This window comes from Pseudomonas sp. MWU349, assembly GCF_017947325.1.
Taxonomy (GTDB): Bacteria; Pseudomonadota; Gammaproteobacteria; order Pseudomonadales; family Pseudomonadaceae; genus Aquipseudomonas; species Aquipseudomonas protegens.
In genome coordinates, this window is sequence record NZ_JAFEVP010000006.1 from 332,426 (window position 1) to 530,559 (window position 198,134).

The following is a 198,134-nucleotide window of genomic DNA, read 5'->3' on the forward strand; positions in this document are numbered from 1 at the left end:
ATAGAGAATCGCCCGGCCATTGAGGTTACGCGCGGCCCGGCCGATGGTCTGGATCAGCGAACGCTCGGAACGCAGGAAGCCTTCCTTGTCGGCATCGAGAATCGCCACCAGGGACACTTCCGGCATGTCCAGGCCCTCACGCAGCAGGTTGATCCCCACCAGCACATCGAAAGTGCCCAGGCGCAGGTCGCGGATGATCTCCACCCGCTCCACGGTGTCGATGTCCGAGTGCAGGTAGCGCACACGCACGCCATGGTCGGCCAGGTAATCGGTAAGGTCTTCGGCCATGCGCTTGGTCAGGGTGGTCACCAGTACCCGCTCTTCCACGGCCACACGCTTGGTGATTTCCGACAGCAGGTCGTCCACCTGGGTCAGGGCCGGGCGCACTTCCACTTGCGGGTCCACCAGCCCGGTGGGGCGCACCACCTGCTCCACCACGCGGCCGGCGTGCTCGGCCTCATAGTTGCCCGGAGTGGCGGAAACGAAGATGGTCTGCGGGCTGACCCCTTCCCACTCGTCAAAACGCATTGGCCGGTTATCCAGAGCCGATGGCAGGCGGAAGCCGTACTCAACCAGGGTTTCCTTGCGCGAGCGATCGCCCTTATACATGGCGCCGACCTGGGGCACGCTGACGTGGGATTCGTCGATCACCAGCAAGGCATCCGCCGGCAGGTAGTCGTACAAGGTAGGTGGCGCCGCCCCAGCGGGACGCCCCGAGAGGTAGCGCGAGTAGTTCTCGATGCCGTTGCAGTAGCCCAGTTCGAGGATCATCTCCAGGTCGAAACGGGTGCGCTGCTCCAGGCGCTGGGCCTCCACCAGCTTGTTGTTGGAACGCAGGTATTCCAGGCGCTCCTGCAACTCCACCTTGATCCCTTCGATGGCGTCCAGCAGGGTTTCCCGCGGGGTCACGTAGTGGCTCTTGGGGTAGAAGGTGAAGCGCGGCAGTTTGCGGATCACTTCACCGGTCAGGGGGTCGAAGGCGCTGATGCTTTCCACTTCGTCATCGAACAGCTCGATGCGGATCGCTTCCAGGTCCGACTCCGCCGGATAGATGTCGATCACATCGCCACGCACACGGAAGGTGGCGCGGGCGAAATCCATGTCGTTGCGGGTGTACTGCAAGTCCGCCAGGCGGCGCAGCAGGGCGCGCTGATCGAGTTTGTCCCCGCGGTCCACGTGCAGGACCATCTTCAGGTAGGTTTCCGGGCTGCCCAGGCCATAGATGCACGACACCGTGGTGACGATGATGGCGTCCTTGCGCTCCAGCAGCGCCTTGGTCGCGGACAGGCGCATCTGCTCGATATGGTCGTTGATCGAGGCGTCCTTCTCGATAAAGGTGTCGGAGGACGGCACATAGGCTTCGGGCTGGTAGTAGTCGTAGTAGGAAACGAAGTACTCCACCGCGTTGTTCGGGAAGAAGGCCTTGAACTCACCATACAGCTGCGCCGCCAGGGTCTTGTTCGGCGCCAGCACCAGGGTCGGGCGCTGCACCTGGGCGATCACGTTGGCAATGCTGAAGGTCTTGCCCGAGCCGGTCACACCGAGCAGGGTCTGGTGGGCCAGCCCGGCCTCGATGCCTTCGACCATCAGGCGGATGGCTTCCGGCTGGTCGCCGGCGGGCTGGAAGCGGGTGACTAGCTGGAATTCAGACATAACGTACCTCTGGGATCATTCGTGCGCGGCAATACCGTACAGGAACAGGAAAGACCGCGTACGACCCGTGTCGCCGAGGAAAAAAACCGGAATATCCTTGATGTGGAGCCAATTACCACAGCTTTCAAGGCAAAGGTCCTACACCCGCTGACACCCTGGTTATTGCAATAAGACTAACGGTCGAAAAATAAAGCGAAAAACTTGGCGCAAAAGGTCAATAGCCTGTCGCCCCACGCGATGATGGCCTCTATACTAGCTCCCCGTTTGTGCACCGCTCTAGTGCATTCGGCTGGAGCGCGACACGTCCCTCCACACTCCATTCAGAGCCGCCGTAAAAATGAGCCTGTTCTCCGCTGTCGAAATGGCACCACGCGATCCTATCCTGGGCCTCAACGAAGCATTCAACACCGATACCCGCACCGATAAGGTCAACCTTGGGGTGGGCGTGTACTGCAACGAGGAGGGACGCATTCCGCTCCTGCGCGCCGTTGTCGAAGCCGAGACGATTCGCGCCGCCCAACATGCTTCCCGTGGCTACCTGCCGATCGACGGCATTGCCGCCTACGACCAGGCGGTACAGAAGCTGCTGTTCGGCAACGACTCGCCACTGCTGGCCGCTGGCCGCGTGGTCACCACCCAGGCCGTTGGCGGCACTGGCGCCCTGAAGATCGGCGCCGACTTCCTCAAGCAGTTGCTGCCCAACGCCGTGGTCGCCATCAGCGACCCGAGCTGGGAAAACCACCGCGCCCTGTTTGAAACCGCCGGCTTCCCGGTGCAGAACTACCGCTACTACGACGCTGCCACCCACGACGTGAACCGTGCTGGCCTGCTGGAAGACCTGAACGCCCTGCCGGCCCAGTCGATCGTGGTGCTGCACGCCTGCTGCCACAACCCGACCGGTGTCGACCTGAGCCCACAGGACTGGAAAGACGTCCTGGAGGTGGTCAAGGCGAAAAACCTCGTGCCCTTCCTCGACATGGCCTACCAGGGCTTTGGCGACGGCATCGACGAAGACGCCGCGGCGGTGCGCCTGTTCGCCGAGTCGGGCCTGACCTTCTTCGTGTCCAGCTCGTTCTCCAAGTCGTTCTCGCTGTACGGCGAGCGCGTTGGCGCCCTGTCCATCGTCAGCAGCTCCAAGGAAGAAAGCGCCCGCGTGCTGTCCCAGGTCAAGCGCGTGATCCGCACCAACTACTCCAACCCGCCGACCCACGGTGCAACCATCGTCGCCGCCGTGCTGAACAGCCCGGAACTGCGCGCCCAGTGGGAGCAGGAACTGGCGCAAATGCGCCTGCGAATTCGCGGCATGCGCACCCAGATGGTCGACTTGCTGGCCAAAGGCGCCCCTGAGCACGACTTCAGCTTCGTCGGTCGCCAGCGCGGCATGTTCTCCTACTCCGGCCTGACCGTTGAGCAAGTGACCCGCCTGCGCAACGAATTCGGCATCTATGCCCTGGACACCGGCCGCATCTGCGTCGCCGCGCTGAACCAGAACAACATCCATGTCGTGACCCAGGCCATCCTGCAAGTGATCTGATCCACGACAGCAGTAACGAAAAAGGGGAAGCCGGCAGGCTTCCCCTTTTTCGTTGGCAACACGTCGTTGCCCTGCCCGCCCCCACAGCCTCTAGACTGTGAGCCTATGCCCCCCTTGCTGAGCGAGATCCCGATGAAAAACGATGACCTGCGGGCCGACCGCGACGAACTGGAGCATTACCTGCCCCGCTCGCAGAAACGCGAAAAGAGCCTGGTGCTGCAAATTGCCCTGGGCGTATTCCTTGGCGGGCTGGCCCTGTGGCTGGTGCAACTGGCCGCAACCTCGCTGATGGCCAAGCTGATGCTCGGCACCCTGACCTTCGGCGGTTGAACCGACCTACCCCTGCAATTGAGCCAGACGCTGGCTGGCGGCATCGTCGAACGCCACGTACAGCGCCTCGGCCACCTGGCTCTTGATGGCCTTGGCACTCTCCAGCCCCAGGACAAAGCCTTCGGCCTTGCCGCCGGCACGGTTCAAATCCATCGCCGATCCGGCCTGGGTGATGGCGTCCAGCAACTTGCCGGCCTGGGGGCCGACCCCTTTGGGCAGGCTGATCTGCTCGATGCTCATGACAGCACCTCGCCGCACAGCGCGAAACAGACAGAAGGATGCTGGGATAAATCGAAGCGGATCATAAAGGCGTACCTATGCGGCTAAAGGCCGGCAGCGCGTGAAACCACTTCCGGGTTGCGATGGTAGCCCCTATTGGATCAGCCAAAGACCTGAAGACCGATAAATCCCGCAAAGTCCTGCCAGCCTTTCATTCAGATCCTCGTCGCCTTGAAAAAATATTCCTCGAGTTGTTGACTTCCCTTTCTGAATCAGTAAGATACGGCGCATTCCGCGATAGCTCAGTTGGTAGAGCAAGTGACTGTTAATCACTGGGTCCCTGGTTCGAGTCCAGGTCGTGGAGCCATCTTCCTACACTGATTTGCCTTAATCCTCATGAGAGCGCCCTGCTCCTGCGGCAAATCAGCTCAAGCAGTATCCCCCTTGTAAATCATTGATCCGCCTGTCACACCGACATGCGGATTGACGCTTGATGCACGCCTGAAATCCGCCTTCGCCAACCCGGTTGCATTGCCGCAAAGGCCTGACGTAGGCTGTGCGCCTCTTTATCCAAGCAGTCAGACCCCGCGATGTTCCTGCCCGCACAGTCACCGTGCCCTTCCCCCTCGATGAGCCCTTCGGCAACCCTGGCTGTTGCCCAACTCGACTGTGCGATCAACCGTCGACGCCGTAGCGTATTGTTTGCCTTCACCTTCTCCCCGCACCCGGGCCCACGCTGATCGCGATTGAACCCGGCGCCACCCCGCTAGCCCCTCTGTTTCCACCAGGGCATCTGCCCGGCAATCGCCCGCACGTCGGCCTGCGATGTCCTACAGCGCCCGCAATAACTGTATTTTTTGGCGCCTGAGGCTTCAGGCGCAGGTCTTGATCATGAACAAAGCCTTGTTAGCCGCCCTGATCCTGGGCATCTCCATTGTCGGCCTGAGCATCGGCTCCACGGTGCCGATCCTTGCCCTGCGCCTCTATCAGGCCGGCGCCTCGAACAACCAGATCGGCATCATGTCGGCGCTGCCCGCGGCAGGCATGATGCTCTCGGCCTTCCTGGTCAATGCCTTGAGCCAACGCCTGACCCGGCGCCAGATCTACCTGCTGTGTTTCAGCCTGTGCGCCTTGAGCGTGGCCGCCCTGGAACTGCCCGGAGCCAGCCTCTACAGCCTGGGCCTGGCGCGAGTCGCCATGGGCCTGGGCGCGGGGCTGATCATCATCCTCGGGGAAACCTGGGTCAATGAAATGGCCGAAGACGCCACCCGCGGACGCCTGGTAGCGGTCTACACCACCTGCTTCACCTTCTTCCAGCTCCTGGGCCCGGGCCTGGTATCGCTCTTGGGCACCGAAGGGCCCGCCGTGCTGGGCATCGTCAGCGTCGGTTATGCGGTGGCGATCGCTGTGGTCTGGCTGATCCTGCCCCTGAAAGACCAGCAGCCGCTGCATGCCGAAAGTCGCACCTTTTCGGTACTGGGCTTTATCCGCATCGCGCCAGCGCTGTGCGTGGGTATCCTGTTCTTCGCGTTTTTCGACAGCGTGGTGCTGTCGCTGTTTCCGGTGTACGCCGCCACCCATGGCTACAGCATCAAACTCGCCGCCTTGATGGTGACCATCATTCTGTTGGGCGACACCGCGTTCCAGTTCCCCCTCGGCTGGCTTTCGGACAAGCTCGGGCGCCCCGGGATCTACCTGGGCTGCGGCATCATTGCCCTGCTGATCGGCCTTGCCCTGCCACTGCTGATGCAAACCCCCACCCTGCTCTGGCCGAGCCTGGTCATCCTCGGCGCCGTGGCCGGCGGCATCTATACCCTGGCTATCGTACTGATCGGCCAGTCCTTCAGCGGCGCCGACCTGGTGACTGCCAACGCCAGCGCCGGGCTGCTCTGGGGCATCGGCAGCCTGTTGGGCCCCTTGCTCAGCGGCGCGGCCATGAGCGGCGGCAGCTATGGGCTGCCCCTGACCCTGGCGGCCGCCGCCGCAGTGGTGGTGGTCTTCGCCCTGTCCCTGGTACGCCAGGGGCAACTCAGCAAGGCTGCCGACTGAAAGACAGCGGATGCGGCCCGTGATCATTCACAGGCCGCATCTTTGTCATTACCATCGCGCGATCCGCACTCCCACCTCATGGATCCCCTCGCGATGGACCGACTCCTGCGCCTCCTGCCCCTGTACGGCCTGCTTTCCCTGTTGCCCCTGCCAGCCCTGGCCGAAGCCCCGGTGGACTGCGCCACCCTCAGCGACAACGTCTCCCTGGAAGCCGGCGAATATCGCCCGCCCCTGGAAGCCAAGGTGATAGGCCAGGGGCGGCTGCACTTTCACAGCGGGCCGAATGCCACCTGCCTCAACAAGAAGCTCTACGTGATTCCCGGTGATGGCCTGACGGTGTACGCCTCCAGCGAAGACGGCTGGGCCCAGGTGATGTACATCGCCAAGGACGGCGAGGACTACACCGGCTGGGTCGAGGAAAAACGCCTGTTGCTGGGCAAGCACTATGGCGCAAGCGGCGCCGAGCTTCCCGATGAGGTGGCTGCATTCATCCAGCGCCACGAAGCCTGCGAGCACTTTGCCGGCGAGGAAGCCTACGACGAGGAACGCAGGGTCTTCCTGGAGAAAGCCGTGAATGAGGTCTGCACAGGCCATGATCAGCAGCTCGCCAGCTTGCGCCAGCAGTACCAGGACAACCCCGACGCCCTGCAGGCCCTGAAGCCGCTGGACAACCTGGAATAACCGACAGCAAAAAAACCGGCGCCCTGAGGGCGCCGGTTTTTTTATGGCCGCGGTACTGGACTTCAGTGAGTGGCTTCGACACTGCCGCGCGCATGGCTCGGGTGCGAACCATCGCCGGCCTGGTTTGGTGAGTGGCCCGGCTCCTCGCCTACCAGAGGCACTTCATTGCCCTCGGCATCGTGCAGCTTGCCGCCACTGAAGTAGTCACCCTCACGCAGCACGGCAACGTCCTGGAAGCGCAGGCTGCGCTCGGTGCCGGCGACGAACACCGACTGCTGGTCGGAGTTGCCCGCAGTGAAGTGGTTGAACGCCAGGTTCAAGAGGATCGCCATGATCGCCGATGAGCTGATGCCCGAGTGGAAGATGGTGGCGAACCAGCTGGGGAAATGATCGTAGAAGCTCGGCGCGGCAATCGGGATCATGCCGAAGCCGATGGAGGTGGCAACGATGATCAGGTTCATGTTGTTGCGGTAGTCGACCCGGGACAGGGTTCGGATGCCACTGGCCGCCACGGTACCGAACAGCACGATACCGGCGCCACCCAGCACCGAAGTCGGCACCGCGGCGATCACCCGCCCCATGAACGGCAGCAGGCCGAGGATTACCAGGAACAGCCCACCGGTGGCCACCACGAAGCGGCTCTTGATGCCGGTGACCGCCACCAGCCCGACGTTCTGGGCGAAGGCGCTCTGGGTGAAGGAACCGAAGATCGGCGCAATCATGCTCGACAGCATGTCGGCGCGCAGGCCGTTGCCCAGGCGCTTGGAGTCGACCTTGGTGTGGATGATTTCACCCACGGCCAGGATGTCCGCCGAGGTTTCCACCAGCGTCACCATGACCACGATGCACATCGACAGGATCGCCGCGACATGAAAGGTCGGCATGCCGAAGTGGAATGGCGTGGGAAGGCCGAACATCGGCCCTTGGGTGACCCCGGAGAAGTCCGCCATGCCCAGGAACAGTGCGATCACCGTGCCGATGATCATGGCCAGGAGAATCGATAGACGGGAAATCGCCGCGCTGCCGATCTTGCTCAACAGCAGCACCAGCACCAGGGTCACCGCCGCCAGGCCAATGTTCGACATGCTGCCGAAGTCCGGGGCCCGGCTGTTGCCACCCATGGCCCAGCGCGCCGCCACCGGCATCAGCGTCAGGCCGATGGTGGTGATGACGATGCCAGTGACCAGCGGTGGAAAGAATTTGGTGATCCGCGAGAACACCGGTGTGATCAGCAGGCCGATCAGCGAAGCGACGATCACCGCACCGAGAATCGACTGGAAGCCGCCCTCGCCGCCACTGGTAACAATCGCCACCATGGTCGACACGCCCGCGAAGGACACCCCTTGCACCAACGGCAGCTTACAGCCGAAAAACGGCACGCCAAGGGTCTGCAACAAGGTTGCCAGCCCTCCTGCGAACAGCGAAGCAGCGATCAGCAAGCCAATCTCCGAAGGCGACAGGCCCGCCGCCTGGCCGACGATCAGTGGCACGGCAACGATGCCGCCATACATGGTCAGCACGTGTTGCAGGCCATAAGCCATGTTGGCGCCAACACCCAAATTTTCGTCTTCGGGCCGCTGTTGTGAAACCTGGGGGGTATTCATGGTGTGGGGTTCCCTGTTTTTGTTATGGGCACACTGTATGCAACATCCAAGACAACTGTCCATAGGATTGTATACAGTTTGTCATTCGGGTTTTCCCCGCCGATCAACCCGGGCTATTGCACGCAAGACACTCGGATATTGGCTCCTTGTCGGCCTGTAAAGGCGCCCCAGAGCCCTCGCTGAAACCAGCCCCGATCCGATCCACCCCTCTTCAATCGAGGCTTTGAGGGCTGCTCTACTGGTTGAAAAAACAGGATAAAAAAGCCGATCCCGTTGCCGGATCGGCTTATCTGCTGCTGGTGGGGTGCGATCGGTTGGCCAGAACCCCGATCTTGTACACATTGGGTGCAATACGGCCCTACCGTGGGCCGGACCGGCGACGGCAAACGCAGCAACTGCACCTGGACGGCCGCGTGGACAACCGACCGGAACCGCGGACACCGCCTGGCTGTTGTAGACCCCGTGAAATCAGGCCTCCAGCAACTGCTCGAGAACCCGCGGCAGTTCGGGGTGGGCCGGCAGGCGCAGGGCAAACTCGTCCTGCAACAGGCTCATCAGCTCCCCTGCATCGGTGATCTGCCACCGCTCGCTGGGCTGCCCCATCCGATGCAGGGCGTAGCTGCCATTGTTCAAGGTACGGCGTATTCCCGGCCCCATCAGCGCCACCTTCAATTGGCCGAGGAAAGGAGAGTCCGGGTGGGTCGAGACGTACCAGTTACCCATCTCGTAATCCACATCGCCCTGCAGTTGCAGGTCAAAAACGTACATCGCCCGCCATTCATCCATGACCTTGGCGCGCAAGGTGTAGCTGCCTTCGCGCAGGGTAATGCGATAAGGCTCGTGGGGTGTTGCCTGTTCTTGCTCGGTATCCAGCAACAAAGGCGCGGTGGGCACCATGCCGCCAAAGCCGACATCGACGATGTAGCGCTGGCCCTCCAGGTGCACCAGCGCCAGACGGTGGCTGCGAGCGGTCAGCGCCTCTTCCGGCGCCCCCATCACCACCCGCCCGGTGATGCCCCGGGCATCGAAACCCAGGTGCTGCAACAGCACCAGGAAGGCCTGGTTGAGTTCATAGCAGTAGCCACCGCGCCCCTCGTGGAGAATCTTGCGCTCCACCGAGGCCAGGTCGATGGGCACCGGAACCCGCAACAGGGTCGAAAGGCTTTCGAAGGCAAAACGACAGACATGGCGCCATTGCAGCTCCCGCAGGGTTTCCAGGGTCGGCGCTGGCGCCTGTGGGTAGCCCAGTTGCTGCAGGTACAGGTCGAAGTTCATCAGGTGCGGCTGGCTCATGCACAAATCCTTGAAATGAGGGTCGCCCGGGGTCGCGACAAGCCCCGGCAGTCGGCGTTATGTATAAGCCAGAAGCGGCGAGCCCGGACAATCAATTCGGCTGATATTTTTTATCGCATTGGCCCCGGATTGGCTCTTGCCAAGCGCCGAGGGCGACTCTGTAATAAGTGCCCCGTCGCTCCCGCTGGAGAACCCTGCGCCATGCACTCACTGGAAGGCCCGCGAATCATCCTGCGCCCGTTGCAACGCAGTGATGCCGACGCCCTGGTCAACGCCGCCCGGGACGGTGAGCTGTGGAACCTGCCTTTCACCGTAGTGCCTTCCCCCGACACCGTCGAACGCTACCTCGACGTGGCGCTCGAGGGCCGTGATGCCGGCAGCGTATTGCCGTTCGCTACCGTGCTCAGGAGCACGGGCGAAGTCATCGGCTGCACGCGCTTCTGGAAGATCGACCGGCACAACCGCAAGCTGGAGATCGGCAGCACCTGGATCGCCAGCCGCTGGCAGCGCAGCTTCGTCAACACCGAGGCCAAGTACCTGATGCTGTGCCATGCCTTTGACGACATGAACTGCGTGCGGGTGCAGTTCACGACCGACGAGATCAATCACACCTCCCGCGCGGCGATCCTGCGCCTCGGTGCCCAACAGGAAGGCATAGTGCGGCACGAGCGCATCATGCCCGACGGACGCAAGCGCAATTCCGTGCGTTTCAGCATCATCGACGACGAGTGGCCCGCCGTGCGCCAGCGCCTGCAACAACGCCTCAGCCAAGCCTGAGGCCTCACCCTTACAAGCCCCCACAAGGATGTAGCATGCCCGTCGATTTCACCCTACGCCCTGCCCAGCGCGAGGACGCGCTGTGCATCAGTGGCCTGGCCACCCAGGTCTTTCTCGACACCTATGCCACCGACGGCATGCGCAGCGACCTGGCCGAGGAAGCCCTGAGCGTCTACGCCCCGGCACAGTTCCGCCAGCGCCTTGAGGATCCCCACAGAAGCCTGTTGCTGGCCGAGCGTAACGGGCACCTGCTGGGCTTCGCGGAAATCGCCGGCAACACCCGGGCGCCGTTTGCCGGCCTGGACGATGGGATGGAGCTGGTGCGCCTGTACGTGCAGCGCCATGCCCATCGGCAAGGCGTTGGCCAGGCGCTGCTGCAACAGGTGGAAGAACGGCTGCAAGCCAGCGACAGGCCCTGCCTGTGGCTCGCCGTCTGGGCACAGAACCACAGGGCGCGGGCCTTCTATCAGGCCCAGGGCTACGTCTGCGCCGGTAGCACCGCCTACGAGTTTGGCGGCAACGCCTATGCCAACCAGGTGTTCTGCAAACGCTGGTAGCCGTCAGCGATCGGAGCGCTGCAACGGCTCCCCGATGTGGTCCGCCGCCAGCGCCATGGCCCGATTGCGGCCCGTGGCCTTGGCTTGATACAGGGCTGCGTCGGCCCTTTCGATAAACATCTCGATGCTGTCGCGGCCCGTCGGCACGAAGGCGTAGCAGCCCAGGCTGACCGTCACGCAGCCCACCGGTGAGCCGGAATGGGCGATGTTGCGCTGCATGACACTGCGGCGAATCTGCTCGGCCATGGCCAGCGCACCATGAATGTCGGTGTCGGGCAGCAACACCGCAAACTCTTCGCCACCATAGCGTACGGCCAGGTCAGCCTTGCGCTGGCAGCAGCCTTTGAGCGCCTGGGCCACCTCGGTCAGGCAGTGATCGCCCGCCACATGCCCGTAGGTATCGTTGTAGCGCTTGAAATAGTCGATATCGACCATGACCAGGCTCAACGGGCTGCGTTGCCGCGCACCACGGCCAAACTCCACGGTCAGGGCGCGCTCGAACAAGCGGCGGTTGGCCAGACCGGTAAGGCTGTCATGGGTGGCGATCACCTCCAGAGCCTCCTGGGCCTCGCGCAGATCTGCCTCGATCCGCTCGTTGTTGCGCACCTGCTGCACGAAGACCCAGCCGAACAGGCCGACCCCCAGCAGCACCAGGGCGACGATGGCCGTGGACTGGTAGGCCGAGGCATACCAGCCCTTGAGCACCGAGTCCTTGGAGTTGGCCGCGGCCACCACCAGGGGATAGGCCTGCAACTGCCGATAGCCGTACAGGCGCGTCACCCCATCAACAATCGAGGTGATCATGGCGTTGCCGGTGGTGGCCTCGGGCAAGTACTTGCTGAAGATCTCGCCGCGGGCCAGGGAAGCACCGATCTGCCGCTCTTCGAAGGGCCGCCGCGCAATCAGCGTACCGTCGGACAGGGCAAGGAACATGGCGCCCTGCTCGTCGATATTGAAACTGGTGAAGAACTGATCGAAATACGCCAGTTTGATGCCCGCCATCAGCACCCCCTGGAAATTCCCCTGGCTATCGTTGAGCCGCCGCGAGATGGGAATGATCCATTCGCCATTGGCCCGGCTGCGGATGGCCGGGCTGATGTGAGCCAGCAACGAAGCATTCTGCTGATGGAAACGAAAGTAGTCGCGGTCTGCCACATCGTTGCCATGGGGCGAATCACCAAAGGAACTGACCACCCACTGACCGTCCCGGTCATAGAGAAATACCTCGCTGAGCTGGGTCAGGGCCTGCACCCGCCGGGCGAATATGCCCTGCAAGCGGGGCTGCTGCTCAGGGCCATCGCCCAGGGCCTGGATCCATTCGGACAGGCTCATCAGCACCAGGTCGGCTTCCATGAACGTGTCTTCGGCCTGCTGGGCAATGGCCCGGGTCAGGTTGGTGGAATTGACTTCCGCCTGCATCAGGTCGTGACGCCAGGACTGTTCCAGTTGCAGGTACAACAGCCCGCACAGGCACAGAAACACGGTTGCGATGAAGGCCACCGCGGCCTTGAGCAGCGGCAAGCGCTTCAGGGTTCCGCCAGGGGGATGATGAGGATCGTAGATGGGAACAGGCAAAAGGGTCGTCCTGACGGGAGTGGCCTGGGCTACAGGGCGGGTCCCTGGTTGTTTTCGAGACTGGCTGAACGGCCAACGCCCTGCACAGTATAGGTTTTCTGGCCGCGGCCCCGGGCCGGGAGTTCAGGCAGCAACCTTGAACGGCCCGGCTCCACCCTGGGGTTATCGGCCACCGCGGGCAATGCTTAAAGTGCCGATCGACGGCCTGAGCGATATTCGACAGACACCTAGGACAGCGCCACCAGCACAGTCTGATCCGCTTCAGGCGCGTTGAACAGACGGTACTGGGCATCCGGCAACGGTGGCAAACCGTATTCCTCCCCCAGGGCACACAGCCCTGCCCCCAACTGGCTGGCCGCCATGGGTGCTATGGCGACCCCGAACAGCACGGCACCGTGCACGCCCCTGCCCGCCTGGGCCACCCGGCTCTCTACCACCGAGCCCAAGCACCCGCAGCGGGCAATACCCTCGCGGTTGTTTTGCCACTCATCCACGTGCGCCCGCCGCTCATCAAAAAAAGCTGTAACGACACCTTCACTTCCTGCATTTCGGGTCTATAAACAATTCACAAAATCCTTCGCTTCGAATCACCACCCGTTCACCCATGCCCCTTGTCGAGCATGGGGTGGTGCTGGAAGCTGGCCCCAAGGAGCGGGAGTTGACCGGAAGTACCACGCTGCAGCGTTTCACCTTCAGGCCCTGGCGTCATCGCGAACTGCTGCGGGCGCTGATCGAACGCGAAGTGATAGGCCGCTACCGCGGCTCGATCGCCGGCCTGCTCTGGTCCTTTCTCAACCCCTTGCTCATGTTGCTGGTGTACACCTTCGTGTTCAGCGTGGTGTTCAAGGTGCGTTGGGGAACCGAGAACGACTCGAACACCCAGTTCGCCCTGCTGGTGTTCACCGGGATGATGGTCTTCAACCTGTTCTCCGAATGCCTCACCCGAGCCCCCGGGCTGATCCTGAGCCACGTCAACTATGTGAAGAAGGTGATGTTCCCCCTGGACATGCTTCCCTGCGTGATGCTCGGGGCGGTGCTGTTCCACACGCTGGTGAGCTTTGCCGTCTGGCTGCTGTTCCACCTCCTGGCCTTCGGCCTGCCGCCGCCCACCGCTCTGCTGTTTCCCCTGGTGCTGCTGCCCCTGGTGCTGTTCACCCTCGGGTTGTCCTGGGTCCTCGCCTCCCTGGGGGTCTACCTGCGGGATGTTGGCCAGGTCATCGGTGTACTGATGTCGGCCCTGCTGCTGATGTCGGCGGTGTTCTATCCACTGAGCGCCCTGCCCGAGGCCTATCGGCACTGGCTCTACCTGAACCCCTTGACCCTGGTGATCGAGTCCTCCCGCGACGTTCTGATCTGGGGCGTGGTGCCCGATCTAGGCCTGTGGCTGATAGAGCTGAGCGTCGCGCTCGGCGTGGCCTTCCTGGGATGGGCATGGTTCGAAAAAACCCGTCCGGGGTTCGCCGATGTGCTCTGAACTGGCGATCAAGGCCCAGGGCCTGGGCAAGTGCTACCCGATCTACGACAAGCCCCGCGACCGCCTGCTGCAGCTGCTGCTGCCCCGCGGCAAGCAGCGTTACCGCGAATTCTGGGCCTTGAAGGACGTTGCGTTGGAAGTGCGCAAGGGCGAAACCCTGGGCATCATCGGCCGCAACGGCAGCGGCAAGTCGACCTTGCTGCAGCTGATCTGCCGCACCAGCACCGCCTCCACGGGCAGCGTGACCAGCCATGGGCGGATCGCCGCCCTGCTGGAGCTGGGCTCGGGGTTCAATCCAGAGTTCAGCGGCCGCGAGAACGTCTACCTCAACGGTGCGGTATTGGGCCTCAAACGCGCGGAGATCGAGGCGCGCTTCGACGAAATCACCGCCTTCGCCAACATCGGCGAATTCATCGACCAGCCCACCAGGACCTATTCCAGCGGCATGCTGGTGCGCCTGGCCTTTGCCGTTTCGGTGTGCGTGGAGCCGGATATCCTGATCGTCGACGAAGCCCTGGCCGTCGGCGATGCCTCCTTCCAGTTCAAGTGCCTGGAACGCCTGGAACGCCTGACCCGACAAGGCATGACCCTGCTGTTCGTGTCCCATGACATGAGCATGGTCAAGCGCTTCTGCAACCGCGCCCTCTACCTGCGCGATGGCGAAATCCGCGCCAGCGGTGCACCGGAGGCGATGGCCGAGCTGTACCTGCTGGACATGCGTGACGAACAGCGCCGCTGGGCCAGCGCAGGCGCCGTCCAAGTCAGCGCCAAGACACCCCTCAACCCGGAACACGGCATGGCCTTCGGCACCCCTGAAGGGCGGATCACCTCAGCCGTGTTCAGCAATACCGGGGCGCTGTACTCAAGCTTTGCCCACGGCGACATGATTGAAATCGCCATCGAGGCCCAGGTCAGCGACGCCATTGCCCGCCCCAACATCAGCCTGACCATCCAGGAAGCCCGGTTGCTGGTGGTCAGCGGGGTCAACGTTGCCCTGCAATGCGGCGAGTCGCGGCAAGGCTGGCGCAGCGCCTCGGTGTGCCTGCGATTCGCCGCCAACCTGGCGGCCGGGCGCTACCACATCACGCTCAAGCTGATGAATGGCGAAACGGAAGAAACTTCCCACCTGATTGAAAAACAGGTAGCGCTCCTGGCGTTCGACACCTTACCGGGCAACAAGCACTTCCTGGGAATCGTCGACCTGCACATCGAACCTGTCCCCCGCCCATCGCAGCAGCCCCTGGCAGTCGAGGAGCGTTCATGAGCGACACACAATGGCAAGTCGCGATCTTCGGTACCTTCGATGTAGCCAACTACGGCGACCTGCTGTTCCCCCTCATTGCCGAAGCAGCATTGCAGGCGCGCCTGGGCAAGGTGCGCCTGCACGCGTTCTCCTATCACTCGCGCAGCACGCCGCAATGGCCCTACCCCGTCACCTCGGTCAGTGAACTGCCCCAGCTCATCGATAGCCTGGACGCAGTGCTGATCGGCGGCGGCTTCATCATTCGCTTCGACAAGGTCATCGCTGCCGACTACTACCCGCCCGACCCGCAGATCCACCACCCCACCGGGTACTGGCTGTCGCCTGCGCTGATGGCCCTGCAACACAATGTGCCGCTGATCTGGAACGCCCCCGGCATGCACTGCAACCCGATTCCATCCTGGGCGGCCCCCCTGGTCAGGCTGACCCTGGAGCAAAGCCCCCACGTCCGGGTGCGCGACGCCCTGTCTGCAAACACCCTGTCCGCGCTGAGTGAGCAGGCCCAGGTCGAGGTATTGCCGGATACCGCCTTTGGCCTGCCCAGCCTGATCGACCGGCAGCAACCCTCGGCGGCCTATCGCCAACTCTGTGCCGAGGCCAGCCTGACCGGGCCCTATCTGGTGGTGCATGCGATTGCCGGCCTGGAGAGCTTTCTCCAGCTATGGAAAACCCACAACGCGCTGTTCAGCCAGTGGCAGCTGCTGCTGTTGCCCATCGGCCCGGTGCTCGGGGACCATGAGTCGATTCTCGGAGCCGACCTGCCACGGGCCGTGCGCCTGCCGGCCTGGCCAGAGCCACTGCTGCTGGCGGAGATCCTGGCCCAGGCCCAGGGCGTCATCGGCCACAGCTATCACCTGGCGATCACCGCCCTGGCCTTCGGCGTACCGGCCTTCTGCTCGGCCAACCTGAACCAGGGCAAGTACACCGCCTTGCGCGCCTACCGCGGTATCCGCCCCCTGCCCGCCGAACAGCCCATCGATCCCCAATGGTTCCTGCAACACCTTAGCGAAACGGGCCCCTGCCCCGAGGTGATCGCCGCGCAGGAACAAGTACAGCGCCATTGGGACCGGGTAGCCGAACTGATCGCCCAGGGCCCGCGCCCCACCAGCCAGGTGCTTAACCGCTTCTGGCAAGCCCTGCCCGGCCTGCTGGAGGCCCCTCCCCCGGACTGTCGCGAGGCAATCCTGAGCAAACAGGCCGAACTGGATGCGCTGAAAATCCAGGTACAGCAGTTGACGCTACTACGCCGCCACCAAACGGAATTTACCAGTCGGGTCGATGCCGAGCTGGGCCGAATCCATCGCTCCAACTCCTATCGCCTCACCGCGCCATTACGCTCCCTGCGGCGCCGCCTGCAACATTTATTGGGAAGATGAATACGATGCTGAATCTGCCAATGCTGACCAGAGCCCCCTTGCACACTCAGCCCTTTCGCTGGGGGCGGATCACCGAACTGTATTCGCCCGCGGACGCCGCAGCCCTGGTAGCGACCTATCCCCGTGACTCCTTCAAGACGGTGTCCGGCTATGGCGGAGAAAAGGACTACGAGTACCAGGCGCGGCAACTGGTGGAAATGGGCACCGGGCGCATTATCCACGAGCAGCACCTGAGCCCGGCCTGGCGCAGGCTGGCCAGCGACCTGACCGCACCGGACTATCGCCTGGCGCTGTCGACGCTCACCGACATGGACCTCAGAAACGCTCCCATGGAGGTCAATGTCTTCCACTACGGGCCGCAGGCCTGCCTCGGCCCGCACCCGGACCTGGGCGACAAGCTGGTGACCCATATCCTGTATTTCAACGATTCCTGGGACATCGAGGACGGTGGCTGCCTGAATATCCTGGGCTCTGCCGACCCCACGGATGTGGTCGCGGTGATCCCGCCCCTGGTGGGCACGTCGGCAGTACTGGTACGCGCCGAGAACTCCTGGCATGCGGTGACGCAAGTGGCAGCGAATTGCCGGACTTCACGGCGCAGCATGACCGTGACCTTCTACCGGCCCGGCTCCCTCAGCTCAATGTGGCCCAGTGGCGACCAGAGCCCATTGCACAACTACGAGCCCGCCCATGACTAAATCACACTCGCAGGACCAGGAGTCAACCCTGCTGCGGTTCGAGCACGCACAGGCCATCCTTCAGCGCGATGCCGCCCTGGCGCATATCGAACATATGCGGCGCTCGCGCTCCTGGCGCCTGACCCGCCCCCTGCGCATGCTGATGCAACTGCTGCGGCACGGGGTGATCAACGAGGGAAGCGAGTACCCGACTCACCTGCCCTCTCTCGTCCAGCCTCTGCCGGCTTCCCCTCCCTTGGAGCCCGATATCGTGGAGGACTCAGCACCCGGCTCTTCTGCTCAGCATTTTGACCTGCTGTGCTTTGCCAATATCGACTGGTCCGCAAGGTTCCAGCGACCACAGCAACTGATGACGCAGTTCGCTATCCAGGGTTATCGGGTGTTCTACATTATCCTTTCGCCGCTACCCGCGGCAGAGCAGCCCTATGCGGTGCACCCAGTCGCTCCCGGGGTCTTCGAAGTCACCCTGCGCGGGCATGCACGGCAGGACTACTACGCCACCTGCATCACCGAAGGCAACCTGCGCGCCAATGCCGAGGCGTTGCAGGCCCTGGTGAGCGACTACCGGATCAATACGGCGGTGTCGGTGGTTCACCTGCCCTATTGGACGCGCCTGGCCCTGCACCTGCGCAAGGCATACGGCTGGCCCGTGCAATACGACTGCATGGACGAATGGCAGGACTTTCCGAACATCGGTCAGCCCTTGCTGGACCAGGAACAGGTATTGGTGGAGCAGGCCGATCTGGTAACCGTCACCGCCTCCGTGCTGTACGACAAATGGGCCAGTACCAGCCGTCGCTGCCAGTTGGTTAGAAACGGGGTGGACTTCGACTTCTTTGCCCGGTGCTGTACGCCCAATACTCTGCTGGAGGAGCTCCAAGGCCCGATCATCGGTTTCTATGGTGCACTGGCCGAATGGGTCGATTTTGAACTGGTGGCGGCCATCGCCCGGCAACGACCAGAGTGGAATCTGGTGCTCATTGGCGATGTGTTCGTCCGCGACCTGGCCGGCCTCGACCACTTGCCCAATGTGCACCTGCTGGGCCGCAAGCCTTACGCGCAGATGCCGCAATACCTGTACCACTTCGATGTCTGCATTATTCCTTTTCGCCTCTACAACGTGACCCACGCGGTGGATCCGGTGAAGTTCTACGAGTTCATCAGCGCCGGCAAGCCCGTGGTCGCAGTGCCGCTGCTGGAGATGCAGATCTACGAGCCTTACCTGTATTTCGCCGACGGGCCGTCTGCCTTTGTCACGCAGATCGAAAAAGCCCTTGGGGAAACCGATCTGCAGCGCTGGAACCAACGGCTGGCACTGGCCAGGGAAAACGATTGGCGGCAACGCTTCGAAGACACGCGCGATGCGTTGGTCGAACTGTTTCCGAAGGTCTCGGTAATCATCGTCACCTACAACAATGTGCAACTGACCCGCGGCTGCATCGACAGCCTGCTGCACAATTGCGCCTACCCGAACCTGCAACTGATCATCGTCGACAACGCCTCGCGGGATTCCACCCGCAACTACCTGCGCTACCTGGCCCGCAGCGAACCCAATGTGAGCATCGTGCTCAACGAACAGAACCTGGGTTTCGCCGCCGCCAACAACCAGGGCCTGCGCCTTGCGCAGGGCCACTACCTGGTCCTGCTCAACAACGACACCGTAGTGCCCAGGGGCTGGCTCGCGCCCCTGCTGCGCCACCTCGACGACCCGGAGGTGGGGTTGGTGGGGCCGACCACCAATGCGGTGGGTAACGAGGCCCGGGTCAGCATCGACTACCAGGACCTCGACGACATGGAGGACTTCGCCGACCGGCGCACCAGCCAGTATCGCGGGCGCTGCTTCGACATCCCGATGCTGGCCATGTTTTGCGTAGCGATGCGCCGCGAAGTGCTGGATCAGGTGGGCTGGCTGGATGAAGCCTTTGGCATCGGCATGTTCGAAGACGACGACTACAGCCGGCGAGTCCAGGCCGCCGGCTTGCGCACCGTATGCGCCGAGGACAGCTACATCCACCACTACGGCCAGGCCTCGTTCAAGTCCCTTATCGCCAGCGGCGAATACCAGCGGTTATGGGACAAGAACCAGGCCTACTTCGAAAGCAAGTGGGGGCCCTGGCAACCCCATCGCCAAGCACGCCGCAGAGCGAACGCCGACGCCACGGGAATGAAGCTCACCGACTGAATCTGCAGCCCGATACACCCACAAGGAAGATGCCGAACGTGCTGAAAAAAATAATTCAACAGCTCAGTGCTCGGGCAGTCGCAGCCCCTGTTCTTCCAGACGACATGAGCGAGGAGCAGCGCAAGGCGCAGACCGCCGAGCACTGGTCACAGAACCAGGCCGGCTCGGATGCGTTTTCTGCGGATGTCTACTGGCTGGCAGTGCCTGCGGTGCAACAACGCCATCAGCAAAAGGCCACGGCCGGCAGCGGTCATGCTCACTGGGTACCCTATTGCCTGGACACCTTTCTGGCGGGCCGGTTACCGGTGCCGCGTATGCTGAGCATCGGCTGCGGCACCGGTACCCTGGAACGCGAGCTTTACAAACTCCAGGCCTTCGAAGACTGCGACGCCGTGGATATCGCCCCGGCGGCCCTGGACACCGCCCGGGCAGAAGCGGTGGCGCTGGGGGCCCGAACCCTGCACTACAGCCTTACCGACGTCGAGCGGGTGCAACTGCCCAGCGCTCATTACGACGCCATCTGGTTCAACGGTTCACTGCACCACATTCGCCAACTGGAAAAGGTCTGCGCCAATGTCCGCCAGGCCTTGAAGGCCGACGGCTGGCTGTTCTTCAACGAGTATGTCGGCGCCAATCACTTTGCCTTTGACCAGGCCCAGTGCGCAGCCATCAGCCATGCCTTCGCCCTGATTCCCCCGGCCATGCGCCGCTCTTTCGTCCAGGGTTCCTACGGCCAGGTACAGAACAACGTACCGCTCCCTGATCCACAAGAGGTGGTGAAGGTTGATCCGTCCGAGGCGGTGCGCTCCCAGGACATCCTCAAGGTGGTGGAACAGCACTTCCAGATCCAGGCCCTCAACACCTGCGGCGGTACCCTGCTGCAATTTCTGCTGCATGGCATCGCCGGCAACTTCAAGGCCGATGACCCCCAGGCGATGCGGGTGCTGCAGATGCTGTTCGACATCGAAGACGGGCTGATCGAGTCGGGCACCCTGAACAGCGATTTCGTGATCGTTGCCGCGACCCCGAAACAGTCGGAGTCCGTGCTTTGACTTGCTCTGTATCCGGAGCGCGGCAATGAGCACCACCCGGCTCCAGCAATGGCGTCGGGTCTATCACCGCCTGCCGCTGCCTTACCTGTTGAAAGCCTTGATACGGCGCCTGTATCACGGCGTGCTGGGACCTGGCTGGCGGGCCCTGCGTCGGCATCAGCGGGCCGCCAAGAGTTTCGTACCCGCTTGTAGCGTGCTACCGGCGGCCGACCCGCAATGGCCGGATTACGTGGTCTGGGGTGCCATTGACTGGGATTTTCGCCAGCAGCGTCCCCAGCACCTGGCCCGCGGCTTGAGCACCAGCGGACGCCGGGTGTTCTATGTCTCGGCCAGCCTGGAGGACGACGCTCGCGACGGTTTTACCTTGCGCCCGCTGGATGACCGAGGGCGGCTGTTCGAAGTGCGGCTGTTTGCACGCACAGCCCCGCTCCTCTACCACGCAGCCCCGCAAGAGGCCGTGGTCCAGCAGTTGCGTCGCAGCATCGGCGAGTTATTGAGCTGGGCCCATTCGAGCCAGGTGATCTCCCTGGTCCAGCACCCGTTCTGGGCCCCCGTGGCCGGGGCGCTGCCGGCCAGCCGCCTGGTCTATGACTGCATGGACGACCATCAGGGCTTCGGCAACAACGCCCCGGACCTGTTGCAATTGGAGCATGAGCTGCTGCGCGAGGCCGATATCACGCTGTTTGCCTCAGCGTGGCTGGAACGCCACTGGAATCGGCACTGCCCGCCTGCACGTACCGGACAACGCACCGTATTGCGCAATGCCGCCGACTTCACCTATTTTTCCAAGCCCCCGGCCCAGTGTTATCAGGACCCGCAAGGCCGTCCCGTGATCGGCTACTACGGCGCGCTCGCCCAGTGGTTCGATGTGGCTCTGGTGGCCGCCATCGCCGAAGCCTTCAGCCACTGCACGATCCTGCTGATAGGCGCAGATACCGGGCGGGTTGGTGCGCGCCTGCAGCGCCATGCCAACGTCAGGCTGACCGGTGAAATCCCCTATGCACAGCTGTCCGCCTACCTGCATGCCTTCGATGTCTGCATCCTGCCGTTTCGCATCGAGGCACTGACCCTGGCCACCAACCCGGTCAAGGTCTACGAATACCTGAGTGCCGGCAAGCCGGTGGTGGCGGTGGATCTGCCCGAGCTGCAGGAGTTCGGCCAGCAGGTATCCATTGCCAGGGATACCCCCTCCTTTATCGAAGCCATTGCCCTGGCGTTGCAGGAGCCTGTCTCCGACAGCCCCACCCGCCAGCGCCAGGCATTCGCCGCACAACAGACTTGGGAGCACCGGGTAGAACAGTTGAAGGCCCTGGTGGAAGGCGAGCAAACCGAGCCCCTGATCAGCGTGATAGTAGTGACCTACAACAACCTGGCATTGACCCGCGCCTGCCTGGCCAGCCTGGCCGCCGATGCTCTGGGCCGCAATCTGGAGATCATTGTCGTCGACAATGCCTCCACCGACGGCAGCGTCGAATTCCTTCGGCAGTGGGCCAGCGACAGCGCTCACTCGCTCATCCTCAACCCCGACAACCTGGGTTTCTCCGCAGCCAACAATCAGGGCCTGGCCCGGGCTCGGGGCGAGTTCCTGGTCTTGCTCAACAACGACACCGAGGTCACCACCGGCTGGGCGCAGACCCTGCGCCGCCACCTGCAACGCAACCCGGGGCTCGGCCTGATCGGGCCGGTAACCAACAACATCGGCAACGCGGCTAAGATCGAGATCAGCTACCGCAGCCTCGAGGAGATGCCTGGCCGCGCCCGCCAGTACACCTGGCGCCATGCCGGAGAGGTAGTGCCCTGCGCCACCCTCGGTTTCTTTGCGGTCATGATGCCCAGGTCGACCTATGAGCGCGTCGGGCCCCTGGATGAAGCCTTCGGCCTGGGCTTTTTCGAAGACGATGACTATTGCCGCCGGGTCGAGCAAGCAGGGCTGTCCTGCGCCTTCGCCGAAGACGTGTTCATTCATCACCATCTTTCTGCCTCGTTCAGCCAGATACCCGGCAGCCAGCGCCAACAACTGTTTGAGCGCAACAAGGCTCTGTACGAGGCGAAATGGGGCCGACCCTGGACTCCCCACACCGCCCGGGAGCCATCATGAGGCTGGTCTACCTGTCGCCGGTCAGCTGGCACAGCTTCGCGCAACGCCCCCATGAACTGGTGCGCCAGTTCCATGCGGCCACCCAAGCCCCCGTGCTGTGGATCGAACCCTATCCCACGCGCTTGCCGGTACTGGCCGACTTGTTTACCCGCGCGCCATACCAGGGCCCGACCGTCCCCGTACCGGATTGGCTGACCCTGGCCAGGCCCCGGGCCCTGCCCATAGAGCCGCTGCCCGGCTCGGGCTGGGTCAATCGTCTGTTCTGGCAGGAGCTCAAGCAACAGATCCGCCATTTTGCCCAGGCACCGACTCAGCTCGGCATCGGCAAACCTTCGAGGCTGGCCCTGCAACTGCTGCAGGAACCGATCTTCGCCGGCAGTTTCTATGACGTCATGGACAACGTACCGGCGTTCTATCGCGGCTGGTCGCGCCGTGCCATGCACCGGCGCCAGCACCAGACCGCCCGGGCCGTGGCCACCACCCTGGCCTCTTGCACGACTTTGCAGCGCTACTGGCAGCGGCAACAGGTCGATACCCGGCTGCTGCTCAATGGCTGCGCCAGCGAACGCCTGCCCGCCCTGCCCCTATCCCGGCGCGCAGCACATGGAACACGCCCGGTGTTCGGCTACATCGGCACCCTCGCCAAGTGGTTCGACTGGGAGTTCGTGCTTGCCCTGGCCGTAGCCTTTCCCGGGGCCGAGGTACGCCTGATCGGCCCCCAGCACGGACCTTCGCCCAGGGCACTGCCGGTCAATATCCGGTGCTTGCCGGCGCTGTCCCACGAGGCCGCGCTGCAAGCCATGGCCCAGTTCGATATCGGCCTGATCCCATTCAAGTGCAACGACATCACCCGCTACGTCGACCCGATCAAATACTACGAGTACCGGGCCCTGGGCTTGCCGGTGGTCAGCACCGCATTCGGCGAAATGGGCACCAGGCGTCATCTTCCGGGAGTGTTTCTCAGCGACAGCCTCGACGACATTTCCCGAGTCATCCACCAGGCGCTGACGTTTACCGAGCCCCTGGCCGAGACCCTGAAGTTCCGCGAAGCCAACTCTTGGGCAAAACGCTTCGAGGGGGCCCATGCCGCGTTCCTGTGATGTAGTGGTGGTCAACTACAACGCCGGCCTTCTGCTGGAGGACTGTGTGATCTCGGTGCTGGCCCAGGACATCAACCGGCTGGTGCTGGTGGACAATGCCTCCCATGACGGTAGCCTGGAGCAGGTTGCCACCCGGTTCGCTACCGATGAACGCCTGCTTATCCTGCGCAACCCAAGCAACACCGGCTTCGCCGCGGCCTGCAACCTAGGCGCCAGCCACTGCGAGCAGCCACACATCCTGTTCCTCAACCCCGACACCGTGTTGCAACCGGGAGCCCTGCAAGGAATGATCGACGCCCTGCGCCACACCCAGGATCTGGGCATGGCAGGTGGCCTGCTGTGCAATTTCGACGGTAGCGAACAGCCCGGTGGACGTCGGGTCTTCCCCACCCCACGGCGAGCCGTAGTACGCGCCCTCAACCTGTCGGGCCTGGCTCGGCTCTCGCCGCGACTGTTTTCCGACTTTCTTCTGCACCGCGAGCCGCTGCCCAGCCGTCCGACGCAGGTAGAAGCCATCTCCGGCGCCTGCATGCTGGTCAAGCGCGAAGCCCTGGACAGCGTCGGCGGCTGGGACGAAGGCTACTTCCTGCACTGCGAAGACCTGGACCTGTGCATGCGCTTTCGCCAGGAAGGCTGGAAAGTCTGCTTCGTGCCCCAGGCCAGGATATTTCACGCCTGGGGCGCCTGCAGCCGCACCCGCCCGGTGTTCGTCGAATGGCACAAGCACCGGGGCATGATCCGCTTCTATGGCAAGTTTTTTCGTAAGGACTATCCCCGGGTCCTCTCCTGGAGCATCTGTGCCGGTGTCTGGGTACGATTCGGGTTCATGGTGGGCTATCACTGGCTGGCGCAGGTGGGACGGATGCTCGGACAGCCTCGCTAGACCGGCAATGGCTCAGAGCACAGCGTCGGCGTAGCACTTCCTGATAAACTGCGCCAATTCGTCACCCCGACAACCGCCATGACCACAGGCGGTTGCCCCGCAAAGCGACAAACATCCCATGCCCTTTACCGCTCCAAGCCCTTCCCGTTCAGAACCTTCCCGGCGCGTCAGTGTGGCACCGATGATGGATTGGACGGACCGTCACTGCCGATTCTTCCTGCGCCTACTGTCCAAACACACCTTGCTCTACACCGAAATGGTCACCACGGGTGCGCTGCTCAATGGTGATCACGAGCGCTTCCTGCGCTACCACCCGTCCGAGCACCCTCTGGCGTTGCAGCTGGGGGGCAGCACGCCGGCGGATCTGGCGGCGTGCGCGCGCATGGCCCAGGAGCATGGCTACGATGAGGTCAACCTCAACGTCGGTTGCCCCAGCGACCGAGTGCAGAACAACATGATCGGTGCCTGCCTGATGGGCCATCCGGCGCTGGTGGCCGATTGCGTGAAAGCCATGCGCGATGCGGTGTCGATTCCCGTGACGGTCAAGCATCGGATCGGCATCAACGGGCGCGATAGTTATGCCGAGCTATGCGATTTCGTCGGCCAGGTCATGGAAGCCGGGTGCAGCAGCTTTACCGTGCACGCACGAATCGCCATTCTCGAAGGCCTCTCGCCCAAGGAGAACCGGGACATTCCCCCACTGCGCTACGAAGTGGCGGCGCAATTGAAGGCGGATTTTCCGCAGTTGGAAATCATCCTCAACGGTGGGATCAAGACCCTCGAGGCCTGTCATGAACATCTGCAGACTTTCGATGGGGTGATGCTGGGCCGTGAGGCCTATCACAACCCCTATCTGCTGGCCGAGGTAGACCAGCAGCTGTTTGGCAGCACTGAGCCGGTGATTTCCCGGGCCGAGGCGCTGGCCCGGTTGCGCCCCTATATTGCCGAGCACCTGGCTGCCGGTGGCGCCATGCACCACATCACGCGCCATGTCCTAGGGCTGGGCACGGGCTTCCCCGGTGCTCGCAAGTTCCGCCAGCTGTTGTCGGTGGATATCCACAAGACCCAGGATCCGCTGGCACTGCTGGATCAGGCCGGGCAGTTGCTGGAAGGACGTTAAGCGTCGGCCGGGTTGAACCTGGCCGGGCTTTTGGCATCGTATCTACTGGACGGTGCCCCAGCATTCAAACGACTGTTTTCAGGTCACGGACTTTGGGGCCGCAGTTAGCATTCCGCGCCCTTGAGCGTCTGACAGCGCTCGGGTAATGTCGTCAGACCCATAGGACAGAGCACGCTCATGACTTCCAAGCTGGAACAACTGAAGAAAATCACCACCGTAGTGGCCGATACCGGTGACTTCGACGCCATCGCCCGGGTCAAGCCGGTGGATGCCACCACCAACCCTTCGCTGCTGCTCAAGGCTGCGGCCATCCCGGGTTACGCCGATCTGCTGAATGCTTGCGTCAACGACTGCAAAGGCGATGTCGGCCTGGCCAGCGACCGTTTCGGCGTGGCTGTCGGCCAGGAGATTCTCAAGGTCATTCCGGGCCGTATTTCCACTGAGGTGGACGCCCGCCTGTCATTCGATACCGAAGCCATGCTCAAGCGCGCCCATCGGCTGATCGAGCTGTATGACAAGGCCGGCATCGGCCGTGATCGGGTGCTGATCAAGATCGCCTCTACTTGGGAAGGCATCCGCGCCGCCGAAAAGCTGGAGCGCGAAGGCATCCAGACCAACCTCACCCTGCTGTTTTCCTTCGCCCAGGCCGTAGCCTGCGCCGAAGCCGGGGTGTTTCTGATTTCGCCATTCGTAGGGCGGATCTACGACTGGTACAAGAAGGCTACCGGCAACGACTATCAGGGCGCTGACGATCCGGGCGTGCAGTCGGTTACCCGCATCTACAACTACTACAAGGCCAATGACTACAAGACCGTGGTCATGGGGGCAAGCTTCCGCAACCTCAACCAGATCGAGCAACTGGCCGGCTGCGATCGCCTGACCATCAGCCCGGATCTGATTGAGAAGCTTGCCGCCGACACCGGCAAGCTGGAACGCAAGCTGAGCCCGGGCAAGACCGGTGAAGCTCGCCAGAGCCTGAACGAAGCACAGTTCCGCTGGGCTTCCAACGAAGACGCCATGGCCACCGAAAAGCTGGCTGAAGGCATCCGCCAGTTCGCCCGCGACCAGGAAAAGCTCGAAGCCCTGCTGGCTGCCAAGCTCTGATCGCTTCGCGTCAACGCAAAAAGGGCGAACCCTCACAGGTTCGCCCTTTTTTGTGCGCTCGCGTTTCAGTCGATCAGTGACGCTCCAGGGCATTCACCAGATCGTGAAAGGCTTCACGGTTGGAGTCATTAAGGCCCATGAGGATCTTGTGCGCCTCCAGGACCTTGACCCGTACCACTTCTTCCGACTGGTCCTGGGACGGCAGGTCGGTCAGGCATTCCGGGCAAGGAATCGGGCGATCGACGATGTTGAACACCTGATCGAAGCCCATGGACTGCAACAGCCTGGTAATGTCTTCGTGGGTGGTGACGACGGTGGGCAACAGGCCGACTTTCTGCCGCGACAGGATCGAGAGCTTGGCCAGCAGGCCCAGGGTGGTGCTGTCGATGCTGCGGGTTTCTGTCAGATCGATCACGATCGCCGAAAAATTCAGCGCGGTGAAAATCCGCTCAATAGTCGCATCCAGCGCCGAACACAGGGTCAGGCGCACTTCACCGACGAACTTCAGGACAAAGGTGCCATCCTGCTCGGCGAACTGGATTCTACCGGTACTCATTGAAGATTCCTGCTCAACACTAACAGGGCGATATCATCCGGCATCTCCCCTAGCGTGGCCAATCCAAAAACTTGCCGCAAGCCATCCAGGCTGCCGCCCGCTGCCCTTACCCGTTCGGGCAAGGCTGCTTCTTTCTCTTTGAGTGTAGGCTCGGGCAAAAGGTCCAGGATGCCATCGGACATCAGCGTCAGGCTGAACACCGGTGGCAGCTCCAGAATGTGGTCTTCGTAGGTGGCCTCGTTGAACAGGCCCACCGGCAAACCACGCCCTTCCAGATAACGCACACTGTCGGGGGTGTACAACACCGGCAACGGCAAGTGCCCGCCAATGCTATAGGTCAACAAGCCAGTCTCCTCGTCGATGACTCCACCGACCATCGTGACGTGTTTGCCCAGCTTACAACTGATCAGGCCACGGTTGATATGGCCCAGCACTTCCGAAGGTTTGAACTCCGGCAAGGTGCCATTGCGCTTGGACTCGAACAGCAAACGGGTGGTCATGAACTTCAACAGCACGGTGACAAAGGCCGACGACGCACCATGACCGGAAACATCCGCCAGGTAGAACGCCACCCGGCGCTCGTCGACACGGAAATAGTCGACAAAATCACCCGACAGGTACAACGACGGGATGATCTGGTGGGCAAAGTTGAATTCGTCAATCGACCAGGGGCTGATCGGCAGCATGTTCATCTGCACCTGGCGACCGGCGTTCTGGTCTTCCTGGAGCAGATTGAGGCTGGCTTCGAGCTCGCGGTTGGCGGCTTCAAGCTTCTCTCTGTAACGCTGGTTTTCCAGCAACAGGCGAGCACGATCCAGGGCGCGGCGCACCGAGTGCTCGAGCACAGCCAGATCTTCCAGCGGCTTGATCAGGTAGTCCGCCGCGCCCAGGCGCAGGGCTTCAACCGCATCGTTCATGACGCCCGCACCCGAAACCACGATCACCGGGGTTTGCGGGGACAGTTCGGTCACTTGACGGATAAGCTCGAGACCGCCCATCTGCGGCATGCGCAGATCGCAGATCACCAGATCGGGGTTGTCGCGCTCGAATACCTGAAGACCCTGCTGGCCGTTAGCGGCCTGCAGTACGCTGAAGCCACTGTCTTCCAAATAGGCCGCGAGGCTCGCGCGCACTACTTCGTCGTCATCGATTATCAGCAGCGTGGCACTGGTTTTTTGCATGTGGGCAAACGGCGCCAGAATTAGGTTGGCGTAGGTGGCTCTGGCCTGGGGCCTGAGGCACGCTACTGGATTCGCTTTCTAGCCACTCTGCAAGCCAGGCCAGGACACTGAGCCCTGCACGCCCGACCATCAGAGGTGCCCTTCTAAGGCGCAGACGGTACTCCCATCCGCGGGGCGTTTCAAGCTCATGCCGATGGTCGCCTGACGTCTTTACACCGCAAATCACCGGGAGTTATAAAAACCGCTAAAACCGCAACTCAATCGCAGGATGGAACCCATGAACCAAAACCAGCGTGACTACAGCGAAAAGCGCGATTACATCCGCATGCGGGTGGATGCAGAGGTCAAGCTGATCCATCAGGGGCAAGTGATCGAAGCGGTCTGCATCGATCTTTCCAGCAGCGGCATGCAGGTTCAGGCACCCCGTTCGTTCCAGGTCGGCGATCAGTTGAGTGTACGTATCGACTCCGAGCACGCAGCCCTCAGGGGGCTGGAAGCAGAGACTGAAGTGGTATGGGTCAAGCCACAAGAAGGTGGCGGCCAGAAACTTGGACTTACAATCCTTAAAATGAAGTAGAGATTCCAACCCATGAAAAAGGCGGCCATCAGGCCGCCTTTTCAGTTTGTGCAGGACAGTCGAGCTTAGAAGTCGTCTTCGACCTTGCCGTCCTTGACCTTGAATTCGCGATTCTGCAGGTAGGCATTGCGAATGAAGGTGTATTTGTCACCGCGAATCAGCTTGTCCGCCGAGAGCAGGCTGGCACGGGTATCGACGATATCCACACCCATGGTGATGTTGCGCGCGGGGATGTCATTCATGTAGCGGTAGGGTTCGGTGTAGCTGTCGACATACTTGGCCGGCGCATCACGCAGGGTGCTTGGCCCCAGCAACGGCAGCATCACGTAGGGACCGCTGCCCACGCCCCAATGACCGAGGGTCTGGCCAAAGTCTTCGTCATTGCGCTGCAGGCCCATCTTGGTGCCGACATCAAAAAAGCCGGCCAGGCCCAGGGTGGTGTTCATCAACAGTCGCGCAGTGTCGACACCGGCAGCACCAGGTTTGGCCTGGAGAATGTCATTGGCGAGGTTGCCGACATCACCGATGTTGCGAAACATGTTGTGGATGCCATCTTCCAGAAACTGCGGAGTGACCGCCTGGTAGCCTTGCGCCAGAGGCTTCAGGGCATAAGTATCCAGCGTATCGTTGAAGATGAAGATGGGACGGTTGATGCTTTCCCATGGATCATCTTCGGCCGCCTGGGCAACCAGGGGAGCCAGCGTCACACCGGCACTCATACATAGTGGAACTAGATAACGGCTCCAGCGCATAGCAGGAAACTCCTTCGATTGTTCTCTCGTGGGGCTATGCCCTGAGGATAAGTTCAGGAGTATAAAGCGGATATGGCGGTTTAGGCAGTATCACCGCAAACCGACTTCAGTCAGGGTTCAGCCAACCCTGCTGCCATTCACCATACTGTCACCTGCATGTCATCTTCTGCCGCTAGCCTCCAAGGGTATTTCAAGGACGCTGACATGCCCCACGCCGACGCTTCAGTGCAACCCGCCCGCCCATTGACTGCCGTGCTCTTCGGCCTCAGTGGCTGCCTGGTGGATTTCGGCGCGCGGATGCGCCAGCAAGCCACGGACAAACCTGACCCGGAACAAGCACAAGCCACACCTGGTGCGCTGGAAACGCTGCGGCGCCTGCACCAGCAAGGCATCCCCTGCGCCTGGCTGGAGCAACTGCTACCCGCCAGCAGCCGCCAATTGGCTGCCGCCCTGCCGGACTGGATCAAGCCTGCGCCTCACTCCCCTGCCCCCTGGCCCGCCCCCGATGCCTGCTGGCAGGCGCTGATGGCGCTCAATGTCAAAGGCATCGATGGCTGTGTCCTGGTCAGCGGCGAGCCTCAACTGCTGCAGTCGGGCCTCAATGCCGGCCTCTGGACCATTGGCCTGGCCTCTTGCGGCTCCCTGTGCGGCATGACCCCCAGCGAATGGCAAGCCCTGAGCCAGCAGGAACGGGAATTCAAGCGTGGCAAGGCCACGGTGCAGCTCTTCGGCCTGGGGGTGCATTCAGTCATCGACCATCTGGGGGAGCTGAACACCTGCCTGGCAGACATCGAACTGCGCCGGCTCAAGGGTGAAAAACCCTGACATAAGCCTGTTGATCAGGATCATGCACAGCGCCTGGGAGTGGATTACTCTAAGCCGTGGGCATGGACCTTTGACTCGACAGCGCGGTCCATCCCTGTGCCTATCAATAAAGGGAGAACGCCATGCCTGCCCGCGAACTGCAAGAACAACTCGACACCCTGCGCGAGCAATTGGAACAGAACCCACCGCTTTCCGAAGCCGAGCGCAACAATCTGCAAGAACTGATGCAGCAGATCGAACTGCAACTCAAACTGGAGACCGGCACCCAGGACGCCAGCCTCGCCGACGGCGTCAACCTGGCTGTGGAACGCTTCGAACTGGAGCACCCGGCCATTGCCGGAACCCTGCGCAATATCGTCCAGACCCTGGGCAACATCGGCATCTGAGCAACGCCCGGTAGCCAACCCCACATAGCAAAAGCCCCGCTCTCGGAGCGGGGCTTTGCTTTTACTGGCGTACCAATCGGTGATTGGCGAAATCCGCGGTTTCGGTACTGCGGTAAGGGTTGATATCCAGCCCACCGCGGCGCACATAACGCGCATACACGGTGAGGCTCTCCGGCTTGAGCAAGCGTTGCAGGTCAAGAAAGATCCGCTCCACGCACTGCTCGTGAAAGTCCGAATGCTGACGGAAGCTCACCAGATAGGCCAGCAGGCTGGCGTGATCCAGAGCCGCGCCCCGGTATTGCACCACCACGCTGCCCCAGTCCGGCTGGCTGGTTACCGGGCAATTGGACTTGAGCAGATGACTGTGCACGCTCTCCTCCACCACGCGCGAGGCATCGCAGCGCAGCAGTTCGGGGCGTGGGTGCTCATAGCTGTCGACACTGATATCCAGATCATCGATGCATACCCCAGGCAACGCCACCACGCCTTCGGCCTCGACCTCTTGCAAGCTGCGGATCCGCACGCCTACCGGCTTGCCGGCAGCGGCCGACAGATCAGTGCGCAAGGTGGCCTCAAGGGTCGCCCGATCAACGAACGGCGTCTGGTTCAGCGAGTTGAGGTACAGCTTGAACGACTTGGATTCGATGATGTTCGGCGAATCGGCAGGAATGCTGAACTCACCGATAGCCACCACCGGCTTGCCCGACGGCAGCAGCCAGGACAACTCGAAGCAGTTCCAGTAGTCCACGCCCTTATAAGGAAGGGTATTGGCACTCAAGCCCAGCTCGGCCCATTTTGCCGCCCGGGGAATCGGGAACAGCAAGGACGGGGTGTAAGTGGAGATGTATTCACTGGACTTGCCCAGCGGCGAATGTTCGGCTGCGGGATGCATGGCGGAAACCTGACTGAAGAATCAGCGGATTCTATCAGCCTTTGCTCCCGCCTTTGAGCCCCGGATGCCTATGGGGTGACCGTCAGCTTGCCCACCATCCCGGCCTGGTAGTGCCCGGGAATGTTGCAGGCGAACTCCAGGTTGCCACTCTTGCTGAAGGTCCAGGTCAGTTCCGCCTGCTTGCCCGGCTCCACCAGCACGCTGTTGGGATCGTCATGCTGCATGCCATGGTCCATGCCTGCCATTGAGCCGTGGCCCATGGTTCCATGATCCATGGCCTTCATGCCGGTCGGGGTGAGCATGCCGCTCTGCTGCATCTTGAGCATTTCCTGTTGGTGTTCGGCATGCATGGCCGCGTTGCCCAGATTGAACTCATGCAGCAACTGCCCCTTGTTGATCAGCACGAATCGCACCGTCTCGCCGGCCTTGATCTCCAGGGCCTTGGGATTGAACGACATGTCCCCCATCACCACCTCGACACTGCGAGTGGCCTTGGCCGCAGGCGCCGGCTGGCCAAAATCGTAGGACCCGGCCGGCGACGCCCAGAGCGGCGCGCTCAACAGCATCAGGCAGCCCCCCAGGATCGACCGGCTTCGCCACAACAGGTTTTGCATACTCATCATCAGACTCCAACAAGATCGGGATTCAGCCTGTGGCACACTCTAGAGCCCTGCCGCTGCCAGCCAGCTGACATGCAGATTACAACTTTGTCAGCTTGCACTGCCCTGGCCCGCTGCACGGTATAAAGCCCGGGTTCCAACCGCCACGAGTCCCACCATGAAACTGCTGATCGTCGAAGACCAACCCAAAACCGGCCACTACCTGCGCCAGGGCCTGAGCGAGGCCGGCTTCAACGCCGAACTGGTGGCCGACGGCAGCACCGGCCAACATCTGGCCCTGACCGGCGACTACGCTCTGCTGATTCTCGACGTGATGCTCCCGGGTCGCGACGGCTGGCAGATCCTCCAGGCGGTGCGCAGCGCCGGGCTAGAAGTGCCGGTACTGTTCCTCACCGCCCGGGATGCCGTGCAAGACCGGGTGCACGGCCTGGAACTGGGGGCCGACGACTACCTGGTCAAGCCTTTTGCCTTCTCGGAACTGCTGGCCCGGGTCCGCAGCCTGCTGCGCCGGGGCAGCGCCGTGGCCCAGGAAACCAGCCTGCAACTGGCAGACCTGCGCCTGGACCTGATCCGCCGCCGAGTAGAACGCGGCAGCCAGCGCATCGACCTGACCGCCAAGGAGTTCGCCCTGCTGGAAATGCTCCTGCGGCGCCAGGGTGAAGTCCTGCCCAAGTCGCTGATTGCCTCCCAGGTCTGGGACATGAATTTCGACAGCGATACCAACGTCATCGAAGTAGCCATCCGCCGCCTGCGCCTGAAGATCGACGACGATTTCCCGAACAAACTGATCCATACCGTGCGCGGCATGGGCTACGTGCTCGAAGAGCGCCAGGCCTGATGCGCCGCCTGTCCCTGAGCGGGCGCCTGGCGCTGCTGTTCGCCGCCTGCACCGCAGTGGTCTCATTGTTGGCGGGTGTGTTGTTCAGCCGCGCCAGCGAAGCCCACTTCATCGAACTGGATCAGCAACTGCTGGACGGCAAGCTGCTGGCCCTGCGCAGCGCCTTGCAGGATGTCAACGAGGCCGGGGACTTCCCCCCGCGCCAGGCCAGGCTGCAGGACGAACTGAGCCACCAGCCGGACCTGCAACTACGAGTCGGCGACGCCCATGGCCAGCTCTGGTTCGACAGCGCCCCCGGCCTGCCCGCCTCTCTGCCTGGCGGTGCCGGCCTGCGTAGCCTGGAGCAGGCCGGCACCGCCTACCGGCTCTACACAGCAGCGCTGAACCCCGGCCAGGCGGCCTCGCCGCAGTTGACCCTGATCCTGGACATCACCCATCACCAGCACTTTCTGCAGCGCATGCAACACCTGATCTGGCTCACCGTGGGCCTCTCGGCCCTGGCCACTGCCCTGCTCGGCGCCTGGGCCGCCCGCAGTGGCCTGCGCCCGTTGCGGCGCATGGGCGCGGTGGCCGCCGGGGTCTCGGCCAGTTCCCTGACCCAACGCCTGCCCCAGGAACAAATGCCCGCCGAGCTGGCGGAACTGGCCAGCAGCTTCAACGCCATGCTGGGCCGCCTCGAAGAGTCGTTTCAGCGCCTCTCGGCATTTTCCGCCGACATCGCCCACGAACTGCGCACCCCTTTGTCGAACCTGCTGACCCACACCCAGGTCACCCTGACCCGCCCCCGGCCGCTGGAGGACTATCGCGAAGCCCTGCACAGCAACCTGGAAGAGCTGCAATGGATGGCGCAACTGGTCAACGACATGCTGTACCTGGCCAAGGCCGACCATGGCTTGCTCACACCCAGGCGCGAAGCGCTGGAGCTGGCCCAGGAAACCGACATGCTGCTGGAGTTCTATGGCCCCCTGGCCGAAGACGCACAGATCGAACTGACCCGTGAAGGCCAGGCCGGCTTTGCCGGAGACCGCAGCATGCTGCGCCGGGCGTTGTCCAACCTGCTGGACAATGCCCTGCGCTTCACGCCGGCCGGGGGCGCGGTCAAGGTGCGCATCAACGAAAGTGCCGAGCACCTGAGCCTGAGCATCGAGAATACCGGTGAAGGGATCGCCAAGGATGTACTACCGCGCCTGTTCGACCGCTTCTACCGGGCCGATCCGGCACGGCGCGAAGGCAGCAGTGAACATGCGGGGTTGGGGCTGGCGATCACTCAGTCGATCATTCGTGCCCACGGCGGGCAGATCCGATGTGAATCGGCGGCGGGCTGGACCCGTTTCGTGATCGAATTGCCAAGGCAGGATTGAGGGACTGGTCGCCGGCCAGCCGGCTCCTGCACCAATCGGACAGGAGCCGGCGGCCGGCGAAGGCAGGTCTCAGGAGTAGCGCAAAGCGTGTGCCGGCTCGACCTTGGACGCGCGCCAGGCTGGATACACGGTCGCCAGGAAGCTCAGAACGAACCCGGCACCACAGATCAGCAGCACGTCGCCACCCTGCAGTTCAGAAGGCAGGTTACTGACGAAATACACATCGGAGCTGAAGATCTGCTGGCCGCTGACTCTTTCCAGCCAGCCCACCAGCTCACTCACGTTCAGTGCCGCGATTACCCCCAGCACCCCGCCAATCAGGGTGCCAACGATACCGATCACCGTACCCTGGACCATGAAGATCGCCATGATCTGCCGCGGCGTGGCGCCAATGGTGCGCAGGATCGCGATATCCGCCCCCTTGTCATTCACCACCATGATCAAGGTGGCGATGATGTTGAATGCCGCCACCGCCACGATCATCAGCAGCAACAGGCCGATCATGGTCTTTTCCATCTTCATGGCGCTGAACAGGCTGCCCTGGGTGTGGGTCCAGTCATCGGCACGGAAGTCCGCCCCCAGGCCCTTGGCGATATCCGCCGAGACCTTTGGCGCGGCATACAGGTCCTTGACCGCCAGGCGCACGCTCTGCACCTGGTTCGGCTGCCAGTGCTGCATTTCCGCGGCATCGGCCACATGGATCAGGCCCATGGAGCCATCCAGCTCGGCCCCCACCTTGAATACCCCAACCACGTTGAGGCGTTGCATGCGCGGGGTGATCCCCCCCGGTGCAGTGCTCACTTCAGGCACGATCAGGGTCAGCTTGTCGCCGACGTTCAGGCGAAAGCGTCGGGCCGTGATCTCGCCGATCACCACGCCGAACTCGCCAGGCTTCAGGTCTTGCAGGCTGCCCTGGACAATGTGCTGGGCAACGATGGACACCTTGCCTTCCTGGGCCGGATCGATGCCGCTGATCTGGATCGGCTGCATTGCCCCCTTGTAGGAGAGCATGCCCTCCATCTCGGTGAAGGGCACCGCGGCAGTGACTTCCGGATTTTTCAGGGCCGCCGCGGCCACCGGCTGCCAGTCATCGATGGGCTTGACCCCAACGATAGTGGCGTGGGGCACCATGCCGAGGATGCGCGAGCTCATTTCCCGCTGGAAGCCGTTCATCACCGACAGCACCACGATCATCGCCAGCACACCCAGGGCGAGGCCGATCATCGAGGTCATGGAGATGAACGAGACAAAACGATTGCGCCGCTTGGCGCGGGTGTAGCGCGTGCCGATAAAGATCGATAAAGGTCTGAACATGGGCAAGGCACCCTGGAAAGATTAATGACCCGGCATCGACAGCCCAGCCGCCGACGCCGTGTGCGGCCGCATCAGATGGCGACCAGGTGACCTTCTTGCAGGTGCAGTACGCGGTCCATCTGCCTGGCCAGGTTCATGTCGTGGGTCACCACCAGGAAGGCGGTGCGCATCGAGGTACTGAGCTCCAGCATCAGGTCTTGAATTCCCTGGGCCGTGTGCGAGTCGAGGTTGCCGGTGGGCTCATCGAGCATCACCAGCCCCGGCTTGTTCACCAGGGCCCGGGCGATGGCCACCCGCTGGCGCTCGCCGCCGGACAGCTCCGCCGGCTTGTGCTCCAGGCGATGACCAAGGCCGACTCGCTCCAGCAGCGCGGTGGCACGCTGACGGGCTTCGGGGATCGGTGTACGGCCGATCAGCAGCGGCATGCAGACGTTCTCCAGCGCGGTGAACTCCGGCAGCAGGTGGTGGAACTGGTAGACGAAGCCCAGGGCGCGGTTGCGCAACTGGCCGCGGGCCTTCTCGCCCAGCGCCGAAAGCTCCTCGCCCGCCAGCCAGACGCTGCCCTTGGACGGCGTATCCAGGCCGCCCAGCAGGTTGAGCAAGGTACTCTTGCCCGAGCCGGAAGTACCGACGATGGCCACCCGCTCACCCGGGTGCAGCTCCAGTTGCAGGCCGGACAGGACCACTACCGATTCCGGGCCTTCCTCATAGGACTTGCCCAGGTCGCGGCAGCTCAGGATTGCTTTTTCACTCATGCCCAACTCACTCATAACGTAGCGCCTCCGCAGGCTGGGTGCGCGCCGCACGCCAGGCTGGATACAGGGTGGCGAGGAAACTCAGGACCAATGCCGCGCCGCAGACCATCAACACATCCTCGGCCATCAGTTGCGACGGCAGGTAGTCGATGAAATACACGTCGGCATTCAGGAATTTGTGGCCGATCAGGCCTTCAAGGGCGGAAATCGCGGCACTCACGTTCAGCGCCGCCAGCATCCCCAGCACAGCACCGATCAAGGTGCCGACCACGCCGATCACCGTGCCCTGGACCATGAAGATCGCCATGATGGTTCCCGGCGTCGCCCCCAGGGTACGGAGGATGGCGATATCGCCCTTCTTGTCGTTCACCACCATTACCAGGGTCGAGATGATGTTGAACGCGGCCACCGCGACGATCAGCAGCAACAACAGGCCGATCATGGCTTTTTCCATGCGGATGGCCTGGTACAGGTTGCCGTGGGTACGGGTCCAGTCGCGGGCGTAATAGTGGTTCTCACCCAACTGCTGGGCGATTTCCCAGGCAGTGCGCGGGGCCTGGAACAGGTCGTCGAACTTCAGCCGCAGGCCCTGCACCTGATCCGCCTTCCAGCGGTGCAAGCGACCCAGGTCCTGGAGGTTGGTCAGGCCCAGGTAGCCATCGATCTCGCCGGCGCCGACATGGAAGATGCCCACCACGGTAAAACGCTTCATCCGTGGGAACATCCCGGCCGGGGTCACCGTGACTTCCGGAGCGACGAAGGTCAGCTTGTCTCCCAGGCCGACACCCAGCTTGGTTGCCGCCTTGTCGCCAATGACAATGCCGAAGCTACCGGGCGCCAGCGCGTCCAACTGCCCCTGCTGCATGAAGTGGTCGATGATCGACACCTGCCGCTCCTGCTCAGGGTCGATGGCATTGAGCAGCACCTTCTGCACCTGGCCGTTGTTGGTCAACAGGCCCTGCATCTGGGTGAACGGTGCCACCGCCAGCACTTTGGGGTTCTGCCGGACCTTGTCGGCCAGGCTTTGCCAGTCGCTGATGGGTTCGCCGGATTCGATGGTGGCGTGGGGCACCATGCCCAGCACGCGGGTGCGCATCTCATGATCGAAGCCGTTCATCACCGACAGCACCACGATCATCACGATCACGCCAAGGGCGAGTCCGATCATCGAAGTCAGGGAAATGAATGACACAAAATGATTGCGACGCTTTGCACGGGTGTAACGCGTGCCGATAAAAGCAAACAGAGGTCTGAACATGTCGGGGCTTGTGCAGAGGAAAAGAAGACGTCCTTGTGGCGGGGCCTGGTAAGCAGCTTTACACTCAGACCACTGCCTCTACCATGGGTTCGCCATGTCGACATTAGATGAAGAAGATCGCCGCGAATACTACCGTATCGAGGACACGATCGCACTGGAAATTAGCCCCTTGTCCGCCCACGACGCGGCGAGCAAGGAAGTGTTGCAGGATGAGTCTCCACTGTTCAATCTGCTCAGTGAACTGCACCTGAGCGAATTCGAATCCCAGCACCTGCTGCGCCAGGTCAGCGAGCGCGATCGCACCCTGGCCAGCTACCTCAAGGCCATGAACAAACGCATCGACCTGCTCAGCCAGGTGGTGGCGCAAACAGTGTTCGGCAAGTTCGGCGAGCCGCAGCGGGTCATTCTGTCCGAGGGCGGCATCGAATTCAGCCATCACCAGTGCTACCCAACCGGCAGCCATCTGGCGGTGAAGCTGTTGCTGATGCCGCAGGCCCTGGGCCTGCTGCTGCGGGCCAAGGTCACCCACTGCGAACCCCAGAGCTTTGGCACCTTCGAGATCGGTACCGAGTTCGAAGCATTGACCGATGCCCAACGCCAGTTGCTGGCGCGCTATATCCTGCAGAAACAGGCCCAGCAACGCCGCCAGGCCCGGGAGCAGAGCGACCCCGCCGCCGGCTGAGCAGTACGCCCGACCCTCTCTTAAGGAACAACATCCGTGAAGGAGCAATTGTGACCCTGATCTATGGCCATCGCGGCGCTAAAGGCGAAGCACCGGAAAATACCCTGACCAGCTTTCAGGAGTGCCTCAAGCACGGCGTGCGCCGTTGCGAGCTCGACTTGCACCTGTCCATGGACGGCGAGTTGATGGTGATCCACGACCCGACCCTCAAGCGCACCACAGACCGGCGCGGCAAAGTGGTGGAGCATTCCGCCGCCGAGCTGGTGACCTACGACGCACGCAAGGGCGGCCCGGGCTGGGTCAGCCCCTGCCCCATTCCGCGCCTGGAAGAGCTGTTCGAGAAATGCGACTTCGAACACTGGCAGTTGGAAGTCAAGAGCGCCTCGCGCACCCGCGCCGCCACCACGGTGCTGGCCATCCGGGAAATGGCCCAGCGCTTCGGCCTGCTGGACAAGGTCACCGTGACCTCAAGTTCTCGGGAAGTATTGAAGGCCGCCGTGGAACTGACCCCGGACCTGTCTCGCGGGCTGGTCGCCGAATACGCCTGGCTCGACCCATTGAAGGTCGCCCAGAGCTATGGCTGCGAGATTCTGGCGTTGAACTGGACGCTGTGCACCCCAGAGCGCCTGCAACGGGCGCAGCGTCAGGGTTTGCATGTGTCGGTTTGGACGGTCAACGAGCCCGCGCTGATGCGCAGGCTCGCCGACTTCGGCGTAGATAGCCTGATTACAGACTTTCCCGGTTTGGCCAGCGCCACCCTCGAGAATCGCTGAAATCGGTCTCCCCGGCCGGCTCAGGCCACCGGCCGGAGCCGCTCAAAAAAGCCGGTTGAGGCCATCGTATGCCGCTACCCGATAGGCTTCGGCCATGGTCGGGTAGTTGAAGGTGGTGTTGACGAAGTACTTCAGGGTGTTGAGCTCGCCCGGCTGGCTCATGATCGCCTGGCCGATGTGCACGATCTCCGAAGCCTGGTAGCCGAAGCAATGGACGCCGAGGACTTCCAGGGTTTCCCGGTGGAACAGGATCTTCAACATGCCCTGAGGCTCGCCGGCGATCTGCGCACGGGCCATGCCCTTGAAGAACGCCTTGCCCACCTCGTAAGGCACCTTGGCCTGGGTCAGTTCCTGCTCGTTCTTGCCGATGGAACTGATCTCGGGAATGGTGTAGATCCCGGTCGGCACGTCGTTGACGAAGCGCCAGCTGCCATTGTCGACAATGCTGCCGGCCGCGGAACGACCCTGGTCATGGGCGGCACTGGCCAGGCTCGGCCAGCCGATCACGTCACCGGCCCCGTAGATGTTCGGCACGCAGGTGCGGTAGTTCTCGTCGACTTCGATCTGGCCGCGGCTGTTGACCTTGACCCCGATGTTCTCCATACCCAGCTTGTCGGTATTGCCGGTACGGCCGTTGCACCACAGCAAGGCGTCGGCCTTGATCTTCTTGCCGGACTTGAGGTGCAGGATCACGCCGTTGTCCACACCTTCAACGCGGTCGTACTCCTCGTTGTGGCGCACGGTGATGTTGTTGTTGCTGAAGTGGTAGCTCAGGGCCTGGGAGATTTCCGAATCCAGGAAGCTCAGCAACTGGCCGCGGTTGTCCACCAGTTCCACCAGAACCCCCAGGCCACTGAAGATCGAGGCGTATTCGCAACCGATGACCCCCGCGCCGTAGACGATGAGTTTGCGCGGGGTGTGGCCGAGGCTGAGGATGGTGTCGCTATCGTAGATACGCGGGTGGCTGAAATCGATATCCGCGGGGCGATAGGGGCGCGAGCCGGTGGCGATGATGATGTGCTTGGCTACCAGCTTTTCCACCACGCCGTTGGCGCAGACCACTTCCACGGTCTGCTCGTCGGCGAAGCTGCCAGTGCCGAAGAACACATCGACCCGGTTGCGGGCGTAGTAGCCGGTACGCGAGGCCACTTGCTTGGAGATGACCTTCTCGGCGCTCTTGAGCACGTCCGGGAAGGAGAACCAGCGCGGCTCGCCAATGGCCCGGAACATCGGGTTGGTGTTGAACTGCATGATCTGCCGGACCGAGTGACGCAGGGCCTTGGACGGGATGGTACCCAGGTGGGTGCAGTTGCCGCCGACCTGGCGACGGCTATCGACCATCGCCACTTTGCGTCCTGCTTTTGCGGCGTTCATCGCCGCACCTTCTCCAGCGGGGCCTGAGCCCAGCACCACTACGTCGTAGTTGTAGACAGCCATGCGTACTCCTCAGAACAGGCCGAGACACCCTTCTGGCGTCTCCGGCTAAATCATGCCGCGGCCAGCGGCATGAAGGATCAATTTGGCTCGGTTACGAACCCGGGCACAGTCTATAGAAGCGTCAACGCCGCGCACATTAACCCTTGGTCGCGTCGTAGGCTACTTTTGCCTGCACTACAGGCTGCGCAACAGCGCACCAGGTTATTGTTTTTGCCCGGCCAGCAGCGCATCGAAAGCCGGGTTGCTGCGTGTGACGAAACCTGTAGCGCTGCGCATCACAAAAAAACCGGCGATGCCGTGTTTTTCCGCGTAATCCCAGCCCGCCTCCGGGCCGAGTATCAGCAACAGCGTCGACAAGCCATCGGCCATCAACGCCGAAGGATGAATCACCGTTACCGAGGCCAACGGGTGGGCGATGGGCTGGCCGAGCCGGGCATCGAAGGTATGGGAGTAACGCTGGCCGTCCTGCTCGAAATAATTACGGTAGTCGCCAGAAGTGGAAACGCCAAAACCATCCAGGGCAATCACCCGCTGGGCTACCTGCTGGTCATCACGCGGCTCTTCCAGGGCTATCCGCCATGGTGAGCCGTCGGGCTTGCGACCCACGGCCTTGAGCTCACCGGTGGCTTCGGCAAGGAAGCTGTCGATCCCCAATTGCGTGAGCCGGGCAGCGATGCGGTCCACCGCATAGCCGGCGGCGATGCTGTTGAAATCCACCTCCACCGGCGCGTCCTTGCACAGCTCCTGCCCTTCGATACGCAGGTGAGCGTGCCCTACCCGCTGCCGCACCTCAGCCAGGGCTGACGCGCTGGGCACCTTTTCCTCGCGCCCCTGAGGGCCAAAACCCCAGAGATCCAGCAGCGGTTCCACCGTCAGGTCGAAGGCGCCATCGCTGTCCCGGGACAACTGCTCACCCACCCGCACCAGCTGCAACACCGGCTCCGGCATCGGCTGGCAGCTATCGGCGGGCAAGGCGTTGAAACGCTCGATGTCCGAATCACTGCGATAGGTGGACATCTGCCGGTCGACCTCGGCCAGAATCCCCTCGACCTCAGCCTGCACCAGGGACGCCGCCGGACCATCGGCGTGACGCACATACTGCACCGACCAGGTGCTGCCCATGGTCGGTCCGGACAGGCTTTCCAGACGCTCGCCACCACAACCGGCCAACAGCACCAGCGCAGCGTACAAAATGCTCCATCGCAATCGTTGCTTACCCGACAAGGTGTTCCTCCCGATCAACCGCCCTGCTGGGCCCAGCTGGCAGTGCAAATGGCCATTATGCGACAGACGGAGGCCTACCGTCCGGCCTCCCCCCTCCTTGGCTGCGGGCAAGGCCTTGATCTAGAGCCGCCCCGCCACCCCAAGAGTTTTTGTTGCCGGATGGCCTTCATACACATATCGTTACAAAACTGTTCAGCGTGCAGCCTCGAGCCCCGACTTTGCAGTAAGGGACGCATAACGACCAGGGATTGCTAACAAGACAGCCAAAGTGAGTGAAAAAAATGTCCACGACCACGGGCAAAGGCAAGGCGATCTTTCGCGTTGTCAGCGGCAACTTTCTCGAGATGTTCGACTTCATGGTCTACGGCTTCTACGCCACGGCGATTGCCAAGACCTTCTTCCCTGCCGACAGCGCCTTCGCCTCGTTGATGCTGTCCCTGGCGACCTTCGGCGCCGGCTTCCTGATGCGTCCCCTGGGAGCGATTTTCCTCGGTGCCTATATTGACCGTCACGGCCGTCGCCAAGGCCTGATCATTACCCTGGCACTGATGGCAGCGGGCACGGTGTTGATTGCCTGTGTGCCGGGCTACGCCACCCTTGGCGTCGCCGCGCCCTTGCTGGTACTGCTGGGCCGCCTGCTGCAGGGCTTTTCCGCCGGCGTCGAACTGGGCGGGGTGTCGGTGTACCTGGCCGAAATCTCCACGCCGGGCCGCAAGGGCTTCTTCGTCAGTTGGCAATCGGCCAGCCAACAGGCCGCGGTGGTTTTCGCCGGCCTGCTGGGCGTGGGCCTGAACCACTGGCTGAGCCCCGAGCAAATGGGCGACTGGGGCTGGCGCGTGCCGTTCCTGGTGGGCTGCATGATTGTTCCGGCGATCTTCATGATCCGTCGCTCCCTGGAAGAAACCCCGGAATTCCAGGCCCGCAAGCATCGCCCTTCGCTGCAGGAAATCGTCCGCTCCATCGGCCAGAACTTCGGCATCGTCATCGCCGGCATGGCACTGGTGGTCATGACCACCGTGTCCTTCTACCTGATCACTGCCTACACCCCGACCTTCGGCAAGGCCGAACTGCACCTGTCGGACTTCGACGCCCTGCTGGTGACCGTGTGCATCGGTCTGTCGAACTTCTTCTGGCTGCCGGTGATGGGTTCGCTGTCGGACAAGATCGGCCGCAAGCCGCTGCTGCTGGGCGCCACCATTCTGGCGATCTTCACGGCTTATCCGGCATTGTCCTGGCTGGTGGCCAACCCCAGCTTCAGCCACCTGCTGATCGTCGAGCTGTGGCTGTCCTTCCTCTATGGCTCGTATAACGGCGCGATGGTAGTGGCCCTGACCGAAATCATGCCGGTGGAAGTACGCACCACGGGCTTCTCCCTGGCCTACAGCCTGGCGACTGCCACCTTCGGCGGCTTTACCCCGGCGGCCTGTACCTACCTGATCCACGTCCTGGGCAATCAGGCAGCTCCAGGCATCTGGCTCAGTGGCGCGGCGGTGCTGGGGCTGATCGCCACCCTGGTGCTGTTCCGCGGCAATCGCCACGAACTGCGTACCGCGCAAGCGGCAACAGCGCGCGGCGCCTGAGACAAAAGCTTCGCTGGCAAGCCAGCTCCTACGGGATTGCGCCGACTTGGCTTGCCGGCGCAAGCCACAAACAAAAACGCCCCGACAAGTCGGGGCGTTTTCATTTCAGCAGGCGCTTAGCGTGGGAACGCTGGCGGGTTGACCCCGGCCATGTCTTCCATCACGCGCACTACCTGGCAGCTGTAACCGAACTCGTTGTCGTACCAGACGTACAGAACAACGCGGTTGTCCTGGACGATGGTCGCTTCAGCGTCGACCACACCGGCGTGACGCGAGCCCACGAAGTCGGTGGACACCACTTCCTGCGAGTTGACGAAGTCGATCTGCTTGTGCAGGTCGGAGTGCAGCGCCATGTAGCGCAGGTACTCGTTCATCTCTTCACGGGTGGCGGCTTTCTCGAGATTCAGGTTGAGAATGGCCATCGACACGTTTGGCGTCGGAACGCGGATCGCGTTACCGGTCAGCTTGCCGGCCAGCTCAGGCAGGGCCTTAGCAGCAGCAGTAGCAGCACCGGTCTCGGTGATCACCATGTTCAGCGCGGCGCTACGGCCACGGCGATCACCCTTGTGGAAGTTGTCGATCAGGTTCTGGTCGTTGGTGTACGAGTGAACGGTTTCGACGTGACCGTTGATGATGCCGAACTTGTCATTCACAGCCTTCAGCACCGGCACGATGGCGTTGGTGGTGCAGGAAGCGGCGGACACGATCTTGTCTTCAGCGGTGATTTCGCTGTGGTTGATACCGTGAACGATGTTCTTCAGCTTGCCTTTGCCTGGCGCGGTCAGCACCACGCGATCGATACCCGGGCAGGCCAGGTGCTGGCCCAGACCATCGGCGTCACGCCATACACCGGTGTTGTCCACCAGCAGCGCGTTCTTGATCCCGTACTGGGTGTAGTCCACCTCGGTCGGGTTCTTCGCGTAGATCACCTGGATCAGGTTGCCGTTGGCGGTGATGGTGTTGTTTTCTTCGTCGATGGTGATGGTGCCGTTGAACGAACCGTGCACCGAGTCGCGACGCAGCAGGCTGGCGCGCTTGGTCAGGTCGTTTTCGGCGCCTTTGCGCACCACGATGGCGCGCAGACGCAGGCCGTCGCCGCCACCGGTTTTCTCGATCAGGATGCGCGCCAGCAGACGGCCGATACGACCGAAGCCGTACAGCACCACGTCAGTGCCTTTACGGGCCGAAGCATTTTGCTGGCCCACGACATCAGCCAGTTCTTCGCGAACGAACTGCTCAGCCGTGCGGCCGTTGCCTTCGTTGCGGAATTTGAACGCCAACTTGCCCAGATCTACCGAAGCCGCGCCGAGCTTGAGCTCGCTCATGGCTTTAAGCAGAGGGAATGTTTCGTGGACGGAGAGTTCGCTGTCGTCGGAGGAGCGATGGCGAGCAAAGCGGTGAGCCTTGAGAATCGCGATGACAGACTGGTTGATCAGGCTGCGGCCATAGATCGAGCTCACCACGTTGTTATTGCGGTAGAGCTGACCGATAAGCGGAATCATCGCTTCTGCGAGTGCTTCACGGTCGATCCATTCACCAAGACACTGGTCGGGCTTCTGAGTCACGGGAACCTTCCACATGTAGGGGCAGAAAAAAGGGGCTACATTATGCCGCCCCGTTCCTGTCGTAGCAATGCGCGCCTGTCGTGCGGAACGTAACAAAAAGCCCTTGCAAAAAAACACCACTGTGCTGGAGGCCAGTAAAACCGGGGCTTCCAGCAGCGTCAATTTTTTGGACATCACACCAGCCTGTCTGTAACCCTCCGTAACACCAGCCACAATCGGCACTACATTTCAGGTCAAAAAGCGCATTTTGTTGTCATAGCCACTACATTTGCCCCAACCAGCGTATTAGACGCATCAGCCACTGACAGTGGCTGCCCGGGGCCGTTACAATTACCGACTTTGTCGCAACGCTTGGAGCTTGACCGTCCGTGCCCGTCCTGCGTCTACCGCTACTCCCTGCCGCCGCCGGTAAACAGCATTGGGGCAACTTGCCCGGTGCCGCCCTGAGCCTGGCCATCGCCGAAGCCGCCAGCGCTGCCAAGCGCTTCACCCTCCTGCTGACAGCCGACAGCCAAAGCGCTGACCGGCTGGAACAGGAGCTGAGCTTCTTCGCCCCGGATCTGCCGGTGCTGCATTTTCCTGACTGGGAAACCCTGCCCTACGACCTGTTCTCGCCGCACCAGGACATCATTTCCCAGCGCATCGCCAGCCTCTATCGGCTGCCGGAGCTGGAGCATGGCGTGCTGGTGGTGCCGATCACTACTGCCCTGCACCGCCTGGCGCCCACCCAGTTCCTGCTGGGCAGCAGCCTGGTGCTGGACGTCGGCCAGAAGCTCGATGTGGAACAGATGCGCACGCGCCTGGAGGCGAGCGGCTATCGCTACGTGGACACCGTGTACGAGCATGGCGAATTCACCGTACGCGGCGCGCTGATCGACCTGTTTCCCATGGGCAGCAAGCTGCCTTATCGCATCGACCTGTTCGACGACGAAATCGAAACCCTGCGCACCTTCGATCCGGAGAACCAGCGCTCCATCGACAAGGTCGACTCGGTGCGCCTGCTGCCGGCCAAGGAGTTCCCGCTGCAGAAAGAAGCGGTGACCCGCTTCAAGGCGCGCTTTCGCGAACGCTTCGATGTGGACTTCCGCCGCTGCCCGATCTTCCAGGACCTGAGCAGCGGGATTACCCCGGCCGGTATCGAGTACTACCTGCCGCTGTTCTTCGAAGAGACTTCGACCCTGTTCGACTACCTGCCCCAGGACACCCAGGTGTTTTCCCTGCCGGGCATCGAACAGGCCGCGGAAAACTTCTGGAACGATGTACGCAACCGCTATGAAGAGCGCCGCGTCGATCCTTCGCGCCCGCTCCTGCCCCCGGGCGAACTGTTCCTGCCAGTGGAAGACTGCTTCGCCCGGCTGAAGAACTGGCCGCGCGTGGTGGCCAGCCAGCAGGACATCGAGACCGGTGTCGGCCGCAAACGCTTCCCGGCCCACGAGCTGCCCAACCTGGCCATCGAAGCCAAGGCCAACCAGCCGCTGGCAGCACTTTCGGGCTTTCTCGACGCGTTCCCCGGGCGAGTGCTGTTCACCGCCGAATCCGCCGGCCGCCGGGAAGTGCTGCTGGAGCTGCTGGAGCGCCTCAAGCTGCGGCCCAAGACCGTCGACAGCTGGCCGGACTTCGTCGCCAGCAAGGAACGCCTGGCAATCACCATCGCCCCCCTGGACGAAGGCCTGGTGCTGGACGACCCGGCCCTGGCCCTGGTGGCCGAAAGCCCGTTGTTCGGCCAACGGGTGATGCAGCGCAGGCGCCGGGAAAAGCGCGCCGATGCCAACAACGATGCGGTGATCAAGAACCTCACCGAGCTGCGCGAAGGCGCGCCGGTGGTGCACATCGACCATGGCGTCGGTCGCTACCTGGGCCTGGCGACCCTGGAAATCGACAACCAGGCCGCCGAGTTCCTGACCCTGGAATACGCCGAGGGCGCCAAGCTTTATGTGCCCGTGGCCAACCTGCACCTGATCGCCCGCTACACCGGCAGTGACGACGCCCTCGCGCCCCTGCATCGCCTGGGCTCGGAAGCCTGGCAGAAGGCCAAGCGCAAGGCCGCCGAACAGGTGCGCGATGTGGCCGCCGAGCTGCTGGACATCTATGCCCGCCGCGCCGCCCGCGAAGGCTATGCCTTCGCCGACCCCAAGGCCGACTACGCCACCTTCAGCGCCGGCTTCCCGTTCGAGGAAACCCCGGACCAGCAGAGCACCATCGAAGCGGTGCGCGAGGACATGCTCTCGGGCAAACCGATGGATCGCCTGGTGTGCGGCGACGTGGGCTTCGGCAAGACCGAAGTGGCCATGCGTGCTGCCTTCATCGCGGTCCACGGCGGCAAGCAGGTGGCGATCCTGGTGCCCACCACCCTGCTCGCCCAACAGCACTACAACAGCTTCCGCGATCGCTTCGCCGACTGGCCGGTGACCGTGGAAGTGATGAGCCGCTTCAAGTCGGCCAAGGAAGTGAACGCCGCAGTGGCCGACCTGGCCGAAGGCAAGATCGACATCGTCATCGGCACCCACAAGCTGTTGCAGGACGATGTGAAGATCAAGAACCTGGGGCTGGTGATCATCGACGAAGAACACCGCTTCGGCGTGCGCCAGAAAGAACAGCTCAAGGCCCTGCGCAGCGAAGTCGACATCCTCACCCTGACCGCCACGCCGATCCCCCGGACCCTGAACATGGCGGTCTCGGGCATGCGCGACCTGTCGATCATCGCCACCCCGCCGGCCCGGCGCCTGTCGGTGCGCACCTTCGTCATGGAGCAGAACAAGAGCACGGTCAAAGAAGCCCTGTTGCGCGAACTGCTGCGTGGCGGCCAGGTGTACTACCTGCACAACGACGTGAAGACCATCGAGAAATGCGCCGCCGACCTGGCCGAACTGGTGCCCGAGGCACGGATCGGCATCGGCCACGGGCAGATGCGCGAACGCGAACTCGAACAGGTGATGAGCGACTTCTACCACAAGCGCTTCAACGTGCTGATCGCCTCGACCATCATCGAGACCGGCATCGACGTACCCAGCGCCAACACCATCATCATCGAGCGCGCCGACAAGTTCGGCCTGGCCCAGCTGCACCAGTTGCGCGGCCGGGTCGGCCGTAGTCACCACCAAGCCTACGCATACCTCTTGACGCCACCGCGCCAGCAGATCACCCCGGACGCGGAAAAGCGCCTGGAAGCCATCGCCAACACCCAGGACCTGGGAGCCGGCTTCGTCCTAGCCACCAACGACCTGGAGATCCGTGGCGCTGGCGAACTGCTGGGCGACGGCCAGAGCGGGCAGATCCAGGCCGTGGGCTTCACCCTCTACATGGAAATGCTCGAACGTGCGGTGAAGGCCATCCGCAAGGGCGAACAACCGAACCTCGACCAGCCACTGGGAGGCGGCCCGGAAATCAACCTGCGCCTGCCGGCACTGATTCCCGAGGACTACCTGCCGGACGTGCACGCGCGCCTGATCCTCTACAAGCGCATCGCCTCGGCCACGGACGAAGACGGCCTCAAGGACCTGCAAGTGGAGATGATCGACCGCTTCGGCCTGCTACCGGAGCCGACCAAGAACCTGATCCGCCTGACACTGCTCAAACTCCAGGCCGAGCAACTGGGGATCAAGAAGGTCGACGGCGGCCCACAAGGCGGCCGCATCGAGTTCGCCGCAGATACACCGGTGGACCCATTGGCGCTGATCAAACTGATCCAGGGCCAGCCCAAACGCTACAAATTCGAAGGCGCAACCCTGTTCAAGTTCATGGTGCCGATGGAGCGCCCGGAAGAGCGCTTTAATACATTGGAGGCACTGTTTGAGCGCCTCACCCCGAAATCTGCTTGAAGGACGCCCCATGCGCCTGTTCCGCTCCCTGACCCTGCTCCTGGCCCTGGTCGCGCCAACGGCCTTTGCCGATGACCTGTACCAGGTGGAAATGATCCTCGTACGGCAGAACGCCGAACCGCTGATCGTCAGCCGTGCAGCCCCCGAAGACTGGGCCGCCGGCGCCCAACGGCTGAGCCCGGACAGCCTGCGCACCCCGGCCCTGGGCAGCATCGTGGAAAAGCTCGGCGCCAGCGGCAGCTACAGCGTGCTGTTGCACAAGGCCTGGCAACAGACCCTGGGGGAAACCCCGGTGAAGGTTGCCCTCAGCGATGGCCCGGAACAGTTCGGCCAGTTCCCCATCGAAGGCACCCTGAGCCTGAAGCTCGGGCGCTTCACCGATGTGGACGCGGACTTCTGGGTCAACCAGATCGACAGCAACGGCCTGGTCACCAGCAGCGAGCGCCTGAAACAGCAGAGCCATACCAAGAATGGCCAGCTCAACTACCTGGACAACGGCCACCTGGCACTGCTGATCAAGATCACCTCGCTGACCGCACCGGCCCCGCGCCCCGCTCCAACTGAAATACCGGACTGATCGAAGTCCCTATGACCCCGCCCCTGACCAAACCCCTGGCGCCCTCCTGGGTCAACCGCTTCAAGGAACAAGCCTTGGAGCGTGGCCGGCGCTACGCCCTGGAAAAACGCGTGCGCATCGCCACGGCCGCAGACAGCGCTATCACCGCCAGCTGCGAAGGCTCCGGCGGCACTGTGTACCGGCAGACCATCACCCTGCGCGAATCGAGCAAGGGCAACCTGCTGCTGATCGACGCCCACTGCACCTGCCCAGTACGCAGCAACTGCAAGCACATCGCTGCGGTGCTGCTACACGTGGAAGAAACCCTGGCCTACCCGGCGGCGGCCCAGGACGCCGAACTGCTGGCAAAGCTCTCAGCAGTCCTCGACAGCCGTCGCCCCGCCGCCCTGCCCCAGGTACTGCTGGAGGACGTGCGCCCGGTGCCTCGGCTGTGGCTGGCCAGCATCGAGTTCAGCGCCTTCGAACCGCGCAACGGCAAGATGCAGCGCTACATCCAACACCGCGCCGCGCTGTCGTTCAACTACAGAGGCGAATACGCCAGCGGGCAGAAAAACACCGATGTGATCATCCGCCAGGAACACCAGAGCCTGCGCATCAAGCGTCAGCCCGAGCTGGAACAGGGCTGGCGCGAGCAATTGCGAGGCCTGGGCTTCAAGATCGCCACCCGGCAGAGCAAGGCCCTGCCGGAAAGCGCCGGCGAGCTGTTCGAGATGGTCAACGACAGCGCCTGGCTAACCTTCACCCTCAACGAGCTGCCAAAGCTGCGCAGCCAGGGCTGGGAGCTGCAGATCGACGAAGGCTTCGGCTTCGACCTGACGGCGGTGGACGACTGGTACGCCAGTGTCGACGAAGCCCCCGGGCGCGACTGGTTCGACCTGGAGCTGGGAATCATCGTCAACGGCGAGCGCCTGAGCCTGCTGCCGATTTTGCTCAACCTGATGCGCTCGCACACCGAGATCCTCAACCCGGAACGCCTGGCCAAGCGCCGCGACGACGAACTGATCCTGGTGAACATTCCCAACCGGCCCAACTCCCTGCATGGCCCGCTGCAAGTGGCACTGCCCTATGGTCGCCTGAAGCCGGTACTGGCGACCCTGGGCGAGTTCTATCTGCAAGAACCCGGCGAAACCACCCTTCGCCTGAGCAGCGCCGACGCTACCCGGCTCAACCCGTTGCAGGAACTGCCACTGCTATGGGAAGGCGGCGAACATATTCGCACCTTCGCCCAGCGCCTGCGGGACATCCGCGACTACTCGGCGCCGGCGCCCCAGGGCCTGAACGCCACCCTGCGCCCCTATCAGCTCGAAGGCCTGAGCTGGATGCAGTCACTGCGCCAGCTGGAAGTGGGCGGCATCCTTGCCGACGACATGGGCCTGGGCAAGACCCTGCAAACCCTGGCGCACATACTCAGCGAGAAAAACGCCGGGCGCCTGGACCGCCCCTGCATGGTGGTAATGCCCACCAGCCTGATTCCCAACTGGCTGGACGAGGCCGCGCACTTCACCCCGCAGCTCAAGGTACTGGCGCTGTATGGCGCCGGGCGCAAGAAACACTTCGCCCAGTTGGGCGACTATGACTTGCTGCTGACCACCTATGCGCTACTGCCCAAGGACATCGAACTGCTGGCGGCCCAGCCCCTGCATGTGCTGGTCCTCGATGAGGCGCAGTACATCAAGAACCCGTCGAGCAAGGCCGCCCAGGCCGCTCGGGAACTCAATGCCCGGCAGCGCCTGTGCCTGTCCGGCACGCCACTGGAAAACCATCTGGGGGAGCTCTGGTCGCTGTTCCACTTCCTCTTGCCGGGCTGGCTCGGCGATGCCAAGAGCTTCAACCGTGACTACCGGGTACCGATTGAAAAGCACGCCAGCGAGGTGCGCCTGCAGCACCTCAACGGCCGGATCAAGCCCTTCCTGCTGCGCCGTACCAAGGAGCAGGTGGCCACCGAACTGCCGCCCAAGACCGAGATCATCCACTGGGTCGAGCTCAACGAGGCGCAGCGTGATGTCTACGAAACCATGCGCCTGGCCATGGACAAGAAAGTACGCGACGAAATCACCCGCAAAGGTGTGGCGCGCAGCCAGATCATCATTCTTGAAGCCTTGCTCAAACTGCGCCAGGTGTGTTGCGACTTGCGCCTGGTCAACGACTCGCCACCCACACGGGGCAGCTCCTCAGGCAAGCTCGACAGCCTGATGGAAATGCTTGAAGAACTGTTCGAAGAGGGCCGGCGGATTCTGCTGTTCTCGCAGTTCACCTCGATGCTGAGCCTGATCGAGGCCGAGCTGAAACGGCGCAACATCGCCTACGCCTTGCTCACCGGCCAGACCCGGGACCGGCGCACTCCGGTACGGGACTTCCAGAGCGGCAAGCTGCAGATTTTCCTGATCAGCCTCAAGGCCGGCGGTGTCGGCCTCAACCTGACCGAGGCCGATACGGTGATTCACTACGACCCGTGGTGGAACCCGGCCACCGAGAGCCAGGCTACCGACCGCGCCTATCGCATCGGCCAGGAAAAGCCCGTGTTCGTCTACAAGCTGATTGCCCGAGGTACGGTGGAAGAAAAGATCCAGCACCTGCAGCAGGAAAAATCGGACCTGGCGGCAGGTGTGCTTGATGGGCGCAAGGCCGGTGACTGGAAGCTGCAGAGCGAAGACATCGAAGCCTTGTTCGCCCCACTGCCAGACAACAAGGGCGGCCGCTGAAACCGGCCACGTGCGGGGGGCATCTCGAATTGCCCGGAGCCCCCCCCTTGCCAAGTCGTCAGTCGATCAACTGAGCATCCTTGAGCGCACCCAGCGCCACCAACCAACGCGGATCCTGCTTGTACTCGATATTGGCGAAGGCCTGGCCACGCATCCTCGCGATGCGTGGCGAAGGCTGCACCTTGAGGCGCTGCACGGCACTCAGGGCCAGCTCGGCGGCAGCACGGTCATTGCATACCAGCCCCATGTCGCAACCGGCGGTCAGCGCCGCTTCGATCCGGCTTGCCGCGTCCCCGACGACATGAGCGCCGGCCATGGACAGGTCATCGCTGAAGATCACCCCGTCAAATTGCAGCTCGCCACGCAGGATGTCCTGCAACCAGTAGTGCGAGAAGCCGGCCGGTTGAGGGTCGACTTGCGGATAGATGACATGCGCAGGCATCACTGCCGCCAACTGCTTGCTCAGGCGAGCAAAGGGCAGCAGGTCCTTGGCACGGATTTCATCCAGACTGCGCTCGTCATTGGGGATCGCCACATGGGAGTCGGCCTCGGCCCAGCCGTGCCCGGGAAAGTGCTTGCCGGTAGCGGCCATGCCGGCGCTGTTCATACCGCGGATAAACGCACCGGCGAGCAACGCCGCCTGCTCGGGATCGCCCTCGAAAGCCCGGCTGCCCACCACCGCGCTGCGCTGGTGATCGAGGTCCAGTACCGGGGCGAAGCTCAGGTCCAGCCCCACCGCCAGCACCTCGGTGGCCATGACCCAGCCACACTGCTCGGCCAGGTACTCGGCATTTGGATTGTCGGCCAGGGCACGCATGGCCGGCAGGCGCACAAAGCCCTGGCGCAGGCGCTGCACCCGACCGCCCTCCTGGTCCACGGCCAACAACAGGTCCGGGCGAATCGCGCGAATCGCTGCGCACAACTCCCGCACCTGGCGCGGATGTTCGATATTGCGGGCAAAGATGATCAACCCACCGACCTGCGGCTGGCGCAGGAGTTGGCGATCTTCGGCCGTCAGCCAGGTACCGGCGACGTCCACCATCAAAGAGCCTTGCAGGCCAGCAGTCATAGAAATTCCTTAAGCACTACGATGGCTTCCAGGCAACGCTGATCGGGCCGCATCCGCATGGATGCAGCCGGGCCGAGCAGCATCGGCACAGGGAAGGCACGGAATATAGAACGAGAATCGGCATGGGCGGCTAGCTTAGCGGATGTAAGCTGTCGCGCCCACCCGTGGATCAGGCCTTGGCGGCTACCGGGACCGATTTGCTGCGCGGCTTGAGCTGGGCGCTGGCCATGGCTTCATCGGTGACGCCGGTTTCGGCACGCATGCCCGCGGCGAGGAACGGCACCATCAGGCGCATCACCTGCTCGATGGAGGTATTGACCCCGAAATCGGTTTCGGCGATAGCCCGCAGCGCCTTGATCCCGGACATGCTGAACGCCGCAGCACCGAGCATGAAGTGCACGCGCCAGAACAGCTCAATGGGAGGAATACGCGGCGCCGCTTCATTGACCAGCAGCATGTAGCGGCGGAACACCTTGCCGTACATATCCTCCAGATAACGCCGCAAGTGCCCCTGGCTCTGGCTGAACGCCAGCCCCAGCAGACGCATGAAGATCGACAGGTCGTTACCGCTGCGCGGCTGCACTACCAGGGCCTGCTCGACGAGGATCTCCAGCAGCTCTTCCAGGCTCGGCTTGTTCTCCGGCTTGGACTGGCGACGCTCAAGCTCACGATCGAGGCTGATGCAGAACGGGCCGAGGAAACGCGAGAATACCGCCTGGATCAAGGCCTTCTTGGACCCGAAATGATAGTTGACCGCTGCCAGGTTGACCCCGGCCTTGCTGGTGATCAGCCGCAATGAGGTTTCGGCAAAACCTTTTTCCGCGAACAACTGCTCGGCAGCATCGAGAATGCGTTCAACGGTTTCCGACTGGGCCATGGCTACTCCGCCTGACAAACACTTGTTTGAAACATACGTTTCAGGCTTTGCAATGTCAAGCCTGCCGGCCTGTGCGCACGCCGTCCGGCGCGCTATTTAATCACACCTGCCGGCCCCTGTAGCCAACCTTGGGCAGAGGATTGCGGCACCCGGATGACAACCGCTCGGCCACCCCAGGCAAAAGGAGGATTGCCAAGCGACGTTCACTGTATATAATCCCAGTCACTGTATAAAAAGACAGAGCGATCGACATGCTAAAACTGACGCCACGCCAAGCTGAGATTCTGGCTTTTATCAAACGCTGCCTCGAAGACAACGGCTACCCGCCCACCCGTGCGGAAATTGCCCAGGAACTGGGATTCAAATCGCCCAACGCCGCTGAGGAACACCTCAAGGCCCTGGCCCGCAAGGGCGCGATCGAGATGACCCCGGGTGCCTCCCGCGGAATCCGCATTCCCGGCTTCGAAGCCAAGGCCGACGATACCCTGCCGATCATTGGCCGTGTCGCCGCCGGCGCACCGATCCTGGCCCAGCAGCACATCGAAGAGTCCTGCAATATCAACCCGACCTTCTTCCACCCTCGCGCCGACTACCTGCTTCGGGTCCATGGCATGAGCATGAAGGACATCGGCATCTTCGACGGTGACCTGTTGGCGGTACACACCACTCGCGAGGCCCGCAATGGCCAGGTCGTGGTGGCGCGCATCGGTGATGAGGTCACGGTCAAGCGCTTCAAGCGCGAAGGCAGCAAGGTCTGGCTGATTGCCGAGAACCCTGAATTCGCCCCAATCGAAGTCAACCTGAAAGATCAGGATCTGGTGATCGAAGGCTTGAGTGTCGGCGTCATTCGCCGCTAAAGGAGGCTCCATGCAGTTCCCCCACACACCACAGCAAGCACAGCTGCCACTGTTCGAGGCGTTCCTGGCCCAGCCACTGGCGCCCGCCCTCAAGGAAGTGGTCGAATCGCCCTGGAACAAAGATCCAGAAGCCTTCAGCGAGCTGTCGTTACGCGGCGCCGCCGGGAACTGCCTGAACCTATTGGCACCGATCCTTCGGGAACTCAGCCAGGATCAGGACGCGCGCTGGCTGACACTGATCGCCCCACCCTCCAGCCTGACCCAGAGCTGGCTACGGGACGCCGGCCTGAATCGCGAGGGGATCCTGTTGCTACACCCCCGGGGTAATCAGAGCCCGCAACAGCTCGCCTGCGAGGCCCTGCGCCTGGGCCGCAGTCATACCGTAGTCAGTTGGTTGAACCCGTTGAGCGCCAGCGCCCGGCAACAGCTGATCAGCGCCGCACGCACTGGCGATGCGCAGAGCCTGAATATTCGCCTGGGATGAAACGCCGGGAAAGCGCGGAATTTACGCTTGAATGACACAAGGCTTCTCCAGGATTGAGAAGCCGGAACAAATGCGACGGATGACCGCAGAGAAACCGACAAACGGGCTTAGTGCAGAACCCGCGGGCCATCTTCCTTGTCAATTTCACCTTCAACCAGTCGACCGGCCATCTGTACGCCGACGCTCAACATGGCCTTGGCCACTTCCACGTGCTGACCTTGCAGAAAGGCTTTGGCATCCTCGGAGAAATCCAAAGTAACCAGAGAACCCTCGTCCTCAGCTCTGCGCAGCTCGATACGGCCGTCTGGCAACTCGACAATTTCTAGAAAGGACGTTGGCATAAAGGTCTGGTCTCCACGAAAGGGCGCGATTATATCAGTCATCGCCCCCGCCCCGCTCAGGATCTTGCAAGGGGGTCGTTACCCCTCAACAGGAATGACTTCCTGATCCTTGCAATCAACACCTAGCCACACCGCCCCCAAGCCCGTACCAGACCTCTTCAGAAATTCGGCTTGTATTCAAAACCCGCCGAGGCCTGGCTGTCGGAAAACGGCGTGATCAGCGACTTTTTCAGGACCAATCGATTGACCAGGGAGCCGGGAAACATCTGAATGGAATTGTTGAAGTGCTCCACATTCAGGTTGAACAGGGTAATCGCCCCACCAATATTGCCTTCCTGCTCGGCAACCTCGCGCATCAGGTTGCTCAACAACTCGACGGACTTGAGATCGGGATAGGCCTCGAACGCAAGATTCAAACCGCCCAGCAAAGCCTTGGTGCCCTGGTCTACCGACTTGAGCGCATCGCCGTCGGCTGTGGATGGCAAGCTACCAATGGCACTACGCAACCCAACGATCTTTTCCAGCAACTGGCTTTCATAGGCCTGGAAGCCAGCCACTTGCGGCTCCAGCATGTCCAGCACCTTGATCCTCTGGCGCTGGTAGGTCAGCACATCCGACCAGGCCCTCTGGGCACGGTTATGCGCACTGACAATCTTGTTGTAGTGCACATAGGCAAGAACGCCCAAGGCAATCGCGATGACCAGTAACAACTCCATACTCTACTGCTCCATTTCATCAGTGACCTTCAGCGGAAGATCGAAATTGTTGTCGTGCAGCTCCGCCAGCTCATGCACCAGGGCCAGCACCGGAAACAGGTTAGGCAACGGCAGGCCCTGCTCGATATTGGCGTAGAAGCTCGGCAGGTCGTCAAAGGTGCCCGGATCCTTGTAGACCATGACCTCGGCATCATCGAAGCTCAGACATAAATGGCCCTCGCTGGAGAATTCCAGATTCACCTTTTTCAGCCGCCGACGAAGTTCCAGCAAGAAAGCCAGGGTGGTGGGCGTTGCGAACTTCGCACAAGCCAGTTCGCTATCACCGGTGAAACTGAAGCTTCTGTTGAAGTCATCGGAAGTGGTCTCGAAGACTTTGCGCTTCTTGCTCTTTGTATTTGGCAGATCACTGCGCACCATCACCCCTCTGACCCAAGGAAAGTCCACCACCAGGCTGAAGCGATCGAAACTCTCATAGACCCGCTCGCTCTCGCCATCGGATTTGCGTTTGTAGTGGGAGTTCACATAACGCAGATGGTGGAAGACAAAGGACAATTGATGCCGCGGGCCCTGGTAGGTCCCCCTGGCTGAAGCCTCGATACGGCGGCTGTCATTGCCGCGATCATAGTCGTCGAACTCACTGCTCAGTTGCGCGAAACGCTCATCGGCGGTTCCGCCCGGATCCCAAAGGCCGTTACTGAGAAATGAACACTTACGGGCTATTTTCTGCGGTAACTCGTCCAACACGGCTTTACGGCCCATCCAGGTATACAAGGTGGCAAAACCCAGGCAGGCCGTCGCAAACCACATCAGCTCCACACCCGCCATGGCCGGGATCGCCGACACAACAGCCAATATCAACAGCAGCCAGGATTGGGCATGATCGAACTCCAACCCTCCCCTGAAGGACTGGAGCCTGGCGATGATCCTCAATAGATCCTCGTTGCTCTTGGCCCGCGCCACCTCTGCATTGCTAGTGGCCAACAACTGCACCAACTCGGCATCGTGCTTGAGAAACTGCATTACATTTCCTTGATCAAGTCGCCAGGCTGAGGAACATCGGGAACAGCAGCAAGCGCATGGCTGTCATGCAACTGCGCCAACCGATGCACCAGCTCCAGCAGTGAATACAGCTTGGGCAACTCGATACCCGCCTTGATCCGCTCGCGAAAGACCGCCAGGTCACTGAGCGAGCCCGGATCGGCATGGGCAATGATGTCCGCATTATCAAAGCTCAGACAGAGCCGCCCCTGACTGGAAAACTCCAGATTGACCCGGCAGAGGTGGCGTGAAAGCTCCATCAGGAGGTTCAGGGTTGCTGGACTGGCGAAGTGCTCGCAACAGGACTGATCATTACCGCGCAGTACAAAGACCTGGTCGAAATCGTCGCGACCGGTCTTGAACGGCTGCCCCGCCACTGACACTTCCAGGGGACTGGAGCGAACCGTAATCTCTGTCACCCACGGAAAATCCAGCACCAGACTGTAGCGGCTGTACGTGTCGTAGACAGTGCGATAGCTGCCACCGGCACCACGCTCTTGCCTGGAATTGACGTACTGCAGATGGTGATACTCGAACGTCAAGGACTGGCGAGGCCCCTGGTAGACACCCAGGAGCGAGTCCTGGATATGGCGTCGCTCATTACCCCGCTGGTAATCGCTGAACTCGTTGCTCAGCCTTTTCAGGCGCCAGTCGGCACTACTGTCGGATTCGCTCAAGCCATGATGAAACATTACGCACTTGCGCACGATGCTTGCCGCCAGATCAGTCAAAGAGCCAGAAACCCCTTTGCTGACGTAATAGCTAAAGCAACACAGGGCCAGAAACACCCAGAACATCCCGCCCATGCCGTCCATCAGCAGCGCGACAGCCAGGGAGGCAAACGCCAGGCCTAGAAGCGTTATTGCCTGCACATGATCGAATTCCAGACCGCCGGGGAATACCTCCAGCCTGTCGAGCACTTCCAGCAAGTCAGTATTGGACTGGGCACGAACCACTCGCACCCGGCAATCGTTCAGCAGGCGAAGCAGCGCCTGGTCACGCAAGAAGAACAACATGAATCTTCCTTGATCAAAGAGTCACGCCGCCAATCAAGCAGCGCTCAGGATCAACACTCGTTAAGGCCGTCCCTGAAGCGAATGGCCAGGGCCTTGAGGTTCTGCCGCCAACTTTCCAGCTCTTCCCGACTCAGTGCCTGCTCGGGCTCCTCTTCATCCAGATTGACCGCAACAATCAGAGGCTGGGTGACGTCACCCTTGGGTTTGTGCGGTGCCTGCGGCGGCTGAAACAGCTCACTGTAAGCAGACAGCAGTTGCGCCAGCCAGGTTTGCGGGCTGTGCGCCAATTCCACCAGCTCCGCCAGCTCGGGAATGGCAATGCTTTGCAGCACTTCACGGTTGAGGATCTGCTCGACCCGGGCCGCATTGGCCTGCGGCAGCCGATAGAACCCGGCAATTTCATGACACAGCCCCAGCAAGGCCCCGTACAAGTGGAACAGCACCGACTCGCGCCCCGCCTGGACCTGCGCCTGGGCATTCATGGCCCGCCCTTCCTCAGCGCGTGCCAGGGCTTCGAGCGACAGACCGGCAAAGTAAATTTTTTGATTGGTACGGGTATAGAGCTCGTGGGCCATATGGGCAGCCTCCACTGCGAAAAGAGAACCAGATGCAGACGGCACAGTTTCAGGGATCACTCCAGTTTGCCGCAAGCAAAAGAAAGGCCGCATGCCCCCTTGAAGGAGTCATGCGGCCCTGTTGGTCGCTACACCGAGAAACCAGTCTCGGCAGGCCTAGCACTTAGCGCTTGTCTTCGACCTTCCATTTACCGCCGTCATAGAAGGCACGCCAGCCGGTCGGCTTGCCGTCGACTTCGGTCTGCACGTACTGCTCCTTGGTCTTGCGGCTGTAGCGCACCACCGCAGGGCGGCCGTCCGGGTCCTTCTGCGGAGCTTCGCAGAGGAAGTGGTACTTGGGATCGATCTCATCCTTGTGCGGGATCAATTCCAGTACCAACGGTGCACGGGTCTCGCGGTTTTTCGGGAACTGACTGGCCGCCAGGAACAAGCCCGAAGCGCCATCGCGCAGGATGTAGGTGTCGTTGACCTTCTCGCACTTGAGCTCAGGCATCTTCACCGGGTCCATCTTCGGCGGCGCCGCGTCACCGCTCTTCAGCAGCTTGCGAGTGTTCTTGCAGGTCGGGTTGGTGCAACCGAAGAACTTGCCGAAACGGCCGGTCTTGAGCTGCATCTCGCTGCCACACTTATCGCACTCCAGGCTCGGGCCTTCATACCCCTTGATCCGGTAACTGCCCTCTTCGATCTCGTAGCCGGCGCAATCCGGGTTGTTGCCGCAGATGTGCAGCTTGCGCTTTTCGTCCAGCAGGTAGGCATCCATCGCCGTGCTGCAGATCGGGCAACGATGCTTGCCGCGCAGCACCAGGGATTCGGACTCGCCCTCGTCATCCGCGGCAATCTCGTCGCCCGGCACCAGGTTGACGGTGGCCTTGCAACGCTCCTTGGGTGGCAGGCTGTAGCCCGAGCAGCCGAGGAACACGCCGGTGGAGGCGGTACGGATCTGCATCGGCCGGCCGCAGGTCTGGCACGGGATATCGGTCATTACTGGCTGGTTGGCGCGCATGCCGCTTTCGGCGCCCTCGGCCACTTCGAGCTTCTTCTTGAAGTCGCCGTAGAATTCGTCGAGGACGTTCTTCCAGTCGCGCTCGCCCTGGGCCACGTCGTCGAGGTTCTCTTCCATGCCAGCGGTGAAGCCGTAGTCCATGAGGTTGGAGAAGCTCTCGGAAAGGCGCTCAGTGACGATATCGCCCATCTTTTCCGAATAGAAACGACGGTTGTGCAGGGTCACATAGCCGCGATCCTGGATGGTCGAAATGATTGCCGCATAGGTCGAAGGACGACCAATGCCACGCTTTTCCATTTCCTTCACCAGGCTGGCTTCGGAGTAACGCGCCGGTGGCTTGGTGAAATGCTGGCTCGGATCGAGCTTGATCAGCTTCAGCACTTCGCCCTGGGCCATTTCCGGCAGAACATCGTCATCGCCCGGCTTGGCCATCTGCGGCATGACCCGGGTGTAACCGTCGAACTTGAGGATGCGGCCCTTGGCACGCAGCTCGAAGTCGCCAGCGGCGACGCTGACGGTGGTGGACAGGTATTGCGCCGGCAGCATCTGGCAGGCGACGAACTGGCGCCAGATCAGCTCGTAGAGGCGCTCAGCGTCACGTTCCATGCCCGACAGCTTGCTTGGGTGGGTATTCACATCGGACGGACGAATCGCTTCGTGCGCCTCCTGAGCCCCTTCCTTGCTGCTGTAGACATTGGGCGAAGCCGGCAGGTACTTGTTGCCGAACTCGTCTTCGATATAGGTACGCGCCATCGCCACGGCATCGGCCGAGAGGTTGGTGGAGTCGGTACGCATATAGGTGATGTAGCCGGCTTCATACAGACGCTGGGCCATCATCATGGTCTTCTTCACGCCGAAGCCCAGGCGATTGCTCGCAGCCTGCTGCAGGGTGGAGGTGATGAACGGCGCCGACGGCTTGCTGCTGGTGGGCTTGTCTTCACGCTTGGCGACGCTGTAGGCCGAGGCCTTGAGCTTCTCCAGGGCGGCCATGGCCTGTGCTTCGTTGAGCGGCTTGAAGGCTTCACCGTTTTCACGGGCCACTTCAAAACGCACATTCGAGCCCTTGGCAGTGCCCAGGTCAGCGTGTACTTCCCAGTATTCTTCCGGGATGAAGGCACGAATCTCACGCTCGCGCTCCACCACCAGCTTCACCGCTACCGACTGCACGCGACCGGCAGACAGGCCACGGGCAATCTTCGCCCACAGCAGCGGCGAAACCATGTAGCCCACCACGCGATCGAGGAAGCGTCGCGCCTGCTGGGCATTGACCCGATCAATGTCCAGCTCGCCCGGCTGGGAGAAGGCTTCCTGGATTGCCTTCTTGGTGATTTCGTTGAACACCACGCGCTTGTAGCGGCTGTCATCACCGCCGATGGCTTCCCGCAGGTGCCAGGCAATGGCTTCCCCTTCGCGGTCCAAGTCCGTTGCGAGATAGATGGTGTCGGCATCCTTGGCAAGGCGGCGCAGCTCTTCGATGACCTTTTCCTTGCCAGGGAGGATTTCGTACTTGGCTTTCCAGCCGTGCTCTGGATCGACGCCCATGCGCGACACCAGCTGCTTGCGAGCCTTTTCCTTCGGCGACAGAGCCGGGGCTTCGCCCGCAGCGGCCTTGCCACGCTTGGCGGCTGGCTCCTTGGCGGCACTTGCCGAACCGCTGGTGGGCAGGTCTCGGATATGGCCGATACTCGACTTCACCACGTATTGGTTACCCAAGTACTTGTTGATGGTCTTGGCCTTAGCCGGGGATTCCACAATGACCAGCGATTTGCCCATGGATCAGAAAATTCCTGAATTCGAGAAGTGAAAGGCGGTTGGCGCCTGACGCGGCACCGCTATATATAGTGGCAACAGGGTGAGGTCAAGCGCAGGGTACTGCGCGACCTGTACTCATGCCGGTGAAAAAAGACTGGGTTCGGCCTGCACCAAAGCAAAGCGCGGGACCTGTTCGCCGTCAACTTCGACCGACTCCAGGAACATGCTCAAGGGTCGCACCCAAAAGCCGTAATCCCCATACAGGGCTTGGTAGAACACCACTTCTTCTTCCGTTTCCGAGTGCCGCGCCACGCTGAAAACGCGATACTGCGGCCCCTTGTAATGCTGATAGAGCCCGGGTTGTAACTGCATGCTCTGGCCCTCGTGCAATTTTTTCAAAATAAAGACAAACAAATCTTCAGAAAAACAAAAACCGGGGCACTGGGCCCCGGCTTCCATCAACCCAACGCTTAAACGCGTTCGAAGACGGTCGAGATACCCTGGCCAAGGCCGATGCACATGGTGGACACCCCGAAGGTGCCGCCATTCTGCTTCATGACGTTGAGCAGGGTCCCGGAGATACGTGCACCGGAGCAACCGAACGGGTGACCCAGGGCGATCGCGCCGCCGTGCAGGTTAACCTTCTCGTTCATCTTGTCGAGCACTTTCAGATCTTTCAGCACTGGCAGGGCCTGTGCAGCGAAAGCTTCGTTGAGCTCGAAGAAGTCGATATCGTTGATGCCCAGGCCCGCGCGCTTCAGGGCTTTCTGCGTGGCCGGTACTGGACCATAGCCCATGATGGCCGGATCCACACCTGCAACAGCCATCGAACGAATCACCGCCATCGGCTGGATACCCAGATCCTGGGCACGCTGGGCCGACATCACGATCATGCACGAGGCACCGTCGGTGATCTGCGACGAAGTACCGGCAGTCACGGTACCACCTTTAGGGTTGAACGCCGGCTTCAGGGCCGCCAGGCTCTCCAGGGTGGTCTCGGGACGGATGGTTTCGTCGTAGTCGAACAGCTTCAGGAAACCATTCTCGTCGTAACCCTGCATCGGGATGATTTCATCCTTGAACTTGCCTTCCACAGTCGCCTTGTGGGCGAGCTGGTGGGAGCGCACGCCAAAGGCGTCCTGCTGCTCACGGGTGATGCCGTGCATCTTGCCCAGCATCTCGGCGGTCAGGCCCATCATGCCGGAGGCTTTGGCTGCATACAGGGACATGTGCGGGTTCGGATCGACACCGTGCATCATGCTCACGTGGCCCATGTGCTCGACGCCACCGACCACGAACACGTCACCGTTGCCGGTCATGATCGCTTGCGCGGCAGTGTGCAAAGCACTCATGGACGAGCCACACAGGCGGCTGACGGTCTGGCCGGCCGAAGTGTGCGGGATCTGGGTCATCAGCGACGCCATGCGCGCGATGTTCCAGCCCTGCTCCAGGGTCTGGTTGACGCAGCCCCAGATCACGTCCTCGACTTCCGCCGGGTCGACCTTGGTGTTGCGCTCCAGCAGTTTGCTGATCAGGTGCGCCGACATGTCTTCGGCGCGGGTGTTGCGGTGCATGCCGCCCTTGGAGCGGCCCATCGGAGTACGACCGAAGTCGACAATCACGACGTCTCTAGGATTCAAGCTCATATGTTCACTCTCGCTCTAGTGTGGGCGCTTAACCGAAGAAGCTCTGGCCGTTCTTGGCCATTTCACGCAGCTTCGCGGTCGGGTGGTACAGCGCGCCCAGATCGGCGTACTGGTCGGCCAGGGCAACGAACTCGGCAACACCGATGGAATCGATGTAGCGCAGCGCACCGCCACGGAATGGAGGGAAACCAATACCGTAGACTAGGCCCATGTCAGCTTCGGCAGCGGTTTCAACGATGCCATCTTCCAGGCAACGAACGGTTTCCAGGCACAACGGGATCATCATCCAGTTGATGATGTCTTCGTCGGTGACTTCACGCTGCTCGTAGACAATCGGCTTGAGCACTTCCAGCACCGACGGATCGGCCACCTTCTTCTGCTTGCCCTTCTTGTCGGTTTCGTAGGCGTAGAAGCCCTTGCCGTTCTTCTGGCCCAGGCGCTTGGCTTCGTAGAGCACGTCCACGGCCGAGCGGCGATCGTCCTTCATGCGATCCGGGAAGCCTTCGGCCATGACATCGCGACCGTGGTGGCCGGTGTCGATGCCGACCACGTCCATCAGGTACGCCGGGCCCATTGGCCAGCCGAATTTCTCCATGATCTTGTCGATGCGTACGAAGTCCACACCGGCGCTGACCAGCTTGGCGAAACCGCCGAAGTACGGGAACAGCACGCGGTTGACCAAAAAGCCCGGGCAGTCATTGACCACGATCGGGTTCTTGCCCATTTTCTTGGCGTAGGCAACGGTGGTGGCAACGGCCAGCTCGCTGGACTTCTCGCCACGGATCACTTCCACCAGCGGCATCATGTGCACCGGGTTGAAGAAGTGCATGCCGACGAAGTTTTCCGGACGCTTGAGGGCCTTGGCCAGCAGGCTGATGGAAATGGTCGAGGTGTTGGACGCCAGGATGGTGTCCTCCTTGACCTGGCCTTCCACTTCAGCCAGCACGATCTGCTTGACCTTGGGGTTCTCGACCACGGCTTCAACCACCAGGTCGACGTTGCCGAAGTCACCGTAGGACAGGGTCGGACGAATACCGTTGAGCACTTCGGCCATCTTCGCGGCGGTCATGCGGCCTTTGTCAACGCGGCCCACCAGCAGTTTCGCGGCTTCCGCCAGACCCTGCTCGATGCCGTGTTCGTTGATGTCCTTCATCAGGATCGGCGTGCCTTTGGAGGCCGACTGATAGGCGATGCCGCCACCCATGATACCGGCGCCGAGTACGGCGGCCTGCTTCACGTCCTTGGCGATTTCGTCGTAGGCCTTGGCCTTTTTCTTCAGTTCCTGATCGTTCAGGAACAGACCGATCAGGCTTTGCGCAGCAGAGGTCTTGGCCAGCTTGACGAAGCCGGCGGCCTCTACTTCCAAGGCTTTGTCGCGGCCAAAGTTGGCGGCTTTCTGAATGGTCTTGATCGCTTCGACCGGTGCCGGGTAGTTCGGGCCAGCCTGGCCGGCCACGAAACCTTTGGCGGTTTCGAAAGCCATCATCTGCTCAATGGCGTTGAGCTTGAGCTTTTCCAGCTTCGGCTGGCGCTTGGCCTTGTAGTCGAACTCGCCGGAAATGGCGCGCTTGATCAGGGCCAGAGCGGCGTCCTTGAGTTTGTCAGGAGTAACCACAGCGTCGACGGCGCCGACTTTCAGAGCGTCTTCAGCACGGTTTTCCTTGCCGGCGGCAATCCACTCGATGGCGTTGTCGGCACCGATCAGGCGCGGCAGGCGCACGGTACCGCCGAAGCCCGGGTAGATGCCCAGCTTGACTTCCGGCAGGCCGATCTTGGCACTGGCAGCCATGACGCGGTAGTCCGCCGCCAGGCACATTTCCAGGCCGCCGCCCAAGGCGATGCCATTGATCGCGGCAACGGTAGGCACGTTGAGGTCTTCGAAATCGCTGAAGATCTTGTTGGCTTCGAGGTTGCCTGCCACCAGCTCGGCATCCGGCAGCTTGAAGTTGTCGACAAACTCGGTGATGTCGGCGCCGACGATGAACACGTCCTTGCCGCTGCTGACGATCACGCCCTTGATCGAAGCATCTGCCTTGATGGTGTCAACAGCCTGACGCAATTCATTCAGGGTTAGACGGTTGAACTTGTTGACGGACTCACCCTTGAGGTCGAAATTCAATTCGACGATGCCACTTTCAAGAGCCTTAACCGTGATGGCTTTACCTTCGTAAATCATCAACTGATCTCCACGATATGGAAGCTGAACAGTACACGTCGGACGCTGACTTCTGACATGGCACTAACGTCACCGTCGATGCTAACGCCAATCCGCCAGGCACACCCGCCAACGCGATAGTCGGGATTCTGTATAGAGCCGCCTGCGATGCAAACGCTCATTTCATACGCCCGTTTGATTTGGGTACGCCACATTCAGGGAAAATCCAGCAATTGTCAATCGTCCAAAATGCTGTTTGAAACGCGACTTTGCGGTCACTCCATTGCTCCCTGGACGATCAACACGCCCCTGCATTCATAACCATTCATAGGATCTATATTTAGAAAATGCGCCCTAAATCTCCCACTGAATGGGAGAAAGAGCGACTACGCTAGGAAAATATCTGAAGAAGCCGCACAGTTTGTGCGACAGGCGCGCCGCCCCATTCTGCAAGAGGCCACCCCGGGTGGCAGCCACGAGATTACCGGCCTGCCTGGCCATCCCCGCCCGATACTGATATCGGGCTTTTTATTGCCGGCTGCCCGCGATTGCCGCGCGCACCTTCCCCTGGATGACTCAGGCCAACGCCTTGAGCACCGAGGCAATATCCTGCAAAACACTGACCTCGCCGCGCTCGTTCCAGTACAGAGCGATCATCTGCTTGTCCGCCTCGACCTTGAACACCCCCGCCGGCAAGGCCAGGAAGTGCTTGAGCAGAGGCTCATCGACACAGGGCTCGCGCCACTGATTGACCCAGTTGCCCGGCGCGATCTGCCAATAACTCCAACACACAGGCTGCCCGCTGCGCCGTGGCCGGTGATACTGCGGGCAAGGGTTGGGCGGCTCCTGGCCCAGCCAATGCGGCCATTCCTGAGGGGCCAGTTGCATGGCCAGGCCCATGCGTCGCGCCTCCATGCGCAAGGCAATCAACCCGCTCTGGCGACGAGAAGGTCGCAACCACGCCAGCGGACTGAGAACTACCGCAAGGATTGACACCACTATCCAGACCGTCATATCTGTACTCTCGATTTTTGATGAGCGGGACCTGGGTCAAACCAACCCGCTTGAAACCAGCCATACTTGAAGCTATTGCAATCCTCAGGAGGAGCACCTCATGCCCTACCACCATATTCTGGTCGCCGTAGATCTAACCGAAGAGTGCGATCCTGTTATCCACCGTGCTCGCGAGCTGTCGGTGAGCAATGGAGCCAAGCTGTCCCTGGTGCACATTGTCGAACCCATGGCCATGGCCTTCGGGGGCGACGTCCCCATGGATCTTTCGCAGTTGCAGCAGCAACAGTTCGACCAGGCCCGGGAGCGTCTTGATCGGCTGATCAACAAGTACCCGGAGCTGACCAAGGAATACAGCCACCTGACCTACGGCCAGCCGCGCCAGGAAATCCATCACCTGGCCAAGGAGCAGGAATGCGACTTGATCGTGGTCGGCAGCCACGGCCGACATGGCCTGGCCCTGCTGCTGGGCTCCACAGCCAATGACGTCCTGCACGGCGCGCCTTGCGACGTGCTGGCCGTACACCTGGTCAAACGCTGAACCCGCCCCGAGGGTTGCCGGCTCCCAAAAGCTGGCAAGCGCACTGAAAAAAAGCCCGACTCTGCAGTCGGGCTTTTTTATCAGCAGCCGGTCACTCAGGCATCCAGCTCGGCCCAGCGTTCGACCATCTGCTCCAGTTCGGCATTCAGTTGCTCAAGGCGGGCAATGACCGCTGCAGTTTCCGCCGCCGGGCGCTGATAGAAACCAGCGTCGGCCATTTCCGCCTCGACGCCGGCAATCTGCTGCTCCATGGCATCGATCTGGCCCGGCAAGGCCTCAAGCTCGCGCTGCAATTTGTAGCTGAGCTTCTTTTTCGCCGCCGGCGCTTCCTGGACAGGAGCCGGAGCCGCTTGTACCGGCGCCACCACTGCAGAATTCAGCTCGGCCTTGCCGGACTTGTTCTCGGTCACTCCCAGCAACCGCGGCGAACCGCCCTGGCGCAACCAGTCCTGGTAGCCGCCGACGTACTCGCGCACCTTGCCTTCGCCTTCGAAGACCAGGGTGCTGGTCACCACGTTGTCGAGGAATGCCCGGTCGTGGCTGACCATCAGCACAGTGCCCTGGAAGGTCAGCAGTACCTCTTCCAGCAGTTCGAGGGTTTCCACATCCAGGTCGTTGGTCGGTTCATCGAGCACCAGCAGGTTGGCCGGTTTGCTGAACAGCTTGGCCAGCAGCAACCGCGCACGCTCACCGCCAGACAACGCCTTGACCGGCGTGCGAGCACGCTGCGGGCTGAACAGGAAATCGCCGAGGTAGCTCAGCACGTGGCGGCTCTGGCCATCGATCTCGATGAAGTCGCGACCTTCGGCGACGTTGTCGATCACGGTCTTTTCCAGATCCAGCTGATGGCGTAACTGGTCGAAGTAAGCCACGTCGATCCGCGTGCCCTCTTCCACCTTGCCGCTGCTGGGCACCAGGCCACCGAGCATCAGCTTGAGCAGCGTGGTCTTGCCGGTACCGTTGGCGCCCAAGAGGCCGATGCGGTCGCCGCGCTGCAGGACCATGGAGAAGTCCTTGACCAGGAACGGACCGTCCGGGTGAGCGAAGCTGACGTTTTCCAGCACCATCACCTGCTTGCCGGACTTGTCTGCGGTTTCCAGCTGGATATTGGCCTTGCCGGTACGCTCGCGACGTTCGCTGCGCTCGACACGCAGCGCCTTGAGGGCGCGCACGCGGCCTTCGTTGCGGGTGCGCCGGGCCTTGATGCCCTGGCGAATCCAGACTTCCTCCTGGGCCAAGCGCTTGTCGAACAGCGCGTTGGCGGTTTCTTCCGCCGCCAGCATGGCTTCCTTGTGCACCAGGAAGCTGGCGTAGTCGCCGTTCCAGTCGATCAGGCCGCCGCGGTCCAGTTCGAGGATGCGGGTGGCCAGGTTCTGCAGGAAGGAACGGTCGTGGGTAATAAAGAGGACCGCACCCTGGAAATCCTTCAGCGCCTCTTCCAGCCAGGCGATGGCACCGATATCCAGGTGGTTGGTGGGCTCGTCGAGCAGCAGCAGGTCCGGCTCCGACACCAGGGCCTGGGCCAGCAGCACGCGACGACGCCAGCCACCGGACAACTCGGCGAGGGTCTTGTCGGCCGGCAGTTGCAGGCGGCTCAGGGTGCTGTCCACCAGTTGCTGCAGGCGCCAGCCGTCACGGGCTTCGAGGTCGTGCTGGACGTGCATCAGTTTTTCCAGATCGGCGTCGGTGACGATGTTCTGGCTCAGGTGGTGGTACTGGGCCAGCAACTCGCCGACACCGTCCAGGCCCTGGGCGACCACGTCGAACACGGTCCGCTCGTCGGCCACCGGCAATTCCTGGGGCAATTCGCCGATCTTCAGACCGGGTGCGCGCCATACGGAGCCGTCGTCGGGCTTCTGATCGCCCTTGACCAGCTTCATCATGCTGGATTTGCCAGTACCGTTACGGCCGATGATGCACACCCGCTCACCACGGGCGATCTGCCAGGACACCTTGTCCAACAACGGCATGGCGCCGAAAGCAAGGGACACATCGCTGAATTTGAGCAGGGTCATGTTCTTCTCCAAAAACCGGGCGCGCATTCTACCTGAGTTGAGCCCGCAGAAGGCCGGGTATTTCGCCCACGAAGGCGCTCGCAACACATTTGTTGCCAACTGATGCCAGCAGGCCGGCAAAGCTTTCACCGGTTGCTGGCAAAAGGCTAAGCTAGTGAGCAATCAGTGTTGGCCCTGTCGGCACTTGTCATGATTTCTCTGCCCGGATGTCTCATGCGCAGTCGCCTTTTCAGTGTTTTATCTTGCCTGCTTCTTTCCGCCTCGGCCGTCCACTGCGCCCAGGCGGCAGACCTGACTCTACAGCGCCAGTACTACGATGAAGCCAAGCGCGCCCTGGCCAAAGGCGATTCCGGCCCCTATTTTCGTTATGCCGATGCGCTGCGCGACTATCCGCTGGAGCCCTACCTGGCCTACGACGAGCTCACGGCCCGGCTGAAATCCGCCAGCAATTCCGAGATCGAGAAGTTCCTTGCCGAACATGGCGACCTGCCCCAGGCCAACTGGATGAAACTGCGCTGGTTGCGCTGGCTGGCCGAACGCGGCGACTGGGCGACCTTCACCAAGTACTACGATCCGAAACTCAACTTCACCGAACTGGACTGCCTCAATGGCCAGTACCAGCTGGGGCACAACCTCAAGGCCGAAGGCTACGCCGCCACCGAGAAGCTCTGGCTGACCGGCAAATCCCAACCTGCTGCCTGCGACGCGCTGTTCGCCCAGTGGGCCGCCGAAGGCCAGTTGACCGAACAGAAGCGCTGGCAGCGAGCCAAACTGGCCGCCGAGGCCCGCAACTACCCCCTGGCCAACAGCCTGGTAAAGAGCATGACCACCCTGGCGCCCCAGGGCCGCCTGCTGGTGGACGTGGCGCAAAAACCCGAACTGCTGAGCCAGCCCTCGCGCTTCCAGCCTGCCGATGAAGCCATGTCCGACGTGGTTGGCCTCGGCCTGCGCCGCCTGGCGCGCCAGGATCCGGACAAGGCCATGGCCCTGCTGGATGGCTATGCCAGCAGCATGCACTTTTCCCGTGACGAAAAAGTGGCCATTGCCCGCGAGATCGGCCTGACCCTGGCACGGCGCTTCGACAGCCGCGCTCTGGACGTGATGACCAAGTACGATCCCGAGCTGCGGGACAACACCGTCTCCGAATGGCGCCTGCGCCTGCTGCTGCGCCTGGCGCGCTGGGAAGACGCCTACCAGCTGACCCGCAAGCTGCCCCAGGACCTGGCCACCACCAACCGCTGGCGCTACTGGCAGGCCCGTAGCCTGGAACTGGCCGAACCGAAGAACCCTCAGGCCCAGGTATTGTTCAAGGGCCTGGCGCGGGAGCGGGATTTCTATGGCTTCCTTGCCGCCGATCACGCCAAGGCGCCCTACCAGCTCAACAACCAGCCGCTGATGCTCAGCCAGGCCGTGATCAACAAGGTACGCAACACCCCAGGCGTGCGCCGCGCCCTGGAGCTGCATGCCCGCGGGCAGATCGTCGACGGCCGCCGCGAGTGGTACCACGTCAGCCGGCATTTCAACCGCGACGAAATGGTTGCCCAGGCCAAGCTGGCCTACGACCTGAAATGGTACTTCCCGGCCATTCGCACCATCAGCCAGGCCCAGTACTGGGATGACCTGGACATCCGCTTCCCCATGGCCCACCGCGACACCTTGGTACGCGAAGCCAAGGTTCGCGGCCTGCATTCCAGCTGGGTGTTCGCCATTACCCGCCAGGAAAGCGCCTTCATGGACGACGCCCGTTCCGGCGTCGGCGCCAGCGGCCTGATGCAACTGATGCCCGGTACCGCCAAGGAAACCGCGCGCAAATTCAGCATTCCCCTGGCCTCGCCCCAGCAAGTGCTGGACCCGGACAAGAACATCCAGTTGGGCGCCGCCTACCTGAGCCAGGTCCACAGCCAGTTCAACGGCAACCGGGTACTGGCTTCCGCCGCCTACAACGCCGGCCCCGGGCGGGTGCGCCAGTGGCTCAAGGGGGCCGACCACCTGAGTTTCGATGTCTGGGTCGAAAGCATTCCTTTCGACGAAACCCGCCAGTACGTGCAGAACGTACTGTCCTACTCGGTGATCTACGGCCAGAAGCTCAATTCGCCGCAGCCCCTGGTGGACTGGCACGAACGCTACTTCGACGATCAGTAAGCGCCGGCCCACAACAAAAAATGCCCGCAGCAATGCGGGCATTTTTGTATCTACCCCAACAACACCCCATTACCTGTAGCCGCTGCCGAGCCTGCGACCGAGCGCGAAGTGCGCCGTAAAGCGCTCGCTACGGTGGCGAGGACTACGTCCTCGTGCGCAGCCTCGCAAGCTCGGGAGCGGCTACAGGGATCAGGCTCAGCCGTCGCTGAATTGCAGGGCCGCCAGGCGCGCATACAAGGGGTTGCTGGCAATCAGTTGCTGGTGGGTACCCACCGCGACCAGCCTGCCCTGGTCCATGACCGCGATCCGGTCGGCATTCTTCACCGTGGCCAGGCGATGGGCGATCACCAGGGTGGTGCGGTTCTTCATCAGGCTGGGCAAGGCCTGCTGGATCAGATGCTCGCTTTGCGCGTCCAGGGCACTGGTGGCTTCGTCCAGTAGCAGGATCGGCGCGTCCACCAGCAAGGCACGGGCTATCGCCAGGCGCTGGCGCTGGCCGCCGGAAAGGCCAAGCCCGGCATCCCCCAGGTGGGTCTGGTAACCCTCGGGCATCTGTTCGATGAACTCATGGGCATAGGCGATTTTCGCCGCTTCCTGGACCTGGGCCAGGGTCGCTTCGGGATTGCCGTAGCGAATGTTCTCCTCGATGCTGCCGTAGAACAGCGCCGGGCTTTGCGAAACCAGGGCGAAGCAGCGGCGCAGGTCCAGCGGGTCGAGCTGGGTCAGGGCCATGCCATCCAGCAGGATCCTTCCCTGCTGCGGGTCGTAGAAGCGCAGCAACAGATCATAAAGAGTGGATTTACCGGCCCCGGAAGGCCCCACCAACGCCAGGGTTTCTCCGGCCCGGATGCTCAGGCTCAAACCATCGATCGCGAAGCGGTCGGGCCGCGACGGATAGGAAAACCGCAGACCGTCCAGCTCCAGATCACCCCGCACACGCGCCGGCAGGCTTACCAGCCCGTCGGCGGGCGGCTGGATGATATTGTCTGCCCGCAACAATTCGGCAATCCGCTCCGCCGCACCGGCCGCGCGCTGCAACTCGCCGATCACTTCGCTCAGGGTGCCGAAGGCACTGCCGACAATCAGACTGTAGAAGACGAATGCCGCCAGCTCGCCGCCGGAGATGCGCCCGGCAATCACGTCCATGCCACCGACCCAGAGCATCACCCCCACCGCCCCCAGCACCAGGACGATCACCAGAGTGATAAGCCAGGCACGCTGGACAATCCGCTTGCGCGCCGTGTCGAACGCCTGCTCCACGGTCACGGCAAACCGCCGTTCATCCTGGGATTGGTGGTTATAGGCCTGGACCGTCTTGATCTGGCCCAGGGTTTCCGAGACATAGCTGCCGACATCGGCAATCCGGTCCTGGCTCAAGCGCGACAGGCTGCGCACCCGCCGACCGAAGATCAGGATTGGCGCCAGCACCAGCGGCAAGGCGATGACCACAATGCTGGTGAGCTTGGGGTTGGTGACAAACAGCAGCACGATCCCCCCCAGCACCATCAGCGCATTGCGCAAAAACAGCGACAGCGAAGACCCGATCACCGATTGCAGCAAGGTGGTGTCAGCGGTCAAGCGCGACTGGATTTCCGAGCTGCGGTTGTTTTCGTAGAACCCGGGATGCAGGTAGATCAGGTGGTTGAACACCTGGCGACGGATATCCGCCACGCAACGCTCGCCAATCCACGACACCAGATAAAAGCGCACAAAGGTGCCCACCGCCAGCGCCAGCACCAGCAGCAGGAACAGGCCGATGGACTGGTTCAACAGATGGGGCGATTGAGTCATGAAGCCCTGGTCCACCAACAGGCGAATGCCCTGCCCCATGGACAGGGTAATGCCGGCGGTAACTATCAGTGCCAGCAAGGCGCCAAGCGCCTGCCAACGGTAGGGAGCGACAAAGCGGCTGGCCAGATGCAGCGCCCGGCGGTGACGAGAAGAAAGCATGCTGTTCATCCATTGACGCACCAGCGAGCCGTTCGTTGCAGCGACGACAACGAAATGAATTCGCAGGAACTTTGGTAAATCACAATGAGTCAGGTTGATTATGACCGCTGACACTAGAGCCTAGAGATTATCGGTCTAATCCGTGGCTGGCACTCCCCAGGTATTTCTGTTGGAGTGAAGTCGCCGGGCCAGCCCTCGCGGCGGTCTGTAACAGCTTGGTCACCCGGCCATTCTAAAGTAAGCACACAACCTGATGAGGAGACAGGCCATGTCCTTGCAACACAGCAGCAATGACAAGATTCAAGTGATCCGTACCCAGCCGAACCAGTCTCTGGGGTGTGCCATCATCGACGCCCAGGGTCGCGAAGTACCTATTACTGAAGACATGATCCAGAACGCCTGCCGCGAACTGGAAAAGCGACTGGTCAAGCCTGCTCGGCAAGATTGACACATAGCCTCACGTCCTCTTGACCCGGCCTTGCAGCCGGGTTTTTTATGCGCGACTTCAGGCTTCCCTGGCACCCAAGGCACGGACGATCCGGCTCAAGACCGCGGACTGGCCCTGGATGCGCACTTCCAGGCCGTCGATCTCACGGCGCTCCGGATAATGCTTGCGCAGACCATCGAAAGCGCTGCGCTGCTGAGCTACATCGTCCGACAGGCTACGGCGAAAATCCGCATCGTCGCGACGCGGGTCATACACGGCACGGCAGATCATCGCCAGGGCCCAGGCCGGATCCGCATTGGCATTCAGGCTGACCTGAGGCACCCAGGGCGCCGGCAGCAAGGCCGACAGGCTGACCTGCTCGGCCTGCCCGAGGAAACGGCAGTAGGCCTGGTAGATCTGCGCCGTGCCCCGTTGCTTGCCGTCCAGGCTGTAACCGGCGATATGCGGCGTCGCCAGCACGCAGAGGTCCGCCAGGGAAGCATCCACCGTCGGCTCCTCTTCCCAGACATCCAGCACCGCCTGCAAGTCCTCGCGCTGGCGCAGCACCTCAGCCAGGGCCCGGTTATCCACCACCGGGCCACGGGCAGCGTTGATCAGCCAGGTGCCGTGCCTGAGCCGGCTCAGCCGCTGGCGATCCAGCAGGTGCCAGGTGGAGTCTGGCCCGCTCTTGGTCAGGGGCGTGTGCAGGCTGATGACATCGCAACGCTCAAGCAATTGCTCCAGGCTGACATAGTCGCCGCCTTCCGCCGCCTGCCGCTGCGGATCGCAGACCAGCACATTCCAGCCCAGGCCGCGCAGCACCTCGATCAGGCGCCCACCCACTTCACCGGCACCGACCACGCCATAGCAACGCTGCGCCAGGTCCACGCCTTCGATCTCGGCCAGGGTCAGCAGGCTGCCCAGCAAATAGTCCACCACGCCGCGGGCATTGCAGCCCGGGGCACTGGACCAGGTGATCCCGGCCTGCTGGAAATATTCCAGGTCCAAGTGATCGGTGCCGATGGTGCAGGTGCCGACAAACCGCACTGGGCTGCCTTCCAGCAACCGGCGATCGACCTGGGTCACCGAACGCACCAGCAACACATCTGCCTGCGCCACGGTCGCCCGGTCAATGGCGCGCCCGGGGAAACGCCGGATCTCGCCGAAACCGGCAAAGAACTCTTCGATCAGGGGGATATTTTCGTCGGCAACAATCAACATGGCAGGCTCCTCTGGCGGAGCCGCAGTGTAGGCGCAGATGCCAGGCCGGGCTAGCACGGCATGTACACCAACCGGCATTTTCACCACCCCCTGCGCTTACAAATCCACAACACGGGATGTTTTCCTGACTGAGATGTCAACGCGTAGACTGTCGCGTCCTGCGCAACACCACCTATGGACGCTACGCCCCGTGAATTCCGTGACTGACTCCCCTGCCGCCACCGCCACCAGCCGCCCTGCCCGGGTCGGCCGTGAACTGCATGACCTGCTGGTACTGGCCCTGCCCATCATGATTGCCCAGGTGGCCACCACCGCCATGGGCTTTGTCGATGCCGTGATGGCCGGCCGGGTCGGCCCGCGGGATCTGGCAGCCGTCGCCCTGGGCAACTCGATCTGGATTCCGGTGTTCCTGTTGATGACCGGCACCCTGCTGGCCACCACGCCCAAGGTGGCGCAGCGCTTCGGCGCCGGCAACCTGCACGAGATCGGCCCGCTGGTGCGCCAGGCGCTGTGGCTCGCCCTGGTGGCCGGGATCTCGGCCCTGCTGATACTGATCAGTGCCGAGCCGGTGCTGCATCTGATGAATGTCGATCCTGAACTGATTCAGCCCTGCATGGGCTACCTGCACGGCATCGCCAGCGGTTTGCCGGCGGTAGCGCTGTACTACGTGCTGCGCTGCCTCAGCGATGGCCTGGGCCGCACGGTGCCGAGCATGGTCATCGGCCTGGGAGGCCTGGCCCTGAACATCCCCATCAACTACATCTTCATCTATGGCCATTTCGGTGTACCGGCCATGGGCGGCGTCGGTTGTGGCTGGGCCACGGCCATCGTGATGTGGGCCATGATGCTGGGCATGGCCGGCTGGATTTTCTGGGCACCGGCCTACCGCAAGATCCAGTTGTTCAGCCGCTTCGACTGGCCGCAAGGGGCGATGATCGGGCGCTTGCTGAGCATCGGCCTGCCCATCGGCATTGCAGTGTTCGCCGAATCGAGCATTTTCGCGGTGATCGCCCTGCTGATCGGCAGCCTGGGGGCCACGGTGGTGGCCGGGCACCAGATCGCCCTCAACGTCAGCGCCCTGATGTTCATGATTCCCTACTCCCTGGCCATGGCGGTGACCGTGCGGGTCGGCCAGGCCCTGGGACGCCAGCAGCCACGCAACGCGCGCTTCAGCGCCGGCGTCGGCATGGCCACGTCACTGGCCTACGCCTGCCTTTCGGCGAGCCTGATGTTCTTCCTGCGCGAACCCATCGCCACCATCTACACCACCGACCCAATGGTGATTCAGGTCGCTTCGATGCTGATTGTGTATGCGGCGCTGTTCCAGTTTTCCGATGGCATCCAGGTCACGGCGGCCGGCGCATTGCGCGGCTATCAGGACACTCGGGTGACCATGATCCTGACCCTGTTCGCCTACTGGGGGATTGGCTTGCCGGTGGGCTACACCCTGGGCCTGACCGACTGGTTTGGCCCGGCGCGGGGCCCGAGCGGCCTGTGGGAAGGCCTGATCGTGGGCTTGAGCTGCGCGGCGCTGATGCTGTCGATCCGCCTGACCCGCAGCGCGCGCAAGCAGATCCGCATCAGCCGCTCGGCGGGTTAATCGAGCTTCTTGCGGATCCAGTAGAGGTAGGTGCCTGCCTCTTCCTGCTGCGCTACCAGTTCATGGTCGAGAAACACGCAGAACTTGGGAATGTCGCGGCGGGTGGAGGGGTCGGTGGCAATCACCTTCAACAGCCCGCCTGGCGGCAGGTCGCGGATGTGCTGGTGCAGCATCATCACCGGCTCCGGGCAGTTGAGGCCGGTGGCGTCGAGGGTGCCGTCAACCGGCGTATCAATAATCTGACTCATGAATCACTCCTGAAACTGGCCGGCATTGTCGCGCAATGCCGCCATCGGTTCATCTGTTGCCGTTATTCCACGGCCCCGGTCCTGCCGTAGGAACTGGCTTGCCAGCCAAGTCTTCCTCACGCCTTGCACCAGTGCGGGGCCTTTTTCGCCGGCAAGCCGGCTCCGACCAGTAAGCGGGCGGTGTTGCGGGTACTACGCCGACTTGGGCTTTTTCAGATCCAGGCGCCGCAGGTGGCAGGTGACTTCCTCGCGGTCGTGGTACAGCTGCTTGCAGCCAATGGCCACGCGAATGCCCCGGGCCTTGAAGCCTTCTTCGATGCGTTCCAGCAAGCGCTTCACTTCGGCATAGCGCTGCTTCATCGGCAGCTTGAGGTTGACCACCGCCTCACGGCAGTGCCCCTCGCCGATCCAGGTCTCCAGCAGCGCGGCGTTGCGCGCCGGTTTCTCGACGATGTCGCAGACCATCCAGTCCACCGGCTGCCTGGGTTTGTAGGTAAAGCCGTCCGCCATCAGGTGCTGCACCAGGCCGGTGTCCATCAGGCTTTCAGCCATGGGGCCGTTGTCCACGGCGGTCACCAGCATGCCGCGGTTGACCAGTTGCCAGGTCCAGCCACCCGGGGCAGCCCCCAGGTCGACGCCGGTCATGTCGCCATGCAGACGCTCGTCCCACTGGTCCCGAGGAATGAAATGGTGCCAGGCCTCTTCCAGCTTCAGGGTCGAGCGGCTCGGCGCTTCCCGGGGGAATTTCAGCCGTGGAATACCCATGGGCCACATGGCTGAGTTGCCGGCATCAGCCAGGCCGACAAAGACTTCCCGACCGCTCTTGAAGGTCAGCAACAAGCGCGGCTTGGTCGCGTCGTCCACCAGCTTGCCGGCAGCGGTCAGGGCCTTGCGCAGGGGGGCTTCGAACTTCTTGCAGAAGTTGGACAGTTCCTTGCCATCGTTGGTGTCCACCACTTCCAGCCACAGGCTGCCGCACTGCGGGAAGTTGGCCAGGTAGGCAAGAATCACGCTGATGCGGTCGGTTTCCGGCAGGTCGATGAAGCCGCCCCGGGCCCACTGCCGGGGAAAGATCAGCTCCGGGAAGCGCAGGCCCTGCATCAGACGCTGGGCCCCGTCGTCCTCGGTGCAGATGAACTCGGCGCAGGCGGTGCTGGGCTTGGCCTTGGCATAACCGGCGACATTCAGCCGGGCCGCGTGATCGGCGATCTCGGAGCAGACTTCGCCCTCGAAGCCGGGCCGGCAATGGATAAACAGGGTGTTCATTGAATCTCCTGGGCAAATGGCGATGAATCGATGCGCAAACCTGCCCTGTAGCAAAGCCTGTCACGAAAACCGGCGCATGATAACCGAGTTCGGAACCTTGGACTTGCGCCAGCAGTCCAGTGATTAGCCATAAGCGCCAAACAGAGCTAGGTTAACTCTCTGTCCGTATCACAGGCCCGTAGCCGTGCGGGCCACAAGGAGTCATTCAATGCCATCCCTCGATAGCCTGAAAACCCTTAAAACCCTGAAAGTCGACGACAAGACTTATCACTATTTCAGCCTGCCGGACGCCGCCAGGAGCCTGGGCGATATCGACACCCTGCCCATGTCGCTGAAAGTCCTGCTGGAAAACCTGTTGCGCTGGGAGGACGACAAGACCGTCACCGGCGCCGACCTCAAGGCCATCGCGGCCTGGCTCAAGGAGCGCCGCTCCGACCGCGAGATCCAATACCGCCCCGCGCGGGTGCTGATGCAAGACTTCACTGGGGTACCGGCGGTGGTCGACCTGGCCGCCATGCGCGCCGCCATGGCCAAGGCCGGTGGCGATCCGCAGCGGATCAACCCGCTTTCACCAGTGGACCTGGTGATCGACCATTCGGTGATGGTGGACAAGTTCGCCAGCAGCAGCGCCTTCGAGCAGAACGTCGACATCGAGATGCAACGCAACGGCGAGCGCTATGCCTTCCTGCGCTGGGGCCAGAGCGCCTTCGACAACTTCAGCGTGGTACCGCCGGGCACCGGCATCTGCCACCAGGTCAACCTGGAATACCTGGGGCGCACGGTCTGGACCAAGGACGAGGACGGCCGCACCTATGCCTTCCCCGACACCCTGGTGGGCACCGACTCCCACACCACCATGATCAATGGCCTTGGCGTACTGGGCTGGGGCGTGGGCGGGATCGAAGCCGAGGCGGCGATGCTCGGCCAGCCGGTGTCGATGCTGATTCCCGAAGTCATCGGCTTCAAGCTCACCGGCAAGCTCAAGGAAGGCATCACCGCCACCGACCTGGTGCTGACGGTGACCCAGATGCTGCGCAAGAAAGGCGTGGTCGGCAAATTCGTCGAGTTCTACGGTGACGGCCTGGCCGACCTGCCCCTGGCGGACCGCGCCACCATCGCCAACATGGCGCCGGAGTACGGCGCCACCTGCGGCTTCTTCCCGGTGGATGAGATCACCCTGGACTACCTGCGCCTGTCCGGCCGTCCGAGCGAGCTGGTGAAACTGGTGGAGGCCTACAGCAAGGCCCAGGGCCTGTGGCGCCTGCCGGGCAAGGAGCCGGTATTCACCGACAGCCTGGCGCTGGACATGGGCACCGTAGAAGCCAGCCTCGCCGGCCCCAAACGACCGCAGGACCGGGTTGCACTGCCCAACGTTGCCCAGGCTTTCACTGACTTTCTCGACCTGCAGTTCAAACCCACCAGCAAGGAAGAAGGCCGCCTGGAAAGCGAAGGTGGCGGTGGTGTGGCGGTGGGCAATGCGGACCTGGTGGGAGAAGCCGACTACCAGTACGACGGCCAGACCTATCGCCTGAAAAACGGTGCCGTGGTGATCGCGGCCATCACCTCCTGCACCAACACCTCCAACCCCAGCGTCATGATGGCCGCCGGCCTGGTGGCGAAGAAGGCCGTGGAAAAAGGCCTGCAACGCAAACCCTGGGTCAAGAGCTCGCTGGCCCCGGGCTCCAAGGTGGTGACCGACTACTACAAGGCTGCCGGCCTGACGCCCTACCTGGACCAACTGGGCTTCGATCTGGTGGGCTACGGCTGCACCACCTGCATCGGCAACTCCGGCCCGCTGCAGGAGCCGATCGAGAAAGCCATCCAACAGGCCGACCTCAGCGTCGCCTCGGTGCTGTCGGGCAACCGCAACTTCGAGGGCCGGGTGCATCCACTGGTGAAAACCAACTGGCTGGCCTCGCCGCCCCTGGTCGTGGCCTATGCCCTGGCGGGCACGGTGCGCATCGACATCAGCAGCGAACCTCTGGGCCAGGGCAAGGACGGCCAGCCAGTGTACCTGCGGGACATCTGGCCCAGCAGCAAGGAGATCGCCGACGCCGTGGCCCAGGTCAACACCCGGATGTTCCACAAGGAGTACGCCGAAGTGTTCGCCGGGGATGCACAGTGGCAAGCCATCGAAGTGCCGCAGGCCGCCACTTATGTGTGGCAGGACGACTCCACCTATATCCAGCACCCGCCGTTCTTCGATGACATCGCCGGCCCGCTGCCGCAGATCACCGATGTCAGCGGCGCCCGGGTACTGGCCCTGCTGGGGGACTCGGTGACCACCGACCACATCTCCCCGGCCGGCAACATCAAGGCCGACAGCCCGGCTGGCCGCTACCTGCGGGACAAGGGCGTGGAACCGCGGGACTTCAACTCCTACGGCTCACGCCGCGGCAACCACGAAGTGATGATGCGCGGCACCTTCGCCAACATCCGCATTCGCAACGAAATGCTCGGCGGCGAGGAAGGTGGCAACACCTTGTACATTCCCACCGGCGAGAAGTTGGCGATCTATGACGCAGCCATGCGCTATCAGGCCGACGGCACGCCGCTGGTGGTGATCGCCGGCCAGGAATACGGCACCGGTTCGAGCCGCGACTGGGCAGCCAAAGGCACCAACCTGCTGGGGGTCAAGGCGGTGATCGCCGAAAGCTTCGAGCGTATCCACCGTTCCAACCTGGTGGGCATGGGCGTCCTGCCCTTGCAGTTCAAGCTGGACCAGAACCGCAAGAGCCTGAAGCTGACCGGCAAGGAAACCCTGGACATTCTCGGCCTCAGCGGTACGGAACTGACGCCGCGGATGAACCTGACCCTGGTGATCACCCGTGAGGATGGCAGCCAGGAGAAGATCGAGGTGCTGTGCCGCATCGACACCTTGAATGAAGTGGAATACTTCAAGTCCGGCGGGATCCTGCACTACGTTCTCCGGCAACTGATTGCTTCCTGACGCTGCCTTGAAAAAACACCGCCTTCGGGCGGTGTTTTGCATTGGGCTGCCGTGCCTGGGTGAGGGGGTTATACTGCGCGCCCACCAAATCTGACTCACCGGTCGCAATGGCGACTACAGATCCGGCGCAGTACTACGTCTCTGCAATACCCATTCTTACGCAACAAGGATTCCCCATGACCGCTCTGCCATGGATGTACCTGGCACTTCTTTCCATTGGCTACGCACTGGCCCTGAGCTACGGGCAACTGGGCCTGCTGGCCGCCCTGTCGATCTTGCTGCTGTTGGCTGCCGGCTTCGCCGTGCGCCAGCAACGCAGCCGCGTCGGCCAGTACCTGGGCCACGGCCTGTTCGTGGTGCTCGCCCTGGCCCTGGCCATGCACTGGCTGCCCGGGTTCTACAATGGCCGGGCCATCGAGCCGCAGCGTTTCACTGACGATGCCGTGCCCTTCTCCCTGTACTTGAACCAGGACAAGCCGCTAATCGGCTTCTGGCTGCTGCTGGTATGCCCGTGGATAGTCGGGCGGCGCTCACTGCGCCTGTCGCTGTATGCCACCGCCGCGGCCCTGACTCTGTGTGCGGTAGCCGCACTGGGCGGCGCGCTGCTGCTGGGCATGATCACTTGGGCGCCAAAATGGCCGGAGCAGGCCTGGCTCTGGGTGCTGAACAACCTGCTGCTGGTGACCCTGGTGGAAGAGGCGCTGTTTCGCGGCTATATCCAGGGCGGCCTGAGCCGGCGCTTCAAGGCCCTGCCCTACGGCGAGAACCTGGCCCTGTTGTGCGCGGCGCTGCTGTTCGGCCTGGTGCACCTGGGCGCGGGGTGGCAATGGACCCTATTGGCAGGCATCGCCGGCGTCGGCTACGGTCTGGCCTATCGTTTTGGCGGCCTGGGGGCGGCGATAGCCACTCACTTCGGTCTCAACCTGCTGCATTTCGGCCTCTTCACCTACCCGATGCTGGCCGGATAACCCGTCAGCCGTTTTACCAAACCAGTACTTCAGGACTATTGACTGCCAAGGAAGAACGTCAATGATTAGCCCCCTCGTCAACGCCGGTTTATACCTGCCGGCGCTTTTTGCAAGCGACACATTCTGCCAATGAGACCCAGAGCCGATTATTGAAAAATAATTTCAATAATCGGTTGAAGCGGCCGACAACCTATCAAAGCCTTGCGGATTGAAAAACCATGCGTAATAACCAGCCTGTCACTCAGCGCGAACGTACCTTCCCGGCTCAACAACGGTTGATTTCCACCACCGACGCCAAAGGCGTGATCACCTACTGCAACGACGCCTTTGTCGAGATCAGTGGGTTCTCCCGTGAAGAACTGGTTCGCGCACCGCACAACCTGGTACGTCACCCTGATGTGCCGGCGGCGGTGTTCGCGCACATGTGGGGCACCTTGAAACAAGGCTTGCCATGGATGGGCATCGTCAAGAACCGCTGCAAGACCGGCGACCACTACTGGGTCAACGCCTATGTGACACCGATCTTCGAAGGCAGCCAGGTAGTGGGTTACGAGTCGGTACGGGTCAAGCCCACCGCCGAGCAGGTGCGTCGCGCCGAAGCTCTTTACCAACGCATCAACACTGGCAAGTCGGCCATTCCCAAGCGTGACAAGTGGCTGCCTGTGCTGCAGGACTGGCTACCGTTCATCCTGGTCAGCCAGCTGAGCTTCATGATCGGCGCCTGGCTCAACTCCCACTGGGGCTTCGCCCTGGCCGCCGCGCTCTCGGTGCCCCTGGGCCTGCTGGGCCTGAGCTGGCAGCAGCGCGGGCTCAAGCGCCTGTTGCGACTGGCCGAGCAGACCACCTCCGACCCGCTGATCGCTCAGATGTACACTGACAGCCGCGGCGCCCAAGCCCGCCTGGAGATGTCGATCCTGAGCCAGGAAGCGCGCCTGAAGACCTGTCTGACCCGCCTGCAGGACACCGCCGAGCACCTCAACGAGCAGGCCCGCCAGTCCGACACCCTGGCCCACAACAGCTCCAGCGGCCTGGAGCGCCAGCGGGTCGAGACCGAACAGGTGGCCACCGCGGTCAACCAGATGGCCGCCACCACCCAGGAAGTGGCCAGCCACGTGCAACGTACCGCCGACGCCACCCAGGAAGCCAATCGCCTGACTGGTCGTGGCCGCGATATCGCCGGGGAAACCCGCGAAGCCATCCAGCGCCTGTCGGTGGTGGTGGGCGAAACCGGGCTGACGGTAACCCAACTGGCCAAGGACAGTGACGAGATCGGCGGCGTCGTCGACGTGATCAAGGGCATTGCCGACCAGACCAACCTGCTGGCCCTGAACGCAGCCATCGAAGCCGCCCGTGCCGGTGAAATGGGCCGCGGCTTTGCCGTGGTGGCCGACGAGGTGCGTCAGTTGGCACAGCGCACCAGTGAATCCACCGGGCAGATCCATACCCTGATCGCCAAGCTGCAGCAGACAGCCGCCACCGCCGTGCAGACCATGGACGCCGGTCATCGTCAGGCCGAAGAAGGCGTGGCCCGGGTGCTGGAAGCCGACCAGGCACTGGTGGGCATCAGCGAAGCGGTGGCCAACATCACCGACATGACCACCCAGATCGCTGCCGCCACCGAAGAGCAAAGCTCGGTGGCCGAAGAGATCAGCCGCAACATCAGCACCATCGCGCAACTGGCGGATCAGACTTCGGAGCAGGCCCAGCATTCGGCCGAGCTCAGCGAAGCTCTGACCCGCACCGCGCACACCCAGTACTCGCTGGTGGAGCGCTTCAACCGCTAGCCCCCCCCTAGGGCCGGCAACAAAAAACCGGAAGCCAAGGCTTCCGGTTTTTTTATGCCCGCAAACCCACCCGACAACCGTCGGAGCGAACTTGCTGGCGATAAATCTTCACCGCGCTACAAATTCGAAGGCCGGGTGAACGCTTCGCGAGCAAGCTCGCTCCTACAGGATCAGGCCAGTGCTTGCAGGAACGCAGCGACCTTGGCCGCCGCTGACTCCAGATGCTGATCATGGGTGCAACCGGAGGCCTTCAGGGGCTTGAGATCGTGATCAGCGGCGGCCAGCCAGTACAACTCGATATTGGGTGCCAATGTGTAGGCCTCGACTGCCTGGCGATTGCCCAGGGCGTCACGCTCGCCCTGCACGATCAGGCTCGGCACTGACAGATCGGCCAGATGCGCCACCCGCGGTTTTTCCGGTTTGCCGGCGGCATGGAACGGATAGCCCAGGCACACCAATGCATCGGCCTTCAGTTCATCGGCCAGCAAACTGGCCATGCGCCCGCCCATGGACTTGCCGCCCACCGCCAACACCCCAGTGACATAAGGTCGCACCAGGGCATGCACCTCACGCCAGCATTCCTGCAGCCTGGGCGCCGGGTTGGGCGGGCGCTTACCGCCGTCCAGGCGCCGCTGGGCCATGTAGGGAAACTCGAAGCGCAAGACGTTCACCCCGTGCCCCGCAAGGCGTACAGCGATATCGTTCATGAACCCACTGTCCATGGGCGCGCCGGCGCCATGGGCGAGGACCAGGGTCGGTGCCGACCGCACCTCGACGCCCCGCGCGAACTCCCACAACCAGCCCCGCTCCCGCACGCACTGCGCCCATTGATCCCCGTCAATACTGGCCTTGTGCTCATTGCTCATGCTTGCCTCGCTTTTAGTCTGCCTATAACTCCAGACGAAGTGAGCGCGCCTTGCCGTGCGCAGTCGCTTTCACTTCAGCTGAACCGTGGATGGGGAACCATGAACACTTCTATCAGTACCGCCTACAACTACAAGGTGGTCCGCCAATTCGCCATTATGACGGTGGTGTGGGGCATCGTCGGCATGGGGCTCGGGGTTTTTCTCGCTGCCCAGTTGGTCTGGCCCGAACTCAACTTCGACTTACCGTGGACCAGCTTCGGCCGTCTGCGGCCATTGCACACCAACGCGGTGATCTTCGCCTTCGGTGGCTGCGCGCTGTTTGCCAGCTCGTTCTACTCGGTGCAACGCACCTGCCAGACCACGCTGTTCGCGCCGAAAATCGCCGCGTTCTGCTTCTGGGGCTGGCAATTGGTGATCCTCCTGGCGGCCATCAGCCTGCCACTGGGCTACACCAGCTCCAAGGAATACGCCGAACTGGAATGGCCGATCGACATCCTGATCACCATTGTGTGGGTGGCCTACGCCATCGTGTTCTTCGGCACCCTGATGCAGCGCAAGACCAAGCACATCTATGTGGGTAACTGGTTCTTCGGCGCGTTCATCATCACCGTGGCCATCCTGCACATCGTCAACAACCTGGAACTGCCGGTCAGCTTCACCAAGTCCTACTCGGTGTATGCCGGTGCGACCGATGCGATGGTGCAATGGTGGTACGGCCACAACGCCGTGGGCTTCTTCCTGACCGCGGGCTTCCTGGGGATGATGTACTACTTCGTACCCAAGCAGGCCGAGCGTCCGGTGTACTCCTATCGCCTGTCGATCGTGCACTTCTGGGCGCTGATCACCCTGTACATCTGGGCCGGCCCGCACCACCTGCACTACACCGCGCTGCCGGACTGGGCTCAGTCCCTAGGGATGGTGATGTCGCTGGTTCTGCTGGCGCCAAGCTGGGGCGGCATGATCAACGGCATGATGACCCTCTCGGGCGCCTGGCATAAGCTGCGCAGCGACCCGATCCTGCGGTTCCTGGTGGTATCCCTGGCGTTCTACGGCATGTCGACCTTCGAAGGTCCGATGATGGCGATCAAGACCGTCAACGCCCTCTCCCACTACACCGACTGGACCATCGGCCACGTACACGCCGGCGCTCTGGGCTGGGTTGCAATGATCTCCATCGGCGCGCTGTACCACCTGATCCCGAAAGTCTTTGGTCGCGAGCAGATGTACAGCACCGCCCTGATCAACACCCACTTCTGGCTCGCCACCATCGGCACCGTGCTCTACATCGCTTCGATGTGGGTCAACGGTATCGCCCAGGGCCTGATGTGGCGTGCGGTCAACGAAGACGGCACCCTCACCTACTCCTTCGTCGAAACCCTGGTGGCCAGCCATCCAGGCTTCATCGTGCGACTGGTGGGTGGTGCGATCTTCCTCAGCGGCATGTTCCTGATGGCTTACAACACCTGGCGCACCGTGCGTGCCGCAGTGCCAGCCGAAGTCAACGCCGCTGCGCAGATGGCCTGAGGAGTCCGCCATGAAACACGAAACGATTGAGAAAAACGTCGGCCTGCTGATGCTGCTGATGGTCTTCGCGGTGAGCATCGGCGGTCTGACCCAGATCGTCCCGCTGTTCTTCCAGGACGTCACCAACAAGCCGGTGGAAGGCATGAAGCCCTATACCGCCCTGCAGTTGGAAGGCCGCGACATCTACATCCGCGAAGGCTGCGTACAGTGCCACTCGCAGATGATCCGTCCGTTCCGCGCCGAGACCGAGCGTTATGGTCACTACTCGGTGGCCGGTGAAAGCGTCTGGGACCACCCGTTCCTGTGGGGCTCCAAGCGTACCGGTCCGGACCTGGCCCGGGTGGGCGGCCGCTACTCCGATGACTGGCACCGCGCGCACTTGTACAACCCGCGCAACGTGGTGCCCGAATCGAAGATGCCGGCCTACCCATGGCTGGTGACCGCACCGGTGGACAGCAGCCACACCGAAACCAAGCTCAAGGTCATGCGCACCCTGGGCGTGCCGTACACCGACGAAGACATCGCCGGCGCCACCGCCACGCTCAAGGGCAAGACCGAGATGGATGCCCTGGTCTCCTACCTGCAAGTGCTTGGCACTGCGATCAAGAGCAAGAGGTGAGCCATGGGTTTTGAACTCGATAGCGGCATGATTCGCGGCCTCGGGACCCTGGTGGTGATGATCGCCTTCGTCGGCCTGTCGATCTGGGTATTCAACTCCAAACGCAACCCCGAGTTTGCCCAGGCCCGCCTGCTGCCCTTCGCCGATGACCCGATGCCGGGCACGGCACCGGCCGGTAACACAACTGATGACGCTCAACCTCAAGAGCCTGTAACAAGGAGCATTCGGCCATGACCACCTTCTGGAGTACGTGGATCTGCGTACTGACCATTGGCAGCCTGATCGGCCTGACCTGGCTGCTGGTCGGCACCCGCAAGGGCGAGACCAAGGGCAGTGTCGACCAGACCATGGGCCACGCCTTCGATGGCATCGAGGAGTACGACAACCCCCTGCCGCAATGGTGGTTCCTGCTGTTTGCCGGGACCCTGGTGTTTTCCGTTGGCTACCTGATCCTCTACCCGGGTCTGGGCAACTGGAAAGGCATCCTGCCGGGCTATGAAGACGGCTGGACCCAGACCAAGGAATGGGAAAAGGAAATGGCCAAGGCGGACGTGAAGTTTGGTCCGATCTTCGCCAAATTCGCGGCCATGCCGGTGGAAGAAGTGGCCAAGGACCCGCAAGCGCTGAAAATGGGCGGACGTCTGTTCGCCTCCAACTGCTCGGTCTGCCACGGTTCCGACGCCAAGGGTGCCTTCGGCTTCCCGAACCTGGCGGACGACAACTGGCGGTGGGGCGGCAGCGCCGACACCATCAAGGCCACCATCATGGGCGGCCGCATGGCGGCCATGCCGGCCTGGGGCGAAGTGCTCAAGGAAGCCGGCGTGAAGAACGTGGCAGCCTACGTTCGCCACGACCTGGCCGGCCTGCCCCTGCCAGCCGACAGCGATGCCGACCTGGTAGCCGGACAGCAAGCGTTCAGCACCACCTGCGTAGCCTGCCACGGCGCTGACGGCAAAGGCACCCAGATCATGGGCGCGCCCGACCTGACCCAGCCCGCCGGCTTCATCTACGGCACCAGCCTGGCACAACTGCAACAGACCATCCGCCATGGTCGCCAGGGCCACATGCCAGCGCAGAGCGAACTGCTCGGCAATGACAAGGTGCAACTGCTGGCCGCCTACGTTTACAGCCTCTCCCACGGCAACAAGCCCCAGGCTGAAAACACCCAGTAAGACGAGTCACGGCAAGCTGCGGGTTCCCAACTTGCAGCTTGCCGCTCGCAGTTCAACTTCCCGCTCCTTTGCGACCAAGTGTCGCACCCTCTCCCGCAGCGCGTTTGCACTCATCTGATTCAGGTCTAAGCTTGCCCCGATGGGGACCGGCACGGGCTGGTCACAGGCCAACGGTATCCGTGACGTTCGAAGCTTCTGCTCGATGACAGGCCGCAAAGGCTGGTTTATACCGGCTGTCGACTCGCTTACCGCCTGTCAGCTGATCCATCAGCTTCTACACACCCGGTTACAACCGACCTGACACCCCCCGTTTCCTGTCCATCGCGACAGCTTGTCCGAGGGCATTTTTTTGTCCCTACTCGGCATAGGGAAAGGCCGCAGAATCAGGCATGGAACGCATTGACCCAGGTCATAGCGCGTTGCAATGACCCCCTGCTTTCTCCATACTTGCGACCGATTTTTATCCCTAATAAAACACCCAAACCGTGGAACCTTAGAATGAGCACAGCAATCAGTCCGACTGCTTATAACTATAAGGTAGTCCGCCAGTTCGCCATCATGACGGTGGTCTGGGGGATCCTTGGCATGGGGCTCGGTGTCTTCATCGCCTCACAACTGGTATGGCCGGAGTTGAACTTCGGTCTGCCGTGGACGACGTTTGGACGCCTGCGCCCGCTGCACACCAACCTGGTGATCTTTGCCTTCGGTGGATGTGCATTGTTTGCCACCTCTTACTATGTCGTGCAGCGAACCTGCCAGACGCGACTGATTTCCGACAGCCTCGCGGCCTTCACCTTCTGGGGTTGGCAAGCGGTGATCGTCGGCGCGATCGTGACCCTGCCACTGGGTTACACCACCACCAAGGAATACGCCGAACTGGAATGGCCCCTGGCTATCCTGCTGGCGATCGTCTGGGTCACCTACGGCCTGGTGTTCTTTGGCACCATCACCAAGCGCAAGACCAAGCACATCTACGTGGGCAACTGGTTCTACGGTGCCTTCATCGTGGTGACCGCGATGCTGCACATCGTCAACCACGCTTCCCTGCCGGTCAGCTTCTTCAAGTCCTACTCGGCCTATGCCGGTGCGACTGATGCGATGATCCAGTGGTGGTACGGCCACAACGCCGTGGGCTTCTTCCTGACCACCGGCTTCCTGGGGATGATGTACTACTTCGTACCCAAGCAGGCCGAGCGTCCGATCTATTCCTATCGCCTGTCCATCGTGCACTTCTGGGCGCTGATCACCCTGTACATCTGGGCCGGTCCGCACCACCTGCACTACACCGCGCTGCCGGACTGGGCCCAGTCCCTGGGCATGGCCATGTCGATCATCCTGCTGGCGCCAAGCTGGGGCGGCATGATCAACGGCATGATGACCCTCTCGGGCGCCTGGCATAAGCTGCGCACCGACCCGATCCTGCGCTTCCTCGTGGTTTCCCTGGCGTTCTACGGCATGTCGACCTTCGAAGGTCCGATGATGGCGATCAAGACCGTCAACTCGCTCTCGCACTACACCGACTGGACCATCGGCCACGTACACGCCGGCGCTCTGGGCTGGGTAGCGATGATCTCCATCGGCGCCCTGTACCATCTGATCCCGAAAGTCTTCGGTCGTCAGCAGATGCACAGCATCGGCCTGATCAACACCCACTTCTGGCTGGCTACCATCGGTACCGTGCTCTACATCGCCTCGATGTGGGTCAACGGCATCACCCAGGGCCTGATGTGGCGTGCAATCAACGATGACGGCACCCTCACCTACTCCTTCGTCGAAGCACTGCAAGCCAGCCACCCGGGCTTTATCGTCCGTGCTCTGGGCGGGGCGTTCTTCGCCGCCGGCATGCTGATCATGGCGTACAACGTGTTCCGCACCGTTCGCGCCTCGAACCCGGCAGAAGCTGAAGCCGCTGCTCAGATCGCTGTAGTTGGAGCTCACTGATGAAGCACGAAGTAGTCGAGAAGAATATTGGCCTGCTGGCCTTCTTCATGGTCATCGCCGTCAGCATCGGCGGCCTGACCCAGATCGTCCCGCTGTTCTTCCAGGACGTCACCAACAAGCCGGTGGAAGGCATGAAGCCGCGCACCGCGCTGGAACTGGAAGGCCGCGACGTCTACATCGCCAACGGCTGTGTCGGCTGCCACTCGCAGATGATCCGTCCGTTCCGCGCTGAAACCGAACGCTATGGCCACTACTCGGTGGCCGGTGAAAGCGTCTGGGATCACCCGTTCCTGTGGGGTTCCAAGCGTACCGGCCCGGACCTGGCCCGAGTGGGCGGTCGTTACTCCGATGACTGGCAGCGTGCGCACTTGTACAACCCGCGCAACGTGGTGCCCGAGTCGAAGATGCCGGCTTATCCGTTCCTCGTAGAAAACAAGCTCGACGGCAAAGACACCGCGAAGAAAATGGAAGTCTTGCGCACGCTCGGCGTCCCTTACACCGACGAAGACATCGCCGGTGCCAAGGATGCCGTGAAGGGCAAAACCGAAATGGACGCGCTGGTGGCCTATCTGCAAGGCCTGGGCACCATCATCAAAAGCAAACGGTGATCTAGATGGATATCGGGATGATTCGTGGCCTGGGCACCCTTGTTGTGATGGTGGCCTTCATCGGTTTGGCACTCTGGGTGTTCAGCCCCAAGCGCAAGTCCGAGTTTGAAGACGCAACCTTGCTGCCGTTCGCGGATGATCCCGACGCCATCAAGCACGTCGAGCAAGCTTCTAGGAGTAACAAAGAATGACTACGTTCTGGAGTCTGTACGTCACAGTCCTCAGTCTGGGTACCATCTTCGCCCTGACCTGGCTGCTGCTGTCGACCCGCAAGGGCCAGCGCGCCGAGCAGACCGACGAGACGGTCGGCCACTCCTTCGACGGGATCGAGGAGTACGACAACCCCCTGCCGAAATGGTGGTTCATGCTGTTCGTGGGCACCATCGTCTTCGCCCTGGGCTACCTGGTGCTGTACCCGGGCCTTGGCAACTGGAAAGGCGTTCTGCCGGGCTACAACTACCTCGATAACGAGAAGCAGACCCCATTCGCCAACGGCCAGTCCGGCTGGACCGGCGTCCACGAGTGGGAAAAGGAAATGGCCAAGTCGGACGCCAAGTTCGGTCCAATCTTCGCCAAGTACGCTGCCATGCCTATCGAAGAAGTGGCCAAGGACCCGCAAGCCCTGAAAATGGGTGGCCGTCTGTTCGCATCCAACTGCTCGGTCTGCCACGGCTCCGACGCCAAGGGCGCCTACGGCTTTCCCAACCTGACCGACGCCGACTGGCGCTGGGGCGGCGAGCCGGAAACCATCAAGACCACCATCATGGGCGGTCGCCACGCGGTGATGCCGGCCTGGCTGGACGTGATCAAGGAACAAGGCGTCAGCGACGTTGCCGCCTATGTCCTGACCAACCTCGACGGCCGCAAATTGCCTGAAGGCATCAAGGCCGATCCGGTCAATGGCCAGAAGCTGTTCGCCGCCAACTGCGCGGTATGCCACGGTCCGGAAGGCAAAGGCACTCCTGCCATGGGCGCGCCTAACCTGACCCACCCGGCAGCCTTCATCTACGGTTCGAGCTTCGCCCAACTGCAACAGACCATTCGTTACGGCCGTCAAGGCGTGATGCCTGCGCAGGAACAACTGCAAGGCAACGACAAGGTTCACCTGCTGGCGGCTTATGTCTACAGCCTGTCCCATGGTGACAAGCAGGCCGACGCCGAGTAAGACCGACGCCTGAAAGCAACACTCAACGGCCCCGCCAATCAACATTGGCGGGGCCGTTTTGTTTGCGCCTGGCATCGGCTGATGCTCGACGGGGGGTCACCCTTTCCGGCAACCTGGTAGCCAGGCTTCGACAATATGGCGGACTTCGAGACCTGCGGCGTATGCCTGCTCACCCCCTGTAAGAATTGAACGGCGCGACGTGCAAATGGGTCCATAATCCACAAGTCAATTGATTCAAGTCATTACACCATCAGTTGATTTCCCCCAACGCGACCAAAGGTCGCACCCTTGCGCTAGAGCTACAGGCGTATCATTGCGCCACTGCAACACCCCTTTTGACCGCGGTCGGCACGCATCGACCGAGGCATTTTTCCACTGCCGTGGGATGCAATGATGAGCAACCAGATTCCCGTACAAGACGTTACCCCGCCTGCCAAAAACGCGACCAACAGTGTCGATCTCTACGCCTCCAGGGAAAAAATCTACACCCGCGCCTTCACCGGCCTGTTCCGCAATCTGCGCATGCTTGGCGGCGCCGGATTGTTCCTTCTGTACTTCGGTACCGTGTGGCTCAACTGGGGCGGCCACCAGGCTGTCTGGTGGAACCTGCCGGAACGCAAATTCTTCATCTTTGGCGCCACGTTCTGGCCCCAGGACTTCATTCTGCTCTCTGGCCTGTTGATCATCGCCGCCTTCGGCCTGTTCTTCATCACCGTCTATGCCGGCCGCATCTGGTGCGGCTACACCTGCCCGCAAAGTGTCTGGACCTGGATCTTCATGTGGTGTGAAAAGGTCACCGAAGGCGACCGTAACCAGCGCATCAAGCTGGACAAGGCGCCCATGAGCGCCAACAAGTTCCTGCGCAAATTCAGCAAGCACAGCCTCTGGCTGCTGATCGGCTTCGTCACCGGCATGACCTTCGTCGGCTACTTCTCGCCGATCCGCGAACTGGTCATCGACTTCTTCACCGGCCAGGCCGATGGCTGGTCCTACTTCTGGGTCGGCTTCTTCACTCTGGCCACCTACGGCAACGCCGGCTGGCTACGGGAGCAGGTGTGCATCTACATGTGCCCCTATGCACGCTTCCAGAGCGTGATGTTCGACAAGGACACCCTGATCGTTTCCTACGACCCACGCCGTGGCGAAGCCCGTGGCCCGCGCAAGAAAGGCGCCGACTACAAGGCCCAGGGCCTGGGCGACTGCATTGACTGCACCATGTGTGTCCAGGTCTGCCCCACCGGCATCGACATCCGTGATGGCCTGCAGATCGAATGCATCGGCTGCGCAGCCTGCATCGACGCCTGCGACAGCATCATGGACAAAATGGAGTACCCCCGCGGGCTCATCAGCTACACCACCGAGCACAACCTCTCGGGGCAGAAAACCCATAAACTGCGCCCGCGCCTGATCGGCTATGCCCTGGTGCTGCTGGCCATGATCAGCCTGCTGGTTACAGCATTTTTCATGCGTTCACTGGTGGGCTTCGATGTCAGCAAGGACCGGGTGCTGTACCGCGAAAACGCCGAAGGCCGGATCGAAAACGTCTACAGCCTCAAGATCATGAACAAGGACCAGCGCGATCACACCTATGTGCTGGACGCCTCCGGCCTGCCGGACCTGAAGCTGCAGGGCAAGCGCGAAATCCACGTGGTGGCCGGCGAAATCGTCAGCATGCCGGTGGAGCTGTCGATTGCTCCCGAACAGTTGCCATCGACCACCAACGAGGTGAAGTTCATCCTCAAGGATGCCGACGATGACAGCGTCCATGTTGAAGCCAAGAGCCGGTTCATCGGCCCCCAAATTCGTTAAGAGAAGTGATCATGCCCGCAGCCACCGCCGCAAGCCCCTGGTACAAGCACCTCTGGCCCTGGATCATCATCGGCATCCTTGCCTGTTCCGTGACCCTGACCCTGTCCATGGTGACCATCGCCGTGAACAACCCGGACAACCTGGTCAACGACAACTACTACGAGGCCGGCAAGGGCATCAACCGCTCCCTGGACCGCGAGCTGCTGGCCCAGACCCTGAAGATGCGCGCCAACGTGCACCTCGATGAGCTGACCGGCGAAGTCGAACTGCGCCTGAGCGGTAACAGCCAGCCCAAGACCCTGGAGCTGAACCTGATCTCGCCGACCCAGCCGGAAAAGGACCGCAAGATCACCCTGGCCCGCAGCGAAACCGAACACGGGCGCTACATCGGCCAGCTGACCGACCAGGTCGAAGGGCGGCGCTTCGTCGAACTGCTGGGGGTCGAGGGAGACAAGACCTGGCGCATGTTCGAAGAAGAACAGGTCAGCCATGACAAGGACCTGCTGCTGGGCGACGAGCCCCTGCAAGGTGCCGAAGATCTGAACTGAGCAGTACCTGTCGTACATCGCCGGCTTGTCACCTCCCCAGCCCTTGCAGCGGGACCGGTGCGCCGGCGATGAGTTTTTCCCACATTACAAAGACCGCCGATGACCACGCCACTGCCTTGCTACCACTGTGCCCTGCCGGTTCCCGCCGGTAGCCGGTTCACCGCCGTCGTGCTTGGCCAACCCCGGGAGTTCTGCTGTCCGGGCTGCCAGGCCGTGGCCGAAGCCATAGTCGCTGGCGGTCTGGAGCACTACTACAGCCATCGCAGCGAGGCCTCGGCCAACCCTGAAGCCCTGCCCGTGCAATTGGTGGACGAACTGGCGCTGTACGACCGCGCCGACGTGCAGCAGCCCTTCGTCCGGCACGAAGGGGAGCTGGCGGAAACCACCCTGCTCATGGAGGGCATCAGTTGTGCCGCCTGCGGCTGGCTGATCGAAAAACACCTGCGCAGCCTGCCAGCGGTGGCCGAAGCCCGGCTCAACCTGTCCAACCACCGCCTGCACGTGCGCTGGGCCGACAGCCAACTGCCCCTGAGCCAGGTGCTCAGCGAGCTGCGCCACATCGGCTACGCCGCCCACCCGTATCAGCCGGATCGCGCTTCCGAGCAACTGGCCAGTGAAAACCGCCTGGCCCTGCGCCAGTTGGGCGTCGCTGGCCTGCTATGGTTCCAGGCCATGATGGCGACCATGGCCACCTGGCCGGAGTTCAACATCGACCTGAGCCCCGAGCTGCATACGATCCTGCGCTGGGTCGCGCTGTTTCTTACCACGCCTATCGTCTTCTACAGCTGCGCACCGTTCTTCAAGGGCGCCATGCGCGATTTGCGTACCCGCCACCTGACCATGGACGTCTCGGTGTCCTTGGCCATCGGCGGGGCCTACCTGGCAGGCATCTGGACCTCCATCAGCGGCATTGGCGAGTTGTATTTCGATGCCGTCGGCATGTTCGCCCTGTTCCTGCTCGCCGGACGCTACCTGGAACGCCGGGCCCGGGAACGCACCGCGGCGGCTACCGCGCAACTGGTCAATCTGCTGCCAGCTTCCTGCCTGCGCCTGGATGAAGACGGCCAGAGTGAACGCATCCTGCTCAGTGAATTGCGCCTGGGCGACCGGGTGCTGGTGCATCCCGGCGCAGTACTACCGGCAGACGGCAAGATCCTCGACGGCCAATCGAGCATCGACGAATCCCTGCTCACCGGTGAATACCTGCCACAGCCCCGTGGCCTGGGCGATAGGGTAACCGCCGGCACCTTGAACGTTGAAGGCGCGTTGACAGTGCAGGTCCAGGCCCTGGGCCAGGACACCCGGCTGTCGGCCATCGTGCGCCTGCTGGACCGGGCCCAGGCAGAGAAACCGCGGCTGGCGGAGGTTGCCGATCGTGCGGCCCAGTGGTTCCTGCTGTTCTCGCTGATTGCCGCGGCCGCCATCGGATTGCTGTGGTGGCAACTAGACGCCTCACGGGCGTTCTGGATCGTCCTGGCCATGCTGGTGGCGACCTGCCCCTGTGCGCTGTCCCTGGCCACGCCCACAGCCCTCACCGCCGCCACCGGCACCTTGCACAAGCTAGGCCTGTTGCTGACCCGCGGCCATGTACTGGAAGGCCTGAACCAGATCGACACGGTGATTTTCGACAAGACCGGCACCCTCACCGAAGGACGTCTGGCGCTGCGTTCCATCCGGCTATTGGGAGCCTTGTCCAGCGATGACTGCCTGAGCCTGGCCGCAGCCCTGGAAAACCGTTCCGAGCACCCGATCGCCCGGGCTTTCGGCCGTGCCCCAGTGGCCGCCGAGGAAGTAACCAGCAGCCCGGGGCTGGGCCTGGAAGGCCTCGTGGGTGATCAGCGTCTGCGTATCGGGCAACCAGCCTACGTTTGCCAGCTCAGTGGCTGCACCGTTCCGCCCATGCCCGATGAGGCCGGCCAATGGCTATTGCTCGGTGACAGCCAGGGCGCTCTCGCCTGGCTGGTGCTGGACGACCGCCTGCGCAGTGATGCTCCGGCCCTGCTGGCGGCCTGCAAGGCCCGTGGCTGGCACACCCTGCTGCTGTCCGGGGACAGCTCGCCGATGGTCGCCAGTGTCGCTGCAGAACTGCAGATCGATGAAGCCCGGGGCGGCCTGCGGCCCGATGACAAGCTGCAAGTGCTGCAACAGCTGCACCAGCAGGGCCGCAAGGTGCTGATGCTCGGCGATGGGGTCAACGATGTGCCAGTGCTGGCCGCCGCCGACATCAGCGTCGCCATGGGCTCGGCCACTGACCTGGCCAAGACCAGCGCCGATGCGGTACTGCTGTCCAATCGCCTGGATGCCCTGGTGCAGGCCTTCAGCCTGGCCCGCCGCACGCGCCGGGTGATCATCGAGAACCTGCTTTGGGCCGGGCTGTACAATGGCCTGATGCTGCCGTTCGCCGCCCTCGGCTGGATCACTCCGGTGTGGGCGGCGGTCGGCATGTCCATCAGTTCCCTGACCGTGGTGCTCAACGCCCTGCGCCTGACCCGCATGCCGCGGCCGGCCGACAGCGCCGACGCCCCCGAAACCCGCCCGATACCGGCCTGAGCCGCCGGGCCTGGAGTCCAGATGCCAGCTCTTTACGTGATGATCCCGGCCGCCCTGCTGATCGTGGCCATCGCCATCTACATCTTCTTCTGGGCGGTGGACAGCGGCCAGTACGACGATCTCGACGGCCCGGCCCACAGCATCCTGTTCGACGACCAGGACCCAAGCCACACCGCCGCGGTGGATGAGGCCAAGGGCCAACCGAGCAGCGAAACCGACCCTGCCAGAAAACCGGAACCGCCCCATGTTTGAACTGGCCCCTCTGCTGGTCTCTGCGCTGATCCTCGGCCTGCTGGGTGGCGGCCACTGCCTGGGCATGTGCGGCGGCCTGATGGGCGCCCTGACCCTGGCCATCCCCCCGCAACAGCGCAGCCGACGCCTGCGCCTGCTGCTGGCCTACAACCTGGGCCGCATTCTCAGCTACGCCCTGGCCGGCCTGCTGCTGGGCCTGGCGGGCTGGGCTGTGGCCAACAGTCCACTGGCGCTGTTCATGCGAGTGCTGGCCGGGTTGCTGTTGATTGCCATGGGCCTGTACCTGGCCGGCTGGTGGAGTGGCCTGACCCGCATCGAAGGCCTCGGCAAGGGCTTGTGGCGGCATATCCAGCCGCTGGCCAGCCGCCTGTTGCCGGTTTCCAGCCTGCCCCGCGCATTGCTCCTGGGGGCGCTGTGGGGCTGGCTGCCGTGCGGCCTGGTGTACAGCACCCTGCTGTGGTCGGCGAGCCAGGGCAGCGCCCTGGACAGCGCGCTGTTGATGCTGGCCTTCGGCCTGGGCACCTGGCCCGTGCTGCTGGCCACCGGGCTGGCAGCGGAGCGGATCACCGCCTTGCTGCGTCAGCGCAGCGTACGCATGGCTGGCGGCGTACTGGTCATTCTCTTCGGCATCTGGACCCTGCCCGGTCCTCACCAGCACTGGCTGATGGGCCACTGACCCCGGGAAGGCGCCCGGCAACCGGGCCTGCAGGCCTCGTCGGCACTGCCCCAGCGGCTCCCGAACACCCTTGATACAAGTCAAGATGGACCTGGCCTGAACCTCCTAGACTCGCGAACACTGCCAGCCTATCCGGGGGAATTCCCGCATGCTCGACGCCATTCGTTGGGACACAGATCTGATCCGCCGCTACGACCTGGCGGGACCGCGCTACACCTCATACCCGACCGCAGTGCAGTTCAACAGTCAGGTCGGCGCCTTCGACCTGCTGCACGCCCTGCGCGACAGCCGCAAGGCGCAGCGCCCGCTGTCGCTGTACGTGCACATCCCGTTCTGCGCCAACATCTGCTACTACTGCGCCTGCAACAAGGTCATCACCAAGGATCGCAGCCGCGCTCTGCCCTACCTGCAACGCCTGGAACAGGAGATGCAACTGATCGCCTGCCACCTGGCCCCCAACCAGCGGGTGGAACAACTGCATTTCGGTGGCGGCACCCCGACCTTTCTCAACCACGATGAACTGCGCCAACTGATGGCCCTACTGCGCAAGCACTTCAACCTGCTGGACGACGACTCCGGCGACTACGGCATCGAGATCGATCCCCGGGAAGCCGACTGGTCGACCATGGGCCTGCTGCGGGAGCTGGGTTTCAATCGGGTCAGCATCGGTCTGCAGGACCTGGACCCGGCGGTGCAACGCGCGGTCAATCGCCTGCAAAGCCTGGACGAAACCCGGGCGGTGATCGAAGCGGCCCGCACCCTGCAGTTCCGTTCCATCAACATCGACCTGATCTACGGCCTGCCCAAGCAGACCCCGGAAAACTTCGCCCGCACCGTGGAAGAAGTCATCAGCCTGCAACCGGACCGACTGTCGGTGTTCAACTACGCCCACCTGCCGGAGCGTTTCATGCCCCAGCGGCGGATCAACGGCAGCGAACTGCCTGCCCCGGCGGAAAAGCTACAGATGCTGCAACGCACCATCGAACAGCTGACGGCTGCCGGCTATCGCTACATCGGCATGGATCATTTCGCCCTGCCCGATGATGAATTGGCCATTGCCCAGGAAGAGTCCACCCTGCAACGCAACTTCCAGGGCTACACCACTCATGGTCATTGCGACCTTATTGGGCTCGGTGTTTCAGCCATCAGCCAGATCGGCGATCTCTACTGCCAGAACAGCAGCGACCTGGCGCACTATCAAAATGCCTTGGCTGGCGCACAACTGGCCACCAGTCGCGGCTTGGTATGCAATGCCGATGACCGTCTGCGCCGGGAAGTTATTCAACAACTGATCTGCAACTTTAGTCTTAAGTTCGAGGAGATCGAACAGGCTTTCAATATCGACTTTCGCGGCTACTTCAATGAACTCTGGCCGGAACTGGAAGAGATGGCCGAAGACGGCCTGATTGAACTTAGCAGCGAAGCCATCACCGTGTTGCCAGCCGGTCGTCTACTGGTGCGCTCGGTGTGCATGGTGTTCGATGCGTACCTGGGCCAGCAGAACCGCCAGCGGTTTTCCCGGGTGATCTAGGATTTCATGATCAAGGATGCAGCCTTCATCACCTGCTCAGGGCCCAAGCCCGCTTCTTTCATTGCCTTGGCCAGGGAGGCATTGGCGGTCAGCAAACCGCCGTTGAGTATTGCCAGGGCAGATTGCAGGCTGCCGATCCGAACCTTGGTTTCTTCAGGGCTCAGGTGCTTGTCGGCCATGACCGCCTGCAGCTGGGCGAGGGTCTCGGCAATCTGTTGTTGCAATTTTCTGATCATCTTGAGGATCTGCTGAATGTTTTCCGGCAGGCCGCTTTCCTCGATATCACTGTCACGCCCTTTGGCGGCGGCGGATTTGTTCAGGCCGGCGCCCGACAGCGACACTTTGACGCCCTCCCCAATCACTGGCTCTGCAACTAATGGAGAAACTCTTAGTTGCTCGTCAACCTGACTTGTCGAGGGTTCATGAAGCGACTGCAAGTTATTGCTGCCATTAGTAATAGCGCCAACGGACGACATAATTTCAGCCTTCCAAGTTACTTTCGTTAACAGGTTATCGACCCATAAAAGGATAGCTTTACGACTAACAGTCAATACGGCACGGACTGGCCGGAACCTCCTCCCGTGAGTTACCCTTACGGCTTATGTGTGTTTTCCCACAAGGATTCTAGAATGTCCGAGCCAGTTAAACTGCGCGCTCACAACCAGGCCCATTGCAAGGATTGCAGCCTGGCACCCCTCTGCCTGCCACTTTCGCTGAATTTGGAAGACATGGACGCGCTGGACGAAATCGTCAAACGTGGCCGCCCATTGAAAAAAGGCGAATTCCTGTTCCGTCAGGGTGACGGCTTCGACTCGGTGTACGCCGTGCGTTCGGGCGCCCTGAAAACCTTCAGCCTGAGCGACAGCGGCGAAGAACAGATCACCGGCTTCCATCTCCCCAGCGAGCTGGTAGGCCTGTCAGGCATGGACACCGAAAGCCATCCCGTCTCGGCCCAAGCGCTGGAAACCACCTCGGTGTGTGAAATCCCCTTCGAACGCCTCGATGAGCTGGCACTGCAACTGCCACAGCTGCGTCGCCAGCTGATGCGGGTCATGAGCCGGGAAATCCGCGATGACCAGCAAATGATGCTGCTGCTGTCGAAAAAGACCGCTGACGAGCGTATCGCCACGTTCCTGGTCAACCTGTCCGCGCGCTTTCGCGCCCGGGGTTTCTCGGCCAATCAGTTCCGCCTGAGCATGTCGCGTAACGAAATCGGCAACTACCTGGGCCTGGCGGTGGAAACCGTGTCCCGGGTGTTCACTCGCTTCCAGCAAAACGAGCTGATTGCCGCGGAGGGCAAGGAAGTGCACATCCTCGACCCGATCCAGCTCTGCGCCCTCGCCGGCGGCTCGGTGGAAGGCTGATCCACAACCCGTGCGGCTGAGCCAGGCGGCTCGGTCGCAGGTTTACTGGCGCGGCTTATTTGCCCGCCAGTACACCTAAAGCCCCATCTGCTTGCTGATAATTTCGTTCATCACCTCGCGAGTGCCGCCACCGATCGACAGGATGCGGTTGTCGCGGTACAGGCGCTCCACCAGGCTTTCGCGCATGTAGCCCATGCCACCCAGTATCTGCACCGCATCGTGGGTAATACGGTCGGCGGTATCGGTGGCGAAGTTCTTGGCCATGGAAATTTCCTTGATCACGCTCTTGCCGGTGGCCATCTTCGCCGCCTGGCGATAGGTGAACTCCCGGGAAACCTCCAGGGCCGTGGCCATCTCCGCCAAACGGTGCTTGAGCACCTGGAACTTGGCGATGGGCTTGCCGAACGCCTCACGCTCGCGCGCCCACTTCAGGCTTTCCTCCAGGGCCATCTGTGAGGTCATGTTGGCCATCAGGGCCAGGGCCAGGCGTTCACTCTGGAAGTTGCCCATGATGCAGGCAAAACCCATGTTCTCGGCGCCGATCAGGTTGCCCACCGGCACCCGGCAATCGTCGAAGAACAGCTCGGCGGTATCCGAGGCCCACCAACCCATCTTTTTCAACTGCCGCCCCACAGTGAAGCCCGGCGCGCCCTTTTCGATCAACAACAGGCTGATACCACCGTAGCCGGTTTCGCCGGTGCGCACCGCCACGGTGTAGAAGTCGGCGCGCACGCCACTGGTGATAAAGGTCTTGCTGCCACTGACCCGGTAATGATCGCCATCGCGCACGGCGCGGGTCTGCAGGTTGGCCACGTCCGAGCCGCCGCCGGGTTCGGTGACCGCCAGGGCGCTGATCTTCTCCCCGGACAACACCAGCGGTGCCACCCGCTCACGCACTTCGGGGCGAGCCCATTTGACGATGGGTGGCAGGCCGATATCCAGGGAGCCGAGGCCCGCCACCAGGCCGCCGGAGCCACTGCGCATCAGCTCCTCGCTGGCAGCGATCTTGGCGAACAGATCACCCTCATGGCTGCCGCCCAGGGCCTCGGGGTAACCGATGCCCAGAAGCCCGGCGGCCCCGGCCTTGAGGTACAGCTCACGGGGGAAACTGCCGGCCTCCTCCCACTCGTCGATCTGGGGAAGGATTTCACGCTCGACGAAACGTCGCACGCTGTCGCGGACCAACTGGTGGCTGGGGTCGAAGTATTCCTGGCAGGCAGACATGGGCAAGCTCCTCTGAAGGGTCGAGGGAACTTACCAAGCGCTTGCTTGGTTTTCAAGAGAATGCGTGGCGCATCCTCCGCCAGTCAGCCGGCTCCCACAGCCTTACAACGCTATGGGTTTGCGCCCGGCAAAGGAGTGAGCCAGAGTGCCGCCATCCACCAGTTCCAGCTCCCCGCCCAAAGGTACGCCGTGGGCGATGCGCGAGGTGATCAGGCCCTTGTTGGTCAACAGTTGGGCGATGTAGTGCGCAGTGGCTTCGCCTTCCACCGTCGGGTTGGTGGCCAGGATCACTTCGCTGAAACTGCCCTGTTCCTCGATACGCGCCAGCAACTGCGGAATGCCAATGGCCTCCGGGCCCAGGCCATCCAGAGGCGACAGGTGGCCCTTGAGCACGAAGTAGCGCCCGCGATAGCCGGTCTGCTCCACCGCGTACACATCCATCGGCCCTTCCACCACGCACAGCAGGGTGTCGTCGCGACGCGGGTCGGCACATTGCGGGCACAGCTCGTCTTCGGTCAGGGTCCGGCACTGGCGGCAATGCCCCACGCCTTCCATGGCCTGGCTCAGGGCCTGCGCCAGGCGCAAGCCGCCACTGCGATCACGCTCCAGCAGCTGCAGGGCCATGCGCTGGGCGGTTTTCTGACCCACACCCGGCAAGGTGCGCAGGGCATCGATCAGTTGGCGAATCAGGGGGCTGAAGCTCATGAGCAAAGGTCCGACAAAAACAACGAGACGCGGTTTATACCCGCGCCTCGGGGTAGCGTCAAATGCTCGCGTCCGGGGCGACCTTGACCACCAGCTTGCCGAAGTTGCGCCCCTCCAGCAGGCCGATGAAGGCTTCTGGTGCCTGCTCCAGGCCCTCGACCACGTCCTCCTTGAACTTGACCTTGCCTTCGCGCACCCAGGGCGCCATGGCCTTGATGAACTCCGGATGGCGGTCGCCATAGTCGTCAAAGACAATAAAGCCCTGAATGCGTACCCGCTTGGTGAGCAAGGTGCGTTGCAGCAGTGGCAGGCGATCCGGCCCCGGCGGCAGCGCCTGGGCGTTGTACTGGGCGATCAGCCCGCACAGGGGAATACGCGCCCTGGGATTGAGCAACGGCAGTACCCCGTCGAAGACCTTGCCACCGACGTTTTCAAAATAGATGTCCACGCCCTTGAAGCAGGCCTGGGCCAGTTCGTCGGCAAAGTCGGGGCTCTTGTGATCGATGCAGGCATCAAAACCCAACTCCTCGACCACATAACGGCATTTGTCGGCGCCACCGGCCACGCCTACCACCCGCAGTCCCTTGAGCTTCGCCACCTGCCCCACCACCGACCCCACGGCGCCAGAGGCTGCACCCACCACCAGGGTTTCCCCGGCCTTGGGCTGGCCGATGTCCATCAACCCCATGTAGGCGGTCATACCGGGCATGCCGAGCACACCCAGCGCCATGGAGGGGCTGGGCAGGCCCGAGGGCACCGGGATCAGGTTGCGGCCATCGCAAATGCAGTGGCTCTGCCAACCAGTGGCGCCCACCACCAGGTCGCCCTCCTGGAACTTGGGGTTGAGCGAACGCTCGACCCGGCTCACTGCACCACCGGTCATGACCTCGTCTATTTCCACCGGCGCCGCATAGGACGGGGCATCGCTCATGCGCCCGCGCATGTAGGGGTCCAGTGACAGGTAGAGGGTCTTCAACAGCACCTGGCCATCAGCCAGTTCCGGCAAGGCCACCCGTTCCAGGCGGAAATTCTCCGGGACCGGCGCGCCCTCGGGCCGGGAGACCAGCACCACACGCTGATTGAGGGTCAATGTTTGCGGCATCATGGACACTCCTTTAGGAAATGTTGAATGAAAGGGTATAGGTTGCAGACCCTGTGAAGAGCATCACGTTCGATGTTTCTGCAGAGGGATCTGCTGCGACCTTCGTCGGCCAGCCGGCTGCTACCCACAGCGCAGTGCTGATCGCCAGGGCAAAAAAAAGCCAGGCTCAAGGCCTGGCTTTATGTAGTCCATCCGATGCGCTTGCGCGAATCAGAACGGCAGTTTCATGCCTGGAGGCAGTTGCATGCCGGCGGTCATGCCGGACATTTTTTCCTGGCTGTTGGACTCGATCTTGCGCACGGCGTCGTTCACCGCAGCGGCAAACAGGTCTTCGAGCACTTCACGGTCATCTTCGCTGACGCCTTCCAGCAGGCTCGGGTCGATGCTCACACGCTTGATGTCATGACGGCCGGTCATGACTACAGTGACCATGTCGCCGCCGGCCTTGCCGGTGACTTCGGCGTTGGCCAGTTCTTCCTGCATCTTGGCCATTTTTTCCTGCATCTGCTGTGCCTGCTTCATCAGGCCGGCCATGCCACCTTTCATCATGGGAATTACCTCAAAGTACGGGGATGGAAACGGCGCCCGGCCCCAGGCCCGGCGCCCTTTGAATGATCAACCCTGAGCCGCCAGGGCCTCGACAGGTTCAATAGTATCGTGGCGCACCACTGCACCGAACTCCTGGACCATCCGCTGGATGAACGGATCACCATGAATCGACTCCTCGGCCTCGCGCTGACGGTCGGCGCGGCGCCGTGATGCAGCCTGGGCCGGGGTTTCCTGCTCGGGCTTGATCAGCTCGATCGCCAGGGTCAGGGTACGCCCGTGGTACTGGTTCAGGGCGTCGTTGAGGCGACGCTGCTGGGTAGCGTTGAACAGTGCGCTGTGGGCCGGGTCCAGGTGCAGCAGCCAATGGTCGCCGTCCACGGCCATCAGGGTGCAGTTGGCGGCGATGCTGCCGGTCATGCCCGAGATCGGCAGTTTCGGGAACAGTTGCAGCCATTCCAGGGCCAGGCCAGTGGCCGGTTTGGCAGCAGGTTCGGGCTCGGGTTCCGGCGCCGGATCGGCTGCGTGCTCACTGGCCAGTTCGTCCAGGTAGCTGTAGGCCGAATCCATGTCTGGCTCGATATAGTCCTCGTCCAGCGGCGGCTCGTCGTCCAGGTCGATACCCGGAGTGGCGGCGTCGACCTCCGCCACCGTGGGTTCCGGCACCGGGGCGCTGACCCATTCCGGCGCGTCCGGCACCACGCTGTCCGGCGTCGGGGTCGGCATCGGCGTCAGCTCAGGCTGCTCGGCGGACACCTCCAGCACCGGCTCGACCGCTGGTTGCTGTTCGATCTGTGGCTCCACCGGATCGTTCCAGGGCAGGTCGACCACCGCTTCGACAACCACCGGCTCGGGTTCGACGGCGACCGCTTCGGCCGCAGGGGGCGCGACAGGTTCGGATACGGCAACAGGCGCTGGCGCCACTGGAGCACTCACAACCGGAGCCTGGGCAACAGTCGCTACAGGCACGGCAGGTGCCGGCACCGCCACGGTTTGGGCGGAATCAACTGTGGCCTGGCTGATCCCCACTGGCTTTAGCGGCTGTCTCGGTGCATCCGCGGTATCGGCTGGGCGGAAGGCCAGCATCCGCAGCAGGACCATTTCAAAGCCGCCGCGGGGGTCCGGCGCCAACGGCAGGTCGCGCCGACCGATCAGGCCCATCTGGTAATAGAACTGCACGTCTTCGGCCGGCAGGGCCTGGGCCAGGGCCAGCACCCGGTCACGATCGCCGTGCCCGTTGTCGACCCCTTCCGGCAATGCCTGGGCAATTGCCACCCGGTGCAGCACGTTGAGGATTTCAGAAAGTACGCCGTTCCAGTCCGGCCCCTGCTCCGCCAGATGTCGCACCGCCTCCAGCAATGCCTTGGCATCGCCGTTGATCAGCGCATGCAGCACGTCGTAGACCTGACCGTGATCGAGGGTGCCGAGCATGGCCCGCACATCGGCCGCCATGACCTTGCCTTCACCGAAGGCAATCGCCTGGTCGGTGAGGCTCATGGCATCGCGCATCGAGCCATCGGCGGCGCGGCCCAGCAGCCACAGGGCGTCATCCTCGAACGGCACGTTCTCCACGCCCAGGACGTGGCTCAGGTGCTCCACCACCCGTTCCGGGGTCATGTTCTTCAGGGAGAACTGCAGGCAGCGCGAGAGGATGGTCGCCGGCAGCTTCTGCGGATCAGTGGTCGCCAGGATGAACTTGACGTAGGGCGGCGGCTCTTCGAGGGTCTTGAGCAGGGCATTGAACGAGTGGCTGGAGAGCATGTGCACTTCGTCGATCAGGTAGACCTTGAAGCGCCCGCGGCTGGGTGCGTATTGCACGTTATCCAGCAGTTCACGGGTATCCTCGACCTTGGTCCGGCTCGCGGCGTCGATCTCGATCAGGTCGACAAAGCGTCCCTCATCGATCTCGCAGCACACCGAACAGGTGCCGCAGGGGGTGGAAGTGATGCCTGTTTCACAGTTCAGGCATTTGGCAATGATTCGCGCGATGGTGGTCTTGCCCACCCCGCGGGTGCCGGTAAACAGGTAGGCGTGGTGCAGCCGCTGGCTGTCCAAGGCATTGATCAGAGCCTTGAGCACATGGGTCTGGCCGACCATTTCGCGGAACGAGCGCGGACGCCATTTACGTGCAAGAACCTGATAACTCATCGAAAACCGTCGCAACTGGAAAGCGGAAGCCGGTAATGCTAGCGGAGCAAGGGCGAAATTGCATCCGGCGCGCTCGTCTAATCTGTCTAAGCTGCATTTTGCAAAGGATTGCTCGCCCGCCGACACCCTGGAGATTGTATGCGTTTGACCTGGTGCGCCCTGCTTCTCTTCAGCGCCAGCCTGGAAGCCGCAGAGCCGCCCCTGCGCTTTGCCATCGCCGACAGTTGGGCCATGCCGGCCATCGAAGTCGAAGGCGACCAGCCCACCGATGGCATCCTTTTCGACACCATGAACAGCCTGGCCCGACACCTGGAAACTCCGGCGCAGTTTCATGTCCTGGCCCGGGCCCGGGTGCAGAGCGCCATGGTCCAGGGCGAAGTCGACGTGCGCTGCTACGCTGCCCAGGCCTGGCTGCCGAACCTGTCCGGGGATTACCTGTGGAGCGTGCCACTGTTCATCCAGCGCAACCTGCTGGTGAGCACCCATCCGGAGCCCTCGGCGGTCAACCTGCAGCAACTGTCACGCCAGCATATCGGCACCGTCCTCAGCTATACCTACACCTCCTTGCAGTCGCTGTTCGACACCAACCAGCTGATACGCGACGACGCCCGCAACGAGGAGCAGGTGCTGCAGAAACTGGTGGCCGGGCGTTACCGCTACGCCATCGCCAGCCAGTGGACCCTGGACTGGTTCAACAAGACCCAGGCCACCGGCAACCCACTGTACAGCGTCGCGGTGCTGCAGGAGCAGGCCGTGGGCTGCTATATACGCAACGATCCGAGAGTGCCGGCCCAGCGCATCCTGCGCACCTTGTTGCGGATGAAGATGTCCGGTGAGATCGACGCCATCGTCCAGCGGTACGTAGGCCCCGAGGATAACGCTCAGCCTCCCGACATCGCCTCGCCCTGAAGCTCATCGCTTCGCCATGCCGGCGGAGGCTCAAAGTTGCGCACCCACTCCAGCACCGCCTCGGCGGGCATTGGCGGCGCAATGAAATCCCCCTGAGCAACGTCGCAGCCAAGGGCCATCAAGCGCTCGCCATGTGCCAGGCTTTCCAGCCCCTCGGCCACCACTCGCCGGCCAAAGGCCTGGGCCAGCCCCACCAACGCCTGGATCAGTGCCTGATCGTCCGCGTCGTGCAGCATATCGCGCACGAACAGCCGGTCGATCTTGATGGTCTGGGTGCGCAGGCGCTTGAGGTAACTGAGGGACGAATGGCCGGTGCCAAAGTCCCCCAGGGAGAACTGCACACCAAATCCCTGGCAGGCATCGAGGCAATCGCTGACCCGCTGGATATTGTCGATGGCCACCGACTCGACGATTTCCAGGTCCAGCAACGCCGGCAGCACATCCGGATAGCGGTCGAGCATGTCCTTGAGTCGCTCGACGAAGTCCGGGCGCTGGAAATGCCGCGCCGCCACGTTCAGGCTCACCGGCCAGCCCTGCCCCGCCCGCTGCCAGCACTGCAGGCGGGTCATCACCTGGTCCATGACCCACTCGCCGATCTCGACGATCAGGTCGGTCTCCTCCACCTGCTGCAGAAACTCCTGGGCCCCCAGCATGCCGCGCTGCGGGTGCTGCCAACGCAGCATCGCCTCGAAGCCCACCACCTCACCGGTACGCATGTTCACCTTGGGCTGGAAGTACAGGCGCAACTCGCCTGAGTGCAAGGCCTGGCGCACCTGCTCGACGGTCTGATAGGTGACCATCACTTCACGGTCGCGCAGCACATCGAACAGGTGGAAGCGGTTGCGTCCGCTCTGCTTGGCCACGTACATGGCCTGGTCGGCGTGGCGCAACAAGGTGTCGGCGTCGTGGTTGTCGGTGGGGTACAGGGTCACGCCGATGCTGGCAAAGACGTTGATGTCCTTGCCCTGGATCGAGTAAGGCTGGGAAATGGTCGCCAATACCCTTTGCAACGCCGCGCGCAGCTCCAGCATGTCGCGCACGTAACGCAAAATCAGCACGAACTCGTCGCCGGCCAGGCGGGCCACCACGTCCTCGCCGCGGATGATCGAACGCAGTCGCGCAGCCACCTCCACCAGCAGCAGGTCTCCACAAGCATGGCCATAGCCGTCATTGACTGCCTTGAAACCATCCAGGTCGAGCATGCACACCGCCAGGGGAATGTCCTGCGCCCGGGAGAAGTCCAGAGCCTGATGCAGCAGGTCGGAGAGAAAGGCCCGGTTGGGCAGCCCGGTAAGCACGTCGTGGCCGACCCGCCATTGCAACGAATGCAACAGCTGACGCTTTTCGCTGACATCGAAGCGGATCGACACATAGCGCACCACCTGCCCGGAGCGCTGATCCACCAGTGGCACCATGGTGCTGTCGACCCAGTACAGGCTGCCGTCCTTGGCGCGGTTGCAGATCTCGCCTTTCCACACCCGGCCCTGGGTAATGGTCTGCCACAACTCGACAAAGAACTCTGGCGGATGCAGCCCGGAACTGAGCATCCGGTGGTTGGCGCCAATCAGTTCTTCACGGCTGTAGCCCGATATCTGGCAAAACAGATCGTTGACATAAGTGATGCTGCCGCCCAAGTCCGTCTCGGAGAAGATGGCGGCGGCATCGACGGCCCTGCGGTATTTCTCATCCATGAGTCGAACTCACTGTCGCTAGCGGTTGAACCGCTCGACCAGGGCACGCAGCCCGGAAGAGATGTTTTCCAGCTCGGCGCCGCGAACCACCCCGGCGCTGGCATTCTCGGCAGTGCGCTGCACGGTGACGGCGACACTGTTGATCTGCTCGGACACCGATTCGGCTACATGGGACTGCTCCTGGGATGCCGCGGCCATTTGCTGGCTCATATCGGTAATGCGCTCCACTGCCGCGCCGATGCCTTGCAGAGCCTGCTGGGCCTGGACCACCTGCTGCACGCCCTGCTCCGCCTCCTCGATGCCCAGGCTGGCGATCTGCACGGCTTCGTCGGCCCCGGCGCGCAGGCTCTGGATGATGCCCTGGATCTGCTGGGTCGACTCGCGGGTCTTGCCGGCCAGGGCCCGCACCTCATCGGCGACCACGGCAAAACCACGGCCCTGCTCACCGGCCCGGGCCGCCTCGATGGCCGCATTCAAGGCCAGCAGGTTGGTCTGGTCGGCAATCGCCTGGATCATGCTCGCCGCCACCATGATCTCCTGGGTCTGCCCGGCCAGGTCGCCCACAGCCTGGTTGATCTGGGTCACGGTGCGCGCCAGCAACTGGATGGCATCCCGCGAGGTGCCAGCCACCTCACTGCCCTGCCGGGCCAGGAGGTTGGCGGTGTGGGCTTCGCTGGCGGTGTGCTGGACGTGTTCGGCGACCTCGGTGATTGAAGCAGCCATCTGGGTCATGGCGGCCGCGGTCATGTCGGTTTCCGCCCGCTGCTCCAGCAGCGCCGACTCGATGCGGCTGGACAATTGGCTGGAATCGGCTGCTGCGGTAGCCATCTGCCTGGCCAGATCACTGAGGCGAGTCAGGGCAGTCTTTAGCCGCGCCTCCTCACTGATCAGGATCATCTGCAACTGCGCCGCCGGCCCCAGCGCTTGGCTGTAGGCCAGGGCGCAGATCGGATCGGCAAAGGTGTTCGGTGTGCTACTGACAATCTGCTTGAGCTGCTGCCCCAGGCGGCGCTGGGCCAGCAGCCCGACAGCCACGAAACCCGCAACTGTCAGGCCCTGGGCTGCCAGCATCGGCAACCATTTGAACGCGGCCAGGCAGCCTACCGCCACCGCCACCGGCAGCAGCAGGGGCCGGGTCGCGGCCTCGATGCGGCGCCAGGCGCAAACCGGCGCCTTGCCGGCCCGCAGGCGCGCATACAAGGCTTCGGCGCGGCTGACCTGCTCTCGGCTTGGCTTGACCCGCACCGATTCGTAGCCCACCAGTTTTCCGTCCTCGAGGATCGGCGTGACATAGGCGCTGACCCAATAGAAATTGCCGTTCTTGCAACGGTTCTTCACCACCCCCATCCAGCTCTGGCCGGCCTTCAGGTAACCCCACATCGACTCGAACACCGCCGCCGGCATGTCCGGGTGACGTACCAGGTTATGGGTGCTGCCGATCAGTTCGGCCTGGCTGAAACCGCTCATCGCGGCGAACTCGGCGTTGCAGTACGTGATGTGACTGTTGATGTCGGTGGCGGATATGAGCCGCTGCTGGTCGGGAAAGGTCTGCTCAACAGAGGTGACCGGCAAATTGAGACGCACTTTAGAACTCCATAGACAGCCTGCGATCAACAGTTACCGGCACCCGGCAAGAGGCTGATTCGCGATGTACTTTCCTGGCGGTACGGCTCAATCGGAAGGTTCGCCCTGATTGCAGCCGTACAGCGGTTTGCGCGGCAGTTGACCATCGATTCGACGGAGATCAACTAGGATCAGATGAGGCGTCAGGTGGGGACGGCGGACGGAGCGTTGGCGGGATCTACGAGACGTTCGAGCCTCTGCCAAGTCCTTGGTTTAGGTGAACAAGGGAAATGCAATGATTTCTTGTTTCATAAACCAGCCTTCTGAAACTAGATCACCAAATACCTGTCCGAAGCGCCGATTCTACGAAATGCATCACATTTTGCAAAGCAAGGTGATGAACCATGGTGTTGTCTAATGCCAATATTTATCGTTAAGTTCTTGATTCTAAATGGGAATTGAGCGATGCAAATTTCAAGTTTGGGTGCAGCCATCAAGCGCTATCGAAAGGTAGCGGGGCTTACTCAGGCTGAACTAGGTGAAAAAACCGGTTTTGACCCAAAAACCATCAGCCGCTTCGAAACCGGCACCTACACCCCCAGCGTTGAAGCTCTATTTCTGCTAGCCGAAGTACTGGGAGTGAAGCTGAAAGCCTTCTTCGCCGATCTGGGCGACGAAGAGGAACAGCGGGCTTATTTGTTCGGTGTCATTCACAAAGCCACCCCGAAGGATCTGGGAAAGCTGATAGCAGCGGTAGACCAGGCCTTGTCCAAGCCTTGAGCCCCGCAACAAATCAACTCCAAGAGGCAGGTTTATCGACACCGATAAGCCGGCCTCTTTTTCAATCGACGACTCCTGACAGGAACTGACAGGCCAGCCCCCTAAGCTTGCGCCCAACGTAACGCCCAAAGGCCTCTGGAGTCGCCATGATCACCAACACCTATTTCCTGCTCTATGTAGACAGCCCTGCCCTCAGCGCAGAATTCTACAGCCGTTTGCTGGATAAGCCGCCAGTGGAATCCGGCCCGACTTTCGCCTTGTTCATCCTCGATTCGGGGATCAAGCTTGGCCTCTGGTCCCGACACACCGTGCAGCCGAGCGCTCAGGCTGCCGGCGGTGGCGGCGAACTGGGCTGGGCCGTGGACAGCCGTGAAGCGGTGGATGAACTGCATCGGCACTGGCAAGCCCTGGGCATGACCATCGCCCAGCCGCCAACCCAGATGGATTTCGGCTACACCCTGGTGGCCCTCGACCCGGACGGCCACCGTCTGCGAGTGCTGTACCTGACCATCGACTGAGTCGCCCCCCTGAAACGGCGCCGGCGTCGGCGCCCTGCCTCGAAGCAAAATAAAACCGAACGCCACATTGAGCCGCCCGGCACTCATCGTTATCCTCCCCGCCAACTTGTCACAAAATGTAAGGGAATACGATGAAGTACCTGCGTCTCCTCATGGCCATGGCCGCCCTCTGCGCCCTGCCCTTTCTTGCCAGCGCCGCTACCGCGCCCGAGAGCAAGGACGCCGAACCCCAGACCGCCGAACAGTTTCTCGCCTCGCTCTCCCCACGCCACGGCAACGTCAAGCTGCCCGGGGATATCGCCAGCCTCGATCTGAGCAAGGAGTTCTACTACCTCAACCCCAAGGACACCGAGAAGCTGCTCACCGAGGGCTGGGGCAATCCACCTGGCTTCACCACCCTGGGCATGATCGTGCCCAGCGACGTCAGCCCGCTGTCCGCCGAAGGCTGGGGCGTGATCATCAGCTACAAGAACGATGGGCACATCTCCGACGACGACGCCGCGAAGATCGACTACCAGGACCTGCTCAAGCAGATGCAGGAAGCGGACGAGGAAGACAACAAGCAGCGCCAGGAACAGGGCTACGGCGCCATTCACCTGCTGGGCTGGGCCGAGCAGCCAAGCTATGACGCACAATCGCACAAGATGTACTGGGCCCGCGAACTCAAGGCCGAGGGTGCTCAGAACAACACCTTGAACTACAGCATCCGCGTGCTGGGTCGCGAAGGTGTGCTGGAACTCAATGCCGTGGCTTCAATGGACGACCTGGAGACCATCAAGCGCGAGATTCCCAAGGTGCTGGCCTTTACCAACTTCACCGACGGCAACCGCTACGCCGACTACAACCCGAGCACCGACAAACTGGCCTCCTACGGCCTCGCCGCCCTGGTGGCCGGCGGCCTCGCCAGCAAGGCCGGGCTCTTCGCCAAGCTCGGCGTACTGCTCCTGGCCGGCAAGAAATTCATCGTCCTGGGGGTACTAGGCCTTGCCGCCTTCATCGGCCGCCTGTTCAAGAAAAAGAGCTGAATCCCACCCGGCAGCGCCCCGCCATTGCGCGGCGCTGTCACTTGCAAGGCCGGCGCTAGCGGCCTTGCCCGGCAGGCACCTCATTGACAGGTGTCGCCGACAAGCGCCGGCGCCACCGCCAACGCCCGTCCAATTGCATCGCCATCACGCTGCCCAGCACCACAGCCGCCCCCAGCGCCACGCTCGCTTGCAGAATTTCGCCCAGCACCGTCGCGGCCAGCAGCATCGCCACCGGTGGGATAAGGTACATGGCGATCGACGCGCGGCTGACCTCGACCCGTGCCAGCACATAGGCCCAGGCCAGGTAAGCCAGTGCACTGGGAAACAGTCCCAGCAACAGCACCGCCAGGTTCACCCGCAGTGATGCCTGAGCCACCGCCTGTGTCAGCCCGGGGGCATACACCAAGAGCAGTAGCGTACCGCCCCAGACCATGTAGCAGACGGTGGTCAACACCCCATAGCGCCCGGAAAAGCGCCGCTGCAAGACGAAGTACAGCCCCCAGGAAAACGCCGCCAACAGCACCAGCAGCCCTCGCGGCTCGATCGACCCCAAGCCCTTGTCACCGGCCACCACCAGCACCGCCCCCAACAGCCCGATCACCACACAAAGCCAGCGCCAGCCACTGACCGGCTCCCTGAGCCAGAAAAACGCGATCAGCGTGCTGAAGATCGGCGCAGACTGCGCCAACACGCTGGATGCTCCGGCGCTCAGCCCTTGCTGGCCGTAGTTGAGGCTGACGTGATGAAAAGCGATGGCGAAGAACCCCAGTACCAGCAGCCAGGGCAGGTCGCGCCAGCGCGGCAGGGAGATCTTCAGCACCAGCGCCATTGCGGCCATGAACAGCGAGGCAATCAGGAACCGCAGCAAGGCCAGGTGCCCGGGGCTGTAGCCCTCCAGGCCGATATGGATGCCCACCGGCGAATAGGCCCAACACAGAATCACCGCAGCGGTGGCCAGCACCAGCTTGAACAGGGGCGAGATCATCACGACACAGGTATCCACGGACAAGAAGAGGACCTGCAGTGTCGCGCCCTGCACAATTCACCACAATTAACCGATACTGAAGCTATTCCTCACTGGAAATGAGCAATGGAACTGACCCAACTGAAAATGGTGAAGGCCGTGGCCCGCACCGGCAGCATTGCCCGAGCGGCCGAGCAACTGCATTGCGTGCCGTCCAATATCACCAACCGCCTCAAGCAGCTGGAAGGCGAGCTGGGCACCGAGCTGTTTACCCGAGTCGGACGCGGCCTGCGGATCAGCCCCGCCGGGGAAATCTTCCTTGGCTACAGTGAACGCATCCTGGCCCTGGTGGATGAAGCCAAGCGTGCGGTGGACAGCCAGGCCGAACCCAGCGGCCTGTTGCGCCTGGGCTCGATCGAGTCATGCGCCGGTGGGCGCCTGCCTCCCCTGCTCGCGCAATACCACAAGCGCTATCCGAAGGTGAGCGTGGAGCTGGTGACCGGAACCTGGTCGCAACTCTTTGAAGAGCTGCAGCACCAACGCATCGACGGCGCTCTGGTGGCCGTCGACAGCCTGCCGGCCAAACTGCAACAGACCGTGCTCTACCACGAACCCCTGGTGCTGATCTCCAGCGCCAACAGCGCCCCTATCCACAGCGCCAGCGACTTACAGCACCACAACCTGTTCATGTGGCCGCCCGGCTGCCCCTATCGCCGCGCCCTGGAAAATTGGCTGGGCAGGCACGGCCTGAACCTGCCCATCACCGGCTATGCCAGCTGGGGCACCATCATCGGCTGCGTCAGCGTAGGGGCCGGGGTCTCGCTGATACCGGAAGGGGTGCTGGAGCGCTATTCGCAATCGGCCAACCTGAGCGTGCAGCGCTTCGACGACCTGCAGCCAGTGGATAACCGCTTTGTCTGGCACAAGGATGTACAACACCATGGCGCCAGGGACGCCTTTGCCCAGTTGCTGCAGGAGCAACTGGGGGCCTGATAGCCTCGCAGCAACCTAGCAGGCAACACCAAGCATTTGCAGTCACTAGGACTGAGCCCCCATCAGGGCATCGATAAAGGGGGCTTTCTGCGCAAGGTACTCGCCAATCCCCTCGCGATTGCTGGCCTCGAGCCGAAACTTCAGATCCTGATACTGCTGGCGGATGTCGCTGTCCTGACGCAAGAGATCGCGAAAGCGCAGCATGCGCCCCACCTGCTCATGGCCGCCGACACAGACATGCACCTTGTGGGTGCGTATACCCTCTACATCGCGGCGGTAAAAATGATGCCCGGGGGACAGATTGCTACCCCGGACATACCCCAACGTCGCCATGAAGGCATTGCGCGCGGCTTCATCCACCTGCTCCGCGACCACCACCAGCAGATCGATTTCCGGCTTGGCCGCCAATCCTGGAACAGCAGTGCTCCCCACGTGATGAATATCCACCAGCTCGCAGCCGAAACCTCTGGCTATGCGCGCCTTCTCCCCTGCAAATGCCGCAGGCCAATGATCGTCATAGAGGGAGATCTTACTGGTGAGCGCCATCACCACTCCTTGATGCAAAGGCGTTGGATATTCCAGGAGCCCGCGCCCGAGCCAACAGGACACAGGGATTGGCGACCCACAAAAAAGGCGCACGACAACGGCACGTCAACAGAAACGCTGCACGAGCTGGAGGGTTTGCAGGAATTTTGATTCATCTCGTTGAGGACCAACGAGGAGCGTTATGGAGGCAACCCCACCAGCCACACCCCGGCACACAATGTTCCCGCTGTGGCTGCTGCCTTCCGGCTCTGACCAGGTTCACGGGTAATCGTTGCGGGGGGACCGATGGGGTCACCATAACGACGCTCGCCTGACGGCGAGCCGCGCCATTGTACCTATCTGAGTCGAACTTACAACCGCTGGCTGCAGATTAAAATTCGATGAGCTTCAAACACTTGGCCGTGGCCCACCTGCCGTGGGGGCGAAACAGGCATCGCGGTGCACCAGGGAAATCGCGCCGGGGCCTTTGCGAGCAAGCTCGCCCCTACAGGACGCTCAGGATCAGTCCAGGGACAGGACTTCGTCGGCGCGGCCGCCTTCCTGCTGGATCACCAGGTGGATGAAGTGCAGCTTGGCAATCACCGCGGGCGGCAGGATGAAGGGGTAGAAATCCGGTTGGCCCATGCTGCGGGACAGTTCGTTGAGCATACCCGCCAGTTCGATCCAGGCATTGACGAAAGCCAGGAATGCCGGCCCGCCTGGGTGCTGCGGATCGTAGAGGCTGCTCAAGGGAAACGGCTGGTAGTCGAGGTCGACATCCCGGGCGCTCATGCCGAAACCCAGGGCAGTATCCACCGCATCCACCATGTGCAGGTAGTGAGCCCAGGTCTCCGCCCAGTCTTCCCAGGGGTGCATGGTGGCGTAGGCGCTGACATGGCTTTGCTGCCAGCCAGCCGGCGCGCCCTTCTGGTAGTGCCGCTCCAGGGCTTGCGCGTAGCTGTAGCGTTCATCGCCGAAGAGACTGCGAAAGGCTTCCAGCCAGGGGCTGTTGGCTATCAACCGGTCCCAGTAGTAATGCCCCACTTCGTGACGGAAATGCCCGAGCAGAGTGCGATAAGGCTCATGCATCTGGGCCCGGATCTTTTCCCGGTGGGCGTCGTCGGCTTCCTTGATATCCAGAGTAATGAGGCCGTTGGCATGCCCGGTAACCGGCGCCCTGCCCTCCAGATCGACACCGATGAAATCGAAGGCCAGCCCGGCCTGCTCATCCTCGCTCTTGGGGATCACCTGCAACCCCAGGTCAAGCAATTGCGCCACCAACCGCCGCTTGGCAATTTCCACCTTGCGCCAACGTTCCGGGTTCTCGGCTATGGACAGGTCGGGAATGGTGCGATTGAGCTTGCAGGCCACGCACAGGCTGTCGGTCAGATGCGCCGGCAGCAGCCAGTTGCAGGCCGCCGGGGTATCGAGGTTGGCGCAACGCCTGAAGGCACCGGCCTCGGGCTTGGCATCCAGCACCCAGGTATCGCCCGCCGGCCCGGGCTGCAGGGAAGACAGCAGACCCAGATGCGGTGCGTAGCCAAGCATTGCCGAACAGGCCAGGCACTGGCTGTTGCGAAAGAACAGCGATTGCCCGCAGCGGCAAGACCAGAGTTTGCTGTTACGTGAACGGTCGCCGACAAAGGGGGCGGCGATCCGGGAACTAAGCTGCTCGAAGAAGCGGTACATGGCGAATCCTCCCTGGGGCTTGCCAAGACTAGATCATGGGCAAGCCTGCGGGGTTCCAAGATTCGTACCACTGCGCCGCTGGCGACGAGGCGCCCCCCAAGGCACGGCAGCGGCTACAGCTCAGGTCGGGACGCCGTGCTCGGTCAGGAAAGCAACGAAAGCTTCTTCGTCCAGCACCTTGAGCCCCAGTTCGTTGGCCTTGGCCAGTTTGGAACCGGCGCCGGGGCCGGCCACCACGCAGTGAGTCTTCGCCGAGACCGAACCCGCCACCTTGGCACCAAGGCTTTCCAGCTTGTCCTTGGCCACGTCGCGGCTCATCAGTTCCAGGGAGCCCGTAAGCACCCAGGTCTGCCCCGCCAGCGGCAGGCCCGCGACCACCTTCTTCTCGCTCTGCCAATGCATGCCGAAGGCCTGCAGCTGCTGCTCGATGGCCTGGGCCAATTGTGCATTGGCCGGGTTGTCGAAGAATTCACGCACCGCCTTGGCCTGCTTCTCTGGCAGCGCCTGGCGCATGTCCAGCCAGTCAGCCTCGATCACGCCTTGCAGGGAGCCGAACTTGTCCGCCAGTTTCTGCGCGGCGCCCGGACCTACTGAAGGGATGTTGAGCTTGTCGAGCATGCCGCCCAGGGTGGTGCTGGCGGCGAATTCGGCGCCCAGTTCGCCCTGGTCCTGCAGCACCAGGCCGCATTGATCTGCCGCCAGCAGGGAACCGATGACTTCCTGGTTATGGCTGTCCTCAAAGAAGCTGTGGATTTCGTGAGCCACTTCCAGACCGACATCCGGCAGATAGGTCAGCACTTGCGGTAGTGCCTGCTGAACCCGCTCCAGGCTACCCAGGGAGCGCGCCAGGACCTTGGCGGTTTCCTCGCCGACATCCGGGATACCCAGGGCATAGATGAAGCGCGCCAGGGCCGGACGCTTGCTGTCTTCGATGGCCTTGAGCAGTTTGTTGCTGGACACCTCGGCAAAGCCTTCCAGGTCGATGATCTGCTCGTACTTGAGCCTGTAGAGATCAGCCGGCGAGGCAATAAGGTTCTCGTCCACCAACTGTTCGATGGTCTTGTCCCCCAGGCCTTCGATATCCATGGCACGACGGGACACAAAATGGATGATCGCCTGTTTGAGCTGGGCCCCGCAGGCCAGCCGGCCAACGCAGCGATACACCGCACCTTCGCTGACGGTTTCCCGGCCCTTGCTGCGCTTGACCAGTTGCGTGCGCTCTACGTGGGAACCACAGACCGGACAGCTCTCGGGGATCTGCACCGGGCGGGCGTTCTCCGGGCGACGCTCGGTCACCACTTGCACCACTTGCGGAATCACGTCGCCGGCACGGCGGATGATCACCGTGTCACCGATCATCAAGCCCAGGCGCGCCACTTCATCCATGTTGTGCAAAGTAGCGTTGGATACAGTGACCCCGGCCACCTTGACTGGCTGCAAACGCGCCACCGGCGTCACCGCGCCGGTACGACCAACCTGGAACTCCACGTCCAGCAGCTCGGTGAGCTCTTCCATGGCCGGGAACTTGTGGGCGATGGCCCAGCGCGGTTCCCGGGCACGGAAACCCAGTTCCCGCTGGGATGCGATGCTGTTGACCTTGAACACCACGCCGTCGATCTCATAAGGCAACGCATTGCGCCGCTCGCCGATCTCGCGGTAGTAGTCCAGGCATTCGTCGATGCCCTTGGCCAACCGCAGTTCACGACTGATGGGCATGCCCCACTGCTTCAACCGTTCAAGGTTGCCGATGTGGGTGTCGGCAATGTCCGCGCTGACCTGGCCCAGGCCATAGCAGCAGAACTCCAGGGGCCGACTGGCGGTGATCTTCGAATCCAGCTGGCGCAGGCTGCCCGCCGCGGCGTTGCGCGGGTTGGCGAAGGTCTTGCCACCGGCTTCCAGTTGCGCAGCATTCAGGCGCTCGAAGCCGGCCTTGGACATGAACACTTCACCGCGCACTTCCAGGGTTGCCGGCCAGCCACTGCCTTGCAGCTTGAGGGGAATGTTGCGCACGGTTCGCACATTGACGCTGATGTCCTCACCGGTGGTGCCATCGCCACGGGTGGCGCCGCGTACCAGTACGCCATCCTGGTACAGCAGGCTGACTGCCAGGCCATCGAGCTTGGGCTCACAGCTGTACTCCACCGCCGCACCGCCACCGAACAGATCACCGGCCGGCAGGTCCAGGCCTTCGTTGACCCGGCGATCGAACTCGCGCACGTCGACTTCCTCGAAGGCGTTACCGAGGCTGAGCATGGGGATTTCATGACGCACCTGGGTGAAGGCCGAAAGCGCTGCGCTGCCGACACGCTGGGTTGGCGAATCGCTGGTCACCAGTTCAGGGTGCTCGGCTTCCAGGGCCTTGAGCTCACGGAACAGCCGGTCGTATTCCGCATCCGGGATGCTCGGTTCATCCAGTACGTGGTAGCGGTAGTTGTGCTGGTCCAGCTCAGCGCGCAGCTCAAGAATGCGGGTTTCGGCGGCGGTCATGGGGTTCTCTCACAAAGCAAAAGAGCAGCCTAGGCTGCTCGATCTGAAGATTGGGGCAAGGGCTTCGCTGGCAAGCCAGTTCCTGCACAAACCAGCCCCTACATGGAGGGGCTGGTTCCAGGAGCTTAGCGCTTTTGGGTCAGGGCGCGGCGTTCGAATTCGACGATGCGCTGGCGGTAGTGTTCGATGGTCTGGGCAGTCAGGACGCTGCGCTGATCGTCCTTGAGCTCGCCATTGAGCTCCTGAGACAACTTGCGCGCCGCCGCCACCATCACGTCGAAGGCCTGCTTGGGGTGACGCGGGCCCGGCAGGCCAAGGAAGAAGCTGACAGCCGGGGTGCTGAAGTGGTCGATATCGTCCAGGTCGAACACGCCCGGCTTGACCGCGTTGGCCATGGAGAACAGCACCTCGCCGTTGCCAGCCATGCTTTCGTGGCGGTGGAAAATATCCATCTCGCCAAAACGCAGGCCGCTTTCCAGGATGTTCTGCAACAGGGCCGGCCCCTTGAAGCCGGCAGCGTCGCGGCAGATCACGCTGATCACCAGCACTTCTTCGGCTTGCGGCTGGTCCTTGTCGCTGTGGCTCGCGGACTTGCTTTCCTCGGCCGGGAAATCATCGTCGCGGCTGCTGAAGCTCGGGCCACTGTCCAGATCCAGGTCCAGGTTGAGGTCGCCCTGATGCGGCTCGCCACCACGCTTGCCGCGTTTGGACGAAGAACTTTCCCGAGGTTCGCGGGCAGGCATGCTCACCGACGGCAGGTCATGCTCGTCCAGCTGCGGCTCTTTATGGGTATCCAGAACGCGGGGCGGGCCCAACAGCTCGGCACTGCCTTCATCGTCCGGCAGATTGGAAAGACTTCGATCAAGACGGAACTTCAACTTCCCCTTGCCGCCGCGCATACGCCGCCAGCCATCAAAAAGAATACCGGCGATAACAATAATGCCGATGACGATCAGCCACTCGCGCAGACCGATTTCCATGTAATCCCGTGCCTCTATAAAAAATGCTGAAAAATAAGGGGTTTACAATCTGCAAACCGCTTTAAAACGTGGCGCCAACTCTATGTTCTGAATGGCGTTTTGCCCACGCATAGGAAAAATTGACATTAAACTAGCACGACCAAAGGCAACTTTACACCGTCTGTCGCAACGGCTAGGGCCAATATATCGATTGGCCAGCTGGGTAATGGGAAAAATCCCCCCTACTTGCCCCCTACTTGCCCCCTACAGTCGCCTCAGTCGACCGGACTCAAGCGTCCACCATCGCCATCGCCTCCTCGACATCCACGGCTACCAGGCGCGAACAACCGGGTTCGTGCATCGTTACCCCCATCAACTGATCAGCCATTTCCATGGCGATCTTGTTGTGGGTGATATAGATGAACTGCACGGTCTGCGACATCTCTTTAACCAATCTCGCGTAGCGTCCAACGTTAGCGTCATCCAGCGGTGCGTCAACTTCGTCGAGCATGCAGAACGGCGCCGGGTTCAACTTGAAGATGGCAAATACCAGGGCCAATGCGGTCAATGCCTTTTCGCCACCGGAGAGCAAATGAATGGTGCTGTTCTTCTTGCCCGGAGGACGCGCCATGATCGTTACCCCTGTATCGAGTAGATCTTCGCCCGTCAGTTCCAAATAAGCGCTGCCGCCACCGAAAACTTTTGGAAAGAGTGCCTGCAAACCGCCGTTGATCTGATCAAAGGTATCTTTGAATCGATTACGGGTTTCCTTGTCGATCTTGCGGATCACGTTCTCCAGGGTTTCCAGGGCCTCCACCAGGTCGGCATCCTGGGCATCCAGATAGCGCTTGCGCTCGGACTGCTGCTGATACTCATCGATGGCCGCCAGGTTGATTGCGCCCAGGCGCTGGATCCGTGCGGCAATCCGTTCCAGCTCTTCTTCGGCGGCCTGCTCGCTGGCTTCTGCGGTCAGGGTCGCCAGCACGCCGTCCAGGTCGTAGCCGTCGGCCAGCAGTTGCTCCTGCAAGGTCTTGCGGCGCACGGTCAGGGCTTGCCATTCCATGCGCTGCTGCTCCAACTGGCCACGAATCAACTGCGACTGCTGCTCGGCCTGGTTGCGGCGCTTCTCGGCATCGCGCAGTTCGCGGTCGGCATCTTCCAGGGCGATCTGCGCGCTCTTGAGCTCCACATCCACGGTCATGCGTTTTTCCAGCAGCTCTTCGAGCTTCAGGCGCAACTCTTCCAATGGCGCCTCGCCTTCTTCCAGGTTGAGGCTGAGTTGTTCGCGCTTCTCGGTCAGACGCTCGGATTGCAGCTCCAGACGCTCCAGAGCCTGCCGGGTGGAATCGTGCTGGGCCTTGAGCGAGCCCATGCGCACTGCCAACTGGTGGGCGTGATCCTTGTGCTGGCGCGCTTCCTGGCGCACCCGGTCAAGACGCTCGCGCAGGCTGTCGCGCTGGGCCAGCAGCAGCTCACGCTGCTCGGTGTCCAGGGCCATGCTGTCGAGAGCGTCCTGCAATTGCAGGCGCGCCTCCCCAATCTGTTCGTGTTCCAGCTCGCGCTGTTCGCCAAGCTCCACCAGCTCTTCATCGAGACGGGTACGCCGCAAGGTCAGTTGTTCGGCCTTGGCCTTGCCGGCAGACAGCTTGGCCTTCAGCTCACCTTGCTGGCGGGCTTCGTCCTGCAGCAGGCGGCGCAGATGCTCGCGACCGTTCTCCTGCTGGCGCTGCTGGGCCCGCAGGTTGAGCAACTGGCTTTCCAGGGCCTCGACACTGGCTTCGCGCTCATCGCGCTCCTGGGTCAATTGCTGGATTTCCTGACCCCGGGCCAGCACGCCGCTTTCCGCTTCGCTGGCGCGCCGCACCCGCAAAAAATGCCGGCCGACCCAGTAGCCATCGCGGCTGATCAGGCTCTGTCCGGCAGCCAGTTGCCCACGCAGGGCCAGGGCCTGTTCGAGGTTTTCCACCGGCTTGACCTGACCCAGCCAAGGCGACAGATCCACCGTGGATTCCACCTTGTCCAGCAGGCTGCCGGGGATGCGCATTGCATCGCCTTGCTGGCTCAGCAGGCGCAGATCGCCTTGCTGGAAACCCGCGAGGTCAAGGCCGGTAAAATCGTCCACCAGCACCGCCTGTAGATCGGCGCCAAGCACGGTTTCCACCGCCAGCTCCCAACCTGCTTCCACATGCATGCCATCGGCCAGGCGCGGGCGTTCGGCCAACTGCTGCTCACGCAACCACTCGGCGGTGCCCGTGGCGGGATCCAGTGCGGCCTGCTGCAAGGCTTCCAGGGAGGCCAGCCGGCCATTGAGGCGCTGCAATTCACCCTGAGCCTGCTGCTGTGCCTGGGTTGCCTGCTGCAATTGCTGGCGTAGTTGTTCCAGGCGCTCGACCTGGGACTCCTCGCTGGCTTGCAGGTCTTCCAGGGTCGCCTCACTGGCAGCCAGTTGTTCGTTGAGTTCGAGGATCGCCGCGTCTTCCGGGTCGGCCGAAAGCAACTCGCGCTCCTCCCCCAGGCGCCGCTGGCGCTCGGACAGCCGCTCCATGCTGCCTTCGAGCTGCTGGATGCGTGACTGCTGCACTTCCGCCTGGCGCCGCGGTTCCGCAGAACTCAGGTTGAAGGCGTCCCACTGCTCCTGCCAGCCGTGCATGGTGGTTTCGGCTTCTTCCAAGGTTGCAGCGGCTTCTTCGGCTGCGGCGGCGGTGACTTCCTGCTCGGGTTCGAGCATCGCCAGCTCTTCCCCCAGGGTCGCCAGCAAGGTGCGGTCGTGCCCCAGGTGCGACTCGGTTTCCAGGCGCGCGCGCTCGGCTTCCTTGAGGTCGTCCTGCAACTGCCGCAGGCGCTGCTGGCCATGCTGGATGCTCTGCTCGACCCGGGCGATGTCACCGCCCACCGAATAGAAGCGCCCCTGCACCAGATTGAAGCGTTCGGAGAGCTCGTGGTGCCCGTCGCGAAAGCGTTCGATGGCGGCATCGGCGTTGCGCTGCTCGGCCACCAGGGCCTCGAAGCTGACTTCCTGGCTACCGATCACCGACTCGCGCTGGCCCACCTGCTCATTCAGGGCCTGCCAGCGCAGGGCCGACAGTTGCGCCTTGAGCTGGCGCTCCTCGGCCTTGTATTCCTGATACTTCTCGGCGGCCTGGGCCTGGCGATGCAAGCGTTCGAGCTGACGCTCCAGCTCTTCGCGCAGGTCGGTCAGGCGGGCGAGGTTCTCGTGAGTGCGGCGGATGCGGTTTTCCGTCTCGCGCCGGCGCTCCTTGTACTTGGAGATGCCCGCGGCTTCCTCGATGAAGTTGCGCAGATCCTCGGGCTTGGCTTCGATCAGCTTGGAGATCATGCCCTGTTCGATGATCGAGTAGCTGCGTGGCCCCAGGCCAGTGCCGAGGAAGATGTCGGTGATATCCCGACGGCGACATTTGGCGCCGTTGAGGAAATAACTGTTCTGGCTGTCGCGGGTCACCTTGCGGCGAATGGAGATTTCCGCATAGGCGGCGTACTCGCCCACCAGGGTGCCATCGGAGTTGTCAAACACCAGTTCGATGCTGGCCTGGCTCACCGGCTTGCGGCTGGTGGAGCCGTTGAAGATGACGTCGGTCATCGATTCGCCGCGCAGGTTCTTCGCCGAGCTTTCGCCCATCACCCAGCGCACGGCGTCGATGATGTTCGACTTGCCGCAGCCATTGGGCCCGACCACCGCCGCCATGTTACTGGGGAAGTTCACCGTGGTCGGATCGACGAAGGACTTGAACCCCGCCAGCTTGATGCACTTGAGTCGCACGTTTACGCATCCGCCAACGCAGATACCACCAGATCGCTGCTGCGCTGGGCATAGGCCGTCAGTACCTGGCGGATCTGCACCAGGTCACGGGCCAATACCGCGGCCAGCAGTTGCTCGAACAACGCCAGGTACTCGCTCATGGATGCCTTGCGCTGGTCCAGCGCCAGGTAATAGGCGCGGCTCATGGCCGGCTGCAGGTTCTCGACAGTCTCCTGCAGGTAGGGGTTGTTGGCGAACGGATAGGCCGCGCGCATCACGCTGAAGCTGTCTTCGACGAAGGCACGGATGTCCTGGCGTTCGTAGGCACTCTCCAGCCGCTGCTGGATCTGCAGGAATGGCGTCATGTCGCTCTGCTGTGTCCAGCCGCTGGCCACCGAGTTGCCCAGCAGGATGTACAGCTCGCTCATCAGCGTGCACAGGCTGCGGACCTTGTGCTCGGTGAGCTCGGTCACGTGGGCGCCACGGCGCGGCAGAATGGCGATCAGATGGCGGCGCTCGAGGATCAGCAAGGCCTCGCGGACCGAACCACGGCTGACATTGAGGGCCAAGGTGACCTTCTGTTCCTGAATGCGCTCCCCAGGCTTGAGATCCCCGCGAATGATACGTTCGGCGAGGTGGTGAGCAATTTGCTCGGCGAGGCTGTCCGGCGCCTTGAACGTCATGGTTTTCCTTCAAAATCTTTAATCGGCACAAGCCGCGCAGTGTAGCGCAATTGCCACTTCATCGCGGAGTGCCCAAGGGGCGGAATTTGGCACGAAATAAGCAAATTGACCGTGATCCGAGCAATTTTCCACAGCCGTTCATACTTGAATTGTTGGAGTCGAAAATTTCCTGACCTTGAAGTCAGAAAATCATTGACCGAAAAGTCAGACATGACTAAATTCGGCTGACGTCGGTTAACAACAATAATGAGTCTGCGAGGCCTTCCGTGATCCAGTTTTTACTCAACCAGGAACTCCGTAGCGAGCATGCCCTGGACCCCAACCTGACCGTGCTCAACTATTTGCGCGAGCACCTGGGCAAGCCCGGCACCAAGGAAGGCTGCGCCAGCGGCGACTGCGGCGCCTGCACCGTGGTGGTGGGCGAGTTGCAGACGGATGCGCAAGGCAGCGAAAGCATTCGCTATCGCAGCCTCAACTCGTGCCTGACCTTCGTTTCCTCCCTGCACGGCAAGCACCTGATCAGCGTCGAAGGCCTCAAGCACCAGGGGCAACTGCACAGCGTGCAGCAGGCCATGGTCGACTGCCACGGCTCGCAGTGCGGCTTCTGCACCCCGGGCTTCGTCATGTCGCTGTTCGCCCTGCAGAAAAACAGCAGCCAACCCGACGCCCACAAGGCCCATGAAGCCCTGGCCGGCAACCTCTGCCGCTGCACTGGCTACCGGCCGATCCTCGCCGCCGCCGAGCAGGCCTGCTGTGGTGGGCAGAGCGATCAGTTCGATGCGCGCCAGGCCGAGACCATCAGCCGCCTCAAGGCCATTGCGCCCAAGGACACCGGTGAGCTCAACAGCGGCGACAAGCGCTGCCTGGTGCCGCTGACAGTGGCCGATCTGGCCGACCTCTATGACGCCTACCCGCAAGCCCGGCTGCTGGCCGGCGGCACCGACCTGGCCCTGGAAGTGACCCAGTTCCACCGGACCCTGCCGGTGATGATCTATGTCGGCAACATTGCCCAGATGAAGCGCATCGAACACTTCGACGATCGCCTGGAAATCGGCGCCGCCACCGCCCTCACCGACTGCTACGACGCCCTGCGCGCCGAATACCCGGACTTCGGCGAACTGCTGCAGCGCTTCGCCTCGCTGCAGATCCGCAACCAGGGCACCCTGGGCGGCAACATCGGCAACGCCTCGCCCATCGGCGACTCGCCGCCGCTGCTGATTGCCCTGGGCGCGCAGATCGTCCTGTGCAAGGGCGAAGTGCGCCGCACCCTGGCCCTGGAAGACTATTTCATCGATTACCGGGTCACCGCCCGCCAGGAAAGCGAGTTCATCGAGAAGATCATCGTGCCCCGGGCCAGCGCCGAACGGCTGTTCCGCGCCTACAAGGTCTCCAAGCGCCTGGACGACGACATTTCCGCGGTCTGCGCCGCCTTCAACCTGCGCATCGACAACGGCGTGGTCAGCGATGCGCGCATCGCCTTCGGCGGCATGGCGGCGATCCCCAAGCGCGCCAAGAGCTGTGAAGCCGCACTGATCGGCGCGCCCTGGCATCAGTCCAGCATCGAGCGGGCCTGTGCCGCGCTGGCAGAAGATTTCACCCCGCTCTCGGATTTTCGCGCCAGCAAGGAATACCGCCTGCTGAGTGCGCAAAACCTGCTGCGCAAATACTTCATCGAACTGCAAACACCGCACATCGAGACCCGGGTGACCGCTTATGTCTAACCATCACAAGGTCGAAAAGACTCAAGCCGAACTGAGCGCCCTGTTTCAACAGGACCTGACCAGCGGCGTCGGCCGCAGCGTCAAGCACGACAGCGCCGACAAACATGTGTCCGGCGAAGCGGTGTACATCGACGACCGCCTGGAATTCCCCAATCAGCTGCACGTCTACGCGCGACTGTCGGACCGGGCCCACGCCAAGGTCATCAGCATCGACACCGCCCCCTGCTACGCCTTCGAAGGCGTGCGCATCGCCATTACCCACGAGGACATTCCCGGCCTCAAGGACATCGGCCCGCTGCTGCCCGGCGACCCGCTGCTGGCCATCGACACCGTGCAGTTCGTCGGCCAGCCGGTGCTGGCGGTGGCCGCTCGCGACCTGGAAACCGCGCGCAAGGCGGCCATGGCCGCGATCATCGAATACGAAGACCTGGAGCCGGTGCTGGACGTGGTCGAGGCCCTGCGCAAGCGCCACTTCGTGCTGGACAGCCACACCCATCAGCGCGGCGACTCGGCCAGCGCCCTGGCCAGTGCCGAACACCGCATCCAGGGCACCCTGCACATCGGCGGCCAGGAACACTTCTACCTGGAAACCCAGATCTCCTCGGTGATGCCCACCGAAGACGGCGGCATGATCGTCTACTGCTCGACCCAGAACCCCACCGAAGTGCAGAAGCTGGTGGCGGAAGTGCTCGACGTGTCGATGAACAAGATAGTGGTGGACATGCGGCGCATGGGCGGCGGCTTCGGCGGCAAGGAAACCCAGGCCGCGAGCCCCGCCTGCCTGTGCGCGGTGGTGGCACGCCTGACCGGCCAGCCGACCAAGATGCGCCTGCCACGGGTCGAAGACATGCTGATGACCGGCAAGCGCCACCCCTTCTACGTCGAATACGACGTGGGCTTCGACAGCAGCGGGCGCCTGCACGGCATCCAGCTGGAGCTGGCGGGCAACTGCGGCTGTTCACCGGACCTCTCGGCGTCCATCGTCGACCGTGCCATGTTCCACGCCGACAACTCGTACTACCTGGGCGATGCCACCATCAATGGCCATCGCTGCAAGACCAACACTGCGTCGAATACCGCCTACCGCGGCTTCGGCGGCCCGCAAGGTATGGTGGCCATCGAGGAGGTGATGGACGCCATCGCCCGCCATCTGCACCTGGACCCGCTGGCAGTGCGCAAGGCCAACTACTACGGCAAGACCGAGCGCAACGTCACCCACTACTACCAGACCGTCGAGCACAACATGCTCGAGGAAATGACCGCCGAACTGGAAGCCAGCAGCCAGTACGCCGAACGCCGAGAAGCCATCCGCCGGTACAACGCCAACAGCCCGATCCTGAAAAAGGGCCTGGCGCTGACCCCGGTGAAATTCGGCATTTCCTTCACCGCCAGCTTCCTCAACCAGGCCGGCGCGCTGATCCATGTCTACACCGACGGCAGCATCCACCTGAACCACGGCGGCACCGAAATGGGCCAGGGCCTGAACACCAAGGTGGCGCAAGTGGTGGCCGAGGTGTTCCAGGTGAACATCGACCGGGTGCAAATCACCGCCACCAATACCGACAAGGTGCCCAATACCTCGCCCACCGCCGCTTCCAGCGGTGCCGACCTGAACGGCAAGGCCGCGCAGAATGCCGCGCAGACCATCAAGAACCGCCTGGTGGAATTCGCCGCGCGCAAGTATCAGGTCAGTGAGGAAGACGTGGAGTTCCACAACGGCCACGTGCGTGTCCGCGAGCATATCCTGACCTTCGAGGAACTGATCCAGCAGGCCTATTTCGCCCAGGTGTCGCTCTCCAGCACCGGCTTCTACAAGACCCCGAAAATCTACTACGACCGTGCCCAGGCCCGGGGCCGGCCGTTCTACTACTTCGCCTTCGGCGCGGCCTGCGCCGAGGTGATAGTCGACACCCTGACCGGCGAGTACAAGATGCTGCGCACCGACATCCTGCATGACGTCGGCGCCTCCCTGAACCCGGCCATCGACATCGGCCAGGTCGAGGGCGGCTATATCCAGGGCATGGGCTGGCTGACCACCGAGGAGCTGGTGTGGAACACCAAGGGCAAGCTTGAGACCTGCGGCCCGGCCAGCTACAAGATCCCGGCAGTGGCCGACATGCCCCTGGACCTGCGAGTCAAGCTGGTGGAAAACCGCAAGAACCCGGAAGACACGGTGTTCCATTCCAAGGCCGTGGGCGAACCGCCGTTCATGCTGGGTATCGCTGCCTGGTGCGCGATCAAGGATGCGGTGGCGAGCCTCGGCGACTACCGCCACCAGCCGCAGATCGATGCGCCGACCACTCCGGAGCGAGTGTTGTGGGGCTGCGAGCAGATGCGCCGCTTGCAGGTGACCAGAACCACGGACCCGCAAGCCGAGCTGGCGCCGCTGTAACGGCCCGCGCCGGCAAGTCGGCTCCTGCGGGAGCCGGCGTGCCGATGAAGAGGCCCACACAGACAACCAAGATGTCGAGGTGAACATGTACAACTGGATCAGCGCCCTCGCCGACCTGCAGGCCCAGGGAGAACCCTGCGTGCTGGTGACCATCATCGAGGAGCTCGGCTCGACGCCGCGCAATGCCGGCTCGAAAATGGTGGTCAGCGCCACCCAGGCCTCCGACACCATTGGCGGCGGGCACCTGGAATACAAGGCCATGCAGATCGCCCGGGACATGCTTGCCACCGGCAAGCAGGCGACCCATCTGGAGCGCTTCAGCCTCGGCGCCAGCCTCGGTCAGTGCTGCGGCGGTGCCACGGTGCTGCTGTTCGAACCCATGGGCCAGGTGCAGGCGCAGATCGCCGTGTTCGGTGCCGGGCATGTCGGCCGCGCGCTGGTGCCACTGCTGGCCAGCCTGCCCTGCCGGGTGAGCTGGATCGATTCCCGGGAGCAGGAGTTTCCCGAGCAGATCCCCCCTGGAGTACGCAAGATCGTCAGCGAAGAACCGGTGGACGAAATCGACAACCTGCCCGCCGGCAGTTATTGCATCGTCATGACCCATAATCACCAGCTGGACCTGGAGTTGACCGCGGCCCTGCTCAAGCGCAACGATTTCACCTATTTCGGCCTGATCGGCTCGAAGACCAAACGGGTCAAGTTCGAACACCGCCTGCGTGACCGCGGTTTCGACGCCGAAACCTTGCAGCGCATGCGCTGCCCGATGGGGCTCGGCGAAGTCAAAGGCAAGTTGCCTGTGGAAATCGCCATCTCCATTGCCGGTGAGATCATCGCCACCTATAACGCCCATTTCGGCCAGCCCAGCGCCAGCGCCGAACCCATTGCCAGACTGCTGCCGGTCTCACGCCGCAGCCAGGCTGCACACTGACACGCCACACACTGAGAACGCCCCATGCCTTTGACTCGCAAAGCCTACCGTGCCGCCATCCTGCACAGCATCGCCGACCCGGCCGAAGTCGGCATCGAAGCCTCCTATGAGTATTTCGAAGACGGCCTGCTGGTAGTAGAAAACGGCCGGATCAGCGCCCTCGGCCACGCCAGCGAACTGCTGCCCGGGCTGCCCGCCGGGGTGCAGGTCGAGCACTTTCCCGATGCCCTGATCACACCGGGCTTCATCGATACCCATATCCACCTGCCGCAGACCGGCATGGTAGGCGCCTATGGCGAGCAGTTGCTGGACTGGCTCAACACCTACACCTTCCCCTGCGAAAGCCAGTTCGCCGACCCCGATCACGCCAATGAAGTGGCGGACATCTTCATCAAGGAACTGCTACGCAACGGCACCACCACCGCCCTGGTGTTTGGCAGCGTGCACCCGCAGTCGGTCAATGCCTTCTTCGCCGCCGCCGAGAAGCTCGACCTGCGGATGATCGCCGGCAAGGTGATGATGGACCGCAACGCCCCGGACTACCTGACCGACACCGCCGAATCCGGCTACCAGGAAAGCAAAGCGCTGATCGAGCGCTGGCACGGCAAGGGCCGCCTGCACTACGCAGTCACCCCGCGCTTCGCCCCCACCAGCACCCCGGAGCAACTGACCCTGGCCGGACAGTTGCTGACCGAATACCCCGACCTCTACATGCAGACCCACATCAGTGAAAACCTGCAGGAAATCCAATGGGTCAAGGAGCTGTTCCCGGAACGCAAGGGTTACCTGGACGTGTATGACCACTACCAGTTGCTCGGCGAGCGTTCGGTGTTCGCCCACGGCGTGCACCTGTGCGACGACGAATGCGCACGCCTGGCTGAAACCGGTTCGGCCGTGGCCTTCTGCCCCACCTCGAACTTCTTCCTCGGTAGCGGCCTGTTCAACCTGCCGATGGCGGAAAAGCACAAGCTCAATGTCGGCCTGGGCACCGACGTCGGTGGCGGCACCAGCTTCTCGCTGCTGCAGACCCTCAACGAGGCCTACAAGGTCATGCAACTTCAAGGCGCGCGCCTGAGCCCATTCAAGTCGCTGTATCTGGCCACCCTCGGCGGCGCCCGGGCCCTGCGCCTGGAAGACAAGATCGGCACCCTGCATCCGGGCACCGACGCCGACTTCCTGGTCCTCGACTATCACGCCACTCCGCTGCTCAGCTACCGCCTCAAGCAAGCCAACAGCATTGCCGAAACCCTGTTCGTGCTGATGACCCTGGGCGACGACCGCACCGTGCTGCAGACCTTTGCCGCCGGCCAGCAGGTCCACCAGCGCTAACCCCGGAAAATGAAAATCCCCCGTTCGCCAGACGCGCACGGGGGATTTTTTTGCCTGGATCCAGGCCCGGACTGCGGGCGAGCCTAGAAGGTCACTTCCATGTTCAGGGTCGGTGTCGAGGTGCGGCTGCCACGGCCGCCGTCCACCCCGAACTTGTTGTGCCAGTACTCGTAGCCGACACCCAGGTACAGGTTGGGCTTGACGTTCTTGCCCGGCAGCACGGCCACCATCAGCGAGGTACGCATCAGGGTTTCCGGGGCAGTGTCGCGGTAGTTGTAGTCGTGGCCCTTCTCCCCGGTGTAGTTGACGAACCCCTGGAACTTGGCAGCGTGGGTGCCGACTTCGAAAGGTCGCATCCAGGCCAGGTTGAGCAGGTAGGTGTCGTCGAAAGTGTGATCCGGGTCCTTGGCCCCGGGGATCCCGGAATGGTTGTTTTCCTTGTAGTACAGCAGGCTCAGGTCCAGCACCCCGACGGTGTTGAACTTCAGGGTCGGGCCGAAGACCAGGGCACGCTTTTTCGCCGACCCCAGGTTGTTGTTGCGGCTGGCGTCAAAACCCATGGTCAGCGCGTAGTCCTTGATCAGGCCGGTGCCCAGCGGCGTGTCCAATACCCGGGAGGAATAGAGCTGGTGGCGATAGACCCCGTAGACCTCGCTGCTGCCCTTGTTGGTGCCCTTGCGCGGGTCGTCGTTGTCGGAGAGCAGCACATCCAGGTGCAGGTAGTTGCTGCCGTACTGGTAACCGCTGGCGTGGGTGAAGCTGTAGATGCGCTTGCTGATGTAGTGCGGGTTGTTCGGGTTGGTGAACTCCTTGCCGTAACGAAAGCCGACGCTGTTGTTCATCCACTCGAGGGCGGCCGCTTCCCCTGCTCCGATCATGCTCATCAGCAGGGTTGCGCCTTGTAGTGCCTTTTTCATTTTTATTATGTCCTGTGGCGGTGTGGCTTTAGGCAGCTTCGCTGGCTGCCGACCGCACGCAGTATCGACACAAGCGCCACAGCGCCCAAAGCACAGAATATCGACCAGGGCGCTGCCGAAATGGCAACACAGGCCCAGGAGGCCGGACTCAGAGCACCGGCTGGCCGAAGGCGCGCTCGGCCCGTTCGCGAAGAGTGATCTCCTCACTGAGTAAATGCGCCAACGCCTCCACCGCGCTGGGCAGGTCGCGCCCGCTGCGGGCGTAGAGCCCCAGGTCGCTGTAGATGCCGCCCTGGTCGCTCAGGGGAATATGCAACAGCTCGCCCTTTTGCAGATCCGCCTCGACCCCGACCCGGGTCTGGAACGCCACCCCCATGTTGTGCCGGGCCATCTGCCGTGCCAGCTCCATGGAGTTGCTCTGCAGTGGCGGTTTGTCCAGCAGACCCAGACGCTTGTGCAGCGGCGCGAGCAGGTGATGGATCGACAGCTCGCTCTTGGCCAGGATCAGCCCGTGCTCGGCACAGGTGGCGAAATTGACGCTGCCGCGCTCGGCCAGCGGGTGGTCCGGGCTGACCAGCGCCCCCAGGCGGAAATGCCCGACACTCAACTGGCGGATTTCCGCGGCCCGTGGCACAGCAAAGGCCAGGCCCAGGTCGGCGCGGCTGTTGATCAGGGCCTGGGGAATGGATTGCGAACCCTGCACGGTCACACCGATGGTCACTTGCGGGTAGTGATCACGCATGCGCTTGAGCACCGAGGGCAGCAGATCCACCGTGGCGCCTTCGGCGGTGGCGATCTCCACGTGGCCGCTTTTCAGGCCGCGCAAGGCGTCGAACTCCAGGCGCACCCGCTCCAGGTCCTGCAACACCAGGTTGGCGTGACGGCTGAGAATCTCCCCGGCCATGGTCAGGCGCAGGCCGCCGGGCAAGCGCTCGAACAGCGGCGCGCCGATCTCGTCCTCGACCTTGAGAATCTGCCGATTCACTGCCGAGGACGCGACATTCAAGCGCCGGGCAGCCTCGCGGATCGAGCGGCAGCGCCGGACCATGTCGAAATAGTGGATCGCGGAGGAATGAATTCGTAGCGTTCTGCCGCTCATGCCGCGGGCTCCTTTCGCAGGGCGAGAGGCGAGCCTTGGCCGACTGCTGCCGGACCATGCGCCTCGAAGCGGGCACTGTATACAATCTTGAACAAAAACCGCAACAAAAGGCCCAAACCAAGGCCCGGCAAGGGTCCACAGAAACAACAATCCCTCGCTCCGTGCAGCACACGAAGCGAGGGATTGCTTGAAACGCAGGGCTTGCAGCTTAGAGCTTGGCGCTTGGCCGCCCCGGCTTCTTGGTCTGCAGCAGGTGCGAGAACACCGCATGCAGGTCATCCGAGGCACTTTCCTCGTCGAGGTTGAGCTTGCTGTCGATGTGGTCCATGTGGTGCATCATCAGGTTCACCGCCAGCTCGCCGTCCCGGGCCTCGATGGCATCGATCAGTTGGGTGTGCTCATCGTAGGAGCAGTGCGAACGGTTGCCGCTTTCGTACTGGGCAATGATCAGCGAGGTCTGGGACACCAGGCTGCGCTGAAAGCTGATCAGCGGGGCATTTTTCGCCGCTTCGGCCAGCTTCAGGTGAAACTCCCCGGAAAGGCGGATACCGGCCCCGCGATCACCGCGGGAAAAGCTGTCGCGTTCCTCGTTGACCATCTGCCGCAACTCCAGCAACTGCTCGGCAGTAGCATGCTGCACGGCCAGCTCGGTGATGGCCCGCTCCACCAGGCGCCGGGCGAGAAATACCTGGCGGGCTTCCTCGACGCTCGGGCTGGCGACGACCGCGCCACGGTTGGGCCGCAGCAGGACCACGCCTTCATGGGCCAGGCGCGACAGGGCGCGACGGATAATGGTCCGACTGACTCCGAAAATCTCCCCCAGCGCCTCTTCGCTCAATTTGGTGCCCGGCGCCAGGCGCTGCTCGAGGATGGCCTCAAAGATGTGCGCGTAGACAATATCGTCCTGGGTTCCGCTGCGACCGGCTTTGCCTGCTCGCGGTTGTTTCTTGAGAGGTTGCAACTGTTCGTTCATGGGCACTCGGGTCGGGAGGACTGCGGCGATTTCAGCGTGACTTTAATACGCCACGGTGGGTCGCTGGCAAGTATCGCGTTAAAACAGAGGCACATTGTACACAACCCATGGCCATCACTAGCAAAAAGTGTTGTCGGGCCCGCGACTTGTTCAACGACTGTACGGCTATTTGTAGTCACGGCTGTATTGCAATGCAAAGTTACTTTTAAGTTTAGGCTTGGAACTTGAACCCCATTAATGGCCCATTGCTCGAGCCCGCCTCGATCAATGCGCGCCGGATGTGGTTTTTTGCGTCTTTCAAGAACAAGGAACAGCAGTAATGTCCGATGCCACTCCCGCGCAGCTACGCCCTCTGGCCGACACTTCACCGTCTGCCATAGTGGCCGGCTTCATCGCCATGATGACCGGCTACACCAGTTCCCTGGTGCTGATGTTCCAGGCCGGGCAGGCCGCCGGGCTGACCAGCGGTCAGATTTCCTCGTGGATCTGGGCCATTTCCATCGGCATGGCGGTGTGCAGCATCGGCCTCTCCCTGCGTTATCGCACCCCCATCACCATCGCCTGGTCGACCCCCGGCGCCGCGCTGCTGATCACCAGCCTGTCCGGGGTGACCTACGGCGAAGCCATCGGCGCCTATATCACCTGCGCCGTGCTGGTGACCCTGTGCGGGCTGACCGGCAGCTTCGAGCGGCTGATGAAAAAGATCCCGGCGTCCCTGGCGGCGGCCCTGCTGGCGGGGATCCTGTTCAAGATCGGCAGTGAGATCTTCGTCGCCGCCCAGCACCGCACCGGCCTGGTGCTGGGCATGTTCCTCACCTACCTGGTGGTCAAGCGCCTGTCGCCGCGCTATGCGGTACTGGCTGCGCTGCTGATCGGTACGGCCTTGTCCGGGGTCATGGGCCTGCTGGACTTCAGCGGCTTTCACCTGGAAGTGGCGACCCCGGTATGGACCACGCCACACTTCTCCCTGGCCGCCACCATCAGCATCGGCATTCCGCTGTTCGTGGTGGCCATGACCTCGCAGAACATGCCAGGGATCGCCGTGCTGCGAGCCGACGGCTACAACGTCCCGGCTTCGCCGCTGATCACCGCCACGGGGTTGGCCTCGCTGCTGCTGGCGCCCTTCGGCTCACATGGCATCAACCTGGCGGCCATCAGCGCCGCCATCTGCACCGGCCCCCACGCCCATGAGGATCACAGCAAACGCTACACCGCGGCAGTATGGTGTGGGATTTTCTACGGCATCGCCGGGGTCTTTGGCGCCACCCTGGCGGCGCTGTTCGCCGCCCTGCCCAAGGAACTGGTGCTGTCCATCGCGGCCCTGGCGCTGTTCGGCTCGATCATCAACGGCCTGAGCATCGCCATGAGCGAAGTGAAGGAACGGGAAGCGGCGCTGATCACCTTCATGGTCACGGCGTCGGGGCTGACGCTGTTCTCCATCGGCTCGGCGTTCTGGGGAATCGTTGCCGGCGTGGTGACCCTGATGATCCTGAACTGGCGCAGCGCCTGAAGGGCTTCGCTGGCAAGCCTGCTTCTACACCGACCGGCCGGCTTGCCGGCGAACGGCGCCCACGACAACGCCCGGGGCTGGCCCGTGGCAGAGGCAAGGATACAAAGGGGGGGGAATCGACAGGTGGCCCTGGGGCAACAACGCATGAGCGACCCGAACGGGTCGCTCATGCATGACATCACGCGACTGGATTGATCGCGTTGTCCGGGTACCACACGTCCAGCAGCGGGCTGACTTCAACGTTGGTCAGCTCGGTGCGCGCCTTGAGCCAGGCTTCAACGGTGGCACGTTGCTCTTCGCTGACGGAACCGCGCTTGCTCAGGCAAACCAGACCGAAGTCGTCGCCGCCTACATAGCCCAGGCCGTTGGCTTCCATCGCTTCTTTGAGGAATGCGTCGAGGAAAGCGTCAATAGCTTCGTCAGCCAGATCTTCTTTGAAATCCAGGTTCAGCTCAAAACCCAGCTCCTGAAATTCATCTACGCAGAGTTTTTTGCGCAGACGGCGGGAACGGTTAGTGGCCATGGAACAATCCTCATAAGTAATAACGGGCGGCACTTTACCAGTTTAGGCAGGCGATTGCCTGACTCTATGAGGATGCGACCCTGCCATTGGTAAAAAAAATACCGCCCCAGCGGCCCGTGGCACGGCACAAGCCGCTATACCTTGGGGCATAATGCCGACACTTTCATGACCACTGAGGGATTTTATCTGCATGCCCTCGCCTTTTTTCCCCTCGACTGCAGGGTTCCATTTCATATGATCAAATCGTTGCGTCCTCTGTTACTGGCCAGTGTTTTTCTCCCCCTGGCCTTTCCCGTTTCCGCGGCCCCGGTCAACACCACCCTGACCCCCAAGGTCCAGCAAGCCCTCAAAGCCAGCAAACTTCCGGATAACGCCCTGTCCCTGGTGATGATTCCCCTGAACGGCCCCGGCACCCCGACCATCTTCAACGCCGACGTATCGGTGAACCCGGCCTCCACCATGAAACTGGTGACCACCTACGCGGCCCTTGAAATGCTCGGCCCGACCCACCAGTGGAAAACCGAGTTCTACACCGACGGCACCCTCAGCGGCGGCATCCTCAATGGCAACCTGTACCTCAAGGGCGGCGGCGACCCCAAGCTGAACATGGAGAAGCTCTGGCTGCTGATGCGTGACCTGCGGGCCAATGGCGTACAGCAAGTCACTGGCGACCTGGTGCTGGACCGCAACTTCTTCGTGCAGCCGCAACTGCCGGAATTCAATGACGATGGCAACGACGAGAACAAGCCGTTCCTGGTCAAGCCGGACGCCCTGATGGTCAACCTCAAGGCCCTGCGCTTCGTTGCCCGCAATGACTCAGGGCGGGTCCTGGTTTCGGTGGAGCCGCCGATCGCCAAGATCCGCATCGACAACCAGGTCAAGGCGGTCAACACCAAGCAGTGCACCGGAGACGTGCGCTACAACCCCGTCACCCAGGCCGATGGCAGCGTGATCGTGACCGTCGGCGGGCAGTTGGGTGATGGCTGCAGTTCCCAGACTTACCTGTCGCTGCTGGACCACGCCACCTACACCGCCGGCGCGGTGCGGGCGATCTGGAGCGAGCTGGGCGGCAGCATCCAGGGCCAGGATCGCCTGGCCGTGGTGCCCAAGGATGCCAAGGTCCTGGCCCGCGCCTTCTCCCCGGACCTCGCGGAAATCATCCGCGACATCAACAAATACAGTAACAACACCATGGCCCAGCAGTTGTTCCTGAGCCTGGGGGCCAAGTACCGCAACGAAGCCGATGGCGACGACGCCAAGGCGGCCCAGCGAGTGGTGCGCCAATGGCTGGCGAGAAAAGGCATCACCTCGCCGCACCTGGTGATGGAAAACGGTTCCGGCCTGTCGCGGGCCGAGCGGGTCAGCGCCCGGGAAATGGCCGGCCTGCTGCAAGCGGCGTGGAAGAGCCCCTACGCCGCCGAGTTCATCAGCTCGATGCCGATCGCCGGCATGGACGGCACCATGCGCAAGCGCCTCAAGCGCACCGCCATGTCCGGTGAAGCGCACATCAAGACCGGCACCCTGAACACCGTGCGCGCTATCGCCGGCTACAGCCGCGACGACAACGGCAATACCTGGGCGGTGGTGGCAATCCTCAACGACCCACGGCCATTCGGCGCCTCTTCGGTGCTCGACCAGGTCCTGCTGGACCTGTACCGCCAGCCGAAACTGGCGACCAGCGCTTCAGCGCTCTAAGCGGCGACGCTGGCGGCGGCAAGCCTTGCGCGCCGCCACCAGCGTTCACGGCTGCTCCATCTGGACCCGGTCCCGCCCCGCCTGCTTGGCGGCATAGACCGCAGAGTCGGCTCGCAGCAGCAGCTCATCAGCCCCCTCCCCCGCACGCCAACTGGCGATACCGAAACTGGCGGTGACACTCTCCACCGGCCCGATCGGCGAACTGCGCACACCGTGCCACAGTTCCCGCGCCAGAATCAGCGCTTGCTCGCCGCTGGTATCCGGGCACAGAACCATGAACTCCTCCCCCCCCAGACGACAGAAGACGTCGATGCGCCGCAAGCGCCGGCCGATGCGCTCGCATAACCCGCGCAGCACCTGATCCCCCACACCGTGACCGTACTGATCGTTGATCCGCTTGAAATGGTCGATGTCCAGCATGATCACCGCCATCACGCCACCCCCTCGCTCCAGGCGATGCATCTCGGCCTGTAGCCGCTCCTGGAAATAGCGCCGGTTGTGGATACCGGTCAGGGAGTCGGTGATCGACAATGCCCGCAGCTCCTCCTCGACCCGCTTGAGATCGGAGATATCCGATATATAGCCGTGCCAGAGCACACCGCCGCCCCGCAGGCTTTCCGGGCTCGCTGCGCCGCGCATCCAGCGCCCCCCCCGTTGCGGCAGGCAGACCCGGTACTCCTCGCACCAGGGACTGAGCTGCTGCGCCGAAACCCGGATCGACTCACGCACCCGCTCCACATCCTCAGGATGGATGCGCTCGAATGCCGCCTCGGCATCCTGCTGCAGCAATTGCGGTTCGATCTCGTAGATCTCGCGCAGGCCATCGCTGGCATAGGGAAAACTGGTATGCCCGTCGGCGTCCAGCTTGAACTGATAGATCCCGCCAGGCACATGGGCGCTGAGCCGCTGCAGCAAGCGGTCACGAGCGGCCAGGGCTTCATGCACGCGCTTGCCTTCGGTGATATCGATGCAGATGGCCAGATGGCCGATCCACAACCCCTGGTCGTCGAGCACCGGAGTGGCCAGCATGTTGACTTGCAGATGGCTGCCGTCACGCCGCACCAGGGTCCATTCCCGGGCCTCATGACCGCCGGCCATGCCCTCTTCCACCAGCATCGCCTGGGACACCGGGATGGCTTTGCCGTAACGCTGGGTGAGGCTCTGGGCCCAGCTTTCCAGCTCTTCGGGCAGGTGCAGGCTTTCCAGGGTCAGGTGCCCCACTGCCTCACTGCTGCTGTACCCGAGCATCTGCTCGGCCCCGGCATTGAAAGTGCTGATCACTCCGCGCAGGTCGGTGGCAATGATCGCTACCTGAGTGGCGGCATTGAGCACGCAGCGCAACTGGCTGTGGGTGCCGCGCAACGCCTGCTCGCTGCTGCGCAGTTCCTTGGTGCGCTGCTCCACCAGGGCCAGAGCCCGCTGACGCTGGCTTACCAGAACGTAGAGCAAGGCGCTGAGCAGCAGGCTGAGCATGCCGCCAAGAATCACCAGGCTGCCCAGGGCAGAATGGTTGGCGTGCAGGAAGGCCGCGCTGGGGCGGATGTCCACTTGATAGTCCCGGTCCGCCAGGCGCAACAGGCGGCTGGCGGTCAGGCTGCTGCTGATGGGCGGGTTGTTCGACTCGTAGAGCACCTCGTGCTGGCCCTCGGTGGACAGGTCGAGAATCCGCACCGACAGGTTATCGCTGGCAGGAACCGGGAGGCCGTCCGCCACCAGTTGCCGCAGGCTGATGATCGCCAGAACATAGCCGTAGGGCCGGTCCAGGGGGCCGGAGGCATCCTGCGCGCGCCTGACCGGCGCCGCCAGCAGCACCCCTCGCGCATAGGCCTGGTCCACGGCCACCAGTTGCAAAGGCGGCGAGACCGCCAGGCCATTGAGTTCCCGAGCACGTTCCAGGGTGGCGCGGCGCAGAGGTTGGGCCAGGAGGTCGTAACCCAGGGGCGACCCCAGGGGGCTCTGGGTCTGGCTATAGAGCACCGGTGCGTAGTCATCGTGCTCACCGGCCGGCTCCATCTGGCCCGTGGCATTCAACTGCAAAATGGAAAACCCCGGCAGCCCCTGATCGCGAATCGACTGCTCGAACCCCGGGCGCTGGGCGCGGCTTACCAGAGGCGCCCAGGCATAGGCTTGGGTGCGGCGCAACAAGGGTCTGGCGTAGCCATCGAAATCCTGGCGGGTCACCAGGTCGGAGTAGACAAAGAAGCGCCGCAAGCCGTCCAGGCGTTGTTCCTGGTCTTGAAAGCGTTCTTCGATGCGGCTGTAGCGCTCGCCTGCCAGCAACTGGAAGCGCTGGCGCACCTGCTGTTTGTTCAGGCTATAGGTGGACCAGGCCAAGAGCCCAGTGAGGATGCCGCCCGCAACCAGGACCAGCACCGCCACCATCCAGGCAGACGCCTCTTCACTTATGAAACCCAGGATTTTCGGGCGTACAACATGCAGAGGCATAAACAGAACTCATCACGCCAGCGAGTTTGGGCATCATCCGGACCACGTGTGAGTTATAGCCATTAGCCACTAATTTGACCAGCGCTAAACAGCCCCCGAGGCCTGAAAAAACGGGCCTCGGGGACATATCCGGCCATCAGCGTGCGGTGACTTTCCAGGCACGGTGGATTTTGCCATTGCGGGCGAAATCCGGGTCGATGGTTTTCGCCGTGATCTCCTCGATCTGGTAGCGCTCGGCGAGGTTTTCATCCAGCTGGAACTTGCGGAAGTTGTTGGAGAAATACAGCACGCCCCCCGGCGCCAGGCGCGCCATGGCCAGGTCCAGCAACTGCACCTGGTCACGCTGCACGTCGAATACCCCTTCCATGCGCTTGGAGTTGGAGAAGGTTGGAGGGTCGATGAAGATCAGGTCGAACTCGTCACGGCAGCTGTCCAGCCAAGCCATCACGTCGCCCTGCTCCAGGCGGTTCTTGTCGGAAAAACCGTTGAGCGAGAAATTGCGGCGTGCCCAGTCCAGATAGGTTTTCGACAGGTCGACACTGGTGGTGCTGCGCGCGCCGCCCTTGGCTGCGTGCACACTGGCGGTGGCGGTGTAGCAGAACAGGTTGAGGAAACGCTTGCCCGCCGCCTCCTGCTGAATGCGCATGCGCATCGGCCGGTGATCGAGAAACAGCCCGGTATCCAGGTAGTCGGTAAGGTTCACCAACAGCTTGATCCCGCCTTCACGAACTTCGGTGAACTGGCCCTGGGCACTCTGGCGCTCGTACTGCTTGGTGCCGCTCTGGCGCTCGCGACGCTTGATCACCACCCGGCTCTTGTCGACATTCAACGCCTGGGGAATCGCCGCGAGGGCATCGAACAGACGGGCCTGGGCCTTTTCCGGGTCCACCGATTTGGGCGCCGCGTATTCCTGCACGTGCACCCAATCCTGGTAGAGGTCGATGGCCAGGGAGTATTCGGGCATGTCGGCATCGTAGACACGGTAGCACTCGATGCCCTCGCGCTTGGCCCACTTGCCCAGTTGCTTGAGGTTCTTTTGCAGACGGTTGGCGAACATCTGCCCGCCCTCGCTCAGGCGCGCCTGCTCGACCACGGGAGCAGGAGCCGGGGCCGGCTTGATCGGGTTGCCATTCTTGTTGTACTGGCGCACGGGTGCTTCGTCCGCCGCGGCCTGGGCCTGCTCGCGTTCCACCTGGCGCTGCTCGGCGGTACGGCGCTCGCCAGTGACGAACTGATCCGGCAGGACCTTGATCAGCAGCAGCTTGCAGGGCAAGGCGCCGTTCCAGAACGAGTACTGTTTGTGGCTGCGGATGCCCATGCGCTTGCCCAGGTCCGGGGCGCCGGTGAACACCGCCGCTTCCCAGTTCAAGCAGGCCTGGCGCAGGCGCTCGCCGAGGTTCTGGTAGAGGTACAGCAGGCTGGCTTCGTCACCCAGGCGCTCACCGTAGGGTGGATTGCAGATCACCAGGCCTTTCTGGTTCTGGTCCGGGCGCGGCTCGAAGGTACCCACTTCGCCCTGGTAGATCTTGATCCACTCGCTCAGGCCGGCGCGCTCCACGTTGTTGCGGCCGGGCTGGATCAGGCGCGGGTCGGCTTCGTAGCCGCGGATCCACAGCGGGGGCTTGGCCAGGCCGGCCTGGGCCCGGGCCAGCGCTTCGTCGTGCAGCTTGCGCCACAACGCCGGCACGTGGCCAAGCCAGGCGGTGAAGCCCCATTGTTCACGCTTGAGATTGGGGGCGATGTCGGCAGCGATCATCGCCGCCTCCACCAGGAAGGTACCCACGCCACACATCGGGTCAGCCAGGGCGCCGCCTTCGGCGGCGATGCGCGGCCAGCCGGAACGGATCAGGATCGCCGCCGCCAGGTTTTCCTTGAGCGGCGCAGCGCCTTGCTGCAGGCGGTAGCCGCGCTGGTGCAGGCTGTGGCCGGAGAGGTCCAGGGAGAGGATGGCTTCGCCGCGGTCCAGGCGCAGGTGGATGCGCAGGTCGGGGTTGAGCTTGTCCACCGAAGGGCGCTCGCCGGTCGGAGTGCGCAGCTTGTCGACAATGGCGTCCTTGACCTTCAGGGCGCCGAAGTGGGTATTGTCGATGCCCGAGCCATGGCCGCTGAACTCCACGGCCAGGGTGCCGTCGGCCAGCATGTGGTCCTGCCAGTCGACATCCAGCACGCCGTGGTAGAGGTCCTCGGCGTCCTTCATCGGGAAGCGCTTGAGCACCAGCAGCACCCGGTTGGCCAGGCGCGACCACAGGCACAGGCGATAGGCCGTCTCCATGTCGGCCATGCCGCGCACGGCAGAAGTGTGCTCACGCGCTTGCTCAAGGCCAAGCCCGACGGCTTCCTCGATCAGCAGGCCTTCAAGGCCTTTGGGACAGGTGAGGAAGATTTCGTAACGATCCGACATGGGAATACCAGGGCCTTTAGCAATAAGTGAACGGGCAACGCATCGCTCGCTCGGTTTTCAATCAAGCGCTTTTCTTCAAGAGCGCTCGTGTGGCGCGAAACTGCGCCGCCCCACCCCGGCAGGCTGGCTTTTTTGCAGGGCAAAAGAGCTTAGAGACCGGGACAGATAAAAAGTCAGGGCAACAAAATGACATAAGTCGACCCTTCGTCGAATAGTAGTTGAGTGCAACCGTTCGACATTCTCACTAAAGCATTAACCTCATCATCTAGTGAGAGGCTGATCACAGTGGGCTTTGCGTGACAGGCACGATACAAAACCGCCCCGGCTTATGGCCTGGACAGCATTATCGTTACGTCCTTATGACAAAACGATCATTCACTTGCTGTGACCTATTGGTTAGAACTCAACACAGGTTGGCGCCGCAACGGCGTCAACATAAAGGCTCGCGACGCCGGCAGCGAGCACCAACGGCAGAAGCACTCTGCCCGACCTCAACGAAGGTCGACGGGACATAAAGCAGTCAACAAGTGAGGGAAACACCCTATGAGAAGACTAAAGCGTGATCCGTTGGAAAAAGCGTTTTTACGCGGATATCAGTATGGCGTTAATGGCAAGTCCCGTGAGCTTTGCCCATTTACTCTACCGTCGGTACGCCAAGCCTGGATCAACGGCTGGCGCGAGGGACGCGGCGACAACTGGGACGGTATGACAGGCACTGCGGGCATCCACAGACTCAACGAACTTCGCGCTGTCGGCTGATCAGGGCACATTCCGACACCTAAAACTTGAATAGATGACGACTTAACCACGCACGCCCCATCCGGGCGGCGGGCTTCGGCCCAGGGGCTCCTTCGAGGAGCCCTTTTTTATGCCCGCGTGCTGTCCTTCCCTCTCAGCCCATGGCCGCGATGGCATCCACCGATTCGCGAATCAACGCCGGCCCCTTGTAGATGAAACCCGAATACAGCTGCACCAGGCTAGCGCCCGCAGCGATCTTCTCAGCTGCGTGCTTGCCTTCGGTGATGCCGCCCACGGCGATGATCGGCAAACGGCCGGCCAGTTCAGCAGCCAGTACCTTGACCGTGTGGGTGCTCTTTTCCCGTACCGGTGCGCCAGACAGGCCACCAGCCTCGGCGCCGTGCTCCAGGCCTTCGACGCCCTCACGGCTCAGCGTGGTGTTGGTGGCGATCACTGCATCCATGCCGGTTTCCAGCAGGGCGCGGGCCACTTCCACGGTTTCCTCGTCGCTCATATCAGGGGCGATCTTGATGGCCAACGGTACGCGCTTGCCGTGGATCGCGGTGAGCTCCTGCTGGCGCTGGCTCAAGGCCGACAGCAATTGCTTGAGCGACTCGCCAAATTGCAGGCTGCGCAGGCCCGGGGTATTGGGCGAGCTGACGTTGACCGTGACATAGCTGGCGTGGGCATAGACCTTGTCCAGGCAGATCAGGTAATCATCCACCGCCCGCTCCACCGGGGTGTCGAAGTTCTTGCCGATATTGATCCCCAGCACGCCCTTGTACTGCGAGGCCGCGACCCGTGCCAGCAGGTTGTCGACGCCCAGGTTATTGAAGCCCATGCGGTTGATGATGGCCTCGGCCTGGGGCAGGCGGAAGATCCGCGGTTTGGGGTTTCCCGGTTGCGGGCGCGGGGTGACGGTGCCGATCTCGACAAAACCAAACCCCAATTGGGCGAAGCCGTCGATGGCCGCGCCGTTCTTGTCCAGGCCCGCAGCCAGACCCACCGGGTTCGCAAACTCCAGGCCCATTACCTTGACCGGCATCTGCGCCGGGGCCTTGCACAACAGCCCGTTAAGGCCCAAACGCCCGCCCGCGCCGATCAGGTCCAGGGACAGATCGTGGGAAGTTTCCGGGGAGAGTTTGAACAACAGCTGGCGGGCCAGGGTATACATGGGCGGGATGAACTCGGTTGGCGGCAAAATAGGGCGCTGATTATAGCCGGCCCCGGGGCTTGCAAGCGAGGCGCGAAGTGAAATCCCCTCCTCTGGCCTGGGTCAACGACAGCGATTCCGGGAAAGGCCTGTCATCGACCCGGGCCTTGCAGCGCAACATAGACCCGGTACTGGCCTGCGACGCCCCTCGCCTGGCCAGCGGCAAACGAGTGCGGCGTTGCACGGGATGTGTCCCTGTAAGCCGCTCATACGCAGCATGGCAGCCAACCACAAAGCGCCCCCCCTACTGACTGGAGCCGCCACAGCAACCGCGCAGGTCAATGTCCTTACCTCTGAAACCCAGGTACAACCGCCCTGAATCTCGGACCAGAAAGGCAAATCGCAGGCAAAGAAAAACCCGGCCTAGGCCGGGTTCTTCCAAGCTACAAGGCTAATTACTTAGCTTGAGCTTCTACCGAGGCTTCTACGCGACGGTTAACTGCGCGACCAGCTTCAGTTGCGTTGTCGGCAACTGGGCGGGACTCACCGTAACCAACGGATTGAACGCGGTTAGCGCCAACGCCGTACTGGTTAACCAGGACTTGCTTAACGGCGTTTGCACGACGCTCAGACAGCTTCTGGTTGTAAGCGTCAGGACCGACGGAGTCAGTGTGACCTTCAACAACGGTGGTGGTCTGTGGGTACTGCTTCATGAAGTCAGCGAGGTTCTTGATGTCAGCGTAGCTGTTAGGCTTAACGACCGACTTGTCGAAGTCGAACTTCACGTCCAGCTCAACACGAACCACTTCAGCAACTGGAGCTTCTGGAGCTGGCTCTGGAGCTGGAGCTGGTGCTACTGGAGCTGGAGCAACTTTGCCGCCGCTGCCACCGAAGTTCACACCCAGACCGATGGTAGGAGCGTAGTCCCACTTACCGTTGTCCAGCTTGTAGTCAGCTTCAACGCCAGCACGAGCGAACAGGTTGTCGGTGATGTACCACTTAACACCAGCACCTGCAGTCAGGAAAGTCGACTGGTCGCGACCGCTGTGGCCGTCGGCCTCAACGTTGGTCATGCTCTTGTGAGCAACACCGCCGGAAACGTATGGACGCAGAGCGTCACCCACGGTACCAAAGTGGTACTGAGCGTTCAGGCCGAAGTTGTCGCCTTTGATTTTCTGGTTACCAGTACCGTCGTTGGAACGGGTGTGGTTGGTCTTGTCGTAGGTGGCGTTCAACGACAGATCGTCGGTCAGGAAGTAGCCGATCGATGCGCCTGGGTTGAAGCCGTCTTCAACGTGATTAACGCTGTCGTTGTACTGTTTTTTGTAAAACAGTTCACCCTCGACCGCGCCTTGGCCTTGCGCCAGAACGCCGAACGAAGTCACGGCAACAATAGAACCAATGGCAATGCCCAAGGTGTTTTTCAGTTTCATCCGTTAAATCCCCATCTGGTGATTGTAAAGCAGTCCCACATACCGGGGGACAACTCGGCGGTAAGTCTATCAGAACTCACCTAGACGTAAGAGATATTTGCGCCGAACTAAGTTTCAGCAATACCTGCAAATTTCTCACGCAATTTATCAAGAGCACGTTTGTAACGCATCTTTGTAGCACTCAACCCCATATGCATGATGTCCGCGATCTCTTGAAATTCCAGCTCTGCGACAAATCGTAGCACCAGAATTTCCCGATCAATCGGATTCACATGCACCAACCAGCGGTCAAGTCCGCCCTTTTCCTCAGGTTTCGGCGCCTTCTCTTCAGAGGCCTCCTCGAGGGGGTCAAGACTTAAAGCGTCCATCAACCGACGCTTGCGCCGCTCCTTGCGATACTGCGTGATGCATTCGTTGTACGTGATGCTATATAGCCACGTCTTGAACTTCGATTTACCCTCAAAGTTCTTAAGGCCATACAGCACCTTCAACATCACTTCCTGACAGACATCATCCGCATCCCGATCGTTCCCCAGATAACGTGCACAAACATTAAATAGGGTCCTCTGATAGCGCCGCATCAACTCTTCATAGGCGCGTGTTACGTGAAACAGCTCCGTATGTGAGCGCGCAACCAGCTCCTCATCAGAGAGCTCACGGGGGTCATAGCGCGTGGATAGCGATTGGGTTTTATTCAAAACGAGTCGTGCCGACAGTCAGGTCAATGTCCGCCGCAGCCCGATGACGGGCATTTTGCGGCGGCATACATTAGCAGGGTTTGCCGGGTTAGCGGCTACTTACATGCTGCTCCAGCAGGATCCGATTGGAGAGAGAGACTAGCTCACCCTCCTCGGTCAGCAATGTAGTTTTAACCGTGCCAATCTCTTCGATCTGGCCTTCGACCTCACCAACACGTACTTGTTGCCCAACCTGATACAACTCACGCACATAGATTCCCGCAAGAATCTGCCCGGCAATTTCCCGGCTTCCCAACCCCATGGCCAGCGCAACAGCCAGACCAACGGTAATCAATACAATGACGATCACATGGTTGAGCAGGTCGGTTTTGACCTCCAACTGGCTGATCGCCACGGAAATACTGATGATGATCACCAGCCCCTGGGCAATTCGCCCCAGGCCGCTGGCGTAATCCAGGCCTACGCCTTCTGCGGCGCCGCGCACCAGGCCATTGGCCAGTTGCGCCAGCAAAACCCCCACCAACAGCACCAGCGCAGCACCGAAAACCTTCGGTAAATACAGCGCAAGCATATCGAGCGTAGCCGAAACTCGCTCAAGGCCAAGAGATTCAGCAGCAGAAACCAGAAAAATCAGCAAAACGAACCAATAGACGATCTTGCCGATCAGGGTCGAGATAGGTACCTGCAAACCCGCACGAGACAGCAACTTGGTCAGGCCAGTGCCGCCCATGAGGCGATCCAGGCCCAGCTTGGCCAGCAATTTCGACAGCAGGGTATCGAGCAGCTTGGCCACCACGAAGCCCAGCAACAGCACCACCAACGCACCGAACAGGTTCGGAATGAAGTTCGCCACCTTGGTCCACAAGGCAGTCATCGCCGTGACGAGGCTCTGCGTCCAGAGATCCAGTTCCATATTCAATCAGCCTTATCAGCAGTGCGAGCAGAAGATTTACGACGAGAAACCGGCGCGATATGAGCCGATCCGTTATTCAAGGCGATCATCAGCGCGGGCAGCCAGCGGCCCAGAAGGCTGAACAGATCCCCCGCCCCCACCTGACGGTTGGCGGTTTTCAGTACGCGGCCCAGGCAAGCATCGTCATCGCGGCTCGATGGCGAGGCTTTGAGCATGTCACGCAAAGACTGTTCAAACGGATCGTGCATACGCACCTCTGGTGATGTCTGAAAAAGACGCGATCAGATTTATTCGGGTCACATCAAGCATCATCACACCCAGCGCAAACGACGAAAAAGCCACCATTGCCCCAAGGCCACCGCCACCAATAAAAGGCAGGCGATGATAAAGCCATAAGGGCTGGCCGAGAATGGAATACCGCCAACGTTGATCCCTAAAAGGCCGGTGAGAAAACTCATCGGCAGGAAGATCCCGGTAATGATCCCGAAGCGGTACATGGTGCGATTCATGCGTACGCTCAAACGCCGATCTTCGGCCTCCAACACAAGCCCCACGCGCTCTCGGGTCAATTCCAGCTCTTCCAGGTAACGGGTCAGGCTGTTGTGCAACTCGTTCCAGTAATCACCATCATCCACGGCGAACCAGGGCAGTTTTATCCGGCTCAACTGGGCGAAGATATCCCGCTGCGGAGCCAGGAAGCGCTTGAGCCCGGCTGCCCGCCGACGGATCTGCAAAATGCTGCCGTGCTCGGGGGTATACCGTTCGTCGGCATCCAGTTTTTCTTCCTCGCCATCGACCACTTCCGAGAGGTCGCTGACCAGATTCTGCACCTTGTGGGTCAGGTATTCGGCCATATAAAGGAGGAGTTCGGCAGACGTCTTCGGCCCACGCCCCTCGGCAAGCTGCACCAGCAGCTCATCGGTGGCGCGCAACTGACGCAGGCGCAAGGAAATCACCCGCCGGGCAGAGGCAAAGATCCGCACCGAGACCATGTCTTCCGGCTCGGCCCCCGGGTTCAGGTTGATCCCCCGCAGAAACAGCAGCAACTCCGAGTCCGGGAGCGCCAGCAGGCGTGGACGGGTGTTTTCCTCCAGCAGCAGGTCACAACTGAACTCGCTCAGGCCGCTGGAGCGACGCAACCAGGTCTGGGTCTGCGGATGACTGCGATCCCAATGCAGCCACAGGCTTTCATGGGCCTGCAGCTGCAGATCGTCGAGCTCAGTCCGGGCAATCGAACGCGCACCGCCTTCACCATCCAGCACCAGGGCATGTACCAGTCCCCATTGCGCGTTTTCTTCCTCGAACATCCGCATCCCTTGTCAGGTCGATTGTTTATTCAGGCATTTTCAGCGGGCTTGGCGAAACGATCACGCCATTGTTGTCGGCGTAGACATACTCGCCGGGGCGGAAAGTCACACCGGCAAAGGTCACCGCCACATTGAGGTCACCGATGCCGCGCTTGTCAGTCTTCATCGGGTGGCTGGCCAGGGCCTGGACGCCAAGATCGGTCTGGGCGATGACATCCACATCACGGATGCAACCGTAGATCACCAACCCTTCCCAACCGTTTTTTGCGGCTTTCTCGGCCAGCATGTCGCCCAGCAGGGCGCGGCGCAGCGAGCCGCCACCATCCACCACCAGCACCTTGCCATGCCCCTTGAGCTCCACTTGTTCCTTGACCAGCGAGTTGTCCTCGAAGCACTTGATGGTGACGATTTCACCGCCAAAGGAATCGCGACCACCGAAATTGCTGAACATCGGCTCTACCACCTGCACTAGGTCCGGGTAGGCGTCGCACAGGTCGGGAGTGAGGTAATGGTTCATCGAGAAACTCCTGTAACAGAAAGAACACGATCGAAGGTGTCGGTGATTCCAGAGGCTGCCTTATATAGGTACGCACCGAGACTGCCGATGTTTAACCTGCAAGGCCTGATGAGCGAACCCGCCTGCCCCGTATTTTTGCAGCCAGGCCAGCGGAACGGAAAGCCGACTCAATAACTGAATGTGACCAGAACAGCGCAATGCGTCATATCTTAGCCGCAAGCGCTATCGAGCGAAATGCCCTTGTCAGAGCCTTCGCCTCAAACCGCAGCCACGGGTTCGGCAGCAGAAACCAGCAATGGCGCCTGCTGATCCTTGAGCCAGCGCGCGACCAGCGGCCAGACCTCAGTCTGCGCCGGTTTGCTCACCAGCATCTCGACGTGACCGAAGTTGCCGCTGAATCCCTGCTCGCGCCCCAGGCAGACAAATTGTTTCTGCTCGCTACCCAACTGCTCGAACAACTTGCGACAGGCCCAGGTCGGATCCTGATGATCTCCTGCGGCACTGACTGCCAGTGCCGGCACCGTAACCTGCGCCAGGCCCGCCCACCAATCCTTGTCGGCATCGCCGAAACGACCAAACAATCCATGCCAACGCATGCTCTCCAGGGCCAGCCCGATGGGCTCGTCCTCGGGGCCGCGCTTGAGCCGCGAGCCGGACAACTGAGCAAAGCGCTTGATCACCAGGCGCCCACCCCACTCCACCATCGGGATCTTCAGCGGCCAGTAGGTACGGCTGATCTGGGTACCGAAAAAAGCCGCCGAGGCCACGCCCGCATCGCCCAGGTACTGCCCGCCCAAGGCCGCCGCCAGGGTAGTGCCGCCCAGGGAATGACCGATCCAGTGGGGAACCTGTGCACTTTGCTCACGGACAAAGGCGGCAATTGCCGGCAAATCGTACCGCGCGTAGTCGGCGACACGGTTCTTGCGGTAGTCGGCATTGCGGCGCGACAAGCCGTGACCACGCATTTCAGGGATCCACACATCGAAGCCCGCGCGGGCCAGATAGGCCCCCAGCCCGATGCCCTTGGGCGAATACCAGAAACGTCGATTGGAAAAGCTGCCATGCAGCAGGACCACGGGGATCCCCCGGGCTTCAGGCTCATCGGCCAGCCCCAGGCGGGTGACGGCCAACTCCACGGAAGGGTCGGGACTGTTGCCGGGCTTCAAGCGATAGACATCTTCGCTGAGGTCGCCTCGACGCTCGGCACTGATCAAGGCGACCGGAAATAGGTTGCTGCTGCTTTGCATATTCTTCTTGCACAAAAAAGGGCGGCATCCAGAAGAAGCACGCCCTGCTTGAATCTTCAAGAGCCAGCCAGCCTTGCGACCGACCGGCTCTGCACTCACCGATTACGCCGCGCCCTGACCTTCAGCCAGGAAGAACCAGGTTTCCAGTACCGAGTCCGGGTTCAGCGAAACGCTTTCAATGCCCTGCTCCATCAGCCACTTGGCCAGGTCCGGGTGGTCCGAAGGCCCCTGGCCGCAGATGCCGATGTACTTGCCAGCCTTGTTGCAGGCGGCAATGGCATTGGCCAGCAGCTTCTTGACCGCAGGATTACGCTCGTCGAACAGGTGGGCGATGATCCCCGAGTCACGGTCCAGGCCCAGGGTCAGCTGGGTCAGGTCGTTGGAGCCGATGGAGAAACCATCGAAGTACTCGAGGAACTCGTCAGCCAGAATGGCGTTGGACGGCAGTTCGCACATCATGATCACGCGCAGGCCGTTCTCGCCGCGCTTGAGGCCGTTTTCAGCCAGCAGATCAACCACTTGGCTGGCCTCGCCCAAGGTGCGCACGAACGGCACCATGATTTCGACGTTGGTCAGGCCCATCTCGTTGCGCACGCGCTTCAGGGCGCGGCATTCGAGCTCGAAGCAGTCACGGAAGGATTCGCTGATGTAACGCGAGGCGCCGCGGAAGCCCAGCATCGGGTTCTCTTCTTCCGGCTCGTAGAGCTTGCCACCGATCAGGTTGGCGTATTCGTTGGACTTGAAGTCCGACAGACGCACGATGACCTTCTTCGGTGTGAACGCCGCAGCCAGGGTGCTGATACCTTCAACCAGCTTGTCGACGTAGAAGTCCACAGGATCGTGGTAGCCGGCAATACGCTTGTCGACGCTGTCCTTGATCTCTTGTGGCAGCCCGGCGTAATTCAGCAGTGCCTTGGGGTGCACGCCGATCATGCGGTTGATGATGAACTCCAGGCGGGCCAGGCCCACGCCGGCGTTCGGCAACTGGGCGAAGTCGAAGGCGCGGTCCGGGTTGCCGACGTTCATCATGATCTTGAACGGCAGCTCCGGCATGGCATCCACCGAGTTCTGCTTGACGTCGAAACCCAACTCGCCTTCGAAGATGAAACCGGTGTCGCCTTCAGCGCAGGAAACGGTCACGCCCTGGCCATCTTTCAGCAGTTCGGTGGCGTTGCCGCAACCCACGACCGCCGGAATGCCCAGCTCGCGAGCGATGATTGCTGCGTGGCAGGTCCGGCCGCCGCGGTTGGTGACAATGGCGCTGGCGCGCTTCATCACCGGTTCCCAGTCCGGGTCGGTCATGTCGGAGACCAGCACGTCGCCGGCCTGGACCTTGTCCATCTCGGACACGTCCTTGATGATCCGCACCTTGCCGGCGCCAATGCGCTGGCCGATGGCACGGCCTTCCACCAGCACGGTGCCGGTTTCCTTGAGCAGGTAGCGCTCCATGACATTGGCCTGGGTACGACTCTTAACGGTTTCCGGACGGGCCTGGACGATGTACAGCTTGCCGTCGTCGCCGTCTTTGGCCCACTCGATGTCCATCGGGCACTGGTAGTGCTTCTCGATGATCATCGCCTGCTTGGCCAGCTCGCTGACTTCAGCGTCGGTCAGGCAGAAACGCGCGCGGTCGGCCGCGTCCACGTCCACGGTTTTCACCGAACGACCGGCCTTGGCTTCGTCGCCGTAGATCATCTTGATTGCCTTGCTGCCCAGGTTGCGGCGCAGGATGGCCGGACGACCGGCTTCAAGGGTGTTCTTGTGGACGTAGAATTCGTCCGGGTTGACCGCGCCCTGGACCACGGTTTCACCCAGGCCATAGGCGCCGGTGATGAAGACCACGTCACGGAAGCCCGATTCGGTGTCAAGGGTGAACATCACGCCGGCGGTGCCGGTTTCCGAACGCACCATGCGCTGCACACCAGCAGACAGGGCCACCAGCTTGTGGTCGAACCCCTGGTGCACGCGGTAGGAAATGGCGCGGTCGTTGAAGAGCGAGGCGAACACTTCCTTGGCAGCGCGAATCACATTGTCCACGCCACGGATATTGAGGAAGGTTTCCTGCTGGCCGGCAAAGGAGGCGTCCGGCAAGTCTTCGGCGGTGGCCGAGGAACGCACGGCCACGGCGATGTCGGGATTGCCCGCCGACAGTGCGGCGAAGGCGGCACGGATCTCGGTGTTGAGGCGCTCGGGGAACTCGGCCTCCATGATCCACTGACGGATCTGCGCGCCGGTCTTGGCCAGGGCGTTGACGTCATCGACATCCAGCGCATCGAGCGCCGCATGGATCTGGTCGTTCAGACCACTCAACTCAAGAAAATCACGATAAGCCTGAGCTGTCGTGGCGAAGCCACCAGGGACCGATACGCCCGCACCTGCGAGGTTGCTGATCATCTCGCCCAGGGATGCGTTCTTGCCCCCCACATGCTCAACATCGTGTTTGCCGAGCTTATCGAGGGAAACTACGTACTCTACCAAGGTGATCTCTCCACTAACTGTGTTGGAAAAGCTCAGAAGCCGGCTGCTCCAGGGAGCGTTTGCCCGCTATATGGCCTGGACCTGGAAAATAAGTGAGAATGCGGGCCATTCCCGGCCGACAAATCGCGCCTATCATATCCAAGAATCGTCACTAGCTTAAGGCCCAAGCCGCAAATGAAACGATCTGCTTTCTTTATCTCCGACGGTACCGGCATCACAGCGGAAACCCTCGGCCAGAGCCTGTTGGCGCAGTTCGAAAACGTTACCTTCAGCAAATTCACGCGGCCGTATATCGACAGCATGGAAAAAGCGCGGGCCATGGTACAACAAATCAATATAGCCGCCGAAAAAGACGGCCATCGTCCGATTATCTTCGACACCATCGTCAATCAGGACATTCGTGAGATCCTCGCGACCTCCAATGGTTTCATGATCGACATCTTCTCGACCTTCCTCGCGCCCCTGGAACAGGAGCTGAGCGAACATTCCTCCTACTCCGTCGGCAAATCCCACTCCATTGGCCACAACTCCAACTACATGGAGCGGATCGAGGCGGTGAACTTCGCCCTGGACAACGACGACGGCGCCCGCACCCACTACTACGACAAGGCCGACCTGATCCTGGTGGGCGTGTCGCGTTGCGGCAAGACCCCGACCTGCCTGTACATGGCCATGCAATTCGGCATCCGCGCGGCCAACTACCCGCTGACCGAGGAAGACATGGAGCGCCTGCAGTTGCCCAATGCCCTGCGCGCCCACAAGCACAAGCTGTTCGGCCTGACCATCGACCCCGACCGCCTCACCGCGATCCGCAACGAGCGCAAGCCCAACAGCCGCTATTCCAGCTACGCCCAGTGCGAATTCGAAGTGCGCGAAGTGGAAAACCTGTTCCGCCGCGAAAACATCCCCCACATCAATTCCACCCATTTCTCGGTGGAAGAGATCTCGGCCAAGATCCTCGTGGAAAAAGGCGTGGAACGGCGCTTCAAGTAACCTCTGCGCGACCGACGGCGAGGCCCGCACTGCCCCTCGCCTGCCGCCCTACCAGCGGGACAGCCCGCTCTCCTGCTTCAAGGCCGCGGCCAACGCTGTAAAGCCGTCCTGCAGCCGACGATCATCCGCGGAGGTATTGCAGACACTGGCCCGGACGAATTGCGGCACCGCCGCCTGGCCCACGGCAAAGGCTTCGGCAGTGGCCACCAGGTATCCCTGATGCTTGAGATCCACCTCGATTTCAGAGGCACGCCACGGCTCCGGAACCCTGATCCAGAAATGCGGGCAACCCTCCGGACTGCGCCACTCCAGCCCCTGCAACACCTCCGTGACCAGCTCCTTGCGCCGAGCGATTTCGGCCATCTGCTGCTGACGCAGGCGCTCGGCAACTTCCGTGTCGATCCAGCCCGCTACCAGCTCCAGCGGCAAAGGCGTGGCCATCCAGCAGGTGGCGCGTACCGCTGCGGCCAAACGTCCCACCAGGGGCGACGGCGCATGCAGGAAACCGACCCGCAGCCCTGACGCCACGGCCTTGCTCAGGCTGCTGATCAGCACCGTGCGCTCCGCTGCGAAATGGGCCAGGGGCGCCGGGCGCCGCTCCATCAGCACGGCGTGGGTTTCATCCTCCAGAATCAACAGGTTATGCCGGCGACAGAGCTCCGCCACGGCCTCGCGCCGCGCAGCGGACTGCACCGCAGCCGTGGGGTTTTGCAGGGTCGGGGTGCAATACAGCGCTGAAATGCGGTGCTGCCGGCACGCTTCGTCCAAGGCCTCCGGCAACAGCCCCTGTGCGTCCATCGGCAACCCCAGGAGCTTGATGCCCAACATTCGCGCCGTGCTGATCAGGCCCGGATAGGTCAGGTGTTCAGTGGCCAGGGTATCGCCGGGCTTGAGCAGTGCCAGCAAGGCGACATGCAAGCCGTGCTGGGCGCCGTTGACGCAAATCACCTGCTCGGGATCCGCCTGCAAGCCATCCTGGGTCAGCCAGCGCGCACCCGCGGCGCGATACCGCGCCAGACCGGCCTCGGCGCTGTAACGGGCGATTTGCTGCAGTCCCAAAGGATCTTCTGCCAATGCCCGCAAGCCCTGAGCGATGAAATGGTTTTCCTGGCCGGGAATATGGGTGTTGCGGCTCATGTCGAACAGCGCCTCAGGCTCCTCGGCGACGTTGCGAAAGCCGCTGTCGCGCTGGCGCTGCAAACCGTCCTGGCGCACATAAGTACCATCGCCGACCCGTGCCACCACCTGTCCCAGGCGTTCCAGCTCGGCGTACGCGCGGCTGATGGTGCCAATGGTCACGCCCAGCTTGTCCGCCAACAGGCGATGGGGCGGCAGTTTGCTACCGGGGGCCAGAGAACCGTCGGCAATGGCCTGTTCCAGGGTCTCGGCCAGTCGCTTGTACTTGGCGCCTCCACCTTCCTGCAGTGCGGAACGCATCATTGACACCGTGTCAATACTTACTTTGACAGCCATCATTTTCACCAATAGCGTTGCTCAAGGGCTCAATTGCCGCAAATGACTCGCCCAATATAGAGGTCAATTGCTCATCACGAAAGGAAGGCCAGCGTGAATACCAGCACCGTCATATCCGACACCCGGGCCCTGCCCCGCCCCTGGCTTGCCACCCTGGTGACCTGCACCCTGTTCCTGGTTGTCTGCCTGAGTTGGGGCACCACCTGGCTGGGTATCAAGATTGCCGTGCAAAGCGTGCCGCCACTGACCGCCGCCGGCCTGCGCTTTCTGATTGCCTTTCCGCTGTTCGCCTGTTTTGCCTGGCTGCGCCGCGAGCCGCTGATGTTTCCCAAGGGCAGCCGGGGGTTCCTGGCATTCGTCACCCTGTGCTACTTCAGCCTGCCCTACACCCTGCTCAACTACGGCGAGGTGCACGTTTCCTCCGGCCTGACCGCGCTGCTGTTCAGCTGCATGCCGGTGTTCATCCTGATTTTTTCCGCCCTGCTGCTGAGGGAGAAGATTCACCTGGCGCAACTGCTCGGCATCGCCATCGGCTTTGCCAGCCTGTTCCAGATCATTCGCGGCCAGGGCCTGCTCAGCGACCACAATGAACTCTCGGGAGTACTGGCCATTCTCGGTGCGGCACTGCTGCATGCGCTGTGTTACGTGGTCACCAAGAAACACGGCAGCGCCATCAGCGTCATCACCTACAACACCTTGCCGATCGGCATCGCCGGCCTACTGCTGTGCCTGGCGGGGTTGGGGATCGAGCACCCGGACTTTTCCGCCATCAGCCCGCGTTCCTGGGGCGCCCTGCTGTATCTGGGGCTGGCGGCTTCGGTGGGTGGGTTCATTGTCTATTTTTTCCTGCTGAAACGACTGAACCCGGTGATCCTGTCCTTCGTGTTCATCATTTTTCCGGTGTTCGCGGTGATCATCGGCGCCTGGTACGAAGGCCAGAGCCTGTCCCGGGACCTGCTGCTGTATTCCTCGACCTTGCTCGGCGGTTTCGCCATCACCAAACTGCCCCTGGACAAATGGCTGTCCAGAAAGCCCGCGCGACGCTAAAGCGACTCCGTAGGAGCGAGCTTGCTCGCGAAGCTTCAAGGACACCGCGTCCGCCCAGCGAGCCCGCGACATCATTGACGTTCATCGCGAGCAAGCTCGCTCCTACAAGGGTGGTTTCAGATCACCAGCAGGTCGACGAACCGGTGCACCGGCGTCGCCTCAAGCCGCGCCTGATCCTTGCACAGCTGGAAAATCTGCGTCGAACGCTGGGCCGTGAAGCGCGTGGCCAGGTTGGCCTTGAACTTGTCTTCCAGCAGCGGGATGCCTTCGGCGCGGCGGCGCCGGTGGCCGATGGGGTATTCCACCGCGACCTGCTCGGTGCTGGAGCCGTCCTTGAAGAACACCTGGATCGCATTGGCAATGGAGCGCTTGTCGGCTTCCAGGTATTCACGGGTGTAGCGAGGCTCTTCGACGATGTGCATCTTCTCGCGCAACTGATCGATGATCGGGTGCGCGGCATGGAAATCGTCCTCGTAATGCTCGGCCGACAGGGTGCCGAAGGCCAGGGGCACGGCGGTCATGTATTGCAGGCAGTGGTCGCGGTCGGCGGCATTGGCCAGCGGCCCGACCTTGGAAATGATGCGGATCGCCGACTCATGGGTGGTGATGACGATGCGATCGATTTCGTGCAGACGGTTGCGCACCAGAGGATGCAAGGTCACCGCCGCTTCGCAGGCCGTTTGCGCATGGAATTCTGCCGGGAAACTGATCTTGAACAGCACGTTTTCCATCACGTAGCTGGCGTATTTCTGCGTCAGGCGCAACTGCCGCTGGCCTTCGGGTTTGAGCGCCAGGTCCTTGTTGGTATGGCTGAACAGCACGTCATAGAAGCCCCACTGCGGCGCCGTCAGGACGCCGGGAATGCCCATCTCGCCACGCAGGGCGATATCCGCCAGGCGCACTCCACGGCTGGAGGCATCCCCCGCCGCCCAGGATTTGCGCGAACCGGCATTGGGTGCGTGGCGATAGGTGCGCAGCGCCTGGCCATCGACAAAGGCCTGGGACAGTGCCGCCAGCAACTGCTCGCGATTGGCCCCCATCAGCTTGGCGCACACCGCAGTGGAAGCCACTTTTACCAGCAGCACATGATCGAGTCCGACCCGGTTGAAGGAGTTTTCCAGGGCGATCACGCCTTGAATCTCATGGGCCATGATCATGGCCTTGAGCACGTCACCCATGGTCAGCGGCGCTTCGCCATTGGCCACGCGCTTTTGTGACAGGTGATCGGCCACCGCGAGAATTCCCCCGAGGTTGTCCGAGGGGTGGCCCCATTCGGCCGCGAGCCAGGTGTCGTTGTAGTCCAGCCAGCGCACGATGCAGCCGATGTCCCAGGCCGCCTTCACCGGGTCGAGGCGATAGCTGGTGCCGGGCACCCGAGCACCGAAAGGCACCACGGTGCCTTCGACGATCGGCCCCAGGTGCTTGGTGCATTCGGGAAAACGCAGGGCCAGCAGGCCGCAGCCCAGGGTGTCCATCAGGCAATTGCGTGCGGTGTCGAGGGCTTCTCGGGAGTCGATGGAATAATCCAGGACGTAATCGGCAATGTCCTGCAGGACCTGGTCGTAATCGGGACGGTTGTTCAGGTCAACGTTGCTGCTCATGAGCGCTTCACTCCAGTACAGGATGGTAGGTGGGGTCGATTCCTCAGTGACAGGTTCAGGTCAATAACGGCATCGCAGGTCTGCGCCTGCTCAGCGATTCAATCACAACCAGCGGCTGTGGCGAGGGGGGTTGCTCCCGCTGGACAGCAAGCCCCTCCACCGCAAGCGCTTTTCTTTCTAGAAACTGTCGCCGGGCACTCGCACCCAGCCTTCCATCAGCACCCGCGCGCTGCGGCTCATGATGGCCTTGACCACCGTCCAGTCACCGCCGCTCCGGGTGGCTTCGGCGCCGACGCGCAAGGTGCCCGAGGGATGGCCGAAACGTACCGCGCTGCGCGCGCCACCACCGGCCGCCAGGTTGACCAGGGTTCCGGGAATCGCCGCCGCGGTACCTATGGCCACCGCCGCGGTGCCCATCATCGCGTGGTGCAGCTTGCCCATGGACATGGCCCGCACTAGCAGGTCGACGTCCCCGGCCTTGATCGCCTTGCCGCTGGAGGCCTGGTAATCCGCAGGCGCGGCGACAAAGGCCACTTTCGGCGTGTGCTGGCGCTGGGCGGCTTCATCCAGGTGTTTGATCAGGCCCATGCGCAGGGCGCCATGGGCGCGGATGGTCTCGAACATCGCCAGGGCCTTGGGGTCGCCATTGATATCGCCCTGCAGCTCGGTGCCGCGATAGCCGATGTCTGCGGCGTTGACGAAGATCGTCGGAATCCCGGCATTGATCAGCGTCGCCTTGAAGGTGCCGACACCGGGCACTTCCAGGTCGTCCACCAGGTTGCCGGTGGGGAACATCGAACCGCCCGCGCCCTCTTCCTCGGCCGCAGGGTCAAGGAATTCCAGCTGCACTTCGGCCGCCGGGAACGTCACGCCGTCCAGCTCGAAATCACCGGTTTCCTGGACCTCGCCATTGGTGATCGGCACGTGGGCGATGATGCTCTTGCCGATATTGGCCTGCCAGATGCGCACCACCGCCACGCCGTTCTGCGGAATGCGCGCCGGGTCCACCAGGCCGCTGCTGATGGCGAAAGAGCCCACCGCCGCCGAGAGGTTGCCGCAGTTGCCGCTCCAGTCGACAAAGGCCTTGTCGATGGCCACCTGGCCGAACAGGTAGTCGACGTCGTGGTCGGCCTTGATGCTCTTGGAGAGGATCACCGTCTTGCTGGTACTGGAGGTGGCGCCGCCCATGCCGTCGATCTGCTTGTCATAGGGATCGGGGCTGCCGATCACCCGCAACAGCAGGGCATCACGGGCTGCGCCCGGCAGTTGGGCCGCCTCGGGCAGGTCCTGCAGGTTGAAGAACACGCCCTTGCTGGTGCCGCCACGCATGTAGGTGGCGGGAATCTTGATCTGCGCTACGAATGCCATGAATTTCAGGTCCCGATAATGACCGGGGGCGGCGCCTTGCGGCCCGCCCCCGGTACGTTGCTTAGCTGGCTACTGCCGATTCCAGGAAGTCCTGGGCGAAGCGTTGCAGCACCCCGCCCGCCTCGTAGATCGATACCTCTTCGGCGGTATCGAGGCGGCAGGTCACCGGCACCTCAAGCCGCTCGCCGTTCTTGCGGTTGATCACCAGGGTCAGTTGCGCCCGAGGCGTGCGCGCGCCGATCACGTCGTAGGTTTCAGTGCCGTCGATGCCCAGGGTCTTGCGGTCGGTGCCCGCGAGGAACTCCAGCGGCAGCACGCCCATGCCCACCAGGTTGGTACGGTGGATGCGCTCGAAGCCTTCGGCGACGATGGCTTCCACCCCCGCCAGCCGCACGCCCTTGGCTGCCCAGTCGCGGGACGAGCCCTGGCCGTAGTCGGCACCGGCAACGATGATCAGCGGTTGCTTGCGCTGCATGTAGGTTTCGATGGCTTCCCACATCCGCGTCACTTTGCCTTCCGGCTCGATCCGCGCCAGGGAACCCTGCTTGACCTTGCCGTTTTCCTGGACCATTTCGTTGAACAGTTTCGGGTTGGCGAAGGTCGCGCGCTGAGCGGTCAAGTGGTCGCCACGGTGAGTCGCGTAGGAGTTGAAGTCCTCTTCCGGCAGGCCCATTTTCGCCAGGTACTCGCCCGCCGCGCTGCCCGCCATGATGGCGTTGGACGGCGACAGGTGGTCGGTGGTGATGTTGTCCGGCAGCACCGCCAGCGGACGCATCCCGGTCAGGCTGCGCTCACCGGCCAGGGCCCCTTCCCAGTAAGGCGGACGGCGGATGTAGGTGCTCTGCGGGCGCCATTCATACAGCGGCTCGACTTTCGGGCCGGTGTCTTCGTGGATGGCGAACATCGGGATGTAGACCTTGCGGAACTGCTCCGGCTTGACCGCTGCCTTGACCACCGCGTCGATCTCTTCATCGCTCGGCCAGATGTCCTTGAGGCGGATTTCCCGGCCGTTGGCGTCCAGGCCCAGCACATCCTTCTCGATATCGAAACGGATGGTGCCGGCGATGGCGTAGGCCACCACCAGCGGCGGCGAAGCCAGGAACGCCTGCTTGGCGTAAGGGTGGATGCGCCCATCGAAGTTGCGGTTGCCCGAGAGCACGGCGGTGGCGTACAGGTCGCGGTCGATGATTTCCTTCTGGATCACCGGGTCGAGGGCACCGGACATGCCATTGCAAGTGGTGCAGGCAAAAGCCACCACGCCAAAGCCCAGTTGCTCCAGCTCATGGCCCAGGCCGGCCTCTTCCAGGTACATGGCCACGGTTTTCGAACCCGGAGCCAGGGATGACTTGACCCACGGCTTGCGGGTCAGCCCCAGCTTGTTGGCGTTGCGCGCCAGCAGGCCGGCGGCGATCACGTTGCGCGGGTTGCTGGTGTTGGTGCAACTGGTGATGGCGGCGATGATCACCGCGCCGTCCGGCATTTGCCCCGGGGTTTCGGACCACTGCCCGGCGATGCCCTTGGCCGCCAGGTCGCTGGTGGCGACCCGGGCGTGCGGGTTGCTCGGCCCGGCCATGTTGCGCACCACCGACGACAGGTCGAACTGCAGGCCGCGCTCGTAGCGTGCGCTCTTCAGGCTGTCGGCCCACAGCCCAGTGTGCCTGGCGTAGCTCTCTACCAGGCGCACCTGCTCGTCTTCACGGCCGGTGAGCTTGAGGTAGTCGATGGTTTGCTGGTCGATGTAGAACATCGCCGCCGTGGCGCCGTATTCCGGCGCCATGTTGGAGATGGTGGCGCGGTCGCCCAGGGTCAGCGCCGCGGCACCTTCGCCAAAGAACTCCAGCCAGGCCCCCACCACTTTCTGCTTGCGCAGGAACTCGGTCAGCGCCAGCACCATGTCGGTGGCGGTGATGCCCGGTTGCAGCTTGCCGGTGAGCTCGACGCCGATGATGTCCGGCAGGCGCATCCACGAGGCGCGGCCGAGCATCACACTCTCGGCTTCCAGGCCGCCCACGCCGATGGCGATCACCCCCAGCGCATCCACGTGGGGGGTGTGGCTGTCGGTGCCGACGCAGGTATCAGGAAAGGCCACGCCGTCGAGCACCTGGATCACCGGGGACATTTTCTCCAGGTTGATCTGGTGCATGATGCCGTTGCCGGGCGGGATCACGTCGACGTTCTTGAAGGCCTTCTTGGTCCAGTTGATGAAGTGGAAGCGGTCTTCGTTGCGCCGATCTTCGATGGCGCGGTTCTTGTCGAAGGCGTCCGGGTCGAAACCGCCGCACTCCACGGCCAGGGAGTGGTCGACGATCAACTGGGTCGGCACTACCGGGTTGACCAGCGCCGGGTCACCGCCCTGGTCGGCGATGGCGTCACGCAGGCCGGCCAGGTCCACCAGTGCGGTCTGGCCGAGAATGTCGTGGCACACCACGCGGGCCGGGAACCAGGGGAAGTCCAGGTCGTCGCGGCGCTCTATCAGTTGGCCGAGGGAGGCGTTGAGGGTTGCCGGATCACAGCGGCGCACCAGGTTTTCCGCCAGTACGCGGGAGGTGTAGGGCAGGCTGTCGTAGGCGCCTGGCTTAAGCGCATCGACCGCCGCCCGGGCGTCGAAATAGTCCAGTTGGCTGCCGGGCAGCGTCTTGCGAAATTCACTGTTCATGGTCAGGGCTCGGTCACGGTAGTTTCAAAGGGAGCGCCTGGCACCGTGTTGAATGGGCATCTATCCCCTGTAGGAGCGAGCTTGCTCGCGATGACTGAAGCAGATCCGACATCGCGTCGGCTGAACCATCGCTATCGCGAGCAAGCTCGCTCCTACAGGTGCTGCGGTGCATTCAATCAACAGTACCGGCGCCCTCCCGGTCAGCGGCGCTCGATTGGCACGAACTTGCGCTGTTCAACGCCGATGTACTCGGCGCTTGGACGGATGATGCGGTTGTTGGCACGCTGCTCGAACACGTGGGCGGCCCAGCCAGTCAGGCGCGAGCAGACGAAGATCGGGGTGAACAGCTTGGTCGGGATGCCCATGAAGTGGTACGCCGAGGCGTGGTAGAAGTCGGCATTGGGGAAGAGTTTCTTCTGCTCCCACATGGTCTTGTCGATGGCTTCGGACACCGGGAACAGCACCTTGTCACCGACTTCGTCAGCCAGCTTCTGCGACCAGCCCTTGATCACCTCGTTGCGCGGGTCGCTGTCTTTGTAGATCGCATGGCCAAAGCCCATGATCTTGTCCTTGCGCTCGAGCATCCGCAGCAACTCGGCAGTCGCCTGCTCGGGGCTCTGGAAGCGTTCGATCAGCTCCATGGCCGCTTCGTTGGCGCCGCCATGCAACGGGCCGCGCAGCGAACCGATGGCCGCGGTGACACAGGAATAGAGGTCCGACAGGGTCGAGGCACAGACCCGCGCGGTGAAGGTGGAGGCGTTGAATTCGTGCTCGGCATAGAGGATCAGCGAAACGTTCATCACCTTGACGTGCAAGTCACTGGGCTTCTTGCCGTGCAGCAAGTGCAGGAAGTGGCCACCGATGGTCTGCTCGTCGCTGACGCAATTGATGCGCACGCCTTCGTGGCTGAAGCGGTACCAGTAGCACATGATCGCCGGGAAGGCCGCCAGCAGGCGGTCGGTGACATCGTGCTGCTGGGAGAAGTCCTTCTCCGGCTCGATGTTGCCCAGGAACGAGCAACCGGTACGCATCACATCCATCGGATGGGCCTGGGCCGGTATGCGCTCCAGCACTTCCTTCAACGCCTGTGGCAGGTCGCGCAGCTTGCTCAGCTTGGCGCTGTAGGCGGCCAGTTGTTCCTGGGTCGGCAGGTCGCCGTACAACAACAGGTAGGCGACTTCCTCGAACTGCGCATCGGCCGCCAGTTCGCGCACGTCATAGCCGCGGTAGGTCAACCCGGCACCGGCCTGGCCCACGGTGGACAACGCGGTTTGCCCGGCCACCTGGCCGCGCAGACCTGCACCACTCAATACTTTTGCTTCGGCCATTGCTCTCTCCAATCTTGAATTTGTTAGGGACTTGGCAACTTCACGGTTCGGGACTCACCCCGACACTGTAGGAGCGAGCTTGCCCGCGATCCAGGCCCGCGCATTAGCGTCGACGACCATCGCGAGCCAGCTCGTTCCCACAGGGATTGATTCAGCCTTTCTTCTGCGCGAACAGCGCATCGAGCTTCTGCTCGAAGCTGTGGTAATCGATGCGCTCGTACAGTTCCATGCGGGTCTGCATGGTGTCGATCACGTTTTGCTGGGTGCCGTCGCGACGGATCGCGGTGTAGACGTTTTCTGCGGCCTTGTTCATGGCACGGAAGGCCGACAGCGGGTACAGCACCAGGGAAACATCCACGGATTTCAACTGTTCGGTGGTGTACAGCGGGGTGGCGCCGAACTCAGTGATGTTGGCCAGGATCGGAGCTTTCACCCGATCGGCGAAGATCTTGTACATTTCGAGCTCGGTGATGGCTTCCGGGAACACCATGTCGGCGCCGGCCTCGATGCACGCCGCGGCGCGTTCCAGGGCCGACTCCAGGCCTTCCACCGCCAGGGCGTCGGTGCGCGCCATGATCACGAAGCTGTCGTCGGTACGGGCATCCACCGCGGCCTTGATGCGGTCGACCATTTCCTGCTGGGAAACGATCTCCTTGTTAGGGCGGTGACCGCAGCGCTTGGCGCCGACCTGGTCTTCGATATGGATCGCCGCGGCACCGAACTTGATCATCGACTTGACGGTGCGCGCCACGTTGAAGGCCGACGAACCGAAACCGGTGTCCACGTCCACCAGCAGCGGCAGGTCGCAGACGTCGGTGATACGACGCACATCGGTAAGGACGTCGTCGAGACCGGTAATGCCCAGGTCAGGCACGCCGAGGGAGCCGGCAGCGACCCCGCCGCCCGACAGGTAGATGGCCTTGAAACCGGCGCGCTTGGCCAGCAGGGCATGGTTGGCGTTGATCGCGCCGACCACTTGCAACGGCTGTTCGCTGGCGACCGCATCGCGGAAACGCTGGCCTGGAGTGCTCTTGTTGGAACTCATGACTCACCTCGTGGAGTGGCTGTCTGATGGGCGCTGTCCTGGTAGTGACGCGCGATATTGCGTTTCGAGGCGCCGATGTGGCGGCGCATCAACAACTCGGCCAGTTCGCCGTCGCGATCGGCAATGGCATCGAGAATCCGGTGGTGTTCGGCAAAGGCCTGGTGCGGGCGGTTGGGGGTCGCGGAAAACTGGATGCGGTACATGCGCACCAGTTGGTACAGCTCGCCGCAGAGCATTTGCGTGAGGGTGCGGTTGCCGGCGCCCTGGATGATCCGGTAGTGGAAGTCGAAGTCCCCTTCCTGCTGGTAGTAGCCGACGCCGGCCTGGAACGCCGCATCGCGTTCGTGGGTATCGAGCACCCGGCGCAGTTCGTCGATTTCCTCGGTGGTCATGCGCTCGGCCGCCAGGCGGCAGGCCATGCCTTCCAGGGATTCCCGGATTTCGTAGAGTTCGATCAGCTCGGCATGGCTCAGGGAGACCACCCGGGCGCCAACGTGGGGCACCCGCACCAGCAGGCGCTGACCTTCCAGGCGGTGGATGGCCTCGCGCAGCGGGCCGCGACTGATGCCGTAGGTGCGCGCCAGTTCAGGCTCGGAGATCTTGCTGCCCGGGGCGATCTCGCCCTTGACGATGGCTGCCTGGATCCGCCGGAAGACGTTTTCGGACAGGGTTTCGGAATCGTCCTGAGCCTGCATCGGGTGTTCGAGTTGATCCAGCATATTGTCGACACCTTTAAAATCAATGAGGCAAAAATTAGCCAATACGCCGAAAACAGTCAAAGGAAAAATAGAGATTGTCGACAATCGTCTAATAACCCTAAGCGCCAGGGCAAGACAAAAGGCCCGCCCCCCGGCGCTGGCGCCATAAAACCAGCGTGCTAGAATGCCGCCCGCATTGGCCTGTCATCTTTTTATGGCACGCATACGAGGGAGCTTGCGCAGCAATGCCGGTCGCCTTGAACTGAAGAACCCATGCCCATCAGGATCTATGAGACTCAAGGCCCTTCCCCTACTGCTCTGCCTGCTTGCCCTGCCCGGCATCAGCGCCGCCGCCGGCAAGACTGTCTACGGCTTGAATGAATACGCCCGGCTGTCCGGCATCGACCTGGAGGTCGCGGCCAAGCTCGACACCGGGGCCAAGACCGCTTCCCTGAGTGCCCGCGACATCAAGCGCTTCAAGCGCAACGGCGAGTCCTGGGTGCGTTTCTACCTGGCGATCGACGCCGCCCATTCCCATCCCATCGAACGGCCTCTGGCCCGGGTCAGCAAGATCAAGCGCCGCGCCGGCGACTACGACCCCGATGAGGACAAGAACTACACCGCACGGCCGGTCATCGCCCTGGATGTCTGCATGGGCAGCGCCTTGCGCAGCATCGAAGTGAACTTGACCGACCGCAGCGCATTCCAATACCCACTCCTGATCGGCTCCGAAGCCCTGAAACGCTTCGATGCGCTGGTCGACCCCAGTCTTAAATACGCTGCTGGCAAACCCGCCTGCGCCACCGACGCTCATACCGCAGAGTAATTCCAATGCGCTCTCTTACCCTTCATCTGAAAGTCCTGATCGCCATCCTGGTGGTGCTGGGCATTTCGATCACGGCCTATCAGATCTTCGTGCTCGGCATTCCGGTGACCGAAGACGCTACCGACGATCTGTGGAACATCGATGCCAAGGTCGAGTTCGTCGCCAACGGCAAGGACCCGATCAAGATCCAGATGTTCGTGCCGCCCCTGAGCCGCGATTACGTGAGCCTCAACGAGAGCTTCATTTCCAACAACTACGGGGTGGCGGTGAACCGCGTCGACGGCAACCGCAAGGTCACCTGGTCGGCGCGCCGGGCCAAGGGCAACCAGACCCTCTACTACCGCCTGGTGCTGACCAAGCGCTACAGCGCCGAGAAAGCCAAGGTCAAGGGCCCGACCTTCCGTGACAGCATGGCCGTGGAAGGCCCGGAAAAGATCGCCGCCGACGCCCTGCTGGCGCCGATCCGCCAGCATTCGGCCGACGTCGAGACCTTCATCAGCGAAGCCATCAAGCGGGTCAACAACGCCAATGACGACAACGCCAAGCTGTTGCTGGCCGGCGACCCGTCCAGCGCCAACAAGGCCAAGATCGTCGAGCTGCTGCTGTCCATTGCCCACGTGCCGATGGAAAAGGTCCACACCATCCGCCTGGTGGCCGACCAGCCGCAGACCCCGGAGCTCTGGCTGCGCAGCTTCAACGGCACCGACTGGCTGTACTTCAACCCGGAAACCGGTGAGCAGGGCATGCCCAGCGACCGCCTGCTGTGGTGGACCGGCGACGACAACCTGATCACCGTCGATGGCGGCAAGAAAGCCAACGTCACCTTCAGCCTCAACAACAGCGAAATGAACGCCATTCGCCTGGCCAAGCTGACCGACGAGAACACCGACGCCAACTTCCTCGAATACTCGCTGTACGGCCTGCCGCTGCAGACCCAGCAGACCTTCATGATCATGGTGATGATCCCCATCGGCGTGCTGGTGATCCTGGTGCTGCGCAACCTGATCGGCCTGCAGACCCTCGGCACCTTCACCCCGGTGCTGATCGCCCTGGCCTTCCGCGAGACCCAGTTGGGCTTTGGCATCGTGCTGTTCACGGTGATCACCGCGCTCGGGCTGTCCTTGCGCTCCTACCTCGAACACTTGAAGTTGCAGATGTTGCCGCGACTCTCGGTGGTACTGACCTTCGTCGTGGTGCTGATCGCCGCCATCAGCCTGTTCAGCCACAAGCTGGGCCTGGAACGCGGCCTGTCGGTGGCGCTGTTCCCGATGGTGATCCTGACCATGACCATCGAACGCCTGTCCATCACCTGGGAAGAGCGCGGCGGCGGCCATGCGATGAAAGTCGCCATCGGTACCCTGTTCGCCGCCTCCCTGGCGCACCTGATCATGAGCGTGCCGGAACTCACCTACTTCGTCTTTACCTTCCCCGCGATGTTGCTGATCCTGGTGGGCTTCATGCTGGCGATGGGTCGCTACCGCGGCTACCGCCTGACGGAGCTGGTACGTTTCAAAGCCTTCGTCAAGGCCGACTCCTGATGTTCGGCCTGTGGAAGACCTGGAAAGCCCTGGAAGCGCGGGGAATCATGGGCATCAACCGGCGTAATGCCGACTACGTGCTCAAGTACAACAAGCGCAGCCTGTACCCCATCGTCGATGACAAGATCATCACCAAGGAACGGGCGATCAAGGCCGGTATCCATGTGCCGGAACTGTATGGGGTGATCTCCACCGAGAAGGAAATCGACAAGCTCGGCGAGATCCTCAAAGGGCGCAACGACTTCGTGATCAAGCCGGCCCAGGGCGCCGGAGGTGACGGGATCATCGTGATCGCCGACCGCTTCGAGGGCCGCTATCGCACGGTGTCCGGCAAGATCATCAGCCACGAAGAGATCGAGCACCATATCTCCAGCATCCTCACCGGCCTGTATTCCCTGGGCGGCCACCGCGACCGGGCGCTGATCGAGTACCGGGTGACCCCCGACCAGATCTTCAAGAGCATCAGCTATGAAGGCGTGCCGGACATCCGCATCATCGTGCTCATGGGCTACCCGGTGATGGCCATGCTGCGCCTGCCGACCCGCCAGTCCGGGGGCAAGGCCAACCTGCACCAGGGCGCCATCGGCGTCGGGGTCGACCTGGCCACCGGCCTGACCCTGCGCGGTACCTGGCTGAACAACATCATCACCAAGCACCCGGACACCACCAATGCGGTGGACGGCGTGCAACTGCCCTACTGGGACGGCTTCATGAAGCTGGCGGCCGGCTGCTACGAACTCTGCGGCCTGGGCTACATCGGCGTGGACATGGTGCTGGACCAGGACAAGGGTCCGCTGATTCTCGAACTCAACGCGCGGCCGGGGCTGAATATCCAGATCGCCAACGACTGCGGCCTGACCCAGCGTACCCACGCCATCGAAGCCCACCTTGAGGAACTCAAGGCCCAGGGCATCGAGGAAAGCGTCGAAGAGCGGGTACGCTTCGCCCAGGAACTGTTCGGCCATATCCCTGCCGTGGAAGGCTGATAGCGCCTGCCGCGGGGGCGAACGGAAGGTCCTGCGGACCTTTTCGCAGCCTGCGGCAGCGGCTACAAGTCGGTGAATACGCCACGAACCGGGCAATCGCCGACATCCCCTCTAGGAGCAACTCCTGCAGAGGCATACAATCGCCAACCGCGCTCCGATGGCTGATTTGCCCCGCATGTTGACCTGTTCCGTACATCCGCTCCCCTACCGCACCAACCCCGCCGAGTATTTCGCGGCAATCGAGCACGCCCCCGGCGCCGTGCTGCTGGACAGCGGCCGGCCCAGCGCCGAGCGCGGTCGCTATGACCTGCTCAGCGCCTGGCCACTGGCGCAGTTGACCGTGGCCGCCGAAGAAAGCGGCAGGGGCTTTCTCCAGCGCCTGCGGGACAACCTGGGGCAACTGGGCCCGGCGCAACTACCCGCTCCTTATGAACTGCCCTTCGCCGGCGGCCTGATCGGCTACCTCAGCTATGACTTCGGCCGCCATCTGGAGCGCCTGCCAAGCCAGGCCCGGGATGACCTGCAACTGCCCGACGCACGCTTTGGCCTGTATGCCTGGGCGCTGATCAACGACCACCAGGCAGGCACCAGCCAGCTGGTGTTCCACCCCAGCCTGGATGACACCGAGCGCCAGCGCCTGATTCAACTGTTCAGCCAACCGCTGCCCGCGTCGCAGCCGGCATTCAAGCTGACCGGCGCCATGCTGGCTGATCTGAGCGCCGAGGACTACCGCCAGGCGTTCCAGCGCATCCAGCACTACATCCAGGCCGGCGACTGCTATCAGGTGAACTTCGCCCAACGCTTTCGCGGCCAGTACCAGGGGGATCCCTGGGCGGCCTATTGCGCCCTGCGCGCCGCCTGCCCGACCCCGTTCTCGGGTTTCCAGCGGCTGCCGCAAGGCGGTGCGGTGCTGAGCCTGTCGCCGGAGCGCTTTGTCCACGTCAGCCGGGGCCGGGTGGAAACCCGGCCGATCAAGGGCACCCGACCGCGTGGCCGGGACGCTGCCGAAGACGCGGCCAACGCCGCCGAGCTACTGTCCAGCCCCAAGGACCGGGCGGAAAACCTGATGATCGTCGACCTGCTGCGCAACGACCTGGGGCGTACCTGCCGCATAGGCTCGGTACGGGTACCGGAGCTGTTCAGCCTGGAAAGCTACCCCAACGTGCACCACCTGGTGAGCAGCGTCACTGGCGAGCTGGCGGATGGCAAGGACGCACTGGACCTGATCGCCGGCAGCTTTCCCGGCGGCTCGATCACCGGCGCGCCGAAGATCCGCTCGATGCAGATCATCGACGAACTGGAGCCCACGCGACGTGCGCTGTACTGCGGTTCGCTGCTGTACCTGGACGTGCGCGGAGAAATGGACAGTTCGATCGCCATCCGCAGCCTGCTGGCCAAGGATGGGCAGATCTGCTGCTGGGGCGGCGGCGGAATCGTCGCGGATTCCGACTGGCAGGAGGAATACCAGGAATCCATCACCAAGGTGCGGGTGTTGCTGGAGACGCTGCAGGGGCTTTAGGGCCCCTTCGCCGGCAAGCCGGCTCCTACAAGAGCGCCTCGTTCCCCCCCGTAGGAGCTGGCTTGCCAGCGAAAGCGTCGGCAGGATTTGCGCAAAATCCTGGAGCCCCTTCGCCGGCAAGCCGGCTCCTACAAGAGCGCCTCGTTCTCCCACCCGTAGGAGCTGGCTTGCCAGCGAAGGCGTCGGCAGGATTTGTGAAAAATCCAAGGGGCTCTTCGCCGGCGAACCGGCTTACAGGCTCAAGGTGCGGTTGGAAGCCTTGATGAACTCCTGCTTCAGCTCGGCAAAGCTGTGCACCGCCGGGAACTGCGGGAACTCGCGGATCACGTTGTCCGGGGCGTGAAATAGGATGCCGGCATCCGCCTCGCCAAGCATCGTCGTGTCGTTGTAGGAATCCCCCGCCGCAATCACCCGGTAGTACAGGCTCTTGAAGGCCAGCACCGACTGGCGCTTGGGGTCTTTCTGGCGCAACTGATAGCCGGTCACCCGGCCGCCGTCATCTGTGATCAGGCGGTGGCAAAGCAGGGTCGGAAAGCCCAGCTGGCGCATCAGGGGCTGGGAAAATTCATAGAAGGTGTCGGAAAGGATCACCACCTGGAAGCGCTCGCGCAGCCAGTTGACGAACTCCACCGCGCCGTCCAGTGGCTTGAGGGTGGCGATCACTTCCTGGATGTCCGAAAGCTTCAGGCCGTGTTCGTCGAGAATCCGCAGGCGCTGTTTCATCAGCACGTCGTAGTCGGGAATATCCCGGGTGGTTGCCTTGAGGGATTCAATCCCGGTTTTTTCGGCAAAGGCGATCCAGATTTCCGGGACCAGCACACCTTCCAGATCGAGACAGGCAATTTCCACAAGACACTCCCATTGGTTCTGATTATTTGAATTGAGCGAGTAAAAGGACTGCCGAACTCTAGCGATTCACCCCGAGAGGCGCAACGCAGACAAGCACGCCAGGGCCGTGTGGATTTTGTTAAGATCGCCCCCCTATAGAGCGCACAGCGCCACCGACCTGCAGGAAACCGCCCTGATGAACCCATCGTTCGACGTCGCTGAACTCGCCGCGACCTATGCCAACAAATCCGCCCAGGACATTCTGAAGCTGGCCTTCGCCCAGTTCGGTGACGACCTGTGGATCTCCTTCAGCGGCGCCGAGGATGTGGTGCTGGTGGACATGGCCTGGAAGCTGAACAAGAACGTCAAGGTGTTCAGCCTGGATACCGGCCGCCTGCACCCGGAAACCTACCGTTTCATCGATCAGGTGCGTGAGCACTACAAGATCCAGATCGAGCTGATCTCGCCGGACCACAGCAAGCTCGAACCCTTCGTCAAGGAAAAGGGCCTGTTCAGCTTCTATAAGGACGGCCATGGCGAGTGCTGCGGTATCCGCAAGATCGAGCCGCTGCGGCGCAAGCTGTCCACCGTCAGCGCCTGGGCCACCGGCCAGCGCCGTGATCAGAGCCCGGGCACCCGCAGCCAGGTGGCGGTGATGGAAGTCGACACAGCCTTCTCCACGCCGGAGCGCACCCTGTACAAGTTCAACCCACTGGCGCAAATGAGCAGCGAGGAAATCTGGGGTTACATCCGCATGCTCGAACTGCCCTACAACAGCCTGCATGAACGCGGCTTCATCAGCATCGGCTGCGAGCCCTGCACCCGCCCGGTACTGCCCAACCAGCACGAGCGCGAAGGCCGCTGGTGGTGGGAGGAAGCCACCCAGAAAGAATGCGGCTTGCACGCCGGCAACATCATCAGCAAAGCCTGACCCCTTCCCTGCGGGCGCGCCTGAAGGACGCCCGCACCGAAAAGCCAACCCGCAACAAAACCTGTACACAAGAATGTCACCGTCGGTGCCATTTTTGTGTGCACTTCAAACACTCCCCGCCCCAAAAGGTTACAAGCCTTTCCCGCGCCGATATCCATTGGGCGTCAAGCCGTGCCTGGCGAAAAATAAATACCTGTTCAAACGGTCAATTTTTAATCTCGTCTTTTCAGAAGGTTAGGAACAACCCATAACAAAACGAAATCAGCAGCCCATTTCATATTCGTGAAATTGGCACAGAAGTGGCTTTAGTGGATGCATGTTTTGTATACAAAAAAACCAAAACATACATACACCAACCGTCCGCACGCCTGACCCACGACTCAAGCTGCAGATGCCCCGAACCCAGTGATTCCTCCCCTGTGACGAAGATTGTCGAGCCCCCTCGCTCAAGCACAGTCATCCAGGGCCGGAGTCAGGAGCATGCCGGAATGCGTACCAGCCCTTCCAACAACATCGCACTGGATCTGCCCTCCTCGCTGCATTCGCACAACGTCCAACAACCGGTCGCCGATGCGGCCCCCATCGCGCTCAGCCCACGCCTGCACAACCGCGACCTGGCACCGACCAAGGTCGAAGGCCGGCGCTGGGGTGGCTACAGCATCTTCGCCTTGTGGACCAACGATGTGCACAACATCGCCAACTACTCCTTCGCCATCGGCCTCTATGCCCTGGGCCTGGGCGGCTGGCAGATCCTGCTGTCCCTGGGGATAGGCGCGGCGCTGGTGTATCTCTTCATGAACCTGTCCGGCTACATGGGGCAGAAGACCGGGGTGCCGTTCCCGGTGATCAGTCGCATCAGCTTCGGCATCCATGGCGCGCAGATTCCGGCACTCATCCGGGCGGTGATCGCCATCGCCTGGTTCGGCATCCAGACCTACCTGGCCTCGGTGGTGTTTCGCGTGCTGCTCACGGCCATCCATCCGGGCTTCGCCGATTACGACCACGACTCGATCCTCGGCCTCTCGACCCTGGGCTGGGCCTGCTTCCTGGTGATCTGGCTGGTGCAACTGGCGATTCTCGCCTATGGCATGGAAATGATCCGGCGCTACGAAGCCTTCGCCGGGCCGATCATTCTGCTGACCGTGGCCTGCCTGGCCGCCTGGATGTACACCCAGGCCGACGGGCAGATCGCCTGGTCGATCCGCGAACCTCTGAGCGGCGGGGAAATGTGGCGGCAGATCTTCGCCGGCGGCGCCCTGTGGCTGGCAATCTACGGCACCCTGATCCTCAACTTCTGCGACTTCGCCCGTTCCTCGCCGTGCCGCAAGACCATCAAGGTCGGCAATTTCTGGGGCCTGCCGGTGAACATCCTGGTGTTCGCCACCATCACCGTGCTGCTGTGCGGCGCGCAGTTCCAGATCAATGGCCGGGTCATCGAAAGCCCCACCGAGATCATCGCCTCGATCCCCAACACACTGTTCCTGGTCCTGGGCTGCCTGGCCTTTCTGATCGTTACCGTGGCGGTAAACATCATGGCCAACTTCGTCGCCCCGGCCTTCGTCCTCAGCAACCTGGCGCCCAAGTACCTGACCTTCCGCCGCGCCGGGCTGATCAGCGCGGCGCTGGCGGTGCTGATCCTGCCGTGGAACCTGTACAACAGCCCGCTGGTGATCGTGTATTTCCTCTCCGGGCTGGGCGCCCTGCTCGGCCCGCTGTACGGGGTGATCATGGTGGACTACTGGATCCTGCGCAAAGCCCAGGTCAACGTGCCGCAGCTCTATAGCGAAGACCCGCAAGGCGCCTATTTCTACAGCCGCGGGGTCAACCTGCGGGCAGTGGCGGCCTTTATTCCCGCGGCGCTGATCGCCATCGTGCTGGCCCTGGTGCCAGGTTTTGCCAGTGTCTCGCCATTCTCCTGGCTGATCGGCGCCGGCATCGCCGGCATGCTCTACCTGATCATCGCCAAGCGCCAACCCGGCTACGCGGACGTCAGCGGCGAAAGCATCGCCGTGGACAACGTCAGCCATTGAACCTGCCCGGCCCGGCCCGGCGCGCCGGGCCTGAACTGCCCAACCTGCAAGGAACCCTCATGCGAATTCTCGTGGTCAACGTCAACACCACCGACTCCATTACCCAGGCCATCGCCCATCAGGCACAAAGCGTGGCAGCGCCGGGTACCGAGATCATCGGCCTGACCCCCTACTTCGGCGCCGAATCGGTGGAAGGCAACTTCGAAAGCTACCTGGCGGCCATCGCCGTAATGGACCGGGTGCTGGCCTACGACCAGCCCTATGACGCGGTGATCCAGGCCGGCTACGGCGAGCACGGCCGCGAAGGCTTGCAGGAACTGCTGAACGTGCCAGTGGTGGACATCACCGACGCCGCCGCCAGCACTGCCCTGTTCCTTGGCCACGCCTACTCGGTGGTCACCACCCTGGACCGCACCGTGCCGCTGATTGAAGACCGGCTCAAGCTCTCCGGCCTTTATGACCGCTGCGCCTCGGTGCGGGCCAGCGGCCTGGCGGTACTGGAGCTGGAGGAAGACCCGCTGCGCGCCGTGGAAGCCATCGTGCGCCAGGCCGAACGGGCGGTGACCGAGGACAAGGCCGAAGTCATCTGCCTGGGCTGCGGCGGCATGGCCGGCCTGGATGAACAGATTCGCCAGCGCACCGGGGTGCCGGTGGTGGACGGAGTAACGGCAGCAGTGACCATTGCCGAGTCCCTGGTGCGTCTGGGGCTATCCACCTCCAAGGTACGCACCTATGCCACGCCCCGGCCCAAGCGAGTGCTGGGCTGGCCCTTGCGGGCGGGGCGCTGAGGCCGGCGGTACCTAGAGTCGTCGACAGGCCGGTTCCTACAAGGCGCTAAAGGCCTGAGCCAGGCCTTGCTCGGCGAACTGCTCAATGACGAAGTCGACAAAAGCCCGCGTCTTGCCCGGGAGCATCTTGTGCTCGGCGTAGTAGATTGAGGTAAAGCCATCGTCCACGTACCAGTCCGGCAGCACCCGTTGCAAGGCCCCGGAACGCAGGTAATTGACGGCAAACGGCATGCTCACCAAGGCCAGGCCCAGCCCTTGGGCCGCGGCGATGCAGGCGGCCTCGGAATCGCTCATGGTCATGCTGGCCTTGAGCTCCAGCGGGCACATCAGCCCTCCCCGACCGGTCATCTGCCAGGTGCGGATGCGCCCGGTCTGGGGGGAGCGGATAAGAATCCCCCGGCAATGCCGCAGGTCTTCGGGCCCGTTGATCGGTGCCCGCCCCCGCAGGTAATCGGCACTTGCCACCAGCACCCGGTGAGCCGGTGACAGCCGCCGGGCGACCACTCCCTGGGGCAATTCGAAACCGCCGCCAATGGCCGCATCGAAACCTTGGCCGATCAGGTCCACCTGGCGGTTGTCGAAATGCCAGTCGGGATGAATATCCGGGTAGCGGCGCAAAAAGGCGCCGAGCATCGGCACTATGTACAGCCCGCCGAACACTGTACCCATGCTGACCTTGAGCGTCCCCGCCGGGCGCCCCTGGGCATCGGCCAGGGTGCTGACCGCGTTCTGGATGGTCTGCAGGCTGTCGGCGACTTCCGCGAGGAACAGGTGGCCGGCCTCGGTCAGGGTCAGGCGCCGGGTACTGCGCTGGAACAGGCGCACACCAACCCGGGTTTCCAGCTTGGCCACGCTCTTGCCCACCGCCGCCGGGGTCAGCCCGAGCCGCCGCGCCGCCTCGGCAAAGCTGCCGACTTCAGCGCTGCGGACAAAACATTCGATACTGCTGAAGGCTTCCATAAGAGCCACTCTAAACTTCTGGTTTACACAGAGTATAGGGATTACCGGCTACTCAGAGGCTAACCAGCGGCAGATACTCGCTCCAAGCACAAGGCACCCGGCCTTGAATCTCTGGAGAAGCACATGAGCACATATGACCTCAGCGGCAAAGTAGCCTTGATCCAAGGCGGTTCCCGTGGCATTGGCGCAGCCATTGTCGAGCGCTTGGCGGCAGAAGGCGCCAGCGTTGCCTTTACCTACGTCAGTTCGGCGAGCAAGGCCCAGGCCCTGCAGGACAGCATCATCGCCAAGGGTGGCAAGGCCCTGGCGATCCACGCCGACAGCGCCGACGCCGCGGCCATCCGCCGAGCAGTGAACGAAAGCGTCACGGCCTTTGGCCGCCTCGATATCCTGGTCAACAACGCCGGGGTGCTGGCCATCGCCCCCTTGGACGAGTTCAAGCTGGAGGACTTCGACCAGACCCTGGCGATCAACGTGCGCAGCGTATTCATCGCCACCCAGGAAGCCGCACGACACATGGGCGAAGGTGGGCGCATCATCAACATCGGCAGCACCAACGCCGACCGCATGCCCTTCGCCGGTGGCGGCCCCTACGCCATGAGCAAGGCCGCACTGGTGGGCCTGACCAAGGGCCTGGCCCGGGACCTGGGCCCGCGGGGCATCACCATCAACAACGTCCAGCCCGGCCCGGTGGACACCGACATGAACCCGGCGGACAGTGACTTCGCCGCGAGCCTGATGGACCTGATGGCTATCCGCCGCTATGGCCATGCCGAGGAAGTCGCCGGTTTCGTCGCCTACCTGGCCAGTGCCGAAGCGGGCTACATCACCGGCGCCAGCCTGACTATCGACGGTGGCTTCGGCGCCTGATCCTCACCCGCATAAAAAAGCCGGGCCGGGGCTCTACGCCCCGGCCCGGCCGGCGTGCAACCGGTGCGCAGGATCAATCAGGGTTCGCGGCGCATACGATGTTGATGATTCGATCAGGCACAAAGATGAACTTCAGCAAGCGCCCGCCAGACAGCCAGCGCTGCACCGTTGCATCCTCCAGCACCTGAGCCTTCACCGCCTCTTCCGTCATCCCCCGCTGCAGCATGATGCGAGTCCGCAACTTGCCATTGATGGAGACCGGGCATTCAAACTGCGTCTCATACAGCACACTTTCGTCGGCGACGGGATAGCCGCAATCAAGGATCGACCGCGAGTGCCCCAGCGCCTCGGACCACAGCTCTTCAGTAATGAACGGCGCATAGGGGTGCAACAGCTTGAGCAACAGCTCCAGCACACCACGCTTATGGCACTGCAAGACGCTGAGCTGGTTCACGCAGATCATCAGAGCGGCAATCGCAGTGTTGTAGGACATATCCTCGGTGGCACGCCCCACCTTGGCAATCGCCGTGTGCACCGCCTTGAGTTCCTCGTCGCCGGGCTCAAGGTCATCCACGATCACCGCGCCCTGCTCGTCCAGAAACAGGCGCCAGACCTTCTGCAGGAACTTGTGCGGGCCATCGATGGATTGCGTCGACCAGATGGCGGTCTGGTCGATCGGCCCGAGGAACATTTCATGCAGGCGGAAGGTATCGGCCCCGTAGACCTCGATCAGGTCATCGGGGTTGACCACGTTGTACTTGGACTTGGACATCTTTTCCGACAGGCGATCACACAGGAACACGCCCTTGGAGCAGACAAACGTGCCTTCGGTGTAGGTCTGGCGCCATGTGCGAAGAGCGTCGATATCCACCTGGTTCTTGTCATTCACCATGCTGATATCGACATACAGCGGCTGAACGTCCCGCCCGTCCTTGAGATCGGCGGAGACGAATTCATGGGTCGCCTTGTCCCGATAGATGATCGCCGAGACGCCGAGGATCATGCCTTGGCACAGGACCCGCTTGAAGGGTTCGGAAAAACTCAGCAAGCCGCGATCCTTGAGGAAATGCGTCCAGAAGCGCGAGTACAGCAGGTGGCCGGTGGCATGCTCGGATCCGCCGACATACAGATCCACGGCCTGCCAGTAGGCCAGCGCCTCCTTCGACACGGGCTCATGGCTGTTGGTCGGATCCATGTACCTGAGGAAGTACCAGCTCGACCCGGCCCAACCGGGCATGGTGGTGGTTTCATACTTAAAGCCGCGGTAGCGCCAGCTACTGGCTCGCTCCAAGGGGGGCTCACCCTCGCTGGTCGGCAGGAAGGCCTCGATATCGGGCAGGGTCACCGGCAGGTCCTGCTCGGGAACCACGCGAGCAATGCCCTGCTCGTCGTAGTACACCGGGATCGGCTCGCCCCAATAGCGCTGGCGGCCAAAAATCGCATCGCGGATGCGGTAATTGAAGGTGCGCTTGGCGGTTCCGGTCGCCACCAGGCGCTGCAGAATCCACTCGGTGGCCTCGGCACGCAGCATGCCCGTGGCTTCCTGAGAGTTGATCAGGCGGCCTTCATTGATCAGGAACGGCTTGGCGGCCTGCTCTGCCCCCTCATAGATATGCACCACGGGCAGATCGAAGGCCTGGGCAAAGTTGAAATCCCGTTGGTCTCCGGAAGGTACCGCCATGATGGCGCCCGTGCCGTAATCGGCCAGGACGTAGTCGGCAATCCAGATCGGCAGGTTTTCGCCGGTCAAGGGGTGGACGGCGTAGGCGCCGGTGAACTGGCCGGTGATCCGCTCGGCCTTGGCCATCCGTTCGCGCTCGGAGCGCAAGGCCACTTCTTCGCGGTAATTGGCCACTGCAGGCTTGAGAGGCGCTGAGGTGATTGCCTCGACGGCATCATGCTCAGGTGCCAGCACCAGGAACGTCGCGCCATACAGCGTATCGGGGCGGGTGGTGAAGACCTTGATCGCGGTCTGCGAATCACGCACCTGGAAATCAATTTCCGCGCCCTGGGATTTGCCGATCCAGTTGCGCTGCATGTCCTTCAAGGCTTCCGGCCAATCCAGGCTATCGAGCCCCTCCAGCAGGCGGTCGGCATAGGCGGAAATCCGCAGCATCCACTGCTTCATCATCTTTTTCTGAACCGGGTGGCCACCCCGCTCGGAAAAACCGTCCTTGATTTCGTCGTTGGCCAGCACCGTGCCCAGGGCCGGGCACCAGTTCACATAAGAGTCGGCGCGATACGCCAATCGGTAGTTCATCAGGAACTCCGACTGCTGCAAAGGCGAGAAAGCGGCCCACTGTTGCGCGCTGATGGTTGTGGTCCGCGAATCAGACCAGGCATTCACCCCGGCATTGCCGGATTGTTCAAAACGCTGGATCAGGGCATCGACAGGCTGGGCCTGGTGGGTATCGAGGCAGAACCAACTGTCGAACAGTTGGGAGAATATCCACTGCGTCCAGTGATAGTACTGAGCATCGGAAGTCTTGATCTCGCGGTCCGGGTCATAACAGAAACCCAGTTTTCTCAACTGCGACTTGAAGGTGGCAATGTTCTTGTCAGTGGTTACTCTTGGGTGCTGTCCGGTTTCGATTGCATACTGTTCCGCGGGTAATCCGAAAGAGTCGAAACCCATGGGATGCAAAACATTGAAACCGGCCATTCGTTTAAAACGACTATATACGTCAGTCGCAATATATCCGCGCGGATGCCCAACATGCAGACCGGCACCCGAAGGATAAGGAAACATGTCAAGGCAATAATATTTAGGCAGAGAAGTATCTAGTTCAACGGAGTAATGCTTTTCATTTTCCCAGCGAGCGAGCCATTTATCTTCTATCTTCCTGATACTTTCCGTCTTCATGAACAACTCCTGAAAAATGCCGCACGCACTCATTTACGAGGGCGGAATATATTACAGTCGACTACCATTCGCAACGCGCGGCAGATTGCTTTAGGAGACGCATTTAATGTTCGAATAAGCTGTTTTCGGGTTTGCGCCCAAGCATATAGGTACACCCTTGTTGAGCATTAGATCTGCCGCAGATTGCCCAGTTGCGATCATCTCGTTCAGCGCTTGCAGATAACCGCTCTCAAGCTTGGATGCTCCCTGATACTGCAACCCCTGGGCGGCCAGCCCGACCAGGCGTCCAATCCCTTCGGCCAGCGAGTTTCCCGCCCCATCGACCCCGGCCATGCCGAACTCCGCCGCCTGGGCATACTTGCGATTCAACTCGGAGGGCGCCTGCGCGCCGAGCATGTCCAACGCGGCATCAAGCGCCTCTTCGCTATAGGCCAGGCCCTTCCAGAAGGCCGCGAGTGAAGCGGCGAAGTGAGGTGCACAGGTATCGGCCGAGCGAAACTCGACAATGTTCTTCAGCCGGGCCTCAGGGTAGAGGGTACCCAGATGCATGATCCAATCCTGAAGCGTGGCAGCGCCCGAGGCAGCCCCCAGGCGCATGTAGTCGCGAAAACTCAGGTCGTTCATGTGGATCAACTGCCCTTCACGCTGAATGAACAGCAGTGGTTTCTCCAGGGCCCAGTCAACATAGTGCTCAAAGGCATGGGCGCTGAAGTGTGCGCGCAACATGAACTCGGGAATCCCGGAGCGTTGCTGATCGAATTGGGTCCAGGCATGCATCCGATGACTCTTATAGCGGCTGGTGACCGCCGAAAAGTACGGAGAGTTGGCGAACAAGGCGACGATGTAAGGCTGACAGGCAACCCCCAACTGCAACAACTTGCCCGCATGCTGCTCGGAGAAGTAGTCGACGGAAATCTGCATCGAGGCCGTCATCTTCTGCCCGGCCGAGGCCCCCGAGACCTTTTCCAGGATAGGCATCATGTGCAAGTAGCGAGTACGCGGCACCGTCGCCACCGACGCCACGCCCCCGTAGGGCCGATAACCGATGGGCAGCAACGAAATGGCCAGGCCCTGGCAGACCCGATCCAGTTCCCGCAGAAACACTTCGAGTTCGATCACAACATCGGACACCAGACGCAACGCCGATGAAGAGAACTCCACCTGGCCACCAGGCTCCAGGCTGATGACCGTGCCGCCGCGCCTCAAACCGATGATCAAGCCATCGTCATAAACGGGAGAGTAGCCGTATCCCAGCAAGCCCTTGAAGATGCTCGACAGGCTGCGCAAGCCAAAAAACGGCACACTCAGGGAAGTCGCCTTATCAATCAGGATCAACTCGTATTCAAGTCCGATCAATGCCGAAGTCCGGCGTTTGATATGCCGATGAAAATAGGCAATACAATCTTCCTTGGTGATGGCTCTTGCGCCCAATACTTCCAGCAATTCAGCGGCCATATTGATTTCCTCCTACTAAGCCAGCAGATCCTGGAGATCAGTGAGTGCCATCACTAACGTGTCGATATCTTTGCGACTGTTGTAAAGATGCATCGAGACCCGCAAGGCGCCATTAATTCCACTGTTGCGGTAGAGCGGCTGGTTGCACTGGTAGCCGGAACTCAGTGCAATGTCGTAACGATCGGAAAGAATCCGCGAGACAAATCCGATATCCACCTTGCCGGCGGCAACCAGGGGAAAAATCGGCAGGTGCTGCGGCCCGATGGGGAAGGCGATTTCAATATTGCGCACCGATTGAATCTGCGACAGGAAATAGCGCTCCAGATCCTCATCGTGGTCTTGAACCCACTGCCCGCCCAAGCTGTTTATATAGTCGACCGCCGCCCCCAGCCCGATGGCCCCTTCAATGTTCGGCGTGCCGGCCTCGAACCGACCGGGGCCGGATTGATAACTGACATCACCCAGCCCCACTTTGTTGACCATGCCGCCACCATAGCGATAGCTCTGCATCGACGCCTGCAGATCACGCCGCATGTACAGCACGCCAACCCCCGAGGGGCCGAACATCTTGTGCCCGGAAAGGGCGAGAAAATCACAACCGATCTGCCCGACATTGACCGGGATATGGCCAACGGTCTGCGCCGCGTCCAGCAGGCTCAGCGCCCCCCGTGCCCGGGCGATCTGACAGATCTGCCTGACGGGTTGCACGTTGCCGGTGACATTCGATGCGTGGCAGACCGCGACCAGACGGGCCGGATCGGCGGCGAGCAACGAATCCAGATGATCCAGGTCGATACAACCGTTCTGATCCAGACGGGCAACCGTGACTCGACACCTGGACAACCAGGGCAGGAGATTGGAATGGTGCTCCAGGGGCGAAACCACGACATGGTCGCCATTGCCCAACGCCAGCCCATGGGCGAGCAGATTGATCGAGTCCGTGCAATTGGCGGTAAAGACCACTTCATCGGCGCTACACCCCAGAAAGCAGGCCAGCTTGTTGCGCGACGACTCAAACAGTTGGGTGGACAGCTGAGCATACTGATGATTGGAGCGCCCGACATTGCTACCGGCATGCAGGTAAAAATCAGTGATGGCGCTGATCACCGACGCGGGTTTCAACGAGGTGGATGAACTGTCCAGGTAGATCCGCTGATTATCCCGAAAGAACGGAAAGTCACTGCGCGCATCCGGCAACACCATGCATTTCACATCCAAGGCTTGCATAACATTCTCTCTTTTTTTATTGAGGGACGACTCTTCACGGACCCGCTATTTGATAATCGCGAACTTTCCCGAGGCTTGTGGCGCAATGCTTGGAACGGCCATTGATTCAACAGTACGCATGCGGCCAAACCAGCCACGCAGGCACCGCTCAACGGCCGGCAGGTCGGCGTCGTATTCCGGGACATCGGAAACGTAAAACAGCGTGACCTTGTGCTCGGTCACCTGCAGTTGATACTGCCGGACCCAAGGCGCGGAAACGGCGAACAGCTCATCAAGATCGGCGAGGGTCTTGAGCTCCCCATCATCGGTCACCAGGCAGTCCCTGATACGGCCATGCAGCTTCAGCAAAGGAATGTCATCCACGGCGCCGAAGACCTTATTCGACCACTCGCCTTCCGGCACTTCGACAAGATCCCCGGTGGCATAGCGCAACAAAGGCATCAGCGGATTTTTCCAGGACGTGACAATCAACTCGAACAGATTGCGCCGGGCCAGGTACGGTTTGAGTTCGACCAATGTGTCGTGGCCACAACGGACGAAAGTGCCACTGCGGTTCTGCATGAACAGTACGCCCAGCTCCGTCGAGCCATACATGCTCAGAACCGGCAAACCATAAGCGCTCTCGATGAGCCGGCGAACATTGGCGGTCATGTACTCGTAGGAAGCTGCGATGTAGTCAGGGATGTACAGAGGCTCAGTAATCCGGTACTGCGCACGCTTGCTCAGGAAGATCGCGAGATAGGTCGGATCTATCTCCAGAAGCTTTGGCGCAAACATCCGCAGTTCGGCATCGATGCGCTGGATATCGGTGAGCGTCCAGCGCGTAGGGTCCGGATGCGTATTGAGGCTCAGCACCCCATTGTGGATGCGCTGCTGGTAGTCCGGGTCGTCAAGAAAGCACGACACCGCGGAACAGGCCGCCGTCGTCAATACTGCTTTCCTGTCATGCTCCATCGAATAACCAACCATGTCCGCCACCCGCTGATAGGCGCGCGTGAACTCACGTCCCCACCAGCCCTTGTAGCGAATGATCTGGAGAATCTGGGAGCTGCTCCCGGAGGTATTGGCGAACTCCACATCGCCGCCCTCGATGCCGACACGCATCGCCTGGGTCATGAAGTTTCCAGGAAACCCGGAAATGATTGCCTTCTTGTCCAGCAGCGGAATACCGGCGGGGTCGCCCGCCTTGAAGAATGAATCGAGGCGCTTCATCAAAGGCTGATAAAGGGGCACCTGGAAGTGTTCAATTGACATGTTGCCGACTCCTTGTGGCAGCCTCACTGGCGAATGTTTTCCATATCTGCAGGTGCTCGGGATGATTGAGCAGGGTCTTTTCTATATGCCCCTGCAGCCCCAGGACGAAATGTTCGTGACTGGCCAGCTCGACCGCCTCGATCACCCCATCGGCAGCCCTAGCGCAGGCTTTCAAGCCCGGCGCCAGGCGCTTGATCGCCTGGTGGTGCACCGACGAAACGCTGAAACTGCGCTTGTCGATAATCCGATAGAGCCGGCTCTGCGGATCGACGTCCACAGGGTGATAGTTGATCCAGCCATCGGGGTCGATCCCGTGCTCGACCCCTCGATCGGGGATCTCCTGATACAGCGAGCCGCCTTCGGCAACGTTGATCAATTGCAGGCCTCGGCAAACGCCGAGAATCGGTAGCTGTCGTAACCTGGCCTGCCGGTACAAGGCCAACTCCAGTACGTCACGATCCTTGTCGGGACTGAGCATCAGCGGCCGCTTGTAAGGCTCGCCAACCCCTGATACCTGCGCCGAATAGCTGACCTCGCAATCCTCGCCGTAATGGCTCGGACAAAGGTCCTGACCGGAGCCCAGCAACAGTCCATCGGCCATGGCGAACAGGCGCTCCAACGCCTCAACGGGCATCCCCGGCACCACCACCAGCGGAACACAGCCCAGGCTGATCAGCAGCTCGGTGAAACTGCAATTGAGAACATTCATCGCCAAGGCAGCGGAGTGATTGATAGCCAGCCGCTGGCGTGCGGCGCTGATGAGAATAACGGGCTGCATCATTCAATTCCCTGAATAGGTACCTGCACCGCGCCTACGCGCAGTGCCCAGGCTTCATGGCGTCGGCGTCAGTGACTGGCGCGCAGGTAGCGCATCGAGGTAGCTGGCAATCGAGTCCAGCTTCAGTCGGTCATAGGAGTAACGCTGGTCCGGCTCGGTATCGGGCATCTTGGTGCCGGCACGCATGGCCGATTCGACGAAGATGCCCAGCAAGGGATTGACCTCAAGGACATAGAACTTGCGGTCGGCGGTCGACTGCACCATGTCGACGATCGTCCCATTGATTCCCAACACCTGGGCGGCCTTGAGCGCAACTTCAACTTCGCCCCCCAGGATGCGCGGCGTCATTTCACCGCCCGCGGAAATGTTGGTCTTGAAGCTGTGTTTCTTCTTGCGGCTGTAGCCGCCCATCAACTCGCCGTTGAAGATCTCGACCCGACAATCGTAATCGCCAAACTCGATGTATTGCTCAACGTAGTAATCACCGAGAAAGTGCGCCGTCGCCTGGATGAAGTCGATGAACTGTTCAGCCTCCACAAAGCGCATCACGCCCACGGCCCCATGGCCCGAGCGGGGCTTGTAGACCAGGCTGCCCCAGCGCGCAAAGAGTTGGTGAATGACCGCATCATCAATCTGGCTACCCAGCAATGCGGAGTCGGGTACGTTCACTCCATGCATGCGCAACAGCTGGTTGGCCTTGAACTTGTCGCGACAGTTGAAGAATGAAACACACTCGTTCACCACTACTACGCCGCTGTCTTGCAACGCCCGAAGAATATCGGCCTGATACGGCGACTGCTCATCGGCGTTCATATGAAACAGGGCATCGAACTCACTGAGGCAGCGCCCACAGGCGGTATAGACCTTCCCGGAAATGACATGGCATTGGCGCATGTCGAAATCGGAAAAAACCACAAAGCCTTTTTCCTCAAGCAACTCACGAAGCATTTGCTTGGGAATATGGCCGTTGTCGTTTTCATACATCCACAGTACTACCGAACGACGACTTCTGGCTGAAGTGCTCATCGCACAATCTCCGCGTTGCTATCTGCTACCGAGGGTGGGCATGGCGTGCCGTGGCACGCCATGCATGATTCAGAGAATGACCGAGAGCGGGTCTTTGTAAGACTCGCGCTGAGTCAGGCCATACCACCAGCGACGAACGTTCTCATAGTTGAATACGATGTTTTCGCTCTGCGCCTTGAGGATGTAATCGGTGTACTGGACAAACGCCAGGTCGGCCAGGGACAGCGAGTCCCCCACCAGGAATCGCCCCTCCTCGCCAATGGCGTGATCCATGGCGGCGTAGATGGCGTTCAGCTTCTCCTCGGCCTCCTTGACCACTGCCTGGTCAGTCTGCCCGCCGTACATGGGCAGGAACAGCTTCTGCCAGACCAGGGCATAGGCCTGGGGCGTGAAATAACTGGAGTCCACGCTGAGCCACTGGTCCATCCGCGCTATGTCTTGCCGGTCCTGTGGAATCAACGAAATGCCGGGCAGGATCGCCTCCAGATAACGGTTGATGGCCTGCGACTCATAAAGGGTAAGGTCACCGTGGATCAGCACCGGAACCTTGCCGAACGGGTTGAGACTCAAGTGCTCGTCCGACTTGTGCGCACCGGTCCCCAGGTCGATGCTGACAAACTCCACCGGCGTGTTCTTTTCCTTCAGAACCATCAGCACACTGCGGGTGCAGGCGCTGTTTTCGTTGCCGATCAACTTCATGCTGCGCGCCGTCATTTACCCATCCCCATTTGCGACCCCATGTCCAGGGTATTGCCAAAGGTCCAGCCCTTGCGGATCACATTGCCGTCAAAGTAGGCAATATCCATGTTGTCCACGTTGACCACGCGGTTGGATGCCGGGATGCCTTTGAGAGGCCCCTTGTGCGTCGCGGTGAAGATCCCCTGGTGAATCACGAAGTCCCCTACCGACCACATGTTGGTCATGTTGATGGACGCATCGGGGAAGGCTTCGGCCAGCATCACGAAATCGTCCCGCGAATGGTCCTTGCCCACGGCCAACCCGGGGACCATCTGGTCATCCCATTCGATATCGTCGCTCATGCAGTCGAGCCACGGCTCCAACTGCTTGCTCAGCAGCAGTTCGTTGTAGTGGCGCATCTTGGCCAGGTTCTCGAAGCGCGGCTTCAGCGTCTTGCAGTCATAGATCTCACACGGCTCGGTCAGTGACGGCACGCTGCGCCCCTGATCGTCGATCACACCGAGCTGGATCAGCAGGGTGTAGGGGTCCTCGTAGGTGTGCTCCTTGGTCACACGGAAATCACTGTCGAACCAGAACAGGCTGGCGGCGATCAGGCCAACCTCCTTGTTGCTCGGCTCAACGCCCATGTAGGCCTGGGCGTGCCGCCCCTTCCAGCCCCACACGGCGATGAGCACATTGTCCTTGAGAAACAGGATGCGGTCGGCCAACTGCATGTCGGCGAACGTGCCCTGCCACTCCTGGTAGTGCTCGAGGATCTGCGTCACGCCAATGCGGTCAGGCTGTCCGGGAGATTTGCGAATGGCATCTGCCGCGTACAAAGATGCCAAAGACTTGTAGTCCTTAGTACGGACCGCAGTCAGATAACTCTCACGAAATAAGGTTAGGCTCATCTTTATTACCAACTTTGTGAATGAATGGGTTCAACTTTGCACTGCAGCAGTACTTCAGGCATCGGGTCATCACTGGGGGACTCGAAGTCCATGCCAAAGATTTCCTTGTTTTCCTGCTTTATCCACTTGTCAAAGGGATGCTGGGAGCTCGCCAACTTTGCGAATGCCGCATTCAAATCTGGCGCCGCCAAATAACAGATAAACAGCTCCATCTCGCCAAAAGGCTGCAGGAACCAGTTCTCCTCCACCGTATCGAGGCGCTCCAGAAACTGGCGAAAATCGGCATTGCGTTCATTGCGGATCAACTGGGCAAACTTCAGGAAACGCTCTTTCTTGTCACCGGGTAAAGGCACCGCAAAAGCCATGGTCTGCATAAAACACCTCAGTTGCGCTTGATAAACTCTAGGCACACACCCGGTTCGGAAGTCATGAACAACCGGGCTTTCAATGTCGGTTCATTCCCATCCACTGCGCGCAACTCATAACGTTGCGCAATACGCACCAGAATCGTCTTGCCCTCGCCCTCGGCCAGATGGATACCGATGCACTTTCGAGCGCCCGCGCCAAACGGCAGGTAGGCATACTTGTGCACATGCTTGATGCGTTCCGGTGCAAAGCGTTCCGGGTCAAACTTCAAAGGCTCTTGCCAATATTCCGGATTGCGATGCAGGCCCCACTGGGCAACGATGAAGTCCGCGCCCTTGGGAAACAGATAGTTCTGGTACTGATAGTCTTCCAGCACCACTCGGCTCATGCCCCAGGAAGACGGATAGAGCCTGAGTGACTCCTTGAATACCCAGTCGGTGTAATCGAGGCGCTTCAAATCTTCCAGGGTGCAGAGTGCATTGCCGAGTTCAGCCTCGACTTCCTCATGCAGCTTCTGTTGTTCCCGTGAGTTGTTCGCCAGCAGATAGAGGGCGAATGCCACGCCGTTCGCGGTGGTTTCATGACCGGCCAGAAACAGGTTCATGACTTCATGCCGGAGTTGGATATCCGTCATCCCCTCCCCGGTGTCTTCGTACACCGCAGACATGTACATCGATAACAGGTCGTTATGCTGGACCTCTTTGTTCTGACGACGATCGTGGATGATGGTGTAGATGATCGCGTCGATTTTCTTCTTGGCGTTCTCGTACGCCTGCTCATCGGCGGCGCTGATGCTCGCCGGCGACCACAACTTCAGCAGCGAATACTCCTGCAAGACCTCAAGGGCCGCGGTGACATCGCTGGAAAAACGCAGAATGTCCGTGGAGAACAGGCACTTGATGACAATCCGCAGGGTCAGCTTTTTCATCTCCTGAGTTGCATCGAGAACACCTTCGGAACGAGCATCCCACTCATCGAACATTTCGTTGATGCATTCGTGAAATACGTTGCCGAAAGCGTCAACGCTGCGTTTGCTGAAAGAAGGATTGGCAATCTTGCGCTGACGCTTCCATTCATCACCGATCAGCGTCGACAGCCCATTGCCAATAGCCGGGCTGATCTTTTCCATGGTCTCGGCGCTTTTTGAGAAAAACCGCTCGTCACCAATCAGCATGCTTTCGATAAAGGGCGCATCGGCGATGAGATAACCGTTGATGCCCCGCAGGTAAACGATATTCCCGTACTTTTCCAACGCCCGCGTGGTCAGGCCCAGGGGGTCCTTCAACATGTAGGAAGGGTCATTGAACTCGGGAGAAACATCATCGCTGCCCGGCACCACATCAAAGCCGGTACCAACCAGGAGTGCCGCTTCCGTCGCTTGCGGCAAATCGCCCTTCCTCAAGTCTTTCAAATTACTCATAGCTGGACACTCTCATAGTTATCACGATTTACAGATAAGACTCTTGGCTCACCATTTACAGCAAAGAAGTTAAGCGACCAGGACACTTCCAGATTCAGGACGTGGTGCCACCAACCGGCCGGCAAATACAACATATCGCCAGGCCGCAGTTCGCAAACAGTGGATACCGACTGCTGATAATCCGGAAACTTCTCAGCCTGGTAGTTTTCCGGATCCACGCGACTGGGCTCATACATCAAGTTTCCGCCGACACTGGCCGGGTAGAGAAACTTTGTTTCACTGGGAGCAAAAAGACGTATTTTCTTGCGCCCTTTCAATTGCACCAGAAAGTTATCCACCATATCCCGATGCAATCTCAGCCCGGTACTGGCAGGGCCTATCCACCATCTTGGCGTATTGAATACCTCACGCGCGAAGACACTCGGAAAACAGTAGGTATCGTCCAACGCGGGCGGTACGGTATTGGCCGCCATATAACCGTTGGCAGACGCTTGTGCGGCATATAAAGACTCTACATATTCGGCAAACGAGGTTTTCCGGTACTTGGGTGGCTGAGCATTTTCCAGATCGTATTCTTCAAGAAGAAGACTCACGTCCAGGTTACCCACCCGATTGACGATATGCCCCACAGGCATTGAGAAGATCGGCCATGAAACTGCCGCATTGCGCACAATGACCGGTTCTCCACGGCGTAAATAAGGTTCGATATCCCTTTCATCAGCGATCACCTGGCAAAACGGAAAATCCTTTCCTTGAGTACTACGAATCCCCAGTTGAGCAATGCGCTGAGCGTCGACCAAGGCATTGTTGAAAATAAAATTCAACAGCTTCATCACATCGACAGCAATAGCGGAGTGGTCGTTGTCTGCGCTAATCAACAACTTCCCGGTATTGAACAGCGTCAGCGGGTCATCGACCTTGTTTGCCAAAGCCTGGAGCGTCATGTCACTGAGCACGATGGTGGCGCGTGGTGGGTACTCCTGCGCGGTAAACGACCAGCTCAGTGTTTCAGAAACTTCCATGCAGCCCAGATGAACTCCAGACTCAAGTTGCCAGTGATAGCGTCCCTGCAGGCCACGAAGTGCCCAGGCAGGAACTTTTTCACTCAATGTCTCGATCAATCGAAGGTTGGAAACTACATTTGCCAACATTGCATAGGCTCCCTGCCAGGCCAGATCAAAGCTCAAACAACAGATCCTTATATTCGTGTCTGAATACAAGACCTATTGCATACTCGATATACCGCACAAACAGCGCGGCATAACCTTTGCTATCAGGTGCTAGATGTTCTGCAAGCTCGATCCACTCTCCAGCATTGGAGAAACGCGCATAAAACAACTTCGTGAACACATAGTCACTGGACACGGGCTTCACACCGGAAAAATGCTGTTTACCGAAAAATGATATAACCGGCTGAATGCTGCTTGAATTTCGCCCGAACAGTTCAAGCAGCCAAGCGTGATAAACATCTTCCTGCAATGCTCTGTCATCAGCGGCCTCACGACTCAGCAACGCCTTGATGTCGCTGGGCAAGAGTCGCGCCTGGGCATCCCGGCCAAGCAACTTTGCCAAGTCCGTCCAATACGCCGAGCAGTCATCAAGATGTTGCTCCAGATAGAGCGCTATGAACTGGCTGAACGACTTATCTTTGCGATGAGCCTGGCACATCAGGGTGTTGGATACGTAGTTGAAAAAACTGTATATCCGTTCTCGATCTCCCAGGGCACTCACCAAAAAGTCTGGAAAATGAAAGGTCGGCCATTTGGAGTCCGTGGCGATAACACCATCACGACCAAAGGAGTAAGTGGTATCCCTCGCAACAAAATCCTGAGTCCGGCCAATGCCAAATACCCGAGTACTGGGAATCACATACCCCGCCTCGTACTTGTTTGTCAGTCCACTTTCTTCGAGAAATGCCAATGTGCGAGCGATGGTGTATCTGTCCGCATGCGCATTCCCCAGAAAGAACGAGATGAGATTGGAGTACTCAATTGGCGCACTGGCGGTAAACTTCGCCTGCTCTTCCAGCTTTCGCGTTCTTTCCTCATGAATTTCCGCACGTATCGAAGACAGGCTTTTGAGAAAGGTAACGGCCTGCTCTCTCTTGTACGGCACCTTCGCCCGCTTCAGGTTATCTTCGTCCAACGAAAGAATATCGTTCATGGCGCCGGTGTAACCGGCACGCATCATCGTCTTCAGCTCATCGTGACCCAGCGAAGGCAGCGAATATCCTGACCATTTAATCTGACGCTTCTTATAACGCTCATTAAGACGAATCACCCGCTCGGCCAGCTCCAAGGCGAAACCAGCACCACCGATATTCAGTTCAGAGCAGATAAACCAGAAGTCATAAAGATCGTTCTTTAAAAGAAACTCCAGGTCAGCTTCGACCACATCCAGATTACGCTTGTCAATCCGCTTGCCCTTGACGTCAGGTTCAACACAGAAATAGCACTGAAACGGGCATCCACGCGAAACCTCCACAGCAATGGTCGGTGGCGTTTTCGACTGTAATGCCGGCCCGTAAAAGGCCTTGATTTCGTTAACGATATCCAGCCGGTACTCGGTCACTTCGGCTGGCTTGTAGAAACCGACATCGTTATATAGGTACTCAGCTCCGTTCTTGTGAATCAGTCCAGGCACAGCCCCCAGGTTTCGGCCAGAGAGAGTGTCGTTGAAGGAGCGAAAGAAGCCGTCTGGACAGCCCTGCAAGCCAAGGTCGATTTCCAGATAGTTAGCCAACTTTCTGGCATGAGTGGTGAAACCAAAGCCACCCATGATGATAGGTGCATCCGTCAACTCCCTCACCAGGCGAATCAGGCGCCTGCTGTCTTCAACGGGGTAATAGGTTCTAAAGTAATTCCCAGGCTCGCCATCTACCGCATCATAGTTGGAAAGATCAAGGGAGTCCCCTTGCCGCAGATGTATACCAATCATCTTCGGACGCTGGGTCTTTATCACGTTTTTAAGATATTCGTACCAATGTTCAACGTACAGCAAATCAATACGTGTGACCCTGATATCGAATCGCCGAGCAATCTCACTAATCTGAACAAAGGCATACGGATATATCGGACGCCACGGCAAGTTACAACAATTCAGCAATAAGAAATCGGTTTCCTGCATACTCACGGCGCGTCATCCCTGTACAACAGTGCAGAAAGCTATTTAGCTGGCCAAGAACATTGGCAGTTTGAAAACCGCCTTGCGTGAATTACAGCCCTGACAAATCTCCATATTGCCCAACTGTTTCACCCTGCTTTTCACAATCTTCTTCAGGTTGTCATTATCAATATGGCCAATATTTGATACGTGCCCAAAATCCTGGAAACAACCGAGTATCTCGCCGGTATAACTGATACTGACGCTGCCATCGCCAATGGCACAAAAGTTTCTATTTTCAAGAGTACCCAGCAGGGCATTCAGCATGAATTTGACCTTGCCCATGCCTGTTTTGTACTCGCTCTCAGACAGGTTCAAACCCAACTCGCGCACAAGTTTCTGACGGTATTCACTTTCGAGTTTGGCGTTGATATCCCCGCCTCGGTTCCAGAGCGGGAACAGATAGATGCGCTTGAAACCCAGGCTACGCAAATGTGCGACGGTCGCTGGCAACGTACTATAGATCGCCGGGCCGCCAGTCAAATGGACAATGACCTTATCCGCCGCGGCCTCGGCCAACGCGGCAATGTTGCGCCAGATCTTCTCGTGGTTCAGACCAATGTGAACCTTATCGAAAACCTCTTTCTGAATAGAACTGACAGATAGCCGGATGACATCAACGTTTTGTACACAGGCATCTATATTACGCTGATTGAAAGTGACTGCCGTTGTTGTCACGTCAGTCAAGACTCCAGAGCGACGCATCATTCGCAAAAGCTCATGAAACTCTGGATGAATGGTCGGCTCCCCCCTGCCCGCCAAGTCAAGTTCCCAGACATAGGAAGGGTCTATCTGCGAAACTATCTTATCCATGGTCTCAAGCGAAATAAAACCATAGTCCTTGATCACTGAGCGGGGGCACATACTGCATGCTGCTGGGCACGATGGCGTCGCCTCAACATTGACAAGTACCTTCTTAAGCACGGGCAGTTCTCTCCATTGATTTTTATATTCCCTGTGGAGCTCATCTAGACTGCCGGCGCGTTCAAACAGCGCAGCCCGTCCGTCCTTCAACAATCTAGAGACATTACCGCTCATCTGTAACTACCACTATTGGTAGGTACTCAGCGAGACGAAGTCTTTACTCTTTCTATTCCGGCAAGACGCCATCGGACAAGTTGCTGGCAAGCGCCCATTGCCACATCTTTTTTCTGACGCCAAACTTACATCTACGCATGTTTCATATTTATAAACTTGATTTCCATCGTAGAACTGGTCAGATTCGCGACGCAACTCGATGTCACCGCAATACGAAAGGTGACTATACAAGGAGGGTATTTATGAAAAGCTGGCAAGATGACTTACTGATGATAACGGACCTGAAACTTTCCGAAGCTCAAATAGTCAAGCGAATTCAAGATGCGGCTACAACGCTTGAATTCGAGTACTGTGCTTACGGGCTACAGGTGATTTTTCCCGAGGAGAAAGTCGTGATGTTCAACAACTATCCTCGTCAATGGCAGAGGCGCTACGACACTGAAAACTACCTGGCCACTGATCCAATAGTGGCACAAGGTAGACAATCCCAGGCACCGATCATATGGGAGGACGCGGTATTTCGCGAAGCACCTGTATTTTGGGAAGAAGCGCGGGCAGCTGGACTTAAAGTTGGATGGTCACAGTCAAGTACCAATGCTGCCGGTGCAGCCAGCATGCTATCACTCAGCAGATCGTCACAACCCATCACCCGCCAGGAACTGGATGCCAACGAAATAAAAATGCGCTGGCTGGTAAGTGTGGCTCACATCACACTTTCAAACCGGATCAGCACACGTCTTGCGAACCCCTACGAAGTTAAGCTGACCTCCCGTGAGAAAGAAGTTCTAAAGTGGACCGGCAGCGGCAAGACCTCATTTGAAATATCCTGCTTGCTGGCCATTTCAGAAAACACGGTAAACTTCCATATCAAGAACTCCATTCTAAAACTAAGCGCCGCCAACAAAACTGCTGCCGTTGTCCAAGCATTCCTCACAGGACTACTGATCTAAATAACAATAATAGAAAATAATAAGACAAACCCAAACCGAAAACTTTCTCTGCCTTCACATTCCCCTTTTGCACCTCAGTCTCAGGAACTCTTCTGCTCTTGAGCCATGCTGGCGCCGGCTGCCCATACCTCCTGTCCGGCGACCAGCACTAATACCGCAAAGCCTTTGCCCGGCAAAAAAAGCCACCTACCTACCAATAATGGTAGGTACCCGGCTTTACTCGCTAATTTACGATCACGCTCGACTTGAACGCCGAGGATGTATGATGCGTATTTTTTCCGGAAATGGTAAAGCATTAGGCTCGCAGCTAAAGCAGGACATTGCTTCTTATCGTTATAAGGTATTTGTGGAAAAGCTCGGCTGGCCACTGGATTGCCCCGATCAGTTGGAACTCGACGAGTTTGACCGGGATGACACGCTTTACCTCGCGGCCAAAGATGAAACAGGCGCCATTGTGGGTACAGCACGCCTGCTACCCACAACCCGCCCTTATCTATTATCGGAAGTATTTCCCGACCTGCTGGGTTCAGATCAGCCGCCCTCTCAAACTCATGTCTGGGAGTTGTCCAGGTTCGCCGCTGTATCGCTCGATAAAGAGACCGATGTTCTGAATGCCTACTCTTCCTCCCACTCAATGTCGCTGCTGCTTGAAGCCTTCGAGTACGCCAAGTCTCTGGGGGCACGCAAACTACTGACGGTTTCGCCGAGTGCGATCGCACGGCTGCTGATCAAGAGAAAGTTCAATATTCGGCGCCTCGGCCCCTCCAGGATCAGTGAGGGGCTGAGCATCATGGCCCTGGAAATCGACCTGTCTGCAGTACGCAGCCATTAAGCTAGAACGGCCCAGGAGCTCCAGCGCAGCGCCTGGGCAAGCACGGGTTTATGCTGGCCAATCCAGCCTGGGCAAGCCACACGCTGCGGGCTGAAAGGCCTTCAACGATCGCAGGATCGCATCTGCGTGGGCAAACTTGCTATCGGCCATCGCCGGATCGGGCACTGCGATCACGCTCATGCCAGCGGCCCTGGCCGCGGTCACGCCAAACGGCGAATCCTCGAACACCAGGCACTCGGCGGGGGCCACTCCCAGGCGACGGGCAGCCGTGAGGAAGATATCCGGCGCCGGCTTGGCCGCCGTCACTTCCGGATCGTCGGCAGTGACGATGGTGTCGAACAGCGCGAACCAGTCGCCATGGCGGGTGGTTTTCTCGCCGAACGACATCTGCGACGAACTGGTTCCCACGGCAATGGGGATCCGGTGCTCCTTCAAGTGCCGCACCAGCTCTTGGGCCCCGGGCATGGCCTGGGCGCGGGGAAAGCGCTCACGCATCAATGGTTCGCGCATGACCAGGAACTCTTCGGCGCTGATGGGCAGGTCCAGGGCCTGGACCACGTAGCGCGCCAGGTCGCCGGCTCCCCGGCCGATGATGTTCTGCTTGATGGTCCAATCGTAGGTGCGGCCATAACGCTCGGCGATCAACTGGGTGATCTCGGTGTAGATGCCCTCGGTGTCCAGGAGCAAGCCGTCCATGTCGAAAATGACGGCCTTGATCGGCCCCAAATCATTCAACTGTGCATTCATCGCATCTGATCCGTTAGCAAAAGTACATTCCAGGGAGCGGCTCAGGTACGGCCAGTTCTTCTTGGCAATTCATCAATTAAAGGATTCAGCAGCATAGCGGCGGGCTTGGGTCGGGAGCAACCTGGGGGGCTGGAAGGCGGTTGCTATGGGCCTTAGTCGGCTGCACCAGGCGGGCTTTTGTCGCCTTTGGGCGCCTCTTGCAGAGGTACACGCGCATCGTCCTGCAATGAACCGGGGTCTTCATTCCCGGGGTCGTTGATCACCTCCGGCTCGTCGGAAGCGGGTTGTGCCTGGCCGGGCATCTCGCGGGGCATGATCGTCTCCTTGAACATCGGGACTCAGAGCCTTGAGTATGGCGAAGCCTGGGACATGCCACACAAAAAACCCGGCGCAGGGCCGGGTTTTCTTCAGCAAGGCAGAATCAGTGACGCTTCTTGTGACCCATGCTGCTCCCCAGGGCGCCACCGGCCGCGCCGCCGATACCGGCGCCGACGGTAGCGCCGGTGCTGCCGCCCAGGCGATTACCGATCAGTGAGCCGCCGGCCGAACCCAGGCCACCACCAATGGCCGCCTTGGCCCGGCTGCCTTTGCGCGCCCCAGCCGCACTGCCTGCCGCACCGGCCACACCCGCGCCGATTGCCGCACCGGTACTGCCACCGAGCTTCTGCCCGACCACATTGCCCAACGCGCCGCCAAGCCCGCCACCAATGGCCGCGGTGCCATCGCCGGCCATAGCGCCTTGAGCCAGCAGAAGTCCCACAACCAGGGCAGGTAGAGTTAAACGCATGACTTGAACCTCAAAGAAAGACTGTCGGACTGACAAGAAAGCCCAGTGCCACGCTGGCCAATTCGAGCTATCGCGGCCGCACCCGGGTTGCTCCCAGGTGCCTTGGACAGCTGATTTTAAAAGAGTTTTATCCCCGCGCAAAAAAAAGCCCGCTGGGGAACGGGCTAGGGATGCTGCTTTTAACGGATGGTTCGAGCCTACTCAGGCAGATGTGAAGATTATGTGAAAAGAGCCTGTCAGCGGGAGCAACACCGACAGACCTTGGGCTTCACCCATCCCGAGGCATCTTCAGCTCACCTTACCGAAAATGTTCAGACCGGGCCGCTGGCAGGCAACGCCTTGGAACGTTGTCAATCCACCACCCCGATCTCTGCCACAGAGGCTCGAACGCAGTTGCACTCAACGAATGCTGCGGATGCTGCCTTTATTGCCTTTGACCGTGACCGAGACTTTCTTGAAGAAGAAGTAGTTTTCTTCACTCACTTCATAACGCGGAGCAACAATCAGGTCGGCGCCCGAAGACTTGACTGCCTTGAAAGCCGCAGCGGACTTGACCGCACTGACCGGATCGAGACCCAGGCCACCCAGTGCACCACTGCCGTCACCACCGTAAGCCACACCGTCGGCAAACTGGCTATCGCCACCGAACTTGAGGAAACCAAACAGGATGTTGACCGACGACTGACCGGAAATCGCTTCGCCTACTGCGACATCCGCCTTCAGGTCAGCCTTGACCTGACTGTCGATTGGCGAAGATGGCTGGCTGATGTTGTAGCTGGTGCAACCCGCGGCGGTGGCAACGAGAGTGGACAATGCGAGGAGTTTGAAAATGGCTTTCACGTTTATTTCCTTATCGCGTTTCATATAAAAGGCATCATCGCTGGATGCGCAGCCCCGTCTGAGTCGGGATAAGGAACATATCGTCACTTATAACAAATTGAGATAAGAAAATTCCTAAACATACATAAAACATCTTAATGAATGCCCCATAAAGCTCCCCACCGAACAAGGGGACCCCGCCAACGTTTCCCCTGAAAAATCTCCAGGCAATAAAAAGCCCCGCATAAGGCGGGGCTGTCTGCATCCTGCGTTACCTTCTCTTCGGCAACGCCTTGGGGAAAAACATCTTGTTGCTGGCTACAGGCACTGTCGCCGCCTTTCTCTTGCTGACAACTGTGCCAGAAGATTCAACCTCTGCTTCGAATGCAGCCTGACCGCAACGCACCAAGTTGTTGATTGGGAACTCATCCCCGTTGTCTTCAATATAAGCAAGACTCCTCATACCCAGCTCCCTCCAACAACCGACCAGTACCGGCAAGCTCCTGATTGCCTGGAAAATACTGCTCGTCACGGCACTTAAGACTAGACAGTCATTTGCCGACCATCCGTTCAAAACAGGCAGACGCCGACGAGTGGCTGCATGCCATGGGCGAGGATGGATCGCTCCACCTCCCGGCCGCACGCAACAGCTGAAAATGGGTCGGTTGCCGTCGCGTTGCTGCAGTCGGCATCAAAGCTATAAAGACCCACTCTAGAAGCGTGTGCTCAAGCTCTTCGTTACGTCACCGGCCGCCATCAGCTGGGAAACTCCTGTCTTTATATCTTTGTCAATAGTGCCGTTGAGCGACTGTGCGGGAGATAGCGCGCTGCTAGGCTTTCCTGGCGTCACACCATGCGCGCGCCCGATCTGTTCAGGCTATTGATAAAGGCAGGTCAGGCTCAGGTATAAGCCGCTTGTCAGATGACTGAAAGGATTCGAACATGAAAAAGTCCATAACTGCTCTGGCCGTATCCGCGACGATCGCTTTCACCGCCACTGTCGCGAACGCTTCCGTACATCCAACCCCGATCAAAGCTCCGCAGACCGTCAATCAGGTGACAGCTTCTACTGACACCCCTT

At 61.6% G+C, this 198,134-nt stretch carries 167 protein-coding genes, 1 tRNA gene and 1 other RNA gene (1 of these 169 cut by a window edge); 77 read left to right on the plus strand and 92 right to left on the minus strand.

Translation table 11 applies throughout. From position 1 onward, the window contains the following. On the minus strand, positions 1-1,653 hold the 5' portion of the coding sequence (gene uvrB / locus KCG88_RS24760; RefSeq protein ID WP_011060364.1) for an excinuclease ABC subunit UvrB. The gene continues 363 nt to the left of window position 1, outside the view; only the first 1,653 of its 2,016 coding nucleotides appear in the window; it begins with the start codon at positions 1,651-1,653; its stop codon lies beyond the left edge, outside the window. A gap of 337 nt (positions 1,654-1,990) precedes the next feature. On the opposite strand from uvrB, the gene KCG88_RS24765 reads away from it, so the two are divergent. Continuing rightward, entirely contained in the window at positions 1,991-3,187 is a 1,197-nt protein-coding gene (locus tag KCG88_RS24765) for an amino acid aminotransferase (protein WP_011060363.1), read from the plus strand. Between the two features lie 132 nt (positions 3,188-3,319). Continuing rightward, on the plus strand, positions 3,320-3,517 hold the full coding sequence (locus KCG88_RS24770; protein ID WP_011060362.1) for a hypothetical protein: 198 nt from the start codon (positions 3,320-3,322) through the stop codon (positions 3,515-3,517). Positions 3,518-3,523: 6 nt separating this feature from the next. Here KCG88_RS24770 and KCG88_RS24775 read toward each other — a convergent pair whose 3' ends face one another. Further along, positions 3,524-3,757, minus strand: a complete 234-nt coding sequence (locus tag KCG88_RS24775) for a hypothetical protein (RefSeq protein WP_011060361.1) — start codon at positions 3,755-3,757, stop codon at positions 3,524-3,526. Positions 3,758-4,027: 270 nt separating this feature from the next. On the opposite strand from KCG88_RS24775, the gene KCG88_RS24780 reads away from it, so the two are divergent. The 3 genes from KCG88_RS24780 to KCG88_RS24790 all read left to right on the plus strand — a co-directional run bounded on the left by KCG88_RS24780 (position 4,028) and on the right by KCG88_RS24790 (position 6,466). Next, positions 4,028-4,103: transfer RNA gene (locus KCG88_RS24780), tRNA-Asn, on the plus strand. A gap of 524 nt (positions 4,104-4,627) precedes the next feature. Beyond that, positions 4,628-5,785: an MFS transporter gene (locus KCG88_RS24785; RefSeq protein WP_047336209.1), complete on the plus strand. Its 1,158-nt coding sequence runs from the start codon at positions 4,628-4,630 to the stop codon at positions 5,783-5,785. A 93-nt stretch (positions 5,786-5,878) separates the two neighbouring features. Next, positions 5,879-6,466 (plus strand): SH3 domain-containing protein, encoded by a 588-nt coding sequence (locus KCG88_RS24790; RefSeq protein WP_047285038.1) that lies wholly within the window; start codon positions 5,879-5,881, stop codon positions 6,464-6,466. Positions 6,467-6,528: 62 nt separating this feature from the next. Here KCG88_RS24790 and KCG88_RS24795 read toward each other — a convergent pair whose 3' ends face one another. Both KCG88_RS24795 and KCG88_RS24800 read right to left on the minus strand, forming a co-directional pair. Continuing rightward, positions 6,529-8,070, minus strand: coding sequence for a nucleobase:cation symporter-2 family protein (locus KCG88_RS24795; RefSeq protein ID WP_047285036.1), 1,542 nt, complete (start codon positions 8,068-8,070; stop codon positions 6,529-6,531). A gap of 468 nt (positions 8,071-8,538) precedes the next feature. Then, positions 8,539-9,363, minus strand: coding sequence for an arylamine N-acetyltransferase (locus KCG88_RS24800; protein ID WP_210713332.1), 825 nt, complete (start codon positions 9,361-9,363; stop codon positions 8,539-8,541). A 201-nt stretch (positions 9,364-9,564) separates the two neighbouring features. Here KCG88_RS24800 and KCG88_RS24805 point away from each other — a divergent pair, with 201 nt between their 5' ends. After that, entirely contained in the window at positions 9,565-10,140 is a 576-nt protein-coding gene (locus KCG88_RS24805; protein ID WP_015634883.1) for a GNAT family protein, read from the plus strand. 35 nt (positions 10,141-10,175) lie between these two features. Then, entirely contained in the window at positions 10,176-10,697 is a 522-nt protein-coding gene (locus tag KCG88_RS24810; protein ID WP_047285032.1) for a GNAT family N-acetyltransferase, read from the plus strand. Positions 10,698-10,700: 3 nt separating this feature from the next. Here the strand turns inward: KCG88_RS24810 and KCG88_RS24815 are convergent, their stop codons facing one another. Both KCG88_RS24815 and KCG88_RS31000 read right to left on the minus strand, forming a co-directional pair. Next, positions 10,701-12,272: a GGDEF domain-containing protein gene (locus KCG88_RS24815; RefSeq protein WP_210713333.1), complete on the minus strand. Its 1,572-nt coding sequence runs from the start codon at positions 12,270-12,272 to the stop codon at positions 10,701-10,703. A 227-nt stretch (positions 12,273-12,499) separates the two neighbouring features. Then, on the minus strand, positions 12,500-12,766 hold the full coding sequence (locus KCG88_RS31000; protein ID WP_047336201.1) for a hypothetical protein: 267 nt from the start codon (positions 12,764-12,766) through the stop codon (positions 12,500-12,502). 164 nt (positions 12,767-12,930) lie between these two features. On the opposite strand from KCG88_RS31000, the gene KCG88_RS24825 reads away from it, so the two are divergent. The 11 genes from KCG88_RS24825 to tal all read left to right on the plus strand — a co-directional run bounded on the left by KCG88_RS24825 (position 12,931) and on the right by tal (position 26,620). Continuing rightward, on the plus strand, positions 12,931-13,746 hold the full coding sequence (locus KCG88_RS24825; protein WP_047285027.1) for an ABC transporter permease: 816 nt from the start codon (positions 12,931-12,933) through the stop codon (positions 13,744-13,746). Next, positions 13,736-15,010 carry an ABC transporter ATP-binding protein gene (locus KCG88_RS24830; RefSeq protein ID WP_210713334.1) on the plus strand — a complete coding sequence of 425 codons (1,275 nt, stop codon included), beginning with the start codon at positions 13,736-13,738 and terminating at the stop codon, positions 15,008-15,010. The genes KCG88_RS24825 and KCG88_RS24830 overlap by 11 nt, the downstream gene beginning before the upstream one ends. Then, positions 15,007-16,383: a polysaccharide pyruvyl transferase family protein gene (locus KCG88_RS24835; protein WP_047336198.1), complete on the plus strand. Its 1,377-nt coding sequence runs from the start codon at positions 15,007-15,009 to the stop codon at positions 16,381-16,383. The genes KCG88_RS24830 and KCG88_RS24835 overlap by 4 nt, the downstream gene beginning before the upstream one ends. 5 nt (positions 16,384-16,388) lie before the next feature. Then, complete coding sequence (locus KCG88_RS24840) at positions 16,389-17,081, plus strand: 2OG-Fe(II) oxygenase family protein (protein WP_210713335.1); 693 nt, start codon at positions 16,389-16,391, stop codon at positions 17,079-17,081. Continuing rightward, positions 17,074-19,263, plus strand: coding sequence for a glycosyltransferase (locus KCG88_RS24845; protein WP_210713336.1), 2,190 nt, complete (start codon positions 17,074-17,076; stop codon positions 19,261-19,263). Before KCG88_RS24840 ends, KCG88_RS24845 begins: the two co-directional genes overlap by 8 nt. 104 nt (positions 19,264-19,367) lie before the next feature. Beyond that, the gene (locus tag KCG88_RS24850; protein WP_047336195.1) at positions 19,368-20,315 is read left to right on the plus strand and encodes a class I SAM-dependent methyltransferase; all 948 of its coding nucleotides are present in this window, start codon (positions 19,368-19,370) and stop codon (positions 20,313-20,315) included. A 25-nt stretch (positions 20,316-20,340) separates the two neighbouring features. Beyond that, positions 20,341-22,413, plus strand: a complete 2,073-nt coding sequence (locus tag KCG88_RS24855) for a glycosyltransferase (protein ID WP_210713337.1) — start codon at positions 20,341-20,343, stop codon at positions 22,411-22,413. Next, positions 22,410-23,513 (plus strand): hypothetical protein, encoded by a 1,104-nt coding sequence (locus tag KCG88_RS24860; RefSeq protein WP_210713338.1) that lies wholly within the window; start codon positions 22,410-22,412, stop codon positions 23,511-23,513. The genes KCG88_RS24855 and KCG88_RS24860 overlap by 4 nt, the downstream gene beginning before the upstream one ends. Then, on the plus strand, positions 23,497-24,396 hold the full coding sequence (locus KCG88_RS24865) for a glycosyltransferase family 2 protein (RefSeq protein ID WP_047285011.1): 900 nt from the start codon (positions 23,497-23,499) through the stop codon (positions 24,394-24,396). Before KCG88_RS24860 ends, KCG88_RS24865 begins: the two co-directional genes overlap by 17 nt. A 118-nt stretch (positions 24,397-24,514) precedes the next feature. Further along, positions 24,515-25,516 carry a tRNA dihydrouridine(20/20a) synthase DusA gene (gene dusA / locus KCG88_RS24870; RefSeq protein WP_210713339.1) on the plus strand — a complete coding sequence of 334 codons (1,002 nt, stop codon included), beginning with the start codon at positions 24,515-24,517 and terminating at the stop codon, positions 25,514-25,516. A 177-nt stretch (positions 25,517-25,693) separates the two neighbouring features. Then, positions 25,694-26,620, plus strand: a complete 927-nt coding sequence (tal, locus tag KCG88_RS24875) for a transaldolase (protein WP_011060293.1) — start codon at positions 25,694-25,696, stop codon at positions 26,618-26,620. 73 nt (positions 26,621-26,693) lie between these two features. Here the strand turns inward: tal and rssC are convergent, their stop codons facing one another. Next, on the minus strand, positions 26,694-27,176 hold the full coding sequence (rssC, locus tag KCG88_RS24880) for an anti-sigma factor antagonist RssC (protein WP_003218919.1): 483 nt from the start codon (positions 27,174-27,176) through the stop codon (positions 26,694-26,696). Further along, positions 27,173-28,357: a two-component system response regulator RssB gene (gene rssB, locus KCG88_RS24885; RefSeq protein ID WP_047285003.1), complete on the minus strand. Its 1,185-nt coding sequence runs from the start codon at positions 28,355-28,357 to the stop codon at positions 27,173-27,175. Before rssB ends, rssC begins: the two co-directional genes overlap by 4 nt. A 277-nt stretch (positions 28,358-28,634) precedes the next feature. Here rssB and KCG88_RS24890 point away from each other — a divergent pair, with 277 nt between their 5' ends. Then, positions 28,635-28,934, plus strand: a complete 300-nt coding sequence (locus KCG88_RS24890) for a PilZ domain-containing protein (protein ID WP_047285000.1) — start codon at positions 28,635-28,637, stop codon at positions 28,932-28,934. Positions 28,935-28,999: 65 nt separating this feature from the next. Here KCG88_RS24890 and KCG88_RS24895 read toward each other — a convergent pair whose 3' ends face one another. Further along, complete coding sequence (locus tag KCG88_RS24895; RefSeq protein ID WP_047284998.1) at positions 29,000-29,686, minus strand: VacJ family lipoprotein; 687 nt, start codon at positions 29,684-29,686, stop codon at positions 29,000-29,002. Between the two features lie 204 nt (positions 29,687-29,890). On the opposite strand from KCG88_RS24895, the gene KCG88_RS24900 reads away from it, so the two are divergent. Next, entirely contained in the window at positions 29,891-30,511 is a 621-nt protein-coding gene (locus KCG88_RS24900) for a phosphatase (protein ID WP_047284996.1), read from the plus strand. Between the two features lie 122 nt (positions 30,512-30,633). Further along, entirely contained in the window at positions 30,634-30,897 is a 264-nt protein-coding gene (locus KCG88_RS24905) for a DUF4404 family protein (RefSeq protein ID WP_011060288.1), read from the plus strand. A 61-nt stretch (positions 30,898-30,958) separates the two neighbouring features. Here the strand turns inward: KCG88_RS24905 and queF are convergent, their stop codons facing one another. Then, on the minus strand, positions 30,959-31,789 hold the full coding sequence (queF, locus tag KCG88_RS24910; protein ID WP_047284993.1) for an NADPH-dependent 7-cyano-7-deazaguanine reductase QueF: 831 nt from the start codon (positions 31,787-31,789) through the stop codon (positions 30,959-30,961). Positions 31,790-31,857: 68 nt separating this feature from the next. Continuing rightward, complete coding sequence (locus KCG88_RS24915) at positions 31,858-32,409, minus strand: cupredoxin family protein (RefSeq protein ID WP_210713340.1); 552 nt, start codon at positions 32,407-32,409, stop codon at positions 31,858-31,860. A 157-nt stretch (positions 32,410-32,566) separates the two neighbouring features. Here KCG88_RS24915 and KCG88_RS24920 point away from each other — a divergent pair, with 157 nt between their 5' ends. Both KCG88_RS24920 and KCG88_RS24925 read left to right on the plus strand, forming a co-directional pair. Beyond that, complete coding sequence (locus tag KCG88_RS24920; RefSeq protein WP_015634824.1) at positions 32,567-33,247, plus strand: heavy metal response regulator transcription factor; 681 nt, start codon at positions 32,567-32,569, stop codon at positions 33,245-33,247. Continuing rightward, complete coding sequence (locus tag KCG88_RS24925) at positions 33,247-34,608, plus strand: heavy metal sensor histidine kinase (protein ID WP_047284986.1); 1,362 nt, start codon at positions 33,247-33,249, stop codon at positions 34,606-34,608. The genes KCG88_RS24920 and KCG88_RS24925 overlap by 1 nt, the downstream gene beginning before the upstream one ends. A gap of 69 nt (positions 34,609-34,677) precedes the next feature. Here the strand turns inward: KCG88_RS24925 and KCG88_RS24930 are convergent, their stop codons facing one another. The 3 genes from KCG88_RS24930 to KCG88_RS24940 all read right to left on the minus strand — a co-directional run bounded on the left by KCG88_RS24930 (position 34,678) and on the right by KCG88_RS24940 (position 37,935). Further along, positions 34,678-35,922: a lipoprotein-releasing ABC transporter permease subunit gene (locus tag KCG88_RS24930; RefSeq protein ID WP_047284983.1), complete on the minus strand. Its 1,245-nt coding sequence runs from the start codon at positions 35,920-35,922 to the stop codon at positions 34,678-34,680. A gap of 71 nt (positions 35,923-35,993) precedes the next feature. Then, on the minus strand, positions 35,994-36,677 hold the full coding sequence (gene lolD / locus KCG88_RS24935) for a lipoprotein-releasing ABC transporter ATP-binding protein LolD (RefSeq protein ID WP_015634822.1): 684 nt from the start codon (positions 36,675-36,677) through the stop codon (positions 35,994-35,996). Between the two features lie 7 nt (positions 36,678-36,684). Beyond that, positions 36,685-37,935: a lipoprotein-releasing ABC transporter permease subunit gene (locus KCG88_RS24940; protein ID WP_047336178.1), complete on the minus strand. Its 1,251-nt coding sequence runs from the start codon at positions 37,933-37,935 to the stop codon at positions 36,685-36,687. Between the two features lie 94 nt (positions 37,936-38,029). On the opposite strand from KCG88_RS24940, the gene KCG88_RS24945 reads away from it, so the two are divergent. Together KCG88_RS24945 and KCG88_RS24950 are read left to right on the plus strand one after the other, a co-directional pair. Beyond that, complete coding sequence (locus tag KCG88_RS24945) at positions 38,030-38,617, plus strand: PilZ domain-containing protein (RefSeq protein ID WP_047284981.1); 588 nt, start codon at positions 38,030-38,032, stop codon at positions 38,615-38,617. A 50-nt stretch (positions 38,618-38,667) separates the two neighbouring features. Beyond that, positions 38,668-39,390, plus strand: coding sequence for a glycerophosphodiester phosphodiesterase family protein (locus KCG88_RS24950; RefSeq protein ID WP_047284980.1), 723 nt, complete (start codon positions 38,668-38,670; stop codon positions 39,388-39,390). 42 nt (positions 39,391-39,432) lie between these two features. Here the strand turns inward: KCG88_RS24950 and sthA are convergent, their stop codons facing one another. Both sthA and KCG88_RS24960 read right to left on the minus strand, forming a co-directional pair. Continuing rightward, a complete protein-coding gene (gene sthA, locus KCG88_RS24955; RefSeq protein WP_011060278.1) occupies positions 39,433-40,827 on the minus strand; it encodes a Si-specific NAD(P)(+) transhydrogenase in 1,395 nt (464 codons plus the stop codon). Positions 40,828-41,028: 201 nt separating this feature from the next. After that, positions 41,029-42,003 (minus strand): FAD:protein FMN transferase, encoded by a 975-nt coding sequence (locus KCG88_RS24960; protein WP_047285484.1) that lies wholly within the window; start codon positions 42,001-42,003, stop codon positions 41,029-41,031. A 329-nt stretch (positions 42,004-42,332) separates the two neighbouring features. On the opposite strand from KCG88_RS24960, the gene KCG88_RS24965 reads away from it, so the two are divergent. Next, on the plus strand, positions 42,333-43,631 hold the full coding sequence (locus KCG88_RS24965; protein WP_011060276.1) for an MFS transporter: 1,299 nt from the start codon (positions 42,333-42,335) through the stop codon (positions 43,629-43,631). Positions 43,632-43,747: 116 nt separating this feature from the next. Here KCG88_RS24965 and KCG88_RS24970 read toward each other — a convergent pair whose 3' ends face one another. Then, on the minus strand, positions 43,748-45,211 hold the full coding sequence (locus tag KCG88_RS24970; RefSeq protein WP_047284979.1) for a glyceraldehyde-3-phosphate dehydrogenase: 1,464 nt from the start codon (positions 45,209-45,211) through the stop codon (positions 43,748-43,750). 353 nt (positions 45,212-45,564) lie between these two features. On the opposite strand from KCG88_RS24970, the gene mfd reads away from it, so the two are divergent. From mfd to KCG88_RS24985, 3 genes are read left to right on the plus strand one after another with little or no spacing between them, the layout of a single operon-like run. Continuing rightward, positions 45,565-49,014 carry a transcription-repair coupling factor gene (gene mfd / locus KCG88_RS24975; RefSeq protein ID WP_210713341.1) on the plus strand — a complete coding sequence of 1,150 codons (3,450 nt, stop codon included), beginning with the start codon at positions 45,565-45,567 and terminating at the stop codon, positions 49,012-49,014. A gap of 10 nt (positions 49,015-49,024) precedes the next feature. Beyond that, the gene (locus KCG88_RS24980) at positions 49,025-49,591 is read left to right on the plus strand and encodes a CsiV family protein (protein ID WP_015634817.1); all 567 of its coding nucleotides are present in this window, start codon (positions 49,025-49,027) and stop codon (positions 49,589-49,591) included. An 11-nt stretch (positions 49,592-49,602) separates the two neighbouring features. Beyond that, the gene (locus KCG88_RS24985; RefSeq protein ID WP_210713342.1) at positions 49,603-52,293 is read left to right on the plus strand and encodes a DEAD/DEAH box helicase; all 2,691 of its coding nucleotides are present in this window, start codon (positions 49,603-49,605) and stop codon (positions 52,291-52,293) included. 58 nt (positions 52,294-52,351) lie between these two features. On the opposite strand, the gene nagZ is transcribed toward KCG88_RS24985, so the two are convergent. Together nagZ and KCG88_RS24995 are read right to left on the minus strand one after the other, a co-directional pair. Beyond that, positions 52,352-53,350, minus strand: a complete 999-nt coding sequence (gene nagZ, locus KCG88_RS24990; protein ID WP_210713387.1) for a beta-N-acetylhexosaminidase — start codon at positions 53,348-53,350, stop codon at positions 52,352-52,354. Between the two features lie 181 nt (positions 53,351-53,531). Continuing rightward, a complete protein-coding gene (locus tag KCG88_RS24995) occupies positions 53,532-54,239 on the minus strand; it encodes a TetR/AcrR family transcriptional regulator (RefSeq protein WP_047284972.1) in 708 nt (235 codons plus the stop codon). A gap of 251 nt (positions 54,240-54,490) precedes the next feature. Here KCG88_RS24995 and lexA point away from each other — a divergent pair, with 251 nt between their 5' ends. Further along, positions 54,491-55,096, plus strand: coding sequence for a transcriptional repressor LexA (gene lexA, locus KCG88_RS25000; protein ID WP_011060269.1), 606 nt, complete (start codon positions 54,491-54,493; stop codon positions 55,094-55,096). A 10-nt stretch (positions 55,097-55,106) separates the two neighbouring features. Beyond that, entirely contained in the window at positions 55,107-55,580 is a 474-nt protein-coding gene (sulA, locus tag KCG88_RS25005) for an SOS-induced cell division inhibitor SulA (protein WP_011060268.1), read from the plus strand. 107 nt (positions 55,581-55,687) lie between these two features. On the opposite strand, the gene KCG88_RS25010 is transcribed toward sulA, so the two are convergent. The 10 genes from KCG88_RS25010 to KCG88_RS25055 all read right to left on the minus strand — a co-directional run bounded on the left by KCG88_RS25010 (position 55,688) and on the right by KCG88_RS25055 (position 66,836). Beyond that, on the minus strand, positions 55,688-55,921 hold the full coding sequence (locus tag KCG88_RS25010) for a hypothetical protein (protein ID WP_011060267.1): 234 nt from the start codon (positions 55,919-55,921) through the stop codon (positions 55,688-55,690). Positions 55,922-56,079: 158 nt separating this feature from the next. Next, complete coding sequence (locus KCG88_RS25015; protein ID WP_210713343.1) at positions 56,080-56,637, minus strand: LemA family protein; 558 nt, start codon at positions 56,635-56,637, stop codon at positions 56,080-56,082. Between the two features lie 3 nt (positions 56,638-56,640). Next, entirely contained in the window at positions 56,641-57,657 is a 1,017-nt protein-coding gene (locus tag KCG88_RS25020) for a hypothetical protein (RefSeq protein ID WP_210713344.1), read from the minus strand. Next, positions 57,657-58,691, minus strand: a complete 1,035-nt coding sequence (locus tag KCG88_RS25025) for a hypothetical protein (RefSeq protein WP_210713345.1) — start codon at positions 58,689-58,691, stop codon at positions 57,657-57,659. The genes KCG88_RS25020 and KCG88_RS25025 overlap by 1 nt, the downstream gene beginning before the upstream one ends. A 50-nt stretch (positions 58,692-58,741) precedes the next feature. Next, positions 58,742-59,266: a DUF6586 family protein gene (locus KCG88_RS25030; protein WP_047336171.1), complete on the minus strand. Its 525-nt coding sequence runs from the start codon at positions 59,264-59,266 to the stop codon at positions 58,742-58,744. A 163-nt stretch (positions 59,267-59,429) separates the two neighbouring features. After that, the gene (gene topA / locus KCG88_RS25035; protein ID WP_011060262.1) at positions 59,430-62,042 is read right to left on the minus strand and encodes a type I DNA topoisomerase; all 2,613 of its coding nucleotides are present in this window, start codon (positions 62,040-62,042) and stop codon (positions 59,430-59,432) included. A gap of 114 nt (positions 62,043-62,156) precedes the next feature. Next, complete coding sequence (locus KCG88_RS25040; RefSeq protein ID WP_019093731.1) at positions 62,157-62,393, minus strand: DUF1653 domain-containing protein; 237 nt, start codon at positions 62,391-62,393, stop codon at positions 62,157-62,159. Positions 62,394-62,491: 98 nt separating this feature from the next. Further along, positions 62,492-63,667 (minus strand): acetyl-CoA C-acyltransferase FadA, encoded by a 1,176-nt coding sequence (fadA, locus tag KCG88_RS25045; RefSeq protein WP_047284962.1) that lies wholly within the window; start codon positions 63,665-63,667, stop codon positions 62,492-62,494. A 28-nt stretch (positions 63,668-63,695) separates the two neighbouring features. Further along, positions 63,696-65,843 (minus strand): fatty acid oxidation complex subunit alpha FadB, encoded by a 2,148-nt coding sequence (fadB, locus tag KCG88_RS25050; RefSeq protein ID WP_210713346.1) that lies wholly within the window; start codon positions 65,841-65,843, stop codon positions 63,696-63,698. 555 nt (positions 65,844-66,398) lie between these two features. After that, positions 66,399-66,836: a hypothetical protein gene (locus KCG88_RS25055; protein ID WP_047284959.1), complete on the minus strand. Its 438-nt coding sequence runs from the start codon at positions 66,834-66,836 to the stop codon at positions 66,399-66,401. Between the two features lie 100 nt (positions 66,837-66,936). On the opposite strand from KCG88_RS25055, the gene KCG88_RS25060 reads away from it, so the two are divergent. Next, on the plus strand, positions 66,937-67,374 hold the full coding sequence (locus KCG88_RS25060; protein ID WP_011060258.1) for a universal stress protein: 438 nt from the start codon (positions 66,937-66,939) through the stop codon (positions 67,372-67,374). Between the two features lie 95 nt (positions 67,375-67,469). Here the strand turns inward: KCG88_RS25060 and KCG88_RS25065 are convergent, their stop codons facing one another. Continuing rightward, on the minus strand, positions 67,470-69,389 hold the full coding sequence (locus tag KCG88_RS25065) for an ATP-binding cassette domain-containing protein (protein ID WP_015634808.1): 1,920 nt from the start codon (positions 69,387-69,389) through the stop codon (positions 67,470-67,472). A gap of 213 nt (positions 69,390-69,602) precedes the next feature. Here KCG88_RS25065 and KCG88_RS25070 point away from each other — a divergent pair, with 213 nt between their 5' ends. Continuing rightward, the gene (locus KCG88_RS25070; RefSeq protein ID WP_047336168.1) at positions 69,603-71,531 is read left to right on the plus strand and encodes a transglycosylase SLT domain-containing protein; all 1,929 of its coding nucleotides are present in this window, start codon (positions 69,603-69,605) and stop codon (positions 71,529-71,531) included. A 195-nt stretch (positions 71,532-71,726) separates the two neighbouring features. On the opposite strand, the gene KCG88_RS25075 is transcribed toward KCG88_RS25070, so the two are convergent. Beyond that, the gene (locus KCG88_RS25075; protein ID WP_199522589.1) at positions 71,727-73,490 is read right to left on the minus strand and encodes an ABC transporter transmembrane domain-containing protein; all 1,764 of its coding nucleotides are present in this window, start codon (positions 73,488-73,490) and stop codon (positions 71,727-71,729) included. A 259-nt stretch (positions 73,491-73,749) separates the two neighbouring features. On the opposite strand from KCG88_RS25075, the gene KCG88_RS25080 reads away from it, so the two are divergent. Continuing rightward, entirely contained in the window at positions 73,750-73,929 is a 180-nt protein-coding gene (locus KCG88_RS25080) for a PA1571 family protein (RefSeq protein ID WP_011060254.1), read from the plus strand. A 57-nt stretch (positions 73,930-73,986) separates the two neighbouring features. On the opposite strand, the gene pdxB is transcribed toward KCG88_RS25080, so the two are convergent. Beyond that, positions 73,987-75,129 carry a 4-phosphoerythronate dehydrogenase PdxB gene (pdxB, locus tag KCG88_RS25085; protein WP_210713347.1) on the minus strand — a complete coding sequence of 381 codons (1,143 nt, stop codon included), beginning with the start codon at positions 75,127-75,129 and terminating at the stop codon, positions 73,987-73,989. A 190-nt stretch (positions 75,130-75,319) separates the two neighbouring features. Between pdxB and KCG88_RS25090 the strand changes: the two genes are divergently transcribed. After that, positions 75,320-76,729 (plus strand): MATE family efflux transporter, encoded by a 1,410-nt coding sequence (locus KCG88_RS25090; RefSeq protein WP_047284950.1) that lies wholly within the window; start codon positions 75,320-75,322, stop codon positions 76,727-76,729. Here KCG88_RS25090 and tusA read toward each other — a convergent pair. Together tusA and rlmM are read right to left on the minus strand one after the other, a co-directional pair. Continuing rightward, entirely contained in the window at positions 76,726-76,977 is a 252-nt protein-coding gene (gene tusA, locus KCG88_RS25095) for a sulfurtransferase TusA (protein WP_011060251.1), read from the minus strand. The genes KCG88_RS25090 and tusA overlap by 4 nt on opposite strands. 192 nt (positions 76,978-77,169) lie before the next feature. After that, positions 77,170-78,243, minus strand: a complete 1,074-nt coding sequence (gene rlmM, locus KCG88_RS25100) for a 23S rRNA (cytidine(2498)-2'-O)-methyltransferase RlmM (protein ID WP_015634804.1) — start codon at positions 78,241-78,243, stop codon at positions 77,170-77,172. Between the two features lie 208 nt (positions 78,244-78,451). On the opposite strand from rlmM, the gene acnA reads away from it, so the two are divergent. The 3 genes from acnA (at position 78,452) to KCG88_RS25115 (ending at position 83,945) form a co-directional block, all read left to right on the plus strand. Beyond that, a complete protein-coding gene (acnA, locus tag KCG88_RS25105) occupies positions 78,452-81,193 on the plus strand; it encodes an aconitate hydratase AcnA (RefSeq protein WP_047284949.1) in 2,742 nt (913 codons plus the stop codon). A gap of 176 nt (positions 81,194-81,369) precedes the next feature. Then, positions 81,370-82,161, plus strand: coding sequence for a CPBP family intramembrane glutamic endopeptidase (locus KCG88_RS25110; RefSeq protein WP_047284947.1), 792 nt, complete (start codon positions 81,370-81,372; stop codon positions 82,159-82,161). A gap of 218 nt (positions 82,162-82,379) precedes the next feature. After that, complete coding sequence (locus KCG88_RS25115; protein WP_047284945.1) at positions 82,380-83,945, plus strand: PAS domain-containing methyl-accepting chemotaxis protein; 1,566 nt, start codon at positions 82,380-82,382, stop codon at positions 83,943-83,945. A gap of 170 nt (positions 83,946-84,115) precedes the next feature. Here KCG88_RS25115 and KCG88_RS25120 read toward each other — a convergent pair whose 3' ends face one another. After that, positions 84,116-84,811 (minus strand): alpha/beta family hydrolase, encoded by a 696-nt coding sequence (locus tag KCG88_RS25120; RefSeq protein ID WP_210713348.1) that lies wholly within the window; start codon positions 84,809-84,811, stop codon positions 84,116-84,118. Positions 84,812-84,910: 99 nt separating this feature from the next. On the opposite strand from KCG88_RS25120, the gene ccoN (KCG88_RS25125) reads away from it, so the two are divergent. The 14 genes from ccoN (KCG88_RS25125) to hemN all read left to right on the plus strand — a co-directional run bounded on the left by ccoN (KCG88_RS25125) (position 84,911) and on the right by hemN (position 99,206). Then, entirely contained in the window at positions 84,911-86,335 is a 1,425-nt protein-coding gene (ccoN, locus tag KCG88_RS25125) for a cytochrome-c oxidase, cbb3-type subunit I (RefSeq protein WP_210713349.1), read from the plus strand. A 10-nt stretch (positions 86,336-86,345) separates the two neighbouring features. Continuing rightward, complete coding sequence (ccoO, locus tag KCG88_RS25130) at positions 86,346-86,954, plus strand: cytochrome-c oxidase, cbb3-type subunit II (protein ID WP_015634784.1); 609 nt, start codon at positions 86,346-86,348, stop codon at positions 86,952-86,954. Positions 86,955-86,957: 3 nt separating this feature from the next. Then, the gene (locus tag KCG88_RS25135; RefSeq protein WP_047284939.1) at positions 86,958-87,188 is read left to right on the plus strand and encodes a cbb3-type cytochrome c oxidase subunit 3; all 231 of its coding nucleotides are present in this window, start codon (positions 86,958-86,960) and stop codon (positions 87,186-87,188) included. Then, a complete protein-coding gene (gene ccoP, locus KCG88_RS25140) occupies positions 87,185-88,126 on the plus strand; it encodes a cytochrome-c oxidase, cbb3-type subunit III (RefSeq protein ID WP_011060242.1) in 942 nt (313 codons plus the stop codon). The genes KCG88_RS25135 and ccoP (KCG88_RS25140) overlap by 4 nt, the downstream gene beginning before the upstream one ends. A 498-nt stretch (positions 88,127-88,624) precedes the next feature. Beyond that, on the plus strand, positions 88,625-90,067 hold the full coding sequence (ccoN, locus tag KCG88_RS25145; protein ID WP_022643328.1) for a cytochrome-c oxidase, cbb3-type subunit I: 1,443 nt from the start codon (positions 88,625-88,627) through the stop codon (positions 90,065-90,067). Continuing rightward, a complete protein-coding gene (ccoO, locus tag KCG88_RS25150) occupies positions 90,067-90,675 on the plus strand; it encodes a cytochrome-c oxidase, cbb3-type subunit II (RefSeq protein WP_011060240.1) in 609 nt (202 codons plus the stop codon). The genes ccoN (KCG88_RS25145) and ccoO (KCG88_RS25150) overlap by 1 nt, the downstream gene beginning before the upstream one ends. Before the next feature lie 5 nt (positions 90,676-90,680). Then, positions 90,681-90,866, plus strand: a complete 186-nt coding sequence (locus KCG88_RS25155) for a CcoQ/FixQ family Cbb3-type cytochrome c oxidase assembly chaperone (protein ID WP_011060239.1) — start codon at positions 90,681-90,683, stop codon at positions 90,864-90,866. Next, complete coding sequence (gene ccoP / locus KCG88_RS25160) at positions 90,863-91,840, plus strand: cytochrome-c oxidase, cbb3-type subunit III (protein ID WP_047284937.1); 978 nt, start codon at positions 90,863-90,865, stop codon at positions 91,838-91,840. Before KCG88_RS25155 ends, ccoP (KCG88_RS25160) begins: the two co-directional genes overlap by 4 nt. A 393-nt stretch (positions 91,841-92,233) precedes the next feature. Continuing rightward, the gene (gene ccoG, locus KCG88_RS25165; RefSeq protein ID WP_047284934.1) at positions 92,234-93,649 is read left to right on the plus strand and encodes a cytochrome c oxidase accessory protein CcoG; all 1,416 of its coding nucleotides are present in this window, start codon (positions 92,234-92,236) and stop codon (positions 93,647-93,649) included. Positions 93,650-93,660: 11 nt separating this feature from the next. After that, the gene (locus tag KCG88_RS25170; protein WP_047336149.1) at positions 93,661-94,197 is read left to right on the plus strand and encodes a FixH family protein; all 537 of its coding nucleotides are present in this window, start codon (positions 93,661-93,663) and stop codon (positions 94,195-94,197) included. A 99-nt stretch (positions 94,198-94,296) separates the two neighbouring features. Continuing rightward, the gene (locus KCG88_RS25175) at positions 94,297-96,747 is read left to right on the plus strand and encodes a heavy metal translocating P-type ATPase (RefSeq protein ID WP_210713350.1); all 2,451 of its coding nucleotides are present in this window, start codon (positions 94,297-94,299) and stop codon (positions 96,745-96,747) included. Between the two features lie 21 nt (positions 96,748-96,768). Beyond that, positions 96,769-96,999 (plus strand): cbb3-type cytochrome oxidase assembly protein CcoS, encoded by a 231-nt coding sequence (gene ccoS, locus KCG88_RS25180; RefSeq protein WP_047284931.1) that lies wholly within the window; start codon positions 96,769-96,771, stop codon positions 96,997-96,999. Next, complete coding sequence (locus KCG88_RS25185) at positions 96,992-97,675, plus strand: sulfite exporter TauE/SafE family protein (protein ID WP_210713351.1); 684 nt, start codon at positions 96,992-96,994, stop codon at positions 97,673-97,675. The genes ccoS and KCG88_RS25185 overlap by 8 nt, the downstream gene beginning before the upstream one ends. A 148-nt stretch (positions 97,676-97,823) precedes the next feature. Beyond that, the gene (gene hemN / locus KCG88_RS25190) at positions 97,824-99,206 is read left to right on the plus strand and encodes an oxygen-independent coproporphyrinogen III oxidase (protein WP_047336146.1); all 1,383 of its coding nucleotides are present in this window, start codon (positions 97,824-97,826) and stop codon (positions 99,204-99,206) included. Here hemN and KCG88_RS25195 read toward each other — a convergent pair. Then, entirely contained in the window at positions 99,203-99,682 is a 480-nt protein-coding gene (locus KCG88_RS25195; RefSeq protein WP_047284926.1) for a hypothetical protein, read from the minus strand. The genes hemN and KCG88_RS25195 overlap by 4 nt on opposite strands. 153 nt (positions 99,683-99,835) lie before the next feature. Here KCG88_RS25195 and fnrA point away from each other — a divergent pair, with 153 nt between their 5' ends. Further along, positions 99,836-100,570: a Crp/Fnr family transcriptional regulator FnrA gene (fnrA, locus tag KCG88_RS25200; protein ID WP_011060230.1), complete on the plus strand. Its 735-nt coding sequence runs from the start codon at positions 99,836-99,838 to the stop codon at positions 100,568-100,570. 75 nt (positions 100,571-100,645) lie between these two features. Here the strand turns inward: fnrA and KCG88_RS25205 are convergent, their stop codons facing one another. The 5 genes from KCG88_RS25205 to dnaX form a co-directional block, all read right to left on the minus strand. Continuing rightward, complete coding sequence (locus tag KCG88_RS25205; protein ID WP_210713352.1) at positions 100,646-101,794, minus strand: acyl-CoA dehydrogenase family protein; 1,149 nt, start codon at positions 101,792-101,794, stop codon at positions 100,646-100,648. Between the two features lie 102 nt (positions 101,795-101,896). Further along, positions 101,897-102,499: a recombination mediator RecR gene (recR, locus tag KCG88_RS25210; protein ID WP_011060227.1), complete on the minus strand. Its 603-nt coding sequence runs from the start codon at positions 102,497-102,499 to the stop codon at positions 101,897-101,899. Positions 102,500-102,557: 58 nt separating this feature from the next. After that, entirely contained in the window at positions 102,558-103,601 is a 1,044-nt protein-coding gene (locus tag KCG88_RS25215) for an NADP-dependent oxidoreductase (protein WP_011060226.1), read from the minus strand. A gap of 210 nt (positions 103,602-103,811) precedes the next feature. Then, complete coding sequence (locus KCG88_RS25220) at positions 103,812-104,150, minus strand: YbaB/EbfC family nucleoid-associated protein (protein ID WP_015634779.1); 339 nt, start codon at positions 104,148-104,150, stop codon at positions 103,812-103,814. A gap of 66 nt (positions 104,151-104,216) precedes the next feature. After that, on the minus strand, positions 104,217-106,295 hold the full coding sequence (gene dnaX / locus KCG88_RS25225; RefSeq protein ID WP_047336144.1) for a DNA polymerase III subunit gamma/tau: 2,079 nt from the start codon (positions 106,293-106,295) through the stop codon (positions 104,217-104,219). A gap of 138 nt (positions 106,296-106,433) precedes the next feature. Here dnaX and KCG88_RS25230 point away from each other — a divergent pair, with 138 nt between their 5' ends. After that, positions 106,434-107,204 carry a transporter substrate-binding domain-containing protein gene (locus tag KCG88_RS25230; protein ID WP_210713353.1) on the plus strand — a complete coding sequence of 257 codons (771 nt, stop codon included), beginning with the start codon at positions 106,434-106,436 and terminating at the stop codon, positions 107,202-107,204. Here KCG88_RS25230 and KCG88_RS25235 read toward each other — a convergent pair. Next, entirely contained in the window at positions 107,177-108,895 is a 1,719-nt protein-coding gene (locus tag KCG88_RS25235; protein WP_047284918.1) for an EAL domain-containing protein, read from the minus strand. The two genes, KCG88_RS25230 and KCG88_RS25235, sit on opposite strands and share 28 nt — an antisense overlap. Before the next feature lie 18 nt (positions 108,896-108,913). Further along, positions 108,914-110,479 (minus strand): PAS domain-containing methyl-accepting chemotaxis protein, encoded by a 1,566-nt coding sequence (locus tag KCG88_RS25240; RefSeq protein ID WP_210713354.1) that lies wholly within the window; start codon positions 110,477-110,479, stop codon positions 108,914-108,916. Between the two features lie 444 nt (positions 110,480-110,923). On the opposite strand from KCG88_RS25240, the gene KCG88_RS25245 reads away from it, so the two are divergent. The 3 genes from KCG88_RS25245 to KCG88_RS25255 all read left to right on the plus strand — a co-directional run bounded on the left by KCG88_RS25245 (position 110,924) and on the right by KCG88_RS25255 (position 112,781). Then, the gene (locus KCG88_RS25245) at positions 110,924-111,238 is read left to right on the plus strand and encodes a helix-turn-helix transcriptional regulator (protein ID WP_011060220.1); all 315 of its coding nucleotides are present in this window, start codon (positions 110,924-110,926) and stop codon (positions 111,236-111,238) included. A gap of 146 nt (positions 111,239-111,384) precedes the next feature. Next, positions 111,385-111,756 (plus strand): VOC family protein, encoded by a 372-nt coding sequence (locus KCG88_RS25250; RefSeq protein WP_011060219.1) that lies wholly within the window; start codon positions 111,385-111,387, stop codon positions 111,754-111,756. Between the two features lie 131 nt (positions 111,757-111,887). Beyond that, a complete protein-coding gene (locus KCG88_RS25255; protein WP_047336142.1) occupies positions 111,888-112,781 on the plus strand; it encodes a DUF2167 domain-containing protein in 894 nt (297 codons plus the stop codon). A 55-nt stretch (positions 112,782-112,836) separates the two neighbouring features. Here KCG88_RS25255 and KCG88_RS25260 read toward each other — a convergent pair whose 3' ends face one another. Continuing rightward, positions 112,837-113,766, minus strand: coding sequence for a DMT family transporter (locus KCG88_RS25260; protein ID WP_210713388.1), 930 nt, complete (start codon positions 113,764-113,766; stop codon positions 112,837-112,839). 105 nt (positions 113,767-113,871) lie between these two features. Between KCG88_RS25260 and KCG88_RS25265 the strand changes: the two genes are divergently transcribed. Next, on the plus strand, positions 113,872-114,738 hold the full coding sequence (locus KCG88_RS25265; RefSeq protein ID WP_210713355.1) for a LysR family transcriptional regulator: 867 nt from the start codon (positions 113,872-113,874) through the stop codon (positions 114,736-114,738). Between the two features lie 45 nt (positions 114,739-114,783). Here KCG88_RS25265 and KCG88_RS25270 read toward each other — a convergent pair whose 3' ends face one another. From KCG88_RS25270 to KCG88_RS25300, 7 genes are all read right to left on the minus strand, one after another. After that, positions 114,784-115,284, minus strand: coding sequence for a GrpB family protein (locus KCG88_RS25270; protein ID WP_047284907.1), 501 nt, complete (start codon positions 115,282-115,284; stop codon positions 114,784-114,786). Positions 115,285-115,475: 191 nt separating this feature from the next. Then, an RNA gene (gene ffs, locus KCG88_RS25275) (signal recognition particle sRNA small type) lies at positions 115,476-115,572 on the minus strand. Positions 115,573-115,785: 213 nt separating this feature from the next. Then, positions 115,786-116,952 (minus strand): putative zinc-binding metallopeptidase, encoded by a 1,167-nt coding sequence (locus KCG88_RS25280; RefSeq protein WP_047284905.1) that lies wholly within the window; start codon positions 116,950-116,952, stop codon positions 115,786-115,788. Between the two features lie 120 nt (positions 116,953-117,072). After that, entirely contained in the window at positions 117,073-119,439 is a 2,367-nt protein-coding gene (gene ligA, locus KCG88_RS25285; RefSeq protein WP_210713356.1) for an NAD-dependent DNA ligase LigA, read from the minus strand. Positions 119,440-119,564: 125 nt separating this feature from the next. After that, entirely contained in the window at positions 119,565-120,419 is an 855-nt protein-coding gene (gene zipA / locus KCG88_RS25290; RefSeq protein ID WP_047284900.1) for a cell division protein ZipA, read from the minus strand. A 268-nt stretch (positions 120,420-120,687) separates the two neighbouring features. Next, positions 120,688-124,176 carry a chromosome segregation protein SMC gene (smc, locus tag KCG88_RS25295; protein ID WP_047284898.1) on the minus strand — a complete coding sequence of 1,163 codons (3,489 nt, stop codon included), beginning with the start codon at positions 124,174-124,176 and terminating at the stop codon, positions 120,688-120,690. A 2-nt stretch (positions 124,177-124,178) separates the two neighbouring features. Beyond that, complete coding sequence (locus tag KCG88_RS25300) at positions 124,179-124,838, minus strand: GntR family transcriptional regulator (protein ID WP_047284895.1); 660 nt, start codon at positions 124,836-124,838, stop codon at positions 124,179-124,181. 266 nt (positions 124,839-125,104) lie between these two features. Here KCG88_RS25300 and xdhA point away from each other — a divergent pair, with 266 nt between their 5' ends. From xdhA to guaD, 4 genes are all read left to right on the plus strand, one after another. After that, positions 125,105-126,559, plus strand: coding sequence for a xanthine dehydrogenase small subunit (gene xdhA / locus KCG88_RS25305; protein WP_210713357.1), 1,455 nt, complete (start codon positions 125,105-125,107; stop codon positions 126,557-126,559). Beyond that, positions 126,552-128,951: a xanthine dehydrogenase molybdopterin binding subunit gene (gene xdhB, locus KCG88_RS25310; protein WP_210713358.1), complete on the plus strand. Its 2,400-nt coding sequence runs from the start codon at positions 126,552-126,554 to the stop codon at positions 128,949-128,951. Before xdhA ends, xdhB begins: the two co-directional genes overlap by 8 nt. 85 nt (positions 128,952-129,036) lie before the next feature. After that, entirely contained in the window at positions 129,037-129,879 is an 843-nt protein-coding gene (gene xdhC / locus KCG88_RS25315) for a xanthine dehydrogenase accessory protein XdhC (protein ID WP_210713359.1), read from the plus strand. 24 nt (positions 129,880-129,903) lie between these two features. Then, positions 129,904-131,208 carry a guanine deaminase gene (gene guaD, locus KCG88_RS25320; RefSeq protein ID WP_210713360.1) on the plus strand — a complete coding sequence of 435 codons (1,305 nt, stop codon included), beginning with the start codon at positions 129,904-129,906 and terminating at the stop codon, positions 131,206-131,208. A gap of 83 nt (positions 131,209-131,291) precedes the next feature. On the opposite strand, the gene KCG88_RS25325 is transcribed toward guaD, so the two are convergent. From KCG88_RS25325 to KCG88_RS25335, 3 genes are all read right to left on the minus strand, one after another. Continuing rightward, the gene (locus KCG88_RS25325) at positions 131,292-132,125 is read right to left on the minus strand and encodes a hypothetical protein (RefSeq protein ID WP_015634766.1); all 834 of its coding nucleotides are present in this window, start codon (positions 132,123-132,125) and stop codon (positions 131,292-131,294) included. 148 nt (positions 132,126-132,273) lie between these two features. Continuing rightward, complete coding sequence (locus KCG88_RS25330; RefSeq protein WP_047284886.1) at positions 132,274-133,224, minus strand: LysR family transcriptional regulator; 951 nt, start codon at positions 133,222-133,224, stop codon at positions 132,274-132,276. 208 nt (positions 133,225-133,432) lie between these two features. Then, on the minus strand, positions 133,433-134,197 hold the full coding sequence (locus tag KCG88_RS25335) for a GntR family transcriptional regulator (protein ID WP_011060203.1): 765 nt from the start codon (positions 134,195-134,197) through the stop codon (positions 133,433-133,435). A 319-nt stretch (positions 134,198-134,516) separates the two neighbouring features. Between KCG88_RS25335 and KCG88_RS25340 the strand changes: the two genes are divergently transcribed. Then, positions 134,517-135,707: a benzoate/H(+) symporter BenE family transporter gene (locus tag KCG88_RS25340; protein WP_047336136.1), complete on the plus strand. Its 1,191-nt coding sequence runs from the start codon at positions 134,517-134,519 to the stop codon at positions 135,705-135,707. Positions 135,708-135,885: 178 nt separating this feature from the next. On the opposite strand, the gene KCG88_RS25345 is transcribed toward KCG88_RS25340, so the two are convergent. Beyond that, positions 135,886-136,230: a YggL family protein gene (locus KCG88_RS25345; protein WP_047284881.1), complete on the minus strand. Its 345-nt coding sequence runs from the start codon at positions 136,228-136,230 to the stop codon at positions 135,886-135,888. 234 nt (positions 136,231-136,464) lie between these two features. Here KCG88_RS25345 and dacB point away from each other — a divergent pair, with 234 nt between their 5' ends. Beyond that, on the plus strand, positions 136,465-137,925 hold the full coding sequence (gene dacB / locus KCG88_RS25350; protein ID WP_047284879.1) for a D-alanyl-D-alanine carboxypeptidase/D-alanyl-D-alanine-endopeptidase: 1,461 nt from the start codon (positions 136,465-136,467) through the stop codon (positions 137,923-137,925). Positions 137,926-137,970: 45 nt separating this feature from the next. On the opposite strand, the gene KCG88_RS25355 is transcribed toward dacB, so the two are convergent. Next, a complete protein-coding gene (locus KCG88_RS25355) occupies positions 137,971-140,370 on the minus strand; it encodes a diguanylate cyclase (protein ID WP_210713361.1) in 2,400 nt (799 codons plus the stop codon). Between the two features lie 136 nt (positions 140,371-140,506). Next, complete coding sequence (gene rlmKL, locus KCG88_RS25360; RefSeq protein WP_210713362.1) at positions 140,507-142,771, minus strand: bifunctional 23S rRNA (guanine(2069)-N(7))-methyltransferase RlmK/23S rRNA (guanine(2445)-N(2))-methyltransferase RlmL; 2,265 nt, start codon at positions 142,769-142,771, stop codon at positions 140,507-140,509. 543 nt (positions 142,772-143,314) lie between these two features. On the opposite strand from rlmKL, the gene KCG88_RS25365 reads away from it, so the two are divergent. Continuing rightward, complete coding sequence (locus KCG88_RS25365; protein ID WP_015634760.1) at positions 143,315-143,530, plus strand: ribosome modulation factor; 216 nt, start codon at positions 143,315-143,317, stop codon at positions 143,528-143,530. 133 nt (positions 143,531-143,663) lie between these two features. Here KCG88_RS25365 and KCG88_RS25370 read toward each other — a convergent pair whose 3' ends face one another. The 9 genes from KCG88_RS25370 to ppsA all read right to left on the minus strand — a co-directional run bounded on the left by KCG88_RS25370 (position 143,664) and on the right by ppsA (position 153,255). Then, positions 143,664-144,683: a quinone-dependent dihydroorotate dehydrogenase gene (locus tag KCG88_RS25370; protein WP_047336189.1), complete on the minus strand. Its 1,020-nt coding sequence runs from the start codon at positions 144,681-144,683 to the stop codon at positions 143,664-143,666. Positions 144,684-145,117: 434 nt separating this feature from the next. Continuing rightward, on the minus strand, positions 145,118-146,095 hold the full coding sequence (locus KCG88_RS25375) for an OmpA family protein (protein WP_011060196.1): 978 nt from the start codon (positions 146,093-146,095) through the stop codon (positions 145,118-145,120). 107 nt (positions 146,096-146,202) lie between these two features. Next, positions 146,203-146,793, minus strand: a complete 591-nt coding sequence (gene sigX / locus KCG88_RS25380) for an RNA polymerase sigma factor SigX (RefSeq protein ID WP_011060195.1) — start codon at positions 146,791-146,793, stop codon at positions 146,203-146,205. Positions 146,794-146,881: 88 nt separating this feature from the next. Continuing rightward, on the minus strand, positions 146,882-147,706 hold the full coding sequence (locus KCG88_RS25385) for a mechanosensitive ion channel domain-containing protein (protein WP_016964357.1): 825 nt from the start codon (positions 147,704-147,706) through the stop codon (positions 146,882-146,884). Positions 147,707-147,708: 2 nt separating this feature from the next. Continuing rightward, entirely contained in the window at positions 147,709-147,954 is a 246-nt protein-coding gene (locus KCG88_RS25390; protein WP_011060193.1) for a hypothetical protein, read from the minus strand. A gap of 63 nt (positions 147,955-148,017) precedes the next feature. Continuing rightward, positions 148,018-149,013 carry a zinc transporter ZntB gene (locus KCG88_RS25395; RefSeq protein WP_210713363.1) on the minus strand — a complete coding sequence of 332 codons (996 nt, stop codon included), beginning with the start codon at positions 149,011-149,013 and terminating at the stop codon, positions 148,018-148,020. Positions 149,014-149,038: 25 nt separating this feature from the next. Beyond that, positions 149,039-149,530: a ribonuclease E activity regulator RraA gene (gene rraA / locus KCG88_RS25400; RefSeq protein ID WP_009042919.1), complete on the minus strand. Its 492-nt coding sequence runs from the start codon at positions 149,528-149,530 to the stop codon at positions 149,039-149,041. Positions 149,531-149,787: 257 nt separating this feature from the next. Further along, positions 149,788-150,777: an alpha/beta fold hydrolase gene (locus KCG88_RS25405; protein WP_210713364.1), complete on the minus strand. Its 990-nt coding sequence runs from the start codon at positions 150,775-150,777 to the stop codon at positions 149,788-149,790. Between the two features lie 102 nt (positions 150,778-150,879). Beyond that, positions 150,880-153,255 carry a phosphoenolpyruvate synthase gene (gene ppsA, locus KCG88_RS25410; protein WP_047284862.1) on the minus strand — a complete coding sequence of 792 codons (2,376 nt, stop codon included), beginning with the start codon at positions 153,253-153,255 and terminating at the stop codon, positions 150,880-150,882. A 174-nt stretch (positions 153,256-153,429) separates the two neighbouring features. On the opposite strand from ppsA, the gene KCG88_RS25415 reads away from it, so the two are divergent. Continuing rightward, positions 153,430-154,248 (plus strand): pyruvate, water dikinase regulatory protein, encoded by an 819-nt coding sequence (locus KCG88_RS25415; protein WP_011060188.1) that lies wholly within the window; start codon positions 153,430-153,432, stop codon positions 154,246-154,248. Positions 154,249-154,296: 48 nt separating this feature from the next. Here the strand turns inward: KCG88_RS25415 and KCG88_RS25420 are convergent, their stop codons facing one another. Continuing rightward, positions 154,297-155,721, minus strand: coding sequence for a PLP-dependent aminotransferase family protein (locus KCG88_RS25420; RefSeq protein ID WP_210713365.1), 1,425 nt, complete (start codon positions 155,719-155,721; stop codon positions 154,297-154,299). A gap of 93 nt (positions 155,722-155,814) precedes the next feature. Here KCG88_RS25420 and KCG88_RS25425 point away from each other — a divergent pair, with 93 nt between their 5' ends. Continuing rightward, positions 155,815-156,768, plus strand: coding sequence for a DMT family transporter (locus KCG88_RS25425; RefSeq protein ID WP_210713366.1), 954 nt, complete (start codon positions 155,815-155,817; stop codon positions 156,766-156,768). Between the two features lie 116 nt (positions 156,769-156,884). Here KCG88_RS25425 and prpD read toward each other — a convergent pair whose 3' ends face one another. The 6 genes from prpD to KCG88_RS25455 form a co-directional block, all read right to left on the minus strand. After that, positions 156,885-158,369, minus strand: coding sequence for a 2-methylcitrate dehydratase (gene prpD / locus KCG88_RS25430; RefSeq protein WP_210713367.1), 1,485 nt, complete (start codon positions 158,367-158,369; stop codon positions 156,885-156,887). Positions 158,370-158,546: 177 nt separating this feature from the next. Beyond that, a complete protein-coding gene (gene prpF, locus KCG88_RS25435; protein ID WP_047284855.1) occupies positions 158,547-159,737 on the minus strand; it encodes a 2-methylaconitate cis-trans isomerase PrpF in 1,191 nt (396 codons plus the stop codon). Positions 159,738-159,798: 61 nt separating this feature from the next. Further along, on the minus strand, positions 159,799-162,393 hold the full coding sequence (gene acnD / locus KCG88_RS25440; protein ID WP_011060183.1) for a Fe/S-dependent 2-methylisocitrate dehydratase AcnD: 2,595 nt from the start codon (positions 162,391-162,393) through the stop codon (positions 159,799-159,801). 200 nt (positions 162,394-162,593) lie between these two features. Further along, complete coding sequence (gene prpC / locus KCG88_RS25445) at positions 162,594-163,721, minus strand: 2-methylcitrate synthase (protein WP_047284850.1); 1,128 nt, start codon at positions 163,719-163,721, stop codon at positions 162,594-162,596. A 151-nt stretch (positions 163,722-163,872) separates the two neighbouring features. Further along, the gene (gene prpB, locus KCG88_RS25450; RefSeq protein WP_011060181.1) at positions 163,873-164,766 is read right to left on the minus strand and encodes a methylisocitrate lyase; all 894 of its coding nucleotides are present in this window, start codon (positions 164,764-164,766) and stop codon (positions 163,873-163,875) included. Further along, on the minus strand, positions 164,763-165,485 hold the full coding sequence (locus tag KCG88_RS25455; protein WP_011060180.1) for a GntR family transcriptional regulator: 723 nt from the start codon (positions 165,483-165,485) through the stop codon (positions 164,763-164,765). The genes prpB and KCG88_RS25455 overlap by 4 nt, the downstream gene beginning before the upstream one ends. A 268-nt stretch (positions 165,486-165,753) precedes the next feature. On the opposite strand from KCG88_RS25455, the gene KCG88_RS25460 reads away from it, so the two are divergent. The 4 genes from KCG88_RS25460 (at position 165,754) to pabB (ending at position 170,333) form a co-directional block, all read left to right on the plus strand. Further along, entirely contained in the window at positions 165,754-166,290 is a 537-nt protein-coding gene (locus tag KCG88_RS25460) for an ATP-dependent zinc protease (RefSeq protein ID WP_011060179.1), read from the plus strand. 5 nt (positions 166,291-166,295) lie between these two features. Then, a complete protein-coding gene (locus KCG88_RS25465; RefSeq protein WP_047284846.1) occupies positions 166,296-167,828 on the plus strand; it encodes an inactive transglutaminase family protein in 1,533 nt (510 codons plus the stop codon). Next, positions 167,828-168,814, plus strand: a complete 987-nt coding sequence (locus KCG88_RS25470; RefSeq protein ID WP_015634740.1) for an alpha-L-glutamate ligase-like protein — start codon at positions 167,828-167,830, stop codon at positions 168,812-168,814. Before KCG88_RS25465 ends, KCG88_RS25470 begins: the two co-directional genes overlap by 1 nt. 175 nt (positions 168,815-168,989) lie before the next feature. After that, positions 168,990-170,333: an aminodeoxychorismate synthase component I gene (gene pabB, locus KCG88_RS25475; RefSeq protein WP_210713368.1), complete on the plus strand. Its 1,344-nt coding sequence runs from the start codon at positions 168,990-168,992 to the stop codon at positions 170,331-170,333. A gap of 231 nt (positions 170,334-170,564) precedes the next feature. Here pabB and thrH read toward each other — a convergent pair whose 3' ends face one another. Further along, positions 170,565-171,182 carry a bifunctional phosphoserine phosphatase/homoserine phosphotransferase ThrH gene (thrH, locus tag KCG88_RS25480; RefSeq protein ID WP_015634738.1) on the minus strand — a complete coding sequence of 206 codons (618 nt, stop codon included), beginning with the start codon at positions 171,180-171,182 and terminating at the stop codon, positions 170,565-170,567. A 172-nt stretch (positions 171,183-171,354) separates the two neighbouring features. Between thrH and KCG88_RS25485 the strand changes: the two genes are divergently transcribed. The 3 genes from KCG88_RS25485 to KCG88_RS25495 all read left to right on the plus strand — a co-directional run bounded on the left by KCG88_RS25485 (position 171,355) and on the right by KCG88_RS25495 (position 174,910). Then, positions 171,355-172,092, plus strand: a complete 738-nt coding sequence (locus KCG88_RS25485) for a phosphoadenylyl-sulfate reductase (protein ID WP_282598264.1) — start codon at positions 171,355-171,357, stop codon at positions 172,090-172,092. A 488-nt stretch (positions 172,093-172,580) separates the two neighbouring features. Next, a complete protein-coding gene (locus KCG88_RS25490; protein ID WP_210713370.1) occupies positions 172,581-174,122 on the plus strand; it encodes an NCS1 family nucleobase:cation symporter-1 in 1,542 nt (513 codons plus the stop codon). A 59-nt stretch (positions 174,123-174,181) separates the two neighbouring features. After that, positions 174,182-174,910, plus strand: a complete 729-nt coding sequence (locus KCG88_RS25495) for an aspartate/glutamate racemase family protein (RefSeq protein ID WP_047284841.1) — start codon at positions 174,182-174,184, stop codon at positions 174,908-174,910. Between the two features lie 36 nt (positions 174,911-174,946). Here KCG88_RS25495 and KCG88_RS25500 read toward each other — a convergent pair whose 3' ends face one another. Further along, complete coding sequence (locus KCG88_RS25500) at positions 174,947-175,870, minus strand: LysR family transcriptional regulator (RefSeq protein WP_047336124.1); 924 nt, start codon at positions 175,868-175,870, stop codon at positions 174,947-174,949. 123 nt (positions 175,871-175,993) lie between these two features. Here KCG88_RS25500 and KCG88_RS25505 point away from each other — a divergent pair, with 123 nt between their 5' ends. Then, a complete protein-coding gene (locus tag KCG88_RS25505; protein ID WP_047284838.1) occupies positions 175,994-176,740 on the plus strand; it encodes a 3-oxoacyl-ACP reductase family protein in 747 nt (248 codons plus the stop codon). Positions 176,741-176,813: 73 nt separating this feature from the next. Here KCG88_RS25505 and leuS read toward each other — a convergent pair whose 3' ends face one another. The 13 genes from leuS to KCG88_RS25570 all read right to left on the minus strand — a co-directional run bounded on the left by leuS (position 176,814) and on the right by KCG88_RS25570 (position 192,918). Further along, on the minus strand, positions 176,814-179,603 hold the full coding sequence (leuS, locus tag KCG88_RS25510; protein ID WP_210713371.1) for a leucine--tRNA ligase: 2,790 nt from the start codon (positions 179,601-179,603) through the stop codon (positions 176,814-176,816). A 90-nt stretch (positions 179,604-179,693) separates the two neighbouring features. After that, a complete protein-coding gene (locus tag KCG88_RS25515; RefSeq protein ID WP_053150011.1) occupies positions 179,694-181,058 on the minus strand; it encodes a glutamate-cysteine ligase family protein in 1,365 nt (454 codons plus the stop codon). 15 nt (positions 181,059-181,073) lie between these two features. Continuing rightward, positions 181,074-182,285 (minus strand): cysteine desulfurase, encoded by a 1,212-nt coding sequence (locus KCG88_RS25520; protein ID WP_210713372.1) that lies wholly within the window; start codon positions 182,283-182,285, stop codon positions 181,074-181,076. A gap of 45 nt (positions 182,286-182,330) precedes the next feature. Then, positions 182,331-183,539 carry a hypothetical protein gene (locus KCG88_RS25525; protein ID WP_047336121.1) on the minus strand — a complete coding sequence of 403 codons (1,209 nt, stop codon included), beginning with the start codon at positions 183,537-183,539 and terminating at the stop codon, positions 182,331-182,333. Next, positions 183,529-184,320, minus strand: coding sequence for a gamma-glutamyl-gamma-aminobutyrate hydrolase family protein (locus KCG88_RS25530; protein ID WP_210713373.1), 792 nt, complete (start codon positions 184,318-184,320; stop codon positions 183,529-183,531). Before KCG88_RS25530 ends, KCG88_RS25525 begins: the two co-directional genes overlap by 11 nt. A gap of 51 nt (positions 184,321-184,371) precedes the next feature. Beyond that, positions 184,372-185,343, minus strand: a complete 972-nt coding sequence (locus tag KCG88_RS25535; RefSeq protein ID WP_052914305.1) for an ATP-grasp domain-containing protein — start codon at positions 185,341-185,343, stop codon at positions 184,372-184,374. A gap of 69 nt (positions 185,344-185,412) precedes the next feature. Continuing rightward, the gene (locus tag KCG88_RS25540; protein ID WP_052959500.1) at positions 185,413-186,057 is read right to left on the minus strand and encodes a glutathione S-transferase N-terminal domain-containing protein; all 645 of its coding nucleotides are present in this window, start codon (positions 186,055-186,057) and stop codon (positions 185,413-185,415) included. After that, the gene (locus KCG88_RS25545) at positions 186,054-186,932 is read right to left on the minus strand and encodes an ester cyclase (protein ID WP_080965399.1); all 879 of its coding nucleotides are present in this window, start codon (positions 186,930-186,932) and stop codon (positions 186,054-186,056) included. Before KCG88_RS25545 ends, KCG88_RS25540 begins: the two co-directional genes overlap by 4 nt. 5 nt (positions 186,933-186,937) lie before the next feature. Beyond that, positions 186,938-187,306, minus strand: a complete 369-nt coding sequence (locus tag KCG88_RS25550) for a hypothetical protein (RefSeq protein ID WP_047284824.1) — start codon at positions 187,304-187,306, stop codon at positions 186,938-186,940. An 8-nt stretch (positions 187,307-187,314) separates the two neighbouring features. Continuing rightward, complete coding sequence (locus tag KCG88_RS25555) at positions 187,315-188,718, minus strand: cytochrome P450 (protein WP_210713374.1); 1,404 nt, start codon at positions 188,716-188,718, stop codon at positions 187,315-187,317. Continuing rightward, positions 188,715-189,905 carry a cupin-like domain-containing protein gene (locus KCG88_RS25560; protein WP_210713375.1) on the minus strand — a complete coding sequence of 397 codons (1,191 nt, stop codon included), beginning with the start codon at positions 189,903-189,905 and terminating at the stop codon, positions 188,715-188,717. Before KCG88_RS25560 ends, KCG88_RS25555 begins: the two co-directional genes overlap by 4 nt. Further along, positions 189,895-191,850 (minus strand): hypothetical protein, encoded by a 1,956-nt coding sequence (locus KCG88_RS25565; RefSeq protein ID WP_210713376.1) that lies wholly within the window; start codon positions 191,848-191,850, stop codon positions 189,895-189,897. Before KCG88_RS25565 ends, KCG88_RS25560 begins: the two co-directional genes overlap by 11 nt. 36 nt (positions 191,851-191,886) lie before the next feature. Continuing rightward, positions 191,887-192,918, minus strand: a complete 1,032-nt coding sequence (locus KCG88_RS25570; RefSeq protein WP_080966921.1) for a radical SAM protein — start codon at positions 192,916-192,918, stop codon at positions 191,887-191,889. Between the two features lie 242 nt (positions 192,919-193,160). On the opposite strand from KCG88_RS25570, the gene KCG88_RS25575 reads away from it, so the two are divergent. Then, positions 193,161-193,868, plus strand: a complete 708-nt coding sequence (locus KCG88_RS25575; RefSeq protein WP_047336118.1) for an autoinducer binding domain-containing protein — start codon at positions 193,161-193,163, stop codon at positions 193,866-193,868. 265 nt (positions 193,869-194,133) lie between these two features. Next, positions 194,134-194,700: an acyl-homoserine-lactone synthase gene (locus KCG88_RS25580; RefSeq protein WP_047285471.1), complete on the plus strand. Its 567-nt coding sequence runs from the start codon at positions 194,134-194,136 to the stop codon at positions 194,698-194,700. Between the two features lie 48 nt (positions 194,701-194,748). On the opposite strand, the gene KCG88_RS25585 is transcribed toward KCG88_RS25580, so the two are convergent. From KCG88_RS25585 to KCG88_RS25600, 4 genes are all read right to left on the minus strand, one after another. Further along, positions 194,749-195,447, minus strand: a complete 699-nt coding sequence (locus KCG88_RS25585; RefSeq protein ID WP_047336117.1) for an HAD-IA family hydrolase — start codon at positions 195,445-195,447, stop codon at positions 194,749-194,751. A gap of 152 nt (positions 195,448-195,599) precedes the next feature. Beyond that, positions 195,600-195,761 carry a hypothetical protein gene (locus KCG88_RS25590; protein WP_199522586.1) on the minus strand — a complete coding sequence of 54 codons (162 nt, stop codon included), beginning with the start codon at positions 195,759-195,761 and terminating at the stop codon, positions 195,600-195,602. 107 nt (positions 195,762-195,868) lie between these two features. Further along, positions 195,869-196,234, minus strand: coding sequence for a glycine zipper domain-containing protein (locus KCG88_RS25595; RefSeq protein WP_031321282.1), 366 nt, complete (start codon positions 196,232-196,234; stop codon positions 195,869-195,871). A gap of 399 nt (positions 196,235-196,633) precedes the next feature. Continuing rightward, positions 196,634-197,074 carry a hypothetical protein gene (locus KCG88_RS25600; protein ID WP_047284812.1) on the minus strand — a complete coding sequence of 147 codons (441 nt, stop codon included), beginning with the start codon at positions 197,072-197,074 and terminating at the stop codon, positions 196,634-196,636. Positions 197,075-198,134 lie beyond the last annotated feature (1,060 nt).

Coding starts and splice junctions, on each gene's coding strand:
- KCG88_RS24860 (WP_210713338.1), top strand. CDS start 22,410: ATGAGGCTGGTCTACCTGTCGCCGGTCAGCTGGCACAGCTTCGCGCAA.
- KCG88_RS25325 (WP_015634766.1), bottom strand. CDS start 132,125: ATGAAAAAGGCACTACAAGGCGCAACCCTGCTGATGAGCATGATCGGA.
- KCG88_RS25235 (WP_047284918.1), bottom strand. CDS start 108,895: ATGGATGAGAAATACCGCAGGGCCGTCGATGCCGCCGCCATCTTCTCC.
- xdhC (WP_210713359.1), top strand. CDS start 129,037: ATGTACAACTGGATCAGCGCCCTCGCCGACCTGCAGGCCCAGGGAGAA.
- KCG88_RS25075 (WP_199522589.1), bottom strand. CDS start 73,490: ATGAACAGCATGCTTTCTTCTCGTCACCGCCGGGCGCTGCATCTGGCC.
- KCG88_RS25505 (WP_047284838.1), top strand. CDS start 175,994: ATGAGCACATATGACCTCAGCGGCAAAGTAGCCTTGATCCAAGGCGGT.
- KCG88_RS25115 (WP_047284945.1), top strand. CDS start 82,380: ATGCGTAATAACCAGCCTGTCACTCAGCGCGAACGTACCTTCCCGGCT.
- KCG88_RS24920 (WP_015634824.1), top strand. CDS start 32,567: ATGAAACTGCTGATCGTCGAAGACCAACCCAAAACCGGCCACTACCTG.
- KCG88_RS25345 (WP_047284881.1), bottom strand. CDS start 136,230: ATGGCCACTAACCGTTCCCGCCGTCTGCGCAAAAAACTCTGCGTAGAT.
- KCG88_RS25260 (WP_210713388.1), bottom strand. CDS start 113,766: ATGATCTCGCCCCTGTTCAAGCTGGTGCTGGCCACCGCTGCGGTGATT.
- KCG88_RS25300 (WP_047284895.1), bottom strand. CDS start 124,838: ATGACGTTCAAGGCGCCGGACAGCCTCGCCGAGCAAATTGCTCACCAC.
- fadA (WP_047284962.1), bottom strand. CDS start 63,667: ATGAGCTTGAATCCTAGAGACGTCGTGATTGTCGACTTCGGTCGTACT.
- KCG88_RS25020 (WP_210713344.1), bottom strand. CDS start 57,657: ATGCAGTTTCTCAAGCACGATGCCGAGTTGGTGCAGTTGTTGGCCACT.
- KCG88_RS25080 (WP_011060254.1), top strand. CDS start 73,750: ATGTCCTTGCAACACAGCAGCAATGACAAGATTCAAGTGATCCGTACC.
- KCG88_RS24800 (WP_210713332.1), bottom strand. CDS start 9,363: ATGAGCCAGCCGCACCTGATGAACTTCGACCTGTACCTGCAGCAACTG.
- lexA (WP_011060269.1), top strand. CDS start 54,491: ATGCTAAAACTGACGCCACGCCAAGCTGAGATTCTGGCTTTTATCAAA.
- ccoP (WP_047284937.1), top strand. CDS start 90,863: ATGACTACGTTCTGGAGTCTGTACGTCACAGTCCTCAGTCTGGGTACC.
- lolD (WP_015634822.1), bottom strand. CDS start 36,677: ATGAGTGAAAAAGCAATCCTGAGCTGCCGCGACCTGGGCAAGTCCTAT.
- guaD (WP_210713360.1), top strand. CDS start 129,904: ATGCCTTTGACTCGCAAAGCCTACCGTGCCGCCATCCTGCACAGCATC.
- KCG88_RS25055 (WP_047284959.1), bottom strand. CDS start 66,836: ATGACGGTCTGGATAGTGGTGTCAATCCTTGCGGTAGTTCTCAGTCCG.
- sulA (WP_011060268.1), top strand. CDS start 55,107: ATGCAGTTCCCCCACACACCACAGCAAGCACAGCTGCCACTGTTCGAG.
- acnD (WP_011060183.1), bottom strand. CDS start 162,393: ATGAACAGTGAATTTCGCAAGACGCTGCCCGGCAGCCAACTGGACTAT.
- KCG88_RS25415 (WP_011060188.1), top strand. CDS start 153,430: ATGAAACGATCTGCTTTCTTTATCTCCGACGGTACCGGCATCACAGCG.
- prpF (WP_047284855.1), bottom strand. CDS start 159,737: ATGGCATTCGTAGCGCAGATCAAGATTCCCGCCACCTACATGCGTGGC.
- KCG88_RS24790 (WP_047285038.1), top strand. CDS start 5,879: ATGGACCGACTCCTGCGCCTCCTGCCCCTGTACGGCCTGCTTTCCCTG.
- rlmM (WP_015634804.1), bottom strand. CDS start 78,243: ATGAACACCCTGTTTATCCATTGCCGGCCCGGCTTCGAGGGCGAAGTC.
- KCG88_RS24865 (WP_047285011.1), top strand. CDS start 23,497: ATGCCGCGTTCCTGTGATGTAGTGGTGGTCAACTACAACGCCGGCCTT.
- KCG88_RS25060 (WP_011060258.1), top strand. CDS start 66,937: ATGCCCTACCACCATATTCTGGTCGCCGTAGATCTAACCGAAGAGTGC.
- KCG88_RS25515 (WP_053150011.1), bottom strand. CDS start 181,058: ATGGCCGCTGAATTGCTGGAAGTATTGGGCGCAAGAGCCATCACCAAG.
- KCG88_RS25010 (WP_011060267.1), bottom strand. CDS start 55,921: ATGCCAACGTCCTTTCTAGAAATTGTCGAGTTGCCAGACGGCCGTATC.
- pabB (WP_210713368.1), top strand. CDS start 168,990: ATGTTGACCTGTTCCGTACATCCGCTCCCCTACCGCACCAACCCCGCC.
- KCG88_RS24795 (WP_047285036.1), bottom strand. CDS start 8,070: ATGAATACCCCCCAGGTTTCACAACAGCGGCCCGAAGACGAAAATTTG.
- KCG88_RS25535 (WP_052914305.1), bottom strand. CDS start 185,343: ATGAGCACTTCAGCCAGAAGTCGTCGTTCGGTAGTACTGTGGATGTAT.
- KCG88_RS24970 (WP_047284979.1), bottom strand. CDS start 45,211: ATGTGGAAGGTTCCCGTGACTCAGAAGCCCGACCAGTGTCTTGGTGAA.
- rlmKL (WP_210713362.1), bottom strand. CDS start 142,771: ATGTCGGATCGTTACGAAATCTTCCTCACCTGTCCCAAAGGCCTTGAA.
- KCG88_RS25335 (WP_011060203.1), bottom strand. CDS start 134,197: ATGAACGAACAGTTGCAACCTCTCAAGAAACAACCGCGAGCAGGCAAA.
- ccoN (WP_022643328.1), top strand. CDS start 88,625: ATGAGCACAGCAATCAGTCCGACTGCTTATAACTATAAGGTAGTCCGC.
- KCG88_RS24770 (WP_011060362.1), top strand. CDS start 3,320: ATGAAAAACGATGACCTGCGGGCCGACCGCGACGAACTGGAGCATTAC.
- KCG88_RS24985 (WP_210713342.1), top strand. CDS start 49,603: ATGACCCCGCCCCTGACCAAACCCCTGGCGCCCTCCTGGGTCAACCGC.
- prpD (WP_210713367.1), bottom strand. CDS start 158,369: ATGAGCAGCAACGTTGACCTGAACAACCGTCCCGATTACGACCAGGTC.
- KCG88_RS24940 (WP_047336178.1), bottom strand. CDS start 37,935: ATGTTCAGACCTCTGTTTGCTTTTATCGGCACGCGTTACACCCGTGCA.
- KCG88_RS25580 (WP_047285471.1), top strand. CDS start 194,134: ATGCGTATTTTTTCCGGAAATGGTAAAGCATTAGGCTCGCAGCTAAAG.
- KCG88_RS24765 (WP_011060363.1), top strand. CDS start 1,991: ATGAGCCTGTTCTCCGCTGTCGAAATGGCACCACGCGATCCTATCCTG.
- zipA (WP_047284900.1), bottom strand. CDS start 120,419: ATGGAAATCGGTCTGCGCGAGTGGCTGATCGTCATCGGCATTATTGTT.
- prpC (WP_047284850.1), bottom strand. CDS start 163,721: ATGGCCGAAGCAAAAGTATTGAGTGGTGCAGGTCTGCGCGGCCAGGTG.
- KCG88_RS25185 (WP_210713351.1), top strand. CDS start 96,992: ATGTTTGAACTGGCCCCTCTGCTGGTCTCTGCGCTGATCCTCGGCCTG.
- KCG88_RS25120 (WP_210713348.1), bottom strand. CDS start 84,811: ATGAGCAATGAGCACAAGGCCAGTATTGACGGGGATCAATGGGCGCAG.
- KCG88_RS24890 (WP_047285000.1), top strand. CDS start 28,635: ATGAACCAAAACCAGCGTGACTACAGCGAAAAGCGCGATTACATCCGC.
- acnA (WP_047284949.1), top strand. CDS start 78,452: ATGCCATCCCTCGATAGCCTGAAAACCCTTAAAACCCTGAAAGTCGAC.
- KCG88_RS24845 (WP_210713336.1), top strand. CDS start 17,074: ATGACTAAATCACACTCGCAGGACCAGGAGTCAACCCTGCTGCGGTTC.
- rssC (WP_003218919.1), bottom strand. CDS start 27,176: ATGAGTACCGGTAGAATCCAGTTCGCCGAGCAGGATGGCACCTTTGTC.
- KCG88_RS25220 (WP_015634779.1), bottom strand. CDS start 104,150: ATGATGAAAGGTGGCATGGCCGGCCTGATGAAGCAGGCACAGCAGATG.
- KCG88_RS25070 (WP_047336168.1), top strand. CDS start 69,603: ATGCGCAGTCGCCTTTTCAGTGTTTTATCTTGCCTGCTTCTTTCCGCC.
- KCG88_RS24905 (WP_011060288.1), top strand. CDS start 30,634: ATGCCTGCCCGCGAACTGCAAGAACAACTCGACACCCTGCGCGAGCAA.
- KCG88_RS25365 (WP_015634760.1), top strand. CDS start 143,315: ATGAGAAGACTAAAGCGTGATCCGTTGGAAAAAGCGTTTTTACGCGGA.
- hemN (WP_047336146.1), top strand. CDS start 97,824: ATGCTCGACGCCATTCGTTGGGACACAGATCTGATCCGCCGCTACGAC.
- KCG88_RS25525 (WP_047336121.1), bottom strand. CDS start 183,539: ATGTCAATTGAACACTTCCAGGTGCCCCTTTATCAGCCTTTGATGAAG.
- ccoO (WP_011060240.1), top strand. CDS start 90,067: ATGAAGCACGAAGTAGTCGAGAAGAATATTGGCCTGCTGGCCTTCTTC.
- KCG88_RS25455 (WP_011060180.1), bottom strand. CDS start 165,485: ATGCTGGATCAACTCGAACACCCGATGCAGGCTCAGGACGATTCCGAA.
- KCG88_RS25040 (WP_019093731.1), bottom strand. CDS start 62,393: ATGCAGTTACAACCCGGGCTCTATCAGCATTACAAGGGGCCGCAGTAT.
- KCG88_RS25500 (WP_047336124.1), bottom strand. CDS start 175,870: ATGGAAGCCTTCAGCAGTATCGAATGTTTTGTCCGCAGCGCTGAAGTC.
- ccoP (WP_011060242.1), top strand. CDS start 87,185: ATGACCACCTTCTGGAGTACGTGGATCTGCGTACTGACCATTGGCAGC.
- KCG88_RS25405 (WP_210713364.1), bottom strand. CDS start 150,777: ATGCAAAGCAGCAGCAACCTATTTCCGGTCGCCTTGATCAGTGCCGAG.
- KCG88_RS25215 (WP_011060226.1), bottom strand. CDS start 103,601: ATGCCGCAAACATTGACCCTCAATCAGCGTGTGGTGCTGGTCTCCCGG.
- KCG88_RS25375 (WP_011060196.1), bottom strand. CDS start 146,095: ATGAAACTGAAAAACACCTTGGGCATTGCCATTGGTTCTATTGTTGCC.
- KCG88_RS25170 (WP_047336149.1), top strand. CDS start 93,661: ATGCCCGCAGCCACCGCCGCAAGCCCCTGGTACAAGCACCTCTGGCCC.
- xdhB (WP_210713358.1), top strand. CDS start 126,552: ATGTCTAACCATCACAAGGTCGAAAAGACTCAAGCCGAACTGAGCGCC.
- KCG88_RS24775 (WP_011060361.1), bottom strand. CDS start 3,757: ATGAGCATCGAGCAGATCAGCCTGCCCAAAGGGGTCGGCCCCCAGGCC.
- KCG88_RS24830 (WP_210713334.1), top strand. CDS start 13,736: ATGTGCTCTGAACTGGCGATCAAGGCCCAGGGCCTGGGCAAGTGCTAC.
- KCG88_RS25255 (WP_047336142.1), top strand. CDS start 111,888: ATGAAGTACCTGCGTCTCCTCATGGCCATGGCCGCCCTCTGCGCCCTG.
- dusA (WP_210713339.1), top strand. CDS start 24,515: ATGCCCTTTACCGCTCCAAGCCCTTCCCGTTCAGAACCTTCCCGGCGC.
- KCG88_RS24915 (WP_210713340.1), bottom strand. CDS start 32,409: ATGAGTATGCAAAACCTGTTGTGGCGAAGCCGGTCGATCCTGGGGGGC.
- KCG88_RS25355 (WP_210713361.1), bottom strand. CDS start 140,370: ATGCCTCTGCATGTTGTACGCCCGAAAATCCTGGGTTTCATAAGTGAA.
- KCG88_RS25490 (WP_210713370.1), top strand. CDS start 172,581: ATGCGTACCAGCCCTTCCAACAACATCGCACTGGATCTGCCCTCCTCG.
- KCG88_RS24785 (WP_047336209.1), top strand. CDS start 4,628: ATGAACAAAGCCTTGTTAGCCGCCCTGATCCTGGGCATCTCCATTGTC.
- KCG88_RS25540 (WP_052959500.1), bottom strand. CDS start 186,057: ATGACGGCGCGCAGCATGAAGTTGATCGGCAACGAAAACAGCGCCTGC.
- KCG88_RS25460 (WP_011060179.1), top strand. CDS start 165,754: ATGAGACTCAAGGCCCTTCCCCTACTGCTCTGCCTGCTTGCCCTGCCC.
- ccoS (WP_047284931.1), top strand. CDS start 96,769: ATGCCAGCTCTTTACGTGATGATCCCGGCCGCCCTGCTGATCGTGGCC.
- KCG88_RS25570 (WP_080966921.1), bottom strand. CDS start 192,918: ATGAGCGGTAATGTCTCTAGATTGTTGAAGGACGGACGGGCTGCGCTG.
- ccoO (WP_015634784.1), top strand. CDS start 86,346: ATGAAACACGAAACGATTGAGAAAAACGTCGGCCTGCTGATGCTGCTG.
- KCG88_RS24945 (WP_047284981.1), top strand. CDS start 38,030: ATGTCGACATTAGATGAAGAAGATCGCCGCGAATACTACCGTATCGAG.
- tusA (WP_011060251.1), bottom strand. CDS start 76,977: ATGAGTCAGATTATTGATACGCCGGTTGACGGCACCCTCGACGCCACC.
- KCG88_RS24965 (WP_011060276.1), top strand. CDS start 42,333: ATGTCCACGACCACGGGCAAAGGCAAGGCGATCTTTCGCGTTGTCAGC.
- KCG88_RS25495 (WP_047284841.1), top strand. CDS start 174,182: ATGCGAATTCTCGTGGTCAACGTCAACACCACCGACTCCATTACCCAG.
- KCG88_RS25595 (WP_031321282.1), bottom strand. CDS start 196,234: ATGCGTTTAACTCTACCTGCCCTGGTTGTGGGACTTCTGCTGGCTCAA.
- KCG88_RS24855 (WP_210713337.1), top strand. CDS start 20,341: ATGAGCACCACCCGGCTCCAGCAATGGCGTCGGGTCTATCACCGCCTG.
- dacB (WP_047284879.1), top strand. CDS start 136,465: ATGATCAAATCGTTGCGTCCTCTGTTACTGGCCAGTGTTTTTCTCCCC.
- KCG88_RS25065 (WP_015634808.1), bottom strand. CDS start 69,389: ATGACCCTGCTCAAATTCAGCGATGTGTCCCTTGCTTTCGGCGCCATG.
- KCG88_RS24900 (WP_047284996.1), top strand. CDS start 29,891: ATGCCCCACGCCGACGCTTCAGTGCAACCCGCCCGCCCATTGACTGCC.
- KCG88_RS25110 (WP_047284947.1), top strand. CDS start 81,370: ATGACCGCTCTGCCATGGATGTACCTGGCACTTCTTTCCATTGGCTAC.
- KCG88_RS25465 (WP_047284846.1), top strand. CDS start 166,296: ATGCGCTCTCTTACCCTTCATCTGAAAGTCCTGATCGCCATCCTGGTG.
- recR (WP_011060227.1), bottom strand. CDS start 102,499: ATGAGCTTCAGCCCCCTGATTCGCCAACTGATCGATGCCCTGCGCACC.
- KCG88_RS24930 (WP_047284983.1), bottom strand. CDS start 35,922: ATGTTCAGACCTTTATCGATCTTTATCGGCACGCGCTACACCCGCGCC.
- KCG88_RS25370 (WP_047336189.1), bottom strand. CDS start 144,683: ATGTATACCCTGGCCCGCCAGCTGTTGTTCAAACTCTCCCCGGAAACT.
- KCG88_RS25205 (WP_210713352.1), bottom strand. CDS start 101,794: ATGTCTGCCTGCCAGGAATACTTCGACCCCAGCCACCAGTTGGTCCGC.
- KCG88_RS25250 (WP_011060219.1), top strand. CDS start 111,385: ATGATCACCAACACCTATTTCCTGCTCTATGTAGACAGCCCTGCCCTC.
- KCG88_RS24925 (WP_047284986.1), top strand. CDS start 33,247: ATGCGCCGCCTGTCCCTGAGCGGGCGCCTGGCGCTGCTGTTCGCCGCC.
- KCG88_RS25025 (WP_210713345.1), bottom strand. CDS start 58,691: ATGTTGTTCTTCTTGCGTGACCAGGCGCTGCTTCGCCTGCTGAACGAT.
- KCG88_RS24810 (WP_047285032.1), top strand. CDS start 10,176: ATGCCCGTCGATTTCACCCTACGCCCTGCCCAGCGCGAGGACGCGCTG.
- KCG88_RS24895 (WP_047284998.1), bottom strand. CDS start 29,686: ATGCGCTGGAGCCGTTATCTAGTTCCACTATGTATGAGTGCCGGTGTG.
- KCG88_RS25585 (WP_047336117.1), bottom strand. CDS start 195,447: ATGAATGCACAGTTGAATGATTTGGGGCCGATCAAGGCCGTCATTTTC.
- KCG88_RS25135 (WP_047284939.1), top strand. CDS start 86,958: ATGGGTTTTGAACTCGATAGCGGCATGATTCGCGGCCTCGGGACCCTG.
- KCG88_RS25155 (WP_011060239.1), top strand. CDS start 90,681: ATGGATATCGGGATGATTCGTGGCCTGGGCACCCTTGTTGTGATGGTG.
- KCG88_RS25230 (WP_210713353.1), top strand. CDS start 106,434: ATGCGTTTGACCTGGTGCGCCCTGCTTCTCTTCAGCGCCAGCCTGGAA.
- dnaX (WP_047336144.1), bottom strand. CDS start 106,295: ATGAGTTATCAGGTTCTTGCACGTAAATGGCGTCCGCGCTCGTTCCGC.
- KCG88_RS25590 (WP_199522586.1), bottom strand. CDS start 195,761: ATGCCCCGCGAGATGCCCGGCCAGGCACAACCCGCTTCCGACGAGCCG.
- KCG88_RS25550 (WP_047284824.1), bottom strand. CDS start 187,306: ATGCAGACCATGGCTTTTGCGGTGCCTTTACCCGGTGACAAGAAAGAG.
- KCG88_RS25385 (WP_016964357.1), bottom strand. CDS start 147,706: ATGGAACTGGATCTCTGGACGCAGAGCCTCGTCACGGCGATGACTGCC.
- KCG88_RS25270 (WP_047284907.1), bottom strand. CDS start 115,284: ATGGCGCTCACCAGTAAGATCTCCCTCTATGACGATCATTGGCCTGCG.
- topA (WP_011060262.1), bottom strand. CDS start 62,042: ATGGGCAAATCGCTGGTCATTGTGGAATCCCCGGCTAAGGCCAAGACC.
- prpB (WP_011060181.1), bottom strand. CDS start 164,766: ATGAGTTCCAACAAGAGCACTCCAGGCCAGCGTTTCCGCGATGCGGTC.
- KCG88_RS25520 (WP_210713372.1), bottom strand. CDS start 182,285: ATGCAAGCCTTGGATGTGAAATGCATGGTGTTGCCGGATGCGCGCAGT.
- KCG88_RS25575 (WP_047336118.1), top strand. CDS start 193,161: ATGAAAAGCTGGCAAGATGACTTACTGATGATAACGGACCTGAAACTT.
- KCG88_RS25340 (WP_047336136.1), top strand. CDS start 134,517: ATGTCCGATGCCACTCCCGCGCAGCTACGCCCTCTGGCCGACACTTCA.
- KCG88_RS25030 (WP_047336171.1), bottom strand. CDS start 59,266: ATGGCCCACGAGCTCTATACCCGTACCAATCAAAAAATTTACTTTGCC.
- KCG88_RS25470 (WP_015634740.1), top strand. CDS start 167,828: ATGTTCGGCCTGTGGAAGACCTGGAAAGCCCTGGAAGCGCGGGGAATC.
- KCG88_RS25245 (WP_011060220.1), top strand. CDS start 110,924: ATGCAAATTTCAAGTTTGGGTGCAGCCATCAAGCGCTATCGAAAGGTA.
- KCG88_RS25555 (WP_210713374.1), bottom strand. CDS start 188,718: ATGAGTAATTTGAAAGACTTGAGGAAGGGCGATTTGCCGCAAGCGACG.
- leuS (WP_210713371.1), bottom strand. CDS start 179,603: ATGAAGACGGAAAGTATCAGGAAGATAGAAGATAAATGGCTCGCTCGC.
- ccoN (WP_210713349.1), top strand. CDS start 84,911: ATGAACACTTCTATCAGTACCGCCTACAACTACAAGGTGGTCCGCCAA.
- KCG88_RS24980 (WP_015634817.1), top strand. CDS start 49,025: ATGCGCCTGTTCCGCTCCCTGACCCTGCTCCTGGCCCTGGTCGCGCCA.
- KCG88_RS25530 (WP_210713373.1), bottom strand. CDS start 184,320: ATGATGCAGCCCGTTATTCTCATCAGCGCCGCACGCCAGCGGCTGGCT.
- KCG88_RS25280 (WP_047284905.1), bottom strand. CDS start 116,952: ATGTACCGCTTCTTCGAGCAGCTTAGTTCCCGGATCGCCGCCCCCTTT.
- queF (WP_047284993.1), bottom strand. CDS start 31,789: ATGCATCCCGCAGCCGAACATTCGCCGCTGGGCAAGTCCAGTGAATAC.
- pdxB (WP_210713347.1), bottom strand. CDS start 75,129: ATGTTGATTGTTGCCGACGAAAATATCCCCCTGATCGAAGAGTTCTTT.
- KCG88_RS25015 (WP_210713343.1), bottom strand. CDS start 56,637: ATGGAGTTGTTACTGGTCATCGCGATTGCCTTGGGCGTTCTTGCCTAT.
- KCG88_RS24805 (WP_015634883.1), top strand. CDS start 9,565: ATGCACTCACTGGAAGGCCCGCGAATCATCCTGCGCCCGTTGCAACGC.
- KCG88_RS25395 (WP_210713363.1), bottom strand. CDS start 149,013: ATGTTCGAGGAAGAAAACGCGCAATGGGGACTGGTACATGCCCTGGTG.
- KCG88_RS25420 (WP_210713365.1), bottom strand. CDS start 155,721: ATGGCTGTCAAAGTAAGTATTGACACGGTGTCAATGATGCGTTCCGCA.
- KCG88_RS24840 (WP_210713335.1), top strand. CDS start 16,389: ATGCTGAATCTGCCAATGCTGACCAGAGCCCCCTTGCACACTCAGCCC.
- fnrA (WP_011060230.1), top strand. CDS start 99,836: ATGTCCGAGCCAGTTAAACTGCGCGCTCACAACCAGGCCCATTGCAAG.
- KCG88_RS25390 (WP_011060193.1), bottom strand. CDS start 147,954: ATGCACGATCCGTTTGAACAGTCTTTGCGTGACATGCTCAAAGCCTCG.
- KCG88_RS25330 (WP_047284886.1), bottom strand. CDS start 133,224: ATGAGCGGCAGAACGCTACGAATTCATTCCTCCGCGATCCACTATTTC.
- rraA (WP_009042919.1), bottom strand. CDS start 149,530: ATGAACCATTACCTCACTCCCGACCTGTGCGACGCCTACCCGGACCTA.
- rssB (WP_047285003.1), bottom strand. CDS start 28,357: ATGCAAAAAACCAGTGCCACGCTGCTGATAATCGATGACGACGAAGTA.
- sthA (WP_011060278.1), bottom strand. CDS start 40,827: ATGGCTGTCTACAACTACGACGTAGTGGTGCTGGGCTCAGGCCCCGCT.
- KCG88_RS25545 (WP_080965399.1), bottom strand. CDS start 186,932: ATGAGCCTAACCTTATTTCGTGAGAGTTATCTGACTGCGGTCCGTACT.
- KCG88_RS24850 (WP_047336195.1), top strand. CDS start 19,368: ATGAGCGAGGAGCAGCGCAAGGCGCAGACCGCCGAGCACTGGTCACAG.
- KCG88_RS24835 (WP_047336198.1), top strand. CDS start 15,007: ATGAGCGACACACAATGGCAAGTCGCGATCTTCGGTACCTTCGATGTA.
- ccoG (WP_047284934.1), top strand. CDS start 92,234: ATGAGCAACCAGATTCCCGTACAAGACGTTACCCCGCCTGCCAAAAAC.
- KCG88_RS24995 (WP_047284972.1), bottom strand. CDS start 54,239: ATGGCCCAGTCGGAAACCGTTGAACGCATTCTCGATGCTGCCGAGCAG.
- fadB (WP_210713346.1), bottom strand. CDS start 65,843: ATGATTTACGAAGGTAAAGCCATCACGGTTAAGGCTCTTGAAAGTGGC.
- ligA (WP_210713356.1), bottom strand. CDS start 119,439: ATGACCGCCGCCGAAACCCGCATTCTTGAGCTGCGCGCTGAGCTGGAC.
- KCG88_RS25265 (WP_210713355.1), top strand. CDS start 113,872: ATGGAACTGACCCAACTGAAAATGGTGAAGGCCGTGGCCCGCACCGGC.
- KCG88_RS25195 (WP_047284926.1), bottom strand. CDS start 99,682: ATGTCGTCCGTTGGCGCTATTACTAATGGCAGCAATAACTTGCAGTCG.
- tal (WP_011060293.1), top strand. CDS start 25,694: ATGACTTCCAAGCTGGAACAACTGAAGAAAATCACCACCGTAGTGGCC.
- KCG88_RS25175 (WP_210713350.1), top strand. CDS start 94,297: ATGACCACGCCACTGCCTTGCTACCACTGTGCCCTGCCGGTTCCCGCC.